Here is a 224,679-nt window from a genome sequence, read left to right on the forward strand (position 1 = left end):
TCGGCGTCCGGTGCGCGAAAGGCGAGGCGGCGCGCGGTTGCCGGGGCGGCTCGGTCTGTCGGGGAGGTGCGGCGGGAGGGCGGCGTTGGCGGTAGGGCGGTGCTGCCGTGCCGGTGGCCAGTTGCCGGGCGCGCTCGACGGGTTGGTGAGGCACGCCCGCCCGACCTTGCCGGCAGAGCGGCGGAGCCGACCGCGGGGCGGTGCCGGGCTGCTCCCATGACGTGCGCGACCGCCCCCGGCACACACTCCGGCCACGCCCCCACCCGCCCCGCCCGCCGCGCACTCCACCGGCCCCGTGTCCCGCTCCTCCCGTACTCCGCTCGCCTCGTGCCTTACCGGCTGCGTGCCTCACTCGCCCCACGCCTCACCGGTAGCGTGCCGCACCGGCTTTGTGTCTGTCTCGCTTCGCGTCTCGTCGGCTGCGTGCCTGACTCGCCGCGTGCCCCACCGGCTGCGTGCCTGACTCGCCTCGTGTCCCGCTCGTCTCGTACTCCGCTCGCCTCGCGTCTCACCGGCAGCGTGCGCCCCACCGGCTACGTGCCTGACTCGCCCCCCGCCCCACCGGCCTCGTGCCTCACCCAACCCGCGCCCCACCGGCCTCGTGCCTCACTCATCCCGCCCTCCACCCGCCCCGCGCCCCGGCCACGTCCGAGGCCCGAGTCCCAAACCCGCACCCCAGTCGTGGCATCCGTGCGGCTCTCGTCCACCGGGGCTGCCCGTCGCCCGCCTCTCGGCCGACCGAGTCGGGTGGGTGGGCGAGGAGTCGGGGTGGGGGTCCCGCGCTGTACCTTCTTCCTCACGTCGACGAGGAGTGTGAACGTGAGCAGCAAGTACGTGCGGCCGGCGGCCGAGGGTGCCGATCCCTTCGGGACGGCCCGGCTGCGTCGCGGTGTCATCGACGCCTGGGCCACCAGCCCCGCCCGCTTCCGCGAGGACGCCAACGCCGAGGAAGACCTCGTACTGGGCGGCTACCGGGACCGCCTGGTGATCGAGCTGGCGCAGAACGCCGCCGACGCCGCCGCCCGTGCCCACGTGCCGGGCCGCCTCCGCCTCACCCTCCGCGACGGCGTCCTGATCGCGGCCAACACCGGCGCCCCCCTGGACGCCACCGGCGTCGAGTCGCTGTCCACGTTGCGCGCCTCCGCCAAGCGCGACGCCGACTCCCCGCACGCCGCCGTCGGCCGCTTCGGCGTCGGTTTCGCCGCCGTCCTCTCGGTCACCGACGAACCCGCCCTCGTCGGCCGGCACGGTGGCGTCCGCTGGTCCCTCACCGAGGCGCGCGAACTGGCCGCCGACGCCGCCCGGCACAGCCCCGGACTCGGTGACGAGGTCCGCCGCCGCGCCGGCCACGTCCCGCTGCTCCGGCTGCCCTTCGCCGCCGAGGGCACCGCCCCCGACCCGTACGACACCGCCGTCATCCTGCCGCTGCGCGACGCGGCCGCCGCCGACCTCGCCGAGCGGCTGCTCGACGCCGTGGACGACGCGCTCCTGCTCACCCTGCCGGGTCTGGCGGAGGTCGTCATCGAGGTCGGCGACGACGCGCCCCGCACCCTGCGCCGGCACACCGAGGGCGCCCTCACCGTCGTAGCGGACTCACGGGAGGGCACGACCCGCTGGCGCACCGCCGCCGCGCACGGCCCGCTCGACGCGCACCTGCTCGCCGACCGCCCGGTGGAAGAGCGGCTGCGGCCCCACTGGTCGGTGACCTGGGCCGTGCCCACCGACGACCAGGGCCGCCCGGTGCGCCCCCGCACGTCCCCCGTCGTGCACGCCCCCACCCCCAGCGACGAACCCCTCGGCGTCCCCGCCCTGCTCATCGCCTCCTTCCCCCTCGACACCACCCGCCGGCACACCGCGCCCGGCCCGCTCACCGACTTCCTGGTGCAGCGCGCGGCCGACGTGTACACCGAACTGCTCGCCGGATGGCGCCCGGTGACGGAGGCCGCCGTCGACCTCGTGCCCGGCCCGCTGGGCAAGGGCGAGCTGGACGGCGCGCTCCGCCAGGCCCTCCTGGAACGGCTGCCGCGCACCGCCTTCCTGCCGCCCGCGCTGCCCGGCGGGGGCGGCGAGGACGAACTGCCCCAGGCCCTGCGGCCGCGGGAGGCGGAGCTGGTGGAGGGCGCCGGCGCCGAGACCGTGCGGGTGCTCGCCGAGGTGCTGCCCACCCTGCTGCCCGCGGGGCTGGAGCGCCGCGCCGAGCTGCGCGCCCTCGGCGTCGCCCGGCTCCCGCTGGCCGACGCCGTCGACCGGCTCGCGGGCCTGGAGAAGGAACCCGGCTGGTGGTGGCGGCTCTACGACAGCCTCGCGGGCGTGGATGTGGAGCGGCTGTCGGGGCTGCCCGTGCCGCTCGCCGGCTCCGGAGGAGGACGGACCACCGTCGGTCCCCGCCATGTGCTGCTGCCCACTCCCGACGGTGCCCGCATCGACGCGGACGTGCTCGCCCGGCTCGGTCTGAAGGTCGCCCACGAGGACGCCGCCCACCCGCTGCTGGAGAAGCTGGGCGCGTTGCCCGCCACCCCGCGCGCGGTGCTCACCACCCCCCAGGTGCGGGCCGCCGTCGCCGTCTCCCTGGACGACGAGGGCGCCCTCGGCTGGGAGGAGGACGCCCCCGACGCGGAGGAACTCGCCGACACCGTCCTCGGATTGGTGCGGGACGCGGGCCTGGAGCCCGGTGACGAGCCCTGGCTCGGCGCCCTCGCGCTGCCCGACGAGGACGGCGAACTCGCCCCCGCGAGCGAGCTGGTCCTCCCCGGCAGCCCCTTCGCCCGCGTGATCCGCGAGGGCGAACTTGCCGCTGTGGACCAGGAGTTGGCGGACAAGTGGGGCGAACAGCCGCTCACCGCCTGCGGGGTGCTCGCCACCTTCGCGCTGGTGCGCGCCACCGACGTCGTCCTCGACCCGGACGAACTGGAGCCCCGTGAGGGCGACTTCGCCGAACCCGACGACGCCGGGCTGCTGGACGCCGTGGACGTGTGGTGCGAGGACATCCTCGACCGCTTCCCGGACAGCCCCGTCCCGCCGGTCGCCACCGAACTCGTCGCCGTCCGCGATCTCGACCTGGTGGACGACGACCACTGGCCCGAGGCCCTCGCCCTGCTCGCCCGCCCGCCGCTGCGCGACGCCCTCACCCAGCCGGTGCGCGTCCTGCTGCCCGACGGCACCCACGAGCTGGTACGGCCGTACACCGCCTGGTGGCTGCGTGGGCACCCGGTGCTGGACGGCCGGCGCCCCGCGGGCCTGCTCGCCGCCGGCGGCGACCCGCTGCTGCGCGGCCTGTACGACGAGGCCGACGCCACCGGTTTCGAGGACGAACAGGTGCTGCGCGCCCTCGGCGTACGCACCTCGGTCGCCGCCCTGCTGGACGAGCCCGGCGGCGCCGCCGAACTCCTGGACCGGCTCGCCGACCCGGGCCGCCCGGTCACCGGCGCCCAACTGCACGGGCTGTACGGCGCGTTGGCGGAACTCGACCCGGAACAGGTGACCCTGCCGGACGAGTTGCGGGCCGTGCTCGACGGGCGGGTGACGGTGGTGGACGCCGCCGACGCCGTGGTCGTCGACTCCCCGGACCTGCTGCCCTTCACCTCCGGCGTGCCCCTGCTGCCCGTACGCCCCGCCCGCGCCGCCGAGCTGGCCGAGCTGCTCCAGGTGCGGCGGCTCAGCGAGTCCGTCACCGGCGAGGTGCACTCCGAGGGCACCGAGCACGACGTGCCGGAACCGGTCCGCGTCCTCCTCGGCCCGTGCACGCCCCCGACGTACGTCGAGCACGACGAACTGATCGTGGACGGTGTGGAGATCGACTGGCGGCTCACCGACGACGGGGTGCTGCACGCGGCCACCCTGGAGGGCGTCGCCGCCGGACTCGCCTGGGCGGCACGGCAGTGGCCGCGCCGCTTCGAGGTCGCCGCCCTGCTGGAGGACCCGTCCCGGACGGAGGAACTGGCGCGGGACCGCTGGTTCGACTGACCTCCAGAGGTTCCTTACGAAAACCACAACTTCCGTACAACCGTTCCCCCGCGTGCGTTGTCTGATCTTGCGGAGTCGTCCGACTCCCCATCTACTTCGTACGCAGGGGAACCGCACATGCGTCTTCGTGCCACCGTGGCCGCCGTCTCCGGCGCCCTGGCCCTCTCCGCCCTCGCCCTGCCCGCGGCGCACGCCGCCGGGCAGGAGCGGGTGCCCGCGGAGAACTCCGCGAGCAAGGTCGCCCACGCCGCCCAGCACCCCCAGGGCCGCTCGACCTTCGCCGTCGCCGCCTCGGGCACGCCCTACAAGCTGAACGCCACCTTCTCCGCCGTGAAGGTGAACAACGGCAAGAACATCGCGGCCGGCACCACCAACGTCGTCAAGGTGCCCGTCTCCTTCACGCTGACCCACGGCACCGAGGTCAACATCCACGCCAAGGACTTCGTCGCGGCCGTCGAGCTGTACCGCGGCACCTCCTTCGACGACTCGATCTTCTACTTCGACAGCGCGGTCTCCACCTGCACGGACACCTCCAAGACGGTGGCCTCCTGCAAGACCACCGTGGCCATCGACCCCAGCGAGCTGCTCAGCGAGGACGCCGGCGCCTGGAAGGCCGCCGCCTACGCCGTCGCCTTCAACGGCCAGAACCCCACCAAGCCGGCCGACATGACCAAGGTGGGCGTGGCCGTCAAGGACCCGACCAACTCCTTCAACCTCCAGCGCTGGGCGACGCTGAACACCGACGCCGCCCCGGAGCCGGTGAAGAAGGGCAAGACGGTCACCGTCACCGGCAAGCTGGCCCGCGCCGACTGGGAGGACGGCAAGTACCACGGCTACGCCAACCAGCCGGTCAAGCTCCAGTTCCGCAAGAGCGGCTCCAGCACCTACACCACGCTGAAGACCGTGAAGACCAGCTCCACGGGCACCCTGAAGACCACGACCACCGCCACGGTCGACGGCTACTTCCGCTACGCCTTCGCGGGCACCACGACCACCCCGGCCACCACCGCCACGGGTGACTACGTCGACGTGAAGTAAGCAGCTCAGGTGAGTGAGCCCCGCTAGCCGGGGAAGCGGCGGTCGACCCATTTCCACAGGAACTCCAGGGCGGCCGCCGCCACCACCGCCACCCCCACCGCCGTCCACGGCATGGCGAGTCCCACCAGCCGGACCGCGAAGAAGTCCGAGAGCGCGGGCACCACCAGCACCAGCAGGAACGCCACCGCCATCGAGGCCACCAGCGCCACCCGCCACCACGTGTAGGGCCGGGCGATGATCGCCAGCACCCACATGGAGACCAGGAACAGCGTCAGCGTGGCCGCACTGGTCTCCGCCGCCAGCCGGCCGGGCCCCGTGTAGGAGTGCCGGGCGATCAGATACGTCACGAAGGTCGCCACCCCGGCCACCACGCCGCCCGGAATCGAGTACCGCATCACCTGGCGCACGAAGTGCGGTCTGGCCCGCTCGTTGTTGGGCGCCAGCGCCAGGAAGAAGGCCGGGACGCCGATGGTGAGCGTGGACAGCAGGGTCAGATGGCGCGGCAGGAACGGGTACTCCACCCGCCAGCACACCACCAGCACCGCGAGCAGCACCGAGTAGACCGTCTTCACCAGGAACAGCGTCGCCACCCGCGTGATGTTGCCGATCACCCGGCGGCCCTCGCCGACCACCGACGGCAGGCTCGCGAAGCTGTTGTCCAGCAGCACGATCTGCGCCACCGCACGGGTCGCCTCCGAGCCCGAGCCCATGGCCACGCCGATGTCGGCGTCCTTCAGGGCGAGCACGTCGTTCACACCGTCGCCGGTCATCGCCACCGTGTGCCCGCGCGACTGGAGGGCGCCCACCATGTCCCGCTTCTGCTGCGGGGTGACCCGCCCGAAGACGGTGCCCCCCTCCAGCTCCCGCGCCATCTCCGCCCTGTCCTCGGGCAGCCGACGCGCGTCCGTCGCCGTCCCGTCGAGGCCCAGCTTGGCCGCGACCGCGCCGACCGAGACCGCGTTGTCACCGGAGATGACCTTGGCCGCCACCCGCTGCTCCGCGAAGTAGCGCAGGGTGTCGGCCGCGTCCGGGCGCAGCCGCTGTTCGAGGACGACCAGGGCGGTGGGGCGGGCGCCCTCGGCCGGCGCCGGGTCGTCCAGGTCCCGGCGCGCCCGCGCCAGCAGCAGCACCCGCAGCCCCTGCTCGTTGAGCCGCTCGGTCTCCGCGAGCGCGGGGTCGCCGGCGCCGAGCAGCACGTCCGGCGCGCCCAGCAGCCAGGTGCTGGTCTCCCCGTCGCCCTCGCTGAACGCGGCCCCGCTGTACTTGCGAGCCGAGGAGAAGGGCAGCGACTCCACGCAACGCCACTCCTCGCTGTCCGGGTAGGCGTCGATGATCGCCTGGAGCGAGGCGTTGGGCCGGGGATCGGACTCGCCGAGCGCGCCGAGCACCTTGCGCACGTACGACTCCTCCGCGCCGTTCAGGGGGCGCAGCTCGGTGACGTCCATGCCGCCCTCGGTGAGCGTGCCGGTCTTGTCCAGGCAGACGGTGTCCACGCGGGCCAGCCCCTCTATGGCGGGCAGCTCCTGCACCAGGCACTGCTTGCGGCCGAGCCGGATCACACCGATCGCGAAGGCCACGGAGGTGAGCAGCACCAGACCCTCCGGGACCATCGGCACGATGCCGCCGACGGTGCGGGCGACCGCGCCCTTGAGGTCGTCGTTCTTCACCACGAGCTGCGTGACGACCAGGCCGATCGCGGCCGGGACCATCATCCAGGTGACGTACTTGAGGATCGTGGAGATGCCGGTGCGCAGCTCGGAGTGGACGAGGGTGAAGCGCGACGCCTCCTCGGCGAGCCGTACCGCATAGGCCTCCCGGCCCACCTTGGTCGCGGCGAACGCGCCGCCGCCGGCGACCACGAAGCTGCCGGACATCACCGGATCGCCCGGCCGTTTGACCACCGGATCGGCCTCACCGGTGAGCAGCGACTCGTCGATCTCCAGCCCGTCGGCCTCCGCGCACACCCCGTCCACGACGACCTTGTCGCCGGGCCCGATCTCGATCAGGTCGTCCAGCACGATCTCGTCGGTGCCGATCTCCACCGCCTCGCCGTCCCGGCGTACCGTCGGCCGGGCCTCCCCGATCACCGCGAGCGAGTCCAGGGTCTGCTTGGCCCGCCACTCCTGGACGATGCCGATGCCGGTGTTGGCGAGGATCACGAACCCGAACAGGCCGTCCTGGATCGGCGCGACGCACAGGGTGATCACCCACAGCACGCCGATGATCGCGTTGAACCGGGTGAACACGTTCGCCCGGACGATCTCCCCGAGCGAGCGGCTGCTGCGCACGGGTACGTCGTTGACCTGGCCACGCGCCCGGCGCTCCGCGACCTCCGCGCCGGTCAGCCCCGTCGCCCGGACCGCGGGCAGGGCCACCGGGTGCACCGGATCGAGTTCGGCGCCGGCGTCTATATGGCTCATGTATCCGACGGTACGTGGCCTTTGCCCGCCCGCCCACCCGGCCTTCCGCGGGCGGCCCGCCGGCTACTCCACGGGGGTGGATTCCGGCCGCTCGCGTGCCGCCCGCTTGATCGCGGCGTCCCGCTTGCGGACGTACCAGACGCCGATCAGCCCGAGCCCGCCCCCGGCCAGGCAGGTCCACAGCCACCACAGATGGCCGTGGTCGTGGAACCAGCCGTAGAAGGGGAGCTGTACGAGGAACAGGACGAACCAGACGATCGTGCCGCCGGTGATGGTGGCGACCACGGGCCCCTCAAGGGGCTCGGGCGCCTCGTGCTGGGGGTTCCACTTGGCCATGCCGGACAGCTTACGAGGCGATCGGAACCCGGCCGGTTCCGAGCGGGGTCTACGCGCGGAGATAGCGATCTAGTAGTCATACGTTCATACTGAAACCGTTTGTCTTTGACCGCTTCTAATCGTAGGAAACTCCAGGAGGGCTCGGGGGAACCCTCTGGTGATGAGGTCCCGCATGTCCACCTCGGCTCCTGCCAAGGTCCCCACCCCCGAGAAGCCGGGCGGCGCGTCCGCCGGCGGCCCCCTCGACCGCTACTTCAAGATCTCCGAGCGCGGCAGCAGCGTCGCGCGGGAGATCCGGGGCGGTTTCGCCACCTTCTTCGCGATGGCGTACATCATCGTGCTGAACCCGATCATCCTGGGCAGCGCGAAGGACATGTACGGGCACCATCTGGACAACGCCCAGCTGGTGACGGCGACCGCGCTGTCGGCCGCCTTCAGCACGCTGCTGATGGGTGTCATCGGCAATGTGCCGATCGCGCTGGCCGCCGGCCTCGGCGTGAACTCGGTCGTCGCCCTCCAGCTCGCGCCCCGGATGACCTGGCCGGACGCGATGGGCATGGTCGTCCTGGCCGGTTTCGTGGTCATGCTGCTGGTCGCCACGGGTCTGCGGGAGCGCGTGATGAACGCGGTGCCGTTCGGGCTGCGCAAGGCGATCGCGATCGGTATCGGCCTGTTCATCATGCTGATCGGCCTGGTGGACTCCGGCTTCGTCAGCCGCATCCCGGACGTCGCCCAGACCACCGTCCCACTCCAGCTGGGCACCGGCGGTCACCTCACCGGCTGGCCGGTGCTGATCTTCATCCTGGGCGCACTGCTCACCTTCGCCCTGATCGTGCGCAAGGTGCCGGGCGCCATCCTGATCTCCATCGTGGGCATGACCGTCCTCGCGATGATCATCAACGCGGTCGCCAAGATCCCCTCCTGGGGCCTGACGGTCCCGAAGTGGCCCGGCAACCCGGTCTCAACCCCGGACTTCGGCCTGGTCGGCCAGGTCAGCCTGTTCGGCGGCTTCTCCAAGGTCGGCGTGCTGACCGGCATCCTCTTCGTCTTCACGGTCCTGCTGTCGTGCTTCTTCGACGCGATGGGCACGATCATGGGCATCAGCGACGAGGCCAAGCTGACCGACGCCCAGGGCTACATGCCGGGCATCAACCGGGTGCTGTTCGTGGACGGCCTCTCGGTCGCGGCCGGCGGTGCCAGCTCCGCCTCGGCCACCACCGCCTTCGTGGAGTCCACGGCCGGCGTCGGCGAGGGCGCCCGCACGGGCCTGGCGAACGTGGTCACGGGCGGCCTGTTCGCGGTGTCGCTTCTCCTCACCCCGATCGCCACCATGGTGCCGTCCCAGGCGGCCACCCCGGCGCTGATCGCGGTCGGCTTCCTGATCCTGTCGAACTCCGTCAAGGAGATCGACTGGGCCGACTACACGATCGCGATCCCGGCGTTCGTGACCATGCTGATGATGCCGTTCACCTACTCGATCACCAACGGCATCGGCATGGGCTTCATCACCTTCACCGTGCTGCGCCTGGCCGCGGGCCGGTTCCGCGAGATCCCGGTGGCGATGTACATCGTCTCGGCGGTCTTCGCCTTCTACTACCTGATGCCGGCCCTGGGCCTGACCTGAGCCGATCCGTTCCACGGCGTCCCCGGGCGACACCCGTCACCCGTCCTCACCTGACGCCGTAGAACCTCTCCGTCTCCTCGACGGCGGTCCGGAACCGCTGGTCGAAGTCGTCCCGGATGAGCGTGCGGACCACATAGTCCTGCACGCTCATTCCTCTTTTCGCCGCGTGCTGCCGGAGCCGGTCGAGCAGCTCCCCGTCTATCCGCAGGCTGAGCACAGTGGTCCCCATGGCTACGAGGGTCGCCACTGCCGCCCCGCGGATGCGTCACTTTCCGGCAGCGGCTCACCCATATGGGTGATGGAAAGCCCCGGAGGGCTTCAGTGGCGGGCATCACGGGCACACCGGCGCGCCACGGTGGTCTTTAGTTAGAGTAATGAGTTACGCTAAGGACATGCCGGACCTCAACCATGGCGACGATGCTGCCGCCGTGAACTCCCTCCGCTCCGCCGTGATGCGGCTGTCCCGTCGGCTCAAGCACCAGCGGGTGGACGAGTCGCTGAGCCCCACCGAGATGTCGGTGCTCGGCACCCTGTCCCGCTGCGGCTCGGCCACGCCGGGCGAGCTGGCCCGCAAGGAGCATGTCCAGCCGCCCTCGATGACCCGCATCGTCGCGCTGCTCGAAGCCAAGGGACTGGTCCGTCTCGAACCGCACCCGGAGGACCGGCGCCAGAAGGTCGTCACCCAGACCGAGCAGGCCGAGACGATGCTCGAGGAGAGCCGTCGCAAGCGCAACGCGTTCCTGGCGAATCTCGCCGACGGCCTCGACGAGGACGAGTGGGCCAAGCTGCGCGCCGCCGCCCCCGTGCTGGAAAAACTCGCACACCTGTAAAGCAGCAGCCTGAGGAGGCGAATTCTGTTGAGTACGGGATCCGGAACACCTTCCGCCCCCGCACCGACCGCCCCTACTACCCCCGCCCGCAAGTCCTCGATGTTCAGCTCGCTGAAGGTCAGGAACTACCGCCTCTTCTTCATAGGCCAGGTCGTCTCCAACACGGGCACCTGGATGCAGCGCATCGCCCAGGACTGGCTCGTCCTGAGCCTCACCGGGTCCTCCGCGGCCGTCGGCATCACGACGGCCCTTCAGTTCCTGCCGATGCTCCTGTTCGGTCTCTACGGCGGTGTCCTCGTCGACCGGCTGCCCAAGCGCCCCGCGCTCCTGGTCACCCAGTCCGCGATGGCGCTCAGCGGTCTCGCGCTCGCCGCGCTGACCCTCACCGGCCAGGTCCAGGTCTGGCACGTCTATCTCGCCGCGTTCTTCGTCGGACTCGCCACGGTGGTCGACAACCCCGCCCGGCAGTCCTTCGTCTCCGAGATGGTCGGCCCCGACCAGCTGCACAACGCGGTCAGCCTGAACTCCGCGAACTTCCAGTCCGCGCGCCTCGTCGGCCCCGCCGTCGCCGGCCTCATGATCACCGGAGTGGGCACCGGCTGGGCGTTCCTCGCCAACGGCCTGTCCTTCGCCGCGCCGATCACCGGCCTGCTCCTGATGCGCGCCCGCGAGCTGTACCCGGTCAAGCGGACCCCGCGCGGCAAGGGCCAGCTGCGGGAGGGCCTCCAGTACGTCGCCGGGCGCCCGGAACTGATCTGGTCCGTGGTCCTCGTCGGCTTCATCGGGACCTTCGGCTTCAACTTCCCGGTGTGGCTGTCCGCCTTCGCCGACAACGTCTTCCACGTCGGTGCCGGCGGCTACAGCCTCCTCAACACCCTGATGGCCGCGGGCTCCCTGGGCGGCGCCCTGCTGGCCGCCCGCCGCGGCTCGGCCCGGATGCGGTTGCTGATCCTCGCTGCGCTCACCTTCGGGGCGCTGGAGATCGTGGCCTCGCTGGCACCCTCGTACTGGCTGTTCGCCGTGCTCATGGTGCCGATCGGGATCTGCGGCCTCACGGTCAACGTGACCGCGAACACCACCGTGCAGATGGCCACCGACCCGGCCATGCGCGGCCGGGTGATGTCCCTGTTCATGATGGTCTTCATGGGCGGCACCCCGCTCGGCGCCCCGGTCATCGGCTGGATCACCGACACCTACGGCGCCCGCGTCGGCTTCGCCCTCGGTGGCGTCGTCTCCGCGCTCGCGGCCGGTGTCATCGGCCTGGTCCTCGCCCGCGTCGGCGGTCTGCGGCTGTCGGTGGGCTGGGAGCGGGGCACACCGCGGCTGCGGTTCGTGCCGCGGCGGCGGGAGGAGCTCGCCACGGCGGCGTGACCGTCTCCGTGGCTGTCCGGAGGGTGCCGGTGCCCTATCGCACCCGCTGGGCCAGTACCTGACCCGGCCAGTCGTCCGGACCGTGGCGGAACGCCTCGGTCCGGACGAAGCCGTTCTTCTCGTAGAAGGCGACCAGCTTGCCGTCGTCGCCCGCGTAGCAGTCCACCCGCAGCAGCGAGACCCCGGCCCGCCGGGTCACCTCGGCCGCGTGGGCGAGCAGCGCGGCACCGGCGCCCCGCCCCTTGAACCGGCGGTCCGAGGCGAGCAGATGGATGTACCGCTCGGGCTCGCCCGCGGGCTCCAGATAGGCGCCGGGCGCGTCGCTGAGGGTGAGGGTGGCGGCCGGTACGCCGTCCACCTCGGCGAAGTACGGCGTGCCCGCGGCGGCGTACCGCCGTACCGTCTCCACCGCCCTGGGATCCGCCGACCAGGGCTCGGTGCCCCACTGCCGGGTGCGCCCCTGGGCCGCCAGCCACTCCACCGAGCTGTCCAGCATGGCCAGGATCAGCGGCACGTCGCCGGGGCCGCCCGCGCGGATGGTGATCGTCATGACGGCCATCATGCCCGCGCGCCTCTGGGATCGTGAAGGCATGAGACTCTTCGCCGCTGTGCTGCCGCCGGAGGGCGTCACCGCCGAACTCGCCCTGGAAGTCGACCGGTTGAAGCGGCTGCCGGGCGCCGACGGGCTGCGCTGGACCGGCCGCCCCGGCTGGCACCTCACCCTCGCCTTCTACGGCGAGGTCGCCGAGGACCTCGTACCCGAGCTGTCCGCCCGCCTGGCCCGCGCGGCCCGGCACACCGACCCCTTCGAGCTGTCTCTGCGCGGCGGCGGCCGGTTCGGCCACGGCCGCGCGCTGTGGACCGGCGCCGCGGGCGACGTGGACGCCCTGCGCCTGCTGGCCGGCCGGGCGGAGGCGGCGGGCCGCAAGGCGGGGCTGCGGCTGGAGGAGCACCGCCGCTACCAGGCGCACCTCACGCTGGCCCGCGGCCGGGGGGAGGTGGACGTACGGCCGCATGTGGAGCTGCTGCGCGAGTTCGCGGGCCGGAGCTGGCGGGTGACCGAGCTGGCGCTGGTGCGCAGCGAGCTGCCGAGGTCGGGGGTGCCGGGGGAGCAGCCGCGGTACGAGGCGGTCGGGCGATGGGTGTGCGGAGCGTCCGGTTAGGCTCGATGCGTGGACCCGAAAACCCGGAACCGGATCATGGCCGGTGCGCTTGTGCTCATGTTGGTGGTCGTCGCGGTGGCGGCGGCTGTCAGGTAGCGGTTGGTTTGTGCGCCCTGGGGGGCGGGGGACGCGGGTTCGCCGGCGGCTGCGGCCGTTCGTGGGCTGCTCGCGCGGTTCCCCGCCCCTCAGGCGGCGCCTGGACCCTCAGTGCGTCTACCAGGCGAAGGCCTCCGGGGAGGGGCCCGGCCCCGGGAAGATCTCGTCCAGGCCGGTCAGCAGCTCGTCGCTCAGCTCCAGCTCCACCGCCCGCACCGCCGACTGGAGCTGCTCCGCGGTACGCGGGCCGACGATCGGACCGGTGACGCCGGGGCGGGTGAGCAGCCAGGCCAGGGCGGTCTCACCGGGTTCCAGGCCGTGCTTGTCGAGCAGGTCCTCGTACGACTGGACGCGCGCGCGGGCGGCCGGGTCGGCGAGGGTGTCGGCGGCCCGCCCGGAGGCGCGGCGTCCACCCTGCACCTCCTTCTTGAGCACACCGCCGAGCAGCCCGCCGTGCAGCGGGGACCAGGGGATGACCCCGAGGCCGTACTCCCGCGCGGCCGGGATGACCTCCATCTCGGCGCGGCGCTCGGCGAGGTTGTACAGGCACTGCTCGCTGACGAGGCCGAGGGTGCCGCCGCGGCGGGCGGCGGTCTCGTTGGCCTGGGCGATCTTGTAGCCGGGGAAGTTGGAGGAGCCGGCGTAGAGGATCTTGCCCTGCTGGACGAGGGTGTCGATCGCCTGCCAGATCTCCTCGAAGGGGGTGTTCCGGTCGATGTGGTGGAACTGGTAGAGGTCGATGTGATCGGTCTGGAGCCGCTTGAGGCTGGCGTCCACCGCGCGCCGGATGTTCAGCGCGGAGAGCTTGTCGTGGTTCGGCCAGGCGTCGCCGTCGGCGGCCATGTTGCCGTAGACCTTGGTGGCGAGGACGACCTTGTCCCGGCGGTCACCGCCCTTGGCGAACCAGTTCCCGATGATGCTCTCGGTGCGACCCTTGTTCTCCCCCCACCCGTACACATTGGCGGTGTCGAAGAAGTTGATGCCCGCGTCCAGCGCCGCGTCCATGATCGCGTGACTGCCGGCTTCGTCCGTCTGCGGCCCGAAGTTCATCGTCCCGAGAACCAGTCGGCTGACCTTGAGCCCTGTGCGTCCAAGCTGCGTGTACTTCATGGTCACCAGCCAACGGCTTGGAGTGGGCTCAAGGCAAGGGCGGTCAGTCGCGGGGGAAATGGGTCGTCTTGATGAGGAGGCCGAGGGCGGTGGTGGTCATGTCGACGTCCGTCCCGTAGCTCACCCGCAATTCGCAGGCGTAGGAGTCCTCCTTGGGCTCCGTGTACACATGGCACCTCGCCTGATAGGGGTTGGCGATGAGGTACACGGGAACACCGGCGAGCGCGTAGGCGGCCTTCTTGGGGCCGTAGTCGTTGTGGGCGGTCCCTTTGGAGATGACCTCGGCGACGAAGTCGACGTCCTCGTGACGCCAGCGGCCTCTCTCGTCCTTCACCGCGCCCTCGCGCAACTTGGCCACATCGGGGCAGAAGCCGTTCTGGAACCCGGGGAAATCGATCCGGACGTCGGTGAAAACCCGTGTGCGGCGCCTGCCGAAGTGGTCTTCGAGCGCCCAGAGGATCTCGCGGATGGTTTCCCAGTGGATGTCCCGCTGCGGCGTCATGAAGACACTGCCCCCAACGATCTCCACCTTGTAACCCTCGGGGACGGGCATCCGCTCAAGGCGCTCGAACCACTGGTCCAGGCTCTCGGCGTTCTCGTCGGCCATCTTGATCTCGATCCTGTCTTCCAGGATGGTCATTATGGCGCTCCTCCCCGGCCGCCTCACGGACGAGGGCGACCGCGCGGTACAACGATACGCACCGTGACGAAGAGACGCCGGAATCCGGCCAAATCGCTCAGGCTGTTCTAGCCACGCACGCCTGCCCGATTCCCCACGCCTCCCGCATCGCCCCCGCGAACGCCTCCGCGATCCGCCGCTCGCCGCTCGCGTTCGGATGGGTGCCGTCGTACGTGTCGGCGTGGATGTCGTACGACGTCGGCGGCGACGCCAGCAGGATCGGCGACCGGGGTTCGTCCAGGTCGGCGACCGCCTTGGCGAGGAGCACGTTGAAGAGGGCGACCTGGTCGGCGAAGGGCGCGTCGGACTCGGCGCGGACGTTGGGGATCACCGGCAGCAGGACCATGCGGATGCGCGGGTCGGCGGCGCGGGCGGCGCCGATGAAGGCGCGGACGTTCCCGGCGGTCTGCTCGGCGTTCGTGTAGAAGCCGAGGTCGATGAGGCCGAGGGAGACGAGCAGCACGTCCGGCCGGCAGTCGCGTATCGCGTCGCCGATCAGCGGGGCCATGTGCAGCCAGCCCTCGCCCCAGCCCGCGAGATGGGCGCGGGGGAAGTCGGGGTCGGCGTAGGCGAGGGACGTCGCGGCGCCGGTCTGCTTGTCGTACAGCGTCTCGCGCGGTCCGACGAGGGTGACGGCGGGGTCGTACGTTGCGCGCAGGAGCTGCCACAGCCGGTGACGCCATGTGCGTTCGCCCGCGCTCCCGATCGTCATGGAGTCGCCCACGGGCATGAACCTGAGCACCCGATCATCATGGACGATCGGTACGGCGGGTGGGGTGTGAGGCCCGCCACGTGAGGCGCCCGGGGGGCGTCCGGGGGTGGCCGGAGGGGTGAACGCCGGGCGGTGATGGCAGGCTTGGGGGATGCGCCGACCGTTCGCCGTCCTCGCCGCCGTCCTGCTCGCCGGCGCCTGCGCGCTGCCCGCGTCCGCCGCGGAGGGCACCGGGGGCACCACGCGCACCGCGGGCACCAGGAGTGCCGTGAGCGCCGGGGACAAGGGGTTCACCATGTCGGACCCGCGGATCACGGAGTCCAGTGGCCTGGCCGCCTCCCATCTGCATCCCGGTATCTACTGGACGCACAACGACAGCGGCGACGGCCCGTACATCTACGCCGTGGACGGCGCGACCGGGAAGACGGTGGCGCGGGTGACCCTGCGGGGCGTCGGCACCCCGCGCGACGTCGAGGCGATCTCGATCGGGCCGCACAACGAGATCTACGTCGGCGACATCGGCGACAACTTCGACGGCCGCTGGCCCTACGTGTGGATCTACCGCCTCCCGGAGCCGGAGGTCCTGAAGGACCAGACGATCACGGCGACGCAGTACGTGGTGAAGTACTCCAACGGCCCGCGCAACGCCGAGTCGATGATGGTCCAGCCCAAGACGGGCCGGGTCTACATCATCGACAAGAAGGAGGACGGCGGCCACCTCTACGAGGGCCCCGCCACCCTCTCCACCACCGGCGCCAACATCTTCAGGCCGATCGCCCCCATCGATCTCTGGGCGACGGACGCCACCTTCTCGCCCGACGGCACCCACTTCGCCGTGCGCGGCTACCTGGGCGGCATCTACTACTCCTGGAACGACGGCCACCCCAAGCGCGCCGAAACGCTCGACGTCCCCCTCCAGGGCCAGGGCGAGGGCATCACCTACTCGGCCGACGGCACGAAACTCCTCTACAGCAGCGAGGGCGCCGACAGCACGGTCGTCGCCAAGGACGCCCCGGACGCCCCGAAGTCCTCCCCGGACCGGGAGGGCGGCTCACCGGGCAACCCGGTGACCGGCGGCTCCAGCACCAAACTGGGCGCGGCGGCTGTCGTGGTCGTGCTGCTGGGCCTGTTCGCCCTGGGGCGCCGCCGCCGCAGCCGGTGACATGCCCAGCGGACAGGGGAGTCCGGGCCGCGCGGTTGGGCGAGCAGGCGACGAGGGAGACTCTGGTTGGACGACCCGGAATCACTCGACCTCTACCACCGCGTCTGGGACACCTTCGCCGAATCAGCCGTCTACGGCACCGAGGCCCAACAGGTGATCGCCCGCGTCCGCCGGAGCATCAGGGGCTGAGCACGTACGGCCGCACCACGTCGTCCGCGGCTTCCCAGAGGGGCGCGCAGGGAGGTTCGGTGCTCTGCCAGCATGCTTCGTCGCGCAGGATCGGCAACCGGAGGTCGGCCGCGCGGTTGCGTTTGGCCCAGCGTCGCCAGCGCGCGTCGTACGGGTTCGGCGGGCGCCATACGTACGGGTCCGGTGTCCGGACCTCCCGCGCGAGCTCCAGGTCCGCCACCTCAAGGTTGGGATGGCGGAACCTGGTGAGCGGCCGCGCGAGCGCGTCATAAAGCCGTCGGAACAAAGGTTTTCTCCGCGAGCGTGAACGTGGCCCACACGCACTTCGTGTACGGCTCCTGCCGGTAGCCCCAGGCCTCGGCCAGCGCCGCCACGAGCGCGAGTCCGTGTCCGCCCTCTTCGTCCGGCGCGCAGTCACGGGGGTGGGGAAGCCGGTCGCGGTCCGGATCCGAGACCTCCAGCCGTAGGACCTGCTCCTGGAGGGTGAGCGTGACCTCGACCAGGGCGCAGGAGAGAGACCGGACACGTCTCCGCCCGCCCGCTTGAAATCCGGGCTTTGCTGGACGCGTACGGCGTGCACGACCTCGAAGTCCGCAAGAAGCTGGAGGAGCTGGCTCGCCAGTCGAAGCGTCGGGGCTGGTGGCTGGAGCATGCCGCGCACCTGCGTCCGGATTACGTCGACCACATCGCGCTGGAGGACGACGCGACCTACATTCGGGAGTGGCAGCCGGTCATGGTGCCCGGTCTCCTGCAAACTCCGGACTATGCGGAGGCCGTCATCGCCGGCGGCCCGAACTACATGGAGCCCGAACGCGCCGCTCAGTTGGTAAAGGTGCGTGTGGCGCGACAGGCGAAGATCGAAGAGGGCGGGGCGTCGTACACGGCCATCCTCTGGGAGTCGGTTGTCGCGCATCCGCTGGTGAGCGTCGGCATCCACCGGGAACAACTGGCCGCGATCCTGGAGATCGGGAAGCGGAAGAACGTCACTGTTCAGGTGCTGCCGTTCGGCGCGGGCGTTCTGGCCGGTTACTCCTCCGCCTTCTCCTCCTTCAGCTTTGACGAGGAGCCGACGGTCCAAGCGGTCGCCATGGACAACCTGCGGGGCACCTCGGTTCTCGAAGGGGCCGAGGACCTCGCCGCTTACGCCAATGCATACGACCTACTACGATCGGCGGCGTTGACGCCGGACGCGAGTGCGAAGCTCATCCGGGGCGTACTGCGGAGCTTGAAGGAAGACACATCGTGACCGAGGTCGTAAGCCCCTTCTGGAAGTCGTCGTACTCGGGGCAGGAGAACGCCTGCGTCGAGGTCGCCGACACGGCCTCCGCCGGTCGAGCGGTCCGCGACAGCAAGCAGGACAACGGCCCCCTCCTCACCGTCTCCCGTGAAACCTGGGAGAACTTCCTGCGCCAGTTCGCGTAGGCCACGCACAACGGCCAAGGGCGCCCGGCGGATCCTCGCTCGGGCGCCGTCTCCTGCCGGGCGGTCATCGCGTTTCCCGAGTACGACTCGATCGAGGCACTGGACACCGACCTCACCGAGAGCAGGCCGTTGGAAGGACGAGGTCGGGCCGGAAGTGGGGCCCCACAAGGACTGGGTGGCCACGTACGCCCCGGTCTTCCCGGCAACAACACCGTGATGGAGGAGGCGTGGCGCAAGGTCCGTGCCGAGAGCCGTGCCGAGGACATCCTTCATATTCTCGGTGCGCGGGGCGTCGAGGTCTCGGACTCGGTCCGGGAGCGGGTCATGGCGTGCGTCGACCTTGATGTCCTGGGGACCTGGCTCGACCGTTCCCTCACCGTGACGAGCGCCGAGGGGCTGTTCGTCGGGGATGGGGAAGGAAGCGGCCGGGCCGGATGACGGCGAAGGGCGCCCGGCACTGTCGCCGGGCGCCCCTCATCGTCGTAGCCGGGAGGTCAGAGCTTCTCGATGACGTAGTCGATGCACTTGGTCAGCGCCTCGACGTCCGCCGGGTCGATCGCCGGGAACATGGCGACGCGCAGCTGGTTGCGGCCCAGCTTGCGGTAGGGCTCGGTGTCGACGATGCCGTTGGCGCGCAGCACCTTGGCGATGGCGGCGGCGTCGATGTCGTCGGAGAAGTCGATGGTGCCGATGACCGCGGAACGCTTCGCCGGGTCGGTGACGAAGGGGCTGGCGAACTTGACGTCCTCGGCCCAGTTGTACAGCGCCCGCGCCGAGGTGGCGGTGCGGCGGACCGCGAAGTCCAGGCCGCCCTGGCCGTTGAGCCAGTCCAGCTGCTGGCCGAGCAGGAAGAGGGTGGCGAGAGCCGGGGTGTTGTACGTCTGGTTCTTGCGGGAGTTGTCGATCGCCGTGGGCAGCGAGAAGAACTCCGGGATGTGCCGGCCGGACGCGTGGATCCGCTCCGCGCGCTCGATCGCGGCGGGGGAGAACACGCCGATCCACAGGCCGCCGTCGGAGGCGAAGGACTTCTGCGGGGCGAAGTAGTAGACGTCGGTCTCGGCGATGTCGACCGGCAGGCCGCCCGCGCCGGAGGTCGCGTCCACCAGGACGAGGGAACCCTCGTCGGCGCCGGCCACCCGCTGGATGGGCATGGCGACACCGGTGGACGTCTCGTTGTGGGTGAAGGCGTACACGTCGACGCCCGCCTCGGCCCGCGCCTCGGGGTGGGTGCCCGGATCGGTGGCGATCACCGTCGGCTCGGCCAGCCAGGGCGCGAGCTTCGCGGCCTTGGCGAACTTGGAGGAGAACTCGCCGAAGCTGAGGTGCTGGGACTTGTTCTCGATCAGCCCGTGGGTGGCGATGTCCCAGAAGGCGGTGGAGCCGCCGTTGCCGAGGACGACCTCGTAGCCATCGGGGAGGGAGAACAGCTCGGAGATCCCCTCGCGGACCTTACCGACCAGGTTCTTGACGGGCGCCTGGCGGTGGGAGGTACCGAGCAGGGAGCTTCCGGTGGCGGCGAGGGCGTCGAGCGCCTCGGTCCGCACCTTGGAGGGGCCCGCGCCGAAACGTCCGTCGGCGGGCTTGATGTCAGCGGGAATCTGGATGTCGGCCACGACTCGGAGCGTATCGGGTGGGCGAAACGGCACGGAACCGTGTCCGTCGGATGAGACAAGGGCACCAGGAGACTGACTTGTCGTGTCGTACGACGATCATGGGTGGGCTTGTACGACGATCAAGGCGGGGTTGTGGATAACTTTCGGTGACGGTCGGTGATCGGATGCATCCTGAACGCATGACGGACCACACGGACGGGACGGGCCCCTCGGACCCCGCACACCCCGCACACTCCACGCACCTCGCGGACTTCTCGGACCCCTCGGCCCTCTCCGCGCTCGAAGCCGACCTGCGCGCACGCCTGCGCGGCGACGTCCGCTTCGACGCCACCGCCCGCGCGCTCATGACCATGGACGCCTCCAACTACCGGCGCGTCCCCGCGGGAGTCGTCGCCCCGCGGGACGCCGAGGACGTGGCGGCGGCGTTGGAGGTGTGCCGGGCACGCGGCGTGCCGGTGGTCGCCCGCGGCGGGGGCACGTCGATCGCCGGGCAGGCCACGGGGACAGGGGTCGTACTGGATTTCACCCGCCACATGGACCGCCTGGTGGAGCTGGACCCCGGCACGCGCACAGCCGTCGTGCAGCCCGGCCTGGTCCTCGACGCCCTCCAGCGCGCCGCCGCACCGCACGGCCTGCGCTTCGGACCCGACCCGTCCACGCACAGCCGCTGCACCCTCGGCGGGATGATCGGCAACAACTCCTGCGGCTCCCACTCGGTGGCCTGGGGGACGACCGCCGACAACATCGCGGAGCTGGAGGTGCTCACCGCGCGCGGCGGGCAGCTGCGGCTCGGGCCGGGGTGGGCCGGCGCGCCCGAGGGGCTGCGGGAGCTGGCGCAGGGCGAGACGGCCCGGCTGCGCACCGGCTTCCCGGACCTGCCCCGCCGCATCTCCGGATACGCGCTGGACGCGCTGCTGCCGGAGCGGGGCGCCGACGTGGCCCGCTCCTTCTGCGGCTCCGAGGGCACCCTCGGCATCCTCACCGAGGCGGTGGTGCGCCTGGTCGAGGCCCCACCCGCCCGCGCGCTGGCAGTGCTGGGGTACGGCGACGAGAGCGCCGCCGCCGAGGCCGCCGCCGGCCTCCTGCCGCACGGCCCGCTGACGGTGGAGGGCATGGCCTGCGACCTGGTGCCCGCGGGGACCGGACTGCCCAGGGGCGGCGCCTGGCTGTTCGTGGAGACGGGCGGAGGGTCACCGGCGGAGGCCCGTGCGCACGCGGAGGAGATCGTGCGGGCCGCCGATGTGGTGGACGCCCTCGTGGTGACCGAGCCCGCCGCCCAGCGGACCCTGTGGCGCATCCGCGAGGACGCGAGCGGTACGGCGACACGGATGCCGGACGGCTCCGAGGCATGGCCCGGCTGGGAGGACTGCGCGGTGCCGCCCGCCCGGCTCGGCGCCTATCTGCGCGACTTCCGCGCCCTGCTCTCCTCCCACGGCCTGCGCGGCACTCCGTACGGCCACTTCGGCGACGGCTGCATTCACGTCCGCATCGACTTCGACCTGCTCACCCCGCCCGGCATCGGCCGCTTCCGGCGCTTCTCGGAGGAACTGGCCGACCTGGTGGTGGCCCACGGCGGCTCGCTGTCCGGGGAGCACGGCGACGGCCAGGCCCGCGCGGAACTGCTGCCCCGGATGTACGGCGCCGAGACGGTCCGGCTGTTCGAGCGCGCCAAGGCCCTCTGGGACCCGGACGACCTGCTCAACCCCGGCATGCTGGTCCGCCCCGCCCCGCTCGACGGCAACCTCCGCTTCTCCGTGCTGCCCGCCGGACCGGTGGACGTGGCCTTCGGCTACCCGGCCGACGGTGGCGACTTCCGCGCGGCCGTCCGCCGCTGCGTCGGTGTGGCCAAGTGCCGTACGACCTCGGCGGACGGCCCCGCCGTGATGTGCCCGTCCTTCCGGGCGACCGGCGAGGAGGAGCACTCCACCCGCGGCCGGGCCCGGCTGCTGCACGAGATGCTGGCGGGGGAGCTGATCACCGACGGCTGGCGCTCCACCGAGGTCCGTGACGCCCTCGACCTCTGCCTCGCCTGCAAGGGCTGCCGCACGGACTGCCCGGTCGGTGTCGACATGGCCACCTACAAGGCCGAGTTCCTGCACCACCACTACGCGGACCGCCGCCGCCCCGCCGCCCACCACAGCATGGGCCGCTTGCCCGAGTGGCTGCGCTGGACCGCCCGCACCCGTACGGCTCCGCTGCTCAACGCGCTCGCCGCCGTCCCGCCCCTGGCCGCCGCCGCGAAACGCCTGGCCGGGATCGCGCCCGAGCGGCGGCTGCCCCGGCTCGCCCCGCGGACCTTCACCGGCTGGTGGCGGCGCCGGAAGCCCGCGCCGGCCCAAGGCACCGGCGACCTGGTCGTCCTCTGGCCGGACACCTTCACCGAGCACCTGTCCCCCTCGGTCGGCCGCGCGGCCGTCCGCGTCCTGGAGGCCGCCGGACTCCGGGTGACCCTCCCGCCGACCCGGCCGCCGCGCCGGCCCCCGGCCCTCAACCCCACGGCCGCCGGCCCCACGGCCCCCATCTCCCCAGCCCTCAGCCCTCCGGCCTCCAGTTCTCCGGCCGCCGCCCCCCGGCCCCCGGCCCCACGGCCCCCAACTCCCCAGCCCTCAACCCCCCGGACCCCACCCTCTCAATCTCCAGCCCCTCGGCCCTCACCCCCCTGGCCGCCGCCCTTTCCCTCCTCCCCGCCCGCCGTGCCCGCGTCTGCTGCGGTCTGACCTACCTCTCCACCGGCCAGCTCGACCGTGCCCGTGCGGTGCTGCGCCGCACGCTCGATCTGATGGAGCCGGTGCTGCGCGCGGGCGTCCCGGTCGTCGTGCTGGAACCGAGCTGCGCGGCCGCCCTCCGCACCGACCTGCCGGAACTCCTGGGCGACGACCCGCGCGCGCCCCGGCTCGCCGCCGCCGTGCTCACCTTCGCCGAGGCCCTGGAGCGGCACGCCCCGCGGTGGACCCCGCCCGCCGTGGACCGCCCCGTCGCCGGTCAGACCCACTGCCACCAGCACGCGGTCCTCGGCGACGCCCCGGACCGCCGGCTGCGCGAGTCGGCCGGCCTCACCGGGGAACTCTCCGGCGGCTGCTGCGGCCTGGCCGGCAACTTCGGCTTCGAGAAAGGCCACTTCGAGGTCTCCAGGGCCTGCGCGGAGGAGCGGCTGCTGCCCTCGATACGGGAGGCGGCCGCGGACACCGTGGTCCTGGCCGACGGCTACTCCTGCCGCACCCAGCTGGAGCAACTGGGCGGAGTGCGGGGACGGCACCTGGCGGAGGTGCTGGCCGAAGCGCTGGAGCGGGACACGAGCGGAGGCGCCGGAGCGGGACACGAGCGGGAGGGAGGGGAATGACGGGCCGAAGGCGGAAGGCGCTGCTTCGATAGGTTGAGTGATCATTGAGCCGTGAAGGAGCCACGCGCATGAGCCTCGCCGTCCGTCCGGTCAGCCGGGCCGAACATCTCGCCTTCGTGGCGGCCCGCCCCTCGGTCAGCCACCTCCAGCTGCCGTCCTGGGGGGATGTGAAGCCGGACTGGCGGGCGGAGAGCCTGGGGTGGTTCGAGGCGGACGGGCGGCTCGTCGGGGTCGGGCTGGTGCTGCTGCGGTCGCTGCCCAAGGTGAAGCGCTACCTGGCGTACCTACCCGAAGGCCCGGTCATCGACTGGGACGCACCCGACCTGGAGCGCTGGCTGGACCCGATGCTGGCCCACCTCAAGCGGCTGGGCGCCTTCTCGGTGAGGATGGGGCCGCCCGTGGTGGTGCGGCGGTGGAGCCCCGAGGCGGTCAAGGCCGCCATCGCCGACCCGGACGCGCACCGGCTGCGGGACGCGCCGCCGACCTCCGAGGAGCCGGGGGCGCTCGCCCTCGTCGACCGGCTGCGCCGCATGGGCTGGCGGCAGACCGAGCCCGGCGGCGAGGACGGCTTCGCCGCCGGGCAGCCCCGGTACGTCTGCCAGGTGCCGTATGCCGGGCGGTCGCTGGAGGACATCCAGGGCGGGCTCAACCAGCAGTGGCGGCGCAACATCAAGAAGGCCGAGAAGGCGGGGGTGAAGGTCGTACGGGGGGACTACGAGGATCTGCCGGCCTTCTACGAGCTGTACGCGGAGACGGCGGAGCGGGACCGTTTCATCCCGCGCCCGCTGCCGTACTTCCAGCGGATGTGGACGGCCCTGACCGCCGAGGACCCGGACCGGATGCGGCTGTACCTCGCGCAACACGACGGCGAGGTGCTCGCCGCGGCCACGATGCTGATCGTCGGCGGACACGTCTGGTACTCGTACGGCGCCTCCACCAGCCGCAGACGCGAGGTGCAGCCCAACAACGCGATGCAGTGGCGGATGATGTGCGACGCCCATGAGCTGGGCGCCCATGTCTACGACTTCCGGGGCATCACGGACACCCTGGAGGAGTCCAACCACCTCCTCGGACTGCTCCGCTTCAAGGTGGGCGCGGGCGGCGGGGCGGTGGAGTACGCGGGCGAGTGGGACTTCCCTCTGAACCGCCTGCTGCACAAGGCGTTCGACCTGTACATGGCGCGCCGCTGAGGGAGGCGGCGGCCGGAGCGCCCGCGATGCGGGAGGGGTGCGTCTCAGGATCCAGGACAGTGCCATGGGAGGTTCACACTCCTGACGGGGTCTACTACCCTGGACCGGGTAGTACAGGGAGCTGTACATGATCTGAGCCGAGCACCGGGACCGCCGTGAGTACCGTCAACACCGTCAACGCCACCTCGGGGTCGTCCGCGACGACGCCCGGTCCGCCCGGCACTCCGGGCCGTCTCGGCTCGCTCGGACCGGTGGGGCTGGTGCTGGCCGGCGGAGTGTCGGTGCAGTTCGGCGGGGCCCTCGCGGTGACGCTGATGCCGAGGGCGGGAGCGCTGGGGGTGGTGACGCTCCGGCTCGTCGCGGCGGCGGTGGTGCTGCTGCTGTTCTGCCGGCCCCGGCTGCGCGGCCACTCGCGCGCCGACTGGGGCACGGTGATCGTCTTCGGTCTCGCCCTGGGTGCCATGAACAGCCTGTTCTACGAGGCCGTGGCGCGTATCCCGCTCGGTCCCGCCGTCACCCTGGAGGTGCTCGGGCCGCTCGCCCTCTCGGTCGTGGCCTCCCGCCGCCTGATCAACGTCGTGTGGGCGGCGCTCGCGCTGGGCGGCGTGTTCCTGCTCGGCGGCGGGGGCTTCAGCGGGGTGGACCCGGTGGGGGTGGGTTTCGCGCTGGGCGCGGGCGCGATGTGGGCGGCGTACATCGTCTTCAGCGCGCGCACCGGCCGGCGTTTCCCGCAGGCGGACGGGCTGGCGCTGGCCATGGCGGTCGCGGCGCTGCTGGTGCTGCCGCTCGGCATCGCCTCCTCCGGGGACCGTCTCCTCGTCCCCACCACGCTCGGCCTGGGCGCGGCGGTGGCCGTGCTCTCCTCGGTGCTGCCCTACACCCTCGAACTCCTCGCCCTGCGCAAGCTGCCCGCCGCCACCTTCGCCATCCTGATGAGCCTGGAACCGGCCCTGGCCGCCACCGCCGGTTTCCTCATCCTCGGCCAGTCCCTGTCCGTCCGGGAGATCGTCGCGATCGCCCTGGTCATCGCGGCGACCATCGGCGCGGTGCGCACCCAGGTGGGCCGGGCCAGGACGCCGGTGCTGGACGCGTAGGGCCGTCCCTGGCCCGGATCTCCCCGCGGCGGGTTGGCCGAATGGGCGGGGGTGGGCCGGGCCGCGGGCGGTGGCGCTGTGTACGTTGGCAGGGAGGGGTCCGTGGCGTCGAATGCGGCGTCGGCAACAGGCAGGGGAACAGGAACGCATGGCACGTGTCGCCGTCATCACCGCGCCCAACATCGGCTACCGCAACACCGGGATGCTGACCGTCGACCTGGCCTTCGAGGCGATGCGGCGGCGGATGGGGGGCGGCTTCGAGGCGAGCTGGTACACGCTGCACCTGCCGCAGACGGTGCCCCTGCGGGGCCTGCGGGAGGGCGTGCGCGGGGCGGAACTGCCCTTCCGGTTCCGGTCGTTGATCGACGAGGTGGACAGCCTGCGCGAGCACGACGCCGTCGTCTTCTGGGGCGACTTCCTGCACGCCCGGCACTACCTCACCCAGGACGCCTCCAACCGGCTCCTCGACTACGGGCTCGTGGAGGACCGGGGCGCCGCCCGTGCCCTGCTCAACCGGACCCTGCTGCTCGCCGACCAGCCTGACGGCCTGCTCGACCGCACCCTCGGCTACGGCGGCACGATCCTGCACAACACGCAGTCGGACTACGAGGACAAGGAGTACGGGCCCCTGTTCACGCGGCTGATGACGCGCAGCCGCCGGATCTGGGTGCGCGATCCGCTGTCGGCGGCCAAGCTCGGGCATCTGCGCGGGGACCGTACGACCGACCACTTCGGCTCCGACGCGGCCCTGCTGAACCGTCCCGGCGACCTCGACTGCCTTCCGGTCACGCCCTGGTCCCAGGATCTTCCGGAGGGGGGCGCGATCGGGGTGTTCCTCGGCGCCCGGACGAAGATCCCCGACTGGCTGCCCGGCTTCTGTCAGGGACTCGCGGAGCGGCTGGGCGCGCCCCTGGAGTGGCTTCCCTGGTTCGAGGGGGACGTCCCGCAGCGGGTCGGTCACCTCCCGGTCCGCCCCGGTGATCCCACCGTCGGCGATCTGCTCGGCGTCCTGCCCCGCTACCGCCTCGTCATCACCGACACCTACCACCTGTGCGTCAACGCCTGGGGCGCCGGCACTCCGGTGGTCTGCGTCGGCAGGCCCGAGCCGGTGCCGACGACCGACCGCGACTACCTGACGCTCAGCGACGTGAAGAAGCACGTGCTGCACATGGCGTACGACGCGGCCGACTTCTACGTGCCGGCCGTCGCCGACAGCCCCGAGGGGCGCGAGCGGCGGGCCGAGCGGATCGTCCGGCTCGTGGAGGGCGGGGGAGCGGCCGCCGTGGCCGACCGGATCCGCGAGCACGCCGAGTACTCGGCGGACTCCTTCACCGGGGCCCTCGCCTCGCTCCTGGGCTGATCCCGGACGCGCCCCCGTCCCGCGTACCCGGCGCAATAAATCATGCAAGCACGCTTGATTGTTTCCACCCCCGCTGCCATGCTCCCCTCATGGCCGACCCGACGCCCGTCATCGACGACCTGCGTGCCGAGAGCGACGAACTGGACCGGCTCGTCGCCCGGTTGACGCCCGAGCAGTGGGCGCTCGCCACCCCCGCGCCCGGCTGGACCGTCGCCCACCAGATCGCCCACCTCGCCTGGACCGATCGCGCGGCGCTGGCCGCCGTCACCGACCCGGACGCGTTCCGCGCGCTGGCCGCGAAGGCCCTCGCGCACGGTGACTCCTTCGTGGACGAGGGCGCCGAGGAGAGCGCCGGGCTGCCGCCCGCGGAACTCCTCGCGGCCTGGCGGTCCGGGCGCGACGCCCTCGACCTGGCCCTGCGCGCGGCCGAACCCGGCACCCGTTTCCCGTGGTTCGGGCCGCCCATGGCCGTCGCCTCCATGGCCACCGCCCGTCTGATGGAGACCTGGGCACACGGCCTGGACGTCGCCGACGCGCTCGGCGTCACGCCTGTCCCGACCGACCGCCTCGCCCATATCGCCCGACTCGGCGTCCGCACACGGGACTTCGCCTACACGGTCCACGGACTGACCCCGCCCGCCGAGGAGTTCCGCGTCCTGCTCACCGCTCCCAGCGGCGCGGTGTGGGGCTACGGCCCCGAAGACGCCCCGCAACGCGTCACCGGACCGGCCCTCGACTTCTGCCTCCTCGTCACCCAGCGCGCCCACCGCGACGACCTCGCCCTGACCGCCGAGGGCCCGGACGCGGACCGCTGGCTGGACATCGCCCAGGCGTTCGCGGGCCCACCGGGCAGCGGCCGGAAGCCGAAGACGGCCGAAGGCCCGGCGAAGGGATCGGACGGCCCGGCGGAGAGGTCCGGCCGGTGACCCCCCTGCGCATAGGCAACTTCTCCGGCTTCTACGGCGACCGCTTCGACGCCCTGCGCGAGATGCTCACCGACGGCGAACTCGACGTCCTCACCGGTGACTACCTCGCCGAACTCACCATGCTGATCCTCGCCCGCGACCGGCTGAAGGACCCCGGCGCCGGATACGCCCGCACCTTCCCGCGCCAGCTTGAGGAGTGCCTCGGCCTGGTCCAGGAGCGCGGGGTGCGGATCGTCACCAACGCGGGCGGGCTCAATCCCGCCGGACTGGCCGCGCACCTAAGGGAGTTGTGCGGTCGGCTCGGCATACCCCTGCGTGTCGCCCATGTCGAGGGCGACGACCTGACCGCCGGCCACCCCGGTGCGCTCGCCGCCCACGCCTACCTCGGCGGGTTCGGCATCGCCGCGTGTCTGCGGGCCGGCGCGGACATCGTCGTCACGGGGCGGGTGACCGACGCGGCCCTCGTCACCGGGCCCGCCGCCGCCCATTTCGGCTGGGGGCAGGGCGAGTTCGACAAGCTCGCCGGGGCCGTGATCGCCGGGCACGTGCTGGAGTGCGGGACGCAGGCCACCGGCGGGAACTACGCGTTCTTCCAGGAGGGCGACGTACGACGGCCCGGCTTCCCGCTCGCCGAGATCCACGCCGACGGCAGCAGCGTCATCACCAAGCACCCCGGCACCGGCGGTTTCGTGGACGTCGGCACGGTCACCGCGCAGCTGCTGTACGAGACCGGGGGCGCCCGCTACGCCGGACCCGATGTCACCGCCCGGCTCGACAGCGTCCGGCTGCGAAAGGACGGCCCGGACCGGGTGCGGATCGAGGGGGTGCGCGGGGAGGCGCCCCCGCCGGCCCTGAAGGTGGGGCTCAGCAAGCTCGGGGGCTTTCGCAACGAGGTCGTCTTCGTGCTCACCGGGCTCGACATCGAGGCCAAGGCCGCGCTCGTCAAGGAGCAGTTGGCGCCCGAGCTGGCGAAGGCACCGCCCGCCCACGTCAGTTGGGAGCTTGTCCGCACCGACCGCCCGGACGCCGGCACCGAGGAGAGGGCCAGCGCCCTGCTGCGGCTCGTCGTACGGGATCCGGACCAGCGGGTGGTCGGACGGGTGCTCAGCGGGGCGGCCATCGAGCTGGCGCTCGCCAGTTACCCCGGTTTCCATGTGCTCGCCCCGCCCGGCAAGGGCGACCCCTACGGGATCTTCGAGGACGCGTACGTGCCTCAGGAGGACGTGGCCCACACGGCCGTACTCCCCGACGGAAGTCCCGTACGGGTCCCCCCGCCCCCGGAGACCCGCCCCCTGGCAAAGACACCGCCCCCCGGCCTGCCCGACCCGCTCCCCCTAGGGGCCACCCGCCGCGCCCCCCTCGGTCTGGTCGCCGGAGCCCGCAGCGGGGACAAGGGCGGGAACGCCAACGTGGGGGTGTGGGCCCGTACCGACGAGGCGTGGCGGTGGCTCGCGCACGAGCTGACCGCCGACCGGTTCCGGGAGCTGATCCCCGAGAGCCGCGACCTGCCGGTCACCCGCCACGTCCTGCCCGGACTGCGCGCCCTGAACTTCGTCGTCACCGGCATCCTCGGCGCCGGCGTCGCCTCCCGGCACCGCTTCGACCCGCAGGCCAAGGGCCTCGGCGAATGGCTGCGCTCCCGCCACCTGGACATCCCGGAGGCCCTGCTGTGACCGTCCTCGACACGGCCCTGGACACCCACCACCCCGACTACACCGCCCACCGCGAGGCCATGCTCGGCAAACTCGCCGAACTGGCGGACGAGCACGCCAAGGCGCTCGCGGGCGGCGGCGAGAAGTACGTCCAACGGCACCGGAAGCGCGGCAAGTTGCTCGCCCGTGAGCGCATCGAGCTGCTGCTCGACCCGGACACCCCGTTCCTGGAGCTGTCCCCGCTGGCCGCCTGGGGCAGCGAGTACGCCGTCGGTGCCTCGCTCGTCACCGGCATCGGCGTGGTCGCGGGCGTGGAGTGCCTGATCACCGCCAACGACCCGACCGTGCGCGGTGGCGCCAGCAATCCCTGGAGCCTGAAGAAGGCCCTGCGCGCCAACGACATCGCGCTCGCCAACCGGCTGCCCTGCGTCAGCCTGGTGGAGTCGGGCGGCGCCGATCTGCCCTCGCAGAAGGAGATCTTCATCCCCGGCGGCGCCATCTTCCGTGATCTCACCCGGCTATCGGCCGCCGGCATCCCGACCGTGGCCGTCGTCTTCGGCAACTCCACGGCCGGCGGCGCCTACATACCCGGCATGTCCGACCACGTGATCATGGTCAAGGAGCGGGCGAAGGTGTTCCTCGGCGGCCCGCCGCTGGTGAAGATGGCCACCGGCGAGGAGAGCGACGACGAGTCGCTGGGCGGCGCCGAGATGCACGCCCGCGTCTCCGGGCTCGCCGACTACTTCGCCGTGGACGAGCGGGACGCCCTGCGGCAGGCGCGACGGGTGGTCGCGCGGCTCAACCACCGCAAGGCGCACCCCGACCCGGGCCCGGCCGAGCCACCCAAGTACGACCCTGAGGAACTGCTCGGCATCGTCCCCGGCGACCTCAAGATCCCCTTCGATCCGCGCGAGGTCGTCGCCCGGATCGTGGACGGCTCCGACTTCGACGAGTTCAAACCGCTGTACGGCACCAGCCTGGTGACCGGCTGGGCGGCCCTGCACGGCTATCCCGTCGGCATCCTCGCCAACGCGCAGGGGGTGCTGTTCAGCGCGGAGTCGCAGAAGGCCGCCCAGTTCATCCAGCTCGCCAACCAGCGCGACATCCCGCTGGTCTTCCTGCACAACACCACCGGCTACATGGTCGGCCGGGAGTACGAGCAGGGCGGGATCATCAAACACGGCGCGATGATGATCAACGCGGTGTCCAACTCCCGCGTCCCGCACCTGTCCGTCCTCATGGGGGCCTCCTACGGGGCCGGCCACTACGGGATGTGCGGCCGCGCCTACGACCCCCGCTTCCTGTTCGCCTGGCCCAGCGCCAAGTCCGCCGTCATGGGCCCGCAGCAGCTCGCGGGCGTGCTGTCGATCGTCGCCCGGCAGTCGGCGGCGGCCAAGGGACAGCCGTACGACGAGGACGCGGACGCCGCCCTGCGCGCCATGGTGGAGCAGCAGATCGAGTCCGAGTCGCTGCCGATGTTCCTGTCCGGGCGGCTGTACGACGACGGCGTCATCGACCCCCGCGACACCCGCACCGTCCTCGGCCTGTGCCTCTCCGCGATCCACACCGCCCCCTACGAGGGCGCGCGCGGCGGCTTCGGCGTCTTCCGGATGTGAGGTCCATGATCCAGACACTGCTGGTCGCCAACCGCGGCGAGATCGCCTGCCGCATCTTCCGCACCTGCGCCGACCTGGGCATTCGTACGGTCGCCGTGTACTCGGACGCCGACGCGCACGCGCTGCACACCCGCCGGGCGGACGCGGCGGTACGACTGCCGGGCGCGGCGCCCGCCGACACCTATCTGCGCGGCGACCTGATCGTGAAGGCCGCCCTCGCCGCCGGCGCGGACGCCGTGCACCCCGGCTACGGCTTCCTCTCCGAGAACCCGGACTTCGCCCGCGCGGTCCTGGACGCCGGGCTGACCTGGATCGGGCCGTCCCCCGAGGCCATCGGGGCCATGGCCTCCAAGACGCGCGCCAAGCGGCTGCTTGGCCTGGAACCCCTGGGGGAGGTCACCGAGGGGGACCTGCCGGTGCTGGTGAAGGCGGCGGCGGGCGGCGGGGGGCGCGGGATGCGGATCGTGCGCCGCCTGGACGAGCTCCGGGACGCCCTGGAAGGGGCGCGCGCCGAGGCCGCGAGCGCCTTCGGGGACGGCGAGGTGTTCGTGGAGCCGTATATCGAGAACGGCCGCCACGTCGAGGTGCAGATCCTCGCCGACACCCACGGCACCGTCTGGCCGCTCGGCACCCGCGACTGCTCCCTCCAGCGCCGCCACCAGAAGGTGATCGAGGAGGCCCCGGCGCCCGGCCTGCCCGAGCGCCTGGCACAGGAGCTGCGGACGCTGGCGGTACGGGCCGCGCGGGCCGTCTCCTACGTCGGCGCGGGCACCGTCGAGTTCCTGGTCGCCGACGGCCGCGCGCACTTCCTGGAGATGAACACCCGTCTCCAGGTCGAACACCCGGTGACCGAGGCGGTGTTCGGGCTCGACCTCGTCGCCGAGCAGCTCCGCGTCGCCGAGGGCCACGCCCTGGAGCCGGACCCGCCGGGCCCGCGCGGCCACGCGGTCGAGGTCCGTCTGTACGCCGAGGACCCCGCCCGCGACTGGGCCCCGCAGACCGGCACCCTGCACCGGCTCGCCGTCCCGCCCGGCGTCCGCCTCGACACCGGGTACACCGACGGCGACCCCATCGGCGTCCACTACGACCCGATGCTCGCCAAGCTCGTCGCCCACGCCCCGACCCGGACGGAGGCGATCCGCCGGCTCGCGGGCGCCCTGGAAACGGCGGTGATCCACGGCCCCGTCACCAACCGCGGCCTACTCCTGCGCTCCCTGCGTCACGAGGAGTTCACCTCCGCCCGCATGGACACCGGCTTCTACGACCGCCACCTCCCCGCCCTCACGGCGCCCGCCCCCGACCCCCTCGCCCCGCTCGCCGCCGCCCTCGCCGACGCCCACGGCCGCTCCCGCTTCGGCGGCTGGCGCAACGTGCCGTCGCAGGACCAGGTCAAGCGGTACGCGGTGGCGGAGGAGGAGGTTGAGGCGCGGTACCGGCACACGCGGCCGGGTCTCGACGCCGACGAGGTACGGGTCGTGCGCGCCGACGCGGACACGGTCGTCCTCGAAGTGGACGGCGTACGGCGGACGTTCGCGGTGGCGCGGTACGGCGACGAGGTCTACGTCAACGCCGAGCGGCTCATCGCGCTGCCCCGCTTTCCCGATCCCGCCGCACAGCTCGCTCCGGGCTCCCTGGTCGCGCCGATGCCCGGCACGGTCGTCCGTGTCGCCGAGGGCCTGGCAGAGGGCGCGGCGGTCACCGCCGGGCAGCCCCTGATCTGGCTGGAGGCGATGAAGATGCAGCACCGGATCTCGGCCCCCGCCGCCGGAACCCTGACCTCGCTGCACGCCAAGCCGGGACAACAGGTGGAGCCCGGCCTGTTGCTGGCAGTGGTGCGGCCGGCCTGAGGGGCAGGGGGCCGTATCGATGTGCGGCTACCGCCGCGTGAGCGCGAGCAACCACACACAACCCGCACCCGGAGGAATCGAATGACCACGCTCATCGAATCCGAAGAACACAAGGCACTCCGAGCCGCCGTATCCGCCCTCGGCACCCGCTACGGCCGCGACTACCTCACCCGCACCCTCGCCGAGGGCAAACCCCTCACCGAACTCTGGTCGGAGGCCGGGAAGCTGGGCTATCTCGGCGTCAACCTGCCGGAGGCGTACGGCGGCGGAGGCGGCGGCATCAACGAACTCTCCATCGTGCTCGAAGAGTTGGGTGCGGCCGGCTCCCCGCTCCTGATGCTCGTCGTGTCCCCCGCCATCTGCGGCACCGTGATCGCCCGCTTCGGCACCGACGCGCAGAAGCGGGCCTGGCTCCCCGGCCTCGCCGACGGCACCAAGCTCATGGCCTTCGGCATCACCGAGCCCGACGCCGGTTCCAACAGCCACCGCATCACCACCACCGCCCGCCGCGACGGCGCGGACTGGCTGCTCACCGGCCGCAAGGTGTTCATCTCCGGCGTGGACATGGCCGACGCGGTGCTGATCGTCGGCCGCGCCGAGGACGCCCGCACCGGCCGCCTCAAGCCCTGCCTCTTCATCGTGCCGACGGACGCGCCCGGCTTCCAGAAACGGCCGATCGACATGGAACTCAAGGCCGCCGAGAAGCAGTTCGAGCTGGTCCTGGACGACGTACGGCTGCCCGCCGACGCGCTCGTCGGCGACGAGGACGCCGGGCTGCTCCAGCTGTTCGCGGGACTCAACCCGGAGCGCGTCATGACGGCCGCGTTCGCCATCGGGATGGGCCGCTACGCGCTCGGCCGGGCCGTCGAGTACGCCCGCGACCGCACCGTCTGGAAGACACCCATCGGCGCCCACCAGGCGATAGCCCACCCCCTCGCGCAGGCGCACATCGACCTGGAACTGGCCCGGCTGATGATGCAGAAGGCGGCCCACCTCTACGACGCGGGCGACGACATCGGCGCGGGCGAGGCCGCCAACATGGCCAAGTACGCGGCCGGGGAGGCGTGTGTGCGGGCCGTCGACCAGGCCGTGCACACCCTCGGCGGCAACGGCCTCACCCGCGAGTACGGGCTCGCCTCGCTGATCACGGCCGCGCGCGTGGCCCGTATCGCCCCGGTGAGCCGGGAGATGATCCTCAATTACGTCTCCCACCAGAGCCTGGGCCTGCCCAAGTCGTACTGAGCCGCGGCTGCACGGTAGTCCCGCGGCGCGAACTCAGGGAGCGCATATGACCACGGCCATCGGACGGGCGCGCACGCGCGGCGTCGAGACCCTCAGCCTGGATTCCACCGGCACCCGCAACGCGCTGTCCGCGAGCCTCGTCGCCGCCCTCGACGGCGCGCTGGCCGAGTGCGGGGCGGACCCGGACGTGCGGGCCGTCGTCCTCACCCACACCGGCACCACCTTCTCGGCCGGCGCGGACCTGCGCGAACCGCCGCACCCGGAGGCGCTGGTCGCCCTGCTGCGCCGGCTCGTCGAGCTGCCCAAGCCGGTCCTCGGCCGGGTCACCGGGCACGTCCGCGCGGGCGGCCTCGGCCTGCTCGCCGCCTGCGACCTGGCCTTCTCCGGCGCGGCGGCCACCTTCGCCTTCACCGAGGTGCGCATCGGGGTGGCACCCGCGGTGATCTCGCTGCCGCTGCTGGAGCGCGCCGATCCGCGCGCCCTGGCCCGCTACTACCTCACCGGCGAGCGCTTCGGCCCCGCGGAGGCCGTGCGCACCGGACTGCTCACGGCCGCCGCCGAGGACGTCGACGAAGCCCTCGCGCCCGCCCTCGACGGGCTGCGCCGCTCCGCTCCCGAGGCCCTGGCGGAGACGAAACGGCTGCTCACGGCTAGGGTGCTGGAAACATTCGACCGGGACGCGGCCGCCCTGACCGCGCTCTCGGCCCGCCTGTTCGCCTCCGACCAGGCACGGGAGGGGATGACGGCCTTCCTGGAGAAACGGGATCCGGCATGGACGGTGTGACCAGATGAGTACGACGGCGGACCGCGCCCGCGGCCCACGGGAGGACCGCGACCGGCGGCCCAAGCAGGACCGCAGCCGGGCCACCAGGCAGCGGCTGCTGGAGGCCGCCGTCGCCTGTCTCGCCGAACACGGCTGGGCGGGCTCCACGGTGGCCGTCGTCGCCGAACGGGCCGGCGTCTCACGGGGCGCCGCCCAGCACCACTTCCCGACCCGCGAGGACCTCTTCACCGCGGCCGTCGAGTACGTCGCCGAGGAGCGCTCCAGCGCGCTGCGCGAACTGTTCCCGGACGGCGCGCAGGGCGATCGCCGGGCCGTCGTCACCGCCCTGGTCGACCTGTACACCGGCCCCCTCTTCCGGGCCGCCCTCCAGCTGTGGGTGGCCGCCTCCAACGAGGAGCAACTGCGCGGCCGGGTCACCGAGTTGGAGGCCCGCGTCGGCCGCGAGACCCATCGCATCGCCGTGGACCTGCTGCGCGCCGACGAGTCCCGGCCCGGCGTCCGCGAGACCGTCCAGGGCCTCCTCGACATGGCCCGCGGGCTCGGCCTCGCCAACGTCCTCACCGACGACACGGCCCGCCGCGAACGCGTCGTGGCCCAGTGGGCGGCCCTGCTGGCGACCTCACTCGGCTGACCCGCCCGCCCGACCCGCCCCGACCCGCCCGGCCGCCTGGTCCGCCTGGTTCGCCCGGTCCGCCCGACCGCTTGGTCCGCTTGGTCCGCCCGGCTGCCCGATCCGCCCGGTCCGCCTGCTTCGCCCGATCCGCTCGGTCCGCTCGGTCCGCCTGGGCCGCCGCCCGGTTCGCCCGGCGCGGGCAGCGCTTCCGCCGGTGGCCCGGTCGTCGCGGCGGAGTGAGCCGCGCCACATCCCTATCGCGGTGCGCGCAGTACTCTGGGCGCATGCTTCCGATGCTCGTTCGACGCCGCCACGTGGACTACGTGCGCGTCACGAGCATGGGCTGTCGGCGCCACGCCGCCTGATCCAGCCCCCCGACGCGCTCCGCGTCCCGCGTTCTCTTCCTTTTCCGGCATCCAGGGGGCCGCGTACCCCTGCGGCCGCCCGTGCCCCGTACACCCTGCGGACACACCATGACCTCGCACACCGCGACGACCGCGTCGTACGACCAGCTTCCCGTCATCGACCTCTCCGCCGCCGACCGCGGCCCCCGGAGCCGGGACCTGCTCCACGCCCAACTGCACAGCGCCGCGCACGACGTCGGCTTCTTCCAGTTGGTCGGGCACGGCGTGACCAGGGCCGAGACCGACGCGCTGACCAGCGCCATGCGTGCCTTCTTCGAGCTCCCGGAGGCCGACCGGCTGGCGCTGGACAACGTCAACTCCCCGCACTTCCGCGGCTATACGCGCACCGGCGACGAGCGCACCGGCGGCGCCCGCGACTGGCGCGACCAGCTCGACATCGGTGCCGAGCGCCCCGCGCGGGTGCCCGGCCCCGGCGAGCCGCCGTACTGGTGGCTCCAGGGCCCCAACCAGTGGCCGGCCGCCCTGCCCGAGCTGCGCACCGCGGCCCTCGCCTGGATCGACCGGCTCAGCGCGGTCGCCCAGCGCCTGCTGCACGAGCTGCTGACCGCCATCGGCGCCCCCGCCGACTTCTACGACCCGATCTTCGGCGACCAGGCCCATCCGCACCTCAAGCTGGTCCGCTACCCCGGCAGCGCGGGCGACGGCGCGGACCAGGGCGTCGGCGCGCACAAGGACTACGGCTTCCTCACCCTGCTCCTCCAGGACTCCGTGGGCGGCCTCCAGGTCCAGCGCGAGGACGGCCGCTTCCACGACGTGCCGCCACTCAAGGACGCCTTCGTCGTCAACCTCGGCGAACTCCTGGAGGTCGCCACCAACGGCTATCTCCTCGCCACCAACCACCGCGTGGTCAGCCCGCCCGGAGCGACGGAACGCTTCTCCATCCCGTTCTTCTACAACCCCCGCCTGGACGGAAAGGTCGCCCCGCTGCCCTTCCCGCACGCCACCCAGGCCCCCGGCATCACCACCGACCCGACCAACCCCCTGTTCGCCGAGTACGGCTACAACGAACTGAAGGGCAAACTGCGGGCGCACCCGCTGGTGGCGGAGCGGCACCACGGGAACCTGCTGACCCCGGCCTAGGAGACACCCCTCGAGGGGGCGCGGGGCGCGGTCGTCCACGCGCCCCGGCCGCCCCCCGCTACCGGGCGATGTCCGCGTACCCCTCGATGTCCTGCGGCCGCCGCGGCCCCGGCCCCACATACCGCGCGCTCGGCCGCACCAACCGCCCCGTCCGCTTCTGTTCGAGGATGTGCGCCGACCAGCCCGCCGTGCGCGCGCACGTGAACATGGACGTGAACATGTGCGCCGGCACCTCCGCGAAGTCCAGCATGATCGCCGCCCAGAACTCCACGTTCGTGGCCAGCACCCGGTCCGGCCTGCGGTTGTGCAGCTCCTCCAGCGCCGCCTTCTCCAGCGCCTCCGCCACCTCGAACCGCGGCGCCCCCAACTCCCGCGCCGTGCGCCGCAGCACCCGCGCCCGCGGGTCCTCGGCCCGGTACACCCGGTGCCCGAACCCCATGAGCCGCTCGCCCCGGTCCAGGATCCGCTTCACATACCCCTGCGCGTCCCCGGTGCGCTCGATCTCCTCGATCATCCCGAGCACCCGGGAGGGCGCGCCCCCGTGCAGCGGGCCGGACATCGCGCCGACGGCGCCGGAGAGCGCGGCGGCGACATCCGCGCCGGTGGAGGCGATGACCCGCGCGGTGAACGTGGACGCGTTCATGCCGTGTTCCGCGGCCGACGTCCAGTACGCGTCGACCGCGGCGACATGCCGGGGGTCCGGCTCCCCGCGCCAGCGGATCATGAACCGTTCCACGACCGACTTGGCCTTGTCGATCTCCCGCTGCGGCACCATCGCCAGGCCCTGCCCGCGCGCGGACTGGGCGACGTACGACAGGGCCATGACGGCGGCCCGCGCCAGGTCCTCGCGTGCCTGCCGCACATCGATGTCGAGCAGCGGCTTCAGTCCCCAGACCGGGGCGAGCATGGCGAGCGCGGACTGGACGTCCACGCGGATGTCGCCGGAGTGGACCGGGATGGGGAAGGGCTCGGCGGGCGGCAGGCCGGGGTTGAAGGAGCCGTCGACCAGCAGGCCCCACACGTTGCCGAAGGAGACATGGCCGACCAGGTCCTCGATGTCGACGCCCCGGTAGCGCAGGGCACCGCCCTCCTTGTCCGGTTCGGCGATCTCCGTCTCGAACGCTACGACTCCTTCGAGTCCGGGTACGAAGTCGGACATCAGACGGCTCCTCGGCTGGGCGGCGCGGTTTCGAAACGGGCCTGGCACCAGCACGATAACCCCGGATGTCGCGGAGGGAGAGACTTGACGACAGAGGGTGCCAGGCCCATTAGATACGGCAAGATGACCGCGTGACCGACCGCGAACCACTCCTGGATCCCGTCCTCGACCCCGCCGCGATGCGCAAGCAGTACCGGGCCGACGGACTCGCCGAACAGGACCTCGCCACGCACCCCATGGACCAGTTCGCACGCTGGTTCGAGGACGCGGCCCGAGCGGCCCTCCACGGCACGCTCTACGAGCCGAACGCCATGGTCGTCGCCACGGCGGACGCCGAGGGGCGGCCCAGCTCACGCACCGTGCTGATGAAGCAGTTCGACACCGAGGGCTTCGTCTTCTACACGAACTACGACTCCCGCAAGGGCCGGGACCTGACGGTGAACCCGCATGTCTCGCTCCTCTTCCCCTGGCACCCGCTGGCCCGGCAGGTCATCGTCACGGGCGGGGTCCGGCGCACCGGGCGGGACGAGACCGCGGCCTACTTCCGCACCCGGCCGCACGGCTCCCAGCTGGGCGCCTGGGCCAGCGCCCAGTCCACGGTGATCGGCTCGCGCGCCGAACTGGACGCCGCGTACGCCGAGTTGGCGGCCCGCTACCCCGAGGACGAACGGGTGCCGGTGCCGCCGCACTGGGGCGGCTTCCGCGTCGTACCGCAGACCATCGAGTTCTGGCAGGGCCGGGAGAACCGCCTGCACGACCGCCTGCGCTACACCGCCCGCCCCGACGGCGGCTGGCGGATCGAGCGCCTCAGCCCCTGAGGACCGCCTCGAAAACGCAGACGACCCGCGGGCTGGGTTCCTCCGGAGAGGAGCCGGCCGGACGTACCGGCAGCCCGCGGGTCGGGTGACTGCTTGGGATTGGGCCGGCCGCACGTATCTCTCACGTGCCGGCCCGGCACCGCACTGAGCGTGGTGACGAGCCGCTAGCCCGCAGCCACCTCACGCGTCCGGTATCCATACATTCGCCGAACCACCTCCCTTCCGTGTGCCTACAGCGTAGGAACCGGCCGGAGCGGACTCAACTGTTTTTTCCCGCGCCTCCGGCCGGGGCGCCCGGAACGCCCCGGACCACCGCCGGCTCGCCCGAATGGATGAGCCGCATCGGTGGTAGGACTGGTTGCTGTGACCGATCTTCCGCATCCCCCCGATCCCTCCGATCTCCCCGGTGTGCCCGCCCTCCGGACGGCCCCGGTCGAGGGCGACGCCATGCTGGAGCAGTGGCGGCTCGTGCACAACGCGGTGGTGCCGCCCGCCGCGATGTCACCGGCGCAGGCGCGGGTGCGCAGAGAGCGGTACCTGCTGGACAACGCGTACGCCGGGGACGTCCTCGTGGGCTGCTCGACCGTGCGGCCGCCGGTGGGGGAGGAGCGGGTGGCGACCGTGATCGCGCGGGTGCTGCCCGAGTTCCGGCGCCGGGGGTTCGGGTCGGTGATCTACGGGAACGCGCTGGACCGGGCCCGCTCGCTCGGAGCGGGCGTCGTGGAGACCTGCGTCCTGGCGGCGAACGAGGACGGGCTGCGGTTCGCCCTGCGGCGGGGCTTCGCGGAGGTCGAGCGCTACGTGCTGGACGGGGAGCGGGACGAATGGGTCGACCTGCGACTTCTGGTCACGGAACGCGGGGATTGATTCCCTCCATCTTGAGGGAACAGGATGTGGGCTGCGTCACGTTCGAGTTGAATGAGGGCAATGAGCGGAACGGGCGCCTTACGTGCGCCGACGCAGCGTGCAGGGGGTCCAGGTGAGTACTTCCCGGCGGAGTGGGGCCACCGATGAGCTGGGGCCCGACGAGCCCGGCGCGTCGGGGGAGTGCGGCGGCGCGGATCTGCTGGCCGCGCTGCTCGACGGCATGGACGCGGCGCTGTGCGCCTTCGACGCGGACGGCGTCATCACCCACTGGAACCGCGAGGCCGAGCGGATCCTCGGCTGGAGCGCCGCGGAGGCGGTCGGACGGCGCGGGTTCGCCGGCTGGGCCGTGCGCACCGCCGACGCCGACCAGGTACAGGCCCGCCTGCTCTCGGCGATGCGGGCCCACGGACGGCAGGTGCACGAGTTCGCGCTGCTGACCAAGGACGGCGGCCGGGTCCTCGTACGCACCCAGTCCGCCGCCGTACGGGGGCCCGACGGTGAGCCGGCCGGGGTGTACTGCGCCTTCAGCGAGGTGCACGCGCAGATCGACCTGGAGCGGTCCATCGCGCTGAGCGAGGCGCTGTTCGAGGACGCCGAGTGGGGTGTCGTCCTGGTCGACGCCGACCTGCGCCCCGCCGTCGTCAACGCGCACGCCGCGAAGGCCCTCGGCACCGGGCGCACGTCCGCGCTGGGGCGTCCGCTCGGCGACCTGCTCGCGCAGGGCGTGGAGGAGCTGGAGGCCGCGCTGACCCATGTGCTCGCCGAGGGAGCGCCGCCCGCGCCCGCCGAGGTGTGGGTGACTCTGCGCACCGCCGCCGAGGGCGAGCGGCGCCGCTGCTGGCGCAACGCCTTCCTGCCGCTCGCCTCACCGCTCGCCGAGGAACCCGTGCCGCTCGGGGTCGGCTGGCTGTTCACGGACGTCACCGAGGCCAAGCGGGCCGAGCAGGAGGCCGCGCTGCTGCGCTTCCGCACCAAGCAGCTGCACCGCGCGGCGCGCGCCGCCGCCGAGTGCGAGGACCCGCTGGAGGCGGCCACCGTCCACCTGGACTACGCCCTCGCCGGCTTCGCCGACCACGCCCTGATCGACCGGCTCGCGAACGCCCCGCGCGATCCGGGCGCGGCACCGGCGGGCGCGGTACGGCTGGTACGGCTCGCCGCCACGCCCGCCGGGGCGCCGGGCCCGAGCGTGCTCACCGGGGCCGCCGGGCTGCCCGTGCGCTACGAGCCGGGGCATCCGGCGCTGAGCTGCGTGGAGCGCACCGGGTGCGTGCGCGCGGAGGCCGGGTCGGTGCCGCCCGAGCTGGCCCGCGAGTGGGCGCTGCGCCGGCAGTGGCCCGGCGACGCGGTGCACGCCCTGTGCGCGGTGCTGCGCAGCCGGGGCCGCACGCTCGGCGTGGTGACCTTCCTGCGCGGCGCCGCCCGCACCCCCTTCGAGCGCTCCGACGCGTCGTACGCCGAGGACGTGGCGCTGCGGATAGCGGCGGCGCTGGACCTCGGCGGGGCGGTCCCGGCCGGGGAGGCTCAGCGGCGGTAGAAGATCCGGTCGCCGTACTCGTCCATCACGCGGGTGTTCCAGTCGTGGCCGCCGTCCACGTTGCCCGAGCGCAGCAGCGGGGGCTCGATGCCGCGGTCGGCGAGGGCGGCGGCGGTGGTGGCCAGGACGGCCTGCATCAGTGCCGTGGTGACCACGGTGGAGGCGGGGGCGAAGGGCGCCGGGATGGTGTCGAGGGTGAGCTCCGCGTCGCCGACCGCGATCTTCGAGTCGAGGACCAGGTCGCAGTGGTCCTTCAGGAAGGTGCCGGAGGAGTGCCGGGACGTGGTCTGCACCGCGTACGCCACCGAGGTCACGCCGATCACCGTGATGCCGAGGGCACGGGCGCGCTGCGCCATCTCCACGGGCAGCGCGTTGCGCCCCGACAGGGAGATGATCACCAGGGCGTCGCCTGAGCGCAGCGGCGAGGTGCCGAGGACGGCGCTCGCCAGCCCGTCGACGCGTTCGAGCGCGGAGCCGAGGGTGGCGGGGGTGACGTCCACGCCCACCACGCCGGGGACGGCGAGCAGGTTCATCAGGGCGAGGCCGCCGGCGCGGTAGACGACGTCCTGGGCGGCGAGCGAGGAGTGACCGGCGCCGAAGGCGAACAGGCGGCCGCCCCTTTCGACGGTGTCGGCGAGGAGGGTGCCGGCGGACTCGATCGCCTCCGCCTCCTCCTCCCTGAGCCGTCGCAGGAGGTTGATGGCGGCGTCGAAGAACAGGTCGGCAGGCGTGCCGTCGCTCATGCGGTGCCCCTTCGCAGCGTCTGTGTCGCGGATCACGGTGCGGTCTGGACCAGTGCGGTGTCAATACGGCCGCCGCCCGCACCGGCGTCCGGACCTGCCCCGCCCCCGGGACCCGCCCCGTTCCCCCGCTGACGCCCGGTTGTCGGTGGCATCCGGCAGAATTGGGTGGAGGCCGGCGCACGCGCCGGGTGCCGGCAGAGGTAATCGAGGGGCACGTATGTCCGGACTGATCGACACCACGGAGATGTATCTCCGCACCATCCTCGAACTGGAGGAGGAAGGCGTCGTCCCCATGCGCGCCCGGATCGCGGAGCGGCTGGACCAGAGCGGGCCGACGGTGAGCCAGACGGTGGCGCGGATGGAGCGCGACGGACTGGTCTCGGTGGCCAGTGACCGCCATCTGGAGCTGACCGACGAGGGCCGCAGGCTCGCCACCCGCGTGATGCGCAAGCACCGCCTCGCCGAGTGCCTGCTGGTCGACGTGATCGGTCTGGAGTGGGAGCAGGTGCACGCGGAGGCCTGCCGCTGGGAGCACGTGATGAGCGAGGCCGTCGAGCGCCGCGTCCTGGAGCTGCTGCGGCACCCGACCGAGTCGCCGTACGGCAACCCGATCCCCGGCCTGGAGGAGCTGGGCGAGAAGGACGGCGCCGATCCGTTCCTGGACGAGGGCATGGTCTCGCTCGCCGACCTGGACGCGGGCACCGACGGCAAGACGGTCGTCGTACGCCGCATCGGCGAGCCCATCCAGATGGACGCGCAGTTGATGTACACCCTGCGCCGGGCCGGTGTGCAGCCCGGATCCGTGGTGAGCGTGACCGAGTCGCCGGGCGGGGTGCTGGTCGGCAGCGGCGGCGAGGCGGCCGAGCTGGCGGCCGACATCGCCTCCCACGTCTTCGTCGCCAAGCGCTGAGCGCCGGACCGCACCTGGCCCCGGAATGACAGAGTGCCCCGGCGCCTCGCGGCGCCGGGGCCTGTCCTCCCCTGCTGCTGACCCGGAGCCCCGAGCTCTCAGGGTCAGTCCCCCTCGGACCGTTTTTCCCCGAGCGGTCCGCCTCCTGCCAGAAAGATCCCCTCCGGGGCGGCGATCATTCCTGACGTGGTGTCACTCGAATGAGGGGTGTTGCCCGCAGAGGCAGTATTTTCGAACTCGTGTTCGCGACAATACGTCCTCACGCGTACATCCGCCGCTCACCCCTTGCTGACCGCCGCCAGGATCTCCGGCAGCCGGCCCGCCGCCCGCGGGGCCGCGAGGCGCAGCCCGAGCAGCGCGATCCCGGCGCCGTACACCGCCCCGACGGGCAGCAGCAGCCAGGCGGGGCCGCCGTCCGTGCCATGGGTCAGCCAGACGGTCAGGGCGATGAAGGGGGCGCACAGGACGGCGGCGGCGAGCATCCCGCCGAAGAGGCTGATCCAGGCGAGGCCGGCCTGGCCGGGGACGACGTTCTTCATGGCCTCCTGCGGGATGGAGTACGGATACCGCGCCGACGCCCACGCCCCGGCCGCCAGCATCGCCCCGAGCAGCGCCAGGGACAGCCCGAGGACCCCCGGCAGCCTGGTCCAGGCGTCCATCAGGGCGACCGTCAGCACCGTGACGAGCGTGGCGTAGGGGAGGGTGATCAGCAGCAGCGCGAGGGCCCGGCCGCGCAGCTCCTCGTACGCGTCGCGCGGCGAGGAGATGGTCAGGGCCACCATCCAGAACGCGGAGGTGTCCTGCCCGAACTGGTTGTACATCTGGAGGCCGAGCAGCCCGGCGGCGAAGCACCCGAAGTACACCGAACCGATGTGCTGGAGCGCGTAGAACACCGGGACGAGCAGACCGACCGCCAGCGAGGTCACCCAGCCGGCCTTGGTCTTCGGATCGCGCCACACATAGCGCAGGGTGCGCTCCATGACCGCGCCGGTGCGCCCGGCCGGCAGCAGCCGCGCGAGCCCGCCCGTGCGCCGGCGCTCCGCGCGCCCGGAGCCGGCCGCCTGGAGCGTGGACCCGTCCGGCGTGGTCATCAGCCTGGTCATGCTCCGCGCCCAGACGACGAACAGCGCCACCAGAGCGGCCGCGGTGAGGGCGAGTCGGGCGAGCGCGATGCCGTACGAGCCCTCGCTCGCCGAGCGCACCGCCGCCACCGCCGACGCGGGCGGGACCCAGGACAGCACGTCCGCGACCGGCCGCAGCTGCCCGAGCCCACCCGAACTCAGGCGCCGGGCGCCGAAGTTGACGAGCTGGGTGCCGAGAGCGATCACCAGTCCGCTGAGCACGGCCAGATCGCGGCCCTTGCGGCTGGTGAGCAGCCGTACGTTGGCGGCGGCCACCGCCCGCGCGAGCGTCACGCACACCAGCAGCGCGAGCGCGAGGGCGACGACCGCGGTGAGCCAGCCCGCCGCGCCCCGCGCCGGCACCAGCACGCAGCCGAGCAGCAACAGCAGGGTGACCAGCGGCCCGACGCCGACCAGGGAGGACACCAGCAGCGCGCGCATCAGCGGCAGGGGCCGCAGCGGCAGCATCACCAGGCGGGTCGGATCAAGCGTCTCGTCGCCGGTCGGGAAGAACAGCGGCAGGAAGGCCCAGCCCAGCGCCAGGAGGGCCGTGGCGGTCACGGAGACCACCTCGCCGTGCGGCTGCCGGCCGAGCAGCACCATGCCGGGCAGCTGCGCGAGCGCGAACAGCAGCGCGAGGACGCTGGAGACGATGAACGCGTCCCGCCGCCCCCGCGACTGCCGCAGCCCGCCCCGCAGCAGCGACAGCTTCAGACGGACGACGGTGCCGGTGAGGTTCGTCATCGGGCCGCCCCGCCGCCCAGCCAGTCCAGATCGGAGCCGGTGTCGCGGCCGTTCGCCCCGACCAGCTCCAGGAACGCGTCCTGGAGCGTCGGGTGGTCGCCGCGCACCTCGGCGAGCGGTCCCGCGGCCCGGATGCGGCCGGCGGCCATCACCGCGACCCAGTCGCACAGCGACTCGACCAGCTCCATGACATGGGAGGAGAAGACGACCGTCGCGCCGGAGGCCGTGTACCGCTCCAGGACGCCCCGGATGGTCTGCGCGGACACCGGGTCCACGCCCTCGAACGGCTCGTCCAGGAACAGCACGTCGGGGTTGTGCAGCAGGGCCGCGGCGAGCCCGATCTTCTTGCGCATGCCGGTCGAGTAGTCGACGACCAGCTTGTGCTGGGAGCCGGCCAGGTCGAGCACGTCCAGCAGCTGGGTGGCCCGCTTGTCCACCTCGTCCCCCGGCAGCCCGCGCAACCGCCCGGTGTAGCCGAGGAGTTCCCGCCCCGACAGCCGCTCGAAGAGCCGCAGCCCCTCGGGCAGCACCCCGATCCGCGCCTTCACGGCCACCGGGTCCCGCCACACGTCGTGCCCGACGACCTCCACGGTGCCCTCGTCGGGCCGCAGCAGCCCGGTCACCATGGACAACGTCGTCGTCTTCCCCGCCCCGTTCGGCCCGACCAGCCCGATGAACTTCCCCGCGGGCAGCACCAGTTCGATCCCCCCGACAGCCACCTGCTCCCCGAACCGCTTCCAGAGCCCCCGTATGCACACTGCGGTATTGGTCATGTTCCGAAGCCTACGGCGCCCTGTTCAGCGCCCCGAAGGGGCGCGGCGAACCGCGCGGGAGACCACGACGCTGCCGCGGCCGCGGAACCGAAACCGGCGGACGAGTGGGCGGTCCGCTACCGATCGCTGCCGCACGCGTACGCGAGGGCCGAGATCAACTCCTCCACATCCGGCAGCCACCGGTTCGCCGGCGTCGGCCGCCGCGCCCACTGCACCGCCCCCCGCCCCCCGAACCGCGTGGGCGGCGCCGCCACATACGCCCCCTCGCCCAGCGCCACCAGATCCAGCGACGCCGGCACCCACCCCAGCTTCCGCACCAGCTCCGGCACCTTCAGCGAACCCCCCGGCAGCACGAAGAACTGCATGCGCCGGTCGGGAGAGAGCGCGACCGGCCCGAGCGTGAGCGACATCCGCTCCAGGCGGGCCAGTGCCAGGAACCCCGCGGTCTCCGGGACGGACAGTGCGTCGAACGTGCGCCCCGTCGGCAGCAGCACCGACGCCGTCGGCTGCTTCTGCCACAGCCGCCGTACCACCGTCGCGCTCCCCGTCGCCTGGGTCGCCCAGTCGGGGCGCGCGGGGTGCGCGCCCGGCGCGGGGCAGGACGCCTCGCCGCACGAGCAGCGCGGCATGCCGCGGACGGCTTCCAGCCAGGTCCCCGGGAACACGTCCCAGTGCCGCTCCTCGGCGTAACGCACGGCGGTTTCCTGCGGCGATTCCCCGCGCTGCTGCGGAATCTGTCCGGCAATCTGACTGTCTTCGGCGGCCGCGATCGTCTCTTCCACGCTCCACTCAACTCCCGCACCCACCGGGAGTTACGGCCCTTGCCCCGCCGGGGGAGGAGCATCGCCTGCCGCGTGGGGCGCATGGGCGCACCGGTGGGGGCGCGCGGGAGGAGGCGGGGAGTGAGTTGGGTAACCAGGAGGGGGGTTGGCATCCGCCGGTACCCGGCAAACCGCACATGTCACGCATTGACGGAATGTCAGCTGGGCAGTGATCTTCCCGAAAGGTCACGCTCCAGGGGTTCGCAGGGGGTAGGTACATGGCCGCACGGCCGCTCGTCGCGAGGCAGCCGAACGAAAGGTTGCAGGCACTCATCCAGGAAGCGGGGTGCTCCAACGCCGGTCTTGCCCGGCGGGTCAACATGTGCGGCGCCGAACACGGCCTCGACCTGCGCTACGACAAGACGTCCGTGGCCCGCTGGCTGCGCGGCCAGCAGCCGCGGGGCCGGGCCCCGGCGATCATCGCGGAGGCCCTTGGCCGCAAGCTGGGGCGCACGGTCACGATCGACGAGATCGGCATGGCCAACGGCAAGAACCTCGCCTCCGGGGTCGGTCTCCAGTTCTCGCCGACGGTGCTGGGGGCCATCGAGCAGGTCTGCGAGCTGTGGCGCAGCGACGTGGGGCGCCGGGACTTCCTCTCCGGTTCCTCGGTCGCCGCGTCCGCGCTGGTGGAGCCCAGCCGCGACTGGCTGATCTCCGCGCCGGACGCCCAGGTGGCCCGGCAGGCGGGCCCGCGCGTGGGCCAGTCCGACGTGGCGGCCGTGCGGTCCATGACCCAGGCGCTCACCGACCTGGACCACCAGTTCGGCAGCGGCCATGTGCGCCCGGTCCTGGTGCACTACCTCAACAGCGTCGTCTCCGGACTGCTCGCGGGCTCGTACCGCGAGTCGACCGGGCGCGAACTCTTCGGTGCCGTCGCCCGGTTGACGGAGCTGGCCGGATACATGGCCGTGGACACCGGCCAACCCGGCCTGGCCCAGCGCTACTACATCCAGTCGCTGCGCCTCGCCCAGGCCGCCGGGGACCGCGGCTACGGCGGGTACGTCCTGGCCGCGTCCATGAGCCACCTCGCCGCACAGCTCGGGAACCCGCGCGAGATCGCCCAGTTGGCGCGCGCCGCGCAGGAGGGCGCACGCGGCCATGCGACCCCCCGTGTGGAGGCGATGTTCCACGCGGCCGAGGCGCGCGGGCACGCACTGCTCGGCGACGCGCGCGCGGCGGGCGCCGCGACCGCGCGGGCGGTCTCCGCGATGGAGCAGTGCGACGAGGACTCCGGGGACGACCCGGTGTGGATCCGGCACTTCGACGAGGCGTACCTGGCCGACGAGTTGGCGCACTGCCACCGCGATCTCGGCCAGCCCGAGCAGTCCGCGCGCTACGCCGAGCAGTCCCTCGCAGGCCACCCCGCCTCTCGTGCCCGGCGGCGCGCGATCGGCTATGTGCTGCTCGCCACCGCCCAGGTGCAGCAGCGCGAGGTCGAACAGGCCTGCGCCACCGGCATGAAGGCGGTGGAACTGCTGGAGACGCTGCGCTCCAACCGGGGCGCGGAGTATCTGGACGACCTCCAGCAACGGCTCGAACCCTTCCGGGACGAGGCGGTGGTACGGGAATTCGGGGCGCGTCTGGATCTTCAGCAGGCCGCGTGAACACCGGCCCCGCGCACACGTGAACATGTGGCGAACACCACCCGGTGGGGCGGTCGGTGCCATATACAGCGTTGCGCGGGGCCGTTGTGTTACTGCCGCCGGGGGCGGGCGGATCGCGGGCCGAGGTGCGTGGCAAGGGGCTCCGGGTACCCGGTAGCGTGACCCGACGATTCACAAGGTCCCCCATTGGTAGGAGTCCCGGTGACGCAGAGTGGACAGGGCGAGGAGCTCTCGGCGCAGCCCGCGCACGAAGGCATCGTGCTGCCCTCCGACGGAGGAGAGCCCCTGCTGCCGGGCACGCACGCCACGCCCGCCGGCGGCCAGGCCTGGGGCGGATCCTGGGGGCCCGTACAGCAGACGCCGCAGCATGGAGCGCAGGGCCAGGGCTGGCCGCCGGCGCCCGCCCAGCAGTGGGGCGACCAGGGCGGGGCCCAGCCGCCGGCCGGCGCGGGCCCGCTGCCCCCGGAGGGCGCTCCGGCCCCGTCGTACGGGGGTCAGCAGCAGGCGTCGTACGGCGGTCAGCCGCAGGGCTACGGAGCGCGGGACCCATACCAGCAGCAGGGCCACCAGCCCCAGGGGCACCATCCCCAGCCGCCGCAGTACCCGGTCCCCGGTCAGGCCGCCCCGCTGCCCCCGGCCGCGGACGACGCCACCCACTATCTGCCGCCGGTCTCCGCCGCCCCCGCCGACGAAGGTGCCACGCAGTACATACCGCCGGTGACCGCCGGGGCGCTGCCGCCCGAGTCGCCCGGCGAGGAGACCCGCTATCTGGGGGGCAATCGCCAGACCCCGCCCCCGTCCGCATCGCCCGACGCCGAGGCCACGCAGTACATCCCGCCGTACCAGGCGCAGGGCCAGAACCCGGCGCAGGGCGGGGACCGGCAGCCGCCCGCCGAGTTCGACAACCTCTTCCGGGGCGGCCCGGCCGGCCCCGGCGCCCCCGCCGGCGCCACCGCGCAGCTCCCGCGCGTCGAGCAGCCGGGCGCCTACCAGCCGTCGTACGACGGACCCCCGTCGCCGTACACCCGCCACGACGACGGACAGGACGAGCGGCCCCGGCGCCGTCCGACGAAGGCGCCCCTGATCGCGGCCGTCGGCGTCGGAATCGTGGTGGTCGGCGTGGGCGCGGGCGCGCTGCTCAGCAAGAGCGGCGGCTCCTCGGGCAGCACGGACGACAACAAGACGGTGGCCGCCACCTCCGCGGCCCCGCAGAGCTCCGCGCCCGCCGCCGACCCCGCGCGCGCCCAGGCGGTCGAGCTGGACAAGCTGCTCGCCGACAGCGGCAGCAGCCGCGCCACGGTGATCAAGTCGGTGGCCGACGTCAAGCAGTGCGCGAGCCTCGACGGCGCCGCCACCAACCTGCGCAGCGCGGCCGGGCAGCGCAGCCAGCTGGTCACCCGGCTCGGCAAGCTCAGCGTGGACAAGCTGCCGGACAACGCCGCCCTGACGGCCGCCCTGACCAAGGCGTGGCAGGCCTCGGCCGCGGCCGACAACCACTACGCGGCCTGGGCCGACCAGATCAAGGCCGGCGGCAGGAAGACCTGCCACAAGGGGCACGCCAAGACCACCGACGAGGCGCAGGCCGGCAACCGCGAGAGCGGCACCGCGAGCCAGCAGAAGGCCAAGGCGGCGGCGCTGTGGAACGCCATCGCCGCCAAGTACGGCCTGACCCAGCGCCAGCCCACCCAGCTCTGACCGTCCTGACCTGGGAGGACGCGGACACGGGGCCTACTCCACGTCCGCGTTCTCCAGGGTGCCGGTCATGTCGGTGGTGCCGTCGATCCCGCCGGTGCCCTTGCGGGGCGCGACCAGCTCGCCGTCCCGCACCACCTGGAGGGTGACGTCGGCGTTCACCATCCGCGGGAAGCCGACCGAGGCCAGCTTGCCCTCGTAGGGCCAGCGCAGGGTGGGGGTGAGACCCCCGGTGGAGACCGCGAGGCCGCCGTCCAGTGTCTTGCGCACGGAGTCGGCGCTCACCGTGCCGTCGCCGATCTTCTCCAGGACGGCCTTCAGCACGGTGTAGGCGATCCAGGTGGTCTGCACCCCGGCGTCCGCGGGGTCGATGCGGTTGTCGCCGAACGCCTCCTTGTCGATCACCTGCTTCATCCGCGTCCAGCGGGCGTCGCTCGCGGGCGGGTACCAGCCGGTGACGTACGCCCCCTCGTACGGCCCGGACGAGCCGCCGGTCGCGTTGATCATCGTCTGGTCGACGCTGCCCAGCACCGTGCCGAGCCGCACCGCCGGATAGTCCGCGCGCTCGCGCCGGAAGGAGTCCATGAAGGTGTCCGTGCGGTCGCCGAGCGCGGGCACCACGCACCCCTTCTTCAGCGCGTCGCCCGCCGCGTACCGGAGCGCCTTGTCGGACGGGGTGCCGTACTCGGTGAGGTCCTCCGCCACGAGCTGGTCCTGCGCCTCGGGGTGCCCGCCCGCCTTCAGGCCGGAGTCGAGCACGGCGGGCAGCTCGTCGCCCGCGATGCTGTCGGGGCGGACCAGCGAGACCGGGCCGCAGCTCGCCGCGAGCGCCCTGCCGAGACCGGCGAGCAGCGCGGGCTGGCCGCCGTTGACCGGGTAGGACATCATCCCGGTGAACTCGTCGGTGGTGACGCCGTAGCCCCCGATATAAGGGATGCCGGCGCTCTCCAGCGGGGCGAGGAAGGAGTCGCCGAACTGGCTGTAGGAACCGACGACGGCGACCACGTCCTCCTCGGCCGCGCGCCGGGCGCAGTTGGCGGCGTCCACGCTGTCGTTGTGGTCGTTGCAGGTCAGGACCTGGAGCTTGCGCCCGTCGATGCCGCCCTGGGAGTTGATCCACTTGGCGTAGGCGAGGGCCATCGCGGGCATGCCCGGCTTGTTGGTGGCGCCGGTGTCCTGCGGTGCCCAGGTCATGACCTTGACGGTGTCCGCGGAACCCGTGACGGACGGGCGGACCCCGCAGCCGGCGGTGAGCGCGGCGCACACGGCCAGCGCGCCGAGGGACAGGGCACGCGCCCTGCCGGGGCGGGCGGCGGAGGGAAGGGGCGACGTGCTGGTGGTGCGGGGCCTGCCGGTCATGGTCCCGCACGATTCCCTCACACCGCTAACCCGCGAGTGATCCACGGCCGACGGAAGGTGACGCATGGGTGAATTGCGGGGGCCGGTGCGGCGCGCGGACCGATGAACGTACGATCGGTGACCGTGCAAGGTTCGGAGAACTCTTCCCGTCGCGGCCGCCGCTCCTCCACCATGGGCGGCATGCCTCTGAACGACATGCCGTGGTGGCGCTGGCGCACACAGGTGCGGTCGGCTCTGCACATGCTTTCCGACCCCGTCTTCCAGCGGGACGTCTGGCTGGCCGGCGTCGACGGCTACGGCGACGTCACCGACGCCGTGTACCGGCTGGTGGAGGACACCTGGCTGGACAACTGGTCCGCGGAGAAATACGTCGGCACCATCTTCCGCGACTCGCAGGAGGCGGCGCTCGTCGACACCGCCGTGCTGCGGGTGCTGCGGATCATGCACCAGGTCGGCCCGGACGCGCCGGTCTCCGCCTACGTCGACCATCCGGGCTGGCCGGAAGCCGTGCGCGCGGCGCGGGACGCGCATGTGCGGATGGCGGCCAGCGACGGCGAGGAGCCGGACACGCCGCCCAGGAGCCTGGAAGTGCTGCGCATCCTGACCCGGTCCGCGTAGCGGACGGCGGCTCGGTACCGGGGCCGCGTATGGGACCCTGAGTTGCATGAACGAGCAGTCCACGCCCGCCGCCGCCCCGGCCGACCAGTACGTCCTCACCCTGTCCTGCCCGGACAAGAAGGGGATCGTGCACGCCGTGTCCAGTTACCTCTTCATGACCGGCTGCAACATCGAGGACAGTCAGCAGTTCGGCGACCGCGACACGGGCCTGTTCTTCATGCGCGTCCACTTCACGGCCGAGGAGCCGGTCACCGTGGACAAGCTGCGCGCCAGCTTCGCCGCGATCGGCGACTCCTTCCGCATGGACTGGCAGATCAACCGGGCCGACGCGAAGATGCGCGTCCTGCTGATGGTCAGCAAGTTCGGGCACTGCCTGAACGACCTGCTGTTCCGGGCCCGGATCGGCGCGCTGCCGGTGGAGATCGCCGGCGTGGTCTCCAACCACACGGAGTTCGAGGAGCTGGTCGGCTCCTACAACGTTCCGTTCCACCACATCCCGGTCACCAAGGACACCAAGGCGGAGAGCGAGGCCAAGCTGCTCGACCTCGTCCGCGAGGAGCGGGTCGAGCTGGTGGTGCTCGCGCGCTACATGCAGGTGCTCTCGGACGACCTGTGCAAGCAGCTCAGCGGCCGGATCATCAACATCCACCACTCCTTCCTGCCGAGCTTCAAGGGCGCCAAGCCGTACCACCAGGCGCACGCCCGCGGCGTCAAGCTGATCGGTGCCACGGCGCACTATGTGACGGCCGACCTGGACGAGGGGCCGATCATCGAGCAGGAGGTCGAGCGGGTCGGGCACGGCGTGACCCCGGACCAGCTGGTGGCGATCGGCCGGGACGTGGAGTGCCAGGCGCTCGCGCGCGCGGTGAAGTGGCACGCGGAGCGCCGGATCCTGCTGAACGGGCGCCGTACGGTGGTCTTCGCCTGACCGTCTCACCGGCCGTCCGTCCGACCGTCGTACCGGGCGTTCGCCCGACCGTCGTACCGGGCGTTCGCCCGACCGCTTACCGGGCGGGTCGGTGTTTCACTGCTCGGCGACGGTGAAGTAGCGCGCGAACGCGGGTACGACGTCACGCTCGTCGATCTCCCCGTCCCCGTCGGCGTCCAGGGCCGCGGCGACGGTCCCGGCGATCTCCTGGGGCACCTGGCACACCCGCAGCACCCGCGTGGCGTCCCCGACGGTGACCCGGCCGTCGCCGTCGGCGTCCGCGACGGCCAGCGCCGCGTGCAGGAAGGGGCGGGCGATCTCGGCGAACCGGTCGGGGGTGTCGCGCAGCCGCTTGACCGCGCCGCCGACGAACTCCTCGCGGGTGATGCGCTGATCGCCGTCGCGGTCCGCGATCCCGGCCATGCCCTGCCAGAACGCCTCGGCACCGGCGTACAGCGCCTGCCCCTTGTCGGAGCGCGCGGCCACGGCGAACTCGGCGAGCAGCGCCTTGGCCACCGAGTTGAAGTCCTCGCGGGCGATGAATCCGTTGCCGTCCTGGTCGAAGGTGGCGAACCGGGCGGCGATCCTGCGCTCGTACTCGGTGCTGACCATGTCTGTTCGGGCCGCCTTTGCCTGTGCGTGGGGGAGGGGGGATCTCGCGGCTGCCGCGGATCTCGCGTTACTCGCACGGAGCGTACGGCCTGGGTGACGGCAAAGTGACGGAAAACCGATGGTTGTGCCAAGACCGGGGGAATTCCGCGACAAGAGTGTCGTCTTGTCGCAAAGTACGGCGCGTGCCCGGCTCAGGCCGACAGGGGGCCCGCTTCCTCGGTGGTGGCGGTGTCGAGGTCCGGGTGGCAGTCGAAGAGGCGGCGCACGCCGAGCGCGCCGAGCACCCGGTTGACGTGCGAGCCGTCGTCGGCGCCCCGGTCGGGCAGGATCAGCCGCAGCTGCCCCTGGCAGGAGCGGATCAGCCGGCGGGCGGCGATGAGCACGCCGACGCCGCTGGAGTCGCAGAAGAAGACGTCGGAGAGGTCCACGACGAGGCTGTGGTGGCCCTCGGCCACGACGTCGTGCACGTGTTGGCGCAGGACCGGCGAGGTCATGAGGTCCAGCTCGCCGCGCACCTGGAGCACGGCCCAGTCGTTTCTTTCGACGCCGGTCACATTGAATGCCACGGCCCAGCCCCTCCGCTCGCGGGTTCTCCCGGAACCGCCCGGAACCGGAAGCCGTTCCTACGTTTCATTCCGCGCGGCTGCCCAGCCGCGTTTCCCTGAAACTCGATGCGGCAAACCGCACATGATCGTTTAGGGGCTTGTTTCAGTCACTATCGATCCGGTTCGATCAGATATACACGTAGTGTCTGTGGGGAAAGTGTGAAGAGGGCACTATCACCTGCGGCGCTGCCGCGGCGCGCTTTGACACAAAGAGAGGTGCCCTGTCGGTGGCGCCGACTACATTCGGGACAACGGTCGCACGGACACCGGCGGGCCGGACGACGGGCGAGGGGAGGGGACCCCATGGCCAAGAAGGACGCGCCACCGCGCTGGGACCGCAAGATGCAGCAGCGGCTCGCCCGCGGTGAGGCGGCCGCCCTGGGCGAGGCGTACGACCGGTTCGCCTCCCTGGTGCACAGCCTGGCCCACCGCGTCCTCGGCGAGGAGAAGGCCGCCGACGCCGTCACCCGCGAGGTCTTCGCGCACATCTGGGAGCACCCCGAGACGTACGACCCGAAGCAGGGCCCGCTGCGCACCTGGATCGCGGCGGTGACGCACCGGGTGGCCGTCCAGCGCCTGCGGGACCGGGAGGAACGGGACCGGGAGGAGCGGGACTGGGAGGAACGGGACCGGGGCGGCTTCGGGGAGCCGCTGGGCGGTGAAGAGGAGGACCTGGAGAGCAAGGTGCGCCGCGCCTCCGTGGCCGCCCGCGCCGACTACATCGTGCACTCCATGCCGGTGCCGCTGCGCCGCGCGCTCGAACTGGCGTACTTCCAGCGCCGCGACTACCGCCAGACGGCCGCCGACCTGGGCGTCACCGAGGACGAGGCCCGCCGCCGGCTCCGGCTCGGCCTGCAACTGCTGTCCACCGCCCACGACGCCGGGGCCCCGCCGGGCTACGGAGGCGCGGCATGAGCGGGGCGGAGGAGTTCCGGGCGGAGTACGACGAGCCCCGTGAGCGGCGGATACCGGCGCCCCGCGCCCCGGTGGAGGACGGCGGAGACCCGCTGCCCGAGCCGGCCGGCCCGGGCGAGGAGGTGTCCGTGCCGCTCGACCTGCCGCACGACGTGCTGAAGTCACTGCTCGGCGCGTGGGCGCTGGCCGCGTGTTCGGCGGCGGAGACGGAGGCGGTGGAGCACCACCTGGGCGACTGCGGCGGCTGCGCCGACGAGGCCCGCCGGCTGCGCGAGGCGGTCGGCCTGCTGCACCAGCCCGAGACCCTCGACCTGGACCCGGCGCTGCGCACCCGCGTCCTCGACGCCTGCCTCGACCGCCGCCCGCCCCGCATCCCGGTCCCGGACTGGGCCGCGCCGTACGACGCGGAGGCCGCCCGCCTGGACGCGCTGCTCCAGGACTTCGGGGACGCGGAGTGGCATGCCCCGGTGCGGCTGCGGTGGTTCGAGGACGACGTCCAGACGAGCCGCCGTACGACCGTCGCCGGGGTGATCGCGCATCTGCTGGCCGTGGACGGCGTGATCGCGGCGGCGCTCGGACTGGACGACCCGCTCGGGGACGCGACCGGGGTGACGGGCCCGGCGGCCCGCACGGAAGCCTTCTGGCGGTCCACCCCCTTTCCGCCGACCCGCGCGGTCCACGCGCCCTGGCGCGAGCAGACGCACGCCCTGGTGAAGACGGTGTCCTTCACCGGCGGCAGCGCGGGCGGGTTCACCGTGCCCTACGGCGGCTTCGAACTCCCGCTGCACGACGCGATGCTGGACCGCGCGTTCGGTTGCTGGGTGCACGCGGAGGACATCGCGGTCGCGGTCGACTACCCCTACCGCCCGCCGGCCCCGCGCCACCTGAACAAGATGATCGAGCTGGCCGTCCGCCTCCTCCCGGACGCCCTGGCCGCCCGCCGCCGCTTTGGGCTGTCCACCCCGCCCCGCGCCACCCGGCACCTGACCGCCGCCGGCTCTCCCGGCCGCACCCTCCGCCTGGAGATCGAGGGCCCCTCCGGCGGCAACTGGCTGATCCCCCTCGACTCCCCGTCCGCCACCCCCTCCACCGACCTGGAGGTCGCCCATGTCGCCCTGGACGCCACCGAGTTCTGCCACCTGGCCGCGGGCCACCTCCTCCCGGAGGAAGCGGCGGCGGGCCAACTCGGCGACCGGGAGGCGATCAGGGATGTGCTGTACGCGACGGCGTCGCTGAGCCGGATGTGACCGGGGCCGGCCGCCGGCGCCGGACCATCCGTGGCTGAAGCGGGCGCGGGTACGGACCGAGCGGAAGCCATGGCCCAAGATGTCGCGGATCGTGGCGTCCCGGAATCACAGAGCGTCGATACCGGGTTGTGTCCTTCGCGGGGGCTCGTCACGGCTCGGAGTCGGGCGGTGCTCCGGTACCTTGTGTGGGATGCGAGTGGCTGCGAGCGCGGGCGGTGCCGGCGGTGCCCCTGGGGCGGCGCCGGGACATGCGGTGCGCGCCGCTGCTCGCCGGGCGGACCGGGCCGACGCCCCTGTCTGTTCGACTCCCCGGCGCGAGCGTCGCACAGTATGCCCTACGCGTACTCCTTCGCGAGGGAATATGCCCGAAGCGCTTGTTGGGGTGACTGTACGTCAACCATGCTGTGCGGCAAGGAGATCACATTCCGTGACCCTTGCTCTGGCTGTTGTCCAGACCATGCAGGAAATGGCCACGATCGTGGCCCTCGTGATCGTCGTCACGGCTCGCGCCGGGGCGGTTCGGTGGCGCGGGGTCGCGGTTTCGCCGGTTCGGATGGTGTGAGCGGTGCAGGTGCTTCAAGTGCAGCTGGAGATCCGGCCCGACCCCGCGGAGGTGGGGCGCGCGAGGAAGTGGGCGCGCTCGCGGCTCGACGGGCTGGGCATAGCGGCCGACGAGCCGGTGGCCGAGACGCTGGTCCTGCTCATCTCCGAACTGGTGACCAACGCCGTGGTGCACACCGGCCGTCCGGCGGTCCTGCGGCTCTCCCTGCCGGGCACGCGGGCAGCGGCCGCCCCCTCGCCCACGGTGCGGGTGGAGGTGACCGACACCTGCTCCCGCGCCCCCGTGCCGCGCTGCGCCGGCAGTGACGCCACCGGCGGCCGGGGCCTCGCCCTGGTCGACTGCCTCGCCGACCGCTGGGGCTGGAGCCGCGAGGGCGCCGGCAAGAGCATCTGGTGCGAGGTGGACGGCGGCGCGCGCCGCGAGGGGGACGCGGCGGTGGCGTACGACGGCGGTCCGTCCGCGTACGAGGACTTCGCCTTCGAAGCGGTCTGACTCCAGGGGTGTCGCGGTGCGCCGGGGGATGCCTCCGTGCGCGGGCGTCGTGAATCGGCCGCGTGTCCTGAACCAGCACCCCGGCATTGACGATCCGTGCCCGGCTGAACACGCTGGTGTGCGTCGATTCGCCGCGAGGGGACGGCGAGGGCCGGGCGGCGGCCATAGGTCCTCACCGGGAGCGGGTCGCACCGGAGGGCGGCGCGGGCATGCGGCTCAGGGGGTGACCGCGCCGCCAACCGGACTGTTCTCACCACGGATTGTCCAGAGAACCCCCGCTCTCTCCACAGCCTGTGGATAATTTCCCGGATATCAGCTCCGCTTGCGTGCACCGGCAGCCACAGATGGTCGATCTCGGGTGAAAAGAAGCAGCTCGAGCCGGATACGCCGCCCGTGCGCACTTCGGCGACGCCGCCGTGTAGCACCTCGTTCGGTGATTATTGATGCCAACCCGGCGAAGCCGGCGATGGCGCGGGAGTTCGGCGACCGACTTCGTAGCGGCGGACGGGATGCGGGAGATGCTGCCGACGGGGCCGACCACGTCGTCGAGGGCGTCGGACGGGGGGACTTGCTCCGGGCGGCCGTCGCCCCCCGACCGGCACGGCCAGGCGATCCCCCTCGGCGCGCCCCGGCTGTCGCGCGAACGGACGCGGAGTCGGGGCGGGTGCGGGCGAAGCTCCTTACGGCGCGCCGCGGAGATGCCGAAGCAGTGTCTCGAAGGAGGTCCAGCCTTCTGCCGACTCGCCGTCGCCCAGTGAGTAGTAGTAGCCGGGTCTGACCTTGGCGCCGAGCCGTAGGGGGGCGGTGGGGAGCGGCGGCCGGGCGGCGGCGTCCGCGCCGGCCTCGGCGATCTCGGCGGGGCCCAGGGCGTAGCCGAACGGGATGGGTGGCCGTTCGAAGCGTGGCGGCACGGTGAGGTCCGCTCGGGCCTCGCGCATGCGCGCGAGGAGGGTGCGCAGGCCGTACCGCGTGGTGAGTTCGGCGGCCAGGTTCCCGACGGCGGACACCGGCGGCTTGTCGCCGTCGCGGAAGCCGACGGCGAGGGTGACGTCCTCCTCGACTCCGTCCGGCGTGCGCAGCACGCGCAGGGTGGCGAGGGCGGGTCGATCGGCGGAGCCGACGACGACGGTCCAGGTCGGCCGCGGCGCTCGCTCGTACGCCAGATCGGTGAGGCTGCGCCGCGACCACGGCAGGTTGGCCGGTTCGGCGGTGCCCCAGCCCGTGGGGAGTTCGCCGGTGAGGGCCTGCCAGGCGATTTCCAGGGCACCACCGAGGACCAGGCGGGCGTCGGGCTGGTGAACCGTGCGGAAGCCGAGGAGGAGCTGGCGCTCCCCGGTGCGGGTGACGTCCACGAAGGTGGGAGCGACCGGTGTCTCGCCGTGGGCGTCCTTGGCGGTTTCGAAGGCGCCGTCTCGCCAGCGCAGGACGGCACCGGAACAGCCGTCGTAGTAGCCGCAGTCGGGGTCCTGGACGACCCAGCGTGTGGGCGGACCGGTGAGCACCGTGCTGGTGGGCAAGGAGAGCCGACAGTGGCGCGGTGTGACGATCTGGAGGGCGCGTTCGCTGGCGAGGGTGGCGCTTAGGGCCTCCGAGAGCCAGCTGGTCATGCCGATGACGGGCCGGTCCTGGAGGACCACGGCGACTTTCTCGGTGAGCACGTCGACGGCGGGCTGTGCGGCGGCGGGAGTGGGGACGGCCGTGATCCCGGACGTGTCGACGGGGTGAGCCGGGTCGTCGGCGCCAGGTGCGTTCGGCGGCCAGACGGTGCCGCCGAGCAAGGTCGTGAGGCGCGCTGCGAAGACCCCCGCGAGCCGTTCGGCCCCGGGCACCGCGGTCGAGGCGCGGGCCTCGGTCCACCACCTCGGCTTGTTGTCGGCGCGTGTGGTGCCGAGCAGCCGCTGCGCTTCTTCCGGGACATGGAGCAGCAGCGGGGCCTCGATCGAGACGAGGGGGCGGCCCTCGACGTCGCAGAGCTGGACGACCGCGCCTTCGGCTGCGGACCGGACATGGAGGTCGGGGCCCCCGGCGAGGAGACCGGCCAGGACGCTCCACGGGTCCGGCATGCGGTCGGTCAGCGCGATCACGTCTTTAGTCATGCGTTGTCCCCGCCGTGGTTCTCATGGTCGATCGTTGGTTCTTCGGCGAGCGCCGCCCGGATGGGGCCCGCTGAACGGTGCTGCCCCCTACTTGCCTTCGACTCAGCTCCGTTCACGTTACGGAGCCGCCACGATGTTGAGATTAATTCGCCTCCCGGTCCACATCGTCCAGCATCGCCGGGTCGAGCTCCACAATGGGTTCCGGCGCGAGATTGTCCTGCCACGTACGCAGCGGCACACGCCGCAACTCGAAGTCGGCCACTCCGTTCTCGACGAAGAACACACCGCCGCGCTCGTACAGCACAACGAGCGGCTCGTAGGGATCCGGCAGTCCCAGGGAGCCTCACCTCGGTGGATTCACGTAGTTCGGCCCAGTGAACGGCCGCGCCGGCACATGCGGCGGGCGATGAATTCCGGAACATTTTCGCTGGCGAACTCATCCAATCGCTCGATCAACCCGGGGTCGGCACGTGTCGAGGGGTCGATGCGTTCCGCGATATCGAAGAAGGGCCAGCGTTCGCTGCCGCCCAGGTATTCAACCCATAGGGCAGCGCGCCGAAGAAATGCGCGCATCAACAGGGTACGGGATGCGGCATTCCTGTCTCCTGTGGCGTAGTCGGCCCATTTGATGGCGGTCAACCGATCGGCCATCAACTCCGCCGAACCTGTTCGCGGCACATGTTCAGTCATTTTTTCTGAGTGAACGGAGTTACTTCCGCTTTCGGGCTTGGAAAGCTTCCAATTCGTCTGTAAGGGTCATGAGACGCACCTGCTCTACAGTTGGAACTACGTAACCCAAGGATTCGGCCTTGGCTCGGAAATCCTCCGGGAGTACGACATGATGCCTGGAAACGTAGAACCAGAGATCACCGCGCCATACCCACTCCCCGTCCGTGAACAACGACCCACCGCCCATGATGTCTTCGCCCGACCCGAGCACGTCGTCGACCACGCCCATGGAGGCGAAGAGCGTATGCCCACTGCGGAGGTAGGAGGCGATTTCGCTCTCGTTCGGCTGCGGTGTGCCCGCCACAAACGACCGGATGCTGCTGGTTGCCTCCGGGCACGACGGCCAAAGCTCGCTGTAGAAGCCGAGGACCTTCATCTTGACGCTTCCCTTCAACTACTAATTGGCGCTGGGGAGGAAGGTCCTCCAGTAACCACCATTCTGCACCTTCGGTTCTTGCCCCCTCGGCCGTGAGGGGTAGATTCCCACTTCATTCGTCGGGGCCATGACCGGAACGCCCAGTTCGTTCGCCAGCTGCTGTGCTGCAGGGATATCTGTTATGTCGTCGCGAACCCGACCTGTATGACAAGAGATAAGCCTGATGGGTTCTCCTTCATAACTAGGATTGTTCCTGATGGCCTCGACTATGTGGCTGGGATGCACTTCGCCTGGCGGGAAATCGACTCCAGCAGCATTCTTCCTGCCGGGCATGAAGAAGCCCCTGTCATTTCCGTGAACGATCACATCGTGATAGCCGTCGAGTCGAATTGTGAAATCCCGATTCAGTTGAGTCAAGCTGTCGTAGCCCACTGTAGTCAAGCGTGGCTGGTAATAGACGTGGTCACCAGTCGCGAGCACGACATCACCGTGCTCCTTTGGGGGAGCGGGGAGCCGGGATTCCGGCGCGTCTGGCGGGACGTAATCCGAGCGCATGGTGTGCGCGGGATCCGGCACGTGTTCCACCGCTCCGTGATCAGCTTCCCTGGTGGCGGAATGATCAACGTTGCCATGGCTGCCGTGATCGGCATCGTGCTCTTCCCCGTCGATTCCATCGCGGTCATGGCCGTGATCCGGGGCTTCGGGACGCCCAGTGTCGCCGTCGGTGCCGCCACCCGAGCGATCCGCCGGTGCTTCGTGAGCGCTACCCGGCGCCACGTTGCGGCCTTCGCCGGCCCTGCTGTTGACGGGCGGCGCAGCATGCTGTTCGCCACCGCCAACGTGCGCCGGGAGAGGGCGATCGGTATGGACCGGCACGTCCGACGCCGAGGACGTATGCGCCCGTGGCTCAACTCCACGGCGCGCCAGACGGTCCGCGGCCGAGGACTCGACCGGGATCGGGTTCTGGTGAGGGTTGCCCTCCGGGGAGGTCATGGTGCCGTTCTCGTGGAGGATCGAGCCGTCCGGGTAGCGGACCGACTTGTCCGAGACGGTGACGGGGGTGTGCGGATCGGCGCCGTGGAGGAAGTCACCGGCGGCACCGGAGTGGAGTTTCCTCAGGCTCGCCATCATGTCGCCGACCTTGAGCCTGGCGAAGCCCGCGCCCTTGCCGACGTAGGTCATCGGGTCCACGAGTCGGCCCGTCTTGCCGAAGGCGTCGGCGACCTTGGCGATGCGGCTGACCGAGGAGGCGGCCTCGCCCGCCTCGCCGGTCTTGGCGGCCAGGGAACCGGCCTTGCCGAGCTTGAGGGCGGACCCGGCGCCCAGGGTGAGGACGTTGAAGACCACGGTGCCGCCCGCGCGGGCGGGGTTCGTTCCCCATTCGTCGTAGGCGACGAGAGACTTGCCGAAGTCGCGCAGCGCCTTCTTCTGGCGGTCGGTATCGCTGTGGTCGGTCGGCCCGAACATCTTGTCCATGGCCCAGTCGTAGGGCGTCATGATGTACGCGCTGACACCGCCGAAGACGTCCCCGATGCCCTTCCACGTCTTCGTGAAGGTGTCCCAGTCGAAGACATTGACCATGTGGCCGAGACCCTTGATGGTGCCCCAGACGCCATCGACGAAGAAGCCTTTGAGGGCACCGCCCACGTTGTGCTTCGTCCAGTGCCAGGCGGCGGCCAGGCCGGTGTACTCCCGCTCATCGACCTTGCCCCAGGGCGTGTCGTCGGCCTTGGCCGCATCCTCGGCCTTGAAGCCGTACATGCCCTTCTTGTGCGAGCCGTCATCGGCGATCCAACGTGTGCCGCCGACCTGCCCGTCGATCTTCGTCGCGGTCGTGCGCTCGAGTTCCTGAAACTCGCCCCAGACACGGCCGATCTCGTGGACCAGGTGCGTGTTCTTGTCGATGCTCTTCTGGTCTTTCCGCCAGTCGTGGTCGCTCTCGACCGACGTGCGGAAGGCGGCCGCCTCGCTCCTGAGCTGCTCCATCCGCTGGACGAGCGGCCGGGCGTCCTTGGCGAAGGCCGACAGGGCGCCGCTGACCGTCTCCAGCTTCGTGGCGAAGGCGTCGGCCTTGTCCCGGACCGGGACGGTGGTGTGGAAGAGCTGGTCGGCTTCCGGGGCCGTGTAGCAGGACACCAGGCCCTGGAAGTCATTGTGGACGTCCCGGCCGGTGTCGCGGATACCGGACGCGGCCTTCTTCAGCGTGGCGGCGTCCTTCTCCAACTGGTCGAGATCACCGCTGAATTCCGGGATCTCGCTCAGGTCGCCGATCACTTGTGCTTACCCCGTTCAGCCTTGGCCGGAGGGAGCTTAGGGTCAGGAATGGCGTCGTGCTGGGCGTTGGCCGCCATCTTCAGGTCACCGGTGACGTACTCCTCGGTGGCCTTCGCCGCGCCGCCGATCGATGCGGCGGCACGCGCGGGGAGATAGCGCAGATCGTTGAACGTCTTGTCCGCGAACTCCTCCAGCGCTGCGGCGACGGGGCCCGGCGTGCCGCTCTTGGGCTCGACTCCGGGGACCATCGTGCCGGCCGACTTGGCGGCGCTCGCCAAGCCATCGCTGTAGGACGTGAATTCGCCCTCGAACTTTCCCGCCGTGTCCATGGCCTTGCCGAGGACGCCACGGACGGATTCCACGTCGATGTCCCACTTGGACACGGATGCCCCCCCATGTTGCGTGTGCCGACGGTCGACGCCGGACGCCGCCGATCATGGCACTCCGCTTCGAACGGACCTGATATGTCGGCTAAGTTCCTCCCGGGAAGCATAAGGCGATCAGCTGGGTGACGGCGAACCTGTTACGGGACCGTGCAGCTTGTTGCCAGTTCGGAGCGTTACCGCAGGGCAATGCGGACGCGGCCGTCAGACGTCCACGGCGAGTGACCGGAACGTCCGGCGGTAGGAGGTCGGGGTCACGCCCAGGGACTGTTGCATGTGCTGGCGCATCGACTGGGCCGTGCCGAAGCCGGAGGATCGGGCGACCTGGTCCATGGAGAGGTCGGTGGTCTCCAGCAACTGGCGGGCGCGGTCGATCCGTTGGCGGGTGAGCCACTGTCCGGGGCTGACGCCGGCCTCCTCGCGGAAGCGGCGGGTGAAGGTGCGTACCGACATGGCCTCCCGCTCGGCCAGGTCGCGCAGCTGGATCGGCTCGTGCAGCCGCTCCAGCGCCCACGCGCGGGCGCCGCTGGTGGTGGCGAGCTGGGGATCGGGCACCGGGCGCTCTATGTACTGGGCCTGCCCGCCGTCGCGGTGCGGCGGGACGACCATCCGCCGGGCCACGTCGTTGGCGACCGCCGTGCCGAAGTCGCGGCGGACCATGTGCAGACACAGGTCGATCCCGGCGGCCACCCCGGCGGAGGTCAGCACGTCCCCGTCGTCGATGAACAGCACGTCCGCGTCCAACTCGACCTGCGGGAACAGCCGCTGGAAGTGGTCCGCCTCGGCCCAGTGCGTGGTCGCCGGGCGGCCGTCCAGGCGTCCGGCGGCGGCGAGGACGTACACGCCGGTGCAGATGGAGGCGAGCCGGGTGCCGGGCCGGACCAGGGCCAGCGCGGCGGCCAGTTCCCCGGTCAGCCGGCCCTCCTCGAAGACCGGGCCCAGCTCGTACGACGCCGGGACGATCACCGTGTCGGCGCGGGCCAGCACCTCCGGGCCGTTCGGCACGTGGATGGCGAAGTCGGCGTCCGTCTCGACCGGGCCCGGCGGCCGTACCGAGCAGGTGAGGACCTCGTACAGGGGGCGGCCGTGCGCGTCCTTCGGGCGGCCGAACACGCGGTGCGGGATGCCCAGTTCGAAGGGGAGCAGGCCGTCGAGGGCGAGGACGGCGACCCGGTGCGGGCGGAACTCCCCGGCGGTGTCCGCCACCCCGTCGGCACGATCGGTACGCATGGCCCGATCCTAGCGAAGGCTGTCCTTCGGGCCACTCGATGCGCGGGAAGGAAATCCGGACGCTGGACGACGTGACTCAGACAAACCCCGCCCCCGCCCGTACCGCCGCCCCGCCCGGTCCGCGCCCCCGTACCCGCCCGCACCGCGCCTGGTTCGTCGCGGCCGTCACCTTCGTCACGATCACCGGCGCGGCCGCCTTCCGTTCCCTGCCCGGCCTGCTGATCGACCCGCTGCACCAGGAGTTCGGCTGGTCGCACGGCACGATCGGCGCGGCCGTCTCCCTCAACCTCGCGCTCTACGGCGTGACCGCGCCGTTCGCCGCCGCGCTGATGGACCGCTTCGGCATCCGGCGGGTGGTCGCGGTGGCGCTGACCGTGATCGCGGCCGGCTCCGGGCTGACCGTGTGGATGACGGCGGCGTGGCAACTGTGGCTGTGCTGGGGGCTGATGGTCGGGCTCGGCAGCGGCGCGATGGCGCTGGCCTTCGCGGCGACGGTCACCAACCGCTGGTTCACCACCCGGCGCGGTCTGGTCACCGGCATCCTGACCGCCGCGTCCGCCTCCGGCCAGCTGGTCTTCCTGCCGCTGCTGTCCTGGATGGTCGAACACCACGGCTGGCGGCCCGCCGCCGTGACCGTCGCCCTCGCCGCCCTGGCCGTGGTCCCCTTCGTCTGGCTGCTCCTGCACGACCATCCGGCGGACGTGGGGCAGAACCCGTACGGGTCAGCGGAGTTCCTGCCGAAGCCGCCCCCGGCGACGGGCGCCGCCCGGCGCACCCTCACGGTCCTGGCCACCGCCGTGCGCACCGGCACCTTCTGGCTCCTCGCCGGCACCTTCGCGATCTGCGGCGCCACCACCAACGGCCTGGTCCAGACCCACTTCGTGCCCGCCGAGCACGACCACGGCATGCCGGTGACGACCGCGGCCTCGCTGCTCGCGGTGGTCGGGGTGTTCGACGTCGTCGGCACGATCGCCTCCGGCTGGTTCACCGACCGCTTCGAATCCCGCCGCCTGCTGGCGCTCTACTACGCCCTGCGCGGCCTGTCCCTGGTCTTCCTGCCGATGCTGCTGGCGCCCTCGGTCCACCCGCCGATGCTGTTCTTCATCGTCTTCTACGGCCTCGACTGGGTGGCCACCGTCCCGCCCACCCTCGCCCTGTGCCGTGAGCAGTTCGGCGAGGACAGCGCGATCGTCTTCGGCTGGGTGCTCGCCTCCCACCAGATCGGTGCCGCCCTCATCGCCTATCTCGCCGGCCTCGCCCGCGACGTCTTCGGCTCCTACGACCTCGTCTGGTACGCCTCGGGCACGCTGTGCGCGGCGGCGGCGCTGATGTCCCTGGTGATCCGCAGGGTGCGCGCACCCGAGCCGGTCCCCAGCACCGGCTGACCCGCGCGGTGTCAACGGTGGCGCCCCGCGCGGGCCGCCACCGCCTTCGCGATCCGCCCCGCGTCCCGCGCCAGTTCGCGCAGCATCCCGCTGATCGGGTTGGTGTACCCGGTGAAGTACAGGCCGGGGGCCGCCTTCGGGGTCCGGCCGCCCCGTACGACCGGTTTCCCGTCCGCGCCGAGGACGTCCAGGTGCCCGACCAGCCCTTCGAGTCCCCGCGCGTATCCCGTCGCCGCGATCACCGCGTCCGGCTCGATCCGGGAGCCGTCCGCCAGGACCACCTTCCCCGCCTCGAACGACTCCACGGCCGCCACGACCTCCACCTTCCCGCGCCGCACCGCGTCCAGCAGGCCCACGTCCTGCACCGGGATCGCGCCCTGCTTCACCCTGCTGTACAGGCCGGTGCGGGGCCGGGGGAGGCCCTGCGCGGACAGGTCGGGCAGGAACAGCCTGGCCTGCTGCCGGGAGAGCTGGTCCACGAGGCGCACCGGCAGCCGCCGTACCAGCACGCCCGTGTACTGCGCGGGCCAGCCCAGGGTGGAGCGGCGCACGATGTGCGGGACGGTGCGCACCGCGAGGCGGACCCGCGCGGCCCCGCCCTCCACCAGGTCCACGGCTATCTCGGCACCGGTGTTGCCGGCCCCCACCACCAGCACGTCCCGCCCGGCGTACGGTCCCGCGTTGCGATAGGTGCCGGCGTGCAGCAACTCGCCGTCGTACGACTCCCGCCCCGGCCAGCCGGGGATGCGTGGGGTGTGGTTGTAGCCGGTGGCGACGACCACGGCGCTCCCGGTCAGCTCGCGGCCACCGGACGCGCGCAGCAGCCAGCCGGTGCCGTCCGGGGCGGGCTCGACGCGGTGCACCTCGACGCCGGTGACGATCTCCAGCTCATGGTGTTCGGCGTACTTCTCCAGGTAGCGCACCATGTCGTCGCGCGCGACCCAGCGGCCGAACCGGCGCGGGATCTTCAGGCCGGGCAGGGCGGACAGCCGGCGGGTGGTGTGCAGACGGAGCCGGTCGTAGTGGCGCCGCCAGGACGCGCCGACCGCGTCGGACTTTTCCAGCACCACCGCCCGTATGCCGCGCGCCCGCAGCGCGTACGCGGCGGCGAGACCGCCCGGACCCGCGCCGATGATGTACACCGGGTGCCCGGCGGGGGTCGGTGAGGGGTGCGTGGGGGTGGGGCGGGAGACGGCCATGAGCGGGAGCGTAATCATCCACCCGCTTGATGGGTCTCGGTCAAGACCGGAATTGGTTCCGGATTGATCACGGATGTGCCGGGTGTGTACGTGGATGGTGAGTCGAGGGGGTGGAAGAGGCGCTGACGGCGGGGATGCGGGTGGTGGCCGCGGACGGTAAACCGGTTTCCCGGACGGGGAGTCGAGCCCGACCATGAGTCCATGAGCCCCGAGTCCTGGCAACTGACCGACGACCTCGACGACTTCCTCGTCCGCGCGGGCGGCTTCCTGCGGTCCCGCCCGGCGGCGCACACCGTGCCGCTGACGGTGACCGACACCCTCCGCCGGCACGGACCGCACTACTACGGCCCCGAAGCGCCCCTGTTCGGCACCCTCGCGGCGGCGGACGGCACGGTGACCGCGACCGTGCTCCACACGCCGCCGTTCGCCCTCTCCCTCACCGCAGTCACGGCACCGGGGGCCGACGCGCTCGCCGATCGACTGGCCGAGCTGAGACCCGCGTTCACGGAGGTGGTCGCCGAGCGGGGGGCGGCGGAGCTGTTCGCGGCGGCCTGGCAGCGGCGGACCGGCCGGGAGGCGACCGTGCGCCGCCGTCAACGCCTCTACCGGCTCGACGAGTTGACCCCGCCCCGGCCCGCGCCCGACGGCCGCCCGAGGGTCGCCGGACCGGCCGACCGGGCGCTGCTGGCCCGCTGGTTCGGGGAGTTCGGGCAAGCCGTGGGCGAGAGCGCGGTGCGGGACACGGGGGCGTGGGCGGACGCCCGTATCTCCTACGGCGGCGTCACCCTGTGGGAGGCCGCCGACGGCACGCCCCTCGCCATGGCGGGGGCGACCAAGGAGATCGCGGGGCAGGTGCGGGTCGCCCCCGTGTACACCCCGGCGGAGTTGCGGGGACGTGGATACGCCGGAGCGGTCACCGCCGAGGTGAGCCGGGCCGCGCGGGCCGCCGGGGCGGAGGAGGTACTCCTCTTCGCGGACCTGGCGAACCCCACGAGCAACGCCCTTTACCAGCGGCTCGGTTACCGGGAGGTCGCGGACTTCGCGGTGTGGGCCTTCGGGGACTGACCTACCTCACGCCTCACGGCCACAGCAGCCCCCTGCTCCACCCGAACCCCGTGCTGCGGTACTCCAGCCGGACATGGGCGCGGTCGGGGGCGCCCTGGAAGAACTCGACCGTGTCGGGGCGCAGCCGGTAGAGGGTCCAGGTGGGGGCGGGCAGGGAGGGGTTCTCGCGGGCCTCGGCCCAGGCGGCTGCCGAGGCTTGGCGCAGCTCGTCCAGTGCGGCAAGGTCCTCGCTCTGGTGCCCGGTCAGCGCCGCTGCGAGGGCACCCGTGGAGCGCGCGTGCAGATCCGCCTGGCTCTCCTCCGGCGGCGCCGCCGTGACCGGCCCGCGCACCCGCACCTGACGGCCCAGCACCGGCCAGTAGAAGGTCAGGGCGGCGTACGGACGGGCGTCGAGCGCCCGGCCCTTGCGGCTCGTGGCGTGGGTGGCGAAGGACCAGCCGCCGGGGTCGGCGCCGTGCAGCATCACGATCCGGGCGTCCGGCCGTCCCTGCTCGTCCACCGTGGCCAGCGTCATCGTGTGCGGCTCCGGCTGCCCGGCGTCCACCGCCTCCCCGAACCAGCTCGTGAACAGCGGCAACGGGGTCGGCGGGGCCGTCTCCGGGTCGAACGGCGGCAACCGGGTCACCTCGGGCGACCAGACGCGCTGGGTCCGGAGCAGGGCGTGGAGATCGTTCTGTGCCATGGGGCCGAGTATCCAGGCCCGCGCCGGCCGGCCCGCCCCCGGCCCGCCACCCCCTCTCACCCGTTCGGGCCGCCCGCCGGCGCACGGGAGGGCATCCGGATGCGCGGGTGCCCGGTTCCGCCCAGGCTGGGAGCGGGGCCGGCGGGAGCGGGGCTGACGGGAGCGAGGGCGAGCGATGATCGTCACGGTGGTGGCCATGCCGCAGGGCACCATCGTGCGCACCGACCTGGCGGAGGCCCGCCGCAGGCTCGCCGCCACCCGCTATCTCCTGGTGGACGTGGAACTGCCGGAGGCGGGGGAAGGGGGCGCGGGGGAGGAGGGCGAGAGCGCAGAGGGCGCGGGGGAGGAGGACGAGCCGCTGGCCCGGCGGCTCGGGCTCGGCGGCGCGGACCTGGACTGGTTCGGGCGCCCCGGCGAGCCCGCCCGCGCCGACTTCCTCGGCGACATGGTCGGCCTGGTCGTCCCCGTCGTCCAGGGCGAGCGCATCGTCCACGCCCACGCCGTGGCCGGCGACCGCTATCTGGTCACCGCGCACCGGGGCCCCGCGTTCCTCGCGCCCGAGATCACCGCGCACGTACGGCGGGAACGGCCCCCCGACGCCGTGGCCCTCCTCTTCCTGGTGCTCCACTCCGCCCTGGCCACCTTCCGCCGGGCCGCGGTGGCCGCGCTGCTGGAGGTGGAGGAGCTGGAGGACGACATGTTCCAGCAGCGGCGCCCCGAGCAGGTCTACCGGCTGTCCCGGCTGCGCCGCCGCTCCGCCCTGCTGCACCACACGCTGCTGCCCTACCTCCAGGTGGTGGACGAGGTGATCACCCGCCGGATGCTGAGCCCCGACTTCCCGGAGGAGCGGCAGCGGCTCGCCCGCGAGTTCCAGCATGTGGCCCGCACCGTCCTCACCGACATCGAGACCCTCCAGGAGGCCGTGCGCCGGGCCTTCGGCAGCTACTCCTCCCTCGTCGCCGGCGAGCAGAACAATGTGATCAACCGGCTGGCCATCGTGTCCGTGATCTTCCTGCCGCTGTCCTTCCTGACCGGCTTCTTCGGCATGAACTTCGCCTTCCTGACGGACGAGCTGGAGAGCCGCGCGGTCTTCTGGCTGCTCGCCATCGGCCTCCAGGTGTGCGTGCTCGCCGGCGCCTTCTACGTCCTGCACCGCACCCGGATCTGGCGGCGGCTGCGGGACGAGGACTGAGGCGGGGGACCGGAGTCTTCCGGTCGGCCGAGTGGTCCTCCGGCTGGTGCGCGCCCCCGTGGCTACAGGGTCGCCAGCCGCTCCACCAGCAGGAACGCGCCGATGCCGAGCATGGCCGCGCCCGAGGTGCGGGTCACCGCGCGGGCCGCGGCCGGGCGGGCGGCGAGCAGGGCGCGGGCGAGGACGCCCACGGTGAGGTAGACGGCCGCGCAGCACGCCATGTGGAGCAGGCCGAGGGCCGCGGTCTGCGCGGGCACGGGCAGATGGGCGCCGCGCAGGGTGAGGAACTGGGGGAGGACGGAGAGGTAGAGCAGCAGGCCCTTGGGGTTCAGGCCGCTGATCGTGGCCCCGCGCAGGAAGGGGCGCCCCCCGGCCGTCCCCGCGGTGGCCCCGGCCGTGCCACCGGTGGACTCGCCGGCCTCCGGGGCGGCCGGGCGGCGCAGCACGCCCCAGCCCAGCCGGAGCAGATAGCCGGCGCCCACCACGGTCAGCGCCGTCAGCAGCCGGGGCGAGCCCGCGACGAGCACCGCGAGGCCGGCCGTCGCCAGGGCCGTGTGCAGGGCGTATCCGCAGACCAGGCCCGCCACCGCGCGCGGGACCCGGTCGCCGCGCAGGGCCGTCGCGATGACGTACGCCCAGTCGGCGCCCGGCACACACACCAGCAGCAGGTCCACGACGAGGAAGGAGAAGAGCAGTCCCGAGTCCATGAAGGGGACATTAGGCGCGATCGGCCCGAAAGTGTTCCCGGAGTTTGCGCAGGGTCCGCGCTTCTGCGCAAATATCTGCTCCATGGATGACGTGGACCGGAAAATCCTTGCCGAGCTTCAGCAGGACGGGCGGCTGACCGTGACCGAGCTGGCCGCGCGGGTGCGGCTCAGCGTCTCGCCGTGCCACCGGCGGCTGCGCGAGCTGGAACACTCCGGGGTGATCCAGGGCTACCGGGCGGTGGTGGACGCGACGGCGCTCGGGCTGAACTTCGAGGCGCTGGTCTTCGTGTCCATGCGGCAGGAGGACCGGGACACGGTGGCCGAGTTCGAGCGGGCGGTCGGCGAGCTGGAGCACGTGCTGGACGCGCAGCGGCTGTTCGGGGAGCCGGACTACCTCCTGCGGGTGGCCACGGCCGACCTCGCGGTGTTCCAGCGGCTCTACGACGAGCGGCTCGCGACGCTGCCGGGGGTGCAGCGGCTGACGTCGACGCTGGTGATGAAGCACGTCGTACGGGACCGGCCGCTTCCGGCGTGAGCGTCCTGGTGCCCCCGACAGCACGGCAGGCGGTGGCTCACCTCGGTGAACCACCGCCTGCCAGACAGGACTTGGCTGCTTCGGGGGACTCGGTGATCCCTGCGGGTGCTACTTCGACGGCTTGCGCCCCGTGACGCCCAGGTGGATCAACAGGGCCAGGTTGGGCTTGATTTCGGCCTGCTTGACGCCCCAGGAGGAGAAACCCTTCTGATGGGCGGCGACCGCGGCGAGCATGGCGACGAGGGAGCCGGCCACCGCGGCGGGGTTCACGTCCTTGTCCACCCGGCCCTTGGACTGGAGTTCCGCGATCGAGTCGGCGAGGGAGCTGTTCACCGAGTTCAGGATCTTCATGCGGATCTTGTAGAACCGTTTGTCCCCTTCGGCGGCACCGAGATCGACCACGCGCAGGATCGCGTCGTGCTTCTTCCAGAAGTCCAGGAATCCGTCGACGAGTTCCTGCGAAGTCTGCCAGCCGGACTTGCCGGCCCAGGAGCGTCCTTCGAGCAGCTCGGTCAATCCGGCGCCCTCGGCCGCCATTTGCTCGGCGATCTCCAGGACGGCGCCCTCGACGTCCGGGAAGTACTGGTAGAAGGTCGCGGGCGAAGTGCCCGCCTTCCGGGCGACATCGATGACCTTGACGTCCCGGTAGGGGGAGGAGCTGAGCATCTCGCTGAGGCAGTCGAGCAGCTTCTGCCGGGTCGCCTGCCCACGCCGACCGGCCACGCGGCCGTCGACGGTACGCACTTGTCCTGTCATGCCGTCAGCTTACCGAGGGGTGATGGGAGCGCGATTCGGCCGACTGCAAATGGGGTGCGCGGGCCCATCGAGCCTGGTGTGCCTGGTCTGCGGGCTGCGCGCCGCGCGGTTACTTTGACGACATGGCCGAAAACAGGGCATCCACGAACGAAGACCCGCACGGGGGTCGCAGCGGCGTCCCGGCGACGGGCGGAGGGGATGTCTCCGGGGGGCGGGAAGGCTCCGGCGCGCGGCCCGGCGGTGAAGAGACAGTCACACCAGCTCCCGCACCCACCGGAGAACCGTCCCCCGGGGAACCGCCCGCCGGTGAGTCGCCCACTGGCGAACCGGCCGCCCCCGCTCCCTACCCCGAAGGCACCCCCTGCTGGCTGGACGCGCAGTTGCCCGATCTCGAAGGGGGCAAGCGGTTCTACGGGGAGCTTTTCGGGTGGAGCTTCCGGGAGGGGGAGGCGGGGTCCGTGGGGGCCCGGCTGGACGGGCGGCCGGTGGCGCAGCTCGGGCGGAAGACGGACGGACGGATGCCCACCGTCTGGACCGTGTACTTCGCGACGCCGGACATCCAGACGCTCGGCCGGAGGATCACCGCGGCCGGCGGACAGCTGATCCTGCCGCCGTACCCGGTCGCGGAACTCGGCCGGGCCGCCCTCGCCGCCGATCCCGAGGGCGCGGTGTTCGGGCTCTGGCAGGCGCGCCGGCACCCCGGATTCGGGCGGCGGCACGAACCCGGCACCTTCGTCTGGGCCGAGCTGTACACCCGCGACACCACCGGCGCGAACACCTTCTACGGTGCCCTGTTCCACCACGCCCTGTTCGCCCCCGGCGCCGACCCCGACTTCGGCCGCGCCGACGTCACCGACGTCTTCCCTGCCGAGATGCCCCCGCACATCCTCGCCCACTTCCGCGTCACCGCCCTCGACGAGGCGCTCGGCACCGTACAGCGGCTCGGGGGCCGGGTGCAGGCGCCCCCGTTCGAGGCGTCGTACGGACGGGTGGCCGTCGTCACCGACAATCAAGGGGCGTCGTTCGCACTGCTGGAGCGGTAGGACATCCCGATTTGTCCCCTGGTTCGCAACCGGCCGCCCGGCCAGGAAGAATCGGGGTGCGTGCCGCCATGGCGGTGCGGTGGTGAGACGCTGCACTTCGGTCGCGTACAAAAGGGCTGGCGCGGCCAGCACGGGGAGGTGGCAGGCAAGTGGATCAGCTGACGCAGCACGATCCGCGGCGGATCGGGCCGTTCGAGGTGCTGGGCCGGCTGGGCGCCGGCGGCATGGGGCTGGTCTATCTCGCGCGTTCGGCGTCCGGCCGGCGCGTGGCGATCAAAACGGTGCGCACGGAACTGGCCGAGGACCAGCTCTTCCGCGTCCGCTTCACCCGCGAGGTGGAGGCGGCCCGCGCGGTCTCCGGCTTCTACACGGCCGCAGTGGTCGACGCCGACCCGCGGGCCGCCGTGCCGTGGCTGGCCACCGCCTACGTGCCGGCGCCCTCCCTCGAGGAGATAGTGAACGAGTGCGGGCCGCTGCCCGCGCAGGCCGTGCGCTGGCTCGCCGCGGGCGTCGCCGAGGCCCTCCAGTCCATCCACGGCGCCGGCCTGGTCCACCGCGACCTCAAGCCGTCCAATGTGCTGGTGGTCGAGGACGGCCCGCGGGTGATCGACTTCGGCATCGCCTCCGGTGTCTCGAACACCCGTCTGACGATGACGAACGTCGCGGTCGGCACCCCCGCCTACATGTCCCCCGAGCAGGCCAAGGACTCCCGCAGCGTCACCGGCGCCAGCGACGTCTTCTCGCTCGGCTCCATGCTGGTCTTCGCGGCCACCGGACACCCGCCCTTCCACGGCGCCAACCCCGTCGAGACCGTCTTCATGCTGCTGCGCGAGGGCCCCGACCTCTCCGGCCTGCCGGACGAACTGCGCCCGCTCATCGAGCTGTGCATGCAGATGGAGGCCGCCGCCCGCCCGTCCCCGGCCGACCTCCAGGCCCAGCTCGCGCCGCATCTGTTCGGCTCCGGCTCCGACGACAGCGGCACCGCCTCCGCCTGGCTGCCCGAGAAGGCCGTCGCCCTGATCGAGGGCCGCCGCGGCGGCCGGCCCGCCCCCAAGGCCGCCCCGGCGACGACCGGTCCGGGCCCGCGCCCCACCGGACCGGGGCCCCGCCCCACCGCGGGCCCGGCCATCCCGCCGCCCCCGGCCTACGACCCCCCGGTCCCGTCGGCCTCCTTCGCGGCCCCCGCCGCCCCCGACACCGGCCCCGTCCGCCTCGCCGGCGCCCCCGTCCCGATCGGCCCCGGACCCCGCGTCGCCGACGCCCGCGCCGCCGCCGTCAAGGCGCCGTCGCCGGAGGCCGGACTGGTCGCCAACTGGTCCCGCCCGCGCCCCGGAGTGGCCGGCCCCGACCCCGGCGTGGCCGCCGCGCCGCCCGGCCCCCCGGAGACGGCGAGCGGCTGGCGCCCCTGGCGATTCCGCATGTCGAACGACGTCTGGGGCACCCCTGCCGTCGACGGCGACCTGGTCTACGTCACCTCCTTCGAGGTGCACGCCCTGGACGTGGGTACCGGCCGGCGCCGTTTCAAGACGCGGGACGTGGCCTGGTCCATGGCCGTCGCGGACGGGCGGGTGCACGCCTCCGACGGCCCCACCCTGTTCGCGCTGGACGCCCGCGAGGGCACCGATCTGTGGCGGCTGTCCACGGACGCCTGGGTGTACTCCCTCCAGGCCGACCACGGCACGGTCGTCACCGGCACCCGCGGCGGCGGCGTCCAGGCGTGGGAGGCGTCGAACGGGCAGCGGCTGTGGGAGATCAGCGGCTGCCAGACCGACTTCGAGACTCCCGAGGCGGGCCCGCTCGTCCACGAGGGGACGGTCTACGTCTGGCAGGACGCCCGGCTGCGCGCGCTGGACGCCCGCACCGGCGAGGAGCGCTGGGCGTACCCCATCGGCGACGCGGCCTCCTGCGGCGGCGTCCCGGTCCGGATCACCCCGGCCCCGGACGGCTACGTCTACCTCTGCGCCGGCAGCCGGGTGCTCGCCGTCGACGCGGTCAGCGGCATGGTGCGCTGGCACTTCGAGGCCCCGGCGGTCTTCCTGAGCCCGCCCGCCTTCGCGCCGGGCCCGGCCGTCACCGGCGGCGGTGTCTACCTCGCCGACTACCTCGGCACGGTGTACGCCCTCGACGCCACCGACGGACGTGACCGCTGGCGCATCGCGACCGAGGCCCGGTCCTCCGTCGAGCCGGTCCTGGTGGCCGCCGGGCACGTCCACGTCGGCAGCGGCAAGGGCCTGTACACCCTGGACGCGGTCACCGGCACCCCGAAGTGGCGCTTCCAGGCCGGCGGAGACGTGGTGGGCGCCCCGGCGGTCGCGGAGGGCCGGATCCACTTCGGCTCCACCGACCACCTGCTCTACACCCTCAAGGCCGACGACGGCCGACTGCGCTGGAAGCTGGCCACCGGCGGCGAGATCACCGGTTCCCCGGTGGTCAGGGACGGGGTGGTGTACGCGTGCAGCAAGGACCGCTGTGTGTACGCGCTGGACGCGGAGAAGGGCACGGGTACGGCTCGTACGGCCTGACGCGCGGGGTGTGACGGCCGTCGTACCGGTTCACGGAAAGGGCTCCGGACGGCGGCCGTCCCAGGCCCGACGCTACCCGCAGCACCGGAACCCCGCCACGCGGTGCGGCCCGCGGCTGGTGGGGGAACCAGAGCGGTTTCCATTCCGGCCACGACGGCGATGACGAGCGCCGGTCCGCCGCGGTACGCCACGGTGGGACCGGTCGGCCGCGCCACCGCGATGAAGCTCTGCGCGACGGCCGGAGCCCCAACTCGGCGGACCCGGCAGGCATGTTCACGGTGTGTGTGACCTTCGTGGGCGGCGGCGGCGTCACGCGGTCGCCCCGGACACACCGCGGCCGCGGCGGCTCCCCCTCCGCGCCGCCGCGGCCTATCCCCCGATGTGGTCCTGCGGACCGCTCCCCCGTCACGGCCCCCGTCGGGCCGTACCCCCCTCGCGGTCCTCCGGACCATTCCCCCTCGCGGTCCCCCCGGACCGCCCCCCGTTGCGGCCCCCCCCGGACCGCCCCCCGTTGCGGCCCCCGGACCGCCCCGCGAACGTCGTCTGCGACAGCGGGCCGTCCCGAGAGCGCGGTGATCTCGCAGCCGGCCGACGTGGACATGCCTCGGCCGTGGCGGCTCCCCCTCCGCGCCACCGCGGCCGATCCCCGTTGCGGAGAAGGTCTAGCTGGGGCTGGACGTGATGTGGGTGTTGTCCGGCCGCACCGTGCCGCCGTCGGCGGCGTCCTTGATGTCGGTGATGTGGGTGTTGAGCGGCTCCACCGTCGCGTCGGCCTCGGCGTCCGTGATGTGCGTGTTGAGCGGCTGCACCGCCCTGCCCGCCTCGGCGTCCGTGATGTGGGTGTTGAACGGCTTGATGGTCGCCTTGTCCTTGGCGGTGTCGCTCATCAGGTGCTCCCCTTGGAATCGTGTTGCAGCTGGCGGGCCCATCCGGTCACTCCCCCGAAGGCCGACCGGATGGGCTGCTGGAGCCGCCACTCTAGATCGCGAGCCCGGCGGCCTCACCGACGGTCCGTGCGCCCCCCGACGCGACGGCCGATATCCAGGAGCATGTCTGAGGGCGATAAACGAACGATGAACGCGGGCCCGGACCGCGCGTCAGGCCGCGTTGGCCGGTGCCAGGAGCGCCTGTACCTCCGCCGCCTCCGGTGAGTTCAGCCGCTCGTAGATCTCCAGCGCGTCCCGCCAGCAGACTTGAGCCCGGCCGGTGTGGCCTATCCTGTTCAAGGCCTTGCCGAGCACGGTCAGCACATTGCCCCGGCGCCACTCGCCCCCGATGTCCCTGAGCTGGCTGAGGGCCAGCTCGGCGTGTGCGGCGGCCTGCGCGGGGCGGTGGGCGAGCAGATCCACCTCGGCGAGCCGGAAGAGAGTCATCCCCTCCCACAGCCGCTGCCGGCTCACCCGGAACACCGGCAGGGCCTGGCCCAGATGCGCGGCGGCGGCGTCCAGCCGACCGCTCCTGCCCAGCGCCAGCCCGAGGGCGTAGTGCCCGTTGGCGGCCTTCAGGGAGTGCCCGAGTTCCTCGTACATGTCGGTGCCCTGCCGCGCGAGGTGCACCGCGCTGTCGGCCCGCTCGGTCTGAAGGTGCAGCCGGGACAGGTTGCACAGCGCCGCCGCGGCTCCGGAGAGGTCACCGCACGCCCGGAATTCCCTGATGGCCCGTTCCAGGTATTCCTCGCCCTCGGCGTAGCGGCTCTGGTAGAAGCAGAACGCACCGAGGATGTTCGCCGCCCAGCAGCAGGGCAGCGGATCGTCGGCGGCCTCCGACAGGGCGAGCGCCTGTCTGGCCTCCTCGTCGGCCAGGGTGAACTGGCCCGACCAGTGCCGTGCGTTGGCCAGTACCAGGACGGCCCGGCCCTCGGCCCGGCCGTCGCGGGCCGCGTGGGCGGCGTCCCGCAGGGCGGCACCGGCGGCCTCGTACTCCTTGAAGTTCGCGCCCGACTCCGCGAGATCGACCGCCGCCCAGAGCAGATCGACCGCTCGGCGCAGCGTCGTACCGTCCGACGACTGCCGTACGCAGGCCAGGAGCGGTACCGCCTCGGCGTACAGCCAGTCCTGTGCGGTGCGCCGGTCGGGGAAGACCAGACCGGGGACGCGCGTCGGCTCCAGGTGGTCCACCAGCCGGTCTCCCGGCCGTTCGATCGCGTACACGCCCGCCGCCGTGGCCAGGTAGAAGTCCAGCAGCCGCGACATCGCCGCCCCCCTTTCGCTCGGCGGCTGTTCGTCGCGTTCGGCGCAGGCGCGGGCGTAGAGGCGGACCAGGTCGTGGAAGCGGTAGCGGCCGGGGGCGGCGGATTCCAGGAGGGAGGTGTCGACCAGGGACTCCAGGAGGTCTTCCGTCGACTCCGGCGGCAGGTCCAGGACCGCGGCGGCCGCGGCCAGGGAGATGTCCGGGCCGTCGGCGAGGCCGAGGAGGCGGAACGCGCGGGCCTGGGCACGGTCGAGCTGGCCGTAGCCGAGTTCGAAGGTGGCCTTGACCGCGAGGTCGCCCGCCTGGAGCTCGTCCAGGCGGCGGCGCTCGTCCGCGAGCTTCGCGGCGAGCACCGAGACCGTCCAGGTGCGCCGCGCCGCGAGGCGGGACGCGGCGATGCGGATGGCCAGGGGCAGGAAACCGCACGCGGCGACGACGTCGAGCGCGGCGTCCCGCTCGGGGGCCACCCGCTCCGCGCCGACGATCCGGGTGAACAGCGCCAGCGCCTCGTCCGGGGACATCACGTCCAGGTCCACCAGGTGCGCCCCGGCCAGCCCCACCATCCGCACGCGGGACGTCACCAGCGCCGCACACCCCTCGGTGCCCGGCAGCAGCGGCCGTACCTGCGCCGCGTCCTTCGCGTTGTCCAGCAGGACGAGGACCCGGCGGCCGTCGAGGACGGAGCGGTACAGCGCCGCCCGCTCCTCCAGGGAGTCCGGGATCGCCGAGTCGGCCGTGCCGAGGGCGCGCAGGAAGGAGCCGAGGACCGTCTCCGGTTCGGCGGGGCGGGAGCCCGCGCCCTGGAGGTCGACGTAGAGCTGGCCGTCCGGGAAGGAGGCGCGCGCCCGGTGCGCCACGTGCACCGCGAGCGTCGTCTTGCCGACGCCCCCGATGCCCGCCATCGCGGAGACCGCCATCACGCTGCCCTCCGTCTCGCCGGCCGACGCCAGCACCGCGCTGAGCTCGTCCACGAAGGCGGCGCGGCCCGTGAAGTCCGGTACGGAAGCGGGAAGTTGGGCCGGACGCACCGGCGCCGCGGTCGGCTCGGTGACCGGTGCCGAGGGCTCCGCGAGGGCCGGGTCGGCCTGGAGGATGCGCTGCTGGAGCTCGCGCAGTCCGGGGCGCGGGTCGACGCCCAGTTCCTCGGCGAGCAGGCGGCGGGTGTCGGCGTACACGGCCAGCGCCTCCGCCTGCCGCCCGCTGCGGTACAGCGCCAGCATCAGCAGCTCGCGCAGCCGCTCCCGCAGGGGGTGCGCGGCGGTGAGCGCGGTCAGCTCGGAGACCGCCTCCGCGTGGCAGCCCTGCTCCAGGTCCATGTCCAGGCGGGACTCCAGCAGCCCGAGCCGCCATTCCTCCAGGCGCACCCGCTGCGTCTCCGCGTAGGGTCCGGGCACCCCGGCCAGGGGCTCGCCGTCCCACAGGTCCAGCGCCTCGTTGAGCAGCGCGCGGGCGCGGGTCAGATCGCCGGTGCCGCGCGCCTTCTCCGCCTCCGCGCCGAGGTCCTGCGCCCGTACGAGGTCCAGCGCGCCCTCGCCGAGCCCGCGCACCGCGTACCCGCCGGACTCGCTCACCAGCACACCGGGGTTCAGGACCTTGCGCAGCCGGGACGCGTAGGTGCGGACCGCGGCCAGCGCCTGCGACGGCGGCTCGGGCCCCCACAGCGCGTCGATCAGCTCCGCCGCCGTGGCCGTACGGCCCTCGCGCAGCAGCAGGGCGGCCAGCAGGGCCCGCTGCTGGGGGGAGCCCGTGTTCAGGACCTCCTCGCCGCGCCAGGCCCGCACCGGACCGAGCACGCCGAACCGCAGCGTCTCCGGCTCCGCGCTCGCGGAACCCGGACGCCGCTGCTCAGGCACTCGCGGCCGACCGTCCATGCGTTCGCCCCCTAGGCATCACTGACATCCCTGTCAGTTTGCCTTGTTCAGGCTGGTTGCGTCAGCCGTGCGAGACACCGATCACAGACCGCCGCTCGGCAGTCCACAAGGCCCTCACACCCTCTTCGCACATACCGGGCCGCTCCCGGCAGTTGACTGCCCGTCGGGTGAGCGATGCCGCGGTCGGCGCGGCGGCATGGAGAGGTGCGGGTGATCGTGGTCACTGGGTGAAGAAGGACGCCGGGTGCCGGGGGTCCGCGGTGCAGACGAAGAGGCCGCCGTGGCCGCCCCGGCCGACGGTCATGCCGACCGGCTCGCGGGCCGGGTCCCCGGCCCCGTCCGCCGGTCCGTGTCCGCGTTCCTCCAGGGGCCGGAACCGGTGCGGCGCGCCGTCGGGCCCCCACGCGCCCAGCTCCCACTCGGCGGTGTCGAACTGGAGGAACAGCTCCAGCGGGGCCCCGCACGCACCGCATTCCAGGTCGTCCGGCCGGTCCGTCGTACACCAGTTCAGGAAGCCGCCGAGCTTGTGGCCGGGGACGGTGGTGAGGTCGTCGGGCAGGCCCCGCTCCGCCAGCCAGGCACGGAGACGCTCGGCGAGCGGGGACGGCAGCTCCTCGTCGCCGGGGTAGTCGGTGATCCGCTCCGGGTGCAGCACGCAGGCGCGCGGGATCATGTCCGGCCCGTACTCCCAGTGTTCCCCGGGGTCCGGCTGCTCGGTGAGCGGGTCCGTGACCGCCGCGGCCCGGCGCCAGTGGAGGCGGCAGGCCTGGCCCCAGCCTTCCGGGTGCGGCTGGTCGTGCCACTCCGGGCACCACAGGAGCTGGACGAGGTCCGTGCCCTCGGGGAAGCGGAGCCCGGGGAAGTCCGCGGCCGTCAACTGGGCCACCGCGACCAGTGGCAGCGTGTACGCCCTGCCGTTGACGTCCCGGTGCTCGGCGCACCGGGGCCACGCCTCGGCGGCCGGCCAGAGCAGCGGCCCGCCGATGTGGCTGTCGTACGGTCCGGGGGTGCCGCGGCGCGGGTGCAGCCGGACGGCGGTGCGGCCGTGCGGCAGCAACTCCGGGAAGTCCCGTGCGGGTTCGACGGCGGACGGCGCGGTGGTGAGCTGCACGCCGGGCAGTCTTCCGGCCACAGGCCGGTGGGGTCCACCCGGAGGGCCGGCCGCCGGGCCGTCCGGAAAGCCGGCCGTCGGCTCGCCGGGTCCTGCACGGAAGGGGGCGGCCGTCGGCGGGAGGGGACAGCCGGCGGGCCGTCGGGTCCTGCACGGAAGGGGGCGGCCGTCGGCGGGAGGGGACAGCCGGCGGGCCGTCGGGTCCTGCACGCGAAGGGACAGCCGGCGGGCCGCCAGGTCCCGCGCGGGAAGCAGCGGCCGTCGGCCCGTCAGGTCCTGCACGGGAAGCAGCGGCCGTCGGTCCGTCAGGTTCGCCCCGTCCGGCCGGTCCTCAGTCCGTCAGGTCGACCCGGATGGTCAGCAGGTCCGTCCCCAGGGCCCGTACCGCCGTGCTGTTGAGCCGGGGCAGTCCCCGCAGCCGGGCCCGTGGGTCGTCGTCCGGCAGCAGGTGGGCGGTGCCGTGGTGCCACCGTCCCGCAATCCGCACCCGGACCCGCGGATCGGCCTCGATGTTGCGCACGTACTGCGACCGGTGCCCGAACTCCGACACCAGCCAGAACGCCCCGCCGACCCGCCGCCCGCCCACCGGCGTCCGCCGCGGCACCCCGGAGACCCGCCCGGTCGTCTCCAGCACGGTCTGTAGTGGGAGCCGCCGGATCAGCGGATTGAGCCGGCGCTGGAAACCGGTCACGATGCGGTGCTTGCGCTGCTTGCGCTGCTTGCGGTCTGCTCGGCCGGTCATGGCTCCTGAACCTCCTGCGGAATCCTGCGGGGCGGCGGCTGCCCGGCCCAGGATGCCGCAACCGCCCGCCCCGCCGGCGCCGGAACCGCCGGGTCAGACCTCCCCGAGGAAGACCGGGTTGGTGAGCGCCGCCAGCGCCCCCGGCACCGGGCCCGCCGCCGTCTCGTGCCGCACCTCGGCGCGGACGTACGCCGCGTACGAGGGCGTCGTACGCCATTCGACCGTGCCCGAGCCCGACACCGGCAGCGGGTCGCTGGTGACCAGGGTGCCCTCGTCGGTGACGAGGCGGAGGGTGCAGCGCGGGGCGCCGGACACATCGAGGCGGACGGTCACCGGGGTGTCCGCGGCGACGGCCAGCCGCTCGCCGATGCCCGCCTGCCGGCCCCGGCCGCCCGTGGCCGTGAGGGAGACGGTCACCTTCCCGGACTCGGCGACGTAGCAGCGGCCCGCCCGGATGCCCTCCTGGACGGCCTCGCGGGTCAGATCGTCGGCGAGGACGACGGTCTGCGGGAGGCCCACCGCGTCGGGGTCGCGGTGGGCGTCGCTGTTGCCCATCGCCGGGAGCCAGCGGCGGCCCTGGCGCACCGAGGCGACCAGGAGGTTGTCCCACTCGGCCAGGGTCGCCTCGTCGTCGGGCGTGTAGGGGCCGTTCCACACCTCGACGGCGTCCGCCTCGGCGAAGCCGAACTTCCAGCCGCAGCCGACGCAGGTGGCGTGCGGATGGGCCGGGACGACCAGACCGCCGGCACGGCGGATGTCGCGGGCGAAGCGGGCCCAGCGGTTGTCGCGGGCCCGGTAGCGCCAGTCCACGAAGGTGCCGGGCTCGGTGCCGAGCGCCACCACATGGCCGTTGCGGGTGGTGATCTCCTCGCCGAGCATGATCAGCAGATCGTCGCCGGCCACGTCCGCCCAGTGCGGGTGGGAGGTATGGGTGTTGTGATCCGAGGAGTTGATGAAGTCCAGGCCCGCCGCCCGCGCGAGGGCCGCGATCTCGGCGGGGGTGCGGCGGCCGTCGGAGTACCAGGAGTGCAGATGGCAGTCGCCCCGGTACCAGGCCCGCCCGCGCCCCTTGGCACGGGAGGGCGGGTACACCGGGTGGGGCGTCTCACCGGGCTCGCCATAGGTCAGGGTGATCGTCAGCTCGTACGACAGTCCTTGTGGCGCCACCGTGTAGGGGCCCAGCGCGACGTGCCAGGTGCCCGCGCGCACCGGTCCCGGCACATAGCCCGGTGTCGCGTCGTCGGCCCGTACGAAGAACTCCGTGCGGGCGCCGCCCGACCAGCCACGGAAGCCCTCGCCGCCCAGTTCGGTGCCGCGCTGGTCGAAGAGGCCGATGTCGAGCGCGTTGCCCTGGGTGCCGGCCGGGACCGGGGGCCTGTCGTAGGTGTAGGAGACCCTCAACTCCCGCACCCCGGCCGGTACCTCGACCGGGACGTACACGAAGTCGGGGGCGCCGGGCGGCAGGGTGCCGCGCACCGTCCGGGTCTCCTGGCGCTGGCCGTCCGCCGCCGCGAAGCTCACGGTTCCCAAGGTAAGGGCGGCGGCGGCGCCCGTCACGAACAGCGCGCGCCTGGCGATTCCCGAGGCGTGATCGTGCGTGTCGTCACACATGGGCCTCATTGTGCGCGCCGGACGTGAACGCCCCTAGGCGTAATGGAGACCGGGTCCGGGGCAACCGGGGGAGGCCCCGCCCCCGCACAGCACAGCCGCCCCTCGTCCCGCATCCGTCTTGATCACCCCGTACGTATCGTGGAGTCATGACGACTCCCGCGACCCCCGGACCCGGCCGCCCCACCGAGAACTCCATGCGTCGCGCCCTCAAACGCGCCCGTGACGGCGTCGCCCTCGACGTCGCCGAGGCCGCGGTGCTGCTCCAGGCGCGCGGCGATGACCTGACCGCCCTCGCCGCCTCCGCCGCCCGTGTGCGCGACGCGGGGCTGGAACAGGCGGGCCGCCCCGGCGTCATCACCTACTCCAAGAGCGTCTTCATCCCGCTGACCCGGCTGTGCCGGGACAAGTGCCACTACTGCACCTTCGTCACCGTCCCCGGCAAGCTCCGCCGGGCCGGCCACGGCATGTTCATGTCCCCGGACGAGGTGCTCGACATCGCCCGCAAGGGTGCCGCGCTCGGCTGCAAGGAAGCCCTGATCACCCTCGGCGACAAGCCCGAGGACCGCTGGCCCGAGGCCCGCGAATGGCTCGACGCGCACGGCTACGACGACACCATCGCCTACGTCCGCGCCATCTCCATCCGCATCCTGGAGGAGACCGGACTGCTGCCCCACCTCAATCCGGGCGTCATGAGCTGGACCGACTTCCAGCGCCTGAAGCCGGTCGCGCCGAGCATGGGCATGATGCTGGAGACCACCGCCACCCGCCTGTGGTCCGAGCCCGGCGGCCCGCACCACGGCTCCCCGGACAAGGAACCGGCCGTACGGCTGCGGGTCCTGGAGGACGCCGGCCGCTCCTCCGTCCCCTTCACCTCCGGGCTGCTGATCGGCATCGGCGAGACGTACGAGGAGCGCGCCGAGTCGCTGTTCGCGCTGCGCAAGGTCTCCCGCGCCTACCACGGCGTCCAGGAACTGATCATCCAGAACTTCCGCGCCAAGCCGGACACCGCGATGCGCGGCATGCCGGACGCCGAACTGGACGAACTGGTCGCCACCATCGCCGTCGCCCGGCACATCATGGGCCCCGCCGCCTGCCTCCAGGCCCCGCCGAACCTGGTGGACGCCGAGTACGAGCGGCTGATCGGCGCCGGCATCGACGACTGGGGCGGGGTGTCGCCCCTGACCATCGACCACGTCAACCCCGAACGCCCCTGGCCGCAGATCGAGGAGCTGGCCGAGCGCTCCCGCACCGTCGGCTTCGAACTGCGCGAACGGCTCTGTGTCTACCCGGAGTTCGTGCGCCGCGGCGAGCCCTGGCTGGACCCCCGGCTGCGCCCGCACGTCGCCGCCCTCGCCGACCCGGAGACCGGCCTCGCCCGCCCCGGCGCGCTCCCCACCGGCCTGCCCTGGCAGGAGCCCGAGGACACCTTCACCCCCACCGGCCGCACCGATCTGCACCGCACCATCGACACCGAGGGCCGTACGGCCGACCGCCGCGACGACTACGACGAGGTGTACGGCGACTGGGACGCGCTGCGCGAGGCGGCCGCCCCCGGCATGGCGCCGCAGCGCATCGACACCGATGTGCGCGAGGCCCTGCGCACGGCCGCCGACGACCCCACCCGGCTGACCGACGCCGAGGCCCTGGCCCTGCTGCACGCGGACGGCCCGGCGCTGGACGCGCTGTGCCGGATCGCCGACGACGTGCGCACGTCGGCGGTCGGCGACGACGTGACGTACATCGTCACCCGCAACATCAACTTCACCAATGTCTGCTACACCGGCTGCCGCTTCTGCGCCTTCGCCCAGCGCCGCACCGACGCCGACGCCTACACCCTCTCCCTCGCCCAGGTCGCCGACCGCGCGCAGCAGGCGTGGGACGTCGGCGCGGTCGAGGTGTGCATGCAGGGCGGCATCCACCCCGACCTGCCCGGCACGGCGTACTTCGACATCGCGAAGGCGGTCAAGGAGCGCGTCCCCGGCATGCATGTGCACGCCTTCTCCCCGATGGAGGTGGTGAACGGCGCCACCCGCACCGGCATGTCCATTCGCGAGTGGCTGACGGCCGCGAAGGAGGCGGGCCTCGACACCATCCCCGGCACGGCCGCGGAGATCCTGGACGACGAGGTCCGCTGGATCCTCACCAAGGGCAAGCTGCCCACGGCCACCTGGATCGAGGTCGTGAAGACGGCTCACGAACTGGGCATCCGCTCCTCCTCCACGATGATGTACGGCCATGTCGACCAGCCCCGCCACTGGCTGGGCCATCTGCGCACGCTGGCCGGGATCCAGCGGGAGACCGGCGGCTTCACCGAGTTCGTCACCCTCCCCTTCATCCACACCAACGCGCCGGTCTACCTCGCCGGAATCGCCCGCCCCGGCCCGACCACCCGCGACAACCGCGCAGTGACGGCCATGGCCCGCCTCCTGCTGCACCCCTGGATCCCCAACATCCAGACGAGCTGGGTCAAACTCGGCACCGAGGGCGCGGCGGAGATGCTCCGCTCCGGCGCGAACGACCTGGGCGGCACGCTGATGGAGGAGACGATCTCCCGGATGGCGGGCTCGTCGTACGGCTCGTACAAGTCGGTCCGCGACCTGGTGGCCGTCGCGGAGGCGGCCGGCCGCCCGGCGAAACCCCGTACGACGCTCTACGGCGAGGTCCCCCAGGAGCGGCAGCGGGCGGCGACCGCCTCCGACGGCCACCTCCCGGAACTGCTCCCGGTGCTCGACTGAGCTCCCGGTACGCGGCGCGGGGGCGACTGAGTACGATGATCCGACCCCCGGACCGTGTGGGGGACCCATAGCGGAGGAGATGCGTACCCGTGGCTGCCCGACTGCCCTCCTGGGCCTGGGTCTCCGGCCTGACGGTGGGGGCGACCGTGGCCGTCGTCGCCCTCGCCGTGCAGGCGGACCACGGGCCGCATCCCACCGCCGCGAGCGTGCAGCCGGGCATATCGGCGTCGGCGAGCACCCACGGCCCGGCCAAGCCGAAGCCGCCGGCGGGGCCGCCCGCGCTGCCGGCGGACTCGGGGGACGGCCGCAGGATCGTGTACTCGCTCGGGGCGAAGCGGCTGTGGCTGGTCGACGCGACCGGCAAGGAGATCAGGACGTTCGGGGTGTGGCCGGGCACGGTGCCCCCCGAACCCGGCCGCTACTCGATCACACTGCGCACCCAGTCCCTCAAGGGCTCGGACGGCGTGGAGGTCGAACACGTCATGTACTTCACGAAGGTGGAGGACGTGAACATCGCCTTCTCCAACGCCCTGGACGGCGCCTCGCCGCCGCCGGCGGAGGGCAAGAAACTGGGCGGCATCCGCATGCGCAAGCAGGACGGCGCCGCCCTGTGGGCCTTCGGTGATCAGGGCACGAGAGTGGTCGTGGTCAAGTAGTAGTGGGGGAGGGCGGGGTCTCTTTGCCGCTGACGGGCAGGTGGTTGACGACCAGCGCCACCCCGGCGAGCAGGAAGACGCGGGTCGCGGAGTCCTCCCCGTTCCACGCCTTCGCCTGCCACATCGCGAACCACTCACCGCCGATCGCGATGAACCCGGCGCCGAACAGCAGCAGGAGCATCAGCAGCCCGTAGGTGGAAACGCGCCGCGCGAACGCGTCGTCGCGCCGCGCCGCCCACAGGTACGTCCCCCAGATCAGGACCAGCGCGGCCACCGTCTCCCACGTGATGATCAGGACGTAGGCGGTGTCCTGGAGGGCGGTGCTGGTGATCGCCCGCCACATCAGATCGTGGTCCTTGAAGGTGCTGTCCATCGCCAGTACATGCCGCACGAACTGCTGGTTCGTCCCGAAGTCCGTGATGTTGCCGAACGCGACGAGGGCGATGTACAGCGCGAGTATCCCGGTGAGCACACCGGCGGCCAGTCTGTGACTGGAGTGACGCCTGGGGTCGGTGGTGGTCATGGCTGAATTCTCCCCTGTCTCCAGGCATGTTGGCGCGTGTCCATTGCGCCATCATGGAGAGGGGCCTCGGGGGGAAGGGCGGGCGCGGGGATGGTGCGGGCACGGCCGTCGATGCAGGAGCTGATCGGACGGCGCAGACGGGCGGGCTTCATCGGCCGTGGCGGCGAACGGGCCGCGTTCCGCGAGAACCTGGACCTGCCGCCCGAGGACGAACGCCACCGCTTCCTCTTTCACATCCATGGCAATGCGGGCGTCGGAAAGACCTTCCTGGTAAGGGAGTTGGAGCAGACCGCGCGGGAACGCGGCGCGCTGACGGCCTACGTGGACGAGGCCGTGGGCAGCGTCCCCGAGGCCCTGTCCGCCCTGAGCCGCGAATTCGCCCGTCAGGACGCGGAGTTCAAGCGGGTCGACCGCGCGCTGACGTCGTACCGCGAACGCCGCCACGAGGCGGAGGCGGTGGCCGCCGGCCTGGACTCCGCGCCCCCCGACGGCCCCTCCCCGGTGACGGCCACGGCGGTGCGGGCGGGGCTGGTGGGCCTGGGCCTGATACCGGGCGCGGGGCCCTTCGTGGGGGCGGTCGACCCGGCTCAAGTGGCGCAGGCGGCCATCCGGTTGAGGCGTGGCCTAAGCGCCCGGTTCGGCAGCCAGGACGATGTCCAGCTGGTGCTGTCACCGGAACGGACCCTGACGCCGAAGCTGCTGGAGGAGCTGGAGTCCGCCGCGTCCGCGGTCCCCTGGATCGTGCTGTTCTTCGACACGTACGAACGGACGGGACCGTTCCTCGGCAACTGGCTGCACGACCTGATGACCACCGACCGGTACGGCAACCTGCCCGCCAACGTCATCGTGGTCACGGCGGGCCAGCAGCCGTTCGACCGGGCCCGCTGGGGTGGCTTCGCGGACTTCATGACGGAGATCCCGCTGGGCCCCTTCACCGAGGCGGAGACACGGGGACTGCTGGCGGACCGCGGCGTGGTGGCCGAGCCGGTGGTGGCGGAGGTGCTGCGGCTGACCGGCGGGCTCCCGCTGCTGGTCTCGACGCTGGCGGAACAGCGGCCCGGCAACCTGGAGGACATCGGGGATCCGAGCGCGACGGCGGTGGAGCGGTTCCTGAAGTGGGAGCAGGAGCCGGTCCGCCGGGCGGTGGCACTGGCGTGCGCGCTGCCGAGGAGCCTGGACCTGGACGTGTTCCGGGCGGCCGTGGACGACCCGGAGGCGGCGGACCTCTTCGGCTGGCTGAGCGGCCTGCCCTTCGTGGACGACCGCCGCGGCCGGCTGCGCTACCACGACCTGGTGCGGGAGACGATGCTGCGCCTGCTGCGCGGACGCTCCCCGCAGGAGTGGCGTCGGCGCCACGAGGCGCTGGCGGCGGTGTACGGCGACTGGTGCGAGACAGCGATCGAGGGCCTTCACGCCAGAGAGGTGTGGACCCGGAAACGCTGGCGTGAGCTGCTGCTGGAGCGGACGTACCACCTCCTGTGCGCCCGGCCGCGCGCCGAACTGGCCGACGCCCTCAGGCACGTGGCGGAGACCTGTCTGGCGGAGGAGGCGGAGAGCCGGCACTGGGCCCGCATGCTGGAGGAGGCGGGGGCGGCGGCGGACGACACGGAGCTGCGGGAGTGGGGGCGGCGCCTGCGGGAGGCCCTCGCGGACGACGAACGGGGTACGCGGGCCGCCGTCGACCTGTTGCTGGCCCGCCCCGGCCTCGACACCCTGGGCCGCACCGTGGTGCACGGAGTGCGCGCGATCCAGCTGACGACCGACGGCGAGTACCGGCGAGCGCTGGCCGAGCACGACCAGTGCATCGCACTCGCCGAACACCTGTCCGAGCCCGGTCCGGCCTTGTCCGGCCTGTACTTCGCCCGTGCCCGCGCCCACCGGCTGCTGGCGGACTACCCGGCCGCGCTGGCGGACCTGGACCGGGCGGACGCCCTGTCTCCCGACGACGCGACGACTCTCCAGGCGCGCGGGGAGATCCGCCGGATGACGGGCCGGACACAGGAGGCCCTCGCCGATCTGGACCGCGCCCTCGCCCTGAACCCCGGTGACCTGCTCGCCCTCGCGTCGAGAGCGGCCTGCCGGTACGAGCTGGGGCGCGCCGACGAGGCACTCGCCGACATCGGACACATCCTCGCCCGCGAAGAGAACAACTCCTGGGTCCTGACGCAGCGGGCGCGGATACACGCCGACCGGGAGGAGTGGGATCAGGCGCTCACGGACCTGGACCGGATCGCGTCCCGCGCGCCGCGGGACGCGGGGGCGGCGGCGGAGCGCGGCGACGTGTACCGGCGTGCGGGCCGCTACGAGGACGCCGTCCGCGAGCTGAGCCGTGCGGTGGAGCTGAGCCCGGACTACGCCTGGCCCCTGGCGAGCCGTGGCGTGGCCTACCACCGACTGGGCCGGTACGAGGTGGCACTTGCCGATCTGGACCGCGCCGTGGAGCTAGCACCCGACGACGTCTGGCCGCTGGTGCACCGGGCCCGCTGCCTGCGCGAACTCGGGCGTGCGGAAGAGGCGTTGCCCGGACTGCGGCGCGCCGTGGAGGCGGAACCGGAAGAGGCGGCGATCCGGGTGGAGCTGGGCTCGGCCTGCTGGCTGACCAGGCGGTACGACGAGGCCGTGCCGCAGCTGCGCCGGGCGCTGGAGCTGCGTCCCGGCGACCCGTCGGCTCTGGCGCTCCTCGGAGCCATCCACAGCGCCCGACAGGAGTACCCGCAAGCCTTCGAGCACCTGGACCGGGCGATCGCCGCCGACCCCGAGTACGGCTGGGCGCTGAGCGAGCGCGCCCGCGCCGCCCTGGTGGTCGGCCGCACCGGTCAAGCTCTGGCCGACCTGGACCAATGCCTCGCGCTGGACGCGTCGGACGACTGGGCCCGCATCCAGGCCATCGAGCTGCTGATGCGCTGCGACCGCTGGCGGGAGGCGTGCGAACGGCTCGCCGCGGCCGAGCACTTGGGCATCTCCGGGCTGGGGGCGCTGCGCGCGAGCGTGTACCGGCACACGCGTCAGTGGGCGGCGGCCCGAGCGGAGGCCGAGCGCATCCGCCCGCACAACCCGTTCGCGGGCGTGCTCTACCTCGCCCTGGCCATCGGCGGCTCCGACGGCCACGAAGCGGCCCGCTCCTGGTGGCGGGAGCTGCTGCGGCTGTTGCCGGAGACCGAAACGCAGGGCGTGAACCGCGACTTCGTCCGCTGTGTGGCGGCCTGCGCCCTCGCAGACTGGCCCACCGCCGATGCGGCCCTGACCCGCGTCCTGGCCGCCGACCCGGACTGGGCCGCCCTGTCCTGGTCGGCCACCCTCCTCACCGAACTCCTCGCCGCTCCCGGAGCCGACCGCCTCCGTCTGGTACCCCGCCTCGCGGCAGTCGAGTCGGCTCGGGACGCGATCCGGTCGCGCTACGCGGAGTGAGCCGCGAACGCCACGAACTCCGTCCAGCTGGCCTCGCCGACGGTGAGCCGGGCGCGGTCCTTGTCCTTGGAGTCACGGACGTGGACGGTGGCGGGCGCGATGGCTACTTCGACACAGTCGGGGCCGTCGTTGCTGCTGTAGCTGCTCTTGAACCAGATCAACGCGCGGGTGGTCACGTCTCTTCTCCCAGCACTTTTTCGATGAATGTCTCGGCTCGGGACGCGATTTAGTCGCGCTACGCGGAGTGAGCCGCGAACGCCACGAACTCCGTCCAGCTGGCCTCGCCGACGGTGAGCCGGGCGCGGTCCTTGTCCTTGGAGTCACGGACGTGGACGGTGGCGGGCGCGATGGCTACTTCGACACAGTCGGGGCCGTCGTTGCTGCTGTAGCTGCTCTTGAACCAGATCAACGCGCGGGTGGTCACGTCTCTTCTCCCAGCACTTTTTCGATGAATGTCTCGGCTCGGGACGCGATTTAGTCGCGCTACGCGGAGTGAGCCGCGAACGCCACGAACTCCGTCCAGCTGGCCTCGCCGACGGTGAGCCGGGCGCGGTCCTTGTCCTTGGAGTCACGGATGTGGACGGTGGCGGGGGCGAGGGCAACTTCGACGCAGTCGGGCTCGTCGTTGCCGCTGTAACTGCTCTTGAACCACGGCAAAGTGGTCATGCTAGGTCTCCCAGTACTTTCTCGATGAAGGCCCGCGACTCCCGAGGCGAGAGCGCCTGCGCCCGGATCATCCCATAGCGCATCTCAAGGATCCGAACGTCCGCGGTATCGCTGATCACCCGACCGTTCAGCTGGCCCGCCGTGTATCCGATGGTCTTGCCGTCACGGAGTTTCAGCACCCGGAACGGACCGCTCAGACCTGCGTGGTCTTCCCGATCGGTCGGCATCACCTGGATCTTGACGTGCCGAAGCTCGCTGATCTCCAAGAGGTGTTGGACCTGCCGTCGTAGTACCGATGGACCGCCGATGGGCCGCCGCAGTGCCAGTTCTTCCTGCACGAAGGTGATCAAGGGCCGAGGCGTGCGGTCGAAGACGGCCTTCCTCGCCATGCGTGCGCCGACGAGACGCTCGATCTCGTCATCGCTATAGGCGGGTTGACGCATCGCGTACAAGGATTGCGCGTACTCCTCCGTCTGGAGCAGGCCGTGGATCTGGAGACCGGCGTAGGCCCCAAGCTCCACGGCCTCGTCCTCCAACTTCTTCAGATCCCGGACGCTCTTCGGATATCGGGCCTTCTCCACGTCCTCCTTCATCGCGGACAACTTCCCACCCGCGCCGACCGCTTCGTCGGTCGCGTCCAGGAACTCGGGCTTGGGAGATCGCCGTCCGCGTTCCACGGACGAGACCATCTCCTCGCTGTACCCGATACGCGCGCCCAACTCCCCCTGCTTCAGCCCGGCGGCTTCCCGCCAGACCTTGATCTGCCGACCGACCGCTTTGAGAACGGCCTCGGCCTCTTCGTCCTCCATGCTCACCCTCCGTGTGTCCCATGTCACGCCCAGGCTAGGGAGAGACCGCATGCCGGATGGCCGGATCGGAGGAAATCACCTTCGGGAGCTCATCCTGGACGGTGTCGAAACAGGCTGCGGTGGGCGTGAACGAGCCGTGAGGGTCGTCCTCGTCCGCCGGGGGTCGTCCGTGCGGTCGATTAGAGTGCGGACCGTCGTGCGGGCGGACGGTGCCTGAGGAGGGTCTGGGTGGCGACGACGACCGGTGCCGTCTGGGGCCGTGCCGAGCAGCAGGACTTTCGCAGCAGGGTGCGCGGCACCCTGCTGGGCGGCGCCCTGGGCGACGCGCTCGGCGGGCCCGCCGACACCCTCACGCTGGAGGAGATCCGCGCGGCCCACGGCCCCGAGGGACTGCTCGACCTCGCCGCCGGGCACGGGCGGCGCGGCACCATCACCCACCACACCCAGCTCACCCTGTTCAGCGTGGACGGGCTGATCCGCGCGCAGGTGCGCCGTGACACCGGCGCCTGGCATCCGCCGACCGACCTGCACCGGGCGTATCTGCGCTGGGCCGCCACCCAGCGGGACTGGGGGCCGGACGAGCGGCGCGCGGAGGACGGCTGGCTGGCCCGCGAGGAGTGGCTGTACGCGCGCCGCGCGCCGAGCCGGGCGCTGCTCATCGGCTTCGGCGACGCGCACATGGGCACGCTGGACAAGCCCAAGAACCCGGCCGAACAGGGACCGGAGGCGGTCGCCCGCTCCGCGCCCTTCGGACTGCTGGTCGGCTGGGAGCCGCAGCTCGTCGCGCAGCTCGCGGTGGAGTGCGCGGCGCAGACCCACGGCCACCCGGTCGGATACCTCTCGGCGGGCGCGTACGCCGTGATCGTGCACGGACTCGCCCGCGGCGAGAGCCTGGACGGCGCCGTGCAGCAGGCCCTCGCCCTGCTCGCCGTCCGCCCCGGCCACCAGCCGGTCTCCGACGCCCTCCAGCACGCCCTCGGCGCGGTACGGCAGGGCATGCCGAACCCCGCGCGGGTGGAGGAACTGACCGGCGACGGCACGGCCGACGGGCTGCTCGCGGCGGCCGTCTACTGCGCCCTGGTCGGCGAGGACGTACGGCACGGCCTGTGCCTCGCCGTCAACCAGAGCGGCCCCTCCGCCGCCGCCGGCGCCCTCACCGGCGCCCTGCTGGGCGCCCTGCACGGCGAGACCGCCCTCCCCCCGGCCTGGATCGCCGAACTGGAGGGCCGCCCCACCATCCTCGAACTGGCCGACGACTTCGCCATGGAGATGACCCAGGGCCCCGCACTGCACGGCCCGGCCGGCTCGGCACCGGGCTGGCTGGCGCGGTATCCGAGGTAGCCGGTGCCCGAGGCAGGCCCCTACTTCAGGGCGTCGGGGCACGGTGTGCCCCGTGGGAGCTGGTAGGGCGCCGCCAGGCGGTACGTGCCCGCGCGGGGGGCGATCAGCATCGTCCACCGGTCGCCGTTCGCGTCCTGCGGGGTCTCCATCAGGCACCCGTTGACGTTGCGGTACTTCTGCTCCGTGCCCGGCGCCGAGGGGAGCGGCTGCGGCGCCTTCAGGCTCTTGCCGTGGGCGTCGACCACGCTGAGCCAGGGGGAGTAGGGGATCCGGATCAGGATGCGGCCGGCCTTGCGCACGTCCAGGGTCATCTCGCCCTGCTCGGCACGGTCCACCCGCGCGTTCGGCTCGGCCAGCGGGGTCGGATCGGTCACCCGGAACAGCTGCCAGTTGGCGTCGCCCCAGATCTGCGTCAGGTACGGCATCCCGCGCCGCAGCAGCTGCCGCTCGCGCTCGCCGCCGTCCCCGTCCGGGTTGTCCTTGGGCAGCACCACGAAGTGCACGGCCCAGCGCTGGAGCCACTCGTGGTAGTTCGCCGAGTTGAGCGTGTCGTCGTAGAACAGCGGGTTGCGCTCCATGTCGGCCTGCCGGTTCCAGCCGCGCGCCAGGTTGACGTACGGCGCGAGCGCGGACGCCTCCCGGTGCGAACGCGCCGGTACGACCTCCACGCGCCCCCGCTCCGCGCCGACCTTCTGCAACTGGTTGACCAGCGGCGCCAGCTCGTGCGCCCAGGACGCGGTCGGGGTGGTGTGCACGATGTCGTCCACCGACTTGTAGCCGATCCACCCGACGAACCCCAGGAACGCCACCACCGTCGCGTACCACTTGCGCGACTTCGGCACCGTGAACGGCAGCGCCGCGATCAGCGTCGCGCCCGCGAACAGCATCGGCAGCCGCGAGATGTTCGAGCCGATCTGCGAGCTGACCACCCACACCGCCACGACCATGACGCTGTAGACGGCCGCCGTCAGCCGGACCGTGGTCCACCGCTTCGGCACCAGGAACAGGCAGAGCAGCCCGTACAGCAGCGGCAGGCTCACCGAGCCGAGCGTCATCGGCTGGGTGCCGGAGAAGGGGAAGAGGAAGTACGACGCGGCCACCACCGCCGCCGGGGCCAGCCCGAGCGCCCACGCGCCCGGCCGGCGCTTCTGGAGGAACAGCGCGACCGCGACCAGGCCCACGAACAGCCCGGAGACCGGCGAGGCCATGGTGGAGAGCCCGGCCAGCGGGGCGGCCACCGCCGCCTTCGCCCAGCGTCTGTGCCGCCAGCGGTACGGCCAGCAGAACACCGCCGCCACCGCGCCGAGCGCGATCATCGTGCCGAGCCCGAAGGTCACCCGGCCCGACATCGCGTTGCACAGCAGCGCGAAGACCCCGGCCAGCGAGGCCCACAGGGGGTTCTTCACGGCCCGGCTGCGGATCAGGATCAGCGTCAGCAGGCCCGCCGAGACGGTCCCGGCGATCATCATCGTCGTACGGACGCCGAGGACGGCCATCAGATACGGCGACACCACGCTGTACGACACCGGGTGCATGCCCCCGTACCAGGCGAGGTTGTACGCCGAGTCCGGGTGCCGGCCGACGAACTCCGCCCAGGCGTCCTGCGCCGCGAGATCGCCGCCGCTGTTCGCGAACGTGAAGAACCAGATGATGTGCAGCACGCCGGCCAGCGCGGTGACCCACAGGACGGGGTGGCGCAGCATGCGGACGCGGAGCGGATCGAGGGGCGCGAGGAGGCGTGCGAGGCGGCCGCCGGGCGCGGTGGCGCCGGCGGCAGGGGTACGGCCGTCCTCGGGGGTGCGGGTGTCCGCACCCGGCGCATCCCTCATGTCCGTACGACCGCTCGGGCGCCGCGTACGACCCTCCGCGCCGGTGTCCGCCTCAGGCGCGGACAGGCGTATTCGTGGGCCGTTTTCCGGGCCCGGTCCGGCGTCGTCGGCGCGTGTCGGCTCCGCAGTGGCCACCTGAAGGCACTCCCCGTGTCCCGTCTTCTGTTCTCGGCCGTTTCCTTCGGTGTTCCCGGCCGCTTCTCTTCCAGCTTGCGGCCGTGTCCCGGGAACCGGCGACCTGCCCCGATTCGTGACGCTAGCACGCACCCCGCCACGGGGCCCTCGGGTGGGGCGCCGTGACGGGGTGCGCGCGGGCGTGCGGGGCGGGCGTCAGCCGATGCGGGTGAGCTTCGCGCCGAAGCCGGGCTCGGCCAGATCCCGCTGGAGGGCCACCGGGACCTGGACGCCGGCCGTGGTGCCGTCGCCGACCGTGAGGGTGCCGACGCGGGTGCCGGCCTTCGCGGTGTGCGGGACGGGGTCGGAGGCGAAGGACAGCTTGACCTTCAGGCCCGACCAGCCGACCGCGGTGACGTCCTGGGTGACCACGATCGGGGTCTTGCCGCCGAGCTGGTCGTCCACATAACCGACGACGTCGCCCTTCTTCAGGATCTTCGCCGAGGTCAGCGCGTGCTCGGCGCCGAGCAGCGCGGTCTTGCTGACCTGGTTGACCGTGTCCAGGATCGACGGCTTGTGCTGGCCGAGGATCGCGCCGACGACGGTCACCGTCTGCCCGCCGACCTTCTGGCGGGCGGCGAACAGGAGGTTGCCGCCGGCCGCGGTGGTGGTGCCGGTCTTGATGCCGATCGCGCCGATCCAGTAGGGGAGCGAGTTGTAGTTCGGCCAGTTCTGGCCGGTGGGGTCGGTCCAGCTGGCGGCGCTGGTGATGGCGACCAGGGCGGGGATCTTCACCACCGCGCGGCCGAGCCTCACCTGGTCGTGGGCGGTGGAGACGGTGGTCTCCTTCAGGCCCGAGGGGTCGGTGTACGTCGTACCGGTCATCCCCAGCTGCTTGGCGGTGGCGTTCATCTTCTTCACGAACGCCGCCTCCGAGCCCGCGTCCCAGCGGGCCAGCAGCCGGGCGATGTTGTTGGCGGAGGGGATCATGACGGCCGACAGGGCCTGCTTCTCCGTGAGGGTGTCGCCGGCGTGGACGGTGTTGAGGGTGGACTCGCCGCTCTTGTTGTAGCCGCCCTCCTTCTCCGCCGTGGCGTCCACCTTGATCCTCTGGCCCTCCTGGCCCGGCTTCAGCGGGTGGTCGCGCAGGATGATGTAGGCGGTCATCGTCTTGGCGACCGAGCCGATGGCGACGGGGGTCTGCTTGCCGAAGTTCCCCATCGTGCCGATGCCGTCGCCGTCCATCCAGCCCTGGCCCTCACCCGGCCACGGCAGGCTCACCGGGCCGCCGCCGAAGGTGTAGGTGTCCTTCGCGGTCAGCGCGAGGGTGGGGGACGGGAGCGGGCGCAGGGTCTGTACGACCGCGAAGATGATCACCAGCAGGAGGACCAGCGGGGTCCAGATCTTGACCCGCCGCAGAGCCGTGCGGACCGGGGTCTCCGGGGGCGGCGGGGTGTTGGTCAGCTCCGCGAGGAGGTCGAGCGGGGGCTTGGGGGGCAGCGGCTGCTGGGTGGTGCGCTCGGGGCCGACCTGGGGGACGGCGGTGGTCTCCTCGGCGGGCGCCGGCTTGGGCTTGGACCTGACGTCGTCCTTGAGCGCGACGAACTTGCTGGTGCGCTCGGCGTCGGTCTCGTCCCGCTTGCCCTGGCCGACCTTGAGCATGGTGGTGGGCTGGTCGACCTGGGGGTCCCCGGGGCGTACGGCCTTGAAGACGGTGGTCGGTTGGTCGACGCCGTCGGCGTCCTTCCCGGCCTCGGTCTTCCCCGCCTTCCCGGTTTCGGCCTCGGTCTTCGGCTTGGCGCCGGTCTTCGCGTCTGCGACGGCCGGGGTCTTCGGCCGAGCGTCGGCCTTCGTGCCCGCGTCTGCCTTCGCACCTGCGACCGTCTTCGTGCCCGCCTTCGCCGCCGCGTCGTCCGCAAGGGCCTCCGCCTCGGCGTCGGCGGTCTCGGCGTCGGCCTTGGCACGGGCGGCCCCAGCGGTGGCGTCGCGCGCCGGGTTCTTCTTGTCGGCGTCGGTGTCCGCGTCGGCCTTCGAGGCCTCCGCCTGCGCGCCGGTCTTCGCTCCGGTACCGGTCTTCGCCTCGGTGGTCTCGCTGTCGGCCTTGGTGCGGGTGGCGGCGGCGGTGTCGTCCGCCGGGTTCTTCTCGTCGGCGTCGGTGGCCGCGTCGGCCTTCGAAGCCTCCGCGCGGGAACCGGCCTTCGCTTCGGCACCGGCCTTCCCGCCAGAGCCGTTCTTCGCGGTGGCGCCCGGCTTCGAGCCCCCGGCCGCCTTGGTGCCCGCCGGAGACTTCGCAACCGTGCTGTCGGCCTGCGGGGACTTCCGCTCGCCCTCGGTCTTCGTGTCGCCCGTCGAGGACTTCGCCCCGGCACCGGTCTCGGAGCCGCTGCCGTCGGTGCCCGCGGACTTTGCCTCCGCGGGCCCAGAGTCGTCCTCCGCGTCGGAACCGGCGTCCGCCTCCGCGTCGTTGCCGTCGGCGGTCACCTCGGCGTCCGCGCCCTCGCCTATCGCCGCGCTCGCGTCGCCCCCGGCGCCCGTCTCCGTCGTACCCCCGGAACCCTCAGCGTCCTTCGCGGGCGCGTCCGTTGACGCCTCCGGGGCATCCGCGTCGCGTACCCACGCCGAGACCGCGTTGCGCAGGTCGGTGTCCTCCTCGACCGCGGGGGTCCGGAACACCTTCGTCGCGGTGTCCGTGCCGCCGTTCGAGGAATCCTTTTGCCCGGCACCGCCACCGGTACCGGCACCGGACCCCGCCCCCCGGCTCACCGCCACGCGGGGATCGGGGGCCTCGGGAACCGAATCCGCGTTCCCCGACATCGCTCCTGCCGACGACTCGCGCTGCTTCGACCTGTCGGGGGACTCGCCCGCCACCGATGCCTCCTCATACCCCGCACGCCTGCGCGCGCGCCCTGTCCGAACCATGTACCAGTGTCCTGTGTGAGGGCTTGGCCCCTGCGGTAGACGAGAACGACATACCTGCCGGTTCCCTCACGAACCGGTCACGCGCCCTCGACAGACCAATGTGAGAGGGGTCACCCTGTCATTCATCCACGCGGGGAGGCATGGATGGGCAGGAGCCGCAGAACACTTCCGGAGGAGCTTCTGCTGCTGGCACTGGACCCGGCCACGGGTACCACTGCGCAGCCGCAGTCGCTCGACCTCGGTCTGGCCGGTGCACAGCTAGTGGAGCTGGCGCTGGCCGGACGGATAGCCCCAGACGGGGATCGTATCGCCGTGGTGGTGCCACGGCCGACAGGAGATCCGACTCTGGACTGCGCGTTGGAGTTGCTGCGAAGGCGTGGCGCTCCGGTTCGCGCCGTCCACTGGATCGGCGGGCCCCGGCTGGGGCTGCGCCAGACCTACCTCTCGCATCTGGAGCGGTGCGGCATGGTCGCCGCGGTGCCGGGCCAGATGTGCGGGGTGCTGCCGACGACGCGCTACCAGGCGACGGAGACGGCCATCAGCCGGGAGATCCGCGGCCGGCTGGACTCCGCGATCCGCACCGGCGTCCCGCCGGACCCGCGGACCGCGGCGCTCGCCGCCCTGGCGCACGCCGTCGGGCTCGGCAAGCACCTGTATCCGGGCAACGAGGGCAGATCCTCCCGCTCCCGGCTGCGGGACCTGATCCGGCACGATCCGATGGGCGGGCTGGTCGCGCACGCCGTGATGGACGTGCAGAACGGCGCGGCCGCGCAGCCGCGCCGCGCTCCGGCCGCCACGGGGCGCCCCGCGCCGGGGTCCCGGCCCGTGGCCGAACCCGCGCACGGGGTGCCGATGCAGCCGCGCCACGGGTCCATGGCCCGCGCCGTGGCCCACTGAGCCGCCATCGCGCCGCGACGACCGTCCCCACAGGCCCGGTTCGGGAGCCGCAGGCCGAGCGGGGTGGCGGGACCTCCGGGTCCCGCCACCCCGCTCGGCCGTCTCCGCGGCCGTGCCCCGCCCCGGCGCGGCCCGCGTGAACCGGCGTCCGGACAGCCACCTGTGCGTGCCGCATATCGAGCGTTTCCCAGCGCTGGCAAGTGCCTTGGTGGCAATCTGCTCAGCAGCAGATACGGAAAGTGTCAGTACAGGCAGCAGCCGGAGGTGCGCGTCCCGTGGCGTCCAATGTCAATCCCACCGTAAGGCGGCGCCGGCTGGGCCAGGAGCTTCGAAAACTCCGCGAGCAGCGGAACATGACGGCCGAAGAGGTCGCCGAGCGCCTGCTCGTGTCCCAGTCGAAGATCAGCCGTCTGGAGAACGGCCGCCGCAGCATCAGCCAGCGCGACGTGCGCGATCTGTGCGGTGTCTACGAGGTCGAGGACCAGCGGGTCGTGGACTCGCTGATGGAGATGGCCCGCGACTCCCGGCAACAGGGCTGGTGGCACACCTTCGGGGACATCCCCTACAGCGTCTACATCGGCCTGGAGACCGACGCCGAGTCGCTGCGGGTCTACGAACCCCAGATCGTCACCGGCCTGCTCCAGACCCCGGCGTACGCCGAGGCGCTGGTGCGGGGCGCGCTGCCCGAGACCTCGGCCGCGGAGATCGAGAAGCGCGTGGGCGTGCGCATGCGCCGCCAGGACCGGATCACCAACGAGAAGGACCCGCTGCGGCTCTGGGTCGTCCTGGACGAGGCCGCGCTGCACCGGGTCGTCGGCAGCAAGCGCGTGATGCGGGAGCAGCTGGAGCATCTCCTCAAGCTGTCCGAGCTGCCCCATGTCACCGTGCAGGTCATGCCGTTCGAGGTGGGCGCGCATCCGGGGCTCAACGGCCAGTACGCGATCCTGGAGTTCGCGGACGCGGCCGACTCCAGCGTGGTCTACCTGGAGGGTGTCACCAGCGACCTGTACCTGGAGAAGGCCCAGGACGTGCAGAAGTACGCCGTGATGTACGAGCATCTGCGGGCCCAGTCGCTCAGCGTGGACGCGTCCCGGCAGCTGATCGACGAAACGGCGAAAAGGTACACGGAGTAGGGCCGACCGCGGCGGGCGCGTGATCCTACAGGGTGGGCGCGCTCCCGTGGAAGAGACGTTGGAATATGCCATCCGGTCGAGTGAACGCCCGCTCCGGCGGCGGCAGTTGCCCGGTAGCGTCGATCACGCCAATCGGTCATCGGGTTGGCGTGAACCGCACTACCGCAACTCGTACACAGGAGTGGACATGGCACTGATTCAGGGCGCTTCGGAGACGTGGCTGAAGTCCTCCTACTCCGCGGGCAACGGCGCCTGCGTGGAGGTCAAGTCGCCCGCCACCGCCGAACTGGCCGTCCGTGACTCCAAGGTCGCCGAGGGCCCGGTCCTGGCCTTCCCCGCCGACGCGTGGAACGCCTTCGTGGACTCGGTCAAGGCCTAAGAGCAGACGTAAGGGGGCCGTCCCCGGCCCTCCTCCCGACGCAACGACCGCACAACCGCACACGCACCACCCAAGAGCCCTCTCGACCAGTCGCCGTCCTTGCCGAGGGGGCTCGGTCGTGCCCGGCGGCCCCGGCGGTGCGGCCGCGTCCCTCCGACACGGCCGCACCGCCTCACCATCCCGGACTACTTGAGTGACCCCGGATCACTTCAGCGGGTCGCCGCCCCCTCACCGGCCCGGCACCGTCTCACCGGCCCGGCACCGCCTCACCGGCCACGTGCCCCCCTCGGCGGCCCGCCCCCCTCAGCGGGCCCGTACCGGGAACGCCACATCGCACACCGGGTCCTCGGGCCTGGCCGTCGCCCAGTCGGCGAAGTAGATCTCCCGGCAGGGGCCGGCCGGCTCCAGGCCCTCCCGGCCCAGCCACTGCTCCACCGCCTCGAACGCGGCGAGGATCTGCGGATGCGCCACCTGCGCCCTGGTGATCCGGACGTACGCCAGCCGGGCCGCCGGCTCCACCCGCACCCCCGTCGCCCGGCCCCGCCCCTGCCGCCCGGCCCACGCCCGCGCCGCCGCCTCGTCGGCCACCGGCACACACGCCTCCGCGGGCCCGTCGCTCTCCATCGACACCTCGGCGTGGTAGACGACGAACGGCGCCGCCACCACACCCCCGCACTCCCGGGCCGCCGCCTCCAGCCGGCCCAGCGAGGCGCCGATCCAGGCCGGCAGCTCGTCCGCCAGGGTGTGCCGCGACTCGGTGATCACCACCCGCTCCGGCACGTCCACCGTCTCGACCGCGTACTTCCCGTACATCTCGTCACTCCTCCCGGACAGCCGTCCACGGAGGTACTCGGCGAGGGTCCGCTGCCCGGCGATCCGGGCCTCCACGTCCGCCCAGTAGGCGCCCAGCAGCCGGGCCGCCTCCCCGTCCCCGGCCCCGATCACCTCGGCGATCCGCGCCAGCGGCATGTCCAGCTGCCGCAGCAGGGCCACCAGACGGGCGCGTTCCACCTGAGCAGCGCGGTAGTAGCGGTAGCCACTCGACTCGTCGACGTACGCCGGGGCGAGCAGGCCGAGGCGGTCGTACAGCCGCAGGGCCTTGGCGGACAGCCGGGCTCGCGCGGCGAACGCCCCGATGGTGAGCAGGTCCTCGTGCACCGATGTCATCGTCCGTCGCCGGGCGGTTCCTTCCCGCCCGGCGGCCAGGACGCTCCGCCCTGCCCCGGGGGCAAGGTCAAGCGGGGTCAGCCGAGCTGCGCCTCGATCGCCGCGACGACCTCCGGGGACTCCGGCTCGGTGCGCGGCGAGAACCGGGCGACGACGCTGCCGTCCCGGCCGATCAGGAACTTCTCGAAGTTCCAGCGGATGTCGCCGCTGTGGCCCTCCGCGTCCGCGAAGTCCACCAGGCGCTCGTACAGGGGGTGCCGGTCCGCGCCGTTCACCTCCACCTTCTCGGTCAGCGGGAAGGTCACGCCGTACGTCGCCGAGCAGAACTCGGCGATCTCCTCGGCGCTGCCCGGCTCCTGGCCGAGGAACTGGTTGCAGGGCACGCCCAGCACGGTGAAGCCGCGCTCGGCGTAGCGCTCCTGGAGCTTCTCCAGGCCCGCGTACTGCGGGGTCAGGCCGCACTTGGAGGCCACGTTCACGATGAGGACGGCCTTGCCGGCGTACTGCGGCAGGTTCGCGGCGCCGCCGGTGAGGGCGCCGATCTCGGTGTTCAGCACAGTGGTCATGGGCGCGATGGTATGCGCCGGGCCGGAGCCGGTGTCAGGCACCGGGGTGCCGGGTGCCGTCGCCGGCCGCGCGCCGCCGGGTGCCGGTCGCGCGGCTCCCCGCGTCCGCCCGGGGCGGCGCCGTGGCCGCCTCCACCACCGCGTCCCCGGCCGCCGTCCGCTCGTACAGCACCGACCGTCCGGTCCTGCGCCCCGCCACCAGCCCCGCCTCCCGCAGCACCTTGAGATGCCGGCCGACCGAGCCGAGACCCTGCCCCGTCACCGCCGTCAGCTGGCTCGTGGTCATGGGGGCGCCGAGCAGGGCCAGGACGCCCGCGCGGGCCGGGCCGAGCAGGGCCCCGAGGGCGGCCGGGACCGGACGGGCCCCCGCGTCGGCGAGGACGCCCGCGCAGGGGTAGACCAGGGCGTACCGCTCCCCGTCGTCCCAGGACACCCAGCCGTGCCGCTGCGGGGTGACCGGCACGAAGATCATCTCGGCGCCGGAGATCTCGCGCGGCGGGTACGCGTGCAGGTTGACCTGGAGCCGGTTCTGCCCGAGCCACCGGGTACGGCCGGGCCGCAGCGAGTCCAGCACGCTCACCCAGCCGCCCCGCCCGGCCTGCGCGGTCCGGGCCACCACATCCGCCTCCAGCACCCGCCGCTGCCGCCCCCAGTACGGCCGTACGGCTTCCCGCCACACCCACTCCAGGAGCGTGGCCGCCCGCTCGGGCAGGTCCGCGCGGTCCAGCAGGGCGGGCAGCGGCCCGGCGAGGGCGGTGCGCAGATGCGCGCGGGCGAGCTCCGGCGCGACGCGGCGGACCCGCTCGACCTCCGCGGCGAACTCCTCCCCGTCGCGGGGCGTCGGGGTGAGGAAGTCCGCGATCCACTCCCGCCCGAGGCCCGCCCGCACCAGCCGCTCCGTCACCGGGTCGGCGGTCAACAGCGCCTTATAGGCAGGCAGATGGTCGCGCAGCCACACCCGCTCACCGGGATGCGCCGCCTCGCCCGCGTGCAGCAGCTTCAGCCGCGCGAAGGTCTCCGCGAGCGGCGAGATCACGAACCGGCTGCGCGCGAGCGTGTCCGCGTTGAGCTCCCACCAGCCCACCGCCACCCCCGAACCGGCTCGTGCCGTAAGACCTTTCGCGCTGCCGCGAAACGATAACGCCCCGGCGTGCCCCGGCCGAGACTCCCCGGTGTGACCAGCTACCGATCCCTGTTCCGTACCTCCGAGTTCACCCCCCTCTTCCTCGGCTCCGCCGCGCAGACGGCGGCCGGCACCCTCGGCGCCCTCGCCCTCGGCACCCTCGTCTTCCGGGCCACCGGCTCCCCGCTGCTGTCGGCGATCAGCATGTTCGGCTCCTCCCTCGCCCAAGTCCTGGGCGCCACCGTTCTGTTGTCCGGCGCTGACCGGCTGCCGCCGCGTACCGCCCTGGCGGTGATCGCCCTCGCCCTCGCGGCCGGTACGGCAGTCCAGGCGCTGCCCGGACTGCCGGTCGGCGCGATCCTCGGCGCGCTCCTCGCGATGGGCCTGGTGACCTCGCTCGGCGGCGGCGTCCGCTGGGGCCTGCTGAACGAGATCCTCGCCAAGGACGGCTATCTGCCGGGGCGTTCGGTGTTCAACATGATGAGCGGGCTGACCCAGATCGCCGGGTTCGCCACCGGCGGCGCCCTGCTGGCCGCGCTGTCGCCCCGCTTCTGCCTGCTCCTGGCGGCGGCCCTGTATCTGGTGGCCGCCCTCGCGCTGCGCCTCGGCCTCACCGCCCGCCCGCCCCGCAGCGCGGGCCGTCCCTCCGCCTCGGCCACCTGGCGCGCCAACTCCACGCTGTGGTCGGACCGTTCGCGCCGCCTCACCTACCTCGGCCTGTGGCTGCCCAACGGCATGGTCGTCGGCTGCGAGTCCCTGTACGTGTCGTACGCCCCGCACGCGGCCGGCACCCTCTTCGCCTGCGGGGCGCTCGGCATGTTCGCCGGGGACGTCACGGTGGGCCGGCTGCTGCCGCCCGGAGTGCGCCGGAGGCTGGCGACCCCCCTGCTGCTCCTGCTCGCCACGCCCTACCTGGTGTTCGCCGCGCACCCGCCGCTGCCGCTCGCCGTGCTCTGCGTCACGCTCGCCTCCACCGGCTTCGGCGCGAGCCTCGTCCAGCAGGAGCGGCTGATGGACCTCACCCCCGGCGAACTCGCGGGCCAGGCCCTCGGGTTGCACTCGTCCGGCATGCTGACCATGCAGGGCGTGAGCGCGGTGGCCGCGGGCGCGGTGGCCCAACTGACCACCCCGGCGGCCGGGATGGCCCTGATGGCGGTGGGCTCCGTCGCCGTGACCCTCCTCCTGGCCGCCGCGGGCCGCCGTACCCCCCACCCACCGGTCACCCCGGAACCGGTGGCGGCGGAAGGAGCTGCTCGGCCCAGATGACCTTGCCGGTGGCGGTGTAGCGGGTGCCCCAGCGGTGGGTCATCTGGGCGATGATGTACAGCCCCCGGCCGCCCTCGTCGTCGCTCGCCGCGTGCCGCAGATTCGGGGTGGTGTGCCCGGTGTCGGAGACCTCGCAGGTCAGGGTGCGGTCGCGGATCAGGCGCACCTGGATGGGGCCGCCGACGTAACGGATCGCGTTGGTGACGAGCTCGCTGACGATGACCTCGGTGGTGAAGGCCAGCTCGTCCAGGCCCCAGGCGTCCAGCTGCTTGCTGACGCCGCTGCGCAGGGTGGCGACCGCGGCCGGATCGGCGGCCGGCTCCCACTGGGCGAGCCGGGTCCGGTCGAGCAGCCGGGTGCGGGCCAGCAGCAGCGTCGCGTCCTCGTCCACCGCCCCGGACAACATCGCGGTCACCGTCTGCTCGCTCAGCTCGCTCAGGGAGCCGCCCCGGTGCCCGGTGAGGGAGTCGGTGAGCCGGCGCAGCCCCGCGTCCGGCCGCTCGGCCGCCTGGAGCAGACCGGCGGTGAACAGGGCGAGGACGCTGCCCGGCGCGAGCCGCAGCTCGGTGCTCTGATACGGCAGACCGCCGACCCCCAGGGGCGGCCCCGGCGGCACGTCGAGGACCCGGGCGGTGCCCGTGTCCCCGGCCACCAGCACCGGCGGCGGACCGCCCGCACGCGCCATGCTGCACCATCCGGTGACGGGGTCGTACACCGCGTACAGACAGGTCACCATCGCCTCGTCGGCGGGAGGCGGTGCACAGCCCGGTGCGGGGGCGCGCTCCTGGGCGGTCTGCTCGGCGAGGTCGTCGAGCCGGGTGAGGACCTCGTCCGGGGCCAGATCGAGCCGGGCGAGGACCCGCAGCCCGGTGCGCAGCCGGCCCATGGTCGCGGCGGCGGGCAGCCCGTGCCCCAGCACGTCCCCGACGACCAGGCCCACCCGCGTGCCGGACAGCGGGATCACGTCGTACCAGTCGCCGCCCACCCCGGACCCGTTGTCGGCCGGCAGATAGCGGCACGCCGTCTCGCAGGCGGTCTGCGGGGGCAGCCGGCCCGGCAGCAGGCTGCGCTGGAGTTTGAGCGCCGTGCTGTGCCCGCGGGTGACGACCGGCAGCAGCAGGAAGCCGATCGCGAGCGTGCCGAGCCCCAGCACGGTCACCCCGCCGACCCGCCCCACCACCGGGAGGTCGACGGTGCTGGCGCCGTACCCCGGTTCGGCGTAGACGACGAAGGCGGCGTACCCGAACAGCAGCACCATCAGCAGCCCGCCGAGCCCCGGCATCACCCCCTTGCAGATCAGGTCGCGGGGGCTGCGGGTGAGGACCTTGCGGTGGTACCAGAGGCAGGCGAAGCCGGTCAGGCCGTACTGGAAGGCGATCGCGAGGCCGACGGAGTCGACCGAGTCGGCCAGCACGTTGCGGCTGAACGACGTCAGCAGGACCAGCAGCGCGACGGAGGCCACGCCCATGCCGAGCGTGGCCCAGGTCGGGGTGAGGAACCTGCGGTGCACCCGTGCGAACCGGGCGGGGACCGCCTTGTGCACCGCCATCGAGAAGACGGTCCTGGCCAGCGGCAGGATGGTGGTCTGGGCGGAGGCCAGCGCCGAGGTCAGCACCATCAGGATCAGCAGCCGGGACAGGAGCAGCCCGGTGCCGCCGCTGCCGAACACCGCTTCCCCGAGGGCGGAGAACACGTCGTCGTGGTGGGCGGTGTTGCCGAGCCCGATGCCGCTGGTGCCGACGCCCGCGAAGGACTGCGCCGCGGTGGCGACCAGCCCGTACATGACCAGCAGCAGCACGGGGGAGAGCACGGCGGCCCGGCCGGGGACGCGGGCGCTGTCCACCGTCTCCTCGTTGACGGACACGGCGGTGTCCCAGCCCCAGTAGATGAAGACGCCCGCGAGCAGGCCCGAGGTCAGGGCCCGTACGGAGGACACCTCGAAGGGGTTGAACCAGGACGCGGAGACGTGGATCGCGGTCGGCGGCGGGTCGGTGTAGACGCGGACCAGCGCGGCGGCGGCGAACAGCAGCAGGACGGTGACCTCCAGGCACAGCAGCCAGCGCTGTACGGCCGCGGAGACCGTGATGCCGACGTAGCAGATCGCGGTGAGCAGCCCGATCCAGACGATCCCGGCGACGGTCACCCAGAACCGGCTCTCGCCGAGCCCGTCCAGACCGACCAACCGGAACCCGTAGCTGCCGGCGATGGTGGCGAGGTTCGCCATGACGATGATGTTGGCGACGATCAGCCCCCAGCCGCCCATCCACCCGGTCCGCGGCCCGAACGCCCGCGTCGCCCAGGTGAAGGTCGTCCCGCAGTCCGCGTCGCTCGCGTTCAGCTCCCGGAAGGCGTACGCGATCAGCAGCATCGGCACGAACGCCAGCATGGTCACGATCGGCGACTGGAGCCCGACCCCCGCCACGATGATCCCCAGCGTGGCGGCCAGGCTGTACGCCGGACCGGTCGACGCCAGCGCCATGACGACCGAGGAGAACATCCCCAGCGCGTCCCCGCGAAGCCCCTTCCGCCCCACCCCGGACCCCGGAGCGGGCCGCCCCGCGGACACACCCCTGCTCCCGAAAAGCGTCACATTCGATTCCAACGCGGGGGTGGCCGCCGTGCAAATACAACGGGGGCGTCCGGGGCTCTCGGTGGGTTCGCGGTGCATATGCCGCGCTGGCGTCCGGGGCTGCTCGCGGTTTTGCCGTGCGTAGGCGGGGCTGGGGTCCGACGTGGATGCGGGGCTGGGGTGCGACGCTTATGCGGGGCTGGTGTCCGACGTGGATATACAGCGCCGGTGTCCGAGTTCCGTCGGCTGGTCTGGCGTGCGGCCGAGACGCCGACCTCAGGGCCTCGGCCACGGGCCGCCGGGCATATGCGGTGCCGGTACCCGAGTCCGGCCCGCTGGGCCGGTGCGGGGTGCCGGCCTGTGGGGCGCGTCTGCTGGGCTGGGGGGGACGTGGCGAGGGGCGACGGGTCCCGCCCCTTCCCTCCCCTTCGTGCCGACCCTTTCCTCTGCTCGCCTCCGCCCCCCTCCTGCCCTCCGCCTCCCCTTCCCGCCGTCCCCCGCTCCCCACGCCCCGGTCGCGGGCGCGTCCCCCGTGGGGCAGCATGAGGCCGTAACCGGGCGATCATGGATCAACCGGACATCGACGGGTCGGCCGGAAGGGAACGGATGCCATGGGTAGCGGCGTGTCGAGGGGCGGACGACGGCTGCGGTACCGGAGCGCGAGCGTGGCCGCGGTACTGATCACCACCGGCACCCTGACCCTCGCGGCCTGCGGCGGCAACAACAACAACGGCGGCGGTACGACCGTCAGCCCCCGCCCCACACCCCCCGCCACACAGTCCTTCACGGGCACCCCGCCCTCCCCCCTCTCCTCGGCCGCCTCCTCCGCCATCGCCTCGGCCCGCGCCTCCGCCTCCGCCGCGTCCGCCTCCGCATCGGCACGGGCCGACGAGTTCGAGGCCTCGGTCGCGGCGTCGGCCGAACAGGCGAACCAGGAAGCCCACAAACGGCTGGCGAACGTGAAGGGCCGGGGCAACGCCGCCTCCGACGTCTCCCTCAGCGGCATCCCCCGCGCCCAGGTGAACGACCTCCAGGCCGCCCACGTCAACATCCACAACTCATCGGACAAGACGGCCAACTTCGCGGTCCAGGTCGACTTCCGCGACCCGAAGGGCAAGGTCGTCGAGACCCGCTACGTCGGCGCGGAGAACGTCCGCCCCGGCCAGACGGTCCACCCCTACGCCATCAGCCACCAGCCCCCGCAGCCGATCCTGAAGCCGGAGGTGGCGAAGGCGGAGCGGTACTGAGAAGCGTCACCGCGGGGGCAGGATCAACACCATGGACTACCGACGTGCCGTCGTGGCCGACGCCCCCGCCATGGCCGAACTCTTCGCGGCCAACCACTACGACGCGCTCACGGAGCGGCAACGCGCGGAACAGGGCTTCGTCCAGGGTGCCCTCGACACCGACGCGCTGCGCTCGATGGCCGAGGACGGAAGCCTGCTCGTCGCGTACGACGACGGCCACCTGGCCGGCCTGCTCGGCCTGGCCTCCCCGGCCGACATCCCCAGTCCGCCCCCACCGGTCCGGGCCCTGCTCGCCGCCCAGGACACGCCCTCCTGGCAGGGCCGCCCCTTCCGAACCGTCCCCTTCCTCCTCTACGGCCCCGTGGTGGTCGCCCCCGCCTACCGCGGAAGGGGAGTGGCCCGAGCCCTGTTCACGACGGCCCTCCAAGTGGGCGCAGCACAAGCCGAACTGCTGCTCGCCTTCATCGAACTGTCCAACCAGGCCTCCTGCGCGTCCACGTGCACGCCTTCGGCATGACCCCCTTGGGCAACTTCACCCTCGCCAACCGCACGTACGGCGTCGTCGCCACCCCCACCCACCCGGCCCCGACTCCGGGCCCCTGAGCCGGCCGGCCACCCGGGCACGGGGACGGGCACCGAGCCCGATCACATGCGCCGCGCGCCTCCGCGGGCCACCAGTTCGGCAGCAGCCCCCGCGAGCGGGGCGAGGCTCAGACCGAGTACGACCATGTCGATGAACGACGCCCCCTGCACCCAGGCCCCCGCACAACCGACCACGAAGCCCACAACCACGGCACCCCGCCCGGCCGCCCCACTGACCGCCAGCAGCGAAGCCCGACCGGCCATGCGCCGCCGGTACTTCACCATGAGAATCACCGCGGCGGCCAACAGCAGACTGCCCGGTTCGGCAAAGGTGTCCATGGCCTATGTATAGCCCTTCCGCCTCTCCGCGAGTGCGGCGGACCTCATGTGAGGCAGCTCTGTTCACGCGGCTCCCAACCCCATTATTGGTGGTGTGAGTTGTCGCTAAGGCTGGCTCCGAGCCGCCGCTGCGCCGCCCAGGACATCCGCCACCTGGTCGCCGACACGGCAGCCCGCGACCGCCGACGTACCCTGCCGGAACTGCACCACTTCAGCCGCCAACTGGGAGTCCCCGCGTGACCGAACCGACCGCCCCGGACAAGGAGTCGCACTGGGACGTCGGTGTCGTCGCCACACCGCAGGGCCTCGGCTTCATCGACGCGACGGCGGTCGAGGCGCAGACCGGCTATCCGATCCGCTCCGCCTGGCGTTCACCGGGAGACCCGCGCCCCCTGCCCCCGGCGGACGCGATCGCCGTGGCTCCCGCCACCTTCAACACGATCAACAAGTGGGCCGCCGGGATCTCCGACACCCTCGCCCTGGGCATCCTGTGCGAGGCGTACGGCATGGGCATCCCGATCGGGACCCTGCCCTACCTGAACTCCGCCCAGGCTGCCCACCCCGCCTACCGATAGAGCCTGGACCGGCTGCGGGGTATGGGGGTCCTGACCGGTTCCTGCGCACCGCACCGACCGAGGGCCGGCGCGGCGGACAGCTTCTGCTGGGAGGAAGCGCTGGATCTGCTGAAGCCTCTGATCAGCCCGGAGCGGTGACTCGGTCCATGACTTGATAAGAGGGGCGCGTGCCCCTACGGCTGGCGGCCTCAAGGCACAGCTCCCAACCTTTGCCCGCAGCCCGTGTGTGCCATATGTGTGCTGCAAGCGCAGGAGCCCTCCCGCCCGCTGGACGGAAGGGCTTCTGACCTGGTGTTTCTCTGTGCCCCCGGCAGGATTCGAACCTGCGACACCCGCTTTAGGAGTTCGATCTACGCCCGCCCCTGGTGCCGCCGTCGGCTGATCCGACGGTCGCCCAGGGGTGCCGCTGTGTGCAGCCGTCCGGCCTCGTTGATGTCAGCCGTGGATGTCAGAAGTCGCCCTGTGAGCAGCGGCTAACGGTTGATCGGGATCTCATAGACGATCTCGCAATGGGCGGCGGGCACCACGATGTCCGCCGTCTCCACGGGCCGTCCCTGATCGCTGTAGTACGTCCGCCGGATGTGCGTGACGAGCGCGGCCTTCTGAATGCCGAGTATCGACGCCTCCTCGGCGGTCGCTTGCCTCGGCTCGGGCTGCTCCACGGCATGGCTGACAGTGACGCCGATCGCGGCCATGCGGTTCACGACGCCTGCCCCGGCGTGCGGCCCTCCCTCGGGGAGAACGACGAGAGTGCCGGCGGTGAGGTCGTACGGCTCCCAACTCGTCGACAGCTGCACGGGCCTGCCGTCGGCCAGGAACTCGTACGTCGTCCGGACGCACAGGTCGCCCTCGGCGATCCCGAGCCGCGCCGCGATGCCCGCCGGAGCCGGCACCTTGGCATCGGTCCGACTCTCCCAATCGCCTTGCCTGCCAACGGCCTTCATGTCTGCGCGGAACGGTGAACCGCTGGGCTGCTCCCGAGCCGATGACCGGACGACCCGGACCCGCTGCCGGGGCTCGGCGACGTACGTGCCCGATCCGGCCCGGCCCTCCAGCACACCTTGGGAGATCAGCAGTTCTTGCGCCCGGCGAACCACGTTCTCGCCCACACCGCACTCCTGGCCGATCTGGGCACGGGAGGGCAGACGGTCCCCCGGCTCCCATACGTGCTCCGCGATCCGCCGCCGGAGCTCGTCGGCGATGCGGAGATAGGGCGGCTGCTCAGGCATATGGAAAATCTAGTCCACTAGCTCTAATCTAGTTAACTAGCTTCACTGAAAGTGATTCGCCGGTGACGGAGGCTGCCCTGTGCCCGCTTCGGGAGTTACCGCGGCGGCCATCGCTGCCCGACTGTCCGCCGTCGGGCTCGTCGCGCGGGTGGAGGAGCACGACCGGTACGCGTCGGTCGAAGCGGAGGTGCCGGACTCGCTCTCCGGCGATTTATGGCGGGAGGTCCTGGAAGCGGTGGCGGACGCCGATCGATTCGGTCTCGTTGCCACCAGCCTGAACGGCCGCACCCTCTGGGCGGTCGTACGCAAAGCGGTCCCCACGACGGGCGATGTCGGGGGACCAGCCATCAGCGATAGGAGCTGAGTAGCGTGCTCAACCGTATCCGCCGTGCCGTCTCACTCACCAGAGCGCGGTACGCCCCCAAGGGCCGGCACCGCCGCCCCTTAACGCCCCCCCGGCTGCCGGCCGCCCCTGCCCTCCCTGTGTCCGCTGACGCGTCGACGGTCATCTTGGACTGGGCTTCCGACGGCCTGAACCATCGACACCCGCTCGTGGGGGAGGAAAATGCGCTCGTTCGCCCGTACGTCCTGGCCTGGGAGAAACGGGTCGAGCCGCGCGCGGTGGTAGTCGCTTCACACCTGCCTGCTGAAGCCTGGTCGTCCCTCGCGGGGGTTCGCTGATGCTTCCTCGTCGACAGACACACATCACCGATATCGCGGCCGTCCCCTACCGGTCGACCGCCTGCCGTATCGGCACACACATTGCTTGCGCGGAGTCTTCCCCGGTCTCCGCACCGATCGACCTGCCGGTTGTCTACGAGACATGCCACTGCGCGTGTCACTCGCCGTCTGACCGGGCCACGTCCACGGAGGTGGAGCGGTGAGCGGCCGGGCACCTGGCGGCGCGCTGGTATCCAACGTCGAGGTCACCGCGGCCACAGTGCAGCGTGGCGACATCATTCAACTCGGCGGCCGGGCATACCGGGTGATGGACCTCTTCCAGCTCTCCCAAGGCGCCAAGCAACTCCTCTTCGAGTCGGGTGAGCTGCTGACCATACACACGCGAACCCGGCTCGCCGCTGTTCGGATGCTGAGAAGGAGGTGACCGGCCCGTGTCTTCACGCCGTCACGAGATCGCCGATGATCTCCGGCATCAAATCGCAACCGGACGCATCAAGCCGGGCGAACGGCTTCCGTCCGAAGCCCGTCTGGCCGAACGATACGAGGTCAGCACAGTGACGCTGCGGCACGCCCTCGCGGTCCTCCAGGGCGAAGGCCTCGTCGAGAAGATCCACGGCAAGGGCAACTTCGTGCGCCGCCCACTTCGGAAGATCATGTACGTGGGTGGATGGGGGACGTTGGATCCGTGGACCGCTGCTGAACCGGCCCTGCGCGTCACCGTTCGTACCACCACGATTCAGGCACGCGGGCATCTGACGACTCTGCTGAAGGTGCCAACGGGCAGCCCACTCGCTGAGTTCTCCTGCGTCAGCCGCGAGGGAGAGTCACCACACGGATACGCCCGCATCTACATTCCGCGGGACCGGGCACCGGCCGGAGTACTGGGCGAAGAATCCGTGTGGCGGGAGACAGCCACGCGATTTGCCGTCCTGACCTCGCCTCCGACAGCTATCCGGGAGACGGTATGTGCCCGCCCACCGACACCCGACGAAGCATCGGCCCTCCGAATCGGCTCCGCCGGGGCAGTCCTTGCGATCACGCGCATCGCGACCGATTCAACCGGGCGAGTCGTCGAGGCCGCGCTACTTGCGTTCCCGGGCGATCGCGTCGACGCGGTCTTCACCACCCACCACGTGACCGATGAGAGGGAGACGCAAGGATGACAGCACAGCAAGAACTGCGGCTTCTCCCGTGGTCGGGGCCGGAGGGCAAGCCCTGCTACCTGAGCACCGGCGACAGCAGCGGCTACATGTCCCGTCTGGCGGACAACATCGAAGCGGTGCAACTGGGAACGGCGTTCGAGCTACTGGAGGAGGCCTCGGACACCCTCGACAACCAGGATGCAGGCCCAGCGGACCTGCGACGGTTGGCGAAGGAACTGACCGGAGCTTTGCGGGACGTGCTCCGCGTTGCGACGAGTCGCGGTGACCTGCTGGCGGTGAGCAACCCTCATCGCCCCTGAAGAGACCGGCTGCGATTAGCGGCTGCCGGCGGCGACCTTCCGTTCCATCACGACGGGGAGAGGACCCAGGCTCGAGCCTGGGTCCTCTCCCCGTTACGTCGTGCTGCCGCCGTGACTGTGCCAGACGCGAGGCCAGTACCTCCAAGGCGCATACAGCCGGTCCCAACGTCAGACACTCACGGAGGGGACGCTAGCTGGGTAGGCTAGGTCGCCACCAACCTAAGGATGCGACGATGCAAGACACTTCGGATGTGACCCGAAGGCTTTGGGCTCTGTGCGGAGTGCTGAGAAACGAAGGTGTGACCTATCACGAGTACCTGAATGAGCTCACGTACTTGCTGTTTCTCAAGCTTGCCCATGAGCTTGAAATGGAAAGCAGAATCCCGAATAACTGTCGCTGGGCTGAACTCAGCGAAAGTGCCGCCGATAGCATCCTCCCTCGATACACCAAAATTCTGGAGAATCTCGGCGCGGCCGATGACGATATCGTCAAAACCATCTTCGCGGATTCGAAGACGGGTATCAACTCCGGCGAATCCCTGAAACAGCTAGTCCAAGGAATTGAGGATATTGATTGGTATCGAGCGCGGCAAAATGGCCTTGGTGATGTCTATGAAGGGTTGATTCAAAAGAACGCGCAGGAGTCTCGTTATGGTGCGGGGCAGTACTTCACACCCCGACCAGTGGTCGAGGCACTTGTACATGTAACTGCGCCGAGTGATGACGACGTTGTGTACGATCCCGCCGCAGGTACTGGTGGGTTCCTGGTAGCGGCAGGCCTGGGCACCGCAGCCACCAACTCCTCGCCTCCTCAATTGGTCGGCATTGAGTTGGTTAGGGACGTGCAGCGCATGGCACTTATGAATCTTCTGCTGCATGGACTCGAAGGGAAGATTCTTCTCGGTGACGCTCTGCATCACGACGTGGGTGATAACGGCTATTCGGTCTGTCTCACGAACCCACCTTTTGGCGCAAAGGGTGCTCTAACTGCAGAGCAGAACGAGAGGCTTGAGTACCAAACTTCGAACAAGCAGTTGGCATTTCTGCAGCATGTCTATCAGAACCTGGCCGAGGGAGGGCGTGCTGCGATCGTCGTTCCCGACAACGTCTTGTTCGAAGGGGGGACGGCTGCCGCTGTACGGACCAAGCTTCTAGACAGCTACAGGGTTCACACCATTCTGAGTCTCCCGACAGGTATCTTTTACGCAACCGGCGTGAAAACTTCAGTGCTGTTCTTTTGCGCCGATGGATCTACTGAAGAAACATGGTTCTATGATTTGCGTTCGGGTCAGACGAGCTTCGGCAAGAGAAGGCAGTTGCTGGCTAGCGACTTGAACGAATTTGTCTCAGCCTATGGCGCTGACGCGTTCGGAAAAAGCCATCGGATCGAGACTGATCGGTTCAAGCGTCTAACACGTGAAGAGCTCGCTGCGCGTGGTGATCGTCTCGACTTCGCTCACGTGAAGTCTTCTGATAGGCCGACCGGTTCAAGTAGTATTGCAGATCTTCTTGATGACACCAGAAGCCTGCGCGAGGAACTTGACAGTGCCTTGTCTGGCATCTCTGAAATTGAGAAGATTCTTACGCGCCACTTCCAAGACCGCGAAGGGGAGGCACTCGGACGATGATAATTCCCGATGCCTTCCCTCCTACGTGGCGCTTCTGCCTGGTCAAGGAAGCCGGCGAGACTCTGGTTGGGCAACAACGTTCACCCGAGACTACAAGTGGTTCCGCAGATGATCGAAGAAATTATCTGCGTGTTGCGAACGTTCGTGATGACGCGCTAGACCTACAGGATCTAGCAACGATGAGCTTCGACGTTGAGGCCAGAGAGAAGTATAGGCTTGTAGACGGAGATATTCTCCTATGCGAAGGACAGAGTCGTGAGCTGGTAGGTCGAGCGGCGATGTATCGATCCGAACCTGATGAGCTTTACTTCCAGAACACGCTTATTAGGTTCCGTGCTCACCATGAGATTCTGCCAGAGTTTGCACTTCTGGTCTTCAGGGCATACCAACACTCAGGTGTTTTCGCGGAGATTGCCAAGGCTACTACTAACATTGCTCACCTTGGACTTCGGCGCTTCCAAGAGCTACCTTTCCCATTGCCTCCCCGAATTACTCAAGAGGCAATCATCGACTGCGCCCGCGACATACAGAGTTCGATCGACGCTGCTCTCACGGCGATGGGCAACATCATCGAGACAGCAACCGACCTTCCGGGAACGGCGAGAGACCTCCTCATCCTGGAGGGCGCGGAGCTTGGAAAGCCTGGAGAGTCAGACCCGAAAACACGGGTAATTTGGCAACAAGCAGCAGACGTTGTAGCTGAAGACTCACCCATTGTCTATGGGATCCTCCAACCCGGACCGCAAATTGACGACGGCTCAGGTGTTCGGTATGTTCGCGGCCAGGACTTGCAAGACGGTTTTATCTTGCAGGATCAACTGAGGAAGACATCGCAATCCATCGCTCAGCGATATGAGAGGTCATCACTGAAGCCGGGTGACGTACTACTTGGCATCATCCGCAGCCTACGTGTTGCCGTCGTACCGCAAGAGCTCAGCGGGGCGAATATCACTCAGGGGACTGCACGGATAAGACCTGGCGACCACTTGGATAGTGATTACCTAGCGCATTGGCTATCAAGCTCGGCCGCACAGGGGTGGTTTCGAAGTCGACTGCGCGGTATCGATATGCCTGGGCTGAATCTGCGTGATGTTAGGCAACTGCCTGTACCACTACGGGATCTGAATACTCAACGTCAGATCGCCGAAACCTTGAATGAGGTGACTTCGGCACACCAGAGTGTCATTAGGGATGCGCAAAGTGCCGTCGGCCGGCTCCAAGGGCTGGAGCGCGAGTTCACTGCCTCCTGTGCCTTCGGGGAAATGGCCAGGCGGATTACCCAGAGGACAGCGGGCGACGAGAGCGAGTCGTTGTCCTCGCTAATCTTGGCCCAGGTTAGGGAAGCGGCTTCAAAGCAGCGGAGAAAGCCTGCTGCTAGGGCGCCGAGGTCTACCAAGAACGGGAGTAGGCGCATTAGCCTCAAATCCTCCACCACTCCGGAAGAAATTCTAGCTGTGCTGCATGAGGCCTCGGGGCCCTTGGAGCCGGAACGCCTATTCCGGCAGCTTTCCCTCGCCGATAACGCAGTTGATAGCTTCTACGCCGCCTTGCGTGAGTTGAAGCAGTTGCGCAAGCTTGAAATAGCACGACCGAACGACACAGATGTCCAGATTTCGGTGGCAGACTAGATGCGTATCACACGTGTAAAAGTGGAGTCTTTCAAGAACCTGCAGGACTTCGAGATCCGACTCGATGAAAATGCCGCAGTTTCCGTGCTGGTGGGACGCAATGGCAGCGGGAAGTCCAACCTGCTAGAGGCTTTGACGATCATTTTTCGTGACATCGACCTCGGGCGGCGACCCGATTTCGTGTTCGAGTTGGATTATCTCATCAAAGGAAACGCAGTTTCCATTTCCTCGGAGCGGTCTCGAACCGGATATAGTGTTAAATGCCGCGTGAACGGCCGCTCGATGAGTTTCACCAAATTCTCAGGTAAAGACGGCCGTGAGTACCGACCGCAGCATGTATTCGGCTACTACTCAGGTCCGAGCAATCGTCTCGAAGAGCACTTCATTCCTCACCAGGAGCGCTTCTACAAGGATCTCCTTGACGGCATCGAGAGGCCGTTGCGACCCCTGTTCTACGCACGCAATGTGCACTCGAACTTCGTTCTCTTGGCCTTCTTCTTGGATCAGGACCCCGTAGTCCTGCGGTTGCTGCGTGACCACCTGGGTATCGAGGGTTTGGACTCAGTGCTTTTCGAGATGCAGAAACCCTCGTGGCCTGGCAAGAACGGAGATGAACGATTCTGGAACGCGCGTGGCACGGTTAGAGATTTACTCGATCGCCTCTACCGCCTCTCCCTGGCACCCATGAGATTGGAGCGCAAGGTAAGAACGGGATTGGCCCGATCTTCGCAGACGGAGCACCTCTACCTTTACCTTGAGGGTTTGTCGGAAGCCAGAGAGCTTAGAGCAGCCTACGCGAGCAACGGAGATTTCTTCAAAGCCCTCGAAAGTACTTACATCTCCGAACTCATTCATGACGTACGCATCAGGGTAAGAACTGCCAGGTCATCCTCTCCTCTCACGTTCCGGGAGTTGAGCGAGGGCGAGCAACAACTTCTCCTTGTCCTCGGGTTGATGAGATTCACGCGTGAGGAAGAATCCCTTTTCCTACTGGACGAGCCTGACACGCATCTGAACCCTGCCTGGAGCGTGCAATACCGGAAGTTCCTCGGCGAGTTTGGCGGGCTTGACGACGGTTGCCAGGTCCTGATGGCAACCCATGATCCGCTCGTTGTAGCCGGCCTGCTCAGACAGGACGTTCGTATTCTTGAGCGGCATGGCGATGGTCGCATAAGCGCCGTGGAGCCGTTGGAGGATCCTCAAGGAATGGGAGTCGGAGCGCTTCTAACGAGCGACGTATACGGGTTGAGGTCACAACTCGACCTTGAGACGCTCGACAAGCTGGACGAGAAAAGAAAACTGTCTGCTCGTCCTGACGATCAATTGACTGCTGAGGAGCAGGACAGACTCAATCAACTCGGTAACGAGCTTAGGCATCTCGGTCTGTTGATGGAAGACAGAGATCCAGAGTTTCAAGCCTATCTCAAGGCTAAATCGGCGAGTCAAGCAACGCAGCGTCCTCTTGCTTTCACGCGGGAGGAAGTGGAAGAGAACTTTGAAGACGCTGTGGCGCTATTGAATGAGATCGAAGAGCAGGAAGACTAGTACTGTCGGGGGCGGTTCTTGATTTTCATTGATCGGCAGGAAGTGATCGCACGCCTTCCGGAAGGTTGGAAGGCTAAGGCGAAGAGCGTGACGGATGACTTGCTGCAGGCCGATGGAGCAGTAGCAAGGAAAAAGATCATCGACGATAATGAGGAACTGTGGCGTAGCATCAAGGGTGTCTTGGCGGCCGTGGGGCATCAGAAGTGCTGGTATTGCGAGACGGCCGATATCAGGTCGGACAACGCGGTTGACCATTTTAGACCCAAGGGAAGAATTTCCGGGGAGAGCAAGGAAGGATACTGGTGGTTGGCTTTCGATGTGCGCAATTACAGATTCGCCTGTACTTACTGCAATAGTCGGCGCCACGGAGAGGGTGGGACGACCGGAGGTAAGGCTGACTATTTCCCCTTGGCAGAGGGCTCACGCAGGGCAGACAGTTACTTAATTCCAATATCGGTCGAGATTCCGATGCTTCTTGATCCTTGTGATCAGTTCGACATCACCGCTATATGGTTCGATGAGACGGGCCAGGTGAAGGTGAATCCTGACGCAGAAGCGTTGGAGGAAAATGTATCCGACCGTGTGGATGTATCGCGCTCCCTATATCACCTAGATCATGTAAGGCTTATTGAGGCGCGGAAGCGTATTTTCCTGGAAGTGCTTCAGATGTGTGATCAGGCGGATGAAGCGCTCGTGAGCTATAAGGCGACTCGTGATGTCACGGCGCGAAGCGTATTCCACGAGTCAATTAACGCTCTTAGAAGGATGAAGAAGGAAAACGCTCCTTACTCGGCTGTTGCTAAGTGTGCTGTCAGGGGTTATCGCGGTAGTAGCCCCTCAGCCAAACTCATTGCTGAAGCTTCATAGGCGGAGCGGGTTTGGCCGGTGGCCTGCCCGGTCTGGGGTCGAGCATGATCAGGGGGCCGTACGCTGGTTGGCAACTCGGGCAGGCTTTGGGCCTGACCGCAATGTGAACGAGTGGCCCCCTGGTCTTGCTCGACGCGGGACCCGGACCGGGGAGGTGGCTAAAGCCGTGGAGCCGACCGGCCCCCGCCACGATGCACCCCTTCTCTGACCTCAGGCGGCTGTTTGCTGTTGCGCGCGGCACGGGCGCCGGCCGGGCTGGAGCGGGGCGGAGACAGGAGCGCAGGTCCGGCCGGGGGCCGGGCCGCGTGCGGTGAGCGGAGCGAGCCGCCTTGATGAAGGAGAGAAGGTTTTATCCCGCTGGGATGAGGTGCTTGCCGTCGTGGCTGCGTACGTGGGGGCCGTTGCCGTCCAAGGCGTCCAGGAGCCTGACCGCGAAGACCTCGGCCATGCGCTCGCTGACCTCGTCGGGCGTCAGCCAGGAGACAGCCGTGGACTCGCTTGAGGTGCGTTCGGTGCCGCCGGAAGGCTTGCAGCGGAAGACCAGGGCCACGATGCCGCGGGTCAAGTTCTTGTAGACGCCGGTCAGTTCGTCGACCTCAACGTGGATGCCTGTCTCCTCCAGGACCTCGCGGGCGACGCCGGCCTCGGGGGTCTCGTTGAGTTCGAGGATGCCGCCGGGGAGTTCCCAGGTGCCGTTGTCGGCTCGGCGGATCGCCAGGAGGCGGCCGTCCTCGCGCACCACTACTCCGGCCACGGACACGGAGTGCAGGGGGGAGGGTGTCGCTTCCTGTGGTTGACTCATGTAGAGGAGCATAGGAGGCAGGGAAGGACTATGGGAACTGCGGCTGGAGGGGGCGTGTCCGGGCCTCGGTACGTGCAGATCGCGGACGAGATCATGCAGCAGATCCGGGCGGGGATCCTGAAGCCTGGTGACATGGTGCCGAGTGAGTCTGAGCTGGTGGACCGCTACGGCGTCTCCGGCGGGACGATCCGTAAGGCCATGGTCGAGGTGCGGGCGAGTGGGCTGGTCGAGACCCGGCACGGCAAGGGCTCGATCGTGAAGAACCGGCCTCCGGTGCGGCACCGCTCCTCCGATCGCTTCCGGCGCTCGCTCCGGCAGGGTGGGCAGGCGGCCTACCTCGCGGAGTCCGCGCAATCCGGTGCGGCTGCCAAGGTCAGCGTCCTCTACATCGGGCCCATGGAGGCGCCCGAAGATGCCGCCCAGCGGCTGGGCGTCCCGGCCGGAGCACAGGTGCTGGCCCGCCGACGCCTCTACTTCCGTAACGGCACCCCGGTTGAGACCGCGACGTCGTACCTGCCCTGGGACGTGGTGAAGGAGATCCCGGAGCTGTTCTCCGAGAACCCCGGCGGCGGTGGCATCTACGCCCGGCTCGAAGACCACGGGCACGAGTTCGCGGAGTTCGTCGAGACGTTGCAGGCGCGGCCGGCCTCCAAGGCAGAGGCCTCGGAGCTGGCGCTCAGCCCCGGCGCGCCGGTGGTTCACCTGATCCGAGAGGCCCGTACGACCGAGGGTCTCGTGGTCGAAGTGTGCGACACCCTCATGGCCGCTGACCAGTTCGTTTTCGAGTACAGGATCCCTGCCGCCGACTGACGCCCGCTCAACTTCCCGCAACCCGTCGCGAGTTCTTCTTCGCGGCGGGTTGACTCATGTACAGGAGTGAGGCACTCTTCTTCATGTCACTCATATACATGAGTGGCGGAGTTCGGCATATGTAGAGGAGTGATCTCTGTGCGTCAGATTCCCGTCGACACCGCCGGTGCGGTCGTGATGGTCGCCAAGTCCCCGCAGGTCAAGGTCCGTGACCGCCGTACCGGCGAGATCGCCACCGACACCGAGACCGGGGCGAAGCTGATGACAGTCGACGTGATGTTCGCGGCGAACGAGGAGGTGGAGATTCTCTCCATCACTGTCCCGGAGCCCGGCATCACCGGCGACCTGGCCATGGGCACGCCGGTCGCGCTCACCGGTCTCATCGCCCGGCCCTGGGAGAACGACTTCAATGGTCAGAAGCGGCACGGCATCGCGTTCCGCGCGGTCGCGGTCACCTCGCTCGCCGACGCCGCCGCAGGGCCGAAGGCGGCCTGATCATGACCGGCTTCACGGTCGTCCTGGTGCTGGTCGTCGCCGCCGCGGGTCTTCTGCGGTGGCGGCGCCCCGCCTGGTACTGGTTGACCTTCGGGGTCACGCTGGCGGTGGTGCGGGTCCTGGTCCGGTACGGCTCGGTCATGGATGCGTGCGGGTTAACCGTGCCGCCTGCGCGGTGGCGGCTCGCTCTCGCCCGTGCCACCAACCGGCCGATACCGGAGTCCCGGGCCCCGCGCATCCTGCGGCTGCGGCCCACTCGTACCGGCCTGGTCCTGCGGCTCAAACTCCGGCCCGGACAGGACGCCTTCGACGTCGCCGCCGCCTCGGACCGGCTCCGGCACTCGTTCGCGATGTACGGCGTGACCTCGCGCGAACTGCGCTCCGGCGTCGTAGAGGTGCGGATGACCGGCTACGACGTGCTCAAGCGGGTGCAGATGCCGGCCAAGACCGACACCCGGCCGATGCGGGTACCGGTCGCCCTGCGGCAGGACGGCTCGGTGCACTACCGCGACTACCGGGCGATACCCCACGCCCTCACCCTCGGGGCTACGGAGTCCGGCAAGTCCGTCTACCAACGCAACCTGGTCGCAGCGCTCGCCCCGATGGACGTCGCCCTCGTCGGCATCGACTGCAAGCAGGGGGTTGAACTGTTCCCGCTGGCCCACCGGTTCTCCGCGCTGGCCGACGATCCCGACACCGCCGCCGAAGTGCTCGACGCGCTCGTGGTCAGGATGGAGCGCACCTATCAGGTCATCCGGGCTCAGCAGCGGATCACCGCTGACGTGCCGGATGCGGAGATCGCCGCCGACATCTGGGACCTGCCCGATCACCTGCGCCCGGTCCCGGTCGTGGTCCTGGTCGACGAGGTCGCCGAACTCGCCCTCTACGCCAACAAGGAAGAGGAAAAGCGCCGGGATCGCATCATCACCGCCCTGGTCCGCCTCGCCCAGCTCGGCCGCGCGGCCGGCATCTACCTCGAAATCTGCGGACAGCGCTTCGGCTCTGAACTCGGCAAGGGCATCACCATGCTCCGCGCCCAGCTCACCGGCCGTACCGCCCACCGCGTGAACGATGAAACCTCCGCCAACATGGCCTTCGGCGACATCGCCCCCGACGCCGTACTCGCCGCCATCCAGATCCCGGCCGAAATGCGGGGGCTCGCCATCTCGGGCGACTCCTCCGGAGGGTGGCACCGCATCCGTGCCCCGCATACCTCGCTCCGCCAGGCCGTGAACATCTGCAACCGGCACGCCGACCGGACCCCGGACCTGCCCGAACTGGCCTCGTTCCGGCCCGACTTCCCCGCCTCCACCGCGGCTCCCGTGTCGCTGGCCAAGGCTTCCTCAGCCGCCGTCTGATCCCTCTCGGATCCCCACCGGTCGGCGCGACCGCCTCCGCGCCAAGTCCCTACCTCTGCCATGCCCAAAGAAGGGAGACCCCGCCGTGTGCCCGAACTGCGAGGACTTCGCCCGTACCGTGCTCCTGCTCGGCCAACTCGCCTTGTACGCCGACATGGCCGGCGCCGACCTCGACTTCGTGGAAACCGTCAGCGGGTCACTCGCCGTCTCGCTGCCTGAGCCGCCGCCCGGTACGTTCCCGGACGGCTACGACTCCGACGGCGGCCCCGCGTACCCCGGTGACTCCTGATGGCTGCCCGTCACGGCCTCCGGGTCGACGCGGTCCTGGTCCAGGCCGTCATCGCCGGTGCCCTGTCCTTCGCCCACCTGCACGACCTGGCCTCCGCTGCCGGACAGAACGACTGGAAGGCCTGGGCCTACCCGGTCAGTGTCGACCTGCTCCTGGTCGCGGCCTGGCGACGGCTGCGCAGTGAGGGCCCGTCTCGGCTGGCCTGGTGCTGGTTCGTCGTCGCGCTGTTCGCCTCGCTCGGCGCCAACGTCGCCACGGCCGGGTTCCTGGACCTGGCCGACCCGCCCGCCCTGCTTCGCCTCGGCATCGCCGGATGGCCCGCGCTCGCCTTCCTCGGCGGAACGCTCCTCGCACACTCGTCGACTGCGGAGTCGGAACCAGTTCCGCCGGCGCTCGTCGTGGACGCGGACGAGGTCGTGCCTCCGGCCAAGCAGCCGGTACCGGACGCCGAACCCGCTTCGGTCACGGAAGCCGCGCCCAAGCCTGGCGCGGCCCCCGCCTCACCGGACCAGGTCCCCGCCCCGGCCCCTGCTCCTCCGGTCCCGGCCGTCCTGCTCGACCACGCCCGCAAGGTCGCCGACGAGTACCGCACCCGCACCGGATCTCCGATCGACACCGACACCCTGCGCTCCCGCCTCGGCGTCCCGCCTCACCTCGCCGACGCCATCGCCGCCCACCTCACCTGACCAGCAAGGGAGGAAGACCGCTGACCCGTGATCCGGCCGACCTGACCGCCTCCGACTACCTCGACGGTGCCCGCGAGATGACCGCTGCCAACCGGCCCTTCCTCGCCCACCTGCTCGCCGAGGAAGCCGCCCGGCGTACCGCCGACCCGGCCATCGCCGCCGGTATCCGCGCCAGCTTCCCCGCCCCGACCACGGCCCGAGAGGAGACCGACTGACATGCCCGCCCGCGACCACTTCCACTCCGTGATGCGCATCGGCCCGGTACAGATCGGCACGCACCGTGACCGCCACGGCCAGACCAAGTACGCCGCCGTGTGCACCGCCGACGGCTGCGGCTGGTCCTCCGACTACTCCAGCCAGTCCGCCGCCCAGCTCGCCGCCCGCACCCATCGCTGCCGCATCCGCTAGGAGGTCACCGCCATGCAGGTCCCGCTCTGGTTCGCGCTGCTCGTCGTCGGCTACCTCGGCGTCAAGCTCATCCGCCCGCCCGCCTGGCTCATCGTCGTACTCCTGCTCGGCGGCTTCCTCCTCGCCGACAGCGTCCTTGCCCCGGCCATCAGCGCCCTCGTCAAGTAGCCCGCCCGCGAGAGGAGATCACCGATGTTCCGCCCGAAGATCCCCACCATGCCTATGCCGACGGGCCTCACCACCCCACCCGCCGTCATCGAGCCGACCACCGTCACCCGGCCCATAGAGACTCCGCCAGCTGCCCCGACAGCTCCGACACCGTCCCGGCCCACGGTCCAGCTCACGCCCGGCACCACGCTCGCCCTCGTCGGCGGCGGCACGGCCGTCGTCCTGGTCCTCGGCGCCGTCCTGGTCTCGCTGCTCCTGGCTGTCGCGATCACCGGCGCCTCGGTCGCCGTCTGCGCGGTCGTCCTGCGTTCCCTGCTCGCCTCCGACGCCAAGCGTCGCTGACCGGCACCCGGGCGGCCTCGATACCGCCAAGCATCCGCCGCCCGGGCGCCGTCCCGCTCCGATCTCGCAACCGGAAGGAACCCCCAGCATGGCCCACCGCGCCTCATCCGCGACACCGAGGGCGCCCATGCCGGACACGCTGCTCGACCCGATCACCCTCGGGGACGTGCTCCGGGTGGCCTCGGCCTCCGACTACGCCCGCTGGGAAGACCAGATCCGCCGCACCGGCGGCTGCTCCGATCCCATCCACCTCACCGGCTGGGTCCTCCACAAGGACAAGACCACCGGCGAGACCCTGCACCACTACTCCACCGAGAACGAGCCTGGCGGACGCCTCCGCCTCGCCTGCGGCAACCGCCGCGCCTCCCGCTGCCCCGCCTGCGCCTGGACCTACGCGGGCGACACCTACCACCTGATCCGCGCCGGGCTGGCCGGAGACGACCGCCGCGACGTCCCCGCCACCGTCCGCGATCACCCCCGTGTCTTCGCCACCCTCACGGCCCCATCGTTCGGCCCGGTCCACAATCGCCCCGACCACGGCACCTGCCGCTGCGGCACACAGCACGCGGCCGACGCCCCGGAGCTGGGCACCGCCCTCGACCCGGACACCTACGACTACACGGGCGCCGTGCTGTTCAACAACCACGCGGGCCAGCTCTGGCAGCGCTTCACCACGCGCCTCCGCCGCGAACTCGCCGCCCGCGCCGGCCTGCCCCGCCGGGAACTCGCCGAACACCTTCGCGTCTCGTACGGCAAGGTCGCCGAGTTCCAGAAGCGTGGCGCCCTGCACTTCCACGCCGTCGTACGCCTCGACGGCCCGGACGGTCCCGGGACGCCCCCGCCCGCCTGGGCCACGGTCGACCTCCTGACGGACGCGATACTCGCCGCCGCATCGCACTCCTACACCTCGGTCTCGGTCCCGGCCGCCGAGGACCAGCCTGCCCGTACCTTCCGCTGGGGCCGACAGCTCGACGTCCGCCCGGTCAAGGCCTTCGGCGACGGCTCCGACATCACCGAACAAGCGGTCGCCTCCTACGTGGCCAAGTACGCCACCAAGGCAGCAGAGAACACCGGCACCCTGGACCGCCGCATCGGCGAACTCGCCGAACTCGACCGCCACCAGGTCCCCGACCACGCCCGCCGCCTGATCACCGCCTGCCGCGACCTGGATGCCCTCTACCCGGACCGACGCCTCTGGGCCTGGGCGCACATGCTCGGCTTCCGCGGGCACTTCTCGTCCAAGTCGCGCACCTACTCCACCACCCTCGGCGCCCTCCGCCAGGAACGCGCCGACTACCGCGCCGCACAAGAGGCTTCCGTCCTCGGCCTCGACGATCGCGAGCCGGACACCGTCCTCGTCCTGACCGACTGGCAGTACGCCGGCCACGGCCACACCCCCGGCGAAGCCGCCCTCGCCGCCACCATCGGCCGCGACCTCCAGACCAACCGCGAAACCGCCCGCGACGCCCTGCGCGACAGCTTCACCGAGGAGGGAACCCCAGCATGACCACCGCCACCGCTACCGCCGAACTCCTGACCGTGCCGGAGGTCATGGCTCGGCTCAAGCTCGGCCGCTCCAAGGTCTACGACCTGATCCGTTCGCACCGCCTCGTCTCCATCAAGATCGACGGCGCCCGCCGCATCCCTGCCCACGCCGTCACGGACTTCGTCCTCGGCCAGATCGAGGAGGCTGCCTGATGGCCAGTCAGCGCAAGCGCAACCCGAACGGCGCGGGCACTATCACCAAGCGCAAGGACGGCCGCTTTCAGTGCGCGGTCTACGTGCTCCAGCCTGACGGCACCCGCGCCCGGAAGTTCGCCTACGGCAAGACCTGGGCCGAGTGCGACGCCAAGCGCCGCGAACTGCTCGACAAGGTGGACCAGGGCGTACCCGTGCCCACCAAGTCCGCCAAGCTCTCCGAGTGGCTGCCGTACTGGCTGGACAACATCATTAAGCCCCGACGGAAGCTCAGCACCTACGACAAGTACGAAACTCACGTCCGCCTCTACCTGGCGCCCCTCCTCGGAGCCAAGCGGCTCGAATCCCTTGGCGTCGCCGACGTCCGCCGTTTCCTCGTCCGCCTGGAGAAGGAGACGACCGCCGCAACCGCCAAGGAGTCGCACCGAGTTCTACGCTCCGCGCTGTCCTCCGCCTGCCGCGAGGAACTGATCACCCGCAACGTCGCCAAGCTCGTCGAGCCTCCTCGGACCGACAACCGCGAGCTGAAGCCCTGGACCCTCGACGAGACGCTCGACTTCCTCGCCGCCTCCCGCAAGGACCCGCTCTACGCGGCCTTTGTCCTCGCCATCGCCATGGGCCTCCGTCGAGGAGAGATCATCGGCCTCCGCTGGTCGGACCTCGACCTCGACAACCGGGTCCTGTACGTCCGCCAGCAGACGCAGCGGCGTCGTGGTGTCCTGTACGACGACGACCCCAAGAGCCGCCGTCGCCGTGTCGTCCCGCTCCCCGCACTCTGCATCGCGCCTCTGCGCTGGCACCGCATGCGGCAGGCAGCTGCTCGCGCGAAGGCGGGGGAGCGGTGGCCGGACTCGGACTACGTCTTCACCACCCGGACCGGGCGCCCGGTCGAGCCGCGGAACGTCTACCGCTCCTTCACCCGCGTCGCCCAGTCCGCCGGCCTCCGCGTCATCCGGCTGCACGACGCCCGGCACGGCACCGCCACCCTGCTCACGGCTGCCGGGGTAGCGCCTCGCGTCGTGATGGAGATCCTGGGCCACTCCCAGATCAGCATCACCATGGACGTGTACACCCACGTCGTCCAGGACACGCAGCGCGAGGCCATGAGCCACATGGATCGGCTGTTGCGTAAGCGCCCTGGTCGTCAGTGACCGCCCGCGTTGATGTCAGAAGTAGATGTCAAAGGCCCCGGACCATGATCGGTCCGGGGCCTTTTCCCTGGTGCCCCCGGCAGGATTCGAACCTGCGACACCCGCTTTAGGAGAGCGGTGCTCTATCCCCTGAGCTACGAAGGCGGGGCTCGACCCACAGGGTACCGGATCGATGGTCGGGCGGATGCCGGGATTGGTGGGTGGGGTCAGTGAACCTCTTTCATCCTGAATAGTCGCAGGTCAGTAGTACGTGGATGGCTTGGACGGCGCGGCTGATGCGGCGGGTGGAAGAGCGGGCTCTGCGCATGATGCGCCAGGACTTGAGCCGGGCGAAGGCGCGTTCGCCGGGGGCTCGGAGCCGGGCGTGGTTGCGGTTGAACTGCTGGTAGTGCTCGGGCTGTTCGCTGTGGTGGTAGTACGGGGTGCGGAAGGTGGCGCCGGCACCCTGATAGGCGCGGTCCGCCAGCACGAGGATCTGCCGGGTCAGGCAGGCCTGGACGATGCCGTGGGCGCGGGCCGAGGTCAGATCATGTGTACGGCCGGGTGTCGCGCGGGAGAACCACAGTGGTGTGCCGTCCGGGCGGGCGATGACCTGCACGTTCATGCCGTGCTTCTTGTGTTTCTGCGAGTAGTACGGCTGATCGGCGCGGACGCGGTCGGTGGGGATCAGCGTGCCGTCGACGATGACGTGGTCGCCCTCACCGAGGCCGGTGAGGGCTTCATGGAGGCCTGGGGCCCAGGAAGCCAGCACATCCAGGGCCTCGTCGACGTACCGCCAGGCGGTGGCCTGCGATATCGCGAACCCGGCGCCAAGCTGGGCGAAGGTTTCGTTCTTACGCAGGTGGACCAGCGTGAGCAGTGCCTGGTCGAAGCAGCCGAGCTTCCGCCAGCGGGTGTTACGCGCGCGGCGGTGCTCGTACAGCAGCCAGGCAACGTGCTCAACGAGCTCATGTGGGACGTCGAGCGTGGCAGGATACGGAACCAACAGGGCCCCTTCGGTCGCCGGCGTGCTGAGTGGAATCACCACGCCAACGACGAGGGGCCCTGCCTCGTCACCACACCCACTGACCAGCCCTTTTCACCCGCCAGCACAGGATGAAAGAGGTTCAGTGACGCGTCACGATCCCGTTCAGCAGGAGTTCGGAGGCCTGGGTCAGTTCTTGTTCCAGGTGGCCGGCCGGCTCGTTCTCCGTTTCGCGGAACCAGCGGTACAGGGTGCCCAGGTAAATGTCCCGCAGGACGTTGCCCACCTGCTGGGGGATGACGTCCTCGCGGAGTTCGCCGGTCTTGCGGCCGTCCTCGACGATCTCGGCGAAGAGTTCGGCGACGTAGGGCTCCTCCCTGAGGGGGCGGCCGGCCTTGACCCAGGCGACCAGCATCGCGGCCGTACGGTCGTGTTCTTCCTCGTTGATGCGGCCCAGGACGGCCATGCAGCGGCGCAGCCGGTCCGCGGCGCCGGTCTGGTCGGGGAAGGCGTCCTGCATGATGCCGACCAGGCGTTCCCGGCGGCGTTCGCCCCAGGTGCCGATGAGGTCTTCCTTGCGCGGGAAGTGGTTGAAGAATGTGCCGCGGGCGACGTCGGCGCGTTCGGCGATCTCGTCGACGGACGTCTGGTCGTAGCCCTGCTCGGCGAAGAGTTCCAGCGCCGCCGTGTACAGGCGCTCTTTTATCTTGATCTTGTTCCGCCCGCGACGCCCCAGGGGCTGGGCCTCGCTCTCGGGTGGGGACGTGTTCATCTCTTCCTCCCGTACGCGCGCTGTCGGTAACAGGACAGAGACATGCGCCGCAGCCGAGTGCGACGCCCGCTCGGGCGCCCCGCCCCCACCCATTCTTATACCACAGTACATGGTTGGTTCACAGTCGATGCATGGCGGTCCGGACGAAGGGGCGGAGTGCGAGGGGGAGTTCGGGGATCGGTTGTAGATGGACCACGGAGCAGAGATGTATCGTGGTCCAAAGTTGACTCAAGGTCGTCCTCGTGCCGAGTCGGATGGCAGGCAGCACGCCCTGCGAAAGCCGGGCTGGAAGGAGACTGCAAGGTGGATGTTCAAAGGCTCGAGACATTCGTGGCCGTAGCGCAGAGCAACACCCTCGCCGAGGCCGCGGAGCGGCTCGGTTACGCGCGTTCGACGGTCACCAGCCACCTCCAGGCGCTCGAACGCGCCCTGGGGGCCTCCCTGTTGGAGCGCGGGGCGTCGGTGAACCGGCTCACCAGGGCCGGTACCCGCTTCCTCGAATACGCGACGGATATCCTCGACAAACTGGCCCAGGCGCAGGCTGCGGTGGCCGCCGCCGCGGAGGACCGGCCGAGCACGCTGAGCATCGGCGCGACGGCCTCCCTGTGCACGTACCGGCTGCCGGGCTTCCTGCGCACGCTGCGTCGGCTCATGCCGAACCTGGAGACCCAGATCTTCGTCGGCTCGGTCGCCCAGCTGCGCGACCAGGTCGGCCGGGGCGAGCTGGCCGCCGCGCTCGTCAACTCCTCCACCGTGTCCGCGGCGGCGGTCCGGCAGGCCGGGGGCGACGACCGCCGGCACCTGTGGACCGACCGGGCCGTCCTGGTGGGCGCGCCCGAGTCGGCGGCGCGCCCCCAGCGGCTGCTGGTCACCGCGCCGGGCTGCGTCTACCGGGACATCGCCGAGCGGGAGGTGCTGCCCCGCCTCGGGCAGGTCCCGGTCCAGCAGGTGGGCAGCGTGGACGGCGTGAAGTCCTCGGTGCTGGGCGGCATGGGCGTGGGCGTGGTGCCGGCCATCGCGGTCGGACCCCAGCTGGAATCGGGGCAGTTGGTGGAGATGCAGCCCTCGGGGTTGTCCCCGGTGATGTCCGAACTCATCTGGAACGCCGGGGTCACCCCCGCCCATGTCGTCCCGCACTTCCAGCTCCTGCGCCCGCCGGGCAACCCCCAGCCCGCCCGGTCCGGCGCCTCGTGCGTCACGAGTGGCATAGCGAGTTGAGCCAGCCCCCGCGGAGGCGAGGTGGCGCGGGGGCGTCCGGCTGTCTCATGGTCGTCGGCGCCTGCGCGCTGTTCGGGCTGAGCGGTACGGCCTCGCGCGTGCTCATCGATCACGGGACCAGCGCACTGACGGTTACTCAGTTCCGCATGGGCGCGGGGTTCTTGAGCCTGTTCGCGGTCCTGGCCCTCACCCGGCGTGAGCTGCTGCGGCTGCCGTGGCGGTGGCTGCCGCGGGTGGTCCTCTTCGGGCTGGCGCTCGCCGCGCTCATCTACTGCTACTCGATGGCGATAGCCCGGTTGCCGCTGGCCGTCGCGCTGGTGCTCCAGTACAGCGCCGCCGCCTGGCTGGCCGCCGCCGATGCCGTCCGGCGGCGCCGGCGCCCGGCCGCGAGCGTCCTGGTGGCGCTGCCGCTCACGCTCGGCGGTGTCGTCCTGATGGTCGGCGTCGGCGGTGCTCAGCTGAGCCGTCTCGACTCCCTCGGGCTCGTCTTCGGGCTGGCCACCGCCGCCGCGTACATCCTGTACCTCGTGTGCGGCCGGGGCATCGGGGGTGCCGTGCACAGCGCCACCTCCACCATGTACGGATCGCTGGTCGCGGCCGTCGCGTGGACCTGTGTGCAGCCGCCGTGGCGCATCGAGAGCGGCGCGTGGGAGCCGCGCGCGCTCGTGCCGCTCGTGCTGATCGGGGTCCTCGGGATGGCCGCTCCGTTCGCGCTCGTGCTCACCGCCGTACGGTCCCTCGGGCCGACGCGGGTGAGCATGCTGGGCACCTTCGAGATCGTCGCCACCAGTGTCATCGCCTATGTGTGGCTCGGTCAGGCGCTGACCCTTCTCCAGTGCTTCGGCGGGCTGCTGGTGGTCGCCGGGGTGGTCGTCTGCGGACGTCAAGTCCCGGAGGAGGAAGGGCAGTCCGCCGACCGGGCCCCGGACGAAGCGCCGGTCGCCGGTCCCAACTGAACGCCCAGCCGAGCGGGCGTATCGACTGTCCCAACTCAACGCACTCGCACAGTAGTTGTTCCTCACGTCAGAGCTTCGAGCCGTGCGGCATCCGTGAACAGCGGTTCAGGACCTCCGAATCGGTCTGGGCCGGGGACCCGGAAACCGGGATCTTCGATGTGTCGCGGCAGCCGCGGCACATCGACAGGAGGTCTCTCCCGTGTCACCCATCCAGTCCAGAGCCACCCGCGTACTGCTCTCGACGGTCTCCTCCGACTCCCACACCTGGAACCTGGTCTTCCTCCAGCTGCTGCTCGAAGAGCGGGGTTACGAGGTGCGCAACCTCGGCCCGTGCGTGCCCGACGCCGAGATCATCGAGGAGGTCCGCGCACAGCGTCCCGACGCCGTGGTCATCTCCTCGGTGAACGGCCACGGCCACATCGACGGCCGCCGGCTGATCAGGAAGCTGCGCGAGGACAGTGACGCGACTCTGTCCACCGTCCCCGTCATGATCGGCGGCAAGCTCGGCATCCAGGGAGCCGACCAGCCGCACCTCGCCGACGAGTTGGTCGCCGAGGGCTTCGACGCGGTGTTCACGGACGGCGCGGATCCGGCCGAGTTCGGCAGCGCGCTCCAGCGGATGACGGGGCACCGCCCCGAGATCGCGGGGGCGGCCGTATGAGCCAGATCCGCCGTCAGGGCAGCCCCGACATGCAGAGCTACGTGGAACACGCCTCGCGCGCCGGGCAGTTGGTCGTACAGCCCCGGATGGGCATGTCGGGCCCCAAGGCCATGGCCGAGGGTCTGGCGGCCGTCACCGCGGCCCGCGCCCGGACCCTCGCCACGCTCACCATCGACTCCTACACCCGCGTCGAGGACATGGCCGGCGCGCAGGCGGCCCTCGACGCCGGCCGCGCGCTGAACGGCTTCCCCCTCGTCAACCACGGACCGCGGGTCACCGCGCGAGTCGCCCGTGCCGCCGACGGCATCCCCGTCCAGGTCCGGCACGGCTCGGCACGGCCCGGCCACATCTTCGAGGCGATGATCGGGGCGGGGCTCTCCGCCTCCGAGGGCGGACCGGTCTCCTACTGCCTGCCCTACTCCCGGCTCCCGCTGGCCGAGGCGGTGCCCGCCTGGACCGACGCCACGCAGCAGCTCGCCGAGCAGGCGGAGGAGCGGGGGCTGCGGGCCCACCTGGAGACCTTCGGCGGTTGCATGCTCGGGCAGATGTGCCCGCCGTCGCTGCTCGTGGCGATCAGCGTCCTGGAGGCGATGTTCTTCGCCCGCAACGGGGTGACCTCGGTGTCGTTGTCGTACGCCCAGCAGACCAACGCGGTGCAGGACATCGAGGCGCTGGCGGCCCTGCACCACCTCGCGGAACTCTTCCTGCCCGCCAGCGTCGCGCGGCACGTGGTGCTCTACACCTACATGGGCGTCTACCCCGCCACCGAGGCCGGCGCCGAGCTGCTGCTGGACTCGTCGGCGCAGATCGCCGTACGCGGCGGCGCCCAGCGGCTGATCGTCAAGACCGTCGCGGAGGCGCACCGGATCCCCACCGTGCCCGAGAACATCGCGGCCCTGGAACGCGCGGCCCGCGTGTCCCGGCAGGCCCTCCAGGACGACTGCCCGCTGCCGTGGGCCCGCCAGGTGGACTACGAGACGGTCTACACCGAGGCGCTACGGCTGATCACCGCGGTCCTCGACCACGGCACCGACATCGGCGCGGGCCTGCGCGCCGCCTTCGCGGCCGGCGTCCTCGATGTGCCGTTCTGCCTGCACCGGGACAACGCGGGCGTGGCCCGCGGGGCGATCGGCGACGACGGCCGGCTCGTCTGGGCCGGTACGGGCGCCATGCCGCTGCCGGTCACCGGCGGCACCCGGCACGCCGTCACGTCGAGCCGGCTCCTGGGCATGCTGCGCTACACCGCGGACGCCCACGACCGGGCGGCGGCCGCCCTGACCCGCAAGCGCGGCGAGGCCGTCGCCGCCCGCCGCGAGGAGGCCGAGGCAGTCCGCCGCGCGGAGGCCACCGAGGCGGCCGCCGTCCACCGCATCGCGGTCGTCGGCTCCGGTCCGCGCGGACTCGCCGTCGTCGAACGCCTCGTGGCCCGGCTGCGCGAACAGCCGCCGCAGCGGGCCGTGGAGATCACGCTGATCGACAAGGACCAGGTCGGCGCGGGCCGCATCTGGCGCACCGACCAGAACCCGGCCTTCCTGATGAACACCGCCTGCGGGGAGGTGACCATGTTCTCCGGCCCCTCCGACGGCGGCCCCGCCCGAGCGGGCGCCGGGCCTTCGCTTGGCCAGTGGTGGGCCGGCGCCGAGGACCTCGTCTACCCCGGCCCCAACGCCTACGCGCCGCGCGCGCTGTACGGCCGGTACCTGCGGTTCTTCCTCCAGGCGGTGGAGGACTCCCTGCCGGCCCGCGCGACCCTGTGCCGCCACACCGGGCACGTCGTCGCGCTGCGACGGGTGGGCGACGCCTGGCGGTTGCGCTGCGCGGACGGCGAACAGCTCGACGCCGACCGGGTCGTCCTGGCCACCGGACATCCCCTGACCGAACTCTCCGCCGAACAGGCGCGCTTCGCCGACTTCGCCGCCGCTCGCCCGGAACTGACGTACATCCGCGGCGACAGCGCGGCCGACATGCCGCTGGAGCACATCGCGCCGGGGGCCCGCGTCGCGGTCCTCGGGATGGGGCTGACGTTCTACGACATCGTCGCGGCACTGACCACCAGCCGCGGCGGCCAGTTCAGCGAGGGCCCGGACCGGGTGCTGCGCTATCTGCCCTCCGGCCTGGAACCGGTCATGGTGGCGGGCTCGCGGTCCGGGGTGCCGCTGCCGGCCCGCGGGCTCAACCAGAAGGGCCCGCTGTGGCGGTACACCGCCCGGCTGTTCACCCCCGAGCGGATCGCCGCCCTGCGCGCGAGCGGCGCCCCCCTCGACTTCCGGCTCCAGGTCTGGCCCTGGCTGCACGCGGAGATGCAGCTCGTCTACTACGCCACCGCGGTACGCGCCAGACACGGGGACGGCCGGGAACGCGAGTTCCTGATACGCACGGCCGCCCTTGTCGAGGAGGCGGGAGCCGAAGGAGCGGAGAAGATCATCCGCACCGCCGCCGCCGAACTCGGCATCGACGGCCTGGCACCCCTGGACATCGACGCCCTGGCGCGCCCCTTCGCCGGCCGGACCTTCGAGAACCCCGCCGAATTCGGCGCCGCGCTCACGGAGTTGATCGACGAGGACCTCGCGCACGCCGGGCAGGGCAACCTCGAAGGCCCCCGCAAGGCCGCCCTGGACGTCCTGCGCGACGTACGCGGAACCATCCGCGGCGCGGTCGACTTCGACGGCCTGACCGCCGCCTCGCACCGCGACGACTTCCTGGGCCGGCTCGCCCCGCTCAGCTCCTTCCTGGCCGCGGGCCCCCCGGCGCAGCGGCTGCGGCAGACCAGGGCGCTGCTCCAGGCGGGCGTCCTGCGGGTGGCCGGCCCCTCGGTCGAGTTCGCCGCCGACGAGGCGAGCGGGTGCTTCACCGTCCGCTCCCCGCAGGTCGGGGGATCGCCGGAGCACTGCGAGGTGCTCGTGGACGCCCGCATCCCGGCCCCGGACCTCGGCCGCGACACCGCACCGCTCACCCGGCAGCTGCTCGACAGCGGCCTGTGGACGCCCTGGGCCAACGAGCGGGGCGACGGCGGCCGGGTCGCCGGGGGAGTGGCGACGACGGCCAGCCCGTACCGGCCCGTGACCGCGACCGGAGCGGCGGCGGAGGGCGTGTACGTCCTCGGCATCCCCTCCGAGGGACAGCGCTGGTTCATGCAGGTCGGCTCCGCACGGCCCGGTCCCTGGACCGACTTCACGCGGGACGCCGACGCCATCGCACAGGACGCGCTCGCGGCACTGACGCGGCCGGCCGCCCACCGCACGCTGGAAGGAACCCGAGGATGACCGCCCGAGACGACCGCGCCGCGACCCAGGATCACTCCGCGCTGCGCCACACCCCCGCCCACGCCGCGTTCAAGCACGCCCGCGATCTGCTCCTGGAGCTGCGCGCCGACCACGAGGCCGCCCACCGGGCCTTCCGCTGGCCCCGGCTCACCCACTTCAACTGGGCGCTGGAGTGGTTCGACGTCATCGCCCGCGACAACCGGCGCACCGCCCTCGAACTGATCGGCCCCGACGGCCGGGACCAGAAGATCTCCTACCAGGACCTCGCCACCCGCTCCGACCAGCTCGCCAACTGGCTCACCCACACCGGGGTCCGGCGCGGCGACCGGGTGCTCATCGTCCTCGGCACGCAGGTGGAGCTGTGGGAGACGCTGCTCGCCTGCCTGAAGACCGGGGCGGTGGCCATCCCCACCTACACCTCCCTGACCCGCAAGGAGGCCGCCGACCGGGTCCGCCGCGGCCGGGTCCGCCATGTGATCTGCCGCAGCGAACTCGCCCCGCTGTTCGCGGGGTTGGACCCGGAGCAGGGCGCCGCCATGACACGCATCGCGGTCGGCACCCCGGTCCGCGGCTGGCAGCCGTACGACGACTCGTACCAGGCCGCCACCCGCTATCTGCCGGCCGGCCCGACCCCGGCCTCGGACACCGCCTTCGCCTACTTCACCTCCGGCACCACCTCGGCGCCGAAGCTCGTCGTCCACACCCACGCCTCCTACCCGGTGGGACACCTGTCCTCCCTGTACTTCAACGGCCTGCTGCCCGGCGACCGGCACGTCAACATCTCCGAGCCCGGCTGGGCCAAGCACTCCTGGTCCAGCTTCTTCGTCCCCTTCACCGCCGAGGCGACCCTCGTCGTGCCGCCCGTCGAGAACGTCGAGTCCGGGCAGCTGCCGCGGCTGCTGGAGGAGCGCGGCATCACCAGCCTGTGCGCCCCGCCCGCCCAGTGGACCCGGCTCGCCGCCCACGCCTGGACCGCCCGGCCGCGGCTGCGCGAGGCCACCACCGCGGGCGAGCCGCTCGCCCTGCACGTGGCGGAGGCCATCGAGGCCGAATGGGGCGTGACCATCCGGGAGGGCTACGGCCAGACCGAGACGACCGCCCTGGTCGGCACCACGCCCGGACTGCCCCGCAAACCCGGCTGGCTGGGCAAGCCGCTGCCCGGCTGGCAGCTGACCGTCCGCGACGAGCAGCTGTACGTGGAACTCGCCGACGCCCCGGTGGGCATGATGACCGGCTACGACGGCGATCCCGAGCGCACCGGGCAGGTCCTCACCGCCGAGCGGTACGCGACCGGCGACTCCGCGGTCCTCGCCACCGACGGGTACGTACGGCTGCTGGGCCGCCGCGACGACGTCTTCAAGTCGGGCGGGCACCGCGTCTCCCCGTACGAACTGGAGGCGATCCTGCGCACCCACCCCGCCGTCCGCGCGGCGGCCGTGGTGCCGGTGCCCCACCCCACGCTGACGCTCGCCGCGCACGCCGTGATCGAGCTCGAAGCCGGCACCCTCGCCACCGAGACCGAACTCCTCGCCCACGTCGACCTGCACGTCACCCGCGCCCTGCGCGTCCACAGCGCCTCCTTCACCGACGCGCTGCCCCGTACGACGTCCGGCAAGATCCGCCGCTCCGAGGTGGCCGCCCGCCTGCGGGCCACCGCCACCGCCACCGCCACCGACCCCGCGCACGGCCCCGGCCCCGCCGACCCGAAAGGCAACCCCATGTCCGTCACCAGCCACGCGCCGCGGCGCCGCGACATCCTCGTCATACGCGAACTCCTCGAGGCCGCGCGCCTCGACCGGCTGACCTGGCAGGCCTACGTCCAGCCCGGACGCGAGGCGGTCGACGTGCACTGGCTCTACACCGCCGAGGAGACCGGGCCCGACGGCGCGGAGGCCTACCTCGCCCGCTTCGGGGCCGGCGCGCACGGAGACCTCCACCGCCACCTCGGCTTCGAGCTGATCGTGGTCGTGGACGGCGAGCTGCACAACGACAACGGCGACGTCTACGGCCCCGGCTGCCTGGTGCTGGAGAAGCCCGGCAGCGTGCACCGGGTCAGCAGCCCCGGCGGCTGCACCCTCCTGGTGATCCGGGAGAAGCGCACCGAGGCCCTGCTGCCCGGCGAACTCCCGGACACCGGCCTCGCCCTGGACGGCGCACCGGTCCCCGCCACCTGACCGCCCCGCCCTCCGAACCCGCGGCCATAGCCACCCCCCGAGCAGAAAGCCCACACAAGACCATGTCTCAGCAGCTCACCGCCTCACCCGCCGCCCCCGCGGCGCCCCCCCTCCCGGTCGGCAGGTCGGGCAGGACCCACTCGCCCCGCTACAAGTGGGGAATCCTCGGCATCGGCATCCTCGCGCAGGCGGCCTTCAGCGCGGCCTTCCAGGGCATCCCCATGGCCAGCGCGGTCCTCCAGAGCGACTACCACTACTCCACCGGCCAACTCGGCCTCGTCCTCGCCGCGCTGACCTGCGGCGCGGCCGTCACCGAGATCCTGTGGGGGCTGCTCACCGACCGCTTCGGCGAGCGGATGGTGCTGATCACCGGGCTGGCCGGCACCACCGCGTGCCTCGCGGCGGCCACCGCCTTCCTCGTGCCCCACGGCGGCTACACCCCGCCCTCCTGGCTGCTCTCCGCCGTCCTGCTGCTCGCCGGCGCCCTCGGCGGCTGCGTCAACAGCGCCTCGGGCCGGGCGGTGCTGGGCTGGTTCCCGCCCGGCAACCACGGCTTCGCCATCAGCCTGCGGGTGGCGGCCGTCCCCCTCGGCGGTGCCATCGGAGCGCTCGCGCTGCCCGCGCTCGCCATGAGCGTCGGCTTCCGGGGCGTCTACGGCTTCCTGACCGCCTTCGCGCTCGTCGCCACCGTCGTCATCGTCTGCTGGCTGGACGAGCCGCCGCTGCCCGCCGCCGGGCACAAGAGCACCGCCGTCAGCCCGCTGCGCCGCTGGAAGATCTGGCGGATCTCGCTCAGCGCCTTCCTGCTGGACTTCCCGCAGTTCACCGTCCTGTCGTTCGCCGCGATCTACCTGCACAAGGTGCACGGGGTCGGCATCACCGCCATCTCCGGTCTGCTGTTCGCCGTCCAGGCCCTCGGCGCGGTCTCCCGGGTGTGGAGCGGGCGCTGGACGGACAGCAGGGGCGGCCGGCACCGCCGCAGCCTCGTGATCGCCTACAGCTGGATCATCGCCGCCTGCTTCGTCGGGCTCGCGCTGTGCCAGTCCGGGCCCGCCTGGATCGCCGCCGCGCTGATGGTGGTGGCCGGTCTGCTGTCCTGCGGGTGGCACGGTGTGCACTACGCCGAGATCGCCATCATGGCGGGCAAGGAGCGCTCCGGAACCGCCCTCGGGCTGGAGAACACCATGGTGTTCGCGGGCGCCTTCCTCACCCCGCTCGTCATCCCCGGCATCCTCGCGGCCACGAACTGGCCCGTGGTCATGCTGCTGATCGGGGCCGTGCCCGCCGTGCTCTCCGCGGTGGTCATGCCCCGCGAAGGGAAGTAGCGAGCCGCCCGGTTCACCGGGCCACCGCCCCGCCGCGCACACCGTGCGGCGGGGCGGTGGCGCGTGCGGAACGCGGGTCAGCGCAGCCGGCGCAGGGCGTCGGGGGTGAGGTCGGCCAGGGTCGGGTAGCCGTCGACGGCCATGAGGAGGTCGGCCTCGGCGAGCAGGGCGCGCAGCACGTGCACGATGCCGTCGGTGCCGTCCAGGGCGAGGCCGTAGGCGTAGGGACGGCCGACGCCGACGGCCCGCGCGCCCAGGGCGAGGGCCTTGACAATGTCGGAGCCGGAGCGGACGCCGGAGTCGAAGAGGACGGGCAGGTCACCGGCGGCCTCGACCACACCGGGCAGGCAGTGCAGCGCGGGCAGGCCACCGTTGGCCTGGCGGCCGCCGTGGTTGGAGCAGTAGATGCCGTCCACTCCCGCGTCCCTGGCACGGCGGGCGTCGTCCGGGTGGCAGATGCCCTTGAGGATCAGCGGCAGATCGGTGAGCGACCGCAGCCACGGCAGGTCGGCCCAGGTGAGGGGGTTGCCGAAGGTCAGCGCCCAGTGCAGGACCGCGGCCGAGGGGTCCTCCTCGGGGGGCTTGGCGAGGCGGGAGCGGAACACCGGGTCGCCGGTGTAATTGGCCAGGCAATGGCCGCGCAGCTGGGGGAAGTTGCTCGCGGCCAGGTCGCGGGGGCGCCAGCCGGTGATCCAGGTGTCCAGGGTGACCACGATGCCCTGGAACCCGGCCGCCTCGGCGCGGTGCACCAGGCTCTCCGCCAGCTCCCGGTCGGTGGGGGTGTAGAGCTGGAAGAAGCCGGGGGTGTCGCCGAACTCCGCGGCCACCTCCTCCATCGGGTCCACGGACAGGGTGGAGGCGACCATCGGCACGCCGGTACGGGCGGCGGCGCGGGCGGTGGCCAGATCACCGTGCCCGTCCTGGGCGCACAGGCCGATCACCCCGACCGGGGCCATGAACAGCGGGGAGGGCAGGCGCATGCCGAACAGCTCGACGGACAGATCGCGGTCCTTCGCCCCCACCAGCATGCGCGGGATCAGGCCCCACTCCTCGAACGCGGTGACGTTGGCCCGCTGGGTGTGCTCGTCCCCGGCGCCGCCCGCGACGTACGAGCGCACCGAGGGCGGCAGCGCGGCCAGGGCCGGCGGCTCCAGTTCGGCGAAGGTCATCGGCAGCCGCGGCATCACTCCGCGCAGGCCGTCGAAGTAGATCTCGTTCTGGTAGTCGGCGAACGCCATGGGTCCTCCTGCTCCGGCCCGCCGCGTGCGAGCCGCTGGACCCTACAGCGCGGGCCCGACTCCGGGGAACCACGCGTCCGGTCCCGGCGCACGGGTGAGATCCGTGCTTCCCCCGCGCCCGGTCGCGGCGCACGGGTGGGGTCCGTGCTTCTCGTGTCCGGTCCCGGCGCATGGGTGAGTTCCGCTTCCGGTGCACGGCTCCGGCCCGCGTCACTCCCGCCGTACAGGGCACGCCCGCGCCTCCCGACAGGGTCAGGCCCGTGTCACCCGTACCCGGTACGTTCCGTCGTCCTCGTCCGTCACCCGCACCACGATCCCGTGCCGGGGGTCCTTGAAGGTCTGGCCCGGAGTGAAGGGGGCGTCGGAGAGTTCGGCCTGGACGTTGGGGCTGCGGGTGCAGCCGCCGCTGCCGCGGTGGGCGTCGTAGACGGTGATGGGCCCCCGGCCGGTGTCCACGCTGGCGTCCACCTTGTAGATGAGGACGCCGGGGCAGCAGATCGCCTCGTCGTTGCCGCCCTGCGCCCGGACCTCCAGGGCGTAGGCCGTGTGGCCGTCGACCGGGATGATCACCAGTTTGCCGCCGCCGGTCTTGTACAGCGGCGTCAGCGAGTACTCCACACTGCCCGGTCTCGCCGCGCAGCCCACCTGGGAGCCGTCCAGCCAGCCCAGTTTCCACTTGTCCCAGGCGAGCATGTCGTTGTTGGCGCCCCAGTCCTCGCTCATGATGTCCCAGTGCCCGACCGCGCCCCCGCCGTCCTGGGTGTACAGGTCGGGCAGGCCGAAGGTGTGGCCGTTCTCGTGCGGCAGGACCCGGTAGCCGGTGCGCGGGAAGGAACCGGAGCCGTCGTCCTGGCGGGAGTAGATGAACGAGGCGTTGGCGACCGGCACGCCGTCGGCCACCGGCGCGTCCGCGTTCCCCGCGAAGGTCACCGACAGCACCGTGTCCAGCGCGGACGGGCCGGCGTTCGGGGTGACCAGGATGTTCAGCAGGTCGTACGAGCGGAAGTCGACCTTCGGATCGGCCGCGGCCACGATGTCCTGGACCAGTTGCCGGTAGCCGGGGTCGAAGGGCGCGCCGCGCTCCACGCCGTACGCCTTGAACGGCTTGGGCATCCGCAGCCAGTCGGTCACCGGTGTCTCGGGCCGGTAGTCCAGGCGGCCGTACGAGGAGGTGCGGAACCAGTCCTGGGTGTGCGGGAAGAACTCGTGGAAGCGGTCCATCGCGCTGCCCTGTCCGGGCGCGTCGGAGAAGTCGACCATCAGGGTCAGGGCGTGCACGGTGCCGGTGGAGCGGGCGTAGCCGTGCGGGGTGGGCACGCCCTCGGTCATCTGGACGTCGGGCCCGCCGTGGATCATGCAGGGGGAGAGGGCTGCGGAGCGGGCCAGGCCGGCCGGCCCGGCGGTGGAGGGCGCCGTGAGGCGGGCGGTCCCGGCGGAGGTGCTGATCGCGAGGGTCAGCGCGGTCACCGCGGCGAGAGCGGCCAGCCGGCGCGAGGGTATCCGCCGGCCGGGTATGCGGCGGCCGGATATACCGCTGGGGTCCTGGTCGGGGGATATGCGGCGGGGCGACTGCGGCTGCGGCTGCATGCACGGACCCTTCGCTCCACGGCAGCCGCCCGGTCTCCGGCTGCGCCCTTGCGATCACCCTGTGCCGGGGCCCCGGTGGGCGCGCGCTGGGTGAGACCGATCGTGGGAAGGGCGGTACCGATCGTGGGAAGTGCGCGCGCGGGAGGGTGAATCCGGCTCCGCGGCGGATGTGGCTCAGCTCACAGCGGCTCTTCCCCCGCACGGGAAATAAGTGGGGACCCTCTCCCCGTTTGGAGGAGTGTTCGCCTGAAACGGGGACCGGCTCCCCGGATCCTCAGAGCCCACCCGCAGAGCCCGCCCCGCACCGACCGAGGAGCACACCGTGACGACCGCGACCCACCCCGCGCCGCGCAAGGCGACCCGGCCCCGCGCCGACGCCCTGCGCAACCGGGAGCGGATCGTCACCGCCGCCCGCGAGATGTTCACCGAGCACGGACCGGACGTGCCGCTGGACGAGATCGCCCGCCGGGCCGGCGTCGGCAATGCCACGCTGTACCGCAACTTCCCCGACCGCGACGCCCTCGTCCGCGAGGTCGTCTGCTCCGTGATGGACCGGACGGCCGAGGCGGCCGAAGGGGCGCTCGCGGAGACCGGGGACGCCTTCGCCGCGCTGGAGCACTTCGTGCACGCCTGCGCCGACGAGCGGATCAGCGCGCTGTGCCCGATGGTCACCAGCACCTTCGACCGCCACCACCCCGACCTGGAGGCCGCCCGCGAGCGCGTCGAGAGCCTCGTGGCCGAGGTCATGGGCCGGGCCGTGACGGCCGGTCAGCTGCGCGCGGACGTCGGGGTCGGCGATCTGATGGTCGCCGTGGCCCAGTTGAGCCGGCCCCCGGCCGGCACCGGCTGCCCGCAGGGCGACCGCTTCGTCCACCGCCATCTCCAGCTTCTCCTCGACGGCCTGCGGGCCCCCGCGCGCTCCGTGCTGCCGGGCACCGCCGTCACCGTCGGGGAACTCCGTCAGTGCGGTACGGCCGCATAGTCCGCACCGCTCCCGCCCGCCACACCTGCTGCATCCGCCGTTCTCGTTCTCGCCGTTCTCGTTGTCCTCGTCGTTCTTGTCGTCCGATTTCCTGACGCGTTCCGTTCACTGTCGTTTTCTGGTCATTTTTCCGTCATCTGGTCACGAAGCTCCGCACTCGTGAACTCCCGAAGTCCCGAAGTGGGTACCTCCATGTCCGAAGCCCTCAAGGCTCCCCGCGTCGCCGCGCCATCCGGCGACGCCAACCGCTGGAAAGCGCTCGTCTTCATCGCGCTCGCCCAGCTGATGGTCGTCCTCGACTCGACCATCGTGAACATCGCCCTGCCCTCGGCCCAGAAGGACCTCGGCATATCCGACGGCAACCGGCAGTGGGTCGTCACGGCCTACGCCCTCGCCTTCGGCGGTCTGCTGCTGTTCGGCGGCCGGATCGCCGACAAGTGGGGCCGCCGACGGGCCTTCCTCACCGGTCTGACCGGCTTCGCGCTGGCCTCCGCGCTCGGCGGTCTCGCCGTCTCGGGCCCGATGATGTTCGGCGCCCGCGCCCTCCAGGGCGTCTTCGGGGCGCTGCTCGCGCCGGCCGCGCTGTCCCTGCTGGCCGTGATGTTCACGGACGCCAGGGAACGCGCCAAGGCGTTCGGCATCTACGGCGCCATCGCGGGCGGCGGCGGCGCGGTCGGCCTGATCCTCGGCGGCTTCCTCACCGAGTACCTGGACTGGCGCTGGACGTTCTTCGTGAACGTGCCGTTCGCCATCGTCGCCGCGCTCGGCGCGACCCTGGTCATCCGCGAGCCGGAGGGCGGCCGCAACCGCGCCCCGCTCGACATCCCCGGCGTCCTGCTCTCCACCCTCGGCCTGGTCGCGCTGGTCTACGGCTTCACGCGCGCCGAGTCCGACGGCTGGGGCGACGCCGTGACCGTGTCGATGTTCGTGGCGTCCGCGGTGCTGCTGCTGGCGTTCGTGCTGGTCGAGTCGCGGGTCAAGGCCCCGCTGCTGCCGCTGCGCGTGGTCCGCGACCGTAACCGGGGCGGCATCTACCTCTCCCTCGGCCTCGCCATCATCGGCATGTTCGGCCTGTTCCTGTTCCTGACCTACTACCTCCAGATCGTGCAGGGGTACTCCCCGGTCAAGACCGGCTTCGCGTTCCTGCCGATGGTCGCCGGCATGATCACCGGCTCCACCCAGATCGGCGCCCGGCTGATGACGCGGGTCCGCGCCCGCCTGCTGATGGGCCCCGGCTTCCTGGTCGCGGGTCTGGGCATGCTGCTGCTGACCCGGCTGGAGATCGGTTCGTCGTACACCACCCTGCTGCTCCCCGCGATGCTGCTGCTGGGCCTCGGCATGGGTACGGCGTTCATGCCGGCCATGTCCCTGGCCACCCAGGGCGTCGAGCCGCGGGACGCCGGTGTCGCCTCCGCGATGGTCAACACCTCGCAGCAGGTGGGCGGCGCGATCGGCACGGCGCTGCTGAACACCATCGCCGCGTCCGCGAAGACGTCGTACCTCAAGGACCACATCGCCGGTGCCACCACCAGGCCGCAGCAGCAGCTCGTGGCGCTCCAGAGCATGGTGCATGGCTACAGCACGGCGATCGCCTTCGCCGTCGGCATCCTGGGCGTCGCCGCGCTGATCGCCTTCACCTTCGTCAACGCCGGCCGTCCGGGCTCCGTCCCGGTGGCCTCCGGCGCGGGCGCCGAGGAAGAGGTGCCGGTACCGGTGGTGGCCCACTGAATCGCGGGAACCGGTGAGTTAGCGGAGCCAGGGGAGGTCCGCGCCCTCCTCGTCCGGTTGCAGGCCCTCGGCGACGATCTGCATGATCTCGCCGAGGGCCTTCTGCTGTTCCGGGCTGAGCCGGTCGAACAGGGCCTGGCGTACGGCGGTCACATGGCCCGGCGCGGTACGGCCGAGCACGGCCGCGCCCTCCTCGGTGAGCACCGCGAACTGGCCGCGCTTGTCCGAGGGGCAGTTCTCCCGGCGCACCCAGCCGTTCTTCTCCAGCCGGGCGATGGCGTGCGAGAGGCGGGAGCGGGTGATCTTCGCCGTCATCGCCAGCTCGGTCATCCGCAGCCGGCGCTTCGGGGCCTCGGCGAGCGTGACGAGCAGGCCGTAGTAGATGTGCGGCATGCCCGCGTCGCGTTGCAGCTGCCGGTCGAGGTGGTCCTCCAACAGGGTGGTGGCGTGCAGGTAGGCGCGCCAGACGCGCTGTTCCTCGGGGGTGAGCCAGCGGGGCGGGGCGGCGGAGTCCGGTGCCGTGTTCATGTACCCACTTTACGAAAGACCTTTTTGAATCTTGAACTAGTTCGGCGTAATGTGTTTCCTGAAGCTTGAGAGTTAAAGTATCTGGTCTGGCCAGGACGAGAGGGAGCCGCCATGTCCGTCGCCGCCGCGCAGCGCACCACCGAGGAACGCATGCCCGCCCTCTACCTCAGCCACGGCGCCCCGCCGCTCGCCGACGACCCGGTCTGGCCCGGCCAGCTCGCCGCCTGGGCCGCGACGCTGCCCCGCCCGAAGGCCGTCCTCATGGTCTCCGCCCACTGGGAGGAGGCCCCGCTCGCCCTCGCCGCGACCGAGACCGTCCCGCTCGTCCACGACTTCTGGGGCTTCCCCGAGCACTACTACCGGGTCCGGTACGACGCTCCCGGGGCGCCGGAGCTGGCCGCCTCGGTCCGCAAGCTGCTGCGCGCCCCCGGCACCCCGGTCCAGGACATCCCGGACCGGGGCCTCGACCACGGCGCCTACGTCCCGCTCGTCGAGATGTACCCGGACGCCGACGTCCCCGTCCTCCAGGTCTCCATGCCCACCCTGGACCCGGTGCGGCTGATGGACATCGGCCGCAGGCTCGCCCCGCTGCGCGACGAGGGCGTGCTGATCATCGGCTCCGGGTTCTTCACCCACAACCTCGCCGCCCTGCGGCACACCGGCGTGCCGAGCTGGTCCGCCGAGTTCGACGACTGGGGCCGGCGCGCGCTCGCGGACCGCGACTGGGACGCCCTCCTCGCTTTCCAGGACAAGGCCCCGGCCGGCCGCTACGCCCACCCGCGCACCGAGCACTTCGCCCCACTGTTCGTCACCATGGGCGCGGCGGAGGCGAACGGCGGTCTGGGCGAGCGGAAATCGGTGATCGACGGGTTCTGGAGGGGGCTGGCCAAGCGGTCGGTGCAGTTCGGGTAGCTCCTCCGGGAGTCTCCGGAAGGTCAGAGCTCCTTCTCGTACCAGGCCACGTCCCAGTAGCGCCCGAACTTGCGGCCCACCTCGCCGAACGTGCCCAGGTGCCGGAAGCCGAAGCGCCCGTGCAGCCGTACGGACGCCTCGTTCGGCTGGGTGATCCCGGCGAAGGCGCGGTGCACGTCCTCGCCGGACAGGGCCTCGAAGAGCGTGGCGTAGAGCAGCGTGCCGATGCCGCGCCGGCCCGCGCCGTGGGCGAGGTACACCGAGGTCTCCACGGAAGTCGCGTACGCGGGCCGCGCCCGGTGCGGGCCCGAGGTGGCGTACCCGAGGATCCGCCCGGCGCCGGTGCCCGGGACGGTCTCGGTGGCAACCATCAGGCGGTGCGGACCGTCTTGTGGGTGGGAGAGCAGCCAGGGGCGGCGCTCACACGGGGTGAGCGGGACGGTGTCGAAGGTGATGGCCGTCTCGCGCACATAGTGGTTGTAGATCTCCGTGAGGGCATCGAGATCCCCCTCGACTCCCGGCCTGACCTGCACCCCTGCGGGCGTGGACGCCATCTCGCCTCCCATGTGGCGAGACAGGGTACTGCATGATCAGAAAAATTGAGGGGCGGGTTGGGAATTCTGTCCTGATTCCAGTCGTTGTTTCCATCGGATGCAGGGCACTCAGAGGAGGGTCCCCAGGACCACCCTCCGGAGTACCGAGCGTTCAGCAGGACCACCCGCCAGCCCACCATCGCAAGGGAGCACGCATGGCAACCCGTGCCGTCGCCCGTCGTAAGTCCGCCTCCGGGGAGTCGGACGGCTCGGCGGCCAGTGTTCGCGCACATGGCGGCGAGATCGCGGACCGCGACCTGGTCGGCATGTACCTCGACGAGATAGCGCGCACGCCGCTGCTCGACGCCGCCAAGGAGGTCGAGCTGTCCCAGACCATCGAGGCGGGTGTGTTCGCGCGACAGGTTCTCGACGGATTCGAGGAGACCGCCTCGGACGCCACCCGCGAGGAGCTTGAGGCCCTGGTCGCCGCGGGCGAGCGGGCCAAGGACGTCTTCATCCGCTCCAACCTCCGCCTGGTCGTCGCGGTCGCCCGGCGCTACCCGCGCAGCGGCCTGCCCCTGCTCGACCTGATCCAGGAGGGCAACGCGGGCCTGGTGCGCGCCGTCGAGAAGTTCGACTACCGCAAGGGCTTCAAGTTCTCCACGTACGCCACCTGGTGGATCCGCCAGGCCATCACCCGCTCCATCGCCGACCAGTCGCGCACCATCCGGCTCCCCGTCCACCTGGTGGAGGAGCTGGGCCGCATCCGCCGGGTGCAGCGCGAGTTCAACCGGGAGCACGGCCGTGAGCCGGAGCCCGCGGAGATCGCGGCGGAGCTGGGCTCCACGCCGGAGCGCGTCACGGACGTCCTCGACTGGGCCCGCGACCCGGTCTCGCTGAACATGTCGGTGGACGACCAGGGCGAGACCCAGTTCGGCGACCTGCTGGAGGACACCTCCGCGGTCAGCCCCGAGCAGTCCGTGATGACCCTGCTGCGCAGCGAGGAACTGGACGACCTGATCGGCCGCCTGGACCAGCGCACGGCCTCCATCATCAAGATGCGCTACGGCATCGAGGACGGCCGCGAGCGCACCCTCACCGAGGTCGGCAAGGAGCACGGTCTGACCCGCGAGCGGATCCGGCAGATCGAGAAGCACGCCCTGCTGGAGCTGAAGAAGCTGGCGCGGGACACCGGTTTCGACGCGGCGGCGTAAGCCTCGCGCGGAGCCGGGAGCGGACGGGGGTGTGCAAGGGCTCGGCGTCGGCGGAACAAGGGGGCGGGGGCCGCGTACGCCGGGTGGCGAAAGACGGCGCAAACATGGCGCCTCACGGCCGCTTCAACCGCCGGGCCCGCGGGAACAACCTCTCCGGGCCCGCCGGCGGGGCCCTACGAACGCCGCACTCCCCATCCCGAGTCACCCGCAGGACCAGCCGGACCACCTCGTCACACCGGACACACCGACCCGCACCCGGCCGACCCCACGCACCCGCGGCCGATCCACGCGAGCCAGGTCCCTGCGCACATCCCCCCCCCGGCGCCGGGACTTCCCAGAGCCGGGCTTCGGCGCCCACCCCCCCCCGGGCGCCGGAGCCCGGCTCCTTTTCCGTCACGGCCGGGCGGCCGACCGGACTGCCGCCCCTGTCATCCGCTGTGCGCGGCCCCGACGGTGTCAGCTCCCGCCGTAGCGCTCGCGCGCGTGCAGATGGCCGTCGAGAGGAAACGCCGGCGGCGCCGCGGATACCACGCCCACCGGGTCGAAACGGCATTTCCGCGCCACCCGGCAGGAGGCGGTGTTGTCCGACTGGTGCAGGAGTTCCAGCCGTTGGAGCCCCGCCCCGGCGAAGGCGGTGAACGCCCAGCCGGCCAGCGCCTCCAGCGCGCGGGACGCGACCCCGCGGCCACGGGCGTGCGCGGCGGTCCAGTAGCCGACCTCGGCCCGCCCAAAACTCCCCGTTGCGTCCAGCCCCTTGAGGACGACATGGCCCACCACCCTGCCCACGACCGGCGGTTGGCGGCCGGACGAGGACGCGCCGGGTTCCTCCACCACGGCGAAGGCACACCGTTCGCCCGTCTCCCAGCCGTGCCGCTGCGCCTCGATCCACCGGCGCGCGCCCGCCTCGTCGTCCACGGCCCCGCTCGTCCAGCGCCGCAGGGCCGCGTCCCGGTACACGGCGACCAGACCGGCGGCGTCCTCGGGCCACCAGGGGCGCAGCAGGAGGGCGGGGGCGGGGCCGGAAGAAGGGGCTGGGCGGGGTACGCGGATGACGTGCGGGCCGCCGTCACCGTCGTCCGGTACGGGGCCCATGCGCGGTCTCCTTCCGCGGGAGCGCTCCGGCGGTGCGACGCTGGAAGCGGCACGGCGGTGGCGAAGAAGCGAGAGACGGCCCACCCCGTACCTGAACCACGGGGTGAGCCGCCGGATGGCAGATTCTGTCACACCGGCATAGCCTGCCGAAATGAGCACCACCCCCAGTCCTACCCCCCGCTCCACCACCGGCGCCACCCCGCAGTCACCGTCCGGCACCGCGCCGGTGCCCTCCCTCACGGAGCGCCGCAAGGCCGAGACGCGGATGGAGATCGCCCGCGCCGCGGCCGCCCTGTTCGTCCGCCAGGGCCTGCGGGCCACCCGCGCCGAGGACATCGCCCAGCGGGCGGGCATCGCGCCGCGCACCTTCTACCGCTACTTCGCCACCAAGGAGGAGGCGGTCGCGCCCCTCTACGCCGCCGGTGCCCAGCGCTGGGCGGAGGCCGTGCGCACCGCCCCGGCCCGGCTCACCGTCCCGCAGGCCCTCGAACACGCCGTCGAGCACACCCTCACCCCCGGCGCCGGGGTCTCGGCGGCCTCCTGGGAATGGGTCCGCACCCTGATCCGGCTGACCGACACCAGCCCCGCCCTGCGCAAGGTCTGGGCCGAGGTGGGCCAGACCTCGGAGGAGGCGCTGGCGGAGATCCTGGCGAGACGGCTGGCGACGCCGGGGTGGGGAGTGCCGTGCGCGGAGGAGACGGGCGGGGCCCCGGAGGGGATGGGGCAGGTTCTGGAGGGGGCATGTGGGGCCTCGGAGGGGGCGGGGCAGGTTCTGGAGGGGGCGAGTGGGGCTCCGGAGGGGGCGGGTGAGGCCCCGGAGCGGGTGGTCGTGGCGCCTGCGGATGATCCGTCCGCAAGGGAGCCGGGAGCCGCCGGTGCCGACGTGACAACTCCGCCCGGAACGCCGCGGCCCGACGCCCGCGAGGCCGCCCGCGCCGGTCATGCCGGGGGGCCGGGGGTCGCCCGCGCCTCGGACGGCGGGGGAGCCGGAGGTGTCGGCGGTCCGCTCGCCGGGATGCCGGAGGCCGCCCGCGCCGGGGAATCCGGAACCGCCCGCGATCCCCTCGCCGGGGGAGCCGCCGCCGACCCGCTCTCCCCGCCCGCCCCCGCGGCACCGGCCCCCGGCGCGGAGGCGGCCGAGCCCCCGCTCGGAGTCCCCGTGATCACCCCCGACCTGCGCTTCGCCGCCGCCGTCGCCGGCAGTGCCGTACGCGTCGCCGTGCAGTCCTGGGCCGCCACCACCTCCCCGCCCGCCGGCCCGGACGGCCCCGCGGCCCTCGCCCTGCGCAACCTCAGGGCCCTGGGCGGCTTCGACTGGACGGCGCGAACCGAGACCCCTCACCAGGGCTGAGCCCCTTCACCGGGGCTGAGCCTCCTCCCGTCGAGCGGCCTCCATGCCCCCGGCCCGGCTCAGCCGTCCCCCCAACTCCCGGGCACACGCCACCAGTTCATCCGGCCCCCGCACGGCGAACTCGTACCCCGTCAGCCCCAGCCGGACCGTCAGCCACTCCACGGGATCGCCGGTGCTGCCCGCCAGGACGCAGCCGCCCTCGCCGTCGTCCGCGAGCGCCCCGAGCGCCGCCGGGAGCCGCTCGGCGACCTCAGCCGCCGGCGCTGCGAACCGCACCTCGAACGCGTACGCCTCCTGCCACTGCCGGATCGACTGCCGCAGATACTCCGCCGCACCGCCCGCCGGCAACTCCCGCTGCTCGAACCGGACTCCGGTGGCGAACGGCTCGCTCACCCGGTCCACCCGGAACGTGCGCCAGTCCGCGCGGTCGAGGTCGTACGCGACCAGGTACCAGCGCCGCCCCGTCGACACCAGCCGGTGCGGCTCGGTCAGCCGGCGGGAGGTGCCGCCCTCCTTGTCCCGGTAGGCGAACCGCAGCCGCTCCCGCCCCGCCACCGCGCCGGCCAGCAGGGTCAGCGTCTGTGCCGGGATGCTCGCGCCGTCCCCGACGGGCAGCGGGCTGGTCGCGGCCTGGAGGGTGTACACCCGGTGCCGCAGCCGGGCCGGCAGGACCTGCTCCAGCTTGGCGAGGGCCCGTACCGACGCCTCGTCCACCCCCGCCACCGCGTGCCCCGCGCCGGCCCGCAGGCCGACCGCGATGGCGACGGCCTCCTCGTCGTCCAGCACCAGCGGCGGCATCGCCTTGCCCGCGACCAGGCGGTACCCGCCGTCCGCGCCCCGCGTCGCCTCCACCGGATAGCCCAGCTCACGCAGCCGGTCGATGTCCCGCCGCACGGTACGGCGGGACACCCCGAGCCGCTCGGCCAGCTCACCGCCGGGCCACTCACGGGGCGTCTGGAGGAGGGAGAGCAACTGGAGCAGCCGTGCCGGGGTGGCGGTCGTCATGCCTACGAGGATGCCGCAGCACTAGGTCAGTACCTGACCTACTCGGGGCGGGCGTTCACCGCGCCATCGGCGTTCGTCCCATTGGTCCGGTCGGTCCGGTTGATTCGGTGTGTGGTGTTCACGGCACCTGCGAGATACGTCACGGTCCGGACCCGAAGCGCCCCGCCGTGGTGTGTACTGGTGGGTATGCCCGAGCATCTGTCGACTCTCCAGCTGGTCGCCGCGGTCTTCCTCACCCTGGCCGGCGTGGTCTGGGCGATCGGTGTGCTGCGACTGCTGCGCCAATTCCGCGCACAGGCGCTCCGCGAACTCGCGGCCACCCGCCTGCCGTTCCTCCCGGCCCAGCGGACCGGCCCGCCGCGGGAGTCGGTGGAGCTGACCCCGGCCGAACAGGACGCCTTCGCCGGGCTGATACGGCAGCTCGGCCACCGCTGACCGACCCGGCCCGGCGCGCCCGCCCGGCGGTGGTCCCGCCGTCAGCCCTGCCGCGTCGCGCGCCGCTCCATCGCGGAGCGGGCCGCCTCCTCCGACAGGTACACCTCGCACATATGGCGGCCGTCCGGCGTCGCCGTGTGCTCGACCTCCCACAGGGAGACCTCGCTGTCGTCCGGCAGCAGGAACGCGTGCTCGTACAGCACATAACTCAGCCCCGAGCGCCCCGCCCGGCCCGGACGGCCGAAGGCCTGGGTGATCTCGTGCGCCGTCGCCGTGGCGAGCAGCGCGGCCGTACGGCCGTCGGGACGGTCCGCGTTCTCCGCGCGGCGCAGCAGCCGCCGGGCGTGGTCGGCGGAGTCGCCGCAGGCGAACACATGCCGGGGGGTGGGCACCGCCCACAGCCAGGCCGGCGGGGTCAGCTCCAGCTCGGGCGCGTCCGGGGGTAAGCCGAGCCGGGAGGTGGCCGTCCGCAGCTCCTCCTCGTCCGTGTACACCTCGTGTTCCGGCGCGCCGTCCAAAGTGGCGTTGTGCGCCAGCTCCCACAGCGTGACCGCCGAGCCGTCGTCCAGCAGCCAGGTGTGCCGGTACGTCTCCCGGTGCAGCCCGGCGCTGTGGTGCGCGGAGTGCAGCGAACTGTCGTACACCAGCGCGCAGTCGAGCCGCCGGATCACCTCGTCGGGCAGCTCGAAGGAGTTCAGGGCGCGGCCGAGGAGTCGCGCGAGGTGATCCTCGGGCGACTCGGGCGACTCGGCTGGTTCGGGCGCTGCCGTCTCGTACGGAACGCTCAAGGCATCTCCCGGCGTTGCTGCATGTCACCTTGTGGGTGCATACCGTAGCCCCTCGATCGGACGTCGTGTCCGGGAATGGGGAAAACGAACACCGGAAAAACGCGCGGGCCGCGCGAGATGTTCCCGCGCGGCCACGAAACCCGTCAAAACCCGTCGCTCAGGCGGCGCTTCCGGCGGTCCAGGCGCTCCAGGACATGTTCCAGCCGTTGAGGCCGTTGTCCGGGGCCACGGTGGAGTCCGGGGAGTTCTTCACGATCACCACGTCGCCGACGAGCGAGTTGTCGAAGAACCACTTCGCCGGGGTGTCGCCCTGCGCGCCCTGCACATCGGCGAGACCCACGCAGCCGTGGCTGGTGCCCTGCCGGCCGAAGGGCGGATTGCCGCGGTTGTACCAGTAGTTGCCGTGGATGAAGGTGCCCGAGGAGGTCAGGCGCATCGCGTGCGGCACGTCCGGGATGTCGTACTCCCCGCCGAAGCCGACCGTCGAGCCGTTCATCCGGGTCTGGGTGAACTTCTCGGAGATCACCATCTGCCCGTTGTACGTGGTGTGCTGCGCGCTGCCCGCGGAGATCGGCACCGTCTTGAGCGTCTGGCCGTCACGCACCACGGTCATCGTCTGCGCCCCGGCGTCGACCGTGGAGACCTGTGAGCGGCCGACGGTGAAGGAGACGGTCTTCTTCTGCACCCCGTACAGGCCCTGGGCGCCCTGCACGTGGTCCAGGTCGATCTTCATCGTGACCTTGGAGCCGGCCTTCCAGTAGTCCTTCGGCCGGAAGTCCAGACGGCGGTCGCCGAACCAGTGCCCGACCACCTGCTGGCCGCTGCTGGTGTCGACCGTGATGTGCGACTGCACGGCCTTCTTGTCGCTGATCGACTTGTTGAAGGTGAACGACACCGGCATGCCCACGCCGACCGTGCTGCCGTTGTCCGGGGTGTAGGTGCCGATGAAGCTGTTCGCCGAACTGACGGTGCTGAAGATGGCGTTGGCCGCCGCGGGGCGGCCCGCGGAGTCCTTCGCCCGCGCGGCTATCTGGTACTTGGTGCCGAGCTCAAGGCGCTGCTTCGGCTGCCAGCTGTGACCGTCCGCGGATATCGCGCCCGGCACGGACTGCCCCGAACCCGACACGGTCATCTTCACGTCGGTCAGCGTGCCGTCGCTGACCTTGACCCCGGTCGCGTTGACGGACGCGTCCGTCGCGCCGTCCTTCGCCGAGATCGCTATCTTCGCCGTCGAGGTCTTCGGTGCGTCCTTGCCGCCGCCCTTGTTCGAGGCGTTGGCGTCGCCGCCGCAGGCGGTCAGGGTGAGGGCGCCGACCATCAAGGCGGCACAGGCCACCAGTGTGCGCCGCGCTGCAATGTCCGGCCTTGTCACGGGCTGCTCCAGGTTCGTGTGGTGTGCGTGGTCCGTTCCGCTGCGCCGAGAAAGAGTGCGCAAACAGTCCCTCAGGTTCCTCCCAAGTCCTGGTAACGCCATGACGTGACAGAACCGCGACAATCGGCACCCGGCGCGGACCCGGCTCCCCTACTGCTGCCCGTACAACTCCCCGTACGACGGCCACACTCCGCCCGGTCCGTCGACCGGCTCGGCCGCGCGTACCGCCCGGACGATCGCCCGCGTCACCAGGTCCGCGCCCGCCGCGAGCAGCTCGTTGAGGGCGAGCGGGTGGGCGGCGAGCGGACGGGCGCCGGTGGCCAGCGCGAACACCGTGTCGCCGTCGTGCAGCAGATGGACCGGGCGGACGGCACGGGCGATGCCGTCGTGCGCGGTGCCGGCCAGCTTCTGCGCCTGGGCCTTGGTCAGGTCGGCGTCGGTGGCGACGACCGCGAGCGTCGTGTTCAGCGGCGGCGGTGTACGACCCGCGCCGGTCTCCTCCAGGCGGCGCAGCGCGGCCTCGTGCACCCGCTCGTCCGGGTGGTCCACCCGGCCGTCGTACAACTCTCCGTACAGCACCCCCGTCCGCTCATCCAGCACCGATCCCGCCGCGTTCGCGACCACCAGGGCGGCGACCGTGATCCCCGACGCGAGGACCGTGCTCGCACTGCCCACGCCGCCCTTGAGCCGGCCGGTCGCCGCGCCGGTGCCGGCGCCCACGCAACCCTGCGGCACCGGGGCGCCCTCGGCGGTCGCGGCCGCCGCCTCCACCGCGGCGCGGCCCGTCGCGGCGTCCGGGCGGGCCCGGAAATCACCGCCGCGCCCCAAGTCGAAGACGCACGCCGCGGGGACCACCGGCACGACATGCGCCGGGTCGGGCCCCACCCGCACGCCCCGCCCCCGCTCCTCCAGCCAGGCCATCACCCCGGACGCCGCGTCGAGCCCGTAGGCGCTGCCTCCGGTGAGCACGATCGCGTCGACCCGCTGGACCACATTGCGGGGATCGAGCGCGTCGGTCTCCTTGGTGCCGGGCCCGCCCCCGCGCACGTCCACGGCGGCCACGGCCCCGCCCTCGGGTGCCAGCACGACGGTGGTCCCGGTGAGCCGGCCCTCCCCGGTCCGGGTGGCGTGTCCGACCCGGATCCCGGCGACATCTGTCAGCGCGTCAACTGTCATGGCCGCCAGTCTGCCGGAGCCCCTTCCGCCGCCGGAGGGTTCAGCCGACCCGCCGGGGGGTTCAGCCGGGCCTGTCGGAGGGTTCGACCGGCCCGCCGGGGGCTCAGTCTGCGTGCCGGAGGGCTCAGCCGACCCGCCGGAAGTCGAGCGATCCGCCGGAGGTTCAGTCGGCCGGTGCCGCGGCGCTCGTCGTGCGCTCCCTTCGGACCATGCGGGCCGTCAGGGCCACCCCGGTCGCCACCGCCGCCGCGCACACCAGGCCCGCGGCGAGCACCGACCAGCCGCCCAGGAAGGTGCAGCACAGCACCAGCAGGGCGGCGACCGGCAGCACCAGCTGCTGGGCGATGCCGACCTTGAAGTGCCGTGCGTGCAGGGCCCAGACGGTCAGCAGATACAGTGCCGTCGGCAGGGTCACCGCCGCCGAGGCGGCCGCCGTGGAGATGGGCGCCGAGCCGACCGCCTCCTCCACGGCCACCTCCAGTCCGGCGCCGATCGCCGCGGCCGAGGAGAAGATCAGATAGTGGCCGTATCCCCACTGGAACGCCTGTCCGTTGGAGCGCAGATGGCCGTGGATGGGCACCACGAAGTAGATCCACCAGGCGGAGAAGACGATCAGGAGCCCGCCCGCCGCGATCGGCAGCAGCTCGCCCAGCGCGGAGTGCTCGTCCACGGCCGACTTCACGGCGACCGTGGCCGAGGCGATCGTCTCGCCGAGCACGATGATCGTGAACAGTCCGTACCGCTCGGCGATGTGGTGCGGATGCCACGAGGTCTCGTAGTCCCGCTCGGCGAACAGCGGCACGCACATCTCCGCGATCGCCATCACCAGGAACACCCAGGGCCGCGCCGCCTGCGGCAGCACCACCAGACCGGCCCAGCCGACCTGGCACAGCAGCACCCCGCCCGCGTAGCGCAGCGCGGCTCTGCGTTCCGTGCCCTCGGCGGTGCGCGCGGCTCGCAGCCACTGGGTGGCCATGGCGACGCGCATGATCACATAGCCGAGCCAGACCAGCAGGAAGTCGTGCCGCTCGAAGGCGCGGGAGACGCCGGCGGCCAGCACCAAGACGCCGGCGATCTGCACCAGGGTGACGACCCGGTAGAGCACGTCGTCGTTGTCGTACGCCGAGGCGAACCAGGAGAAGTTCATCCAGGCCCACCAGATGGCGAAGAACACCATCGCGTAGTTGAGGACCCCGGTGCCGGGGTGGCCCGCGGAGACGGCGTGCACCAGTTGCACGCCCGCCTGGGAGACCGCCACGACGAAACACAGGTCGAAGAGGAGCTCCAGCGGGGAGGAGACCCGGTGGGCCTCGTCGCGCCCGCGCGCGGTGAGGCGTCGCACGGGGCCGGAGGGGTGCGATGCGCCCGGAGCAGCGGGCGCCGGGACGGAACTGGGCGTCATGCCTCTCAGCACAGCAGAAAACCGGGCGGGAGGCTTGCGTGGGCGCTCACCGACGGCCGGGGTCCCACCAGGACGGGGGCCGTACCCTGGACGCATGAGCGACGCCCCCGCACCCGAACCGCGTGACCCGAAGCCCGGGCTGGTCTTCGACGATCCGCTGGACCAGCAGTCCTCGGACGACACCGACCGCGGCTGGGGCGAGCGGCCGGTCGGCGACAGCGCCGCCGACCTGAAGCGCTTCCTCGACGAGAAGCCGCCCCACCACCTCTGACGCGCTAGTGGTCGTCGTGCCCGGTGCCGCGCTGGGCGACCAGGGCGTCGCGGATCTCCTTGAGCACCTCCAGCTCGGACACCTCGACGACCTCCTTCGTGCCCTCCCGCGCCGCCTTGCGGGCCGCCTGCCGGGCCAGGTACTTCGACATCGGCAGGACCATCAGGAAGTACACCACCGTGGCGGTGATCAGGAAGGACAGCGCGGCGCCGAGGACGGAACCCCACATCAGCTGGATGCCGTGCGTCCCGTGGCACGAAGGGCTCAGACAGGTGCTGTAGTTGTCGAGGTTCTGCGTACCGATCGCGCCGACCAGCGGGTTGATGATCCCCTTCACCAGCGCGTTGACGATGTTCGTGAAGGCGGCGCCGATGACGACCGCCACTGCCAGGTCGATGACATTGCCGCGCATCAGGAAGGCCTTGAAGCCTTGCAGGACGCTCGGTTCCTTCTTCGCGCTCACCTCGGGGACGCTCCTCGTATGCACAAGTCGTGGCACAAAACGCTCCGCAACCTACGGCACCGTGCGGCCATAGTGTCCAATCCCGTCCCCCGAAGGAGGGACTTGACAGCGCGCCGCCGGTAAAAAGTCCGGCACGGTTCAGCACAGCGTCACCGCCAGCCGCGCCGTGGCACTCGCGCCGACGAGTCCCGGTGCGAGGGCACGCGGCACCGCCAGCACGACCAGCGCACCACTCTCGGCCCCGGCGTCGGCCGGCTCCGGCACCCGTGTCACCCGCACTCCGCGCGCGAGCACCCGGACACCGCCCCCGGCCGACGGATCCTGCGCGGCGACGACGTCGACCCGGTCGCCGGGGCGCAGCAGCCGGACCGCGGCCGCGTCGGCGATCCGCACCGGCGCCGCGACCAGGCCCACCGGACGGGGAGGGCCCGGGGGAGTCGCGGGCGGGTGTCCCCGCGCGGACCGGGCGGGGCGCGGTGCCGCCTCGGCGCGGTGTGCTTGCGCCGAGGTCCCCGGACCCGCCGCGACCAGCGCGGCCGCGGTCACCGCGAGGCCGGCCGCCACCGCCCGGCCCCGGTGCCGTACGAGCCGCTGCATCCGGTACCGCCCGCCGCGCACCCGCACCGGGGGGAACGGCGGCACCTCGCAGGTCGCGGGCGCGTCCGTGCCCAGAGGGAGGGGCAGGCGCAGGGGAGGGGGGAACGCGGCGCGCGGGACGGGCGCGGAGGGCGAAGAGGGGGAGGGGAGGGAGGGGAAGGGGAGAGGCATCGGGGTCACCGCCTGTGACGAGGGCCATCGGCTTGCGCTGCCCACGATGACGCCTCGCGCCGGATCCCGCCGGAGCCGGTGGACCACCACCCGGTTGTGGATAACTCGCCCACCCGAACGCGTAATTCCGCTCCGGCTACGGCTACTTGTCCACAGCCTCCCGCCGCTCCGCCAGCCTCCGCTGGGCCCATGGGACTGTCGGCTTCCCGCGACTCCGTCAGCCTGCGGGGCCCCGTGGGCCCGTCGGCCCTCCGCCGCGCCGTCGGCCTCCGCCGTCCCGTGGACACGCCGGCCCCCGCCGCCCCGTCAGCGCTTGCGCCGCCCCGTCGGCCTCCCGCCTCCCCGCCCTCTCGCTACGGCAGCTCGAAGCCCGGATCCATTCCGCCGAGCGCGTTCCCGCACAGGCAGTCCCGCTCCGCGGTGACCGGCAGCGCGGCCACCGCGTCGAAGAGGACCCCGCGCAGCCGTTCCACATTGGCCGCGAACACCTGGAGGACCTCCTCATGGGAGACGCCCTCGCCGGTCTCGGCGCCCGCGTCGAGGTCGGTGACCAGGGTCAGGGAGGTGTAGCACAGCTCCAGTTCGCGGGCGAGCGCCGCCTCGGGGTGGCCGGTCATGCCCACGACTGACCAACCCTGCGCCTGGTGCCACAGCGACTCGGCGCGCGTGGAGAAGCGCGGCCCCTCGACCACGACCAGCGTGCCGCCGTCCACCGGTTCCCAGTCCCGGCCGCGGGCTGCCTTCAGCGCGACGGCCCGTCCGGTGGGGCAGTAGGGGTCGGCCAGGGACACGTGCACGACGTTCGGCACGGTGCCGTCGGGCAGCGGCAGCCCGTCGAAGTACGACTGGGCGCGGGACTTCGTACGGTCCACGAACTGGTCCGGCACCAGCAGCGTGCCGGGGCCGTACTCCGCGCGCAGGCCCCCCACCGCGCAGGGGCCGAGGACCTGCCGGACGCCGACGGAACGCAGCGCCCACAGATTGGCTCGGTAGTTGATGCGGTGCGGCGGCAGATGGTGGCCGCGGCCGTGCCGGGGCAGGAAGGCGACCCGCCGGCCGGCGATCTCGCCGAGGAACAGGGAGTCGCTGGGCGGCCCGTAGGGGGTGTCCACTTGCACCTCGGTCACATCGTCGAGGAACGAGTAGAAGCCCGAGCCGCCGATTACGCCGATCTCTGCGTTCGCCATGGCCAAGACATTAGCTGGCCGTGACGCCGCGCAGGAGGCCCTGCCGGAGAACGCCGGAGGCCCCGCCGTCACAGGACGGCAGGGCGGGCGTCAAAGGGTGGGACGTACGGCCTCAGGCGGCGGACGTGCCGGCCGAGCTCGACGTGGACGCCGAAGACGGCTTCGAGTCGGACGAGGCCGAGGACGAGCCGGACGCCGACGAACCGGACGCCGAGGAGCCGGACGACTTCGTCGCCGGGCTGCTGCTCGACGTGGAGCCGCGGGAATCGTTGCGGTAGAAGCCGGAGCCCTTGAAGACAATGCCGACCGCGGAGAACACCTTCTTCAGGCGCCCGTTGCAGCTGGGGCACTCGGTCAGGGCATCGTCGGTGAACTTCTGCACCGCCTCGAGGCCCTCGCCGCACTCGGTGCACTGGTACTGGTAGGTCGGCACTGTCTTCCTCCTGGCACTCTCACTCATTGAGTGCTAACGACGATCCATAGTGACGTATTCCGGGGAATCAGTCCACCGTCACCGGCTCGCGGTGACCGACGCCACGTGCCACCGTCTGCGTCTCCCGGCGCGCGACCAGCGCGGATCGCAGCGCCACCAGGGTCAGCAGGGCGAGCACCGTGCCGCCCATCGGCACCAGGAATCCGGAGCCGTCCCACAGCCGGTCCTCCAGCTGTCCCGCGACGGTGACCGCGGCCGCCTGGCCGAGCGCGACCGCGCCGGTCAGCCAGGTGAACGCCTCGGTGCGGGCACGGGCCGGGACCAGGGCCTCGACCAGCGTGTAGCCGGTGATCAGCGAGGGCGCGATGCACATGCCGACCAGCAGGCCGAGCGCGGCGAGCAGCAGCACCGAGTGCGCCGTCCACAGCGCGGAGGCGGCCAGCGCGAGCGCCGTGTAGCCGACGAGCAGGCGCCGCTGGGGCGCCGTCTTCCAGACGATCGCGCCGCAGACGATCCCGGACAGCATGTTACCGGCGGCGAAAACGCCGTACAGGACGCCGTTCAGGCCGGGTTCACCGATGGACTCGGTGAACGCGGCCAGGGAGACCTGCATGCCGCCGAAGACCGAGCCGATGCCGAGGAAGGTCACGATCAGCACCCGCACACCGGGGACCCGGAGCGCGGAGCCGTGCTCCACGCGCGCGGGGCCGCCCTTGGCCGTCACCGGCGGCTGCGTGCTCTTCTGCGCGGCGAACAGCAAACCACCCACGAGGGTGAGCCCCGCCTCGGTGAGCAGACCGGCCGCCGGGGTGACGGCGGTGCACAGGGCGGTCGCGAGCAGCGGGCCGAAGACGAAGGTCAGCTCGTCCGTGACCGACTCGAACGCGGCCGCGGTGCCCATCAGGGGCGAGCCCTGGAGCTTGACGCCCCAGCGTGCCCGCACCATGGGACCGACCTGCGGCACCGAGGCACCGGTCGGCACGGCCGCCAGGAACAGCACCCACAGCGGGGCGTGCGCCAGCGCGAGCGCGGTCAGGGACAGACCGGACAGGGTGTGCACCAGGACGCCGGGCAGCAGCACGGCGCGCTGGCCGTAGCGGTCGGCCAGCCGCCCGCTGTAGGGCGCGAACAGCGCCATGGAGACGCCGGTGACGGCCGCGGCGGCGCCGGCGGCGCCGTAGGAGCCGGTGGTGTGCTGCACCAGCAGCACGATGGACAGGGTGAGCATCGCGAACGGCTGCCGCGCCGCGAAGCCGGGGAGCAGGAACGTCCAGGCGCCGCGGGTGCGCAGCAGTGGTCCGTATCCCGGGCGGGAGGACGCCGTCGAGGTCTTCGCCGATTCGTCGCTGACCGTGGATCCCACGGCCCGTGCCTTTCTGCCGCCTGGTAGCGCGCGTCCCCTGTGGGGTCCGGGCGCCGAGAGCTGTCCTCTTGCGCGGACTGCGGTAGATACCGGCGCCCACGGCAAGGTGGGGGGCGTCACGGCCGCCATACGGTCGCGCCAGCTCTGCGTCAGGCAGAGTTGGTTCGATCAGGGTGCCCCTTCATCGTACAGGGGCCATCCCCGCGTGGGCTGTGAAAACGAGCACCACCGGGCCGGTCGCCTGGGATTCCGCGGCGCGTGCACCAGGTGTGAACCGCGTGAAACCGGCTCTTAACGCGAGCCCCCTCAACGCCCAGCTCCTTGACGCCAGCCCTTCCTGACGCCAAGCCTCCCTAACGCGAGCTCCCCGACCGCGCGCCGCCGCCGGACCGCGCACCCCCGGACTTCGCGCCCTCGGATTTCGCACTCCCGGACTTCGCGCCCCCCGGCCCCGGCCGGGAGCCCCCGGGCCGAGCGCCGCCCGGCCGCGCGCCCCCGCCCTCCGCCCCGTCCGTGCCCAGCCAGCTCGCCAGCTTGCCGCCGTGGGCGACCGCGCGCAGCCGCGCCTCCGCCGCGTCGCGGACCGGGTCGGTGGCGACCACCAGGAGTTCGTCGCCGCGCCGCAGCACCGTGCTCGGCATCGGCACGAACGACTTGCCCTCGCGCACGACGAGCGTCACGGCGGACCCGGACGGCAGCCGCAGCTCGGCGATCTCGACGCCGTGCATCCGCGACTCCTCCGGGATGGTCAGGGACAGCAGATGCCCGCGCAGCCGCTCCAGGGGCGCCGATTCGATGCCGAGGTCGGCCGCCTCGCCCTTCTCACCGAGGCGCAGCGTGCGCGCCAGCCAGGGCAGCGTCGGCCCCTGGACGAGGGTGTAGACGACGACCAGGACGAAGACGATGTTGAAGATCCGCCGGCTGCCGTCGACGCCGTTCACCATGGGGATCGTCGCCAGGATGATGGGGACGGCGCCGCGCAGCCCCGCCCAGGACATCAGGGTCTGCTCCTGCCAGGGCACCCGGAACGGCGTCAGGCTGCACACCACGCTGAGCGGACGGGCCACCATGGTCAGCACCAGGCCGATGACCAGGGCGGGCACGATGTCGTCGCCCAGTTCGTGCGGGGTGACCAGGAGGCCGAGCAGGACGAACATGCCGATCTGGGCGATCCAGCCGAGCCCCTCGGCGAAGCCGCGGGTGGCCGGCCAGTGCGGGAGCCTGGCGTTGCCGAGCACCATGGAGGCCAGATAGACGGCGAGGAAACCGCTGCCGTGGCCCAGGGCACCGGCCGCGTACGCCGAGATGGCGATGGCGAGGACGGCGATCGGGTAGAGGCCGGAGGCGGGCAGCGCGACGTGCTTGAGTCCCCAGGAGCCGACGAGGCCCACCGCGAGGCCCACGGCCGCGCCGATCGCCAGCTCCAGGGCTATCTCGCCGAGCAATATGTACCAGTGCTCGACCGGACCCGCCGTGGAGAAGGCGACGACCAGGATGACGACCGGGGCGTCGTTGAACCCCGATTCCGCCTCCAGGGTGCCCGTCACACGTGCGGGCAAGGGGATCCTGCGCAGCACGGAGAAGACAGCCGCCGCGTCCGTCGAGGACACCACCGCGCCGATGATGAGTGCCTGCCGCCACTCCAGCCCGACCAGATAGTGCGCGCCCGCCGCGGTGACCCCGACGCTGACCGCGACGCCCGCGGTGGCGAGGACGGAGGCGGAGGACAGGACCGGCCGGACCTCTTTCCACTTGGTGCCGAGACCGCCCTCGGCGAGGATCACGACCAGGGCCGCGTAGCCCATGACCTGTGTCATGGCGGCGCTGTCGAAGTGGATGTGGCCCAGGCCGTCCTGGCCCATGACGACGCCGATCCCCAGGTAGACGAGCAGGCTGGGGAGCCCGCTGCGCGAGGAGATCCGCACGGCCGCCACGGCGACCAGCAGGACGAGGGAGCAGACGAGCAGAAGCTGGTTGAGGTGGTGAACAGTCAGCGGCGGTTCCCTTCCTTGGCCCGGGCGCGGGGCGCGCGGACGCGCGAACACAAGATCCGAGGCTGCGGCGCACCGCATCCAGTACTTCGTTACCTTACCTAATTCTTGACGCTTTCTTGACGTTAGGGGGAAAAGATCGAACGCTCGTGCGCGCCGGTTCCCGACTCCGCGTCAAGGCGCACAGGGTCCTGCGCCTATGGTTGCTCCAGCGCTCATTCAAAGTCATGGCCCGACCTGCCGCTCGCGTTAGGACAGCAAGGACAGCGATGCCCCCGAACACCACCGCCACAACGGGTGACACCGCCACCACCGGTGCCGCGCCCGCCAAGTCAGGCAGGAAGAAGGGGCGCAAAGCCCGACTGCTCGTGCTGCTGCTGGTCCTGGCCGTCATCGCGGGCATCGCCTACGGCGGGTACTGGTCGGTCAGCGCCGTGCGCGCCTCCCTCCCGCAGACCACGGGGTCGATCACGCTCCACGGGCTGTCGGGCCCGGTCGACGTCAAGCGGGACGGCAACGGCATCCCGCAGATCTACGCGTCCTCCGACGAGGACCTGTTCATGGCGCAGGGCTACGTCCAGGCGCAGGACCGGTTCTACGAGATGGACGTGCGCCGGCACATGACGGCGGGGCGCCTGTCCGAGATGTTCGGCAAGAGCCAGGTCAAGAACGACGAGTTCCTGCGCACCCTCGGCTGGGAGCGGGTCGCCGAGCAGGAGTACGACACCAAGCTGTCGGCCTCCGCCAAGCGCTACCTGGACGCCTACTCCAAGGGCGTCAACGCCTACCTGAAGGGCAAGAGCGGCAAGGAGATCTCTCTGGAGTACGCCGCCCTGAACCTGACCAACGACTACAAGCCCGAGCAGTGGACCCCGGTCGACTCGATCTCCTGGCTGAAGGCGATGGCCTGGGACCTGCGCGGCAACATGCAGGACGAGATCGACCGCGCCCTGATGACGAGCCGGCTCGGCCCGCAGCAGATCAAGGACCTGTACCCGGAGTACCCGTACAGCCGTAACAAGCCGATCGTGCAGGAGGGTCAGTACGACGCGCTGACCAAGAGCTTCGAGCAGAGCGCCGCCGCGGGCACGCCCGTGGGGACGGGCTCGACCGGCACGGGCACGGGCACCGGCACGACCGGGACCACGGGCGGCACGGGCACCACCGGGACGACGGGAACCACGGGCGCGACCGGCACGACCGGCGCCACGGGCTCGTCCGCGGGCGGGACGGACGCCACCGGCTCCGGAACCTCGGGCGCCTCCGGTTCGGGCCTCACGAGCCAACTGGGCGGCCTCTACAGCTCCCTGGACGACCTCCCGACCGCCGTCGGCGTGAACGGCCAGGGCATCGGCTCCAACTCCTGGGTCGTCGGCGGCCAGCACACCATCACCGGCAAGCCGCTGCTCGCCAACGACCCGCACCTGGAGGCGTCCCTGCCGGGCGTCTGGTACCAGATGGGCCTGCACTGCCGGACCGTCTCGGCCAAGTGCCAGTACGACGTCACCGGTTACACATTTGCCGGGATGCCCGGTGTGATCATCGGCCACAACGCCGACATCGCCTGGGGCATGACCAACTCCGGGGTCGACGTCAGCGACCTCTACCTGGAGAAGGTCACCGCCGGCGGCTACCTGTACGACGGCAAGGTGCGGCCCTTCAAGACCCGCCAGGAGACCATCAAGGTCGCCGGCGGCGCCTCGAAGACGATCGTCGTGCGCGAGACCCAGGACGGGATGCCGCTCCTGTCCGACCGCGACGACGAACTGGTCGAGGTCGGCAAGAAGGCCACGGTCAACGCCGCCGCCCCGGACCGCGGCGACGGCTACGGCATCGCCCTCAAGTGGACCGCGCTCGACCCGGGCACCTCCATGGACGCCGTCTTCGCCCTCGACAAGGCGGCCGACTGGAAGGACTTCCGCGCCGCCGCCGCCAAGTTCGACGTGCCCTCGCAGAACCTGGTCTACGCCGACACCCGCGACAACATCGGCTACACCCTGCCGGGCAAGATCCCGACGCGCGCCGCCGCGGACGACGGCTCCATCCCGGCGCCCGGCTGGGACCCCAAGTACCGCTGGACCGGCTACATCCAGCAGGACGAGCTGCCGTACGAGTACAACCCCAAGCGCGGCTACATCGTCACCGCCAACCAGGCCGTGGTCGACAAGGACAAGTACCCGTACACCCTGACCACCGACTGGGGCTACGGCACCCGCAGCCAGCGGATCACCGACCTGATCGAGTCCAAGATCAAGGGCGGCGGCAAGATCTCCACCGACGACATGCGGCAGATGCAGCTGGACGACAGCAGCGAGATCGCCAAGCTCATGGTGCCGAAGCTGCTGAAGATCAACCTGTCCGACAAGAACGTGCGCGACGCGCAGAAGCTGCTGGAGGGCTGGGACTACACCCAGGACTCCGACTCCGCGGCCGCCGCGTACTTCAACGCCGTCTGGCGCAACGTCCTCAAGCTCGCCTTCGGCAACAAGCTCCCCAAGGAGCTGCGCGTCAAGGGCCAGTGCCTGTGGGTCGACAAGATCGACAGCACCGGCCCGGTGGACGACGACAACACCAAGGTGCGCGAGTGCGGCATGCGCGCCGCCGACCAGGCGCAGCCGGACGGCGGCGACCGCTGGTTCGAGGTCGTGCGCAACCTGATGAACAAGCCGGACAGCGACTGGTGGAAGACGCCCAAGCAGGGCACCCGCCCGGCGGCGAACAACATGGACCAGCTGTTCGCGCGCGCCATGATCGACGCCCGCTGGGAGCTGACCGCCAAGCTCGGCAAGGACATCGACACCTGGAGCTGGGGCCGGCTGCACCGCCTGTTCCTGAAGAACCAGACGCTCGGCACCGACGGCCCCAAGGCGCTCCAGTACCTGCTCAACCGCGGCCCCTGGAAGCTCAACGGCGGTGAGGCGGCCGTGGACGCGACCGGCTGGAACGCCGCGGGCGGCTACAACGTGGTCTGGGTGCCGTCGATGCGGATGGTCGTCAACCTCGCCGACCTCGACAAGTCCAAGTGGATCAACCTGACCGGTGCCTCCGGGCACGCGTTCAGCGCGCACTACACGGATCAGACGGACAAGTGGGCCAAGGGCGAGCTGCTGCCCTGGGCGTACTCCTCCAAGGCGGTCGACAACAGCACGAGCGACACGCTCGTCCTCAAGCCGTAGCCGCCGCACCCGCCGGACGGAACGGCCCGACACGCGCGCGTGTCGGGCCGTTCCGCGTACCGGGGCCGCCTCAGGCGAAGCGGCGCACCCCGGACGGCGTCACCACCGCGTGCACCGGCCGGTCGTGCTCCTCCACGGGGACCCGCGCGACGACCTCCGTGTCGTAGAGCAGCACCACCAGGCGGGGCCGTACGCCCGCGCGCTCCAGGCGGGCCAGCACACGGTCGTACGAGCCGCCGCCGCGCCCCAGCCGCATCCCGCGCGCGTCCACCGCGAGACCGGGCAGCAGGACCACGTCCGCGCCCGTCACGGCGTCCGGGCCGAGCCGGGCGCCCGAGGGTTCGAGGAGGGCCATCCTGGAGCCGTGCCGTACCTCCGTCAGGGAGCCGGGCCCGGTGTACTCGCCCCAGTCCAGGTCGTTGTCGGACAGCAGCGCGGGGAGCAGGACACGGGTGCCCCGCGCGCGCAGGGCGTCCAGGAGCGCGCCGGTGCCGGGTTCGGTACCGACGGAGACGTACGCCGCGACCGTGCGCGCCGCCGCCAGCTCGGGCAGCTCCAGGGCGCGCGCGGCGAGCGCCCGGCCGGCCGCCCGTACGTCATCGTCCGGCAGCCCGTTCCTCACCGCGAGGAGGCCCCGCCGCAACGTCCTCTTGTCAGGCTCGTCCACGCGTCCGTCCTGTTCCACGGGTCGTACCGCACCCTTTCCGTCTGCCGTTCACGGCGTCGATGCCGTCCGGGTCGTCGTCAAAGGGCCGGCCAAGCGCAGCCCCAGGTCATACCAAGGGACGCCGGTTAAGGTGTCGGGCATGACTCAGGCGCACCCCAGGATCAGCAAGGCTGTCATTCCGGCGGCGGGTCTTGGTACCCGGTTCCTGCCGGCGACCAAGGCGACTCCCAAGGAGATGCTTCCGGTCGTCGACAAGCCCGCGATCCAGTACGTGGTCGAGGAGGCCGTGTCCGCGGGGCTCGACGACGTCCTCATGATCACCGGTCGTAACAAGCGTCCCCTGGAGGACCACTTCGACCGCAACTACGAGCTGGAATCCGCCCTCCAGAAGAAGGGCGACGCGAGCCGCCTGGCCAAGGTGCAGGAGTCCAGCGACCTGGCGACCATGCACTACGTCCGCCAGGGCGACCCCAGGGGCCTGGGCCACGCCGTGCTGTGCGCCGCCCCGCACGTCGGCCACGAGCCCTTCGCCGTCCTGCTCGGCGACGACCTGATCGACCCCCGCGACCCCCTGCTCCAGCGCATGATCGAGATCCAGGAGCGGCACGGCGGCAGCGTCATCGCCCTCATGGAGGTCGCGCCCGAGCAGATCCACCTCTACGGCTGCGCGGCCGTGGACGCCACCGCCGAGGGCGACGTCGTCAAGATCACCGGCCTGGTCGAGAAGCCCGACCCGGCCGAGGCGCCGTCGAACTACGCGATCATCGGCCGCTACGTGCTCGCGCCGGAGATCTTCGACGTCCTGCGCAAGACGGAGCCGGGCCGCGGCGGCGAGATCCAGCTGACCGACGCCCTCCAGCAGCTCGCCGCCGACGAGAAGCTCGGCGGCCCCGTGCACGGCGTGGTCTTCCGCGGCCGCCGCTACGACACCGGCGACCGCGGCGACTACCTGCGTGCCATTGTCAGACTCGCATGCGAACGTGAAGACCTGGGCCCGGAGTTCCGGACCTGGCTCCGCAGTTACGTAGCCGAGGAGATGCAGCAGAGTTGAGCAGCGCCGCGCCCCGCCCGACCGGCGAAGACGACCTGTGGTCGGTGGACCAGCACCTGGAGGACATCCTCGCCACGGTCCAGCCCCTGGAGCCCATCGAACTCCAACTGCTCGACGCCCAGGGCTGCGTCCTGGTCGAGGACGTCACGGTCCCGGTGTCGCTGCCGCCCTTCGACAACAGCTCGATGGACGGGTACGCGGTGCGGGTCGCCGATGTCGAGGGCGCCAGCGAGGAGTTCCCGGCCGCCCTGGAGGTCGTCGGGGACGTCGCGGCCGGCGCGGACGAGCCGGTGCGGGTCGGTCCTGGCCAGGCCGCCCGGATCATGACCGGCGCCCCGCTGCCGCCCGGCGCCGAGGCCGTGGTCCCCGTGGAGTGGACCGACGGCGGGCTCGGCGAGGGCCCGGCCGGCGGCATGCGGGCCCGCAGCCTCGCCCCCGAGGACGCCGAGGGCCAGGTGCGCGTGCACCGGCCCGTCGAGGCGCGCGCACACGTCCGGGCCGAGGGCAGCGACGTGAAGGCGGGCGATCGCGCGCTGGAGGCCGGTACGATCCTCGGCCCGCCGCAGATCGCGCTGCTCGCCGCGATCGGCCGGGGCACGGTGAAGGTGCGCCCGCGCCCGCGCGTGGTCGTCGTCTCCACCGGCAGCGAACTCGTCCAGCCCGGCGAGCAGCTGGGCCGCGGCCGGATCTACGACTCCAACAGCTTCGCCCTCACCGCCGCCGCGCGGGACGCGGGTGCCATCGCCTACCGGGTGGGCGCCGTCGCCGACGACGCCGAGACCCTGCGCTCGACCATCGAGGACCAGCTGATCCGCGCCGATCTGCTGGTCACCACGGGCGGGGTGAGCGTCGGGGCGTATGACGTGGTCAAGGAGGCGCTGGCGGACATCGGCGACGAGGACGTGCCGGGCAGCGGCATCGAGTTCCGCAAGCTGGCCATGCAGCCGGGCAAGCCCCAGGGCTTCGGCTCCATCGGCCCCGATCACACGCCGCTGCTCGCGCTGCCGGGCAACCCCGTGTCGTCGTACGTCTCCTTCGAGCTGTTCGTCCGGCCCGCGATCCGCGCCCTGATGGGCCTCACCGATCTGCACCGGCCGGTGGTGCGGGCCACGCTCACCGCGGACAAGGCGCTGCGCTCCCCGAAGGGCCGCCGGCAGTTCCTGCGGGGCCGGTACGCGGACGGCGAGGTCACCCCGGTGGGCGGCGCGGGCTCCCACCTGGTGGCGGCGCTGGCGCACGCGGACGCGCTGATCGTGGTGCCCGAGGACATGGAGTCCGTCGAGCCCGGCACCGAGGTGGAGGTCGTACCGCTCGGCTGAGGCACCTCCTGGGCGGCTGCGCGAGACTACTTGGCGGTACCGTGTCGCGCACAGCAGGCCCGCGCACCGCACGGCGCGGGCCCGGACCGGGAGCGCCGCACAGCATGACCGAACCGTCTCCGGGGCAGACCCCCAAGACCTCCGCCCAGGACCACCTCACGCACCTCGACGCGGCCGGCGCGGCCCGCATGGTCGACGTCTCCGGCAAGGACGTCACCGCGCGCACCGCACGCGCCGCCGGCCGCGTCCTGGTCTCGCCCCGCGTGGTCGAACTGCTCCGCGGCGAGGGGGTGCCCAAGGGAGACGCGCTGGCCACCGCGCGGATCGCGGGCATCATGGGCGCCAAGCGCACCCCGGACCTGATCCCGCTCTGCCACCCGTTGTCGGTGTCGGGTGTGAAACTGGATCTGTCGGTCGCGGACGACGCCGTGGAGATCACGGCCACCGTGAAGACCACGGACCGTACGGGCGTCGAGATGGAGGCCCTCACCGCGGTGACGGTCGCCGCGCTCACCGTGATCGACATGGTCAAGGCGGTCGACAAGGGAGCGGTCATCACGGACGTACGCGTGCTGGAGAAGACGGGCGGCAAGTCGGGCGACTGGAGCCGGGCATGAGCTACCGCGCCCTGGTGATCACCGCCTCCAACCGGGCCGCCGCGGGTGTCTACGAGGACCGGGGCGGCCCGCTGATCGCCGACGGCCTCACGCGCCTCGGCTTCGCCGTGGACGGCCCCCAGGTCGTGCCCGACGGGGAGCCGGTCGAGGCCGCCCTGCGCGCGGGCGCCGCCGCCGGGTACGACGCGATTCTCACCACCGGCGGCACCGGCCTGACCCCGACCGACCGCACCCCCGAGGCGACCCGCGCCGTCATCGACCACGAGGTGCCGGGCATCGCCGAGGCCATCCGGGCCTTCGGCATGCGGAAGGTGCCGACCGCCGCGCTGTCCCGAGGCGTCGCCGGGGTCGCCGGCCGGACCCTGATCGTCAACCTGCCGGGGTCCACGGGCGGGGTGAAGGACGGACTGGCCGTCCTGGAGCCCCTGCTGGCCCACGCCGTGGACCAGCTTCGCGGCGGCGACCACGCCAGACCCAGTGCGGGGGGTGCGAGCTGAACGGATCGACCTGGCCGGTCGTGCTGGTGGACGGCGATGTCGTCCTGCGGCCGATAAAGCTGCGCGACCAGCGGGAGTGGCGCGAGGTGAACCGGCGCAACCGGGACTGGCTGCGCCCCTGGGAGGCCACGATCCCGCCGCCCACCCCGAGCGGCCCGGTCGCGCACCGGCCGACGTACCGGCAGATGGTCCGGCATCTGCGCCGCGAGGCGCACGCGGGCCGGATGCTGCCGTTCGTCATCGAGTACCAGGGCCGCCTGGTCGGGCAGTTGACGGTCGCCGGGATCACCTGGGGGTCGATGTGCTCCGGGCACATCGGCTACTGGGTGGACGAGTCGGTGGCCGGGCGCGGGGTGATGCCCACGGCCGTCGCGCTGGTGGTGGACCACTGTTTCCGCGCGGTCGGGCTGCACCGCATCGAGGTGTGCATCCGTCCCGAGAACCGGCCCAGCCGCCGGGTGGTGGAGAAGCTCGGCTTCCGCGAGGAGGGGTTGCGGCCGCGCTATCTGCACATCGACGGCGCCTGGCGGGACCACCTGGTCTTCGCGCTGACCGCCGAGGAGGTGCCGGACGGGCTGCTGAGCCGGTGGCGGCGGGCGCGCTCGGCGGCACAAGGACCGAGGAATTGAATATGCGTTCGAAATTTTGATCGTATGGGCCGCAAAAAATGCTGGAAATATCAGCCAGATCGTGCGACACACCGGCTCAATTGGCCGATCCCTTCGGTCAAACCCCTCTACCGTGTGAGTCGTGAGCAGCAGCGGCCTCATCTACGCAGTCATTGTCGGGGCCTGGGCCGCCTACTTGGTGCCGATGTGGCTCCGTAGGCAGGACGAGCTGAACGAGGCCCGTCCGACGGAACGCTTCAGCACCGCCATCCGGCTGCTTTCCGGACGGGCGGGGATGGAGCGCCGGTACGCCAAGGACCTGCGGGCGCGCTCCGCCGAGGAGGGGGAGCCGGACGCCGTCGATCCGGACGCCGTCACCGATTCGGTGGACGTCCGGGCCTTCGCCGTGCCTCCGACCCGCCGTCAGGTCACGGCGGAGAGCGAGCCCGAGGCGTCCCGCGGCCCGGAAGCCGACCGGGGCCACGCCCCCGCGATCCCGGCGCAGCAGCACGCACCGGCGGCCCGCCGGTCACCCTCGGCGCAGGCGGCCGCAGCGCGTGCCCGGCGCACGAAGGTACTCGCGCGCCGTCGGCGCACCACCGTACTGCTGTTCCTCGCCTTCACCGTCGGCGCGATCGTCGCCGCCGTCGGAGGCCTCGCCTTCCTGTGGGCGCCCGCCGGGCCCGCCGTGCTCCTCAGCGCGTACATCGCGTATCTGCGCGCCCAGGAACGCCGCCGCTTCGCCTACCAGATGGACCGCCGCCGCGCCGAGGCCGCCGCCCAGCGACTGCGTGAGCGCCAGCCGCGCAGGCGTCCGACCGCGGAGGCCGCCCGCGCCGCCGACGAACCGGAGGAGGCCACAGGGACCGACACGGACCCCGGCCTCCTGGCGCGCGCCGCCGACCGGCGCGCCCTGGTGGAGCAGACCGACCACGCCGAGTGGGTCGACCAGCAGCGCGAGCGGCAGCGGCGGCCCGGTCAGGGGGACAGCTGGGACCCGGTGCCGGTACCCCTGCCCACGTACGTGACCGCGCCGGTCGCGCCGCGGGCCACCTCCGGCATCGACCTCGGCGGGCCGGACACCTGGAGTTCGGCGCGGTCCAGCTCGGTCGCCCCGGATCAGGAGACGGGCCAGGCGCCCGCGGCCGGGGAGGGCGAGCCGGCGCCGTCGGCGGACCGGTCGGCCGACGGCCGCGGCGGCGCGCGGCGTGCCGCCTCCGCCCGCCGCTCCCGCGAGCGCGGCCGCACCCCGCTGTTCGACCAGTACGAGGACGGGGACCGTCCGCGCGCCGCCAACGAGTGACGGCCGCCACATCCGGGAAGCCGCTCCTGACCAGTTCGGGAACGGATTTCCAAGCACCCCGATCAGGGTGCTAGAGTTTCACTCGTTGCAAGGGCCTGTGGCGCAGTCCGGTAGCGCACCTCGTTCGCATCGAGGGGGCCAGGGGTTCAAATCCCCTCAGGTCCACGCAGCTCAAAGCCCCGGTCGGGAAACCGACCGGGGCTTTGACATGTGCGCCCGTGCCCGGTGGCCGTGGCGGGGGCCTTCGCGTCCGTCGCTCCGGCCCCCCCCGTGGCCATGGCCCCGGCCCGGTCACAGGTCCTTCGCGAAGCAGCGGCTCTCCTCGTGGAAGCGGTAGAAACCGAACTTGGGGCAGAGCGTGTAGCCGCTGGAGGTGTACAGGGCGATGGCCTCCGGCTGCTTGGTGCCCGTCTCCAGGACCATCCGCCGCCGCCCGGCCGCGCGGGCGTCCTCCTCCAGGGCGGCCAGCATCCGGCGGGCCAGGCCCCGGCCGCGCATCTCCTCGATCACGTACATGCGCTTCAGCTCGGCGTCGCCGTCCGAGTAGCCCTCCTCGTTGTGCTCCTGGCTGCGCCAGCCGCCGGTGGCCACCGGGCGGTCGGACTCGTCGTACGCGATCAGGTAGACGCCCCGAGGCGGGAGGAAGTCCTCGGGGGTGAGGAAGGTTTCGTCGCCGTCGTCGCCGTAACGGAGGGCGTATTCGGCCTGCACCGCGTCGTTGAGCTTGACGGCGTCGGGGTGGTCGAAACGTATGCGGCGAATGTTCATCTGGGCATCGCGCTTCCATGCGGGAGGGACCCCTCGCTGGTGAGGGCTCCGTCCAGTGTGCCGGTATCGTGCTCCGGTGCTGACTGTGACCTCGGTGAACGTGAACGGGCTGCGGGCTGCCGCCAAGAAGGGCTTCGTGCCGTGGCTGGCCGCCACGGAGGCGGACGTCGTGTGCCTCCAGGAGGTGCGCGCCGAGCCGCACCAGTTGCCCGAGGAGGTGCGCGAGCCCGCAGGCTGGCATGTCGTGCACGCCCCGGCGGCCGCCAAGGGGCGCGCGGGCGTCTCCCTGTACACCCGGCGCGAACCCGACCGGGTCCGGATCGGCTTCGGGTCCGCGGAGTTCGACGGCAGCGGGCGCTACGTCGAGGCCGACCTGCCCGGTGTGACCGTCGCCTCCCTCTACCTCCCCTCCGGCGAGGTCGGCACCGAGCGGCAGGACGAGAAGGTCCGGTTCATGGCGGAGTTCCTCGACCACCTCGGGGCGCTGCGCGAACGCGCCGCCGCCGAGGGACGCGAGGTGGTCGTCTGCGGCGACTGGAACATCGCCCACCGCGAGGCCGACCTCAAGAACTGGCGCGGCAACACCAGGAACTCCGGCTTCCTGCCCGAGGAGCGCGCCTGGCTCGACCGGGTGCTCGCCGCCGAGGAGGGCGGCTACGTCGACGTCGTACGGGCCCTGCACCCGGACGTCGACGGCCCCTACACGTGGTGGTCGTACCGGGGGCGGGCGTTCGACAACGACTCGGGATGGCGCATCGACTACCAGATGGCCACGCCGGGCCTCGCCGCGCGGGCGCTCAAGGCGCGCGTGGAGCGGGCGGCTTCGCACGCCGAGCGCTGGTCCGACCACGCGCCGGTGACCGTGGTCTACGGCGCCTGAGGTCCCTCTTCCGGACCGGGTCCGGGCAGGCCGGTCAGTTCCCCTTGTTCAGCTGCCGGTCCATGGCCAGGGACAGTTCCGCCTCCACCACGCTGCGGGCGAGGGGGCGCAGGCGGTGGAGGTCCTCTTCCGGGGCGTGGCGCAGGATCAGGTCGGAGAAGAGGGTGGCCAGGGCCTCGGCGTGCTCGCGGACACGGGCGCCGGCCGTGAGGACCTCGGCGAGCGGGATGCCCTCGCGGACCAGGGCGGAGGAGACGTCCAGCAGGCGCCGGCTGATGTGCACGATCGTGTCGCCGTCGGTGCCCAGGTAGCCCAGCTCCATGGCGGCGGCCAGGTTCTCCGGGGTGACCTCGCCCTCGAAGCGGGCGGCCAGTTCCTCCGGGGTGAGGCGGATCGGCTCCTCCTCGGTGGGGGCGCCGACGCCGAGCAGGTCGGCGACGTCCCGGCCCTGGTCCAGGGCCTCGGCCAGCTCCGCGATGCCGGTCAGCGTGTGGCCGCGCTCCAGTAGGGCGCCGATCGTGCGCAGCCGGGCCAGGTGGTGGTCGTCGTACCAGGCGATACGGCCCTCGCGGCGGGGCGGCGGCAGCAGTTTGCGTTCGCGGTAGAAGCGCAGGGTGCGCACGGTGATGCCGGCCAGGCGGGCCAGCTCCTGTGTGCGGTACTCGCGCGGGCCCCCACGGGGCGCCTCCGGGTGTCCGGTGTCTGCTGCCACGCCCGAAGCCTATGGTGTACCGCCGGTAACTTTCCTTCCCGCGCCCCCTACCGCTCGGTACGGAGCTGCTCTACAGTCCCATCGTGCCAGTGTTCACTGGCAGCATTGACGGACGGCATTTCAAGGCGACGCGTGGAGGCTCCGGGATGGCCGAGCACGAGCATGTGAGGGTGGCGGTGATCGGGTCCGGCTTCGGCGGGCTCGGCGCCGCCGTGCGGCTGCGCCGCGAGGGGATCACCGACTTCGTCGTCCTGGAGCGCGCCGAGGACGTCGGCGGCACCTGGCGGGACAACAGCTACCCCGGCTGCGCCTGCGACGTGCCCTCGCACCTGTACTCCTTCTCCTTCGCGCCCAACCCCGAGTGGCCGCGCACCTTCTCCGGGCAGCGGCACATCCGCGCCTACCTGGAGCACGTCACCGACGTCTTCGGACTGCGCCCGCAGATCCGCTTCGGCGCCGAGGTCAAGCTGCTCGGCTGGGACCGCGACAGCCTGCGCTGGCACATCGAGACCACGCGCGGACCGCTGACCGCCGATGTCGTCGTCTCCGCCACCGGACCGCTGTCCGACCCCAAGGTGCCCGACATCCCGGGCCTGGACTCCTTCCCCGGCAAGGTGTTCCACTCCGCCCGCTGGGACCACGACTACGACCTGCGCGGCAAGCGCGTGGCCATGGTCGGCACCGGCGCCTCCGCCATCCAGATCGTGCCCGCCATCCAGTCGCGGGTCGGCCGGCTCACCCTCTTCCAGCGCACCCCGCCCTGGGTGATGCCCCGTGTGGACCGCGCGATCAGCCCCGCCGAGCGCTGGCTGCACCGCTCCCTGCCGCTCACCACCCAGCTGCGGCGCGGGCTGCTGTGGGGCATCCGGGAGCTGCAGGTGCAGGCGTTCACCAAGCGGCCCGACGAACTCGGCCTGGTCGAGCAGCTCGCCAGGCGCAACATGGCCCGCGCGGTCAAGGACCCGGCCCTGCGCGCCAAGCTCACCCCCGACTACCGCATCGGCTGCAAGCGCATCCTGCTGTCCAACACCTACTACCCGGCGCTGACCAGGCCCAACGTGGACGTCGTCGCCAGCGGGCTCAGCGAGGTGCGGGGCTCGACCCTGGCGGCCGCCGACGGCACCGAGGCCGAGGTCGACGCGATCGTCTTCGGCACGGGCTTCCACGTCACGGACATGCCGATCGCCGAGCGCGTGGTCGGCGCGCAGGGCATCACCCTCGCCGAGGCGTGGAAGGACGGCATGCAGGCGCTGCGCGGCGCCACCGCCGCCGGGTTCCCGAACTTCATGACGGTCATCGGGCCCAACACCGGCCTCGGCAACTCCTCCATGATCCTCATGATCGAGTCCCAGCTGAACTACATGGCCGACTACCTGCGCCAGCTCGACATCCTCGGCGGCCGCACCGCGCTCGACGCCCGCCCCGGCGCCGTCGCGGCCTGGAACCACAAGGTCCAGGAGCGCATGCAGCGGACCGTGTGGAACACCGGCGGCTGCACCAGCTGGTACCTCGACGCAGGCGGGCGCAACACCACCGTGTGGCCGGGCACGACCACCGAGTTCCGGCGCGCGACCCGGCGGGTGGACCTGGGGGAGTACGAGGTGATCCGGGCGGCCGGAGGAGCGCTGGAGCCCGCCGAGGCCCGCGAGAGCGCGCAGGCTTCGCAGACCGACGAGGTCGCCGTATGAGCCGTCCCCGCGCCCCCCACATGACGTCCGGCGCCTACGCCCCGCCGGTCCCCGGCCGCGTACTCACCGTCCCCTCCACCGACGACGCCCGGCTGCACGTCGAGGTGCACGGGCCCGAGGACGCGCCCGCCGTCGTCCTCTCCCACGGCTGGACCTGCTCGACCGCCTTCTGGGCCGCGCAGATCCGGGACCTGGCCGGGGACCACCGGGTGATCGTCTACGACCAGCGGGGGCACGGGCGCAGCCCCGCGAGCCCCGTCTGCACCACCCGCGCGCTCGCGGACGACCTGGAGGCGGTGCTCGCCGCGACCCTCGCCGACGGCGAACAGGTCCTGGTCGCCGGGCACTCCATGGGCGGCATGGCGGTCATGGCGGCGGCCGGACGGCCCCGGTTCCGCGCCCACGCGGCCGCCGTCCTGCTGGCCAGCACCGGCAGTTCGCGGCTGGTGGCCGAGGCACGGGTGCTGCCGCTGCGCGAGGGACCGCTGCGCACCCGGCTCAGCGCGGGCGTCCTCGGCTCGCGCGCCCCGCTCGGACCGGTCACACCGCTCGCCAAGCGCATCCTCAAGTACGGCACGATGGGCGCCCGTTCGACACCGGAGATGGTGGAGGCGTGCGCGAGGATCGTGCACGACTGCCCGACCGGCGCCCGGCACGCCTGGTCCCGTGTGCTCGCGACGCTCGATCTGGTCAGCGGCGTACGGGGGCTCGACATGCCCACCGCGGTCCTGCACGGCACGGCCGACCGTCTCGTGCCCCCGGTGCACGCCCACGCCCTGGTCGCCGAACTCCCGCGGTGCGCCGGGCTCACCGAGCTGCCCGGCGCCGGCCACATGACCCCGGTCGAGGAGCCCGAGAGGGTCACGGGCCGCATCCGGGACCTCGTCAGCACGTACGTCACGGGGGCCGGTGAACCCGCGCCCCAGCGGATCAAGGAGGGCGCATGAGCAGGGTCGGGCTCGAAGGACAGGTCGCGGTCGTCACCGGAGCGGCGCGCGGCGTCGGCGAGTTGCTCGCCCGCAAGCTCTCCGCGCGCGGCGCGAAGGTGGCGCTGGTCGGCCTGGAGGAGGAGGCCCTGAAGGAGGTCTCCGGGCGGCTGCACAGCGAGAGCGGCCACTGGTACGCCGACGTCACCGACCACGAGGCGATGAGCCGGGTGGCGCGGGAGGTGAAGGCGCGGTTCGGGAAGGTGGACATCGTGGTCGCCAACGCCGGTGTGGCGACGGGCGGTCCGTTCATCGACTCCGATCCGGACGCCTGGCGGCGGGTGATCGAGGTCAACCTCATCGGCTCGGCGGTGACCGCCCGCGCGTTCCTGCCGGTGCTGGTGGAGAGCCGGGGCTATCTGCTCCAGATCGCCTCCCTGGCGGCGATCACCCCGGCGCCGATGATGACCGCGTACTGCGCCTCCAAGTCCGGTGTGGAGGCGTACGCGCACAGCCTGCGGGCCGAGGTCGGCTACCAGGGGGTGCGGGTCGGCGTCGGGTACCTGTCGTGGACCGACACCGACATGGTGCGCGGGGCCGATCAGGACGACGTCATGCGGGAGTTGCGGCAGCGGCTGCCGTGGCCGTCGAACAAGACGTATCCGCTGGGGCCGGCGGTGGACCGGATCGTCGCGGGGATCGAGCGGCGCTCCTCGCATGTGTACGCGCAGTGGTGGCTGCGGGGCATGCAGAGCGTGCGCGGGTATCTGCCGGGGCTCATCGGGTCGGTGGGGCAGCGGGAGATGAAGCGGTTCGGGCCGCGGCTGGAAGGGATGCGGTCCGGGCTGGTCGGCGCGGGCGGCGCGGCGGACGAGGCGGCGCGGGTCACCCACCGTAACTGATCCACATGCGCAGGGTGGTGGGTCGTGTGAATCTGGTCCTGGCCCCGCCGAGGGGCCGATCCCCGCTCCCACTCATCACAGGAGTGAACCCACATGGGTATGAAGGACCAGCAGCGCCAGGGCCAGAACCAGGGCCGCCCGATGGGCAAGGACAAGCCGGGCCAGGCGCGTGAGCGTGCCGGCCAGCGCGGTCAGCAGGGCCAGCAGCCCGACCGGGGTCGTCAGAACATCGACGACACGGAGATGCAGGACCGGATGGACCACGACTACGACGCGTAGCCGCGGCGCTCGGCTTCGGCCGGGTATGCGGGGTGCCCTTCGCTTCGGAGGGCGCCCCGCGTTTGTTCTGGGGTGGTTCGTCGCCGTTCACGACTTACGACGCCGGTCTCGGTGGCAGTTTCGGGCGGGAGCGGTCGGGGGTGTCGGAGTAGTCCGGGGGGACGGCGGCGGGGTGGGAATCGAGGAGTTTCAGGGCCAGTTGGATCGCGTCGTCCATCTGGGCGTGGCGGCCCTCGGCCCAGTCCAGGGGGGTGCGCAGGATCTCCAGGTCCGGGGCGACGCCGTGGTTCTCGACGGCCCAGCCGTAGGCGTCGAACCAGGCGGCGTTCATGGGCACGGTGATGACGGTGCCGTCGCCGAGGCGGTGCCGGCCGGTCATGCCGACGACTCCGCCCCAGGTGCGCTGCCCCACCACCGGCCCCAGCCTGAGGAGTTTGAACGCGGCCGTGATCATGTCGCCGTCGGAGGAGGTCGCCTCGTCGGCCAGCGCCACCACCGGGCCGCGGGGCGCGTTCGAGGTGTACGACACCGGCTGGGCGTTGCGCGTCAGGTCCCAGCCCAGGATCGTGCGGGTCAGTTTCTCGATGACCAGCTCGCTGATGTGGCCGCCCGCGTTGCCGCGCACGTCCACGATGAGCGCGGGCCGCGACACCTCCATGCGCAGATCCCGGTTGAACTGCGCCCAGCCGGAGCCGCCCATGTCGGGGATGTGCAGGTATCCGCACCGGCCGCCGCTCAACTCCCGCACCACGTCCCGGCGTTTGGCCACCCAGTCCTGGTAGCGCAGTGGCCGGTCGTCGATCAGCGGGACCACGGCGACCCGGCGGGGCCCGCCGGTGCCCTCGGCGGGGGCGAAGGTCAGCTCCACCGTCGTACCGCCCGAGCCGGCGAGCAGCGGGTAGGGGCCCGTGACGGGGTCGACCGGGCGGCCGTCGACATGGGTGAGGACGGCGCCCTCGCGGATGCCCGTGCCGGCCAGCGGTGAGCGGGCCTTGGAGTCCGAGGAGTCGCCGGGCAGGATCCGCCGGACCGTCCAGCCGGCCTCCCGGCGCACCAGGTTGGCGCCGAGCAGGCCCTGCCAGCGCTGGTAGTGCGGCGGGCCCTCGTTGCGGCGGGCGGCGGTGACGTAGGCGTGCGAGGTGCCGAGTTCGCCGAGGACCTCGCGCAGCAGATCCGCGAACTCGTCCGGGGAGGCGACCCGTTCGACCAGCGGGCGGTACTGGTCGAGCACCGCGTCCCAGTCGATGCCGCTCATGCCCGGATCCCAGAAGTAGGCGCGGATGAGCCGGCCCGCCTCGTCGTACGACTGGCGCCACTCGGCGGGCGGGTCCACCTCATGCAGGATGCGGCGCAGGTCGATCCAGACGGTGCTGTCGGTGTCGCCCATCTCGGTGGCGGGCACCGCGCGCAGCTCGCCCTCGTCCACCACGACGAGCCGGGTGCCGTCGCCGCTCACCGCGAACCAGTCCAGGTGGCCGACGAGTTCGGACTTCTTCCCCTTGGCGATGTTGAAGTACTCCAGGGTGGGACGGCCGCTGGTGTCGGCCGGGTTGACGAAGGTCTCGCCGAGCGCGCCGGAGATCGGCCAGCGCAGCCAGACCAGGCCGCCGCCCGCGACCGGGTACAGCGAGGAGTACTTGGAGGCGATCACCGGGAACGGGGTGACCCGGCTGGCCAGGCCCTCCACCTCGACCGTCACCGCGCCCGCCTCGCCGCTCTCCTCGTCCTCCAGCGGGTCGAGCCCGCCGGCCGCCGGGCGCCCCTCGGGGTTCAGGGCGAACGGCGAGGGGGTCGCCGAGGACAGCGGCACCAGGTACGGGCGGCTGCCGAGCGGGAAGGACAGGTCGCCGGTGTGCACGTCGTACACCGGGTCGAAGCCGCGCCAGGACAGGAAGGCGAGGTAGCGGCCGTCGCGGGTGAAGACGGGGGTCTCGTCCTCGAAGCGGCCGTCGGTGACGTCCACGATCAGCCGGTCCTTGATCCGGGCCAGCTTGATCTGGCGCAGGGAGCGGCCGATGCCGGGGTGGGACCAGGTGAGCCAACTGCCGTCGGGGGAGAAGGCGAGGTCGCGCACGGGCCCGTTGACGGAGCGGATCAGCTCGGTGACCGCGCCCTCCTCGGCCTCGGCGCCGACCCCGGTGCCGGGCGCGTCCGGGACCCCGGCGCCGGGCTCCTCGGGCACGTCGATCAGGAGCAGGCGGCCGTCGTGGGAGGCGACCGCCAGGCGCTCGCCGTCCGGGTCCGCGACCATCTCCAGGACCCGGCCGAGGGCGCCACGGGCGAGCCGGCGGGGCGGGCGGTCCCCGGTGGCGCGGGGCAGCTGGGCGATCTCCACCGCGTCCTCGCCCCCGGCGTCGGTCACATAGGCGACCTGCCCCATCGAGCCCAGCATCTCCGGCAGCCGGACCCGGACGCCGGGGGTGTCCGCGATGGTGCGGGCGGGGCCGTCGCGGTGGGTGAGCCAGTACAGGCTGCCGCGCACCACGACCGCGCTGGCCCGGCCGGTCTCGTCCACGGAGATGCCGTCCACGTTCTGTGCGGCCGGTACCTGGTAGCGGCGCCGGCCCGCGGCGGGCCCGGCGAGGCGGACGTCCAGCTTGCGGGGGGTGCCGTGCGCGGAGAAGTCGTCCACCATCCACAGGTCGCCCGCGCACTGGTAGACCACCCGGTCGCCGTCGCTGGAGGCGTGCCGGGCGTAGAAGGCGTCGTGGTCGGTGTGGCGGCGCAGGTCGGTGCCGTCGTAGGCGCAGGAGTAGAGGTTGCCGACGCCCTCATGGTCGGAGAGGAAGGCGATCCGCCCGGCCACGTACACGGGGCTGGCCAGATGGCCGCCGAGGTCGGGCAGCAGGTGCTCGCCGTGCAGCCACAGGCGGCCCATGGCGCCGCCCCGGTAGCGCTTCCAGGAGGCGGGTTCGTGTGGCGGGGTGCCGGTGAGCAGCAGCGTCTTGCGCTCGCCCCCGAGGTCGGCGACCTGGATCTCGGTCACCGGGCCCCAGGGCAGCCGGCCGCCCGGATCGCCGTCGGGGGTCACCTTGTAGGCCCAGGTGAAGTAGGAGAACGGCTGCTGGTGCGAGGCCACCGCCAGGATGTCGCCGTCCGGGGACCAGCCGCACACCTGGGTGTCGGTGCTGCCCCAGTACGTCAGCTGCCGCGCGGGGCCGCCGGAGACGTCCACGAGATGGATCTCGGGGACCAGGCTGCGCCAGTTCGTGTACGCGATCCGGGTGCCGTCGGGGGAGAAGCGGGGGTGCCCGGTCTTGGTGCGGTCCGCCGTGAGCCGCCAGGCGCGGCCGGGGGCGTCGAGGGGGGCCAGCCACAGGTCGTCCTCGGCCACGAAGCACAGCAGGTCGCCGCTGAGGTGGGGGAAGCGCAGATAGCTCACCCTCCCCATGCTTTTCCGCCCGCTGGGGGCGGGCAACTTATATGCCCTTCTCCCGTCCTACGCGTCCGTGTTTTATGCGCTCCTCACGTCCGTGACGGACCCCACGTACGAAACGGTTTCGTTTCGCTCCGGGTGGGGGTATCTTCAGTGACGTACGAAGATGGACGTACGCAAGGAAGTTCCGGAGCGGAAGGGTGAGCGACATGACCGAGGCCGTCGCGGCTGCACGTCGCAGTCGGATCACCCCCGAGCGCGAGGCCGAGCTGTACGAGGCCGTGCTCGACCTGCTCCGGGAGGTCGGCTACGACGCCCTGACCATGGACGCCGTCGCCGCCCGGACCCGGTCCAGCAAGGCCACGCTCTACCGCCAGTGGGGCGGCAAGGCCGAGCTGGTGGTCAGGGCACTGCGGCACAACAAGCGCGGCCACATCGCGGACATCGACACCGGTTCGCTCCGCGGCGACCTGCACGCCCTCGTGGCGCTGGAGGACGACTGCACCATGGAGCAGAACTCCGCCCTGATGCGGGGGATCGCCATGGCGATGCACCACAACGAGGATCTGCGCGAGGCGTTCCGGGCGCAGATCGTCGAGGCGGAGATCGTCAACGGCCGGCAGATGCTCCAGCGGGCCATCGACCGGGGTGAGGTCCGCCCGGACTGCCCGGCGATCGACTTCATGGTGCACATGATGGTCGGCGGTTTCGCCACCAGGACGCTCCTGGAGGACCAGCCGCCCACCCAGGAATTCCTCACCTCGTACATCGACGCCGTGGTCCTCCCCGCCCTCGGCGTCTGACCCTCTCGCACGACCTCCCCATCAAGCCCACCATCTGACGTCACCGCTCACGTCGTCGGGCTGATCACCCCTGCCCTGATGAACCCCACGACCTGACCGGGAGTACGCCTCCGTGGCCACATTCCTGTACCGCATCGGCCGGCTCGCCTTCCGGCGACGGCACTTCGTCGCCCTGATATGGGTGGCGCTGCTCACCCTCGCCGGGGTGGGCGCCGCCTCCGCGCCACCCGCCGGCAACTCCTCCTTCTCGATCCCCGGCACCGAGGCCCAGAAGGCGTTCGACCTGCTGGAGCAGCGCTTCCCCGGCATGAGCGCCGACGGCGCCACCGCACGGGTCGTCTTCAAGGCGCCGGCCGGCGAGAAGATGACCGACAAGGCCAACAAGGCCACCGTCGACAAGACCGTGCGCGAGCTGGGCCACGGCTCCGAGGTCGCCTCCGTCGCCGACCCCTACACCGGGCACGCGGTCAGCCGGGACGGTTCCATCGCCTACGCCTCGGTGAAGTACAAGGTCTCCGGCATGGAGCTGAAGGACTCCTCGCGCGACGCGCTGAAGGAGGCCGCGCAGCAGGCACGGGACGCCGGGCTGACCGTCGAGGTCGGCGGCGACGCGCTCACCGCCATGCCCGAGGAGGGCGCCGGTGAACTGATCGGCATCGGCATCGCCGCCGTCGTCCTCGTCATCACCTTCGGCTCCCTGCTCGCGGCCGGGCTGCCGCTGCTGACCGCGCTCATCGGCGTGGGCATCGGCGTCTCCTCCATCACCGCGCTCGCCACTGCCCTCGACCTGGGCTCCACCACCTCCACCCTGGCGATGATGATCGGCCTCGCGGTCGGCATCGACTACGCCCTGTTCATCGTCTCCCGCTACCGCGCCGAACTCGCCGAGGGCCGCGAGCGTGAGGAGGCGGCGGGCCGCGCCGTCGGCACGGCGGGGTCCGCGGTGGTCTTCGCGGGCCTGACCGTCGTCATCGCGCTGGTCGGCCTCTCCGTCGTCAACATCCCGATGCTGACCAAGATGGGCATCGCGGCGGCGGGCACGGTCGCCATCGCCGTACTGATCGCGCTCACGATGATCCCCGCGCTGCTCGGCTACGCCGGCCGCAAGGTCAAGCCGGCCGGCGAGAAGAGCAAGCTGCTCGGCGGCGGCCGTCCGGCGAAGCAGCCGGGCCGCCCCAACATGGGCACCCGCTGGGCCAGTTTCGTCGTACGGCGCCCCGTCGCGGTCCTGCTGCTCGGTGTGATCGGCCTCGGCGCCGCCGCGGTCCCGGTCTCCTCCCTGGAACTGGGCCTGCCCGACGACGGCTCCCAGCCCACCTCCACCACCCAGCGCCGCGCCTACGACCTGCTGTCCGAGGGCTTCGGCGCCGGCTTCAACGGCCCGCTGATGGTCGTCGTCGACGCCAAGGGCAGCGCCCACCCCACGACGGCCTTCACCGAAATCGGCAAGGAGATCAAGGGCCTCAAGGACGTCGTCGCGGTCACCCCGGCCACGCTCAACAAGGCGGGCGACACGGCGATCATCACGGTCGTCCCGAAGTCCAAGCCGTCCTCCAAGTCCACCGAGGACCTGGTGCACGCGATCCGCGACAAGGGCGCGGACATCACCGCGAAGAAGGACGCCAAGCTGCTGGTGACCGGCTCGACGGCGATGAACATCGACGTCTCCCAGCGCCTGAACGACGCGCTGCTGCCTTACCTCGCCCTGGTCGTGGGCCTGGCCTTCCTGCTCCTGATCGTGGTCTTCCGCTCGGTCCTCGTCCCGCTGAAGGCGGCCCTCGGCTTCCTGCTCAGCGTGCTCGCGGCGCTCGGCGCGGTCGTCGCGGTCTTCCAGTGGGGCTGGCTGTCCGGCCTGATGAACGTCCAGCAGACCGGCCCGGTCATGTCGATGATGCCGATCTTCATGGTGGGCGTGGTGTTCGGACTCGCGATGGACTACGAGGTCTTCCTCGTCACCCGGATGCGCGAGGCGTACGTCCACGGCGAGAAGCCGACCCAGGCCGTGGTGACGGGCTTCAAGCACGGCGCCCGTGTGGTCACCGCCGCCGCCGTCATCATGATCGCCGTCTTCTCCGGCTTCATCGGCTCCAGCGAGTCCATGGTCAAGATGATCGGCTTCGGTCTCGCCATCGCCGTCTTCTTCGACGCGTTCATCGTCCGCATGGCGATCGTCCCGGCCGTCCTCGCCCTGCTGGGCAAGCGCGCCTGGTGGCTCCCGAAGTGGCTGGACCGGGTCCTGCCCAACGTGGACGTCGAGGGCGAGGGCCTGCGCACGCCGTCCGCCGCGCACGGCACGGAGGACGAGCGGGAGCTGGTACGGGTCTGACGTACGGCTTCCGCCGCTGAACGGCCGGTGAGGGTGCCCGTGGGGACGGGGCTGCACCCTCACCGGCTCTCTCTTGTCCGGGGGTTGTCCCGTGCGGTCCTGGCTGCCGTGTGCGTTGTACGGGTATGGCGACGACGGGAGGTGGCACGTGAGCGACGGTGTGGACGAGGCGGGTTGGGACGTCGAGCCCGGTGACGAGATCGAACCGGTGGTGCAGGCGGTGGGACGGCTGCTGAGGGTGTGCCGGGAGGCGGCGGGGCTGCGCCCCGGTGAGCTGGCGGAAGTGCTCGGGTACGGCGAGGACCTGATCCGGAAGATCGAGCGGGGCCAGCGCATTCCGCGCCCGGAGTTCCTGGACAAAGCCGACCATGTCCTGCACGCGAACGGCCATCTCCGGGCTTTCATGGAGGACATGAGACGGGCCCGGTACCCGAAGAAGGTGCGCCGGCTGAAGGGGCTGGAGGACCGGGCCGTGGAGATGCTGCTGTACAGCAACCACAACATCCATGGGCTGTTGCAGACGGAGGAATACGCGCGCACGCTGTTCGAGATGACCCAGCCCGCACTGCCGGACGACGTCATCGAGCGGGAGACCGCAGGACGCGTAGCCCGGCAGTCAGTTTTCGAGAAGGAGCCCGCGCCGACGCTCGGCTTCGTCCAGGAACAGGTGACGTTGGAGCGCCCTTACGGCTCGGAGGCAGTGCTGCGCCGTCAACTCGAACACCTGCTGGAACTCACCGGTTGCGGCACGTCACGCTCCAGGTGATGCCGACCAAGCGCCACGATCACGCCGGCACCCAGGGGCTCATCGAAATACTGAAGTTCGCAGACGGCACGGCGATCGGGCGTTCCGACGGAGCGTTCAACGGCCGCCCGGTCCAAACCCCAGGGACCTACGGATCCTGGAGTTGCGCTATAGCATGATCCGGGCGCAGGCTCTCTCCCCAAGGGAGTCACGGGCCTTCATCGAGCAAGCGCTGGGGAGACTATGAGCACGCCGGAACTCCACTGGTTCAAGAGCAGCTACAGCAGCAGTGGCGAGCCCGGCGACTGCGTCGAGGTGGCCACCACCCCCGCCCTGGTGTACGTCCGGGACTCCAAGACCTCGGGCGCCGCACGGCTGACGGTCACCCCGGCCGCCTGGACGGATTTCCTGAAGTGCGCGGTCGTGACCTCGTGACCTCGTGAGCGAGGGCGACCAACGCGGACCCGGTCGCCCCGCGCTCGTGCTCATGGACGCGCAGGCGGTGCGGGGAGTCACCGGATCCGCTCGCCGTACCGTTCGGTGGGCGGTTGGCTAGGAGCCGGCCTTGTCGATCCGCCAGGCGATCATGGCCGCCGTGCCGGGCTTCCCCTGGATGTCGAGCCTGAGCGTGCCTTCGCCGGTCAAACGCTCGGAGACGACGGAAGCGTCGCAGGGAACCGCCTGCCTCCCGCCCGCGCCGGACGGCGCCACGACGATCTCCGCGGCCCCCTTCCCCGCGCACACCACGGTCAGCTTGTAGGCCACGCCCCGGGCCAGGTCGGACCGCGTGTGGACACCGTCCGAGGCACGCTCGACACCCGCCTCGACCATGGGCCCGTCCTGGGCGACGGCCGAATCCCGCGCAACCTGCGCCTGCTCCGCGAACTTCTTCTCATTCTGCGCGCCGTTGCTCCGGCGGATTGCGGGGGCCGGGGAGACGCCGTCCGAGGTGCAGGCGGTGAGCAGGGGTGCCGACGCCAGGGCACAGCTCAGAAGCCACACGGGTATACGCCGTCGCATCTGTTCTCCGGTTCCTGCGGCGCCTCCCGTGGTACGGGAAGCTGGAGACGACACACTATGACTTCAGGGAGCGTCAATGAGCGACAAGCCGATCGTCAGTGTCCTGGGCACCGGCATCATGGGCGCCGCCATGGCCCGCAATCTGTGTCGGGCGGGGCTGGAGGTGCGGGTCTGGAACCGCACCCGTGACAAGGCCGAGCCGTTGGCCGCCGACGGGGCGCGGATCGCCGGCACGCCTGCCGAGGCCGTCGAGGGCGCCGATGTCGTCCTGACGATGCTCTACGACGGCAACACCGTCCTGGAGGTCATGCGGGAGGCCGCGCCGGCGCTGCGCCGGGGGGCCGCCTGGGCGCAGTCCACCACCGCTGGGTCCGAGCTGATCGGCGTCCTGGCCGGCTTCGCCCGCGAGCACGGACTCCTCTTCTACGACGCCCCCGTCCTCGGCACCAAGGAGCCCGCCGAGGCCGGGCAGCTCACTGTGCTGGCGGCCGGGCCCGAGGAGGGGCGCGCGGCGGTCACGCCGGTGTTCGACGCGGTGGGCGCCAAGACCCTGTGGACCGGCGCGGACGGGGCCGCGGGCAGCGCCAGCCGGCTGAAGCTGGTCGCCAACAGCTGGGTGCTCGCCGTCACCGCGGCCACCGGCGAGACGCTGGCCCTCGCCAAGGGCCTCGGCGTCGACCCGCAGAAGTTCTTCGAGCTGATCGGCGGCGGCCCGCTCGACATGGGCTACCTGCGGGCCAAGTCGCAGCTGCTGCTGGAGGACAGGCTGACCCCGGCGTCGTTCGCGGTGACCACCGCCGAGAAGGACGCCCGGCTGATCGTGGCCGCCGGAAAGGGCAGCGGCGTACGCCTCGACGTCGCCGAGGCCACCGCCGAACGCTTCGCCCGCGCCGCCGCCCGCGGCCACGGCCAGGAGGACATGGCCGCCGCGTACTTCGCCAGCTTCGACGGCGAGGACGGCTGAGCGGGCCCGGTCGCCGAGATGACGTGGGGCGTGGTCGGGAGCACGCTGGAGACAGCCGGAATGTGTGCTTCCCGGAGGTGGCCGACATGACGCAGACCATGCAGCAGACGCGGACCCCGACGCACATCGCCGTCGGGTGGCATGTCGAGCTGGAGTTCGAGGAGGACGGTCAGCACACGCGCGCCGCGGCCCTGGTGCGGTTGCCCGACGGCAGCGAGATCCGGGGGCACGGGCACGCCAGCCGCCACCGCGTCGACAACGACCAGCCCAGGGTCGGCGAGGAGATCGCCGGAGCCCGCGCCCTCAACCAGATCGCCATGGAGCTGCTGAACAAGGCGCACGCGGAGATCGACGCGGACTCGGGGCGTACGTCGCACCCGATCCACGTCTGAGCCCCGAGTCACCAAAGGGCGTGCGCCGTTACGAGGCGGCGCGCGTCGTCGGCCGCCTACGCCCCCAGCGCCACCTTCAGCGCCCGGATTAGCGCCTGCGCCCTCGGGTCCGCCGTCACGCTCTTGCGGAAGCCGTTGGTGACGTACCCGAACGCGATGCCCGACTCCGGGTCGGCGAAGGCGAGCGCGCCGCCGCGGCCCGGATGCCCGAAGGAACCGGGGGCGAGGAACGGGGACGCGCTGCCGTGCAGCATCCAGCCGAGGCCGAAACGGGTGTTGACCACCAGCACCCGGTCCGGACCCGCCGACCGCTCGGCGCGCGCCAGCTCCAGCGTCTCGGGCGTGAACAGGCGGACCCCGCCGTCCACTTCGCCGATCAGGGAGGCGTAGACACGGGCCAGCCCGTCGGCCGTCGCGATGCCGTTGGAGGCGGGCAGGGCGGCGGCGCGGTAGGCGGGGTCGTTCTCGTCCGGGAGCGGGGTGATCGCGGCGAAGGCGCGCCGGGTGAGCGAGTCCGGGTCGGCGTAGGCCGCGGACACCGCACGCTTGGGACGCAGCTTCAGCGCGCCCGCGGACTGCGGCGCCCCGATGTCCCCCACCCGTCCCACCCGGCCCTGTCCGGCCGCGGACAGGCCGAGCCACAGGTCTGCCCCGACCGGCCCGGCGATCTCGTCGGCCAGCCACGCGCCGACCGGGCGCCCGGTGACCCGCCGGACCAGTTCGCCGGTCAGCCAGCTGTACGTCTGCGCGTGGTAGCCGTGGTCCGTGCCCGGCTCCCACACCGGGGCCTGCGCGGCGACGGCCGCCGCGCCGAGGTCCGGGTCGGCGGCCTCGGCCGGGGTCAGCGGGCGGTCCAGGACGGGCACGCCCGCACGGTGCGCCAGCAGGTGGCGTACGAGGGTGCGCTCCTTGCCCGCCGCCTTGTACTCGGGCCAGTACGTGCCGACCGGCGCGTCCAGGTCCAGCTCCCCGCGCTGGTGCAGCAGCAGCAGGCCGGCGGCGACGACGCCCTTGGTGGCCGAGCGCACGATCTGGGCGGTGCCGTGCTCCCAGGGTGCCGTACCGTCCACGTCCCTGGTGCCCGCCCACAGGTCGACCACCCGCCTGCCCTCGCGGTACACGGCGACCGCCGCGCCGCGCTCCCCGAGCAGGGCGAAGTTCGCCGCGAACGCCTCCCTGACCGGCTCGAAGCCTTCGGCCACCGTGCCGTGCACGACCACGGCCGCGCCTTCCGTGCTTTCCGTGCCTTCCGCGCCCTCCACGTCCCCGCTTCCCTTCCACTCACCGCCTGCGACAGTGGGTGCAACAGCGGGTGCGGGCCTGCGATTCCTCGGTGAGATCAGCTGCCCGTTTTCATTGCCTTTGCCACCCGCGGGTCGAAGCCGAACGGCAGCTCCAGGCGGTGCGCCCGCATCAGCTCCTCGTCACCGAGCAGGTCCGCCGTCGGCCCGTCGGCCGCGATCACGCCGTCGCTGAGGATCAGCGAGCGCGGGCACAGCTCCAGGGCGTACGGCAGGTCGTGCGTGACCATCAGGACCGTGACGTCGAGCGAGCGCAGGATGTCGGCCAGCTCCCGCCGGGAGGCGGGGTCGAGGTTGGAGGACGGCTCGTCCAGGACCAGGATCTCCGGCTCCATCGCCAGCACGGTCGCCACCGCCACGCGCCGTCGCTGCCCGAAGGAGAGATGGTGCGGCGGCCGGTCCGCGAACTCCGCCATGCCCACCCGGTCCAGGGCGTCCCGTACCCGCGCCTCCAGTTCGGCGCCCCTGATCCCGGCCGCCGCCGGGCCGAACGCCACGTCCTCGCGCACCGTCGGCATGAACAACTGGTCGTCCGGGTCCTGGAAGACGATGCCGACCTTCTGTCTGATCGTCACCATGTGCCGCTTGCCGACGGGTAGTCCGGCCACGGTGACCGTCCCGGGGCCGCCGCCGAGGATGCCGTTGAGGTGCAGTACCAGGGTGGTCTTGCCGGCGCCGTTCGGGCCGAGCAGCGCGACCCGTTCGCCGCGCTCGATGGTGAAGTCGACGCCGAACAGGGCCTGATGGCCGTCCGGGTAGGCGAAGGCGAGGCCGGAGACCTCCAGCGAAGCGGTACTCACAGGGTCCATCCCAACAGGCAGACGACGAGGGCCGAGCAGGGGAGCGCGAGGGCGAGGCGCCACTGCGCCGGGGACGCGGTGGCCTCCTCGATGACCGGCATCGAACCGGCGTACCCCCGGCTCACCATGGCCAGATGCACGCGCTCCCCGCGCTCGTAGGAGCGGATGAACAGCGCGCCGGCGGACTTGGCGAGCACCCCCCAGTGCCGTACCCCCCGTGCCTCGAAGCCGCGGGAGGCGCGGGCGATCCGCATCCGGCGCATCTCGTCGGTGATGACGTCTCCGTAGCGGAGCATGAAGGAGGCGATCTGCACCAGCAGCGGCGGCAGCCTCAACCGCTCAAGGCCCAGCAGGAGTTGGCGTAGTTCGGTGGTGGCCGCGAGGAGCACGGAGGCGGCGACGCCGAGGGTGCCCTTGGCGAGCACGTTCCAGGCGCCCCACAGCCCGCCGACGCTCAGCGAGAGCCCGAGAAAGTGCACCCGCTCGCCCTCCGCGACGAACGGCATCAGCACCGCGAACGCCACGAAGGGCACCTCGATCAGCAGCCGCCGCAGCAGGAACCCGGCCGGGACGCGGGCGAGATGGGTGACGGCCACGAGCAGCACGGCGTACACCGCGAACGCCCACACCGCCTCGCGCGGGGTGGAGACCACGACCAGCACGAAGAGGAAGGCGGCCGCGAGCTTGGTGTGCGGCGGGAGCGCGTGCACGGGCGAGGTGCCGTGCCGGTAGAGGCGGTGAGCGTGGCCCGCGCCCATCTCAGAGACCGTGGTTGGCCGGTGAGACGTCCGCGTCGCGGCGCCTGCGCACGGCCCAGAACACCGCGCTGCCCGCGGCCACCGTCACCCCGACCCCGATCACGCCCGCGAGCCCGCCGGACAGGCGCGCGTCGGAGACGTCCTTGACGCCGTAGTCGGCGAGCGGGGAGCCGGCCGCGGCGTGCTCCTTCGCCTTGGTGTCGATCCCCTTGTCGTGCGCGACCTTCTCCAGGCCGTCGGGGTTCGCGGAGGCGTAGAAGCTGACGAAGCCGGCGAGGACGAGGGAGGCGACGAGGCCGGTCACCCACACCTTGCGCCGCGAGACGGGCGCCGCCGCGGGGGAGACGGGCACGGCGGGAGCGTCCACCAGTTCGCCGTCCACCCGCAGCCGGAGCCGCTGCCGCAGCCCGCGCGCGCCGTGCACCAGGTCCGGGCGTACGGCGATCACCGCGCCGACCGTCAGCGCGGTGATGACCGCCTCGCCGACGCCGATCAGCACATGGACGCCGATCATCGCGGTGGCCACCTTGCCGATCGGGACGTCGGTGGTGCCGCCGGCCGCGTAGATCAGGGTGAAGGCGCAGGCCGCGGCCGGCACCGAGACGAGCGCGGCGACGAAGGAGGCGACGGTCACCGAGCGGCGGCCGCGGGGCAGCACGGCGAGCAGGCCCCGGAAGAGGGCGTACGACACCACGGTGGTGACCAGCGCCATGTCCGTGATGTTCACGCCGAGCGCGGTCAGCCCGCCGTCCGCGAACAGCACGCCCTGCATCAGCAGCACCACGGACACACAGAGCACACCGGTGTACGGGCCGACGAGTATCGCCGCCAGCGCTCCGCCCAGCAGATGGCCGCTGGTGCCCGCCGCGACGGGGAAGTTCAGCATCTGCACGGCGAAGATGAACGCGGCGACGAGCCCGGCCAGCGGGGCCGCCTTCTCTCCGCCGAGTTCCCGTCGGGCGCCGCGCAGGCTCACCGCGAGGGCGCCGGCGGCGACCACGGCGGTGACGGCGGAGGTGGGGGCGTCGATGAATCCGTCAGGTACATGCACCGTTTGATTTTAGACGCCTGTTGCAAACACTTTGCAAGTACCAGGCACTCGCCTCCATCGCCTCCAGCACCTCCGTGCTCCGGAAGCGCTTCGAGGGAAATGTGCGACATTGGGAGGAAGCGTATGAAGCCGGGCAAAGCGGCTTTCGCATAGGTCACTGAGTGTGAAAGGGCGTTCCCATGTCTGTGATCGAGCAGTACGCGCGCGCCCATGTCGTCACGGATGACGAGGATCCGGGGGCCGTCCCGGTACGGCTGCGGTACGACCCCGACGACGATCCGCGCTCGGTCCGGATCGATCTGCCGGGCACCCACGAGTGGAGCTTCTCCCGCGCCCTGCTGGAGCGCGGGCTGCGGGCACCGGCCGAGAGCGGCTCCGTACGGGTGTGGCCGTGCGGCCGGGTCCAGGCGGTCGTGGAGTTCCACTCCGACCAGGGCGTCGACGTGCTCCAGTTCGACTCCAAGGCGCTGATCCGCTTCCTGCGCCGGACCTACACGGCCGTGCCCGTGCACAACTGACCGGTCCGGTCAGCCGCCGCCCCTGCGGAGCAGGTCGGCCACGATCGGGCCGGCCGTGTCGCCGCCGTGCCCGCCGGCCTGCACCACGCCCGCGGCCACCAGGTCACCCCGGTAGGCGGTGAACCAGCCGTTCGGCTTCTTCTGCCCGTCGACCTCGGCCGAGCCGGTCTTCGCGCCGTAGTCCGGGCCGAGGCCGGCCATCGCCTCGGCGGCCGTGCCGTAGTCCGCCGTGAACTTCATGACCTCCTTGAGCTGGGCCTGCGTCTTCGCGGACATGGTGCGCGCGGCGGTCGCCAGGGTGCGGTGGTCCACCTCGGGGGAGACCATGTACGGCTGGCGGAAGCGGCCCGACTGCACGGTGGCCGCGACGGAGGCCATGTTCAGCGGGTTCATCCGCACCCCGCCCTGCCCGATCAGCGAGGCGCCCATCTGCGCGCCGCTCTGCACCGGGACGGACCCGTCGAAGGAGGGCACGCCGATGGCCCAGTTGTCCATGCCGAGGCCGTAGACCTGCTGGGCCTCCTTGGTCAGATCACTGTCGGACAGCTTGGGCGCGAAATCGATGAAGGCGTTGTTGCAGGAGGCGCCGAAGGCGGTCTTGAAGGTGCCCTTCTTGATCTCGGATTCGTCGTCGTTGTGGAACGTCCAGCCCGCGAGCTTGTACGTCTTGGGGCAGGGGTGCGAGGCGTCCGGGGTGATGAGCTTCTTCTCGAACAGCATGGTCGAGGTCACGATCTTCATCGTGGAGCCGGGCGCGAGGGAGCCCTGGAAGCCGACGTTGAAGCCGTGCTCGCTGTTGGCGACCGCGAGGATCTCGCCGGTGGACGGCCGCAGGACGACCACGGAGGCGTGCTTGCGCTTGCCGACCTGCGCCTCCGCCTCCGCCTGGAGGGCCGGGCTCAGGGTGGTCTTCACCGTGCCCGGAGTGCCCTGGCTCAGCGTCACCAGCGTCTTGTCGGACAGCTTCGCCTTCCGCGACGCCGCGCCGCGCACCACACGCAGCTCCACGCCCGCGGTGCCGCCCGCCTTCTTGCCGTACTTCTCCCGCAGCCCGTCCAGCACCGTCCCCAGGGACGGGTACTTGGCGGCCGTCAGCTCCCCGCCGTCGCGGTCCAGGGCCTTGATGGGCGGGGTGCCGGAGGCGCCGGTGACGAGCGTGTCGCCGTCGCGCAGATCCGGGTGGACGACGGAGGCGTGCCAGTCGACCAGGGGCTTGCCGTCGCTCGCCCGGCGTACGACGGTGAGCGAACTGCCGTACGCCAGCGGCCTCGAGACGCCCTTGTACGCCAGCGTCGCCTTGACGGAGAAGGGCACCTTGGCGCCCGTGGCGGTGCCCGGAGTGAGCGTGACGCCCGTGAGGTGGGCGTCCTTGGTGTAGCCGGTGAGCAGGGCGCCGGCCGCCGGGGCGTCGTCGGTCGCGGCCGCCGCGGCGGCGACCCGGCCGTGCTGCCAGTCGGTGAGGAAGGCGGTGGCGGCGGTGCGCACCTCGGCCGCGCTGAGCGGACCGGTCCTGACCTTCCGGTGGCCGGCGGTGGCGCTCGTCTCGCCGGCCGCGGAACCGCCGTCGTACAGCGCGTAGGCGGTGAGGCCGGCGCCGCAGACGACCAGGGCGATCACCGCGCCTATCACGCCGGGCGGGGCCGTGCGCCGTTCGGCGACCCGTCTTCTCTTGCCCACAGCCTGTGTTCCTCCACCCTCGCGGGGGGTCCCCCGGCCCCTCGACTCCCCAACGACGGCATTCACCCTAAGGTCCCGGCCGGGGCGGGTGACGCGTCCGGTCGTTCCGTAGCAGGGTTGCGACAATCGGACCGGGGGATTCAGCCCAGAAGGGCGCGGAACCGCTCGATGTTCCGGCGGCGCATGGTGAGGAAGGCGAGCCAGGAGCCGTCGGCGTAGTGCACCCGGAAACGGGCCATCAGCTGGAGCCGGGGCCGCCGTTCGATCCGTGCCACCCAGGTCCTGGGCACCTCCCACACCGGCGTGCCGTCCAGCGGCTTCACCAGCCCGACGCGCTGGTCGGTGACGCGCAGCAGCAGCGCCCCGGAGGTCCCCGGCATCTGCGACGCGATGCTGCCGGCCATCCCGCCCCGCGCGCCGACCTGGTTCATCAGACCGTTCGCGAGCACCCCGCCGAGGTTCACACTGACACCCTTGGCACTGCCCGCGGGCACGACGGAGGCGTACGCCAGGAGCTGTTCGCCGGGCGCCAGCTGATGACGCGCGGCGCGCTCACGCAGTTCGGACATGCCCATGATCATATGGGGGCCGACCGGGAGTGGGCGCCGTTCGGGGGCAGGTCGACGGCGACGTAACACCTGTTCGATTTCATGGAGGAGAAGAATTGAAGGCACGCGCTCTGCTGCCGCTGTTCACCCCAGCGGCACTGCTCGTACCGGCCACCACCGCAACCGCCGACTGGGCGAAGCTGTGACACCCGGACACCAGGGCGTCTTCGAGCGCCTTCCAGGCATCGTCCGTGCTCTGGTCGCCGACCACACGCCGGGTCGGCCGGCCTTCAAGGGGCTGTTGGTCACCGGGGACGACCGCATGCGGCTGTATCTGACCGCAGCCGACGGAAGCCGTACTTACGGAGCCGATGTGGTGATCAGCCATACCGGCCCCGGTCTCCTCGCGGGGATCACGTCCGGCTATCTGGACAACGAGTACGAGCAGCAGCCGTCCGATGATCCGCTGTGCGATGTGGTAGTGGACCTGACGCGCTACTGAGAGACCGTCGCTTCGACGGTGAATGGGCAACACCAACGACCGACAACGATGGTGACGACTCGGAGCGTTCGGCGGCTGTGCAGGCATTTTCCCAGCTACACCCACGTGTCCAGCCACATCCTCGCCCGCCAGCTGTCGATCGGGATCGCCGTGCCGGTGAACAGGGGCCAGAAGTAGATGAAGTTCCAGGTGATCAGCAGGACCAGGACGCCCGCCGAGGTGGCGCCGATGACGCGGCGGGTGTCGCCGGAGCCCGGTGGGCCGATGATCGCACCGATCATCATGGCCACGGCCAGGCACAGGAACGGCACGAAGACGACCGCGTAGAAGAAGAAGATCGTCCGCTCCTGGTAGAGGAACCAGGGCAGATAGCCGGCCGCGATGCCGCAGGCGATGGCGCCGGCCCGCCAGTCGCGGCGGAACGCCCAGCGCCACAGGATGTACACGATCGCGAAGCAGGCCGCCCACCACAGCAGCGGCGTGCCGAGCGCCAGCACCTCGCGGGCGCACTTCTGGCCCGCGTCCGCCGGACAGCCGTCGGTGCCGGGGGAGGGCGACTCGTAGAAGTACGACACCGGACGGCCCAGCACCAGCCAGCTCCACGGGTTGGACTGGTAGGTGTGCGGGGAGTCCAGGTGCAGATGGAACTCGTACACCTCGTGCTCGTAGTGCCACAGGCTGCGCAGCCAGTCCGGCAGGAAGGTCCAGGAGCCGCCCCGGCCGTCGGTGAGCGCCCAGTTGCGGAAGTAACCGCCGGTGCCGTCCGTGGGGGAGAGGATCCAGCCCAGCCAGGACAGCAGGTAGACGGCGGTCGCCACCGGGACCGTCGCCAGGAAGGTGATCCCCGTGTCGTACTTAAGGACCGCGCGGTAGGGGCGGGACGCGCCGGCCACCTTGCGGGCGCCGACGTCCCACAGCACCGCCATCACACAGAACGCGACCAGGATGTACAGGCCGTTCCACTTGGTGCCGGTGGCCAGGCCCAGCATCAGCCCGGCCGCCCAGCGCCAGGGGCGGGCGCCGAGCCGGGCGGAGTCCGCGACCCGCGCGTCCGGGCGGACCAGGCCATCCGGCCCCACCGGCAGCGCGGCGGCCAGTCTCGCCCGTGACCTGTCCCGGTCGATCAGCAGACAGCCGAACGCGGCCACCACGAAGAACATCAGCACGCCGTCGAGCAGCGAGGTGCGGCTCATCACGAAGTGCAGCCCGTCCACCGCGAGCAGGGCACCCGCCAGGCAGCCCAGGAACGTCGAACGGAACATCCGGCGCCCGATCCGGCAGATCATCAGCACGCTCAGCGTGCCCAGCAGCGCGGTCATGAACCGCCAGCCGAACGGGTTGAACCCGAACATCAGCTCGCCGAGCCCGATCACGTACTTCCCGACCGGCGGGTGCACCACGTACGCCGCGTCCGCCGGGATCGCCAGATGCCCGTGCGTCTGGAGGACCACGTCGTTGGCGTTCTTGTCCCAGTTGACCTCGAAGCCGCGGTGGACCAGCGCCCACGCGTCCTTCGCGTAGTACGTCTCGTCGAATATCACCGCCCGCGGGCTGCCCAGGTTCCAGAACCGCAGCACGCCGGCCAACAGCGTCACCAGCAGCGGCCCCACCCAGCCGGACCAGCGATCGATCCGGTCGGCCAGCACGGGCGGCACGCCGAGTGCCCGCCGCAGCCGGGGGCCGGGGGCCGGGTACGGCGGCACCAGCCGGCCGCGCACGTCGCCCTCGGGCGCGTCCTTCGCCGGCGCGTACCCGAACCGGCGCAGCCGCTGCTGCCACGGCGGCCGCTTCTCGTGCGGCGCCTGGCCCTGCCTCAGATCCATGGAGGACGCGGTACTGGTCACCGCGCCATCGTAGGGAACGGCGCTGTGCGAGTCCCGTGCACGCGGCGGCGCGGGCCGCGAAGCGGTCGTTTTCCTCCGGCTCGGGGACCCCTGCGAGGATGGGGGCGTGACTGGAACCCTTGTCCTCGCAGGTACCCCCATCGGCGACATCGCGGACGCGCCGCCCCGGCTGGTGCGGGAGCTGGAGAGCGCGGACGTCATCGCCGCCGAGGACACCCGGCGGCTGCGCCGGCTCACCCAGGCGCTCGGCGTCACACCGGGCGGCCGGGTGGTGTCGTACTTCGAGGGCAACGAATCCGCGCGCACGCCCGAGCTGGTCCAGGAGCTGGCCGGCGGGGCGCGGGTGCTGCTCGTCACGGACGCGGGCATGCCGTCGGTGTCCGACCCCGGCTACCGGCTGGTCGCGGCGGCCGTCGAGCGGGACATCCGGGTCACCGCGGTGCCCGGCCCGTCCGCCGTGCTCACCGCGCTCGCCCTGTCCGGGCTGCCCGTGGACCGGTTCTGCTTCGAGGGCTTCCTGCCGCGCAAGGCGGGCGAACGGCTCTCCCGGCTGCGCGAGGTCGCGGCCGAGCGGCGCACGCTGGTCTACTTCGAGGCCCCGCACCGCCTCGACGACACCCTCGCCGCGATGGCCGAGGTCTTCGGCGCCGAGCGGCGGGCCGCGGTCTGCCGGGAGCTGACCAAGACGTACGAGGAGGTGCGCCGGGGCCCACTGGCCGAGCTGGCGAGCTGGGCGGCGCAGGGGGTGCGCGGGGAGATCACGGTCGTGGTCGAGGGCGCGCCCGAGACCGGCCCGGAGGAGCTGGACGCGGCGGAACTGGTGCGCCGGGTGCGGGTGCGCGAGGAGGCCGGTGAGCGGCGCAAGGAGGCGATCGCGGCGGTGGCGGTGGAGGCGGGGTTGCCGAAGAGGGTGGTGTTCGACGCCGTTGTGGCAGCGAAGCAAGCCGATCGCTGAGGGGGCTGACCGGGCGGGGGGCTTGAGTAAAAAGCGCCCTCTGAGCAGCGCTCATCTCCGATGAGCGACTCGGCCAATGGGCGGCAAAAGGCTGTCGCCGTTGGCAAAGCGCCGAGGCGGCCCGCGGGGGCGTTTCGGCAAGGAAGACTCAAATCGCCTCCAACACTCGACAGCCCTGCTGCATTCGCGTCGGCGAAGGCGTCCACTGGTCGAAGGGACCCCGCTCAGGGGTGCCGGTCCAGCGGAAACGAGGAGCTGGCATGAGTGAGATCGCAGGGCAGACCGGCCTCCGCGGTACGGCCACAGCCGTCGTTCACGAGTCGTATTCATTCGCCTGCATGCGCTGCGGGCACGGCTGGGAGCAGTCGTACGAGATAGAGCACCACACGGACGCCGACGGGCAGCAGTTCGTGCTGTACGTGGCCGACGGGCGCATAGTGCCGTCGCCGCTGCGCAGCCCCCGCTGCCAGAACTGCGATGGTCACGTGCTGCGCATCATGCGCGCCGGACAGGTGTCCTCGGTACGGCAGGCGGGCGCGCGCCATCAGCACGACGCGCCGCTGGCCGGGCCGGTGGAGGTGCCGCGGGTGCCGGCTGCCGAGGGGGCGGCCGGGGGCGGCGGGACCCAGCACCACTGGCACCTGTCGGACCTGCTGCACCCCTTCCACCGCAAGGCGGGCTGAGCCCGCGGGGGCGGCCCCGGCCGCCGGGGGCCGGGGCCGTGCCCCTTTCGTAGGATCGGGGCATGCCTTCGAACGCCGGCCCGAGCGGCTCCCCGGACGACAAGAACGCGGCCCCGCCGCTGCCCGCACCCCTGCGGGTGCCCGTCGCCGACTCCCACACCCACCTCGACATGCAGTCCGGCACCGTCGAGGAGGGCCTGGCGAAGGCTGCGTCGGTCGGCGTCACCAGGGTCGTCCAGGTCGGCTGCGACATCTACGGCTCCCGGTGGGCGGCGCAGACCGCGCAGACGTACGAGAACGTGCACGCCGCCGTCGCGCTGCACCCGAACGAGGCGCCGCGCATCGTCCACGGCGACCCCGACGGATGGTCCCGCAAGGGGGCCAGGGAGCCGGGCGGGCAGACCGCGCTGGACGAGGCGCTCGCCGAGATCGACCGGCTCGCCGCGCTGCCCCACGTCCGGGGCGTCGGCGAGACCGGCCTCGACCACTTCCGCACGGGCCCCGAGGGCAAGGAGGCCCAGGAGCGGTCCTTCCGCGCGCACATCGAGATCGCCAAGCGGCACGGCAAGGCGCTCGTCATCCACGACCGCGAGGCCCACGCCGACGTGCTGCGCGTGCTCAAGGAGGAGGGCGCCCCCGAGCGCACCGTCTTCCACTGCTACTCCGGCGACGCCGAGATGGCCGGGATCTGCGCCCGCGAGGGCTACTTCATGTCCTTCGCCGGAAACGTCACCTTCAAGAACGCCCAGAACCTGCGCGACGCCCTCGCCGTCGCCCCGCTGGAACTGGTCCTCGTGGAGACCGACGCGCCCTTCCTCACCCCGGCGCCGTACCGCGGACGGCCCAACGCGCCGTACCTCGTTCCGGTCACCGTGCGCGCGATGGCCGCCGTACGCGGCATCGGCGAAGACGCGCTGGCGACGGCCCTGAACGCGAACACCGCGCGCGCCTTCGACTATCCGGTATGACCCCACTGTCGTAACGCTCGGTAGCCGCGCCGCTTTGGTGTGTGACGGAGGGTCCGCTAGGTTCTGCCCCCGATCCGGACCTTTCGGCCTCTCTGGAGCGTGTCGGCGTGAGCAGCAAACGGCGGTTGGAGACGGGCGCGTCGCCGGAGCGGCGCGGTGGCCGGCGTGCGCGCCGGCGCGGTGCGCGGGCGGCCGAGCGGCCGGACTCCGTGGTGCGCCGGCTGCTGCCGCAGGCGCTGGTGGTGGCCTTCCTGGCCGGCGGCACCACCGCCTTCGTCGCCCAGGACCGCGCGATCCGGCTCGACATCGACGGCCGGCCGCGGGCGCTGCACACCTTCGCCGACGACGTGGACGCGCTCCTCGCCGAGGAGGGCGTACGGGTGGGCGAGCACGACCTGGTCGCGCCCGCCCCCGGCACCCCGCTCGCCGCCGGCGACGCGATCGCGGTGCGCTACGGCCGTCCCGTGCGGCTCACCCTGGACGGCAGGCGGCACCAGGTGTGGACGACGGCGCACACGGTGGACGGCGCGCTGCGGGAGCTGGGGGTGCGCGCCGAGGGCGCGTATCTGTCGGCCTCGCGCTCCCAGAGCATCGGCCGCGCCGGGCTCGCGCTCGATGTGCGCACCGAGCGGGCGGTCACCGTCATGGCCGACGGCCGGGCCCGCACCATCCGCACCAACGCGGCGACGGTCGGGGAGGCGGTCGAGGAGGCCGGGGTCACCCTGGGGCCCGAGGACACGCTCTCCGCCCCGGCCGGCAGCTTCCCGCGCGACGGGCAGACCGTCACGGTGCTGCGGGTGACCGGGGGGCGGGAGGTCCGCGAGGAGGAGATCCCCTTCCAGGTCGAGCGGCGGTACGACCCCTCGCTGCTCAAGGGCACCGAGGTCGTCGCCCGCCCCGGCCGCCCCGGGCTGCGGCGGATCACCTACCTGCTGCGCACAGTCAACGGGGTGCGTCAGGCGCCGCGCCGGGAGGGCTCGGAGGTGGTGCGGCGGCCACGGCGGCAGGTGGTGAAGGTCGGCACGAAGGCGCTGCCGCGCTCGGCCACCGGGGTGGACGCGCTGAACTGGCACGGGCTCGCGGTGTGCGAGTCCGGGGGCGACCCGCACGCGGTGGACGCGTCGGGGACGTACGGGGGGCTGTACCAGTTCGACGCGCACACGTGGCACACGCTGGGGGGTACCGGGCTGCCGCAGGACGCGCCGGAGTCGGAACAGACGTACCGGGCGAAGAAGCTGTACGCGCGGCGGGGCGAGAGCCCTTGGCCGCATTGCGGGGAACGGCTGCACGGCTGAGAGGGGGAAGCCTGAGGGGCGTCCGGGACTGACAGGGACGCTGACGTCTGAGGGGCCTGCGGGACTTGCGGGGGCACCGAAGCCTGTGGGGCCTGCGGGATGTGCGGGGCGCCGGAGACTTGCGGGGCATGCGGGGTCTGCGGGCGGCCGGGGCCTGCGGGCCTGCGGGGTGTGCCGGGGCGCCGGGAGCTGAGCGGGTGTCGGAGCTTTGCGGGACCGGGTGTGCGGGGCACCGGAGCCTGCGCGGGCGTCGGAAACTGTGCTGGACCCGCGGGGTGCCCTGGTGCGGGGCCCGCTTGGCAAGGGCGCCTCCCACCGCCCCGTACCCTTGTCCCGTGAGTAGCCCCGCCCCCGATTCCCTCCTCGGCCCCGCCGACATCCGCGAGCTCGCGGCCGCGCTCGGTGTCCGCCCCACCAAGCAGCGCGGCCAGAACTTCGTGATCGACGCGAACACGGTCCGCCGGATCGTCCGCACCGCCGGGGTCCGCCCCGACGACACCGTCGTGGAGGTCGGCCCCGGACTGGGCTCGCTCACCCTCGCGCTGCTGGAGGTGGCCGACCGCGTCACCGCCGTGGAGATCGACGACGTGCTCGCCGCCGCCCTCCCCGCCACCGTCGCCGCCCGCACGCCCGCCCGCGCCGACCGCTTCGCGCTGGTCCACTCCGACGCGATGCACGTCACCGAGCTGCCGGGCCCCGCCCCGACCGCGCTCGTCGCGAACCTGCCGTACAACGTCGCCGTTCCGGTCCTGCTGCACATGCTCGACACCTTCCCGAGCATCGAACGCACCCTGGTCATGGTGCAGTCCGAGGTCGCCGACCGGCTCGCCGCCGCGCCGGGCTCGAAGGTGTACGGCGTTCCGTCCGTGAAGGCCAACTGGTACGCCGAGGTCAAGCGGGCCGGCGCCATCGGCCGCAACGTCTTCTGGCCCGCGCCGAACGTCGACAGCGGGCTCGTCTCCCTGGTGCGCCGCACCGAGCCGATCGCGACGACGGCCACGAAGCGGCAGGTCTTCGCGGTGGTCGACGCGGCCTTCGCGCAGCGCCGCAAGACCCTGCGGGCTGCGCTCGCCGGCTGGGCCGGTTCCGCGGCCGCCGCCGAGGCCGCCCTGGTCGCCGCCGGGATCTCCCCGCAGGCCCGCGGCGAGTCGCTGACGGTCGAGGAGTTCGCCCGTATCGCCGAGCACGCCCAGACCGGCGCCTGACGCCGGCCGCCCGTACAGCCGTACAGTCCAAGGAGCGCAGTGAGCGTCACGGTCCGTGTTCCCGCCAAGGTCAACGTCCAGCTCGCGGTGGGCGCCGCCCGCCCCGACGGGTTCCACGACCTCGCCAACGTCTTCCTCGCCGTCGGCCTGTACGACGAGGTCACGGTCGCCCCCGCCGACGAACTGCGCGTCACCTGCGCGGGTCCGGACGCCGCCCAGGTCCCGCTGGACCGCACCAACCTCGCCGCCCGCGCCGCCCTCGCGCTCGCCGCGCGCCGGGGCATCGAGCCGAAGGTGCACATCCACATCGACAAGGACATCCCCGTCGCCGGCGGCATGGCGGGCGGCAGCGCGGACGGCGCGGGCGCGCTGCTCGCGTGCGACGCGCTGTGGGGCACGGGCGCCTCGCGGGCCGAACTCCTCGCGATCTGCGCCGAGTTGGGCAGCGATGTGCCGTTCGCTCTGGTCGGCGGGGCAGCGCTGGGCGTCGGCCGTGGCGAGCGGCTGACCGGCCTCGACGTCGGCGGCACCTTCCACTGGGTGTTCGCGATGGCCGGGCGGGGACTGTCCACGCCGGCGGTCTTCCGCGAGTTCGACCGGCTGGCCGAGGGCCGGGAGATCCCGGAGCCGGTGGCCGCGCGGGAGCTGCTGGACGCGCTGGCCAAGGGCGACACCGACGCGCTGGCCGCGACCGTCGCCAACGACCTCCAGCCGGCCGCGCTGTCCCTCTTCCCGGAACTCGCGGCCACCCTGTCGGCGGGCCGCGCGGCGGGCGCCCTCGCCGCCCTGGTCTCCGGCTCGGGCCCGACGACCGCGTTCCTCACGCGGGACGCCGCCACGGCCGAGAAGGTCGCGGGGGCCCTCTCCGCCTCCGGCACCTGCCGCGCGGCACGGACGGCGGCGGGGCCGGTGGCGGGGGCGACGGTCTTTTAGGGCGTCAGAGGGCGTCGATCGCGGTCAGGTCGATGTCGATGTCGTACGGCACGCTGATCTTGACGTGGTCGTGGTAGATGCCGGTCAGGGCGTACGTGCCGGTGGCCTTGCCGAGTTCGTAGACCTGGACGACGGGGTGGTCGTCCTCGCCTGCCATGTCGACCAGCCAGAAGTGGGGGATGCCTGCCGCGGCGTACTTGCTCGGCTTGGCGTCGCGGTCGCGGGCCTCGGAGTCAGGTGACACCACTTCGACGGCGAGCAGTACATCGGCCGCCTCGAAGCGAGTCTGACGCCGGCCGGTGAGGGCCTCGGACCGGACCACGGAGATATCCGGCTCGGGGCCGTTGCGCCGGTCCAGCACGACGGTCATCTCGCGCGCGACCTTCATGCTGGACGGCAGAGTGCGGCGCAGACCGCTGACCAGCAGGTCGATCGCGGCGAAGTGAAAGTAGCGCTGCGGACTCACGAAAACCAGGCTCCCGTCGATCAACTCGGTGTGCGGCGGGAGATCCGGCAGTGTGAACAGGTCGTCCACGGTATAGCCGTCCTGCGGCGGCACGGGCCACCGGCCTCGGTGCTCTACGGACTCGGCGGTCATGGTTCCTCCCATGGACGGGATCCTGCTGCCTGCCCTCCACGGTAGCGGCCCGTTCCCGATCACGTCATCACAAAGAGTGACCATCCCCTCGCGCGCCGCCCCCCGCCCCCGAGGCCCTACGCTAGAAGGCTGACCCACGCGGCGGAGCCGCACGTCGATACCGCCCCGCGAGCAGGAGTGAAATGGCCGTCAACCTGGTCAATGTCGAGAACGTCAGCAAGGTGTACGGCACCCGTGCCCTGCTGGACGGCGTCTCGCTCGGTGTGTCGGAAGGGGACCGGATCGGGGTCGTCGGCCGCAACGGTGACGGGAAGACCACGCTGATCCGGATGCTCGCCAAGCTGGAGGACGCCGACACCGGCCGCGTCACCCACTCCGGCGGACTGCGCCTCGGCGTGCTCACCCAGCACGACTCGCTCGACCCCGCCGCCACCGTCCGCCATGAGGTGATCGGCGACCTCGCCGACCACGAGTGGGCCGGGAACGCGAAGGTCAGGGACGTACTGACCGGACTGTTCGGCGGCTTGGACCTGCCGGGCTTCCCCAAGGGCCTGGACACGGTCATCGGCCCGCTGTCCGGTGGCGAACGCCGCCGCATCGCGCTGGCCAAGCTGCTGATCGAGGAGCAGGACCTGCTCATCCTGGACGAGCCCACCAACCACCTCGACGTCGAGGGCATCTCCTGGCTCGCCCGGCACCTCCAGAACCGCCGCTCGGCACTCGTCTGCGTGACCCACGACCGCTGGTTCCTCGACCAGGTCTGCACCCGCATGTGGGACGTGCAGCGCGGCGATGTGTACGAGTACGAGGGCGGCTACTCCGACTACGTCTTCGCGCGCGCCGAACGCGAGCGCATCGCCGCCACCGAAGAGGCCAAGCGGCAGAACCTCATCCGCAAGGAGCTGGCCTGGCTGCGCCGCGGCGCGCCCGCCCGCACCTCCAAGCCCCGCTTCCGGGTGGAGGCCGCCAACGAGCTGATCGCCGACGTGCCGCCGCCCCGCGACAGCAGCGAGCTGATGAAGTTCGCCTCCTCCCGGCTCGGCAAGACGGTCTTCGACCTGGAGGACGTCACCGTCCAGGCCGGCCCCAAGGTGCTGCTCAAGCACGTCACCTGGCAGCTCGGCCCCGGCGACCGGATCGGCCTGGTCGGGGTGAACGGCGCCGGCAAGACCTCGCTGCTGCGCGCCATGGCCGAGGCCGCCCGTACGGGGGGCGAGGAGCAGCCGGTCGGCGGCCGGATCAACGTCGGCCGGACGGTCAAGCTGGCCTACCTCTCCCAGGAGGTCGCCGAACTCGACCCCACCTGGCGGGTCCTGGAGGCCGTGCAGCGGGTGCGCGAGCGCGTCGATCTCGGCAAGGGGCGCGAGATGACCGCCGGTCAGCTCTGCGAGACCTTCGGCTTCACCAAGGAGAAGCAGTGGACGCCGGTCGGCGACCTCTCCGGCGGTGAGCGGCGCCGCCTCCAACTGCTGCGGCTGCTGATGGACGAGCCCAACGTCCTCTTCCTGGACGAGCCCACCAACGACCTCGACATCGAGACCCTCACCCAACTCGAGGACGTCCTCGACGGCTGGCCCGGCTCGATGGTCGTCATCTCCCACGACCGGTTCTTCGTGGAGCGCACCACGGACCGGGTGTTCGCGCTGCTCGGCGACGGCGCGCTGCGGATGCTGCCGCGCGGCATCGACGAGTACCTGGAGCGGCGGCAGCGGATGGAGGAGGCGGTCGCCGAGCGCACCGCCGCCGCGGCGCCCAAGCCGGCCACCCAGGAGCGCAGCGCCGCCGACCAGCGCGCCGCCAAGAAGGAACTCCAGAAGATCGAGCGGCAGTTGGACAAGGTCTCCGAGAAGGAGGCCAAGCTGCACGCCCGGATCGCGGACAACGCGACGGACTTCGCGAAGGTGGCCGAACTGGACGCCCAGTTGCGGGAACTCGCCGGTGAGCGCGAGGAGCTGGAGCTGCGCTGGCTGGAGCTGGCGGAGGACGCGTAGCGGTTCGCCCGCCGTGAATCAGCCAGCGCGGCGGGCGGTCCGCCCCCGGCGCCCGACGGGCCGCGCGTGCGCCGCGTGAAGGGGGCGTGAAGGCGCGTAACGGAGGCATCACGGGCCGGTTCTCCCTTGGGAACAGGGCGGATCCGGCCCGTAGTGCTGTCCGCGCCGAGTGATAGAAAGAGCGGTCTGAGATCCGTTTGCACAACGACCTTGGGTCCGTAGAGAACCTCAGGGCGTGGCTAAAAATCAGTGAACGAGGGGGAGAGCGCTGATGACTCAGCCGCCCGACCAGTCGCCCAGCGGCGGCTTCGGAGCACCGCAGGATCCGAGAGATCCCAGAGACCCGAGAGACCCGAGAGACCGGGAGGGCTCGGCGGACCCGCGGGATCCGGGGAACGAGCCGCCGCGGAACGGTGGCTTCGGCGCCCCGCCGCCGGTCCCCTCCCAGCCGCCCGCCCCCCCGGCCCCGCCCGCGCCCGGCTACGGCTACCCGCAGCAGCCCGGCCCCTACGGAACCCCTACGGCACCCGGAACCCCCGGCGCCCCGGGCCCCTACGGCACCCCCGCTGCCCCCGGCCCCTACGGCTACCCGCAGCAGCCCCCGCAGCCGGGCCCCTACGGGCAGCAGCCCCAGCCCGATTACGGCTTCCCGCCGCAGCCGCCGTACCCCGGCGCCCCCTTCCCGCCCCAGAGCGGCGGCGGCAACAAGAAGAAGACGGCGCTGATCGTGGGCGCCGCGGTGGCCGCGCTGCTCGTCATAGCCGGCACCGTCTACGCCGTCACCAGCGGCGGCGACGGCAAGAAGAAGCCCGTGGCCGAGCAGAGCGGCAGCGGCGCGCCCACCTCGTCCGGCGCCCCCTCGGCCTCCTCCTCGTCCACCGGCGGCGACGACCCCGAGGACCTCAACAAGGGCCGCGCGCCCGGCGAGGCGAAGGTCCTCTGGTACAAGTCCGCCCCGGACGCGCCGGGCGCGGGCGCCGACGCCCCCGGCATGTGGGTCGCCGGGAACACCGTGGTGAAGGCGGCGTACAAGCAGGTCTTCGCCTACGACACCGGCAACGGCTCCTCTCCCTGGGGTCCGGTCGCCTTCCCGCAGAAGATCTGCGCGGTCACCCCGCAGAAGTCGGACGACGGCAAGGTCGTCGTGGCGTACATGAACGGCACCAGCGACAACGCCAAGTGCAACCAGCTCGTCCAGCTCGACCTCGCCACCGGCAAGAAGGGCTGGAGCGCCCAGGTCGCCGACGGCGGGCTGTTCGACAGCGCGCTCAACGTCGAACTCAGCGTGGCGGGCAGCACGTTGATGGTGGGCCGCGCCGAGTCGGGCACCGCCTACGACATCGACAGCGGCAAGAAGCTGTACGACAAGAAGCGCTACGGCGACGCCTGCTTCCCCGCCGGGTACGCGGGCGGCGCCGGCAAGCTCGTCCAGGTGGCGTCCTGCGGGGCCTCGACCAGCGGCGAGCACGACGAGCTCCAGGAACTCGACCCGGCCACCGGCAAGGTGCGGTGGACCCAGCCCCTGAAGAAGGGCTGGCAGGTCAGCCGGGTGTACTCGATGAACCCGCTCGTGGTCTATCTGACCAACGAGGACAAGAAGGTGTGGAACATCTCCACCTTCACCGCGGACGGAAAATTCCGCTCGCAGGTCAAGGTGGACGAGAAGTTCTCCCCGAGCTGCGGCTGGGCGATCCTGGAGCGCGACCTCCAGGGCTGCCAGGGCGTCGCGGCCGACGCCGACACGCTCTACCTGCCCACGGACACCACGTCCACCGCCAACGAGATCGTCGCGATCAGCCTCTCCACCGGCACCGCGAAGTGGCGGGTCAAGTCCCCGGCGGACGAGCCGATGGCCCCGATGAAGGTCGAGGGCGGCAAGCTCATCGCGTATGTGCAGCCGTCGTACGACGCGGGCGGCCAGGTGGTCTCGATCCCGACCGGCGGCTCCACGCACACCACCACGAAGCTGCTCCAGAACCCGCAGGGCACCGCGGAGATCGAGGACACCTTCTACGACGGCGTCGTGGACTGGGCCGACGGTCGTTTCATCATCTCGTCCGGCCGGCTGAACGGCAGCGACGAGGCGAAGGAGAAGCTGATCATGGCCTTCGGCAACTGAGCCCGGCCCGCTTCCAGGCCCTCCTCCCGTTCCGTCCGCCGTCCGGTCTTCCGAGTGTCACCGAGGTACCCGAGCCATGACCCAGCCGCCCCCGCCCCCGCCGAACCAGCCCCCGCAGCAGGGGGGTTTCGGCCCGCCGCCCCCGCCGCAGCCGGCCCCGCCCACCCCGCCGCCCTCGCTGGACAAGCAGCCCCCGCGGCAGGACCAGCCGGCCCCGCCGACCGGCCCCCCGCAGCCGGCCCCCGGCTACGGCTATCCGCAGCAGCCGGCCCCCGGCTACGGCTACCCCCAGCAGACGCCCCCGGCCCCGCCGGCCGGTTACGGCTACCCCGCCGCGCCCCCGAACCCGTACGGCACCCAGCCCCCGGCCCCCTACGGGGCGCCGCAGCAGAACCCGTACGCGATGCCCACCCAGCCCATGCAGCAGTCCGGGCAGCCGGGCTACGGCTATCCGGGACAGCCCCCGACCATGCCGATGCAGCAGCAGGGCGGCGGTGGCGGGCGGGGCAACAGCGCGCTGTACATCGTCATCGCGGCGGTCGTCGTCATCGCGCTGATCGTCGTCGGCGGCATCTGGTACGCGGGCTCCGGTGACGGCGGCACCAAGCAGGACTCCGCCTCCTCCGGCGGCACCGGCGGCGGCCAGGACAAGGGCTCCGGCGGTTCGACCGGCGGCAAGGAGAAGGTGCCGGCGAACCCGGCCGCCAAGGTCCTCTTCCAGGTCCCCTCGCCCTCCGTGCAGGACACGGTGAGCACCTCCGGCTCCTGGCTGACCGGCAAGGTGTACGCCAAGACCGGCGTGGACGAGATCGTCGGCTACGACCCCGCCAAGGGCACCAGGCTGTGGACGGTCAAGCTGCCCGGCCCGGTCTGCGCGGCCAGCCGGCACATGACCGCCGACGACAAGATCGCGATCACCTACCAGCCGACGAACAAGAAGTACGACGGCTGCTCCGACATCGCGGCGATCGACCTCGACGCGGGCAAGAAGCTGTGGACGAAGACCGTCAAGGTCGGTGACTACCCGGTCAACTACCAGAACGTGACGGTCTCCCAGCACACCGTCGCGCTCGGCGACAGCAACGGCGGCGCGGCCTTCGACATCGACTCCGGCAAGCCGCTGTGGCAGCCGAAGCAGGGCGAGGACTGCTACGACGCGGGGTACGGCGGCGGCGCCAAGCTGGTCGCGGTGCGCAGCTGCGGCGAGTCGGACAACACCCGGCTGTCCATCCAGACCATCGACCCGCAGTCGGGCAAGGTCCTCTCCGAGTACAGGATGGACCCGGGCATCGAGTACGCCTCGGTCGTCTCCACCGACCCGCTGGTGGTGGCCGCCGACGTCGGCGACAGCGCGGGCGACGGCAGCGGCATCTCGGACTACTTCTCCATCGACAACAAGACCGGCCAGCTGCTCGCCCGGATCTCCGCGCCCGGCAAGACCTACGGCGGCCGCTGCGACGGCATCACCCGCATCGAGGACTGCCACGAGGTCGTCGTCGGCGGCGGCAAGCTGTTCGTGCCCACGGAGGAGCACGACGGCAGCGGCACCTCCTCCAGCACCACCAACGAGGTCGTCGCCTTCGACCTGACCACCGGCAAGCCCACCGGCCAGCGCGCCGAGGCCGGGGACGGCTATCTGCTGTCGCCGCTGCGCATGGACGGCGCCAACCTCATCGCCTACAAGAAGCCGCCGTACGACAAGGGCGGACAGATCGTCAGCATCGACGGCTCCACCTTCAAGCAGACCAAGCTGCTGGAGAACCCGGCCACGGAGAGCTCCCGGCGCGCGGAGGACAGCATGCTGCCGGACTACGCGGAGATCCTCTTCGGGAACGGCCGGCTGTACATGTCCGACGTCTTCGTCGACAAGGTGGCCGCGGGCGACGACAAGTCGTACCTGGTGCTGGCCTTCGGCACGGACGGCTGACCGCCCCCACACAATCACCCGGACGGGTGACTTGGTCAGCGGTGCCCCGGATGTCATCGGTCCGGGGCACTTCTGCTGTCCAGGGGCGGCATGGCGTCGAACAAGCGTGTAGCTTCCGGGGACGTGCAAAGGGGCGGGGTGCCGGGGGGCCCTCTGTCCTTCGGGCCGGTGGACGTCCATAGTGGGGCATCCATGGGCGGGACTGGGGGGTTTCTCTATGGGAGTACGGCTCATGGTCGTGGACGACCATCGCCTGCTCGCGGAGGCGCTGGCATCGGCGCTGAAACTGCGCGGGCACCGGGTGCTCGCCTCGGCCGCGCCCGCCGCGGGCGCCGCCGATCTGGTGATCGCGCGGGCGCCGGAGGTGTGCCTGCTGGGCACCGGGGCTCCGGCCGAGCCGGGGGCCTTCGACCCGGTGGCGAAGATCAAACGGGAGCGGCCGCAGGTGGCGGTGGTGGTGCTCGGTCCGGTGCCCTCGCCGCGCGGGATCGCCGCGGCGTTCGCCGCCGGGGCGTCGGGGTACGTACGGCACGACGAGCGCATCGAGGGGGTCGAGCGCGCGCTCCTGAAGGCACGGGCGGGCGAGTCGGCGGTGGCCCCCGGCCTTCTCCAGGAGGCGTTCGGGGAACTGCTGAACCCCGCCGCCCAGCCGGACGACGAGGCCCAGCGCCTGCTGAGCGTGCTGACGCCGCGCGAGGTCGAGGTCCTCGTGCGGGTCGCCGACGGCGAGGACACCCGCGTGATCGCCTCCGGCATGCGGATAGCACCGAGTACGGCGCGGACGCATGTGCAGCGGGTGTTGATGAAGCTGGGCGTCGGGTCGCGCCTGGAGGCGGCGGCCCTGGCCGCGCGCACGGGACTGCTGGACCGCGCCGCGGGGCCGGGGTCGTAGACCTCGGCCCCGCACCCCCCCACGCGTCAATCCTCCCGCTGCTCCGGCGCGGGCATCGGACGCATCTTCAGCCACACCAGGAAGAAGACACCCAGCACCAGCATCCCGATCCCGGTCCACAGGTTGATGTTGACCCCCTGCGCCTTGTCGATCGCGGACCGCGAATCCGTGATCCCGGCGATCGTGACGATCACGCCGTAGAGCACGAAAAGCCCGCCGATGATCCGGCGCAGGTCGAAGATGCGGGACGCCGTCGCCGACTTGGTCTCCAGCTCGGTGACCTCGCGCGCGATATCGCCCTCGGTGTAATGGTGTTCGGAGTTCTCGGACATGTTCCCTCGATCCTCCCGCGTCAGAACGAGAACGGGATGTAGCAGACGGCGGCCAGCACGACCGCACCCCAGCCCAGCAGCGCCGGCCTGCGGTACCACGCGTCGTCACCGGGCGCCGGCGGCTCGGACATCCCCGGCGACCGGGTGCCGTAGACCAGGCCCTGGAGTTCCTGCGCGGGCTTGGGCTTGGTGAACAGCGACACCAGGACCATCACCACCGCGCCGGCGACGAACCCGGCGATCGCCGACACGAAGTTGGCGCCCTGGTCGGAGGGGATGGAGATGATCCCCTTCTTGTAGAGGACGAAGTAGTTGACCATCGCGGTGACGGTGCCCGCGAGCAGCCCCCAGAAGCCGGACTTGACCGACGCCCGCTTCCAGAACATGCCGATGATGAAGACGACGAACATCGGCACGTTGAAGAAGGAGAACAGGGTCTGGAGGTAGGCCATGATGTTCGAGAACGACGACGCGAGGAACGCCGTGCCCACCGACGCGCAGACGCCGATCACGGTGATCCACCGACCGAACCGGACGTAGTACGCGTCCTCCCGCCCGCGCACCACGTACTTCGCCCAGATGTCCGTGGTGAACACGGTGTTGAAGGACGACACGTTGGCCGCCATGCCGGCCATGAACGCGGCGAGCAGACCGGTGACCGCGATGCCGAGCACACCGTTGGGCAGCAGCTCCTGCATCAGGTACGGGATGGCGTCGTTGTACTGGAGCCCCGAGCCGCTGGTGCCGATGTTGGGAACCAGCGCGGCCGCGACCAGGCCCGGGATCATCACCAGGAAGACGATGAAGATCTTCGGGTACGCGGCGATCAGCGGCGTGCGCCGGCCCGCCGAGAGGTTCTTCGCGGACAGGGCCCGCTGCACCTCGGCGAAGTTGGTGGTCCAGTAGCCGAAGGAGAGCACGAAGCCGAGGCCGAGCACGATCGTCAGCCAGTTCGCGCCGAGCGGGTTGCTGCTGCCGATCCCGGTGCCGCCCCACGCGGTGGTGAAGTTGTGCCCGTGGGTCTCGGCGAGCTTGTGGGTCAGCCCGCCCCAGCCGCCGACCTTGCGCAGCCCGAGGATGGTGATCGGGATGAGCGCGGCCAGGATCACGAAGAACTGGAGCACCTCGTTGTAGATCGCCGAGGACAGGCCGCCCAGCGTGATGTACGCGAGCACGAAGGCGCCGGCGACCACGATGGCCACCCACTGCGGCCAGCCGAGCAGCGCCTCGACCACGATCGCGAGGGCGTAGAGGTTGACGCCGGCGATCAGGATCGCGGCGAAGGCGAACAGGATCGAACTGAGCAGATGGGCTGCCTTGTCGAAGCGCAGCAGCAGGAACTCGGGGACCGAGCGGACCTTGCTGCCGTAGTAGAACGGCATCATCACCAGGCCGAGGAAGACCATGGCGGGGATGGCGCCGATCCAGTACCAGTGCACGGTGTAGGCACCGTACTGGGCGCTGTTGGCCGCCATGCCGAGGATCTCGGTGGCCGCCAGGTTCGCCGAGATGAAGGCGAGGCCGGTGATCCAGGCGGGCAGCGAGCGTCCGGAGAGGAAGAAGTCGAGGCTGGTCTTGACCGACCGGCGGGCGGCGAAGCCGATGCCGAGCACGACGACGAAGTAGATCGCCAGGATCGTGTAGTCCAGCCAGTTGGTCGGGAGCCGTAGCTCGGCCGCCGCCAGATACGTATGCGCGTATGTGGACGTTTGCATAAGAACTCGCTTCGTTGCGCGAACTGATCAGAGCGGAACCTACGCCTGTGTATTTAGAAAATGAACAGTTGTGATGGTGATCTTTGTTCGATTGTGATGATCTGATTCTGTGTCGGGTTGTGGTCTGTTATGTTTGATTCTGTTGAGAGGAGTCCGGCGTGAAGAAGACCCCGACCCTGCTGGCCGACGGTCGCGAGCTGATCTACTACGACCTGCGGGACGACACCGTGCGCGACGCCGTCGACCGCCGCCCGCTGGACCGCACGGCCACCACCTCCGAGATCCGCCGCGATCCGCTGCTCGGCGACCGGGTCGCCGTCGCCTCCCACCGGCAGGGCCGTACCTACCACCCGCCGGCCGACCAGTGCCCGCTGTGCCCGACCGAGGGCGAGCGGCTCAGCGAGATCCCGGACTCCTCGTACGACGTCGTCGTCTTCGAGAACCGCTTCCCCTCGCTCGCCGGCGACTCCGGACGCTGCGAGGTCGTCTGCTTCACCTCCGACCACGACGCCTCCTTCGCCGATCTCACCCCCGAGCAGGGGCGCCTGGTGCTGGACGCGTGGACCGACCGCACGGCGGAGCTGTCCCAGCTGCCCTGTGTCGAGCAGGTGTTCTGCTTCGAGAACCGCGGCGCCGAGATCGGTGTGACCCTCGGTCACCCGCACGGACAGATCTACGCCTACCCCTTCATCACCCCGCGCACCACGCTGATGCTCCGCTCGCTCGCCGCGCACCGGGCGGCCCACGGCGGGGAGAACCTGTTCGACGCCGTCCTGGAGAGGGAACGCGCCGGTGAGCGGGTCGTCCTGGAGGGTGAACACTGGGTGGCCTTCGTGCCGTACGCGGCGCACTGGCCGTACGAGGTCCACCTGTACCCCAAGCGCCGCGTCCCCGATCTGCTCGCACTGGACGAGGCGGCGCGCACAGAATTCCCCCAGGTGTATCTGGAACTCTTGAGGCGCTTCGACCGGATCTTCGGGCCCGGCGAGCCGCCGACGCCGTACATCGCCGCCTGGCACCAGGCGCCGTTCGGGGCGCTCGCCGGTCTCGACGGGGTGACGCGCGAGGACTTCGCGCTCCATCTGGAGCTTTTCACCATCCGCCGCACTTCCGGCAAGCTGAAGTTTCTCGCGGGTTCCGAGTCCGGCATGAGCGTGTTCATCAACGACGTGCCGCCGGAACGCGCGGCCGAGCGACTGCGAGAGGTAGCGACTTCATGAAGTACCTGGTGACGGGTGGCGCGGGTTACGTCGGCAGCGTGGTGGCCCAGCATCTGCTGGAGGCCGGACACGAGGTCACCGTCCTCGACGACCTCTCCACCGGCTTCCGCGAGGGCGTCCCGGCCGGCGCCGCCTTCGTCGAGGGCGACATCCGCGACGCCGCCAAGTGGCTCGACGCCTCCTACCACGGTGTGCTGCACTTCGCCGCGTTCTCGCAGGTCGGCGAGTCCGTGGTGCGGCCCGAGAAGTACTGGGACAACAACGTCGCCGGCACCCTCGCGCTGCTCGGCGCGATGCGCGAGGCGGGCGTGCGCACCCTCGTCTTCTCCTCCACCGCCGCCACCTACGGCGAGCCCGAGCAGGTCCCGATCACCGAGTCCGCCCCGACCCGCCCGACCAGCCCCTACGGTGCGTCCAAGCTCGCCGTCGACCACATGATCACCGGCGAGGCACACGCCCACGGCCTCGCGGCGGTCTCGCTGCGCTACTTCAACGTGGCGGGCGCGTACGGCGCGTACGGCGAGCGCCACGACCCCGAGTCGCACCTCATCCCGCTCGTCCTCCAGGTCGCGCAGGGCCGCCGCGAGGCCATCTCCGTCTACGGCGACGACTACCCGACCCCCGACGGCACCTGCGTGCGCGACTACATCCACGTCGCCGACCTCGCCGACGCGCACCTGCTGGCGCTGACGGCCGCGCGCCCCGGCGAGCACCTGATCTGCAACCTCGGCAACGGCAACGGCTTCTCCGTGCGCGAGGTCATCGAGACCGTCCGCGAGGTCACCGGGCACCCGGTCCCCGAGGTCGCCGCCCCGCGCCGGGGCGGCGATCCGGCCGTCCTGGTCGCCGCCGCGGACACCGCCCGCGAGAAGCTGGGCTGGAACCCGACCCGCGCGGACCTCGCGGGCATCGTCGCGGACGCCTGGGAGTTCGCGCAGAACCTGGCCGAGGAGGACTAGTGGGGGCACAGCAGGTCGCCGAGCGCTTCACCGAGCTGTACGGAGCGCGCCCGGAGGGCGTGTGGGCGGCGCCGGGACGGGTCAACCTGATCGGCGAGCACACCGACTACAACGACGGCTTCGTCATGCCGTTCGCGCTGCCCCACCAGGCACTCGCGGCGGTCTCCCGCCGCGCCGACGGCCTGCTGCGCCTGCACTCGGCGGACATGGCCCAGGGCGTCGTCGAGCTGCGCCTCGACGCGCTCGCGCCGGGCAGCGACCCGCGCTGGACGGCGTACCCGGCGGGCGTCGTCTGGGCCCTGCGCGAGGCGGGCCACGCGGTCACCGGCGCGGACGTCCACCTCTCCTCGACCGTGCCCACCGGCGCCGGCCTGTCCTCCTCCGCCGCCCTGGAGGTCGTGATCGCCCTCGCCCTCGGCGAGCTGTACGGCCTCGGCCTCGCCCCCTGGCAGCTCGCCCGGCTGTGCCAGCGCGCCGAGAACGTCTACGTCGGCGCGCCGACCGGCATCATGGACCAGACCGCCGCCGCGTGCTGCGAGCCGGGCCACGCCCTCTTCCTGGACACCCGCGACCTGTCCCAGCGGCAGATCCCCTTCGACCTCGCGGCCGAGGGCCTGCGCCTCCTGGTGGTCGACACACAGGTCAAGCACGCCCACAGCGGCGGCGAGTACGGCAAGCGCCGGGCCGGCTGCGAGAAGGGCGCGGCCCTGCTCGGCGTCGACGCCCTGCGCGACATCGCCTACGCCGACCTGGACGCGGCGCTGGCCCGGCTGGGCGAGGAGGAGGAGATCCGCCGCCTGGTGCGCCATGTCGTCACCGAGGACGAGCGCGTCGAGCGCACGGTCGCCCTGCTGCGCGCCGGCACCCCCCGCGCCATCGGCCCGGTCCTCACCGAGGGCCACGCCTCGCTGCGCGACGACTTCCGCATCTCCTGCCCGGAACTGGACCTGGTCGTCGACACCGCCCTCGCGCACGGCGCCCTCGGCGCCCGCATGACCGGCGGCGGCTTCGGCGGGTCGGCCATCGTCCTCACGGAGACCACCGAGGTCCCCACCCTGACCAAAGCCCTGGAAGAGGCCTTCACGACGGCGGGCTTCACGACCCCCCGGATCTTCGAGGCGGTGCCGTCGGCGGGGGCGCGGCGGGTGCTCTGACACACGCGGCGGGGAGTCGAACAGGACGCGGGCCGAACCGATCGCGCATGCCCGCGGGCGCCGGCTGGTGTCCGCCGAGACCCGCCGGGCCGAGCGGGCGATCGAGCGGCTGCGGGTGGGCTGGCCCCTGACGGTGGAGCGGGAGCCGGACGCCCTCCGGCGCTGCCCCGGCCGACTTCCCGCTCGCCCACCGGCCGCTCCGCGTCGCAGGCGCCCACCGGAGCCGCCCCCCTCGGCGTGATCCGCCGTCAGGTCAGCCGTTTCACCAGGGTGTACTCCGTGATTCCCGGCGGGTAGTCGGGGATCTCGCAGACCACGTCGTAGCCCTGCCGGCGGTAGAAGGCCGGGGCCTGGAAGTCCCATGTCTCCAGGCGGGCGGCGGTGCAGCCGCGGTCGGTGGCGAGGTGTTCGGCGCGGGCCAGCAGGTGGGAGCCGAGGCCCGTGCCGCGGTGCGGGGCGTCCACCCAGAGGTAGGTGACGTGCAGCCAGGCGGTCCAGGTGTGACCCACCAGGCCGCCCGCGAGGGCCCCGGCCGGATCGAGGGCCCAGACGTGCAGCGGGACTTCGCGCTCGGCGGGGGTGCCGCGCAGGGCGGCCAGGACCGGTGAGGCCGCCGTGTTGGCGTCCAGCAGCCGGGTGCGCAGCAAGTCCTGTCGTGCCTTGTCGATTTCCGCCTCGATACGAAACATGCGGCACACCATAAACGCGCCGGACGGCCAGTTCTGTAAATCTCCTTCCGCTGCGTGCCGGTATCCGTACGCTGAGATACAGCGACCGGTGGGGGCCGGTGCCGTTCAGGGGGTTCTGTGGTTCGTATCCGAGTCCTGGTCGTGGACGACCACCGCATCTTCGCCGAGTCGCTCGCCGCCGCCCTGGCCGCCGAGCCCGATGTCGAGGTCGCCGCCGCAGGCAGCGGCCCGGCCGCGCTGCGCTGCCTGGAGCGGGCCGTCGCCGAGGGCCGCCGCTACGACGTCCTGCTGGTCGACGCCGACCTGGGCGGCAAGCCCACCGGCGGCCGCTCCCCGGTGCCCGTGCGGGACGCGGACGAAGAGGGCCTGGTCGACGGGCTCTCGCTGGTCGCGGGGGTGCGCGCCGCCCAGCCCGCCGTACGCACCGTGGTCCTCGCCGGGAAGGACGACCCGCGCCGCGCCGCCCTCGCGCTCGGCGCCGGCGCCAGCGGCTGGGTCGCCAAGGACTGCTCCCTGTCGCGGCTGCTCGCGGTGATCCGGGGTGTGCTGCGCGACGAGACGCATCTGCCGCCCGCCCTGCTGACCGGCGTGCTCAAGGAGCTGACCGCCGCCCGCAGGCACCGCAGCGAGAGCGAACGCCTGGTGGAGTCCCTCACCCCGAGGGAGCGGGAGGTGCTGCGCTGCATGGTCGCGGGCCTGGGCCGCAAGGCCGTCGCCGAACGGCTGTTCCTCTCCCCGCACACCGTCCGCACCCATATGCAGAACGTCCTCGGCAAACTCGGCGTCCACTCCACCCTGGCCGCCGTCGCCCTCGCCCGCCGGGCCGGGGTGGGCCCGGTGGACCTAGCCGGGGATGTTGTCGAACGGGGCGGTCAACTGGCGTAGCAGGCCCGCCAGTTCCGCCCGCTGCGCGCGGGACAGCTCGCCGAGGATGGCCCGCTCCTGGGCCAGCAGCCCCGCGAGGGACTCGTCGGCGCGGTCCCGGCCGGTGTCGGTCAGCCGCACCAGCACACCGCGGCGGTCACTGGGGTCGGGGAGCCGTTCGACCAGGCCCTTCTTCGCCAGCCGGTCGATCCGGTTGGTCATGGTGCCCGAGGTGACCAGGGTCTGGGTCAGCAGCTGTCCGGGGGAGAGCTGGTACGGCGTGCCCGCGCGCCGCAGCGCGGTCAGCACGTCGAACTCCCAGGGCTCCAGCTGGTGCTCCGCGAACGCGAGCCGGCGGGCGCGGTCCAGATGCCGGGCGAGCCGGCTCACCCGGCTGAGCACTTCCAGCGGCTCCACATCGAGGTCCGGACGCTCCCGGCGCCACGCTGCGACCAGCCGATCGACCTCGTCCTCCATGAGATCAGTGTAGTGGTTGTGTCGACATGAAGTCTCTTGGAATCGAGTATCTCCAAAGCAAGTATCTTGACATCAAGAGAGTTGGGGCGGGAAGGTGGTGCCCATGACGACACCGACCTGGGACCCCGGCCAGTACCTCCGGCACGCCGGCCACCGCGCCCGCCCCTTCGCCGACCTCCTCGCCCGCGTCCCCGCCCTGCCCGGCACCCGGCCCCGCATCGCCGACCTCGGCTGCGGCCCCGGCAACGTCACCGCCACCCTCGCCGAGCGCTGGCCCACCGCGCACATCACCGGGTACGACAACTCGCCCGAGATGCTGGACACCGCCCACACCCGGCACGAGGGCCCCACGCCCGGCGGCGGCCGGCTGGACTTCGCCCACGTCGACGCCCGCACCTGGACGCCCGAGGAGCCGTACGACCTGATCGTCTCCAACGCCGCCTTCCAGTGGGTGCCCGGCCACCTCGAACGGTTCGCCGACTGGATCGGGGCCCTCGCCCCCGGCGGGACCTTCGCCTTCCAGGTGCCGGCCAACACCGACGCCCGGCAGCACGTCCTGCTGCGCGAACTGGCCGCCGACCCGCGCTGGCGCGACCGGCTCGCCGGGGTCCCGCGCCCCACGGACTCCGTGCACACCCCCGCCGCCTACCTGGACCGCCTCGCCCGCCTCGGCTGCGCCGCCGACGTCTGGGAGACCACGTACCTGCACGTCCTGGACGGCGAGGACCCGGTCCTCGACTGGATGAAGGGCACCGGCCTGCGGCCCGTCCTCACCGCGCTCGCCGACGACCCCGAGGCGCGCGACGCGTTCCTCGCCGCCTACCGCGACCTGCTGCGCGCGGCCTACCCGCGGGAGCCCTACGGCACCGTCCTGCCCTTTTGCCGCCTGTTCGCCGTCGCCGTGAAGGAGGCCTGACCATGCTCGTGGCCGTCGACCATGTGCAGCTCGCGGCGCCGCCCGGCTCGCAGGACGCGCTGCGCTCGTACTACGCCGGTGTCCTCGGCCTGACCGAGGTCCCCAAACCGCCGGTGCTCGCGGCCCGCGGCGGCTGCTGGTTCGAGGCCGGCCCCGTCCGCCTCCACCTCGGCGTCGAAGACGACTTCCGCCCCGCCGAGAAGGCCCATCCCGGCCTCGAAGTACGGGACATCGAGGTGTACGCCGCCCGCCTCGCCGTCCACGGCGCGCCCGTGACCTGGGACGACAACCTCCCCGGCCATCTGCGTTTCTACTCGCGGGACCCGGTCGGCAACCGCCTGGAATTCCTCCAGCCGCGCTAGCCCCCGGCCGCCTACGCCTTGCGGTGGCCTATCAGCCGCGGCCGCTGCTCCAGCCCGTCGAGGCCGTGCCACGCCAGGTTCACCAGATGCGCCGCCACCTCCGCCTTCTTCGGGCGGCGCACGTCCAGCCACCACTGGCCGGTCAGCGCGACCATGCCGACCAGGGCCTGGGCGTACAGCGGGGCGAGCTTGGGATCGAAGCCGCGGGACTTGAACTCGCGGCCCAGGATGTCCTCCACCTGCGTGGCGATGTCGGAGATCAGCGACGCGAAGGACCCCGTCGACTGCGGGATCGGCGAATCGCGGACGAGGATGCGGAAACCGTCCGTGTACTCCTCGATGTAGTCGAGCAGCGCGAACGCCGCCTGCTCGCACAGCTCACGCGGATGACCGGCCGTCAGCGAACCGGTCACCATGTCCAGCAGCCGCCGCATCTCGCGGTCGACCACCACCGCGTACAGCCCCTCCTTGCCGCCGAAGTGCTCGTACACCACCGGCTTGGACACCCCGGCCTTCGCCGCGATCTCCTCCACCGAGGTGCCCTCGAACCCCTTCGCCGCGAAGAGGGTGCGACCGATCTCCAGCAACTGCTGGCGGCGCTCGGCACCGGTCATACGGGTCCGGCGGGTCCGCCGCTGCTTGTCAGTGCCTGGATTGCTGCTGGAATCGGTCGCCACGGCCTCCATCATGCCGCCTCGGCGGTCTCCCTCCGGCGCCGGGAGCCGCCATCCGCGTCGCTACGACGCGAATCGATACGCGAGCGTGACGGCCAGCGCACGTCGTACGCCCACCCGAGCTTCTCGAAGATCCGGATGAACCGGGCCGAGGAGTCGAGCTGCCCGCGCATCACCCCGTGCCGCGCCGAGGTCGGGTCGGCGTGGTGCAGGTTGTGCCAGGACTCCCCGCAGGACAGCACCGCCAGCCACCACACATTGCCCGAACGGTCCCGCGACTTGAACGGCCGCTTGCCCACCGCGTGGCAGATCGAGTTGATCGACCACGTCACATGGTGCAGCAGCGCCACCCGCACGAGTGAACCCCAGAAGAACCCGGTGAACGCGCCCCACCAGGACATCGTCACCAGACCGCCGATCAGCGCGGGCAGCAGCAGGGACAGCGCCGTCCACAGCACGAACTGCCGGGAGATCGCCCGCAGCGCCGGGTCCTTGACCAGGTCCGGCGCGTACTTCTCCTGCGAGGTCTGCTCCTCGTCGAACATCCAGGCGATATGCGCCCACCACAGGCCCTTGATCAGCGCCGGAACCGTCTCGCCGTACTTCCACGGGGAGTGCGGATCGCCCTCCGCGTCGGAGAACTTGTGGTGCTTGCGGTGATCGGCCACCCAGCGCACCAGCGGCCCCTCCACGGCCAGCGACCCCATGATCGCCAGCGCGATCCGCAGCGGCCGCTTCGCCTTGAACGAACCGTGGGTGAAGTAGCGGTGGAAACCGATCGTGATGCCGTGGCAACCGAGGTAGTAGAAGAACACCAGCAGGCCCAGATCGAGCCAGCTCACCCCCCAGCCCCAGGCCAGCGGCACCGCGGCCACCAGCGCCAGGAACGGAACGGTGATGAACAGCAGCAGCGTGATCTGCTCGATCGACCGCTTCTTCTCACCGCCCAGCGTGGCCGGCGGAAGGGAAGTGTCGTGAGCCTTACGGTCTTCTTCGATCACATCGGAATGTGAGGTCATACGCGTCCCCTGTGGGGTCGAGGGTCGGGGGTGGGTGTGCCGGGCGCCGGAACCGGATGCGGGGGGGTCCACACATCCCTACGGTTCCGTAACCTACGGCATCGTAAGTATGGCAGCGTGCCGAGCGGCGGCAAGAGCCCTGAGAGCCTGCGCGTCCCCATCGACACCTATCCTTGGAATCGGTCGGACAGCGCGGTCCGCTGAAGTTTCCTTCCCGGACGCTCCGGCCCGTATGCGGCACAGACCGCGCGGCAGACGGCCGGGTACCTCCCCGAGACGCTTCAACACTGCAAGGAGCCGCACCTGTGAGCAGTGCCGACGACCAGACCACCACGACGAACACCGAGCTGCGCGCCGACATCCGCCGCCTGGGTGACCTCCTCGGAGAAACCCTCGTCCGGCAGGAAGGCCCCGAACTCCTGGAACTGGTCGAGAAGGTCCGCCGCCTCACCCGCGAGGACGGCGAGGCCGCCGCCGAGCTGCTGCGCGGCACCGAACTGGAGACCGCCGCCAAGCTCGTACGCGCCTTCTCCACCTACTTCCACCTCGCCAACATCACCGAACAGGTCCACCGGGGCCGCGAACTGCGCGCCCGGCGCGCCGCCGAGGGCGGACTCATCGCCCGGACGGCCGACCGCCTCAAGGACGCCGACCCCGAACACCTGCGGAACACCGTCCACCACCTCAACGTCCGGCCCGTCTTCACCGCACACCCCACCGAAGCCGCCCGCCGCTCCGTCCTCAACAAGCTCCGGCGCATCGCGGCCCTCCTGGACACCCCCGTCCTGGACTCCGACCGCCGCCGCCACGACACCCGCCTCGCCGAGAACATCGACCTGGTCTGGCAGACCGACGAACTGCGCGTCGTCCGCCCCGAACCCGCCGACGAGGCCCGCAACGCCATCTACTACCTGGACGAACTCCACGCCGACGCCGTCGGCGACGTCCTGGAGGACCTCACCGCCGAACTCGAGCGCGTCGGCGTCCGTCTGCCCGACGACACCCGCCCCCTCACCTTCGGCACCTGGATCGGCGGCGACCGCGACGGCAACCCCAACGTCACCCCCCAGGTCACCTGGGACGTCCTCATCCTCCAGCACGAACACGGCATCAACGACGCCCTGGAGATGATCGACGAACTGCGCGGACTCCTCTCCAACTCCATCCGCTACACCGGAGCCACCGAGGAACTCCTCGACTCCCTGCGCGCCGACCTCGACCGGCTGCCCGAGATCAGCCCCCGCTACAAGCGCCTCAACGCCGAGGAGCCCTACCGCCTCAAGGCCACCTGCATCCGGCAGAAGCTGGAGAACACCAAGCAGCGCCTCGCCAAGGGCACCCCCCACGAGGACGGCCGCGACTACCTCGGCACCGCCGAACTCCTCGCCGACCTGCGCCTCGTCCAGGACTCCCTGCGCCAGCACCGCGGCGCCCTCTTCGCCGACGGCCGACTGGCCCGCACCATCCGCACCCTCGCCGCCTTCGGCCTCCAGCTCGCCACCATGGACGTCCGCGAACACGCCGACGCCCACCACCACGCCCTCGGCCAGCTGTTCGACCGGCTCGGCGAGGAATCCTGGCGCTACGCCGACATGCCCCGCGAGTACCGCACCAAGCTCCTCGCCAGGGAACTGCGCTCCCGCCGGCCCCTCGCCCCCACCCCGGCCCCCGTCGACGCCGCCGGCGCCAAGACCCTCGGCGTCTTCACCACCGTCAAGAAGGCCCTCGACGTCTTCGGGCCCGAGGTCATCGAGTCCTACATCATCTCCATGTGCCAGGGCGCCGACGACGTCTTCGCCGCCGCCGTCCTCGCCCGCGAGGCCGGACTGATCGACCTGCACGCCGGCTGGGCCAGGATCGGCATCGTCCCGCTCCTGGAGACCACCGACGAACTGCGCGCCGCCGACACCATCCTGGAGGACATGCTCTCCGACCCGTCCTACCGGCGCCTGGTCGCGCTGCGCGGCGACGTCCAGGAGGTCATGCTCGGCTACTCCGACTCCTCCAAGTTCGGCGGCATCACCACCAGCCAGTGGGAGATCCACCGCGCCCAGCGCCGGCTGCGCGACGTCGCCCACCGCTACGGCGTACGCCTGCGCCTCTTCCACGGCCGCGGCGGCACCGTCGGCCGCGGCGGCGGCCCCTCCCACGACGCCATCCTCGCCCAGCCCTGGGGCACCCTCGAAGGCGAGATCAAGGTCACCGAACAGGGCGAGGTCATCTCCGACAAGTACCTCATCCCCTCCCTCGCGCGGGAGAACCTCGAACTCACCGTCGCCGCCACCCTCCAGGCGTCCGCCCTGCACACCGCGCCCCGCCAGTCCGACGAGGCCCTCGCCCGCTGGGACGCCGCCATGGACGTCGTCTCCGACGCCGCCCACGCCGCCTACCGCCGCCTGGTCGAGGACCCCGACCTGCCGACGTACTTCCTCGCCTCCACACCGGTCGACCAGCTCGCCGAACTGCACCTGGGCTCGCGGCCCTCCCGGCGCCCCGGCTCGGGCGTCTCACTCGACGGACTGCGCGCCATCCCCTGGGTGTTCGGCTGGACCCAGTCCCGGCAGATCGTCCCCGGCTGGTTCGGCGTCGGCTCCGGACTCAAGGCCCTGCGCGAGGCCGGCCTCGACGGCGTCCTCGCCGAGATGCACGAACAGTGGCACTTCTTCCGCAACTTCGTCTCCAACGTCGAGATGACCCTCGCCAAGACCGACCTGCGGATCGCCCGCCACTACGTCGACACCCTCGTCCCCGACGAGCTCAAGCACGTCTTCGACACCATCGAGGCCGAGCACGAACTCACCGTCCGCGAGGTCCTGCGCATCACCGGCGAGGACGAACTCCTCGACGCCCAGCCCGTCCTCAAGCAGACCTTCGCCATCCGCGACGCCTACCTGGACCCCATCTCCTACCTCCAGGTCGCCCTGCTCAAGCGCCAGCGCGACGAAGCCGCCGCCGGCCGCGAACCCGACCCGCTGCTCTCCCGCGCCCTGCTCCTCACCGTGAACGGCGTCGCCGCGGGCCTGCGCAACACCGGCTGACCCACCACCGCGAAAGGGTGCCCCCGAGGCCGTACGACCTCGGGGGCACCCTCGTCTCCAAACCCTCACTGCACGGCGACGAACGCCGCCGTCAGCAGCCCCAGACCCGCGAGACCCAGCCCCCACGCCGGCCGCGACAGCCGCATCCCGCCCGCCACCACCACCGAGGCCAGCAGCAACGCACCGCCCAGCGGCACCCAGGCGTACAGGATCCCCGCCGCACCCGAACGCAGCGCGTCCGAGGTGCCCGGCTTCAGCACCACGGCGTACGTCCGCCCCTTGCGCACCGCGACCGGCTCCGCGATCTCCACCCGCGCACGGGGCCGCGCCCCCGCCGACGTCGGCGTGAACGCCCCACCGCACCGGCCGCCCGCACACGCGGTCACCTTCACCGTGCCCTGCTCACGGCCCTTGGGCAGCAGCACATGCTGCGCGTTCCCCCAGGAACCCCACACCCCCGCGAACACGATCAACGCGGCGACCGCGCCCATCACCGCGACCCGCCCGAACCGCGACGCGGACACGGACACCTGGACAGCGGAACGACTGGCAGTGGCAGGCATGGCCGGGATCATTGGCCATACCCCCACGACCGGTCAACTCCGCCCGGCGCCAAGGCCGTACAAGTCAGGAGTTGTACGTGCTCTGCGCCCGCTCCAGGCCCTCGATCACCAGAGCCTCCACCGCGTCCGCCGCACGGTCCACGAAGTAGTCCAGCTCCTTGCGCTCCGCACCGGAGAAGTCCTTCAGCACGAAGTCCGCCACCTGCATACGACCCGGAGGACGGCCGATCCCGAACCGCACCCGGTGATAGTCCGGACCCATCGCCTTCGTCATGGACTTCAGACCGTTGTGCCCGTTGTCCCCGCCACCCAGCTTCAGCCGCAGCGTGCCGTAATCGATGTCCAGCTCGTCATGCACGGCCACGACATGCGCCACCGGCACCTTGTAGAAGTCCTTCAGCGCGTTCACCGGGCCACCGGACAGGTTCATGTACGACATCGGCTTCGCCAGGATCACCCGGCGGTTCGCGGGACCCGCGGGACCGATCCGGCCCTCCAGTACCTGCGCCTGCGCCTTCCCCGCCCGCTTGAACTTCCCCCCGATCCGCTGCGCGAGCAGGTCCACCACCATGAAGCCGGCATTGTGCCGGTTCATCGCGTACTCCGACCCGGGATTCCCGAGCCCGACAACCAACCAGGGATCACTGGCGGGGGTGGTCACGTCCATCTCTCCTCGATACACGCCAGCCGCCGCTCCCCGCGAGGGGAACGACGGCTGAACAAATGACGGCCGAGCCGGGGCTCAGGCCTCCGCGGACTCTTCGCCCTCGGCGGTCTCCTCGCCCGCGGCCTCCTCGGCCTGGGCCTGGAGGACCTGGAGGACGACAGCGTCCTCCTCGACGGCCAGCGAGACACCGCTGGGCAGCTTGATGTCCTTGGCGTGGATGGAGGCACCGGCCTCCAGGCCCTCCACGGAGACGGTGACCGACTCCGGGATGTGCGTGGCCTCGGCCTCGACCGGCAGCGCGGACAGGACGTGCTCCAGCAGGTTGCCACCCGGAGCCAGCTCGCCCTCGGTGTGCACCGGGATCTCGACCGTGACCTTCTCGCCGCGCTTGACCAGCAGCAGGTCGACGTGCTCCAGGAAGCCCTTCAGCGGGTCACGCTGCACGGACTTCGGGATCGCCAGCTCGTTGGTCTTGCCGTCGATG

Annotated in this window: 206 protein-coding genes, 2 tRNA genes and 5 pseudogenes (1 of these 213 only partly in view); 125 read left to right on the forward strand and 88 right to left on the reverse strand. The window is 71.7% G+C overall.

From position 1 onward, the window contains the following. Positions 1 to 819: 819 nt before the first annotated feature. Both ACE4Q9_RS18730 and ACE4Q9_RS18735 read left to right on the forward strand, forming a co-directional pair. Positions 820 to 3,963 (forward strand): sacsin N-terminal ATP-binding-like domain-containing protein, encoded by a 3,144-nt coding sequence (locus ACE4Q9_RS18730; RefSeq protein WP_397985364.1) that lies wholly within the window; start codon positions 820 to 822, stop codon positions 3,961 to 3,963. A 117-nt stretch (positions 3,964 to 4,080) separates the two neighbouring features. Beyond that, entirely contained in the window at positions 4,081 to 5,001 is a 921-nt protein-coding gene (locus tag ACE4Q9_RS18735) for a hypothetical protein (RefSeq protein ID WP_397985365.1), read from the forward strand. A gap of 23 nt (positions 5,002 to 5,024) precedes the next feature. Here the strand turns inward: ACE4Q9_RS18735 and ACE4Q9_RS18740 are convergent, their stop codons facing one another. Next, complete coding sequence (locus tag ACE4Q9_RS18740) at positions 5,025 to 7,421, reverse strand: HAD-IC family P-type ATPase (RefSeq protein ID WP_397985366.1); 2,397 nt, start codon at positions 7,419 to 7,421, stop codon at positions 5,025 to 5,027. A gap of 63 nt (positions 7,422 to 7,484) precedes the next feature. Next, positions 7,485 to 7,757, reverse strand: coding sequence for a DUF2530 domain-containing protein (locus tag ACE4Q9_RS18745; protein ID WP_397985367.1), 273 nt, complete (start codon positions 7,755 to 7,757; stop codon positions 7,485 to 7,487). Positions 7,758 to 7,929: 172 nt separating this feature from the next. On the opposite strand from ACE4Q9_RS18745, the gene ACE4Q9_RS18750 reads away from it, so the two are divergent. Next, the gene (locus ACE4Q9_RS18750; RefSeq protein WP_397985368.1) at positions 7,930 to 9,381 is read left to right on the forward strand and encodes an NCS2 family permease; all 1,452 of its coding nucleotides are present in this window, start codon (positions 7,930 to 7,932) and stop codon (positions 9,379 to 9,381) included. Between the two features lie 46 nt (positions 9,382 to 9,427). On the opposite strand, the gene ACE4Q9_RS18755 is transcribed toward ACE4Q9_RS18750, so the two are convergent. Further along, positions 9,428 to 9,610 carry a ribbon-helix-helix protein, CopG family gene (locus ACE4Q9_RS18755; RefSeq protein ID WP_397985369.1) on the reverse strand — a complete coding sequence of 61 codons (183 nt, stop codon included), beginning with the start codon at positions 9,608 to 9,610 and terminating at the stop codon, positions 9,428 to 9,430. A 163-nt stretch (positions 9,611 to 9,773) separates the two neighbouring features. On the opposite strand from ACE4Q9_RS18755, the gene ACE4Q9_RS18760 reads away from it, so the two are divergent. Together ACE4Q9_RS18760 and ACE4Q9_RS18765 are read left to right on the forward strand one after the other, a co-directional pair. Beyond that, on the forward strand, positions 9,774 to 10,211 hold the full coding sequence (locus ACE4Q9_RS18760) for a MarR family winged helix-turn-helix transcriptional regulator (RefSeq protein ID WP_397985370.1): 438 nt from the start codon (positions 9,774 to 9,776) through the stop codon (positions 10,209 to 10,211). A gap of 27 nt (positions 10,212 to 10,238) precedes the next feature. Next, positions 10,239 to 11,582: an MFS transporter gene (locus tag ACE4Q9_RS18765; RefSeq protein WP_397985371.1), complete on the forward strand. Its 1,344-nt coding sequence runs from the start codon at positions 10,239 to 10,241 to the stop codon at positions 11,580 to 11,582. A 34-nt stretch (positions 11,583 to 11,616) separates the two neighbouring features. On the opposite strand, the gene ACE4Q9_RS18770 is transcribed toward ACE4Q9_RS18765, so the two are convergent. Beyond that, positions 11,617 to 12,132 carry a GNAT family N-acetyltransferase gene (locus tag ACE4Q9_RS18770; RefSeq protein WP_397985372.1) on the reverse strand — a complete coding sequence of 172 codons (516 nt, stop codon included), beginning with the start codon at positions 12,130 to 12,132 and terminating at the stop codon, positions 11,617 to 11,619. Between the two features lie 40 nt (positions 12,133 to 12,172). Between ACE4Q9_RS18770 and thpR the strand changes: the two genes are divergently transcribed. Beyond that, positions 12,173 to 12,745, forward strand: coding sequence for an RNA 2',3'-cyclic phosphodiesterase (gene thpR, locus ACE4Q9_RS18775; protein WP_397985373.1), 573 nt, complete (start codon positions 12,173 to 12,175; stop codon positions 12,743 to 12,745). 213 nt (positions 12,746 to 12,958) lie between these two features. On the opposite strand, the gene ACE4Q9_RS18780 is transcribed toward thpR, so the two are convergent. From ACE4Q9_RS18780 to ACE4Q9_RS18790, 3 genes are all read right to left on the reverse strand, one after another. After that, positions 12,959 to 13,951, reverse strand: coding sequence for an aldo/keto reductase (locus tag ACE4Q9_RS18780; protein ID WP_397985374.1), 993 nt, complete (start codon positions 13,949 to 13,951; stop codon positions 12,959 to 12,961). 43 nt (positions 13,952 to 13,994) lie between these two features. Continuing rightward, positions 13,995 to 14,591 (reverse strand): Uma2 family endonuclease, encoded by a 597-nt coding sequence (locus tag ACE4Q9_RS18785; RefSeq protein WP_397985375.1) that lies wholly within the window; start codon positions 14,589 to 14,591, stop codon positions 13,995 to 13,997. Positions 14,592 to 14,688: 97 nt separating this feature from the next. Next, positions 14,689 to 15,372 (reverse strand): SGNH/GDSL hydrolase family protein, encoded by a 684-nt coding sequence (locus ACE4Q9_RS18790; RefSeq protein ID WP_397985376.1) that lies wholly within the window; start codon positions 15,370 to 15,372, stop codon positions 14,689 to 14,691. Between the two features lie 121 nt (positions 15,373 to 15,493). Here ACE4Q9_RS18790 and ACE4Q9_RS18795 point away from each other — a divergent pair, with 121 nt between their 5' ends. Both ACE4Q9_RS18795 and ACE4Q9_RS18800 read left to right on the forward strand, forming a co-directional pair. Further along, a complete protein-coding gene (locus ACE4Q9_RS18795) occupies positions 15,494 to 16,504 on the forward strand; it encodes a WD40 repeat domain-containing protein (RefSeq protein ID WP_397985377.1) in 1,011 nt (336 codons plus the stop codon). A gap of 66 nt (positions 16,505 to 16,570) precedes the next feature. Continuing rightward, the gene (locus ACE4Q9_RS18800; RefSeq protein WP_397985378.1) at positions 16,571 to 16,693 is read left to right on the forward strand and encodes a hypothetical protein; all 123 of its coding nucleotides are present in this window, start codon (positions 16,571 to 16,573) and stop codon (positions 16,691 to 16,693) included. On the opposite strand, the gene ACE4Q9_RS18805 is transcribed toward ACE4Q9_RS18800, so the two are convergent. Then, the gene (locus ACE4Q9_RS18805; RefSeq protein WP_397985379.1) at positions 16,683 to 16,913 is read right to left on the reverse strand and encodes a hypothetical protein; all 231 of its coding nucleotides are present in this window, start codon (positions 16,911 to 16,913) and stop codon (positions 16,683 to 16,685) included. The two genes, ACE4Q9_RS18800 and ACE4Q9_RS18805, sit on opposite strands and share 11 nt — an antisense overlap. Positions 16,914 to 17,249: 336 nt before the next feature. Between ACE4Q9_RS18805 and ACE4Q9_RS18810 the strand changes: the two genes are divergently transcribed. The 3 genes from ACE4Q9_RS18810 to ACE4Q9_RS18820 all read left to right on the forward strand — a co-directional run bounded on the left by ACE4Q9_RS18810 (position 17,250) and on the right by ACE4Q9_RS18820 (position 18,553). Further along, positions 17,250 to 17,939: a DUF5753 domain-containing protein gene (locus ACE4Q9_RS18810; RefSeq protein ID WP_397985380.1), complete on the forward strand. Its 690-nt coding sequence runs from the start codon at positions 17,250 to 17,252 to the stop codon at positions 17,937 to 17,939. Further along, positions 17,936 to 18,115 (forward strand): DUF397 domain-containing protein, encoded by a 180-nt coding sequence (locus ACE4Q9_RS18815; RefSeq protein ID WP_397985381.1) that lies wholly within the window; start codon positions 17,936 to 17,938, stop codon positions 18,113 to 18,115. The genes ACE4Q9_RS18810 and ACE4Q9_RS18815 overlap by 4 nt, the downstream gene beginning before the upstream one ends. A 216-nt stretch (positions 18,116 to 18,331) precedes the next feature. Beyond that, positions 18,332 to 18,553 (forward strand): hypothetical protein, encoded by a 222-nt coding sequence (locus ACE4Q9_RS18820; RefSeq protein WP_397985382.1) that lies wholly within the window; start codon positions 18,332 to 18,334, stop codon positions 18,551 to 18,553. A 56-nt stretch (positions 18,554 to 18,609) separates the two neighbouring features. Here the strand turns inward: ACE4Q9_RS18820 and serC are convergent, their stop codons facing one another. Next, entirely contained in the window at positions 18,610 to 19,728 is a 1,119-nt protein-coding gene (gene serC, locus ACE4Q9_RS18825; RefSeq protein ID WP_397985383.1) for a phosphoserine transaminase, read from the reverse strand. Positions 19,729 to 19,907: 179 nt separating this feature from the next. On the opposite strand from serC, the gene ACE4Q9_RS18830 reads away from it, so the two are divergent. The 13 genes and pseudogenes from ACE4Q9_RS18830 (at position 19,908) to ACE4Q9_RS18890 (ending at position 36,897) form a co-directional block, all read left to right on the forward strand. Next, positions 19,908 to 22,445 (forward strand): FAD-binding and (Fe-S)-binding domain-containing protein, encoded by a 2,538-nt coding sequence (locus ACE4Q9_RS18830; RefSeq protein WP_397985384.1) that lies wholly within the window; start codon positions 19,908 to 19,910, stop codon positions 22,443 to 22,445. Beyond that, positions 22,406 to 23,068, forward strand: a pseudogene (locus ACE4Q9_RS18835) ((Fe-S)-binding protein); the annotation flags it as partial. The gene ACE4Q9_RS18830 and the pseudogene ACE4Q9_RS18835, both read left to right, overlap by 40 nt. 68 nt (positions 23,069 to 23,136) lie before the next feature. After that, the gene (locus ACE4Q9_RS18840; protein ID WP_397985385.1) at positions 23,137 to 24,258 is read left to right on the forward strand and encodes a lipid II:glycine glycyltransferase FemX; all 1,122 of its coding nucleotides are present in this window, start codon (positions 23,137 to 23,139) and stop codon (positions 24,256 to 24,258) included. 155 nt (positions 24,259 to 24,413) lie between these two features. Then, positions 24,414 to 25,352: an EamA family transporter gene (locus ACE4Q9_RS18845; protein ID WP_397985386.1), complete on the forward strand. Its 939-nt coding sequence runs from the start codon at positions 24,414 to 24,416 to the stop codon at positions 25,350 to 25,352. A 148-nt stretch (positions 25,353 to 25,500) separates the two neighbouring features. Then, positions 25,501 to 26,712, forward strand: a complete 1,212-nt coding sequence (locus ACE4Q9_RS18850) for a hypothetical protein (protein ID WP_397985387.1) — start codon at positions 25,501 to 25,503, stop codon at positions 26,710 to 26,712. An 89-nt stretch (positions 26,713 to 26,801) separates the two neighbouring features. Beyond that, positions 26,802 to 27,638, forward strand: a complete 837-nt coding sequence (locus ACE4Q9_RS18855) for a TIGR03084 family metal-binding protein (RefSeq protein WP_397985388.1) — start codon at positions 26,802 to 26,804, stop codon at positions 27,636 to 27,638. Beyond that, the gene (locus ACE4Q9_RS18860) at positions 27,635 to 29,311 is read left to right on the forward strand and encodes an acyclic terpene utilization AtuA family protein (protein WP_397985389.1); all 1,677 of its coding nucleotides are present in this window, start codon (positions 27,635 to 27,637) and stop codon (positions 29,309 to 29,311) included. The genes ACE4Q9_RS18855 and ACE4Q9_RS18860 overlap by 4 nt, the downstream gene beginning before the upstream one ends. After that, positions 29,308 to 30,906 carry an acyl-CoA carboxylase subunit beta gene (locus ACE4Q9_RS18865; RefSeq protein ID WP_397985390.1) on the forward strand — a complete coding sequence of 533 codons (1,599 nt, stop codon included), beginning with the start codon at positions 29,308 to 29,310 and terminating at the stop codon, positions 30,904 to 30,906. The genes ACE4Q9_RS18860 and ACE4Q9_RS18865 overlap by 4 nt, the downstream gene beginning before the upstream one ends. 5 nt (positions 30,907 to 30,911) lie before the next feature. Then, complete coding sequence (locus tag ACE4Q9_RS18870; RefSeq protein WP_397985391.1) at positions 30,912 to 32,753, forward strand: biotin carboxylase N-terminal domain-containing protein; 1,842 nt, start codon at positions 30,912 to 30,914, stop codon at positions 32,751 to 32,753. A gap of 81 nt (positions 32,754 to 32,834) precedes the next feature. Further along, complete coding sequence (locus tag ACE4Q9_RS18875; protein WP_397985392.1) at positions 32,835 to 33,995, forward strand: acyl-CoA dehydrogenase family protein; 1,161 nt, start codon at positions 32,835 to 32,837, stop codon at positions 33,993 to 33,995. A gap of 46 nt (positions 33,996 to 34,041) precedes the next feature. Beyond that, positions 34,042 to 34,779, forward strand: a complete 738-nt coding sequence (locus tag ACE4Q9_RS18880) for an enoyl-CoA hydratase family protein (RefSeq protein ID WP_397985393.1) — start codon at positions 34,042 to 34,044, stop codon at positions 34,777 to 34,779. Between the two features lie 4 nt (positions 34,780 to 34,783). After that, positions 34,784 to 35,410 carry a TetR/AcrR family transcriptional regulator gene (locus ACE4Q9_RS18885; RefSeq protein WP_397985394.1) on the forward strand — a complete coding sequence of 209 codons (627 nt, stop codon included), beginning with the start codon at positions 34,784 to 34,786 and terminating at the stop codon, positions 35,408 to 35,410. 455 nt (positions 35,411 to 35,865) lie between these two features. Next, on the forward strand, positions 35,866 to 36,897 hold the full coding sequence (locus tag ACE4Q9_RS18890; protein WP_397985395.1) for an isopenicillin N synthase family dioxygenase: 1,032 nt from the start codon (positions 35,866 to 35,868) through the stop codon (positions 36,895 to 36,897). A 58-nt stretch (positions 36,898 to 36,955) separates the two neighbouring features. Here the strand turns inward: ACE4Q9_RS18890 and ACE4Q9_RS18895 are convergent, their stop codons facing one another. Then, complete coding sequence (locus tag ACE4Q9_RS18895; RefSeq protein WP_397985396.1) at positions 36,956 to 38,056, reverse strand: citrate synthase 2; 1,101 nt, start codon at positions 38,054 to 38,056, stop codon at positions 36,956 to 36,958. A gap of 131 nt (positions 38,057 to 38,187) precedes the next feature. Between ACE4Q9_RS18895 and pdxH the strand changes: the two genes are divergently transcribed. The 3 genes from pdxH to ACE4Q9_RS18910 all read left to right on the forward strand — a co-directional run bounded on the left by pdxH (position 38,188) and on the right by ACE4Q9_RS18910 (position 41,275). Further along, positions 38,188 to 38,874 carry a pyridoxamine 5'-phosphate oxidase gene (gene pdxH / locus ACE4Q9_RS18900; protein ID WP_397985397.1) on the forward strand — a complete coding sequence of 229 codons (687 nt, stop codon included), beginning with the start codon at positions 38,188 to 38,190 and terminating at the stop codon, positions 38,872 to 38,874. 363 nt (positions 38,875 to 39,237) lie between these two features. Next, positions 39,238 to 39,741, forward strand: a complete 504-nt coding sequence (locus ACE4Q9_RS18905; RefSeq protein ID WP_397985398.1) for a GNAT family N-acetyltransferase — start codon at positions 39,238 to 39,240, stop codon at positions 39,739 to 39,741. A gap of 112 nt (positions 39,742 to 39,853) precedes the next feature. Next, complete coding sequence (locus ACE4Q9_RS18910) at positions 39,854 to 41,275, forward strand: PAS domain-containing protein (RefSeq protein ID WP_397985399.1); 1,422 nt, start codon at positions 39,854 to 39,856, stop codon at positions 41,273 to 41,275. Here the strand turns inward: ACE4Q9_RS18910 and ACE4Q9_RS18915 are convergent. Continuing rightward, positions 41,263 to 42,018 carry an SIS domain-containing protein gene (locus tag ACE4Q9_RS18915; RefSeq protein WP_397985400.1) on the reverse strand — a complete coding sequence of 252 codons (756 nt, stop codon included), beginning with the start codon at positions 42,016 to 42,018 and terminating at the stop codon, positions 41,263 to 41,265. The two genes, ACE4Q9_RS18910 and ACE4Q9_RS18915, sit on opposite strands and share 13 nt — an antisense overlap. 217 nt (positions 42,019 to 42,235) lie before the next feature. Here ACE4Q9_RS18915 and ACE4Q9_RS18920 point away from each other — a divergent pair, with 217 nt between their 5' ends. After that, entirely contained in the window at positions 42,236 to 42,928 is a 693-nt protein-coding gene (locus tag ACE4Q9_RS18920; RefSeq protein WP_397985401.1) for a metal-dependent transcriptional regulator, read from the forward strand. 278 nt (positions 42,929 to 43,206) lie between these two features. Here ACE4Q9_RS18920 and ACE4Q9_RS18925 read toward each other — a convergent pair whose 3' ends face one another. The 3 genes from ACE4Q9_RS18925 to ACE4Q9_RS18935 form a co-directional block, all read right to left on the reverse strand. Next, the gene (locus ACE4Q9_RS18925) at positions 43,207 to 44,793 is read right to left on the reverse strand and encodes a transporter (RefSeq protein ID WP_397985402.1); all 1,587 of its coding nucleotides are present in this window, start codon (positions 44,791 to 44,793) and stop codon (positions 43,207 to 43,209) included. Further along, on the reverse strand, positions 44,790 to 45,566 hold the full coding sequence (locus ACE4Q9_RS18930; protein WP_397985403.1) for an ABC transporter ATP-binding protein: 777 nt from the start codon (positions 45,564 to 45,566) through the stop codon (positions 44,790 to 44,792). The genes ACE4Q9_RS18925 and ACE4Q9_RS18930 overlap by 4 nt, the downstream gene beginning before the upstream one ends. 116 nt (positions 45,567 to 45,682) lie before the next feature. Further along, entirely contained in the window at positions 45,683 to 46,348 is a 666-nt protein-coding gene (locus ACE4Q9_RS18935) for a bifunctional DNA primase/polymerase (RefSeq protein ID WP_397985404.1), read from the reverse strand. A gap of 257 nt (positions 46,349 to 46,605) precedes the next feature. Between ACE4Q9_RS18935 and ACE4Q9_RS18940 the strand changes: the two genes are divergently transcribed. Together ACE4Q9_RS18940 and ACE4Q9_RS18945 are read left to right on the forward strand one after the other, a co-directional pair. Next, positions 46,606 to 47,991, forward strand: coding sequence for a transcriptional regulator (locus tag ACE4Q9_RS18940; protein ID WP_397985405.1), 1,386 nt, complete (start codon positions 46,606 to 46,608; stop codon positions 47,989 to 47,991). A 201-nt stretch (positions 47,992 to 48,192) separates the two neighbouring features. Beyond that, on the forward strand, positions 48,193 to 49,686 hold the full coding sequence (locus tag ACE4Q9_RS18945) for a hypothetical protein (protein ID WP_397985406.1): 1,494 nt from the start codon (positions 48,193 to 48,195) through the stop codon (positions 49,684 to 49,686). 33 nt (positions 49,687 to 49,719) lie between these two features. Here ACE4Q9_RS18945 and ACE4Q9_RS18950 read toward each other — a convergent pair whose 3' ends face one another. Further along, on the reverse strand, positions 49,720 to 51,042 hold the full coding sequence (locus tag ACE4Q9_RS18950; protein WP_397985407.1) for an ABC transporter substrate-binding protein: 1,323 nt from the start codon (positions 51,040 to 51,042) through the stop codon (positions 49,720 to 49,722). Between the two features lie 117 nt (positions 51,043 to 51,159). On the opposite strand from ACE4Q9_RS18950, the gene ACE4Q9_RS18955 reads away from it, so the two are divergent. Together ACE4Q9_RS18955 and purU are read left to right on the forward strand one after the other, a co-directional pair. Further along, on the forward strand, positions 51,160 to 51,660 hold the full coding sequence (locus ACE4Q9_RS18955; RefSeq protein ID WP_397985408.1) for a hypothetical protein: 501 nt from the start codon (positions 51,160 to 51,162) through the stop codon (positions 51,658 to 51,660). 46 nt (positions 51,661 to 51,706) lie between these two features. Further along, complete coding sequence (gene purU, locus ACE4Q9_RS18960) at positions 51,707 to 52,588, forward strand: formyltetrahydrofolate deformylase (protein ID WP_397985409.1); 882 nt, start codon at positions 51,707 to 51,709, stop codon at positions 52,586 to 52,588. A gap of 96 nt (positions 52,589 to 52,684) precedes the next feature. Here purU and ACE4Q9_RS18965 read toward each other — a convergent pair whose 3' ends face one another. Next, positions 52,685 to 53,200 carry an EF-hand domain-containing protein gene (locus ACE4Q9_RS18965; protein WP_397985410.1) on the reverse strand — a complete coding sequence of 172 codons (516 nt, stop codon included), beginning with the start codon at positions 53,198 to 53,200 and terminating at the stop codon, positions 52,685 to 52,687. 191 nt (positions 53,201 to 53,391) lie between these two features. Next, entirely contained in the window at positions 53,392 to 53,766 is a 375-nt protein-coding gene (locus ACE4Q9_RS18970; protein ID WP_397985411.1) for an STAS domain-containing protein, read from the reverse strand. A 342-nt stretch (positions 53,767 to 54,108) separates the two neighbouring features. On the opposite strand from ACE4Q9_RS18970, the gene ACE4Q9_RS18975 reads away from it, so the two are divergent. The 4 genes from ACE4Q9_RS18975 to ACE4Q9_RS18990 all read left to right on the forward strand — a co-directional run bounded on the left by ACE4Q9_RS18975 (position 54,109) and on the right by ACE4Q9_RS18990 (position 57,021). Beyond that, positions 54,109 to 54,720: an RNA polymerase sigma factor gene (locus ACE4Q9_RS18975; RefSeq protein ID WP_397985412.1), complete on the forward strand. Its 612-nt coding sequence runs from the start codon at positions 54,109 to 54,111 to the stop codon at positions 54,718 to 54,720. Beyond that, positions 54,717 to 55,967: an MDMPI N domain containing protein gene (locus tag ACE4Q9_RS18980; protein ID WP_397985413.1), complete on the forward strand. Its 1,251-nt coding sequence runs from the start codon at positions 54,717 to 54,719 to the stop codon at positions 55,965 to 55,967. Before ACE4Q9_RS18975 ends, ACE4Q9_RS18980 begins: the two co-directional genes overlap by 4 nt. 427 nt (positions 55,968 to 56,394) lie before the next feature. Continuing rightward, complete coding sequence (locus tag ACE4Q9_RS18985; protein ID WP_397985414.1) at positions 56,395 to 56,529, forward strand: hypothetical protein; 135 nt, start codon at positions 56,395 to 56,397, stop codon at positions 56,527 to 56,529. Positions 56,530 to 56,547: 18 nt separating this feature from the next. Then, complete coding sequence (locus ACE4Q9_RS18990) at positions 56,548 to 57,021, forward strand: ATP-binding protein (protein ID WP_397987261.1); 474 nt, start codon at positions 56,548 to 56,550, stop codon at positions 57,019 to 57,021. A gap of 680 nt (positions 57,022 to 57,701) precedes the next feature. Here the strand turns inward: ACE4Q9_RS18990 and ACE4Q9_RS18995 are convergent. From ACE4Q9_RS18995 to ACE4Q9_RS19025, 7 genes are all read right to left on the reverse strand, one after another. Then, positions 57,702 to 59,117, reverse strand: coding sequence for a DUF6177 family protein (locus ACE4Q9_RS18995; RefSeq protein WP_397985415.1), 1,416 nt, complete (start codon positions 59,115 to 59,117; stop codon positions 57,702 to 57,704). Between the two features lie 142 nt (positions 59,118 to 59,259). Continuing rightward, complete coding sequence (locus tag ACE4Q9_RS19000; protein WP_397985416.1) at positions 59,260 to 59,421, reverse strand: hypothetical protein; 162 nt, start codon at positions 59,419 to 59,421, stop codon at positions 59,260 to 59,262. A 53-nt stretch (positions 59,422 to 59,474) separates the two neighbouring features. After that, positions 59,475 to 59,807: a hypothetical protein gene (locus tag ACE4Q9_RS19005; RefSeq protein ID WP_397985417.1), complete on the reverse strand. Its 333-nt coding sequence runs from the start codon at positions 59,805 to 59,807 to the stop codon at positions 59,475 to 59,477. Between the two features lie 19 nt (positions 59,808 to 59,826). Further along, positions 59,827 to 60,222, reverse strand: a complete 396-nt coding sequence (locus ACE4Q9_RS19010; RefSeq protein WP_397985418.1) for a hypothetical protein — start codon at positions 60,220 to 60,222, stop codon at positions 59,827 to 59,829. A gap of 21 nt (positions 60,223 to 60,243) precedes the next feature. Then, a complete protein-coding gene (locus ACE4Q9_RS19015) occupies positions 60,244 to 62,496 on the reverse strand; it encodes a hypothetical protein (RefSeq protein WP_397985419.1) in 2,253 nt (750 codons plus the stop codon). Then, positions 62,493 to 62,879, reverse strand: a complete 387-nt coding sequence (locus ACE4Q9_RS19020) for a DUF6507 family protein (protein ID WP_397985420.1) — start codon at positions 62,877 to 62,879, stop codon at positions 62,493 to 62,495. The genes ACE4Q9_RS19015 and ACE4Q9_RS19020 overlap by 4 nt, the downstream gene beginning before the upstream one ends. A gap of 204 nt (positions 62,880 to 63,083) precedes the next feature. Then, the gene (locus tag ACE4Q9_RS19025) at positions 63,084 to 64,109 is read right to left on the reverse strand and encodes a GlxA family transcriptional regulator (protein WP_397985421.1); all 1,026 of its coding nucleotides are present in this window, start codon (positions 64,107 to 64,109) and stop codon (positions 63,084 to 63,086) included. A 71-nt stretch (positions 64,110 to 64,180) separates the two neighbouring features. Here ACE4Q9_RS19025 and ACE4Q9_RS19030 point away from each other — a divergent pair, with 71 nt between their 5' ends. After that, positions 64,181 to 65,494 (forward strand): MFS transporter, encoded by a 1,314-nt coding sequence (locus tag ACE4Q9_RS19030; protein WP_397985422.1) that lies wholly within the window; start codon positions 64,181 to 64,183, stop codon positions 65,492 to 65,494. Between the two features lie 11 nt (positions 65,495 to 65,505). Here ACE4Q9_RS19030 and ACE4Q9_RS19035 read toward each other — a convergent pair whose 3' ends face one another. Then, positions 65,506 to 66,693, reverse strand: coding sequence for a flavin-containing monooxygenase (locus ACE4Q9_RS19035; protein ID WP_397985423.1), 1,188 nt, complete (start codon positions 66,691 to 66,693; stop codon positions 65,506 to 65,508). Between the two features lie 201 nt (positions 66,694 to 66,894). Between ACE4Q9_RS19035 and ACE4Q9_RS19040 the strand changes: the two genes are divergently transcribed. Then, positions 66,895 to 67,758, forward strand: coding sequence for a GNAT family N-acetyltransferase (locus tag ACE4Q9_RS19040; protein WP_397985424.1), 864 nt, complete (start codon positions 66,895 to 66,897; stop codon positions 67,756 to 67,758). A 13-nt stretch (positions 67,759 to 67,771) separates the two neighbouring features. Here ACE4Q9_RS19040 and ACE4Q9_RS19045 read toward each other — a convergent pair whose 3' ends face one another. Continuing rightward, positions 67,772 to 68,440 carry a pyridoxal 5'-phosphate synthase gene (locus ACE4Q9_RS19045; RefSeq protein WP_397985425.1) on the reverse strand — a complete coding sequence of 223 codons (669 nt, stop codon included), beginning with the start codon at positions 68,438 to 68,440 and terminating at the stop codon, positions 67,772 to 67,774. A gap of 175 nt (positions 68,441 to 68,615) precedes the next feature. On the opposite strand from ACE4Q9_RS19045, the gene ACE4Q9_RS19050 reads away from it, so the two are divergent. Continuing rightward, a complete protein-coding gene (locus tag ACE4Q9_RS19050; protein ID WP_397985426.1) occupies positions 68,616 to 69,632 on the forward strand; it encodes a CorA family divalent cation transporter in 1,017 nt (338 codons plus the stop codon). A gap of 62 nt (positions 69,633 to 69,694) precedes the next feature. Here the strand turns inward: ACE4Q9_RS19050 and ACE4Q9_RS19055 are convergent, their stop codons facing one another. Next, a complete protein-coding gene (locus ACE4Q9_RS19055) occupies positions 69,695 to 70,339 on the reverse strand; it encodes a LysE family translocator (protein ID WP_397985427.1) in 645 nt (214 codons plus the stop codon). A gap of 82 nt (positions 70,340 to 70,421) precedes the next feature. On the opposite strand from ACE4Q9_RS19055, the gene ACE4Q9_RS19060 reads away from it, so the two are divergent. Beyond that, positions 70,422 to 70,874, forward strand: a complete 453-nt coding sequence (locus ACE4Q9_RS19060) for an Lrp/AsnC family transcriptional regulator (protein ID WP_397985428.1) — start codon at positions 70,422 to 70,424, stop codon at positions 70,872 to 70,874. 108 nt (positions 70,875 to 70,982) lie between these two features. Here ACE4Q9_RS19060 and ACE4Q9_RS19065 read toward each other — a convergent pair whose 3' ends face one another. Further along, positions 70,983 to 71,618 carry a TetR family transcriptional regulator gene (locus tag ACE4Q9_RS19065; protein WP_397987262.1) on the reverse strand — a complete coding sequence of 212 codons (636 nt, stop codon included), beginning with the start codon at positions 71,616 to 71,618 and terminating at the stop codon, positions 70,983 to 70,985. Between the two features lie 380 nt (positions 71,619 to 71,998). Here ACE4Q9_RS19065 and ACE4Q9_RS19070 point away from each other — a divergent pair, with 380 nt between their 5' ends. After that, positions 71,999 to 72,673 (forward strand): VOC family protein, encoded by a 675-nt coding sequence (locus tag ACE4Q9_RS19070; RefSeq protein ID WP_397987263.1) that lies wholly within the window; start codon positions 71,999 to 72,001, stop codon positions 72,671 to 72,673. Between the two features lie 149 nt (positions 72,674 to 72,822). Continuing rightward, entirely contained in the window at positions 72,823 to 75,195 is a 2,373-nt protein-coding gene (locus ACE4Q9_RS19075) for a PQQ-binding-like beta-propeller repeat protein (protein ID WP_397985429.1), read from the forward strand. Positions 75,196 to 75,857: 662 nt separating this feature from the next. Here ACE4Q9_RS19075 and ACE4Q9_RS19080 read toward each other — a convergent pair. The 5 genes from ACE4Q9_RS19080 to ACE4Q9_RS19100 all read right to left on the reverse strand — a co-directional run bounded on the left by ACE4Q9_RS19080 (position 75,858) and on the right by ACE4Q9_RS19100 (position 82,720). Next, positions 75,858 to 76,082: a hypothetical protein gene (locus tag ACE4Q9_RS19080; RefSeq protein ID WP_397985430.1), complete on the reverse strand. Its 225-nt coding sequence runs from the start codon at positions 76,080 to 76,082 to the stop codon at positions 75,858 to 75,860. Positions 76,083 to 76,292: 210 nt separating this feature from the next. Beyond that, the gene (locus ACE4Q9_RS19085; protein ID WP_397985431.1) at positions 76,293 to 79,256 is read right to left on the reverse strand and encodes a BTAD domain-containing putative transcriptional regulator; all 2,964 of its coding nucleotides are present in this window, start codon (positions 79,254 to 79,256) and stop codon (positions 76,293 to 76,295) included. Positions 79,257 to 79,476: 220 nt separating this feature from the next. After that, the gene (locus tag ACE4Q9_RS19090; protein WP_397985432.1) at positions 79,477 to 80,367 is read right to left on the reverse strand and encodes a DUF1963 domain-containing protein; all 891 of its coding nucleotides are present in this window, start codon (positions 80,365 to 80,367) and stop codon (positions 79,477 to 79,479) included. A 331-nt stretch (positions 80,368 to 80,698) separates the two neighbouring features. Continuing rightward, the gene (locus ACE4Q9_RS19095) at positions 80,699 to 81,109 is read right to left on the reverse strand and encodes a nitroreductase/quinone reductase family protein (protein WP_397985433.1); all 411 of its coding nucleotides are present in this window, start codon (positions 81,107 to 81,109) and stop codon (positions 80,699 to 80,701) included. Positions 81,110 to 81,202: 93 nt separating this feature from the next. Beyond that, complete coding sequence (locus ACE4Q9_RS19100; protein ID WP_397985434.1) at positions 81,203 to 82,720, reverse strand: CehA/McbA family metallohydrolase; 1,518 nt, start codon at positions 82,718 to 82,720, stop codon at positions 81,203 to 81,205. 146 nt (positions 82,721 to 82,866) lie between these two features. Here ACE4Q9_RS19100 and ACE4Q9_RS19105 point away from each other — a divergent pair, with 146 nt between their 5' ends. Both ACE4Q9_RS19105 and ACE4Q9_RS19110 read left to right on the forward strand, forming a co-directional pair. Further along, positions 82,867 to 85,455 (forward strand): bifunctional FO biosynthesis protein CofGH, encoded by a 2,589-nt coding sequence (locus ACE4Q9_RS19105; RefSeq protein WP_397985435.1) that lies wholly within the window; start codon positions 82,867 to 82,869, stop codon positions 85,453 to 85,455. Between the two features lie 89 nt (positions 85,456 to 85,544). Next, a complete protein-coding gene (locus ACE4Q9_RS19110) occupies positions 85,545 to 86,111 on the forward strand; it encodes a L,D-transpeptidase (RefSeq protein ID WP_397985436.1) in 567 nt (188 codons plus the stop codon). Here ACE4Q9_RS19110 and ACE4Q9_RS19115 read toward each other — a convergent pair. Next, positions 86,104 to 86,634 carry a DUF2165 domain-containing protein gene (locus ACE4Q9_RS19115; protein WP_397985437.1) on the reverse strand — a complete coding sequence of 177 codons (531 nt, stop codon included), beginning with the start codon at positions 86,632 to 86,634 and terminating at the stop codon, positions 86,104 to 86,106. The genes ACE4Q9_RS19110 and ACE4Q9_RS19115 overlap by 8 nt on opposite strands. 90 nt (positions 86,635 to 86,724) lie before the next feature. Between ACE4Q9_RS19115 and ACE4Q9_RS19120 the strand changes: the two genes are divergently transcribed. Continuing rightward, positions 86,725 to 90,042 carry a tetratricopeptide repeat protein gene (locus tag ACE4Q9_RS19120; RefSeq protein ID WP_397985438.1) on the forward strand — a complete coding sequence of 1,106 codons (3,318 nt, stop codon included), beginning with the start codon at positions 86,725 to 86,727 and terminating at the stop codon, positions 90,040 to 90,042. On the opposite strand, the gene ACE4Q9_RS19125 is transcribed toward ACE4Q9_RS19120, so the two are convergent. The 4 genes from ACE4Q9_RS19125 to ACE4Q9_RS19140 are packed head-to-tail and all read right to left on the reverse strand — an operon-like array spanning position 90,030 to position 91,517. Then, on the reverse strand, positions 90,030 to 90,218 hold the full coding sequence (locus ACE4Q9_RS19125) for a DUF397 domain-containing protein (protein WP_397985439.1): 189 nt from the start codon (positions 90,216 to 90,218) through the stop codon (positions 90,030 to 90,032). The two genes, ACE4Q9_RS19120 and ACE4Q9_RS19125, sit on opposite strands and share 13 nt — an antisense overlap. A 59-nt stretch (positions 90,219 to 90,277) precedes the next feature. After that, positions 90,278 to 90,466, reverse strand: coding sequence for a DUF397 domain-containing protein (locus ACE4Q9_RS19130; RefSeq protein WP_397985439.1), 189 nt, complete (start codon positions 90,464 to 90,466; stop codon positions 90,278 to 90,280). Between the two features lie 59 nt (positions 90,467 to 90,525). Further along, entirely contained in the window at positions 90,526 to 90,708 is a 183-nt protein-coding gene (locus ACE4Q9_RS19135; protein WP_397985440.1) for a DUF397 domain-containing protein, read from the reverse strand. Beyond that, a complete protein-coding gene (locus ACE4Q9_RS19140) occupies positions 90,705 to 91,517 on the reverse strand; it encodes a helix-turn-helix domain-containing protein (RefSeq protein WP_397985441.1) in 813 nt (270 codons plus the stop codon). The genes ACE4Q9_RS19135 and ACE4Q9_RS19140 overlap by 4 nt, the downstream gene beginning before the upstream one ends. Positions 91,518 to 91,745: 228 nt before the next feature. Between ACE4Q9_RS19140 and ACE4Q9_RS19145 the strand changes: the two genes are divergently transcribed. Further along, positions 91,746 to 92,858, forward strand: coding sequence for an ADP-ribosylglycohydrolase family protein (locus tag ACE4Q9_RS19145; RefSeq protein WP_397985442.1), 1,113 nt, complete (start codon positions 91,746 to 91,748; stop codon positions 92,856 to 92,858). Between the two features lie 20 nt (positions 92,859 to 92,878). On the opposite strand, the gene ACE4Q9_RS19150 is transcribed toward ACE4Q9_RS19145, so the two are convergent. Both ACE4Q9_RS19150 and ACE4Q9_RS19155 read right to left on the reverse strand, forming a co-directional pair. Further along, positions 92,879 to 94,822, reverse strand: a complete 1,944-nt coding sequence (locus tag ACE4Q9_RS19150) for an MFS transporter (RefSeq protein ID WP_397985443.1) — start codon at positions 94,820 to 94,822, stop codon at positions 92,879 to 92,881. 195 nt (positions 94,823 to 95,017) lie between these two features. Then, entirely contained in the window at positions 95,018 to 97,720 is a 2,703-nt protein-coding gene (locus ACE4Q9_RS19155; RefSeq protein ID WP_397985444.1) for a D-alanyl-D-alanine carboxypeptidase, read from the reverse strand. Positions 97,721 to 97,864: 144 nt separating this feature from the next. Here ACE4Q9_RS19155 and ACE4Q9_RS19160 point away from each other — a divergent pair, with 144 nt between their 5' ends. From ACE4Q9_RS19160 to ACE4Q9_RS19170, 3 genes are all read left to right on the forward strand, one after another. Further along, positions 97,865 to 98,617 (forward strand): GPP34 family phosphoprotein, encoded by a 753-nt coding sequence (locus tag ACE4Q9_RS19160; protein ID WP_397985445.1) that lies wholly within the window; start codon positions 97,865 to 97,867, stop codon positions 98,615 to 98,617. 275 nt (positions 98,618 to 98,892) lie between these two features. Further along, positions 98,893 to 99,750 (forward strand): helix-turn-helix domain-containing protein, encoded by an 858-nt coding sequence (locus ACE4Q9_RS19165; protein ID WP_397985446.1) that lies wholly within the window; start codon positions 98,893 to 98,895, stop codon positions 99,748 to 99,750. A gap of 187 nt (positions 99,751 to 99,937) precedes the next feature. Continuing rightward, on the forward strand, positions 99,938 to 100,129 hold the full coding sequence (locus ACE4Q9_RS19170) for a DUF397 domain-containing protein (protein WP_397985447.1): 192 nt from the start codon (positions 99,938 to 99,940) through the stop codon (positions 100,127 to 100,129). Positions 100,130 to 100,432: 303 nt separating this feature from the next. Here ACE4Q9_RS19170 and ACE4Q9_RS19175 read toward each other — a convergent pair whose 3' ends face one another. The 3 genes from ACE4Q9_RS19175 to ACE4Q9_RS19185 form a co-directional block, all read right to left on the reverse strand. After that, positions 100,433 to 101,296 carry a MerR family transcriptional regulator gene (locus tag ACE4Q9_RS19175; protein ID WP_397985448.1) on the reverse strand — a complete coding sequence of 288 codons (864 nt, stop codon included), beginning with the start codon at positions 101,294 to 101,296 and terminating at the stop codon, positions 100,433 to 100,435. A 77-nt stretch (positions 101,297 to 101,373) separates the two neighbouring features. Continuing rightward, positions 101,374 to 101,862, reverse strand: coding sequence for a glutathione peroxidase (locus ACE4Q9_RS19180; protein ID WP_397985449.1), 489 nt, complete (start codon positions 101,860 to 101,862; stop codon positions 101,374 to 101,376). A gap of 34 nt (positions 101,863 to 101,896) precedes the next feature. Continuing rightward, entirely contained in the window at positions 101,897 to 102,946 is a 1,050-nt protein-coding gene (locus ACE4Q9_RS19185) for an ArsR/SmtB family transcription factor (protein ID WP_397985450.1), read from the reverse strand. A 90-nt stretch (positions 102,947 to 103,036) separates the two neighbouring features. On the opposite strand from ACE4Q9_RS19185, the gene ACE4Q9_RS19190 reads away from it, so the two are divergent. Further along, positions 103,037 to 104,251, forward strand: a complete 1,215-nt coding sequence (locus tag ACE4Q9_RS19190; protein ID WP_397985451.1) for an MFS transporter — start codon at positions 103,037 to 103,039, stop codon at positions 104,249 to 104,251. Here the strand turns inward: ACE4Q9_RS19190 and ACE4Q9_RS19195 are convergent. Continuing rightward, the gene (locus ACE4Q9_RS19195; RefSeq protein WP_397985452.1) at positions 104,205 to 106,748 is read right to left on the reverse strand and encodes an amino acid permease; all 2,544 of its coding nucleotides are present in this window, start codon (positions 106,746 to 106,748) and stop codon (positions 104,205 to 104,207) included. The genes ACE4Q9_RS19190 and ACE4Q9_RS19195 overlap by 47 nt on opposite strands. Positions 106,749 to 107,485: 737 nt before the next feature. Between ACE4Q9_RS19195 and ACE4Q9_RS19200 the strand changes: the two genes are divergently transcribed. Further along, positions 107,486 to 108,067: a hypothetical protein gene (locus ACE4Q9_RS19200; protein WP_397985453.1), complete on the forward strand. Its 582-nt coding sequence runs from the start codon at positions 107,486 to 107,488 to the stop codon at positions 108,065 to 108,067. A 31-nt stretch (positions 108,068 to 108,098) separates the two neighbouring features. Next, complete coding sequence (locus ACE4Q9_RS19205; RefSeq protein ID WP_397985454.1) at positions 108,099 to 108,584, forward strand: GNAT family N-acetyltransferase; 486 nt, start codon at positions 108,099 to 108,101, stop codon at positions 108,582 to 108,584. 128 nt (positions 108,585 to 108,712) lie between these two features. Here ACE4Q9_RS19205 and ACE4Q9_RS19210 read toward each other — a convergent pair whose 3' ends face one another. Next, a complete protein-coding gene (locus ACE4Q9_RS19210) occupies positions 108,713 to 108,988 on the reverse strand; it encodes a hypothetical protein (RefSeq protein ID WP_397985455.1) in 276 nt (91 codons plus the stop codon). Between the two features lie 102 nt (positions 108,989 to 109,090). On the opposite strand from ACE4Q9_RS19210, the pseudogene ACE4Q9_RS19215 reads away from it, so the two are divergent. Beyond that, positions 109,091 to 109,228: pseudogene (locus ACE4Q9_RS19215) on the forward strand (transcriptional regulator); the annotation flags it as partial. Further along, positions 109,225 to 109,701: pseudogene (locus tag ACE4Q9_RS19220) on the forward strand (flavoprotein). The pseudogenes ACE4Q9_RS19215 and ACE4Q9_RS19220, both read left to right, overlap by 4 nt. 335 nt (positions 109,702 to 110,036) lie before the next feature. Here ACE4Q9_RS19220 and ACE4Q9_RS19225 read toward each other — a convergent pair. After that, complete coding sequence (locus ACE4Q9_RS19225) at positions 110,037 to 110,792, reverse strand: GntR family transcriptional regulator (protein ID WP_382563798.1); 756 nt, start codon at positions 110,790 to 110,792, stop codon at positions 110,037 to 110,039. Between the two features lie 79 nt (positions 110,793 to 110,871). On the opposite strand from ACE4Q9_RS19225, the gene ACE4Q9_RS19230 reads away from it, so the two are divergent. The 8 genes from ACE4Q9_RS19230 (at position 110,872) to ACE4Q9_RS19265 (ending at position 118,603) form a co-directional block, all read left to right on the forward strand. Continuing rightward, positions 110,872 to 111,156, forward strand: coding sequence for a hypothetical protein (locus ACE4Q9_RS19230; protein ID WP_397985456.1), 285 nt, complete (start codon positions 110,872 to 110,874; stop codon positions 111,154 to 111,156). A 516-nt stretch (positions 111,157 to 111,672) separates the two neighbouring features. Beyond that, on the forward strand, positions 111,673 to 111,897 hold the full coding sequence (locus ACE4Q9_RS19235; RefSeq protein ID WP_397985457.1) for a hypothetical protein: 225 nt from the start codon (positions 111,673 to 111,675) through the stop codon (positions 111,895 to 111,897). A 7-nt stretch (positions 111,898 to 111,904) separates the two neighbouring features. Next, complete coding sequence (locus ACE4Q9_RS19240; RefSeq protein ID WP_397985458.1) at positions 111,905 to 112,636, forward strand: GntR family transcriptional regulator; 732 nt, start codon at positions 111,905 to 111,907, stop codon at positions 112,634 to 112,636. After that, positions 112,633 to 112,935, forward strand: coding sequence for a hypothetical protein (locus tag ACE4Q9_RS19245; protein ID WP_397985459.1), 303 nt, complete (start codon positions 112,633 to 112,635; stop codon positions 112,933 to 112,935). The genes ACE4Q9_RS19240 and ACE4Q9_RS19245 overlap by 4 nt, the downstream gene beginning before the upstream one ends. Positions 112,936 to 113,168: 233 nt before the next feature. Beyond that, a complete protein-coding gene (locus ACE4Q9_RS19250; protein ID WP_397985460.1) occupies positions 113,169 to 114,563 on the forward strand; it encodes an N-6 DNA methylase in 1,395 nt (464 codons plus the stop codon). A 179-nt stretch (positions 114,564 to 114,742) separates the two neighbouring features. Next, the gene (locus ACE4Q9_RS19255) at positions 114,743 to 116,191 is read left to right on the forward strand and encodes a restriction endonuclease subunit S (protein WP_397985461.1); all 1,449 of its coding nucleotides are present in this window, start codon (positions 114,743 to 114,745) and stop codon (positions 116,189 to 116,191) included. Next, the gene (locus ACE4Q9_RS19260) at positions 116,192 to 117,736 is read left to right on the forward strand and encodes an AAA family ATPase (RefSeq protein WP_397985462.1); all 1,545 of its coding nucleotides are present in this window, start codon (positions 116,192 to 116,194) and stop codon (positions 117,734 to 117,736) included. It abuts the gene before it with no gap. A gap of 18 nt (positions 117,737 to 117,754) precedes the next feature. Next, positions 117,755 to 118,603: a hypothetical protein gene (locus ACE4Q9_RS19265; RefSeq protein ID WP_397985463.1), complete on the forward strand. Its 849-nt coding sequence runs from the start codon at positions 117,755 to 117,757 to the stop codon at positions 118,601 to 118,603. Positions 118,604 to 118,952: 349 nt separating this feature from the next. On the opposite strand, the gene ACE4Q9_RS19270 is transcribed toward ACE4Q9_RS19265, so the two are convergent. Continuing rightward, entirely contained in the window at positions 118,953 to 119,417 is a 465-nt protein-coding gene (locus tag ACE4Q9_RS19270) for an NUDIX hydrolase (protein WP_397985464.1), read from the reverse strand. A gap of 18 nt (positions 119,418 to 119,435) precedes the next feature. On the opposite strand from ACE4Q9_RS19270, the gene ACE4Q9_RS19275 reads away from it, so the two are divergent. The 12 genes from ACE4Q9_RS19275 (at position 119,436) to ACE4Q9_RS19330 (ending at position 126,810) form a co-directional block, all read left to right on the forward strand. Then, on the forward strand, positions 119,436 to 120,215 hold the full coding sequence (locus ACE4Q9_RS19275) for a GntR family transcriptional regulator (protein ID WP_397985465.1): 780 nt from the start codon (positions 119,436 to 119,438) through the stop codon (positions 120,213 to 120,215). A 138-nt stretch (positions 120,216 to 120,353) separates the two neighbouring features. After that, complete coding sequence (locus ACE4Q9_RS19280) at positions 120,354 to 120,710, forward strand: hypothetical protein (protein WP_397985466.1); 357 nt, start codon at positions 120,354 to 120,356, stop codon at positions 120,708 to 120,710. A gap of 2 nt (positions 120,711 to 120,712) precedes the next feature. Then, the gene (locus ACE4Q9_RS19285; RefSeq protein ID WP_397985467.1) at positions 120,713 to 122,068 is read left to right on the forward strand and encodes an FtsK/SpoIIIE domain-containing protein; all 1,356 of its coding nucleotides are present in this window, start codon (positions 120,713 to 120,715) and stop codon (positions 122,066 to 122,068) included. Between the two features lie 85 nt (positions 122,069 to 122,153). Continuing rightward, positions 122,154 to 122,357, forward strand: a complete 204-nt coding sequence (locus tag ACE4Q9_RS19290) for a hypothetical protein (protein ID WP_397985468.1) — start codon at positions 122,154 to 122,156, stop codon at positions 122,355 to 122,357. Next, on the forward strand, positions 122,357 to 123,043 hold the full coding sequence (locus ACE4Q9_RS19295) for a DUF2637 domain-containing protein (RefSeq protein WP_397985469.1): 687 nt from the start codon (positions 122,357 to 122,359) through the stop codon (positions 123,041 to 123,043). The genes ACE4Q9_RS19290 and ACE4Q9_RS19295 overlap by 1 nt, the downstream gene beginning before the upstream one ends. Positions 123,044 to 123,063: 20 nt before the next feature. Then, positions 123,064 to 123,258 carry a hypothetical protein gene (locus ACE4Q9_RS19300; RefSeq protein WP_397987264.1) on the forward strand — a complete coding sequence of 65 codons (195 nt, stop codon included), beginning with the start codon at positions 123,064 to 123,066 and terminating at the stop codon, positions 123,256 to 123,258. 1 nt (position 123,259) lies between these two features. Continuing rightward, positions 123,260 to 123,451 (forward strand): mobile element transfer protein, encoded by a 192-nt coding sequence (locus ACE4Q9_RS19305; RefSeq protein ID WP_397985470.1) that lies wholly within the window; start codon positions 123,260 to 123,262, stop codon positions 123,449 to 123,451. A gap of 12 nt (positions 123,452 to 123,463) precedes the next feature. Then, positions 123,464 to 123,619 carry a hypothetical protein gene (locus ACE4Q9_RS19310; protein ID WP_397985471.1) on the forward strand — a complete coding sequence of 52 codons (156 nt, stop codon included), beginning with the start codon at positions 123,464 to 123,466 and terminating at the stop codon, positions 123,617 to 123,619. A gap of 24 nt (positions 123,620 to 123,643) precedes the next feature. Beyond that, positions 123,644 to 123,961 carry a SpdD-like protein gene (locus ACE4Q9_RS19315; protein WP_397985472.1) on the forward strand — a complete coding sequence of 106 codons (318 nt, stop codon included), beginning with the start codon at positions 123,644 to 123,646 and terminating at the stop codon, positions 123,959 to 123,961. A 127-nt stretch (positions 123,962 to 124,088) separates the two neighbouring features. Beyond that, positions 124,089 to 125,468 carry a replication initiator protein RepSA gene (gene repSA, locus ACE4Q9_RS19320; RefSeq protein WP_397987265.1) on the forward strand — a complete coding sequence of 460 codons (1,380 nt, stop codon included), beginning with the start codon at positions 124,089 to 124,091 and terminating at the stop codon, positions 125,466 to 125,468. Continuing rightward, positions 125,465 to 125,659 (forward strand): helix-turn-helix domain-containing protein, encoded by a 195-nt coding sequence (locus ACE4Q9_RS19325; protein WP_310778693.1) that lies wholly within the window; start codon positions 125,465 to 125,467, stop codon positions 125,657 to 125,659. Before repSA ends, ACE4Q9_RS19325 begins: the two co-directional genes overlap by 4 nt. Then, positions 125,659 to 126,810 (forward strand): tyrosine-type recombinase/integrase, encoded by a 1,152-nt coding sequence (locus ACE4Q9_RS19330; protein WP_397985473.1) that lies wholly within the window; start codon positions 125,659 to 125,661, stop codon positions 126,808 to 126,810. The genes ACE4Q9_RS19325 and ACE4Q9_RS19330 overlap by 1 nt, the downstream gene beginning before the upstream one ends. 68 nt (positions 126,811 to 126,878) lie before the next feature. Here the strand turns inward: ACE4Q9_RS19330 and ACE4Q9_RS19335 are convergent. From ACE4Q9_RS19335 to ACE4Q9_RS19345, 3 genes are all read right to left on the reverse strand, one after another. Next, positions 126,879 to 126,954, reverse strand: a tRNA-Arg gene (locus ACE4Q9_RS19335). 76 nt (positions 126,955 to 127,030) lie between these two features. Next, a complete protein-coding gene (locus ACE4Q9_RS19340) occupies positions 127,031 to 127,837 on the reverse strand; it encodes an IS5 family transposase (protein WP_397985474.1) in 807 nt (268 codons plus the stop codon). Between the two features lie 79 nt (positions 127,838 to 127,916). Further along, positions 127,917 to 128,546: a TetR/AcrR family transcriptional regulator gene (locus ACE4Q9_RS19345; protein WP_397985475.1), complete on the reverse strand. Its 630-nt coding sequence runs from the start codon at positions 128,544 to 128,546 to the stop codon at positions 127,917 to 127,919. A gap of 42 nt (positions 128,547 to 128,588) precedes the next feature. Between ACE4Q9_RS19345 and ACE4Q9_RS19350 the strand changes: the two genes are divergently transcribed. From ACE4Q9_RS19350 to ACE4Q9_RS19375, 6 genes are all read left to right on the forward strand, one after another. Then, positions 128,589 to 129,764 (forward strand): LysR family transcriptional regulator, encoded by a 1,176-nt coding sequence (locus tag ACE4Q9_RS19350; protein WP_397985476.1) that lies wholly within the window; start codon positions 128,589 to 128,591, stop codon positions 129,762 to 129,764. After that, positions 129,761 to 130,720 carry an EamA family transporter gene (locus ACE4Q9_RS19355; protein WP_397985477.1) on the forward strand — a complete coding sequence of 320 codons (960 nt, stop codon included), beginning with the start codon at positions 129,761 to 129,763 and terminating at the stop codon, positions 130,718 to 130,720. Before ACE4Q9_RS19350 ends, ACE4Q9_RS19355 begins: the two co-directional genes overlap by 4 nt. 199 nt (positions 130,721 to 130,919) lie before the next feature. After that, positions 130,920 to 131,381: a cobalamin B12-binding domain-containing protein gene (locus ACE4Q9_RS19360; RefSeq protein WP_397985478.1), complete on the forward strand. Its 462-nt coding sequence runs from the start codon at positions 130,920 to 130,922 to the stop codon at positions 131,379 to 131,381. After that, complete coding sequence (locus ACE4Q9_RS19365) at positions 131,378 to 134,644, forward strand: FAD/NAD(P)-binding protein (RefSeq protein ID WP_397985479.1); 3,267 nt, start codon at positions 131,378 to 131,380, stop codon at positions 134,642 to 134,644. The genes ACE4Q9_RS19360 and ACE4Q9_RS19365 overlap by 4 nt, the downstream gene beginning before the upstream one ends. Further along, entirely contained in the window at positions 134,641 to 136,818 is a 2,178-nt protein-coding gene (locus ACE4Q9_RS19370) for an AMP-binding protein (RefSeq protein WP_397985480.1), read from the forward strand. The genes ACE4Q9_RS19365 and ACE4Q9_RS19370 overlap by 4 nt, the downstream gene beginning before the upstream one ends. A 62-nt stretch (positions 136,819 to 136,880) precedes the next feature. Next, entirely contained in the window at positions 136,881 to 138,143 is a 1,263-nt protein-coding gene (locus tag ACE4Q9_RS19375) for an MFS transporter (RefSeq protein WP_397985481.1), read from the forward strand. A gap of 77 nt (positions 138,144 to 138,220) precedes the next feature. On the opposite strand, the gene ACE4Q9_RS19380 is transcribed toward ACE4Q9_RS19375, so the two are convergent. Further along, a complete protein-coding gene (locus tag ACE4Q9_RS19380) occupies positions 138,221 to 139,381 on the reverse strand; it encodes an alpha-hydroxy-acid oxidizing protein (RefSeq protein ID WP_397985482.1) in 1,161 nt (386 codons plus the stop codon). A 252-nt stretch (positions 139,382 to 139,633) separates the two neighbouring features. Beyond that, on the reverse strand, positions 139,634 to 140,968 hold the full coding sequence (locus ACE4Q9_RS19385; protein WP_397985483.1) for a M6 family metalloprotease domain-containing protein: 1,335 nt from the start codon (positions 140,966 to 140,968) through the stop codon (positions 139,634 to 139,636). 322 nt (positions 140,969 to 141,290) lie between these two features. Between ACE4Q9_RS19385 and ACE4Q9_RS19390 the strand changes: the two genes are divergently transcribed. Further along, positions 141,291 to 141,950 (forward strand): TetR/AcrR family transcriptional regulator, encoded by a 660-nt coding sequence (locus ACE4Q9_RS19390; RefSeq protein WP_397985484.1) that lies wholly within the window; start codon positions 141,291 to 141,293, stop codon positions 141,948 to 141,950. Positions 141,951 to 142,142: 192 nt separating this feature from the next. Continuing rightward, entirely contained in the window at positions 142,143 to 143,678 is a 1,536-nt protein-coding gene (locus tag ACE4Q9_RS19395) for an MFS transporter (RefSeq protein WP_397985485.1), read from the forward strand. An 18-nt stretch (positions 143,679 to 143,696) separates the two neighbouring features. Here ACE4Q9_RS19395 and ACE4Q9_RS19400 read toward each other — a convergent pair whose 3' ends face one another. Further along, positions 143,697 to 144,206 carry a MarR family winged helix-turn-helix transcriptional regulator gene (locus ACE4Q9_RS19400; protein WP_397985486.1) on the reverse strand — a complete coding sequence of 170 codons (510 nt, stop codon included), beginning with the start codon at positions 144,204 to 144,206 and terminating at the stop codon, positions 143,697 to 143,699. A gap of 111 nt (positions 144,207 to 144,317) precedes the next feature. Between ACE4Q9_RS19400 and ACE4Q9_RS19405 the strand changes: the two genes are divergently transcribed. Continuing rightward, positions 144,318 to 145,118 carry a dioxygenase gene (locus ACE4Q9_RS19405; RefSeq protein ID WP_397985487.1) on the forward strand — a complete coding sequence of 267 codons (801 nt, stop codon included), beginning with the start codon at positions 144,318 to 144,320 and terminating at the stop codon, positions 145,116 to 145,118. A gap of 23 nt (positions 145,119 to 145,141) precedes the next feature. Here the strand turns inward: ACE4Q9_RS19405 and ACE4Q9_RS19410 are convergent, their stop codons facing one another. Beyond that, the gene (locus ACE4Q9_RS19410) at positions 145,142 to 145,672 is read right to left on the reverse strand and encodes a GNAT family N-acetyltransferase (protein ID WP_397987266.1); all 531 of its coding nucleotides are present in this window, start codon (positions 145,670 to 145,672) and stop codon (positions 145,142 to 145,144) included. Positions 145,673 to 145,866: 194 nt separating this feature from the next. On the opposite strand from ACE4Q9_RS19410, the gene ACE4Q9_RS19415 reads away from it, so the two are divergent. Next, positions 145,867 to 146,865, forward strand: a complete 999-nt coding sequence (locus ACE4Q9_RS19415; RefSeq protein ID WP_397985488.1) for an RNA polymerase sigma factor RpoD/SigA — start codon at positions 145,867 to 145,869, stop codon at positions 146,863 to 146,865. 456 nt (positions 146,866 to 147,321) lie between these two features. On the opposite strand, the gene ACE4Q9_RS19420 is transcribed toward ACE4Q9_RS19415, so the two are convergent. Then, positions 147,322 to 147,957: a GNAT family N-acetyltransferase gene (locus tag ACE4Q9_RS19420; protein WP_397985489.1), complete on the reverse strand. Its 636-nt coding sequence runs from the start codon at positions 147,955 to 147,957 to the stop codon at positions 147,322 to 147,324. Between the two features lie 265 nt (positions 147,958 to 148,222). Between ACE4Q9_RS19420 and ACE4Q9_RS19425 the strand changes: the two are divergent. Continuing rightward, positions 148,223 to 148,621: pseudogene (locus tag ACE4Q9_RS19425) on the forward strand (TetR/AcrR family transcriptional regulator); the annotation flags it as partial. 693 nt (positions 148,622 to 149,314) lie between these two features. On the opposite strand, the gene ACE4Q9_RS19430 reads toward ACE4Q9_RS19425, so the two are convergent. Further along, positions 149,315 to 150,313: a helix-turn-helix transcriptional regulator gene (locus ACE4Q9_RS19430; protein ID WP_397985490.1), complete on the reverse strand. Its 999-nt coding sequence runs from the start codon at positions 150,311 to 150,313 to the stop codon at positions 149,315 to 149,317. 186 nt (positions 150,314 to 150,499) lie between these two features. On the opposite strand from ACE4Q9_RS19430, the gene ACE4Q9_RS19435 reads away from it, so the two are divergent. Further along, the gene (locus tag ACE4Q9_RS19435) at positions 150,500 to 150,748 is read left to right on the forward strand and encodes a hypothetical protein (RefSeq protein ID WP_397985491.1); all 249 of its coding nucleotides are present in this window, start codon (positions 150,500 to 150,502) and stop codon (positions 150,746 to 150,748) included. A 41-nt stretch (positions 150,749 to 150,789) separates the two neighbouring features. Here the strand turns inward: ACE4Q9_RS19435 and ACE4Q9_RS19440 are convergent, their stop codons facing one another. The 4 genes from ACE4Q9_RS19440 to ACE4Q9_RS19455 form a co-directional block, all read right to left on the reverse strand. Next, complete coding sequence (locus ACE4Q9_RS19440) at positions 150,790 to 151,536, reverse strand: DUF6227 family protein (protein ID WP_397985492.1); 747 nt, start codon at positions 151,534 to 151,536, stop codon at positions 150,790 to 150,792. A gap of 157 nt (positions 151,537 to 151,693) precedes the next feature. Beyond that, the gene (locus tag ACE4Q9_RS19445) at positions 151,694 to 152,908 is read right to left on the reverse strand and encodes an Ig-like domain-containing protein (RefSeq protein WP_397985493.1); all 1,215 of its coding nucleotides are present in this window, start codon (positions 152,906 to 152,908) and stop codon (positions 151,694 to 151,696) included. Positions 152,909 to 153,058: 150 nt separating this feature from the next. After that, positions 153,059 to 154,084, reverse strand: coding sequence for a P1 family peptidase (locus tag ACE4Q9_RS19450; protein WP_397985494.1), 1,026 nt, complete (start codon positions 154,082 to 154,084; stop codon positions 153,059 to 153,061). 163 nt (positions 154,085 to 154,247) lie between these two features. After that, positions 154,248 to 155,486, reverse strand: a complete 1,239-nt coding sequence (locus ACE4Q9_RS19455) for a low temperature requirement protein A (RefSeq protein WP_397985495.1) — start codon at positions 155,484 to 155,486, stop codon at positions 154,248 to 154,250. A gap of 94 nt (positions 155,487 to 155,580) precedes the next feature. Here ACE4Q9_RS19455 and ACE4Q9_RS19460 point away from each other — a divergent pair, with 94 nt between their 5' ends. Continuing rightward, positions 155,581 to 155,757, forward strand: coding sequence for a hypothetical protein (locus ACE4Q9_RS19460; protein ID WP_397985496.1), 177 nt, complete (start codon positions 155,581 to 155,583; stop codon positions 155,755 to 155,757). 4 nt (positions 155,758 to 155,761) lie between these two features. Here the strand turns inward: ACE4Q9_RS19460 and mscL are convergent, their stop codons facing one another. The 6 genes from mscL to ACE4Q9_RS19490 form a co-directional block, all read right to left on the reverse strand. Continuing rightward, positions 155,762 to 156,220, reverse strand: a complete 459-nt coding sequence (gene mscL / locus ACE4Q9_RS19465; RefSeq protein WP_397985497.1) for a large conductance mechanosensitive channel protein MscL — start codon at positions 156,218 to 156,220, stop codon at positions 155,762 to 155,764. 138 nt (positions 156,221 to 156,358) lie between these two features. After that, a complete protein-coding gene (locus ACE4Q9_RS19470) occupies positions 156,359 to 156,988 on the reverse strand; it encodes a hypothetical protein (protein ID WP_397985498.1) in 630 nt (209 codons plus the stop codon). Between the two features lie 353 nt (positions 156,989 to 157,341). Next, the gene (locus ACE4Q9_RS19475) at positions 157,342 to 158,175 is read right to left on the reverse strand and encodes an S-methyl-5'-thioadenosine phosphorylase (RefSeq protein ID WP_397985499.1); all 834 of its coding nucleotides are present in this window, start codon (positions 158,173 to 158,175) and stop codon (positions 157,342 to 157,344) included. 112 nt (positions 158,176 to 158,287) lie between these two features. After that, entirely contained in the window at positions 158,288 to 158,608 is a 321-nt protein-coding gene (locus ACE4Q9_RS19480) for an FmdB family zinc ribbon protein (RefSeq protein ID WP_397985500.1), read from the reverse strand. Positions 158,609 to 158,675: 67 nt separating this feature from the next. After that, a complete protein-coding gene (locus tag ACE4Q9_RS19485; protein WP_397985501.1) occupies positions 158,676 to 159,971 on the reverse strand; it encodes an MFS transporter in 1,296 nt (431 codons plus the stop codon). Positions 159,972 to 160,324: 353 nt separating this feature from the next. After that, positions 160,325 to 162,043 carry a potassium/proton antiporter gene (locus tag ACE4Q9_RS19490; RefSeq protein ID WP_397985502.1) on the reverse strand — a complete coding sequence of 573 codons (1,719 nt, stop codon included), beginning with the start codon at positions 162,041 to 162,043 and terminating at the stop codon, positions 160,325 to 160,327. A 188-nt stretch (positions 162,044 to 162,231) separates the two neighbouring features. On the opposite strand from ACE4Q9_RS19490, the gene ACE4Q9_RS19495 reads away from it, so the two are divergent. Beyond that, the gene (locus tag ACE4Q9_RS19495; RefSeq protein ID WP_397985503.1) at positions 162,232 to 165,138 is read left to right on the forward strand and encodes a penicillin acylase family protein; all 2,907 of its coding nucleotides are present in this window, start codon (positions 162,232 to 162,234) and stop codon (positions 165,136 to 165,138) included. Positions 165,139 to 165,208: 70 nt separating this feature from the next. Here the strand turns inward: ACE4Q9_RS19495 and ACE4Q9_RS19500 are convergent, their stop codons facing one another. Then, the gene (locus ACE4Q9_RS19500; protein ID WP_397985504.1) at positions 165,209 to 165,805 is read right to left on the reverse strand and encodes a 5-formyltetrahydrofolate cyclo-ligase; all 597 of its coding nucleotides are present in this window, start codon (positions 165,803 to 165,805) and stop codon (positions 165,209 to 165,211) included. 139 nt (positions 165,806 to 165,944) lie between these two features. Here ACE4Q9_RS19500 and galU point away from each other — a divergent pair, with 139 nt between their 5' ends. The 7 genes from galU (at position 165,945) to ACE4Q9_RS19535 (ending at position 171,365) form a co-directional block, all read left to right on the forward strand. After that, a complete protein-coding gene (gene galU / locus ACE4Q9_RS19505; RefSeq protein ID WP_397985505.1) occupies positions 165,945 to 166,856 on the forward strand; it encodes a UTP--glucose-1-phosphate uridylyltransferase GalU in 912 nt (303 codons plus the stop codon). Continuing rightward, positions 166,853 to 168,175: a gephyrin-like molybdotransferase Glp gene (glp, locus tag ACE4Q9_RS19510; RefSeq protein ID WP_397985506.1), complete on the forward strand. Its 1,323-nt coding sequence runs from the start codon at positions 166,853 to 166,855 to the stop codon at positions 168,173 to 168,175. The genes galU and glp overlap by 4 nt, the downstream gene beginning before the upstream one ends. A gap of 104 nt (positions 168,176 to 168,279) precedes the next feature. Beyond that, positions 168,280 to 168,792 carry a cyclic pyranopterin monophosphate synthase MoaC gene (moaC, locus tag ACE4Q9_RS19515; RefSeq protein WP_397985507.1) on the forward strand — a complete coding sequence of 171 codons (513 nt, stop codon included), beginning with the start codon at positions 168,280 to 168,282 and terminating at the stop codon, positions 168,790 to 168,792. After that, positions 168,789 to 169,289 (forward strand): molybdenum cofactor biosynthesis protein B, encoded by a 501-nt coding sequence (locus ACE4Q9_RS19520; protein ID WP_397985508.1) that lies wholly within the window; start codon positions 168,789 to 168,791, stop codon positions 169,287 to 169,289. The genes moaC and ACE4Q9_RS19520 overlap by 4 nt, the downstream gene beginning before the upstream one ends. Positions 169,290 to 169,309: 20 nt before the next feature. Continuing rightward, the gene (locus tag ACE4Q9_RS19525) at positions 169,310 to 169,918 is read left to right on the forward strand and encodes a GNAT family N-acetyltransferase (RefSeq protein ID WP_397985509.1); all 609 of its coding nucleotides are present in this window, start codon (positions 169,310 to 169,312) and stop codon (positions 169,916 to 169,918) included. 121 nt (positions 169,919 to 170,039) lie between these two features. Then, complete coding sequence (glpR, locus tag ACE4Q9_RS19530) at positions 170,040 to 171,200, forward strand: gephyrin-like molybdotransferase receptor GlpR (protein ID WP_397985510.1); 1,161 nt, start codon at positions 170,040 to 170,042, stop codon at positions 171,198 to 171,200. Positions 171,201 to 171,291: 91 nt separating this feature from the next. After that, positions 171,292 to 171,365: transfer RNA gene (locus tag ACE4Q9_RS19535), tRNA-Ala, on the forward strand. 126 nt (positions 171,366 to 171,491) lie between these two features. Here ACE4Q9_RS19535 and ACE4Q9_RS19540 read toward each other — a convergent pair. After that, a complete protein-coding gene (locus ACE4Q9_RS19540) occupies positions 171,492 to 171,968 on the reverse strand; it encodes a GNAT family N-acetyltransferase (RefSeq protein ID WP_397985511.1) in 477 nt (158 codons plus the stop codon). Positions 171,969 to 172,053: 85 nt separating this feature from the next. Between ACE4Q9_RS19540 and ACE4Q9_RS19545 the strand changes: the two genes are divergently transcribed. Continuing rightward, entirely contained in the window at positions 172,054 to 172,848 is a 795-nt protein-coding gene (locus ACE4Q9_RS19545) for an exodeoxyribonuclease III (protein WP_397987267.1), read from the forward strand. A gap of 34 nt (positions 172,849 to 172,882) precedes the next feature. On the opposite strand, the gene ACE4Q9_RS19550 is transcribed toward ACE4Q9_RS19545, so the two are convergent. After that, on the reverse strand, positions 172,883 to 173,560 hold the full coding sequence (locus tag ACE4Q9_RS19550; RefSeq protein ID WP_397985512.1) for a MerR family transcriptional regulator: 678 nt from the start codon (positions 173,558 to 173,560) through the stop codon (positions 172,883 to 172,885). A 146-nt stretch (positions 173,561 to 173,706) separates the two neighbouring features. Here ACE4Q9_RS19550 and ACE4Q9_RS19555 point away from each other — a divergent pair, with 146 nt between their 5' ends. The 4 genes from ACE4Q9_RS19555 (at position 173,707) to ACE4Q9_RS19570 (ending at position 177,355) form a co-directional block, all read left to right on the forward strand. Continuing rightward, positions 173,707 to 175,248 (forward strand): flavin-containing monooxygenase, encoded by a 1,542-nt coding sequence (locus tag ACE4Q9_RS19555; RefSeq protein ID WP_397985513.1) that lies wholly within the window; start codon positions 173,707 to 173,709, stop codon positions 175,246 to 175,248. After that, a complete protein-coding gene (locus tag ACE4Q9_RS19560) occupies positions 175,245 to 176,195 on the forward strand; it encodes an alpha/beta fold hydrolase (protein ID WP_397985514.1) in 951 nt (316 codons plus the stop codon). Before ACE4Q9_RS19555 ends, ACE4Q9_RS19560 begins: the two co-directional genes overlap by 4 nt. Continuing rightward, the gene (locus ACE4Q9_RS19565) at positions 176,192 to 177,076 is read left to right on the forward strand and encodes an SDR family oxidoreductase (protein WP_397985515.1); all 885 of its coding nucleotides are present in this window, start codon (positions 176,192 to 176,194) and stop codon (positions 177,074 to 177,076) included. Before ACE4Q9_RS19560 ends, ACE4Q9_RS19565 begins: the two co-directional genes overlap by 4 nt. 93 nt (positions 177,077 to 177,169) lie before the next feature. After that, positions 177,170 to 177,355 (forward strand): hypothetical protein, encoded by a 186-nt coding sequence (locus tag ACE4Q9_RS19570; RefSeq protein ID WP_397985516.1) that lies wholly within the window; start codon positions 177,170 to 177,172, stop codon positions 177,353 to 177,355. Positions 177,356 to 177,449: 94 nt separating this feature from the next. Here ACE4Q9_RS19570 and ACE4Q9_RS19575 read toward each other — a convergent pair whose 3' ends face one another. Beyond that, positions 177,450 to 180,737, reverse strand: coding sequence for a S41 family peptidase (locus ACE4Q9_RS19575; protein ID WP_397985517.1), 3,288 nt, complete (start codon positions 180,735 to 180,737; stop codon positions 177,450 to 177,452). A gap of 203 nt (positions 180,738 to 180,940) precedes the next feature. Here ACE4Q9_RS19575 and ACE4Q9_RS19580 point away from each other — a divergent pair, with 203 nt between their 5' ends. From ACE4Q9_RS19580 to ACE4Q9_RS19595, 4 genes and pseudogenes are all read left to right on the forward strand, one after another. After that, positions 180,941 to 181,534 (forward strand): TetR/AcrR family transcriptional regulator, encoded by a 594-nt coding sequence (locus ACE4Q9_RS19580; protein WP_397985518.1) that lies wholly within the window; start codon positions 180,941 to 180,943, stop codon positions 181,532 to 181,534. Between the two features lie 112 nt (positions 181,535 to 181,646). Beyond that, positions 181,647 to 183,860 (forward strand): MMPL family transporter, encoded by a 2,214-nt coding sequence (locus ACE4Q9_RS19585; RefSeq protein ID WP_397985519.1) that lies wholly within the window; start codon positions 181,647 to 181,649, stop codon positions 183,858 to 183,860. Positions 183,861 to 184,008: 148 nt separating this feature from the next. After that, positions 184,009 to 184,852 (forward strand): annotated as a pseudogene (locus tag ACE4Q9_RS19590) (helix-turn-helix domain-containing protein). Then, a complete protein-coding gene (locus ACE4Q9_RS19595) occupies positions 184,849 to 185,040 on the forward strand; it encodes a DUF397 domain-containing protein (RefSeq protein WP_397985520.1) in 192 nt (63 codons plus the stop codon). The pseudogene ACE4Q9_RS19590 and the gene ACE4Q9_RS19595 overlap by 4 nt, the downstream one beginning before the upstream one ends. Before the next feature lie 117 nt (positions 185,041 to 185,157). Here ACE4Q9_RS19595 and ACE4Q9_RS19600 read toward each other — a convergent pair whose 3' ends face one another. Continuing rightward, positions 185,158 to 185,625 (reverse strand): hypothetical protein, encoded by a 468-nt coding sequence (locus ACE4Q9_RS19600; RefSeq protein ID WP_397985521.1) that lies wholly within the window; start codon positions 185,623 to 185,625, stop codon positions 185,158 to 185,160. A gap of 76 nt (positions 185,626 to 185,701) precedes the next feature. On the opposite strand from ACE4Q9_RS19600, the gene ACE4Q9_RS19605 reads away from it, so the two are divergent. Together ACE4Q9_RS19605 and ACE4Q9_RS19610 are read left to right on the forward strand one after the other, a co-directional pair. After that, positions 185,702 to 186,589, forward strand: coding sequence for an NAD(P)-dependent oxidoreductase (locus ACE4Q9_RS19605; RefSeq protein ID WP_397985522.1), 888 nt, complete (start codon positions 185,702 to 185,704; stop codon positions 186,587 to 186,589). An 86-nt stretch (positions 186,590 to 186,675) separates the two neighbouring features. Then, a complete protein-coding gene (locus tag ACE4Q9_RS19610) occupies positions 186,676 to 186,981 on the forward strand; it encodes a DUF1876 domain-containing protein (protein ID WP_397985523.1) in 306 nt (101 codons plus the stop codon). A gap of 56 nt (positions 186,982 to 187,037) precedes the next feature. Here the strand turns inward: ACE4Q9_RS19610 and ACE4Q9_RS19615 are convergent, their stop codons facing one another. From ACE4Q9_RS19615 to ACE4Q9_RS19630, 4 genes are all read right to left on the reverse strand, one after another. Next, complete coding sequence (locus ACE4Q9_RS19615) at positions 187,038 to 188,201, reverse strand: serine hydrolase domain-containing protein (RefSeq protein ID WP_397987268.1); 1,164 nt, start codon at positions 188,199 to 188,201, stop codon at positions 187,038 to 187,040. A gap of 119 nt (positions 188,202 to 188,320) precedes the next feature. Continuing rightward, positions 188,321 to 189,091, reverse strand: a complete 771-nt coding sequence (locus ACE4Q9_RS19620) for an energy-coupling factor ABC transporter ATP-binding protein (RefSeq protein ID WP_397985524.1) — start codon at positions 189,089 to 189,091, stop codon at positions 188,321 to 188,323. Continuing rightward, complete coding sequence (cbiQ, locus tag ACE4Q9_RS19625) at positions 189,079 to 189,840, reverse strand: cobalt ECF transporter T component CbiQ (protein ID WP_397985525.1); 762 nt, start codon at positions 189,838 to 189,840, stop codon at positions 189,079 to 189,081. Before cbiQ ends, ACE4Q9_RS19620 begins: the two co-directional genes overlap by 13 nt. Position 189,841: 1 nt before the next feature. Beyond that, positions 189,842 to 190,891 (reverse strand): energy-coupling factor ABC transporter permease, encoded by a 1,050-nt coding sequence (locus ACE4Q9_RS19630; protein ID WP_397985526.1) that lies wholly within the window; start codon positions 190,889 to 190,891, stop codon positions 189,842 to 189,844. A gap of 179 nt (positions 190,892 to 191,070) precedes the next feature. On the opposite strand from ACE4Q9_RS19630, the gene ACE4Q9_RS19635 reads away from it, so the two are divergent. Beyond that, the gene (locus tag ACE4Q9_RS19635) at positions 191,071 to 191,409 is read left to right on the forward strand and encodes an SsgA family sporulation/cell division regulator (protein WP_397985527.1); all 339 of its coding nucleotides are present in this window, start codon (positions 191,071 to 191,073) and stop codon (positions 191,407 to 191,409) included. Between the two features lie 9 nt (positions 191,410 to 191,418). Here the strand turns inward: ACE4Q9_RS19635 and ACE4Q9_RS19640 are convergent, their stop codons facing one another. Then, the gene (locus ACE4Q9_RS19640; protein WP_397985528.1) at positions 191,419 to 193,086 is read right to left on the reverse strand and encodes a penicillin-binding transpeptidase domain-containing protein; all 1,668 of its coding nucleotides are present in this window, start codon (positions 193,084 to 193,086) and stop codon (positions 191,419 to 191,421) included. Positions 193,087 to 193,226: 140 nt separating this feature from the next. Continuing rightward, entirely contained in the window at positions 193,227 to 193,655 is a 429-nt protein-coding gene (locus tag ACE4Q9_RS19645; protein WP_397985529.1) for a hypothetical protein, read from the reverse strand. Between the two features lie 181 nt (positions 193,656 to 193,836). Here ACE4Q9_RS19645 and ACE4Q9_RS19650 point away from each other — a divergent pair, with 181 nt between their 5' ends. Continuing rightward, entirely contained in the window at positions 193,837 to 194,136 is a 300-nt protein-coding gene (locus ACE4Q9_RS19650) for a hypothetical protein (protein WP_397985530.1), read from the forward strand. Positions 194,137 to 194,231: 95 nt separating this feature from the next. On the opposite strand, the gene ACE4Q9_RS19655 is transcribed toward ACE4Q9_RS19650, so the two are convergent. Then, positions 194,232 to 195,980, reverse strand: a complete 1,749-nt coding sequence (locus ACE4Q9_RS19655) for a dolichyl-phosphate-mannose--protein mannosyltransferase (protein ID WP_397985531.1) — start codon at positions 195,978 to 195,980, stop codon at positions 194,232 to 194,234. A 106-nt stretch (positions 195,981 to 196,086) separates the two neighbouring features. On the opposite strand from ACE4Q9_RS19655, the gene rsmI reads away from it, so the two are divergent. The 6 genes from rsmI (at position 196,087) to ACE4Q9_RS19685 (ending at position 202,019) form a co-directional block, all read left to right on the forward strand. Next, positions 196,087 to 196,935 (forward strand): 16S rRNA (cytidine(1402)-2'-O)-methyltransferase, encoded by an 849-nt coding sequence (gene rsmI / locus ACE4Q9_RS19660; RefSeq protein ID WP_397985532.1) that lies wholly within the window; start codon positions 196,087 to 196,089, stop codon positions 196,933 to 196,935. Positions 196,936 to 197,195: 260 nt separating this feature from the next. Next, positions 197,196 to 197,618, forward strand: coding sequence for a hypothetical protein (locus ACE4Q9_RS19665; RefSeq protein WP_397985533.1), 423 nt, complete (start codon positions 197,196 to 197,198; stop codon positions 197,616 to 197,618). 62 nt (positions 197,619 to 197,680) lie between these two features. Next, positions 197,681 to 198,586 carry a TatD family hydrolase gene (locus ACE4Q9_RS19670; protein ID WP_397985534.1) on the forward strand — a complete coding sequence of 302 codons (906 nt, stop codon included), beginning with the start codon at positions 197,681 to 197,683 and terminating at the stop codon, positions 198,584 to 198,586. A gap of 41 nt (positions 198,587 to 198,627) precedes the next feature. Further along, positions 198,628 to 199,881: a ubiquitin-like domain-containing protein gene (locus ACE4Q9_RS19675; protein ID WP_397985535.1), complete on the forward strand. Its 1,254-nt coding sequence runs from the start codon at positions 198,628 to 198,630 to the stop codon at positions 199,879 to 199,881. A 335-nt stretch (positions 199,882 to 200,216) separates the two neighbouring features. Then, a complete protein-coding gene (rsmA, locus tag ACE4Q9_RS19680; RefSeq protein WP_397985536.1) occupies positions 200,217 to 201,086 on the forward strand; it encodes a 16S rRNA (adenine(1518)-N(6)/adenine(1519)-N(6))-dimethyltransferase RsmA in 870 nt (289 codons plus the stop codon). Positions 201,087 to 201,125: 39 nt separating this feature from the next. Continuing rightward, positions 201,126 to 202,019 carry a 4-(cytidine 5'-diphospho)-2-C-methyl-D-erythritol kinase gene (locus ACE4Q9_RS19685; protein ID WP_397985537.1) on the forward strand — a complete coding sequence of 298 codons (894 nt, stop codon included), beginning with the start codon at positions 201,126 to 201,128 and terminating at the stop codon, positions 202,017 to 202,019. Between the two features lie 4 nt (positions 202,020 to 202,023). Here ACE4Q9_RS19685 and ACE4Q9_RS19690 read toward each other — a convergent pair whose 3' ends face one another. Further along, complete coding sequence (locus ACE4Q9_RS19690; protein WP_397985538.1) at positions 202,024 to 202,617, reverse strand: Uma2 family endonuclease; 594 nt, start codon at positions 202,615 to 202,617, stop codon at positions 202,024 to 202,026. A gap of 182 nt (positions 202,618 to 202,799) precedes the next feature. Here ACE4Q9_RS19690 and ACE4Q9_RS19695 point away from each other — a divergent pair, with 182 nt between their 5' ends. The 4 genes from ACE4Q9_RS19695 to ACE4Q9_RS19710 all read left to right on the forward strand — a co-directional run bounded on the left by ACE4Q9_RS19695 (position 202,800) and on the right by ACE4Q9_RS19710 (position 209,546). Beyond that, entirely contained in the window at positions 202,800 to 204,608 is a 1,809-nt protein-coding gene (locus ACE4Q9_RS19695) for an ABC-F family ATP-binding cassette domain-containing protein (RefSeq protein WP_397985539.1), read from the forward strand. 271 nt (positions 204,609 to 204,879) lie between these two features. Next, a complete protein-coding gene (locus ACE4Q9_RS19700) occupies positions 204,880 to 206,727 on the forward strand; it encodes a PQQ-binding-like beta-propeller repeat protein (RefSeq protein WP_397985540.1) in 1,848 nt (615 codons plus the stop codon). Between the two features lie 76 nt (positions 206,728 to 206,803). After that, a complete protein-coding gene (locus ACE4Q9_RS19705; protein ID WP_397985541.1) occupies positions 206,804 to 208,654 on the forward strand; it encodes a PQQ-binding-like beta-propeller repeat protein in 1,851 nt (616 codons plus the stop codon). A gap of 217 nt (positions 208,655 to 208,871) precedes the next feature. Further along, a complete protein-coding gene (locus ACE4Q9_RS19710; protein ID WP_397985542.1) occupies positions 208,872 to 209,546 on the forward strand; it encodes a LuxR C-terminal-related transcriptional regulator in 675 nt (224 codons plus the stop codon). Positions 209,547 to 209,572: 26 nt separating this feature from the next. Here ACE4Q9_RS19710 and ACE4Q9_RS19715 read toward each other — a convergent pair whose 3' ends face one another. Then, positions 209,573 to 209,878, reverse strand: a complete 306-nt coding sequence (locus ACE4Q9_RS19715) for a hypothetical protein (protein WP_397985543.1) — start codon at positions 209,876 to 209,878, stop codon at positions 209,573 to 209,575. A 20-nt stretch (positions 209,879 to 209,898) separates the two neighbouring features. Next, positions 209,899 to 211,593 (reverse strand): sodium:solute symporter family protein, encoded by a 1,695-nt coding sequence (locus ACE4Q9_RS19720; RefSeq protein ID WP_397985544.1) that lies wholly within the window; start codon positions 211,591 to 211,593, stop codon positions 209,899 to 209,901. A gap of 158 nt (positions 211,594 to 211,751) precedes the next feature. On the opposite strand from ACE4Q9_RS19720, the gene galT reads away from it, so the two are divergent. The 3 genes from galT to galK are packed head-to-tail and all read left to right on the forward strand — an operon-like array spanning position 211,752 to position 214,926. Further along, positions 211,752 to 212,813: a galactose-1-phosphate uridylyltransferase gene (galT, locus tag ACE4Q9_RS19725; RefSeq protein ID WP_397985545.1), complete on the forward strand. Its 1,062-nt coding sequence runs from the start codon at positions 211,752 to 211,754 to the stop codon at positions 212,811 to 212,813. Continuing rightward, complete coding sequence (gene galE / locus ACE4Q9_RS19730) at positions 212,810 to 213,772, forward strand: UDP-glucose 4-epimerase GalE (protein ID WP_397985546.1); 963 nt, start codon at positions 212,810 to 212,812, stop codon at positions 213,770 to 213,772. Before galT ends, galE begins: the two co-directional genes overlap by 4 nt. Further along, positions 213,772 to 214,926, forward strand: coding sequence for a galactokinase (gene galK / locus ACE4Q9_RS19735; RefSeq protein ID WP_397985547.1), 1,155 nt, complete (start codon positions 213,772 to 213,774; stop codon positions 214,924 to 214,926). The genes galE and galK overlap by 1 nt, the downstream gene beginning before the upstream one ends. 248 nt (positions 214,927 to 215,174) lie before the next feature. On the opposite strand, the gene ACE4Q9_RS19740 is transcribed toward galK, so the two are convergent. After that, on the reverse strand, positions 215,175 to 215,615 hold the full coding sequence (locus ACE4Q9_RS19740) for a GNAT family N-acetyltransferase (protein WP_397985548.1): 441 nt from the start codon (positions 215,613 to 215,615) through the stop codon (positions 215,175 to 215,177). Between the two features lie 117 nt (positions 215,616 to 215,732). Here ACE4Q9_RS19740 and ACE4Q9_RS19745 point away from each other — a divergent pair, with 117 nt between their 5' ends. Further along, positions 215,733 to 216,500, forward strand: a complete 768-nt coding sequence (locus ACE4Q9_RS19745; protein ID WP_397985549.1) for a LuxR C-terminal-related transcriptional regulator — start codon at positions 215,733 to 215,735, stop codon at positions 216,498 to 216,500. Here ACE4Q9_RS19745 and tamR read toward each other — a convergent pair. Continuing rightward, the gene (tamR, locus tag ACE4Q9_RS19750; protein ID WP_397985550.1) at positions 216,459 to 216,956 is read right to left on the reverse strand and encodes a MarR family transcriptional regulator TamR; all 498 of its coding nucleotides are present in this window, start codon (positions 216,954 to 216,956) and stop codon (positions 216,459 to 216,461) included. The two genes, ACE4Q9_RS19745 and tamR, sit on opposite strands and share 42 nt — an antisense overlap. A gap of 103 nt (positions 216,957 to 217,059) precedes the next feature. Here tamR and ACE4Q9_RS19755 point away from each other — a divergent pair, with 103 nt between their 5' ends. Both ACE4Q9_RS19755 and ACE4Q9_RS19760 read left to right on the forward strand, forming a co-directional pair. Then, complete coding sequence (locus ACE4Q9_RS19755) at positions 217,060 to 217,872, forward strand: trans-aconitate 2-methyltransferase (protein ID WP_397985551.1); 813 nt, start codon at positions 217,060 to 217,062, stop codon at positions 217,870 to 217,872. A 2-nt stretch (positions 217,873 to 217,874) separates the two neighbouring features. After that, positions 217,875 to 218,234, forward strand: a complete 360-nt coding sequence (locus ACE4Q9_RS19760; RefSeq protein WP_397985552.1) for a VOC family protein — start codon at positions 217,875 to 217,877, stop codon at positions 218,232 to 218,234. A gap of 11 nt (positions 218,235 to 218,245) precedes the next feature. Here the strand turns inward: ACE4Q9_RS19760 and ACE4Q9_RS19765 are convergent, their stop codons facing one another. Together ACE4Q9_RS19765 and ACE4Q9_RS19770 are read right to left on the reverse strand one after the other, a co-directional pair. Then, a complete protein-coding gene (locus ACE4Q9_RS19765) occupies positions 218,246 to 218,923 on the reverse strand; it encodes a TetR family transcriptional regulator (protein WP_397985553.1) in 678 nt (225 codons plus the stop codon). Beyond that, complete coding sequence (locus ACE4Q9_RS19770) at positions 218,920 to 219,927, reverse strand: acyl-CoA desaturase (RefSeq protein WP_397985554.1); 1,008 nt, start codon at positions 219,925 to 219,927, stop codon at positions 218,920 to 218,922. The genes ACE4Q9_RS19765 and ACE4Q9_RS19770 overlap by 4 nt, the downstream gene beginning before the upstream one ends. Positions 219,928 to 220,232: 305 nt before the next feature. Here ACE4Q9_RS19770 and ppc point away from each other — a divergent pair, with 305 nt between their 5' ends. Beyond that, the gene (ppc, locus tag ACE4Q9_RS19775; RefSeq protein ID WP_397985555.1) at positions 220,233 to 222,965 is read left to right on the forward strand and encodes a phosphoenolpyruvate carboxylase; all 2,733 of its coding nucleotides are present in this window, start codon (positions 220,233 to 220,235) and stop codon (positions 222,963 to 222,965) included. Between the two features lie 65 nt (positions 222,966 to 223,030). Here the strand turns inward: ppc and ACE4Q9_RS19780 are convergent, their stop codons facing one another. The 3 genes from ACE4Q9_RS19780 to ACE4Q9_RS19790 form a co-directional block, all read right to left on the reverse strand. Next, positions 223,031 to 223,528, reverse strand: a complete 498-nt coding sequence (locus ACE4Q9_RS19780; protein WP_397985556.1) for a hypothetical protein — start codon at positions 223,526 to 223,528, stop codon at positions 223,031 to 223,033. A 64-nt stretch (positions 223,529 to 223,592) separates the two neighbouring features. Beyond that, a complete protein-coding gene (pth, locus tag ACE4Q9_RS19785) occupies positions 223,593 to 224,195 on the reverse strand; it encodes an aminoacyl-tRNA hydrolase (RefSeq protein WP_397985557.1) in 603 nt (200 codons plus the stop codon). 75 nt (positions 224,196 to 224,270) lie between these two features. Continuing rightward, a protein-coding gene (locus ACE4Q9_RS19790) for a 50S ribosomal protein L25/general stress protein Ctc (protein WP_397985558.1) crosses the window boundary here: on the reverse strand, positions 224,271 to 224,679 show its 3' portion. It continues 188 nt past the right edge of the window; 409 of the gene's 597 nt are visible here — the last part of the coding sequence; its start codon lies off the right edge, out of view — the gene reads right to left on this strand; the stop codon is at positions 224,271 to 224,273.

Origin of the sequence: Streptomyces sp. AM6-12, assembly GCF_044327085.1 — a bacterium.
In the GTDB taxonomy this organism is placed as follows: domain Bacteria; phylum Actinomycetota; class Actinomycetes; order Streptomycetales; family Streptomycetaceae; genus Streptomyces.

Excerpts from the sequence above, each read along its gene's own strand:
- ACE4Q9_RS18735 (WP_397985365.1), top strand. The coding sequence starts at position 4,081 with ATGCGTCTTCGTGCCACCGTGGCCGCCGTCTCCGGCGCCCTGGCCCTC.
- ACE4Q9_RS18740 (WP_397985366.1), bottom strand. The coding sequence starts at position 7,421 with ATGAGCCATATAGACGCCGGCGCCGAACTCGATCCGGTGCACCCGGTG.
- ACE4Q9_RS18745 (WP_397985367.1), bottom strand. The coding sequence starts at position 7,757 with ATGGCCAAGTGGAACCCCCAGCACGAGGCGCCCGAGCCCCTTGAGGGG.
- ACE4Q9_RS18750 (WP_397985368.1), top strand. The coding sequence starts at position 7,930 with ATGTCCACCTCGGCTCCTGCCAAGGTCCCCACCCCCGAGAAGCCGGGC.
- ACE4Q9_RS18755 (WP_397985369.1), bottom strand. The coding sequence starts at position 9,610 with ATGGGGACCACTGTGCTCAGCCTGCGGATAGACGGGGAGCTGCTCGAC.
- ACE4Q9_RS18760 (WP_397985370.1), top strand. The coding sequence starts at position 9,774 with ATGCCGGACCTCAACCATGGCGACGATGCTGCCGCCGTGAACTCCCTC.
- ACE4Q9_RS18770 (WP_397985372.1), bottom strand. The coding sequence starts at position 12,132 with ATGACGATCACCATCCGCGCGGGCGGCCCCGGCGACGTGCCGCTGATC.
- thpR (WP_397985373.1), top strand. The coding sequence starts at position 12,173 with ATGAGACTCTTCGCCGCTGTGCTGCCGCCGGAGGGCGTCACCGCCGAA.
- ACE4Q9_RS18780 (WP_397985374.1), bottom strand. The coding sequence starts at position 13,951 with ATGAAGTACACGCAGCTTGGACGCACAGGGCTCAAGGTCAGCCGACTG.
- ACE4Q9_RS18785 (WP_397985375.1), bottom strand. The coding sequence starts at position 14,591 with ATGACCATCCTGGAAGACAGGATCGAGATCAAGATGGCCGACGAGAAC.
- ACE4Q9_RS18795 (WP_397985377.1), top strand. The coding sequence starts at position 15,494 with ATGCGCCGACCGTTCGCCGTCCTCGCCGCCGTCCTGCTCGCCGGCGCC.
- ACE4Q9_RS18820 (WP_397985382.1), top strand. The coding sequence starts at position 18,332 with ATGGAGGAGGCGTGGCGCAAGGTCCGTGCCGAGAGCCGTGCCGAGGAC.
- ACE4Q9_RS18830 (WP_397985384.1), top strand. The coding sequence starts at position 19,908 with ATGACGGACCACACGGACGGGACGGGCCCCTCGGACCCCGCACACCCC.
- ACE4Q9_RS18840 (WP_397985385.1), top strand. The coding sequence starts at position 23,137 with ATGAGCCTCGCCGTCCGTCCGGTCAGCCGGGCCGAACATCTCGCCTTC.
- ACE4Q9_RS18850 (WP_397985387.1), top strand. The coding sequence starts at position 25,501 with ATGGCACGTGTCGCCGTCATCACCGCGCCCAACATCGGCTACCGCAAC.
- ACE4Q9_RS18855 (WP_397985388.1), top strand. The coding sequence starts at position 26,802 with ATGGCCGACCCGACGCCCGTCATCGACGACCTGCGTGCCGAGAGCGAC.
- ACE4Q9_RS18870 (WP_397985391.1), top strand. The coding sequence starts at position 30,912 with ATGATCCAGACACTGCTGGTCGCCAACCGCGGCGAGATCGCCTGCCGC.
- ACE4Q9_RS18875 (WP_397985392.1), top strand. The coding sequence starts at position 32,835 with ATGACCACGCTCATCGAATCCGAAGAACACAAGGCACTCCGAGCCGCC.
- ACE4Q9_RS18880 (WP_397985393.1), top strand. The coding sequence starts at position 34,042 with ATGACCACGGCCATCGGACGGGCGCGCACGCGCGGCGTCGAGACCCTC.
- ACE4Q9_RS18885 (WP_397985394.1), top strand. The coding sequence starts at position 34,784 with ATGAGTACGACGGCGGACCGCGCCCGCGGCCCACGGGAGGACCGCGAC.
- ACE4Q9_RS18890 (WP_397985395.1), top strand. The coding sequence starts at position 35,866 with ATGACCTCGCACACCGCGACGACCGCGTCGTACGACCAGCTTCCCGTC.
- ACE4Q9_RS18895 (WP_397985396.1), bottom strand. The coding sequence starts at position 38,056 with ATGTCCGACTTCGTACCCGGACTCGAAGGAGTCGTAGCGTTCGAGACG.
- ACE4Q9_RS18915 (WP_397985400.1), bottom strand. The coding sequence starts at position 42,018 with ATGAGCGACGGCACGCCTGCCGACCTGTTCTTCGACGCCGCCATCAAC.
- ACE4Q9_RS18920 (WP_397985401.1), top strand. The coding sequence starts at position 42,236 with ATGTCCGGACTGATCGACACCACGGAGATGTATCTCCGCACCATCCTC.
- ACE4Q9_RS18925 (WP_397985402.1), bottom strand. The coding sequence starts at position 44,793 with ATGACGAACCTCACCGGCACCGTCGTCCGTCTGAAGCTGTCGCTGCTG.
- ACE4Q9_RS18930 (WP_397985403.1), bottom strand. The coding sequence starts at position 45,566 with ATGACCAATACCGCAGTGTGCATACGGGGGCTCTGGAAGCGGTTCGGG.
- ACE4Q9_RS18940 (WP_397985405.1), top strand. The coding sequence starts at position 46,606 with ATGGCCGCACGGCCGCTCGTCGCGAGGCAGCCGAACGAAAGGTTGCAG.
- ACE4Q9_RS18950 (WP_397985407.1), bottom strand. The coding sequence starts at position 51,042 with ATGACCGGCAGGCCCCGCACCACCAGCACGTCGCCCCTTCCCTCCGCC.
- purU (WP_397985409.1), top strand. The coding sequence starts at position 51,707 with ATGAACGAGCAGTCCACGCCCGCCGCCGCCCCGGCCGACCAGTACGTC.
- ACE4Q9_RS18965 (WP_397985410.1), bottom strand. The coding sequence starts at position 53,200 with ATGGTCAGCACCGAGTACGAGCGCAGGATCGCCGCCCGGTTCGCCACC.
- ACE4Q9_RS18975 (WP_397985412.1), top strand. The coding sequence starts at position 54,109 with ATGGCCAAGAAGGACGCGCCACCGCGCTGGGACCGCAAGATGCAGCAG.
- ACE4Q9_RS18980 (WP_397985413.1), top strand. The coding sequence starts at position 54,717 with ATGAGCGGGGCGGAGGAGTTCCGGGCGGAGTACGACGAGCCCCGTGAG.
- ACE4Q9_RS18995 (WP_397985415.1), bottom strand. The coding sequence starts at position 59,117 with ATGACTAAAGACGTGATCGCGCTGACCGACCGCATGCCGGACCCGTGG.
- ACE4Q9_RS19005 (WP_397985417.1), bottom strand. The coding sequence starts at position 59,807 with ATGACTGAACATGTGCCGCGAACAGGTTCGGCGGAGTTGATGGCCGAT.
- ACE4Q9_RS19010 (WP_397985418.1), bottom strand. The coding sequence starts at position 60,222 with ATGAAGGTCCTCGGCTTCTACAGCGAGCTTTGGCCGTCGTGCCCGGAG.
- ACE4Q9_RS19025 (WP_397985421.1), bottom strand. The coding sequence starts at position 64,109 with ATGCGTACCGATCGTGCCGACGGGGTGGCGGACACCGCCGGGGAGTTC.
- ACE4Q9_RS19035 (WP_397985423.1), bottom strand. The coding sequence starts at position 66,693 with ATGGCCGTCTCCCGCCCCACCCCCACGCACCCCTCACCGACCCCCGCC.
- ACE4Q9_RS19040 (WP_397985424.1), top strand. The coding sequence starts at position 66,895 with ATGAGCCCCGAGTCCTGGCAACTGACCGACGACCTCGACGACTTCCTC.
- ACE4Q9_RS19045 (WP_397985425.1), bottom strand. The coding sequence starts at position 68,440 with ATGGCACAGAACGATCTCCACGCCCTGCTCCGGACCCAGCGCGTCTGG.
- ACE4Q9_RS19050 (WP_397985426.1), top strand. The coding sequence starts at position 68,616 with ATGATCGTCACGGTGGTGGCCATGCCGCAGGGCACCATCGTGCGCACC.
- ACE4Q9_RS19055 (WP_397985427.1), bottom strand. The coding sequence starts at position 70,339 with ATGGACTCGGGACTGCTCTTCTCCTTCCTCGTCGTGGACCTGCTGCTG.
- ACE4Q9_RS19060 (WP_397985428.1), top strand. The coding sequence starts at position 70,422 with ATGGATGACGTGGACCGGAAAATCCTTGCCGAGCTTCAGCAGGACGGG.
- ACE4Q9_RS19080 (WP_397985430.1), bottom strand. The coding sequence starts at position 76,082 with ATGAGCGACACCGCCAAGGACAAGGCGACCATCAAGCCGTTCAACACC.
- ACE4Q9_RS19085 (WP_397985431.1), bottom strand. The coding sequence starts at position 79,256 with ATGGACGGTCGGCCGCGAGTGCCTGAGCAGCGGCGTCCGGGTTCCGCG.
- ACE4Q9_RS19095 (WP_397985433.1), bottom strand. The coding sequence starts at position 81,109 with ATGACCGGCCGAGCAGACCGCAAGCAGCGCAAGCAGCGCAAGCACCGC.
- ACE4Q9_RS19100 (WP_397985434.1), bottom strand. The coding sequence starts at position 82,720 with ATGTGTGACGACACGCACGATCACGCCTCGGGAATCGCCAGGCGCGCG.
- ACE4Q9_RS19105 (WP_397985435.1), top strand. The coding sequence starts at position 82,867 with ATGACGACTCCCGCGACCCCCGGACCCGGCCGCCCCACCGAGAACTCC.
- ACE4Q9_RS19115 (WP_397985437.1), bottom strand. The coding sequence starts at position 86,634 with ATGACCACCACCGACCCCAGGCGTCACTCCAGTCACAGACTGGCCGCC.
- ACE4Q9_RS19120 (WP_397985438.1), top strand. The coding sequence starts at position 86,725 with ATGGTGCGGGCACGGCCGTCGATGCAGGAGCTGATCGGACGGCGCAGA.
- ACE4Q9_RS19135 (WP_397985440.1), bottom strand. The coding sequence starts at position 90,708 with ATGACCACTTTGCCGTGGTTCAAGAGCAGTTACAGCGGCAACGACGAG.
- ACE4Q9_RS19140 (WP_397985441.1), bottom strand. The coding sequence starts at position 91,517 with ATGGAGGACGAAGAGGCCGAGGCCGTTCTCAAAGCGGTCGGTCGGCAG.
- ACE4Q9_RS19155 (WP_397985444.1), bottom strand. The coding sequence starts at position 97,720 with ATGGTTCGGACAGGGCGCGCGCGCAGGCGTGCGGGGTATGAGGAGGCA.
- ACE4Q9_RS19160 (WP_397985445.1), top strand. The coding sequence starts at position 97,865 with ATGGGCAGGAGCCGCAGAACACTTCCGGAGGAGCTTCTGCTGCTGGCA.
- ACE4Q9_RS19170 (WP_397985447.1), top strand. The coding sequence starts at position 99,938 with ATGGCACTGATTCAGGGCGCTTCGGAGACGTGGCTGAAGTCCTCCTAC.
- ACE4Q9_RS19175 (WP_397985448.1), bottom strand. The coding sequence starts at position 101,296 with ATGACATCGGTGCACGAGGACCTGCTCACCATCGGGGCGTTCGCCGCG.
- ACE4Q9_RS19180 (WP_397985449.1), bottom strand. The coding sequence starts at position 101,862 with ATGACCACTGTGCTGAACACCGAGATCGGCGCCCTCACCGGCGGCGCC.
- ACE4Q9_RS19195 (WP_397985452.1), bottom strand. The coding sequence starts at position 106,748 with ATGTTCTCCTCGGTCGTCATGGCGCTGGCGTCGACCGGTCCGGCGTAC.
- ACE4Q9_RS19205 (WP_397985454.1), top strand. The coding sequence starts at position 108,099 with ATGGACTACCGACGTGCCGTCGTGGCCGACGCCCCCGCCATGGCCGAA.
- ACE4Q9_RS19210 (WP_397985455.1), bottom strand. The coding sequence starts at position 108,988 with ATGGACACCTTTGCCGAACCGGGCAGTCTGCTGTTGGCCGCCGCGGTG.
- ACE4Q9_RS19225 (WP_382563798.1), bottom strand. The coding sequence starts at position 110,792 with ATGCCTGAGCAGCCGCCCTATCTCCGCATCGCCGACGAGCTCCGGCGG.
- ACE4Q9_RS19245 (WP_397985459.1), top strand. The coding sequence starts at position 112,633 with ATGACAGCACAGCAAGAACTGCGGCTTCTCCCGTGGTCGGGGCCGGAG.
- ACE4Q9_RS19250 (WP_397985460.1), top strand. The coding sequence starts at position 113,169 with ATGCAAGACACTTCGGATGTGACCCGAAGGCTTTGGGCTCTGTGCGGA.
- ACE4Q9_RS19255 (WP_397985461.1), top strand. The coding sequence starts at position 114,743 with ATGAGCTTCGACGTTGAGGCCAGAGAGAAGTATAGGCTTGTAGACGGA.
- ACE4Q9_RS19260 (WP_397985462.1), top strand. The coding sequence starts at position 116,192 with ATGCGTATCACACGTGTAAAAGTGGAGTCTTTCAAGAACCTGCAGGAC.
- ACE4Q9_RS19270 (WP_397985464.1), bottom strand. The coding sequence starts at position 119,417 with ATGCTCCTCTACATGAGTCAACCACAGGAAGCGACACCCTCCCCCCTG.
- ACE4Q9_RS19275 (WP_397985465.1), top strand. The coding sequence starts at position 119,436 with ATGGGAACTGCGGCTGGAGGGGGCGTGTCCGGGCCTCGGTACGTGCAG.
- ACE4Q9_RS19285 (WP_397985467.1), top strand. The coding sequence starts at position 120,713 with ATGACCGGCTTCACGGTCGTCCTGGTGCTGGTCGTCGCCGCCGCGGGT.
- ACE4Q9_RS19295 (WP_397985469.1), top strand. The coding sequence starts at position 122,357 with ATGGCTGCCCGTCACGGCCTCCGGGTCGACGCGGTCCTGGTCCAGGCC.
- ACE4Q9_RS19305 (WP_397985470.1), top strand. The coding sequence starts at position 123,260 with ATGCCCGCCCGCGACCACTTCCACTCCGTGATGCGCATCGGCCCGGTA.
- ACE4Q9_RS19310 (WP_397985471.1), top strand. The coding sequence starts at position 123,464 with ATGCAGGTCCCGCTCTGGTTCGCGCTGCTCGTCGTCGGCTACCTCGGC.
- ACE4Q9_RS19315 (WP_397985472.1), top strand. The coding sequence starts at position 123,644 with ATGTTCCGCCCGAAGATCCCCACCATGCCTATGCCGACGGGCCTCACC.
- repSA (WP_397987265.1), top strand. The coding sequence starts at position 124,089 with ATGCCGGACACGCTGCTCGACCCGATCACCCTCGGGGACGTGCTCCGG.
- ACE4Q9_RS19325 (WP_310778693.1), top strand. The coding sequence starts at position 125,465 with ATGACCACCGCCACCGCTACCGCCGAACTCCTGACCGTGCCGGAGGTC.
- ACE4Q9_RS19330 (WP_397985473.1), top strand. The coding sequence starts at position 125,659 with ATGGCCAGTCAGCGCAAGCGCAACCCGAACGGCGCGGGCACTATCACC.
- ACE4Q9_RS19345 (WP_397985475.1), bottom strand. The coding sequence starts at position 128,546 with ATGAACACGTCCCCACCCGAGAGCGAGGCCCAGCCCCTGGGGCGTCGC.
- ACE4Q9_RS19350 (WP_397985476.1), top strand. The coding sequence starts at position 128,589 with ATGCGCCGCAGCCGAGTGCGACGCCCGCTCGGGCGCCCCGCCCCCACC.
- ACE4Q9_RS19365 (WP_397985479.1), top strand. The coding sequence starts at position 131,378 with ATGAGCCAGATCCGCCGTCAGGGCAGCCCCGACATGCAGAGCTACGTG.
- ACE4Q9_RS19370 (WP_397985480.1), top strand. The coding sequence starts at position 134,641 with ATGACCGCCCGAGACGACCGCGCCGCGACCCAGGATCACTCCGCGCTG.
- ACE4Q9_RS19375 (WP_397985481.1), top strand. The coding sequence starts at position 136,881 with ATGTCTCAGCAGCTCACCGCCTCACCCGCCGCCCCCGCGGCGCCCCCC.
- ACE4Q9_RS19380 (WP_397985482.1), bottom strand. The coding sequence starts at position 139,381 with ATGGCGTTCGCCGACTACCAGAACGAGATCTACTTCGACGGCCTGCGC.
- ACE4Q9_RS19385 (WP_397985483.1), bottom strand. The coding sequence starts at position 140,968 with ATGCAGCCGCAGCCGCAGTCGCCCCGCCGCATATCCCCCGACCAGGAC.
- ACE4Q9_RS19395 (WP_397985485.1), top strand. The coding sequence starts at position 142,143 with ATGTCCGAAGCCCTCAAGGCTCCCCGCGTCGCCGCGCCATCCGGCGAC.
- ACE4Q9_RS19400 (WP_397985486.1), bottom strand. The coding sequence starts at position 144,206 with ATGAACACGGCACCGGACTCCGCCGCCCCGCCCCGCTGGCTCACCCCC.
- ACE4Q9_RS19405 (WP_397985487.1), top strand. The coding sequence starts at position 144,318 with ATGTCCGTCGCCGCCGCGCAGCGCACCACCGAGGAACGCATGCCCGCC.
- ACE4Q9_RS19410 (WP_397987266.1), bottom strand. The coding sequence starts at position 145,672 with ATGGCGTCCACGCCCGCAGGGGTGCAGGTCAGGCCGGGAGTCGAGGGG.
- ACE4Q9_RS19415 (WP_397985488.1), top strand. The coding sequence starts at position 145,867 with ATGGCAACCCGTGCCGTCGCCCGTCGTAAGTCCGCCTCCGGGGAGTCG.
- ACE4Q9_RS19420 (WP_397985489.1), bottom strand. The coding sequence starts at position 147,957 with ATGGGCCCCGTACCGGACGACGGTGACGGCGGCCCGCACGTCATCCGC.
- ACE4Q9_RS19430 (WP_397985490.1), bottom strand. The coding sequence starts at position 150,313 with ATGACGACCGCCACCCCGGCACGGCTGCTCCAGTTGCTCTCCCTCCTC.
- ACE4Q9_RS19435 (WP_397985491.1), top strand. The coding sequence starts at position 150,500 with ATGCCCGAGCATCTGTCGACTCTCCAGCTGGTCGCCGCGGTCTTCCTC.
- ACE4Q9_RS19450 (WP_397985494.1), bottom strand. The coding sequence starts at position 154,084 with ATGACAGTTGACGCGCTGACAGATGTCGCCGGGATCCGGGTCGGACAC.
- ACE4Q9_RS19455 (WP_397985495.1), bottom strand. The coding sequence starts at position 155,486 with ATGACGCCCAGTTCCGTCCCGGCGCCCGCTGCTCCGGGCGCATCGCAC.
- ACE4Q9_RS19460 (WP_397985496.1), top strand. The coding sequence starts at position 155,581 with ATGAGCGACGCCCCCGCACCCGAACCGCGTGACCCGAAGCCCGGGCTG.
- ACE4Q9_RS19470 (WP_397985498.1), bottom strand. The coding sequence starts at position 156,988 with ATGCCTCTCCCCTTCCCCTCCCTCCCCTCCCCCTCTTCGCCCTCCGCG.
- ACE4Q9_RS19475 (WP_397985499.1), bottom strand. The coding sequence starts at position 158,175 with ATGGCGAACGCAGAGATCGGCGTAATCGGCGGCTCGGGCTTCTACTCG.
- ACE4Q9_RS19490 (WP_397985502.1), bottom strand. The coding sequence starts at position 162,043 with ATGCGGTGCGCCGCAGCCTCGGATCTTGTGTTCGCGCGTCCGCGCGCC.
- ACE4Q9_RS19495 (WP_397985503.1), top strand. The coding sequence starts at position 162,232 with ATGCCCCCGAACACCACCGCCACAACGGGTGACACCGCCACCACCGGT.
- galU (WP_397985505.1), top strand. The coding sequence starts at position 165,945 with ATGACTCAGGCGCACCCCAGGATCAGCAAGGCTGTCATTCCGGCGGCG.
- moaC (WP_397985507.1), top strand. The coding sequence starts at position 168,280 with ATGACCGAACCGTCTCCGGGGCAGACCCCCAAGACCTCCGCCCAGGAC.
- ACE4Q9_RS19520 (WP_397985508.1), top strand. The coding sequence starts at position 168,789 with ATGAGCTACCGCGCCCTGGTGATCACCGCCTCCAACCGGGCCGCCGCG.
- ACE4Q9_RS19540 (WP_397985511.1), bottom strand. The coding sequence starts at position 171,968 with ATGAACATTCGCCGCATACGTTTCGACCACCCCGACGCCGTCAAGCTC.
- ACE4Q9_RS19555 (WP_397985513.1), top strand. The coding sequence starts at position 173,707 with ATGGCCGAGCACGAGCATGTGAGGGTGGCGGTGATCGGGTCCGGCTTC.
- ACE4Q9_RS19560 (WP_397985514.1), top strand. The coding sequence starts at position 175,245 with ATGAGCCGTCCCCGCGCCCCCCACATGACGTCCGGCGCCTACGCCCCG.
- ACE4Q9_RS19565 (WP_397985515.1), top strand. The coding sequence starts at position 176,192 with ATGAGCAGGGTCGGGCTCGAAGGACAGGTCGCGGTCGTCACCGGAGCG.
- ACE4Q9_RS19570 (WP_397985516.1), top strand. The coding sequence starts at position 177,170 with ATGGGTATGAAGGACCAGCAGCGCCAGGGCCAGAACCAGGGCCGCCCG.
- ACE4Q9_RS19580 (WP_397985518.1), top strand. The coding sequence starts at position 180,941 with ATGACCGAGGCCGTCGCGGCTGCACGTCGCAGTCGGATCACCCCCGAG.
- ACE4Q9_RS19595 (WP_397985520.1), top strand. The coding sequence starts at position 184,849 with ATGAGCACGCCGGAACTCCACTGGTTCAAGAGCAGCTACAGCAGCAGT.
- ACE4Q9_RS19600 (WP_397985521.1), bottom strand. The coding sequence starts at position 185,625 with ATGCGACGGCGTATACCCGTGTGGCTTCTGAGCTGTGCCCTGGCGTCG.
- ACE4Q9_RS19605 (WP_397985522.1), top strand. The coding sequence starts at position 185,702 with ATGAGCGACAAGCCGATCGTCAGTGTCCTGGGCACCGGCATCATGGGC.
- ACE4Q9_RS19610 (WP_397985523.1), top strand. The coding sequence starts at position 186,676 with ATGACGCAGACCATGCAGCAGACGCGGACCCCGACGCACATCGCCGTC.
- ACE4Q9_RS19620 (WP_397985524.1), bottom strand. The coding sequence starts at position 189,091 with ATGGACCCTGTGAGTACCGCTTCGCTGGAGGTCTCCGGCCTCGCCTTC.
- cbiQ (WP_397985525.1), bottom strand. The coding sequence starts at position 189,840 with ATGGGCGCGGGCCACGCTCACCGCCTCTACCGGCACGGCACCTCGCCC.
- ACE4Q9_RS19635 (WP_397985527.1), top strand. The coding sequence starts at position 191,071 with ATGTCTGTGATCGAGCAGTACGCGCGCGCCCATGTCGTCACGGATGAC.
- ACE4Q9_RS19645 (WP_397985529.1), bottom strand. The coding sequence starts at position 193,655 with ATGTCCGAACTGCGTGAGCGCGCCGCGCGTCATCAGCTGGCGCCCGGC.
- ACE4Q9_RS19665 (WP_397985533.1), top strand. The coding sequence starts at position 197,196 with ATGAGTGAGATCGCAGGGCAGACCGGCCTCCGCGGTACGGCCACAGCC.
- ACE4Q9_RS19670 (WP_397985534.1), top strand. The coding sequence starts at position 197,681 with ATGCCTTCGAACGCCGGCCCGAGCGGCTCCCCGGACGACAAGAACGCG.
- ACE4Q9_RS19690 (WP_397985538.1), bottom strand. The coding sequence starts at position 202,617 with ATGACCGCCGAGTCCGTAGAGCACCGAGGCCGGTGGCCCGTGCCGCCG.
- ACE4Q9_RS19695 (WP_397985539.1), top strand. The coding sequence starts at position 202,800 with ATGGCCGTCAACCTGGTCAATGTCGAGAACGTCAGCAAGGTGTACGGC.
- ACE4Q9_RS19700 (WP_397985540.1), top strand. The coding sequence starts at position 204,880 with ATGACTCAGCCGCCCGACCAGTCGCCCAGCGGCGGCTTCGGAGCACCG.
- ACE4Q9_RS19705 (WP_397985541.1), top strand. The coding sequence starts at position 206,804 with ATGACCCAGCCGCCCCCGCCCCCGCCGAACCAGCCCCCGCAGCAGGGG.
- ACE4Q9_RS19710 (WP_397985542.1), top strand. The coding sequence starts at position 208,872 with ATGGGAGTACGGCTCATGGTCGTGGACGACCATCGCCTGCTCGCGGAG.
- ACE4Q9_RS19715 (WP_397985543.1), bottom strand. The coding sequence starts at position 209,878 with ATGTCCGAGAACTCCGAACACCATTACACCGAGGGCGATATCGCGCGC.
- ACE4Q9_RS19720 (WP_397985544.1), bottom strand. The coding sequence starts at position 211,593 with ATGCAAACGTCCACATACGCGCATACGTATCTGGCGGCGGCCGAGCTA.
- galE (WP_397985546.1), top strand. The coding sequence starts at position 212,810 with ATGAAGTACCTGGTGACGGGTGGCGCGGGTTACGTCGGCAGCGTGGTG.
- ACE4Q9_RS19740 (WP_397985548.1), bottom strand. The coding sequence starts at position 215,615 with ATGTTTCGTATCGAGGCGGAAATCGACAAGGCACGACAGGACTTGCTG.
- tamR (WP_397985550.1), bottom strand. The coding sequence starts at position 216,956 with ATGGAGGACGAGGTCGATCGGCTGGTCGCAGCGTGGCGCCGGGAGCGT.
- ACE4Q9_RS19755 (WP_397985551.1), top strand. The coding sequence starts at position 217,060 with ATGACGACACCGACCTGGGACCCCGGCCAGTACCTCCGGCACGCCGGC.
- ACE4Q9_RS19760 (WP_397985552.1), top strand. The coding sequence starts at position 217,875 with ATGCTCGTGGCCGTCGACCATGTGCAGCTCGCGGCGCCGCCCGGCTCG.
- ACE4Q9_RS19765 (WP_397985553.1), bottom strand. The coding sequence starts at position 218,923 with ATGATGGAGGCCGTGGCGACCGATTCCAGCAGCAATCCAGGCACTGAC.
- ACE4Q9_RS19770 (WP_397985554.1), bottom strand. The coding sequence starts at position 219,927 with ATGACCTCACATTCCGATGTGATCGAAGAAGACCGTAAGGCTCACGAC.
- ACE4Q9_RS19780 (WP_397985556.1), bottom strand. The coding sequence starts at position 223,528 with ATGCCTGCCACTGCCAGTCGTTCCGCTGTCCAGGTGTCCGTGTCCGCG.
- pth (WP_397985557.1), bottom strand. The coding sequence starts at position 224,195 with ATGGACGTGACCACCCCCGCCAGTGATCCCTGGTTGGTTGTCGGGCTC.